Raw genomic sequence first — 230686 nt, forward strand, 5'->3', positions numbered from 1 at the left:
ACTGGACCGCGTTGGCTTACGCGAACGCGCCAGCCACTACCCATCAGAGCTCTCTGGCGGTCAGCAGCAACGCGTGGCCATTGCCAGAGCCCTGGCGGTGAAACCGAAAATGATGCTGTTCGATGAGCCGACCTCAGCGCTGGACCCCGAATTACGGCATGAGGTACTGAAAGTTATGCGCTCGCTGGCCGAAGAAGGCATGACCATGGTGATTGTGACCCATGAAATCGGCTTCGCCCGCGATGTGGCATCGCGGCTAATCTTTATTGATGGCGGCACCATTGCCGAAGATGGTCCACCTGATATGCTGCTGAATAGCAGTCGCAATCCACGCCTGAAAGAATTTTTGCAACACGTATCCTGAACAGAAGTGAATGATAACACTATGAAAAAAATAGACATTCGTGGTTCCGCTTTTGCAGTAGGTCAGGCGCTTGGCGCGTTCGGCCGCGAAGCCTGGCATGCAAAACTGACACAAACGGCGTTGTGGCAAACCGTTACCGCCATGAAAGACGCAGAACAGACCCGGAGCATGCGCTCGCTGGTCCAGTCTCAGTATCCCCTTATCTGGCAGGAACTGGAGGGATTAGCCGAGGGTCTGGAAGCACCGTTTGATGAGGTCTTTGCCTGGAATTGCCGCGGCGATCTGGTGCGCTCGACCTCTGACGGCTGTACCACGGTAGCGGGAAGCACCGCTGAGGGAGAGCTGATTATCGCGCATAATGAAGACGGTTTCCCGCAGCTTCGGCATGACTGCGCCATCGTCAGCATTACTCCGGATGACGGCCTGGCGTTTACCAGTTTTGCCTACCCAGGGTCGATTTGCGGACATACCTTCGCCGTAAACGAAAAGGGCGTGGTGAATACGGTGAATAACATACGCGCTTTGCACCGTCCACGCGGCATACCGCGTCAGGTATTAGCCCGCGCCGCGCTGAATTCCGCCACGCTGGATGAAGCCATTTCCATACTGACTACCGAGCCACGCGCCGGTGCATTTCACCATACGGTGGGACAAATGGGAGACAGCCGGCTGTTTAGCGTGGAGTCTACGGGAACAGGCTGTTCCGTTATGCCGCTGCGGGAGGTTTTCGCCCATGCTAATCACCTTATCCACCCTCAGCTTGATGCGGTTGAGCAGGTAATCACTGACAGCTCCCGGTCACGCCAGCAGCGGCTAAACGCCTGGCTAAAGACGCAATCTCACCTCGATGGTGCGGCAGCACTGGGTATTCTTTCAGACCAGCATGATCCCGCGCTCCCGATTTATCGTCTCTCGCCACAGGACCCGGATGAAGAGAATACGCTGGCCACGGCCGTCTTTACCCTGAGCACGTCGGAAATAAAATGGCAGATATTCACTCACGATCGGCAAAAACCCGCTTTTGAGTCTTACTGAGTCGCTTCCGCACCTAATGCGGCCTGCACCGCTGGACGGGCACTGATTTTTTCCCTGTACGCCAGCAACGCAGGCCAGGGGCTCAGCTCAATGGCGAAGAACCTGGCCCACCCAAGCACGGTGAAAAGATAGGCATCAGCCACGCTGAATGACGCTCCCATCAGATAAGCGCTAGTGGAGAGCGTCTCCTGAAGAAAATCGAACCGCCTGAACAGCTTCTCGCGAAAAATAGTTTTGACCTCTTCGGGCAGCACGCGGTTGAAAAGAGGTGCCGATCCGGCGTGTATTTCGCTGGTGATAAAGTTTAGCCATTCCTGAAGCCGCACTCGCTCCCAGCTGTCTGCTCGCGGTGCCAGCCCACTTTCTGGCTTGAGGTCTGCCAGGTACTGCAAAATGGCTGGCCCTTCGGTCAGTATTTTCCCGTCATCCAGTTCAAGCGCAGCGACATAACCTTTAGGGTTGATGGTCAGGAAGTCGCGCCCGTCAGCGGTAAGCTTGCTCCTGTTGTCCACTTTAACCAGTTCAAACTCAATCGCCAGTTCGCGAAGCACGATATGGGGTGAGAGTGAACAGGTGTCCGGGGCGTAATAGAGTTTCATAATCTCTCCGTTAAAGCGGCTAAGTGAAAAAGATTCGGTTTGCCCACACTGTGCTTAAAGCCGCTCTCACTGTAAAATTAATGATTCATAAATTAACTATTAGCTGAACTACTGATACCCATGATGAATCTTTTGCACTGGCGCCTGGTGGTTGCCGTGGCGGACGCAAGTAATATTTCGCGTGCTGCTGAAAAGGTCGGCATGACGCAGTCGGGCGCCAGCCAGGCGATCGCTCAGTTAGAGGCCTCATTAGGATTTGCGGTATTTACGCGAGAGCGGCGCCACATCGGCGTGACTGCCCTGGGTGAGCGGGTTGTCAAAGAGGCAAGAAGCATGCTGGCGCGACTGGACGCCATCCGCGCGCTGGCGGATGAGAGCCGTGGGCTGAGTGGCGGGCGCATTCGTCTTGCCAGTTTCCCTTCTGTGACATCCACGCTTTTGCCCGGACTGCTGCGGGATTTTAAGCGCCTGCATCCTGAAATCGAGGTGGTCGTACTCGAAGGGACGGATCAGGAAGTCGAAGAGTGGCTGGCGGCAGATACGGTTGATGTGGGCGTGGTCATGAACCCTGTTCCCGGACACGCGGATGTAATCCTGGGGCAAGATGCGTGGGTCGCGGTGTTGCCAGCCAGTCACCGTCAGGCTCGCTATGCGCATTCGCGGGGCATCACCCTTGAGGAACTGGCAGACCAGCCCTTCGTACTCGCAACGGGCGGTTGTGCCGTCAACGGAAAAAGCCTGATGGAACAGGCAGGCTTGCAGCTTTCTGACGTGCGCGTGACCGTCCGCGACTGGATCAGCGCCTGCCTGCTGGTACGCGAAGGCATGGGCGTCGCACTTATACCTGAATCCGCCCTGCCGGGTGAATTACGCGGCTTGTGCGTCGTGCCCGTAGCACCTTCACTGTGCCGGGAATTTGGGCTGGTTTGTTCGCAGGCGGGCAAATCCTCCCGCGCGACGCAAACGTTATTAGAAGGGTTGCTCAAAATGAAAAGGTCTGCGTAAGGAGTAACCCCGGTGCAAACTGTGCCCGGCGGCGCTGCGCTTGCGCGGGCCTACGTGTCGCGGGTTGGTTGACGGTTTTGTTGGCCGGGTAAGGCGTAGCCGCCACCCGGCAATGCCCTTTTGGAAGCCGCCTCGCAAATCTGCAAACAACCTTATGTAATTCAGGGCTATCCCTTTTCATCCTTTCTTTGCGGTCCTAAAGTGCCTGCGTTGCGGCACATCCGTAACCGGGCGTAGGAACCCGTTAGCATAACATGACGTTTTTTTAGACAAAGAGGATGCTAAATGGCGACTACTCCTGGATTTTCTTACGCGCTCTCTGAGGAAAGCGCAGTTCATCACCTCATCAACACTTCAATTTCCGATTCTGCGGATCTCTTCGAACTGGCAGATGCCTGTACTGCGTATGTCAGCGTGCTGGTGGAAACTGATGACGCGGTGACGTTTGCTACGCTCAGTAAGCGATTGCTGGCTGCGCTTAAGCGACTACGGGAGTGCTGTGATGCTGAACTCCCGCCGTATCTGGTTGAACAGTTGGTTGCGGGGGAAAAGATTACCTCCTGCGTACCGGACTGCTGGCAGGAGACAACGCTGCAGGTGGACTATGCCGTGGCGTTGACGCTGGCGGTGATGGGCGGGACATTGCCTGTGAGCGTGGCGAAAGAACTCACCGGGCTGCTGCATGATATGGTCTGGCTGCTGGCGGAGTTTGTGAAGGAGCCGTATATCACGGCGCACTGAGGCGGATGACGGGAGGCCGGAATACTGTGGGGTAGAAGCAGGGTTCCGGCCTTACGCTAACGTTGAATGTCTGCTAAGAGCGAGAAGCGGACATAACAACTAACGGTGACAATTGTCGGCTACGATGATCACCCTACGATCTGAACGGCGTACTGATAGCCTGTAGCAGGCTAGGAGAATGTAGTAAAATCCAAAATATGCATTGCTATAAGCGAGGCCATATAAAAATGATCCGCCGACAGAGTATTCTACAAGAAGTAGTGTAATCATCTTTCTTTATTGACAAAAAATCTATTGGATCTATTTAACCATCACAATGGGGTATGATTATGAAGTTTCGATGGTTGTTGGTATTGCATTAGATAGGATTTGTTAATATATTATTCAAGCCAACCCATTATATTAACTTCCAGAAAAAAATGAAAAATATTAATTTAGGAAATTTTAAACCAATAGAGATATTAACTCTTGTTATTTCATTTGTTGCCATGTGGCTATCTTGGAATGCTCAGGACTACGTTGAAGCTACGTATTCAAATAATCAGAAGATAATCATCTACAGTGAAAAAGATAAAGATTTAGAAGGTGTCAGTAAAATTTTCGCGCTAGGGGAAAATAAGAAAATACTTTCAGTTGAAATTATTTACCCAGATAATTTTTGGAACAAGGGGGATTATATTGATTCGCGGGGAGTGTATGAGAATGATCCTCAGGTCATAAAGAAATTAACTAAAATCCTCCCTAGAAACCTTACGAATGGTGAGTATTCTGCCTCCATTCCAGTTAGGCTTGTAACGCGTTATGCGGTGGATGGCGATTCTTACTTAGATATTTCAAACTATGTAATGGCTTTTTACTTTTATCTAAAAAATAATAATAATGAAAATCAATTATATGATTTGACTATGCATGAAACTCAGTTTGTTTTCTCTTCAAGAAGACCTAAAAGCCTAATTTATTTTATCAGTAGTTATTTTTGTGGTGAGGATGAGACCCAGGATATTAATAAGATGTTTAATGAAAAAGTCTTCTGGAATACCGTCAATTTTGCAGGAAAGATATAAACAACGGCATGTGAATGATTCCCTAGTGTACCCTGCATGAACATAATAATTTTTTACATCCTATCCCGGTCAGTGGTATAAAGGGCCGGGAAAGAATTGTTCTGAACAAGCCCGTTTGCGCCGATGAAATGATACATAGCCAATGGGATACTTATTATTGCCAAATAATTTTTTGATCAAATAATCTACTGAAGTCACAACCCACTGCTATATGACCATTATTCATGTTTGATACCCCCAAATGCAGCTTACACCCGCCATGCGGGTAAAGTTGGAACATAAAAAAACTTTACCCGTGTGGCGGAAGATCGTTAAACTTTTTCATTGCCATAAACAATGGGTACTCGTGTTAGATCATATCTTACTTTTGTTAGATGATACTATCGCCAATCCTACGCCATTCTTTATTATCAATTAGTGAAGACTTTCCGACCTTGATGTCTTCACAGCCATTAATATTTTTAATGGTTTCTTTAATAATATTAAAAAATGCATCTGGAGCCCATGGGTTAACAGATATTTTCCTTATAGCTGTTAAAGGTATATCCAAGTGTTTAAATGCAATATCAGTCGAAGATGGATAAATAATCCTATATTCAGACTCATCAGAAAATGCATATCTTTTTAAAAATGGCATATCATCTACAGTAGTAGTCCCTCCCCTCATTTTTGAAAGTTGCATGTAGTTGACAGGTCCATGCATGATATTTTTATTCTTTTTTAGATGGCTTTCTAGCTTATCTCTATCAAATACAATACAGACACCATTATCCGTATGAGTGAAAACACGCCAGTGATGATAGGTTTCATTTTTTTCTGACAAACACAAAGCTAAAGTCCGTTTCAATTTTTTCTTTTGTGTATATACGCTCAGGTAATGTGAATCATTTTTATCGTCCCAGGTCGCTGGATCAAGCAATGTAAGCTGTTTATTGGTCAATATGCATAGTAACGATGGGATACTTGTATATCTACGTAACATTCCGTTATTCAATATTATTTCCTCACGGTAATAATATTGCACTTATTAGAACAAATAGCACTCATAAGACCACCCTATAATTTTCACTCTTTTTGTCAAAAAATTCAATTGCTTAGATATGATTATTAAAAAATCACGAAAAAACAACCCTTTATTGAATAACGTAACACTGTGCCATCAACATCCGCCTCTGGCACAAAGCTGCCTAAAAGGGTCCAGTCTATCTAAGGTCAGGACGGACGTTCTGGGTGAAAATGTTGAGTGCCGCTTTGTAGCTGATTCGCCCTCAGAGACATTTAACCATTTTTAGCAAAAATCGACATATTTTTTATCCAATAAGACAATAATGCACTATTCGCAACAATCTGCTGGGTTTTGTTAAATTTTGGCAATAATCCCCCTTTTCTTCTCCGCAGATCTGAAAAAAGCCAAAATTGAATATTAGGATGAAGAATCTTGCATGAAGGGCATCGGGATACATTTTCCTGAGAAAAAATGGTCATTACCGCTTATTATTCATGGAATTTCTTATGAATAATGTAGGATATCTATGTTTGGAAAAATCCTCACAAGTGTCTCATGGCTGGTCAGGGCTGAGTTGCGCCGTAGCCTGAAGTCGAACCGGGATTACAAAAAACTCAGCTGGAACCCGATAGAAAGAGTTCTGGTTTCCTGCTCCACCTATTACATCCGAGCTATGCTTTTCCTTTGGCTCACTGCAGTCGGTGCTGTTGGCGTGGTGGAATACTTTCGCCCTGTATTGCATCCGTTCGCTCTTCAGCATTTTAAGGGGATTACCCTACTTTCAGGATGGATGTCTAATTTACTGGGTAGCCAGTTGACTATTATCGGTATTGTTTTTCCACTGGTCGTGGGTCTTATAAGTGTTCTGTTTCAAAAGAAATCTGCAAGGATCCATATCCAGTCTGCGTATCAACTTCACTCCGGATATATGTTTTCTGGTCTGAGTGGACTATCACTTGCCGCATTTATTGTGTTAGCCGGTATGACATTATCATTTGGAGACAGATATCTTAATACAGCTTTCGCCATTACAGCTTTTGTGTGGATGCTTTTCAATATTTTTCTGTCTATTTGGTTCTTTGTCTCCAGTCTCAATGTTCTGGATGAGAATAAACGTGATCGTCTTATGAATAAGTATTTTTTGTCACAGATAGTGGATGACTATATTCAAAATGCATTTATTATGGCGTGGCTGCGTTATCCGGGAGCAAACATCGGTGAGAGTTATCTCGGCAGTATTAAAATACTTCCTTACTCAATATCTGAAGATGAGGAAATGAAGCATTTTAAATTTGATGTCAGTAAAAACGATGTTGTTATAGATATCTATATAAGACCACTTTTATTCCTGCTGAGAAGACTAAAAGCGGCAGATGGACAAGATGCAGAAATTATCATTTTGCCTTCTTTTGGTGTTCGTTCTGGTGAACTGACTTTATTGTCATCGAAAGGTCTCATGCCTGTTTCAGGATTATGGCGGTGGTTATGCCGGCGTTGCATTGTGACCGGGCATTCCGAGAACAAAAGGGATCTGGATGATATTACTTTTGATTTCTTTGGTGAGGCATACGATGCCCTTAATGATAAAAACATTAGTGTCTTCAGGACAGGTGTTGAACGATTAACGGATACCTATACCTCTATTAAGCGAAGTTATAATTACGGGGGTGACAGAAATTATGTGGATGAAGTAAAAGAATCGGGGTTTAGCCATGCATTCAGTGATTCATTCCACTATGAATTGAGGAAATTTGTTCGTGAAACCGTAAAATCCATAGAATATTCAGGCGAGTATTTCCGTGAATCTATGGCTATTCCATTACATGTTTACAGAAAAACACAGAGTACTCGTTTTACCGATTTCAGACAATTTTTACTTTCGCTTTTCAGGGTATGGCATGTGTTAAACGAGTGGAAAGCGGGACTGGGGGGCACCCTCACGGCCAGCCAAGAGCAGACTCACCAGACGCTTATCCGCGATTTTATCGGCCTGTGGGAAGGCTGGAGTATGGGCACGATCATTGGCAAACCCGGTAGTGAAGATTCTACTGACCGTCTGATGTATCATCTGCATAACACCACCAGGCTGCTTATCCCGTCAGTGGTTGCCGATAATGCTTCTTCCGTGCGATATGCTCATGACGTTCTCTGTCTCTGGCTTAACCAGAGCCGGTTTTCACGGCACTGGGAGGAAGAGTACCGCTGGCACAGTTTCTTCCTGACTCCGGATTACCTGTCTCTGGAGGAAACAGATTCGCAGTGGGATATGTTACTCAGGGGGAGCCTATATAAAAAAGATGCGGCTTTATCCATTATATTTGCAAATGCCTTATCTGATTTACGCCTGTTAATGGCGGGCTATCTTATTGTGCATTTCGAACCACAAGAAAATATAGACTTAGCCGACCTTGTTAATCATCTCATTATGTCTGAATTATATGAAGAAAGAGACACTCATGATACACTGACACCTGCATTCAGACGTTCTGTCGATATCATTGATATGATATTGAGAATTGAACACTGTAATCTTCATACAAATACAAACTGGTATAGTGGTTTATCAGAAACCATTGAGGTTATGAACTCTTATAATGAAAGGCCTTACATTTCCTCGCGTACGTATACAGGAGTACATGAGGATGTTGGGAGCCTATACGGAGCGTTTTCCTTGCTGGCTATAAAGCTCGCCAAACCTACTGAACAGGTTACACAGCGTGTTAATGAAGCTCTGGCGGGAGGGTTGTTTTCCTATTCCAGTAAAGTCCGAATAATTTCTATTCTTGAACGACTGAAGCGGGATCCTTCAATCCTTTATGAAGGCTATATCATTTCAGAAACGGATTATGCAACGAATGTAGTTTTCTTTAATGATGTTCTGGATAAATATATTGAAGTCTTCAATCGTAGCAAATTGGCAGATATCGTTGCTGCCGAAGTAGATCTTGAACGTCTCAGAAATACCGACAATCGTCTGACAAATGAACTTCCTGGGGCATTGTCTGAAGATACTCTACTCAATCACTTCACATTTTCTCAAAATTCAGAATGTGATCGCAACTGGCTGGTGAGAAACATTCCTGTTGGTGTTTCCAAAGATTATGTTGCCAGAGAACTTAATCGGAATGTATACGGTGATTTCCCATCGGCATCAGAAGTGAAGAAAAATATTCTCCACAGACTGCATTATTTACTGTGGCAATCACAGGCTAAATTAACGATGGAGGTCAAAAACCTCGAAACGCTGTTAATGGAAGTTGCGCAACGGTCCGCTGATCAGAATAATTACATTCTAGTGATCTATGGTTCCCGCTTTAGCGAAGAACTGAGGGAACTGGTCTATCAGCCGGAAAGGCATGACGCGTTTAGCATACATGTTGATGTGACAGCCAGAGGTATCCGCTCTCTGCCCTTTAGGATCAATAACTGTCTTGTTTACCTTGTCATCAATTCCGAACAGGAATTTTCTCTTATGGTCAGTGCTGAATCATTTGGTGAACTCAGGCTGTTCAGATACCCGGATGGTACCCTTTTTAACACTTTCTACCGCAGTAGCGACGATCCACTTGAAGGTGTGATGAAAACGCTCTGGGAAATGGAAATGGAAATCACTGGTCCACTAGTGGCGCGGTTTGAACATAGCTGAGCTAAATTACGGCGACCCTTTATGGGGTCGCTGTTAAATTGCTTTATAGTTAATAATGAATTTGAATTTTGTAATTAATATCAATAATCCCCTAATCGCAACAATTCGTCAATTTTTATGACTCTCTAGCAATAATGTCTTTCTCTTTCTCCGCAGATCCGAAAAAATCTAAAGTCGGATCTGGGTGGATTAATCGTATGCAAGGGCGAAGGAGATACGGAAGAAAGGGGGCAAAGCAAAAAGCAGGTGGGAAAGAAAGGTCCGCTTTGAGCGAAGCGGACATCGCGGAGACAATGTGCTGCCGGGTGCGAATGTCCCACGGCTCGTCATATCGCTCGCCGTATCACTTGTTATTTGTATTTGAAACGAGAAGTTGATGCAATTCCTTCAGGGATAGGTCCAATAACTCATTCTCCCTGATGAGATTGTTATCAGCATCTGTACCCTCTGCGCAGGATTCATTTAAATAGTTCAGAGTTTCCTGATCATCATCCAAGCATTCATAGCTGCCTGAATAAAATTCATCGCAACTTGCTTTGTTATTTTTGTCAATGTAACCAATGCATTGAATCACGCCTTTAACAACTTCAGCAGCAGAATAAACAAAGTAACTGCAGTCATTTATATAGCGTTCAACATCAGAAATCATATAAAAATAGTGCATCGAAGCTTTTTCAATTTCAAACTCACTTTCAATCGTAGCAACTTCACATTCAAGGTCTTTCAGACCATCTAACATTATGGAAAGTTTACATTGTTTTTCTTGCGCAGTTTCATTCTTAAATGACTCTCTACCCTTTGCCCTGATATTTATTCTTTCTTCAATTGCATAAATATAAGCAGGATATGTCCGCGACCACACTTGGTTTACTTTCAGGATTAACCGGTCTCTTTTCAGTCTTTCTTTTTTAGCTATAAATTCTGCATATAGTGCGGCATCCTCTTCGCACCATACATCAACTTTTCGTTTATAACCCAACTTTAATTCTTTCCCTACGCATATAGGAAACAAAGGATCAAAGGCCTTTAAGTATTCAAACTCACTTAGATAGAACCCTATATTATAACGATTAAATAATTGTCTAAACTCTTTCCCACTTAAGGTTTTCATTATCTCGCCAACTCCATTTTCATTAAAGCAAAATCAACAAGATAAAACCATAAACACTCTTACACAACCGGTTGATGTTGTTCAAATGGAAGATAATATAAGACAAGCATAACCTCGTTCACTTCCATACTGCTCCTTCCGTTGTTTTGCGTCACAGGACACCTACCGGACAGCTGCATCGCAGACCAGACGGAACTGCTGCCGTCGATTAATCAGATGCTAGCGCATGACCACGATCAACAACCTGTTTGACAGCTTCAATTTTAAACTCTTCGGGATAACGCTTACCGTGTAGTATCCCTGCAAAGTGAACCATCATTTTTAGAGGGCCTCTGGCACTCCAACTTCCGTTCTTGGCACAACACAGACATTCATACTCACATCTATCACCTTCCCTCCCTATCCCCCTACAGCCACGCTCGCCGACAGCCCCGCCACCAGATCAACCCCCTCCGGCAACCTGTCGATATGAATGCGCACCGGCACGCGCTGTGCCAGCCGGACCCAGCTAAAGGTGGGCTCGACGTCGGGCAGCCCCAGCCCGCCCGTCTCATCGTTGCTGTCCCCGATCCCATGTCCGATGCTCTCCACGTGACCCGTGATGACCGGCTCGTACCCCATCAGCACCACCTGCGCGGCATCCCCGACGCGGATATGGCGCAGCTTGGTCTCTTCAAAGTACCCCACCACCCAGAAGCTGTGGGCATCGACGATGGCGACCTTCGTCTCCCCCGCTGTCGCATAATCGCCAGGGCGAAGCCGCAGGTGCGTGACGTACCCCGAAACTGGCGCACGGACGGTGGCGTGCGCCAGATTAAGCTCTGCCAGATCCAGCGCGGCCAGCGCGCCGTGATAATTGGCCGCCGCGACGTTCGCCGCGCTGCCGGTTTGCTGCAAATCCTCGCTCGAAATAGCGTTTTTAATCAGCGTGCGGCGATGGGCCGCGTCCTGGCGCATCAGCATTTCATGGCGTTTCGACTCGACGTCAGCCTGCGCGCTGACCACCGCCAGCTTCAGCCAGCGCGGATCGATGGTGTAGAGCACATCGCCCCGGTTCACCCACTGGTTGTCCCGCACGGCCACGCTGATGACCGGCCCGGAGACGTCCGGCGCTATCTGCACCACGTCCGCCCGCACGCGGCCGTCGCGGGTCCACGGCGTATGTGCATAGTGTTTCCACATCAGAAACGCCAGAAGCGTGGCCGCCGCGACGACGCTTAACGTCAGCGCATAGCGAGCCAGTAAAGAAAGCAGTGATTTCATGACAATAACCCCAACGCAGTCAGGCCCTGCATCAGCAGGAAAAAGGTGACAATCCAGGTGGAAACATCCATCAGCGGGCGAAACGGCAAGCGCCGGTAGAGCCTGCTGAGAGAGAAAAGCACGACGAGGCCCAGCGTGCAGACCAGCGCCGCGAGGGCGACCGTCAGCAGCCCCGGAATAAAAACGCCGCCGATATTGAGATCGTTAACCATGGTCCGGCCCCCGTAATGCACAGTGCAGATCCACCAGCCTGAAGACAAACTGGCGCGTATGTTCATCTGCCGCAGGCAGATGGCGTTCGATAAGGGTGGCGATGCGCTCGCGTAAGGCGTGGCGGTCCGCGACATTTATCCGATGAAAAAGCGCGGCAACCTCCCTGTCGGGCGGTGTGTCGCTGCGGCGCAAATGCATGACCGACAGCCCCAGGCGCAGCGCGTGCAGCAGCCGACCGAGCGCCTGCTCTGGCGCGCACTCGCTGCGCTGTAAACGCGGCAGCAACAGGGCGGTTCGGTCCATCATCAGGTTGATCCAGTGCGTTTCATCAACCCGCAGCGTGCCCTTCACGCTGCGGCGAATGTCGCGCTGGCACAGGTTCAGCAGTCGCGTGATGGCACCATCCGCCTGCACGGTTTGCAGCAGGCTCATGCTGATGACGGCATAGCCGGTGGCGGCAAAGAGCGCGATGGCGGTGTTGGCCGCAACGGCAAAATCTCCGCTGTAGTGCGCCCCCAGCTCGCACAGAATGGGCAGCGTCAGGGTAATACCCATCGCCATAAACGTGGTGGGCGGACGCGCCTGAAGCGACCCGGCCAGCAGATACGCCGGGGCAAGCACCGCCACCAGCACCGGGAAATCGCTCACCAGCGGCAGCAGCGCAAAGCTGTAGAACAGGCTAATGACCACGCCCCAGAACGAGCCAACGATGTATTTCACGATGTGGGGCGCCGGAGTGTCGAAGCTGCCGAACAGCGTGCAGCAGACCCCCAGGATAGACACCGCCGTACCGCCATCCGGCCACGCTGAGAAGATCCAGACCAGACAGCCGCTCAGGATGATAGCGAAAGCCCCCAGCGCCGTGCGGGCTGCGGTCAGAGGATCCCGGTGAAAAACGTAGCCTTTCGCCGCGCGGGTTTGCCTCTCCCCAACGACGGGTTTGGCATGGCGGATGGCCCCGGAAAGACGTTCGCACTGCTGCAGAAGAGCGATGGCCTCCGAGAGGTAGCGAATAAAACTGACCTGCAACGCGTCGTCAAAGGTCTGCGCCTGCGCGGCATACCGTTCGACGAGAAGCGCACAGCGGAGCCGCAGCGCCTCTGCCGTGCTGCTGGCGCCTTCAACGGCAAGCCAGGCCTGAACGTCGCCCAGCAATACCTGCACGTCGGCGGGCAGGGTTCCGATCGCTGGCAGGCGATCGTGAAGTTCACAGTTGACGATAACCAGCCGAGCCAGCCGATCGTGGATCGCCTTTCTGGCCTGCCGCACCGGAGCTGAAAGGGCAAAATCATACGGAATATGGTGGCTTATGCCCTGCAGGAACTGCAGCGCCAGGGCCAGATGCAGAGGGGCGGAAGCCGCATCGGGTTTACCTGATAAGGTATCAGCCACCCGCCGGCGCGCGGCCTGTAGCGTCTGGGATAATTTCCCGTTGAACAGCCCCGAGACGCGCGCGGGCAGCACGTAGCGGTGAATCAGCGCCGCGCAGAAAATCCCGATAGCGATCTCCTGCACGCGGACAATGGCGACGTTAAAAATGCCGCCGGGATCGGACACCGCGGGAAAACCAATCAGGCTCGCGGTATAGCCGGCCAGCACAAAGGCGTACGCCCGGGGCGTGCGCTCCAGCAGGGAGAGCCACAGGCAGAACGTGATCCAACCCGTCAGCACCACGCTACACAGGACTGGCGTATTCGCGAAGGTGGGCACAATCAGCACGGTTGCGCTGGCCCCCGCCACGGTACCGGCCAGCCGGTAGAGGCTTCGGCTCAGCGATGCCCCAACTGACGTCTGTGACACGATGTAAACCGTAATAATTGCCCACGAGGGACGTTCGAGGCCTATCGAGAGCGCAATGTAATAAGCCAGCATCGCCGCGGCAAAGCTCTTCGCGGCGTAGATCAGCGCGCCCGCGTCGTTTCGCAACGCGTCAGGCAGGCGCACGGGATGAGAGAAGATGTTTTTCATGCCGGGATTATTACCGGCTTACAGACGCCCTTAAATACTCTATTCTGTCAAAAAATACCTAAATGTTGCCAGAATCGTGAAACCTCAACTCGCTCATACGCTGTATGACCCTGACGCCACCGCCTCCCCTGCCGTGGCGCGTCATCTGGACTTCGTGGATTACGCCGCAGAAGTGCCGGTACATACCCACCGCAAGGGCCAGCTGATTATTACCCGATACGGTGCGGTCAGCTGTTACGCGGAGAATGACATCTGGATCGTGCCGCCGGACTGCGCCGTCTGGATCCCCGGCGGGATCCCGCACAGCGCCAAAGCGACCTGGAACGCGCATCTCAACTATCTGTTTATTGAGCCCGGCGCGGCGGCGCTGCCGGAGAGATGCTGCACCCTGGCGATCTCGCCGTTGATTAAGGAGCTGGTCGATCGTCTTACGCGCGAAGGCGTGGATTATCCTCCCGACAGCCACGTCGCCAGGCTGACCAGAGTCACGCTTGACGAGCTCGCCAGCATGCCACAGCAGAAGCTGAGCCTGCCGGTCTCAACCGACCCGAAAATTCGCGCCATGGCCGACGCGCTGGTCAGCCGCCCGGAGGACAGAAGCACTCTGAAGGAGTGGGCAATACGGCTTGCCCTCAGCGAGCGCTCGTTTGCCCGCCTGATGCAGCGCGAGACCGGGCTGAGCTTCGGGCGATGGCGCCAGCAGCTGCATTTGATTATTGCCCTGCGGGAGCTGGCCAGCGGCGTGCCCGTCCAGAACGTGGCGACAACGCTTGGGTACGAATCCGTGAATGCGTTTATCACCATGTTCCGTAAAGCGATGGGCAGCACGCCCGCCCACTACTTTGCCGAACGGAAAAACAGCGGCCGTTAGGGCGGGGTACGATCTGAGCCAGGATTCCTCCGCGCTTATTGCGGCCATTTAAACACCAGGAAAATATTTTCTGCTTTGCTGTTTTAATCGTTTCCAGGCCTGTTGCTACGGGCTGGCGGGTATTCTGACGAGCTAACAAGAGCTATTCATCACCTCATAAATCGTCAAATTAATGTACCCCTGAGAACAGATCAACTATTTATTAAATTTGCAATCATTATTCACTTAATCAAATTTTAAGTTAAACCACGATATTAATCATTAACACTTTATCCAGATCCAAACCGTAAGATCCCATTATTTCTTAATTTTCATCAACGAAAACGAAGATCGTTTTATATCCATACCATATAAAAATTGACGGACCATTTTGTAAGCACTAGCGTTACCCTGGTTACATAACAAATTAAACTAAAAGGTTTTTTCAGGTTTTCCTTAAATGGAGTTTTAAACAAATGGCTATTCCCGCTTATTTATGGCTCAAAGATGACGGCGGTGCCGACATCAAAGGCTCTGTCGATATACATGGTCGTGATGGAAGTATCGAGATAATCGCACTGAACCACGGCATAATGCAGCCCACGGACAAACATACCGGTAAGGCGACAAGTCTTCGCGTCCATTCCCCCTACTCTTTTGAATAAGGAGAACGTTATGGGATGGAAGTATGAGCAGTCGACCGGCAAGATGTATAAAGACGGTAAATTAATTGAGATCGGATATTCCGGTGCTCTTACGAATAAAAACAACCCGGACCGTCAGCATGTGAAAGGACTGGGGCCACTACCTCGCGGGACGTATAAAATCGCAGGTCATTCGAATTCTAAAGGACCGATAACCATCATTCTTGAGCAAACCTCAGGCGAAAGTTTTGGTCGCTCAGAATTCCGCATTCATGGTGACCACAAGTATGGCCCCGCGGGGTTTGCATCCGAGGGGTGCATCATTCTCTCACCTTCAACGAGACGTAAGATTCTTCGCGACGGCGGCGTGCTTGAGGTAGTGCGATGAAATACCCGATCGTACTGCTGATATGTGCTTTTACAGCCCCGGCAATAGCTGACGTTAGTGACTGGTCTTCAGCAGTGAAGGGAATTGCCTCAGGTGATGCACACCGGATTGAGCAAGCCCCAAAGCTTGCTGCCGTTGCTGACGAGAACCAGGCAAAGCAGTTAGAAGATGCCTTAGCCGCAGCGCTCACCACAAACACCAACGCCACGCTGAAAGCGCTCCGCATCCTTGATGCCGGAAAATGGCCGCACATGGTAGGCAGCGATATCGTCTGCACGCCGCCTTTAGAGAAATCACCCGCCGAAATCGACGCGTTTTATCAGCGTACCCGCCAGGCGCTGTTGGAGACGTTTGAAGGTGCTCAGTGCCTCTGGATCCTGGAGGCAACCATGGAAGAGTTGAAAGCAGAGAAAGCCCGTCAGGCTAAGTAGAGACGCTACCCGGCGCACAACGGCCGGGTCTTTCCTTCACTCCAGACCCTGGCTCACCCCGGCCCATCGCTCCCCGCCGCCAGCAGCGGCACCACCACGTCGCTGATGGGCACCGCAATCCCGTGCTTGCGGCCGTAGCGCTGGATCACGCCGTTGCGGATATCCCACTCCATCGGGCGATCGGCCTGACGGTCGGCAAGGATCGACGTGCCCAGATCCTCAGGCGCACGCTGGAAGTTCGCCAGAATCTCCTGCGCCACCGCATCATCCAGCTTTGCCCCCTCGGCGCGGGCGACGGCAAGCCCCTCGCGCAGATAGGCCAGCGCAAGCTCGCTGATATCCTCGCGCCTGAACATCCCTGCGCGGCGGTTGGCCAGCACCATCAGCCCGGCGACCGCGTTTTGTAGCAGCTTGCGCCAGGCGACGGTAGCGAAATCTGCCGAGAGTTCAACCGCGCAGCGCGTATCGCGAAGCGCCTCCACCACCCGCTGCGCCTGCGGCACGTCCGGCAGCGTCAGACGCGGCTTCGCCCGCAGCCAGACGGAGGCATCCGGCTCGCGCTGCGCCGGGAACCAGACTACCGACGGCAGCACCGCTGCGCCGTTAACCCACGGCTCAAGCTGGGCTTTTTGCTCCACGCCGTTTTGCAGCGCGCAGACCACGGTGTTTTCATCACACAGAGCCCGCAGCCATCCTGCGCTGTCGGCATTTTGCGTCGTTTTTACCGCCACGAAAACGAGATCGACGGGGCGCGTAATGTCGGCCGGATCGGTTAATACCGGGCCGGGCACCACGGTTTCACCCTCGTCGTGGCGCAGACGTAATTCCGGATGTGCGGTGCGTCCGCACAGCAGCGGCGTGCGGCCCGCGTCATGCAACACAGCGGCAATGGTGGTGCCAATCGCACCGGGACCAATCAGCGCAATGGTTGGATGGTCAGACATAAGTCACTCCCCTTTTGCTAAGCCTGCTATCAGTTATACCACCCTGAGACGTACGCGCCACACCCGTTGTCTATACTCAACATTCACAGACAACGGAGTGCGCCATGCCTTTACCTGATTTTAAATCCTCTGAACCGTTCACCCTCGGCATCGAACTCGAACTGCAGGTGGTTAACCCGCCGGGCTACGATCTGAGCCAGGACTCCTCCGCGCTTATCGCCGCCGTCAAAGACGACATCAAAGGCGGCGAAGTCAAACACGACATCACCGAAAGCATGCTCGAAATCGCCACCGGCGTGTGCCAGAACATCGACCAGGCGGCGGCGCAGTTCTCGGTGATGCAGCAGAGCATTCTGCGCGCCGCGGCGGAGCAGCATATTCAGATTTGCGGCGGCGGGACGCACCCCTTCCAGAAGTGGCAGCGTCAGGAGGTGTGCGACGACGAGCGCTATAACGTCACGCTGGAGCGCTTTGGCTATCTGATTTTGCAGGCAACGGTGTTCGGCCAGCACGTGCACGTCGGCTGTCGAACCGGGGACGACGCGATTTACCTGCTGCACGGCCTGTCGCGCTTCGTGCCGCACTTTATCGCCCTGGCGGCAGCCTCGCCGTATATGCAGGGCACGGACACGAAATTCGCCTCGTCGCGACTGAACATTTTTTCGGGGTTCCCGGATAACGGCCAGATGCCGTGGGTTAACAGCTGGCAGGAGTTCGAAGGGCTGTTCCGCCGCCTGAGTTCCACCAGCATGATCGACAGCATTAAGGATCTGCACTGGGACATCCGCCCCAGCCCGCACTTCGGCACTGTGGAGGTGCGGGTGATGGATACGCCGCTGACGCTCGGCCACGCGATTAACATCGCCGGGCTTATTCAGGCGACGTCGCACTGGCTGTTAACCGCACGACCTTATAAGCATCAGGAGAAGGATTTTCTGCTCTACCGCTTTAACCGTTTTCAGGCCTGTCGCTACGGGCTGGAGGGGATCCTGACGGACGTGCACACCGGCGAGCACAAAACCGTAGCGGAAGACATTGCGTGGCTGCTGGAGCAGGTTGCACCGTCGGCCGAGAAGCTCGGCGCGACCAGCGCAATCAATGAAATCGCCCTGCTGTTAAAGCAGGGCAAGAGCGAGGCACAGCGCATGCGGGACTTTATCGCCGACGGCGGCTCGCTTATTTCTCTGGTGCAGAAACACTGCGAGCTGTGGGCGACGAGTCCGTAAGGCCGTGACCCCACTCGCGCAGGCGCTGGAACAGCACGAACAGCGCGGGGATGAACATAATCCCCACCACGGTCGCCACCAGCATGCCGCTGAACACCGTGGTGCCGATGATGCGGCGGCTCTGGGCACCCGCTCCGGTCGCCAGCATCATGGGCAGGACGCCGATAATGAACGACACGGCGGTCATCATCACCGCGCGGAAGCGGCGCGAGGCCCCTTCCCTTGCGGCATCGACAATCGCCATCCCGTCCATGCGCCGCGCGCGGGCAAACTCCACGATAAGAATGGCGTTTTTAGCCGCTAGCGCGATCAGCAATACCAGGCCAATCTGCACGTACACGTCATTGGCGTAGCCCGCCAACCACAGCCAGACCAGCGCCCCGCCGAGGGCGAACAGCACCGAGAGCATCACGCTCGCCGGAAGCGTCCAGCTCTCGTACTGGGCGACGAGGAACAGCCACGCCATCACCACCGCCGCCAGCACGATCCATATCGCCTGATTGCCGGTCTGCTGCTCCTGATATGACATGCCGCTCCAGGCGTAGTTGTACCCCGCAGGCAAATTCTCCGCCAGAATCTCGCCCATCGCCGCCATCGCGGTGCTGCTGCTCACCCCAGCCGCCGCCGAGCCGCTCACCGACACGGACGGGAACTGGTTGTACTGCTGCAGGAACGGCGCGCCGACGCTCGGCGTGATGGTGACGAGATTGCTCAGGCGCACCCGCTCGCCGCTGTTGCTACGCACGAACAGCTCGCTGATTTGCTCTGCGCGCTCGCGCCACTGCATCTCGTTTTGCATCACCACGTGGTAGACGCGGTTGTTGACGCTGAAATCCCCAGCGCGGGTGCCGCCAAAGGCGGTCTGCAGGCTGCTGAAGATTCGTGATACCGGCACGTCGAGGCGCGCGGCGCGCTCGCGGTCAACGGTTAGCGTCAGCTGCGGCACATTGCTGCTCCAGGTGGTGAACACGCGGCTCAGCTGCGGATGCTGGTTAGCTTTCGCCAGCACCTCACGCGTCACGCGCTCCAGCTCCGCCGGGCTCTGCCCCGCATGCGCCTGAATGCGCAGGTCGAAGCCGGAGGCGTTGCCCAGCCCCGGCAGCGTCGGTGGCGCGAAGGTCATGATGGTCGCTTCCGGTAGGGCCAGCAACTGGCGCTGCAGGCTCCCCATCACCTCGTCCAGCGGCGGACGCTCGCTCCAGTCTTTGAGCATGATGGAGATAAACCCGCCGTTGGAGGCGCTGGTGCCGTTGAGGATGTTAAACCCGGACACCTGAATCACGTCCTCCACCGCCGGATTTTTGGCGATGAGTTCGCGCGCCGTGGTCATCACCGCTTCGGTACGCTCCAGCGAGGCCGCTTCCGGCAGCTGGACGCTGGCGAAGAAGTAGCCCTGATCCTCCTGCGGCAGGAAGCCTTTTGGCATCGACATAAAGCTGAAGACCACTACCGCCGCCGCGCCTGCGGTGGCCAGCAGTGCCAGCCACGGGCGCAGGTTTAAGACGTGCACGATGCGGGTATAGAAACCGCGCGTGGAGTCCAGCCCGCGATTAAAGGCGCGATAAACCGCAGCAGGCTTCTCCGGGCGCGGGCGCAGCAGCAGCGCGCACAGGGCGGGCGTCAGGGTCAGCGCCACCAGGCTTGAGAGCGTGACGGCGGTGGAGAGTGTCACCGCGAACTGGCGGTACAGCTCGCCGACAATCCCCGGCAGGAGCGCAACCGGCACAAACACCGCCAGCAGCACCAGCGTCGTCGCGATGACCGGCCCGGCAATCTGGCGCAGGGCCAGCGCGGTCGCCGCCGTGCGGCTCTGCCCTTCCGCCATCAGCGTTTCGACGCTCTCCACCACCACGATGGCGTCATCCACCACCATGGTCAGCGCCAGAATGATGGCGAACAGGCTGAGGGTGTTGGCGGAGTAGCCGAGCGCGTAGAGCAGCGCGAAGGTGCCCACCAGCGACACCGGAATGGCGAGCGCGACAATCAGCGTCGCGCTCCAGCTTTGCAGGAACAGGGAAACGACGATAACCACCGCCAGCATGGTGAGCGCCAGCGAGACGCCGATCTCTTTAATGGTGGCGGCCACAAAGGAAGTGGTGTCGAACTTCACCTCGTAGACCAGGTCGTCCGGGAAGCGCGTCGAGAGGCGCTCCAGCTCCGCGCGCACCGCGTCGGCCACGCGCAGGGCGTTGGCGGACGGCGTCGGGTAGATGCCGAGGTAGGCGGAGTCGTGCCCGTTCAGCTGCGCGCCCGAGCTGTAGCTGCGCGAGCCAAGCTCAATGATGGCGACATCCTTCAGGCGCACCAGCTGGCCCATCTCGCCCGCGCGGATGATGATGTCGGCAAAGTCTTCGGCCTGATTTAAGCGCCCCAGCCCGTTGATGGTCAGGGTCTGCTGCTGGCCGTTAAATACCGGCGGCGTGCCAACCTGGCCTGCCGCCCCCTGCACGTTCTGCTCGCGCAGCGCCTGCGCCACGTCGTCGGTGGTGACGTTCAGGGCGTTCATGCGGTCCGGACGCAGCCAGATGCGCATGCTGTAGTCGCGCGCGCCAAACATCTGCACCTGCCCGACGCCCGGCAGGCGAGCCAGCGCCTCGCGCACCTGGGTGCTGGCGTAGTTGCTGACGAACAGCGGCGTATGGGTGTTATTCGGTGAGTAAAGGCTTACCCCCATCATCAGGTTGGTGGCGCGCTTGCGCACCTGCACGCCGTTTTGCTGCGCCTCGGTCGGCAGCTGCGCCACGGCCTGCGCCACGCGGTTCTGCACGTCGATGGCGGCGAGGTCCGGATCGGTGCCCGCCGCAAAGGTAATGTTCAGACTGTAGGTGCCTTCGTCCGAACTGGTGGACTCCATGTAGAGCATGTGGTCGACGCCGTTCAGTTGGGTCTCCAGCGGCGTGGCAATGGCCTCCGCCACGTCGGCCGAGCTGGCGCCCGGCCAGCTGGCAGAAACGTTCACGACCGGCGGCGCGATCTGCGGGTACTGCTCCACCGGAATAATCCTCAGCGCGATGGCCCCCAGCAGGGTGATGACCAGCGCAATCACCATCGCGAAGCGCGGGCGTTTGATGAAAAACGTCAGCATGATGGCTCCTTAGTTGAGTATCTGGACGGTAGCGCCGGGCTGCACGCGCTGCGCGCCGTCAGTAATCGCTCGCTCACCGGACTTCACGCCGGAGGCAATCTGAAACTGCTGGCCGATCTGTCCGGCTATCTTCAGCGGGCGCATTTCAGCCTTGCCGTCGGCGTTAACCACCCAGGCGAAGAACCCGTCGCCGTTCTGCTGCACCGCGGCAGCGGGCAGGGTCAGCACGGGCTGTTCGCTTGCCGGGCGCAAATACACGTTTACATTGCCACCGGGCAGGAGCTGATGGCGCGGGTTGGCGAACTCGGCGCGCAGCATCACGCTGGCGGTGCGCGGGTCGATGCGGTTGTCCACGGAGGTGAGCTCGCCGCTGACGCGCTGGCCGTTGCTGTCAATTAACGCCTGCCAGGCCTGCTTCATGGCGCTGATGTCGGCATGCTGTCCGGCTTTGGTAGCAAATGCCCCCTCCTCCAGCGCAAAGGCGATGCGGATCGGGTCAAGCTGCACCACCTCCACCAGCACGCCGCTGGCAGGGTTAACCAGGCTGCCGACGTGGAACTGGCTGTGCCCCACGCGGCCGTCAATCGGCGAGGCGATGCGGGTGTAGTTCAGGGTGACGCTGCGGGTGTCGAGCCGGGCTTTGGCCTGCTCCAGCGCGGCGCTGGCGACGTCCCGCTGCATGCGGGCGTTATCCACGTCGTGACGGCTGATGGCGTTGCTGCTGCCCAGGCTTTCAAATCGGGAAAGCTGCTGCTGCGCCTGACGCAGCGTGGCTTCGGCGCTTCTCACCTCGGCCTGCGCCAGGCGCAGGGCGGCGCGCGGCTCGGCGTCGTCCAGCTCGAACAGCACGTCGCCTTTTTTCACGTACTGCCCGTCGCGGAAGTGGATTTTGGTAATCACGCCTTCCGTGCGGGCGCGCAGCTCAACGGTGTGGATAGCTTCGATGCGGCCCGGGATCTGGCGCTCGGCGGCGTGGGCGGTCTTTTCCACGGCGGCGACGCGCACGGGAATGGCGGAGGCGAAGACGGGTTGCAGGGTGCAGGCGAGGAGTGCGAACAGGAGTGGGCGTTTCATGGGGTTTACCTCAGCGTTGTTTCTCCCCTCACCCCGGCCCTCTCCCACAGGGAGAGGGAGGTCAGAGTTCCCTCTCCCTGTGGGAGAGGGTTAGGGTGAGGGCAAAAGGTTATGCAGCCTTACGGAACCTGCGGGTCAGTCGCTTCTCGATTTCGACGACGAAGAACATCACGCCCGCCACCGCCAGAGTCACGAACCAGTAGCGCAGCGGCAGCGCTTCGGTGCCGAACAGCATCTGCATAAACGGCAGGTAGATAATCGCCGCCTGGAGCAGGAACAGTACGCCCGTCACCAGCCAGATCCCTTTGTTCGCCAGCAGGCCGCGGTTCAGGGAGAACCCTTCGGTGTTGCGGCAGTTAATCATGTACACCCACTGGGCGCAGACCAACATCTGCAGCAGCACGGTGCGGATGAACTCCGCGCTGTGGCCGCGCGGAGCCAGCCAGGCTTCCAGCGCAAAGGCGGCGATGGCAATCATGGTGCCGACGAAGGCCACGCGCCACACGGCGTAGGCGTCCATCACGTGCTGCCCGGTCTGACGCGGCGGACGACGCATAATATTGCGCTCGGCGGCCTCAAAGGCCAGACCGAAGGAGAGCGTGGCGGAGGTGGCCATGTTCATCCACAAAATCAGCACCGGCGTCAGCGGAATGATGTTCCCCGCCAGCAGCGCGATCACAATCAGCAGCCCCTGCGCGAGGTTGGTCGGCATGATGAACAGAATGGTCTTCTTCAGGTTGTCGTAAACGCGACGCCCCTCTTTTACCGCGCTGGCGATGGTGGCGAAGTTATCGTCCGTCAGGACCATGTCCGCCGCCTCTTTGGTCACTTCCGTGCCTTTGATGCCCATCGCGATGCCCACGTCCGCCTGACGCAGCGCCGGGGCATCGTTCACGCCGTCACCGGTCATGCCGACGATTTCGCCTTTATCCTGCAGCGCTTTCACCAGGCGCAGCTTATGCTCCGGACTGGTGCGGGCGAAGATGTCATACTTCACCGCCGCTTCCGCCAGCGCGGCATCGTCCATTTTCTCCAGCTCGTAGCCAGTGACCGCCTGCTCGCTGTTGGCGATCCCCAGCATCTGACCGATGCTCATCGCCGTCTGTGGGTGATCCCCGGTGATCATCTTCACGCGGATCCCCGCCTGCTGGCAGGCGTTAATCGCATCAATGGCTTCCGGACGCGGCGGATCCATCATCCCGGCGATGCCGAGGAAGATCAGACCGTGGCTCAGATCGTCGTGCGTCAGTTCCTGCTCGCCGTTCGCCGGCTTGAACGCCGCGGCGACCATGCGCAGCCCCTGACGGGCATAGCGCTCCATCTCGCTTTCCCAGTACGCGCGGTTGAAGGCTTCCGCACCGTTGCGGGTCTGCTGCTCGGCGCACAGGGCGAAAATGACGTCCGGCGCGCCGGTGATCAAAATCTGCTCCTCACCGCCAATCTGGTAGTGGGTGCTCATGTACTTGTACTGCGAGTCGAACGGGATCTTATTAACCAGCGTAGTCACGACCGGCTCAAGGCTGGCCTTCACCGCCAGCACCTTCAGCGCCCCCTCTGTCGGGCCACCGGTGATGCCCCACAGGCCGCGCTCGTCCTGAATCAGCTGGCTGTCGTTGCAGAGGTCGATGGTGCGCAGGTACTGCTCCAGCACGGTGCCCGGCTGGATGTGGACCGGCTCGTCGCTGCCTTCCAGGTAGATGTTGCCCACCGGCTCGTAGCTGTTGCCGTCCACGCGGTAGCAGGCGTCGGCGGTGATAATGGCTTTGACCGTCATCTCGTTCATGGTCAGGGTGCCGGTTTTATCCGAGCAGACCACGGTCATTGCGCCGAGCGTTTCAACCGTCGGCAGCTTGCGGATAATCGCCCGCTTGCGGGCCATCGCCTGCACGCCCAGCGAGAGGATGATGGAGATTATCGCCGGCAGACCTTCCGGCACGGAGGCCACCGCCAGGCTGATCAGGGAGAGCAGCAGCTCGCCCATCGGGATTTCGCGGAACACCAGGCTGAAGACAAACAGCGCGGCCATCATTGCGAGGATAATGGCGAAGATCGCTTTACCCAGCTTGTCCATCTGCACCAGCAGCGGCGTGCGGTGCTTTTCGATACCCGCCATCATCTGGTTGATGTGGCCGAGCTCCGTCTCCTTACCGGTCGCGGTGACCACGCCGATGCCGCCGCCCGCGCTGACGGTCGTCCCGGAGAAGACCATATTGGTGCGGTCGCCCAGCGGCAGTTCACCGCTCAGCGGATTAATGTGCTTATCCACCACGGTAGATTCACCGGTCAGAATCGCCTCTTCCACGCGTAAATTATGCGCTTCGATTAAACGCATATCTGCCGGAATACGATCCCCCGCGCGTAATACAATAATGTCGCCCGGGACTATTTCAGTCGTTGGGATAGTTTCATGGTTGCCGTTGCGAATAACGCGCGCCTCGCTGGAGAGCATATTACGAATGCTCTTCAGGGATTTTTCCGCGTTGCTTTCCTGAATATGGCCAATCAAGGCGTTGATAACCGCCACGCCCAAAATAACCAGCGTATCGACCCAGTGACCCATTACCGCCGTTAATACCGCAGCGGCCAGCAGAACGTAAATCAGCACATCGTTAAAGTGCGCGAGAAAACGCAGCCAGCCCGGCTTGCCCTTTTTCTCCGGAAGCGCGTTCGGGCCCTGTTTTTGCAGACGCGCCTGCGCCTCTGCGCGGTCCAGACCGCTCGCCTGGCTTTGCGCGTAGGCAAGCACCTGCTCTGTGGTCTGCTGGTATGCCAGCCCGCCGGAAGGCGGCATGTTTGAGGAGAATTTTTTTTCAGTCATCGTATTTTTCCTTCAATATCCGGTGAACAGAAGCCTGAATTCCTTTCTGGCTTAAATAAATTGATTTTAAAGTCTTGCGGGTAAAATTGATCTACCGCAATATATTTACCACTGGGTTATTCAAAATTGATTAAATTTATTTCGACGAGCTGATTTTTACAAAATATTTCTAAACCATTCCTAAACGAGGGGGTACCATGTTTGGTATTTATCGCGGACGGCGCCTGACGTTATACATTGTCGCAGCCATTGTTATTGCGACGTTAATTGGATACAGCACTTATACGTTTGTAAAATTATTTTCGTGATGCAGACATTTATTTACATAGCGCGAAATTAATTTAATCATCATGGTTAAATTAATTTCCTTTCGCGCATTATTTGTTGGTGTCGAGAATTATTTAATTAAAAAAGGCCTGGCGGGTTGATATTGCTTTACGTTAAAGGATGCCGGACAATGACATTTTTAACTGACGATTAACATTACGATGAAACACCCGTTGGAATCGCTGCTGACTGCAGGGGGCATTTTATTGCTGGCCCTCATCTCTTGCTTACTGCTGCCCGCACCGTCGCTGAGTCTGGTGCTGGCGCAGAAGCTGGTTCAGACCTTTCATATGGTCGATCTGAACCAGCTCTACACCATACTGTTCTGCGTGTGGTTTTTACTGCTCGGGGCCATTGAATTCTTCATCCTGCGTTTCGTCTGGCGCCGCTGGTTTTCACTGGCGTCGTAGGCCAATAAAAAAGCCGGGTGGCAGCAATGCCTTTCCCGGCCTACGTTTCGTCAATTTCAATGCGCCCGACTATGGTTCTCTTTGCGATATGCCCCAGGCGGTTGATGGAAGGTGCGGGTAAAGATGCGCGTAAACGTCTGCTGCGATTCAAAACCGTAGCGCAGGCAGATTTCGTACACGCGCTCGTCAGATTCACGCAGATCCCGCGCCGCCAGCAGCAGCTTGCGTTCGCGGATGTAGCGCCCCAGGCTTTCGCCTTTGTACTGCATAAACAGCCGCTGTAAATGCCACTTGGAGTAACCCGCGTGGCGGGCGATCTCTTCGATGCGTAGCGGCTGGTGTAGGTTGTCATCGATCCATTCGACTATGGTATCAATGACCTGAGCGGAAATCGTCATGCTGCTCTCCCCCTCTGTTTCTTGGTTCAACATTATTCCCACCACTCACGAAACTGTTGCATGCTATCGCTCACCCGAACCGGCTCACCCAGTTCCGGCGTCAGCAGCCGATAATTTTTATCCTTACTGGCCCGCGCCAGCTGGATCAGCGGATCGTTCCAGGTGTGTTTCGCCAGCACGAAGCGCCCGTTATGCCCCGGCACCACCGCTTTCGCATTGAGGTCCGCCGAAGCCTGCGCCGTTTCATCCGGCAACATGTGGATGTACTTCCAGTCCTGGTCGTACTGGCCGTTTTCCATGATGGCCAGATCCACCTCACCAAACTGCTCGCCAATGGCCTTAAAGTGCGGGCCGTAACCGGAGTCGCCGCTGTAGTAGACCTTCTGCTCTGGCGTGACGAACATAAAACTGCCCCACAGGGTCTGGTCACGCTTGATGCCGCGCCCGGAGAAGTGGCGCGCGGGCAGCACGTGAACCGTCAGCGCATCGCTGATGTGCACCGACTGGTTCCAGTCGCGCTCGTCGATAATCTCAGGCTTCATTCCCCAGTAGCGCAGGTGGGATCCCACGCCGAGCGGCGTCACGACACGCTTCACCTTCGGCAATAGCGACCGGATGGTGGCGTAGTCCAGATGGTCGTAGTGATCGTGCGAGATAATCAGCAGGTCGATTTCCGGCATGCTCTCCGCACGCCACGGGTACTCTCCCGCAAACGCTTTATTAAGGAACGAGAACGGCGCGGCATAGTTGCCGAGGACCGGGTCGATCAGGATGCGTTTTCCCGCCAGCTGCATATACCACGAGGAGTGGCCGAGCCACACCAGCGTATCCTGCTCCAGAGGCAAGCTCGCCAGATCGGTTTTCACCAGCGGCAACGGCTGCGCCGGACGGGCGTTTTCGGTTTTACGGGTCAGGAACTGCCACCACGCCACCAGCATGTTTTGCTGCCCGGTAAAGCCAGGCGTCGGAAGCGCGTTGTGGAACTTCCCGTCGCGATAGTGCGGAGAAGCCTCCACTTCCGTAAGCTGCGCACCCTGCGGCGGCTGGCCAAATCCGGCATTCAGAACAAACGGTAAACTCGCAGCTGAAGCAATAATCATGACGAACACCACGCAGATGAAGAGAGGCTTTTTCATATCCTGACCCGAAAACGCGCGCCATCCGATGGTTTACGCGGGGGAAACTTGATTATGAGTGAGTAAGCACTCATTATAGATATGATGATAAAGTCGTCAAGACGTTTTCGATCTTTGACATTCCGCGTTGCAGCGTGTCAAAGCACGTGTTTCAATCAGGGTTTTTAGCATTGAGAGGGGGAAAATTTAGTGGCACGTCCGAAGAGTGAAGATAAAAAACAGGCCTTACTGGAAGCCGCAACGGTGGCATTTGCACCGTCAGGTATTGCCGCCTCAACGGCGTTAATTGCCCGTAACGCGGGCGTCGCTGAAGGCACGCTGTTTCGCTACTTTGCTACTAAAGACGACCTGCTGAATGCCCTTTACCTGCACCTCAAGCAGGATCTCTGCCAGACCATGCTGGCGAACCTCGATCGCACCCTCACCCTTCCTAAAGAGCATACCCGCAATATCTGGAACAGCTACGTGGAATGGGGTATTCGTAACCCCGTTTCTCATGCGGCAATCCGCCAGATTGGCGTCAGTGAAAAGCTGAGCACCGAAACGGAACAGGCGGTGAAGGAGATGTTCCCGGAACTTCACGAGCTGTGCCGCCGCTCGGTGCGCCCGGTGTTTATGTCCGATGAATTTAAAACGTTTGGCGATGCGCTTTTCTTATCGCTGGCGGAAACCACCATGGAGTTTGCCACCCGCGATCCGTCCCGTGCCGTCGATTTTAAAGCGCTGGGTTTTGAAGCTATGTGGCGCGGGCTGGCTCAGGAGGATAGCGATGGACAGTAACTCTCTGCAAGCACACGCGAAACGCGTCGCGCTGGAGATGCCTTTCACCGAACACTGCTGGCCGTTTGGCCCCGAGTACGACGTGTTTAAGGTGGGCGGGAAAATTTTTATGCTGATGGCCACCGCACACGGCAGGCCCCACGTTAGCCTGAAATCCGACCCGGAAAAATCCCTGTTAAATCAGCAGATTTATCGCGGCGTTGAGCCGGGCTACCACCTCAATAAAAAACACTGGATCTCGCTTTACGGCACCGACGACATCACGCCTGAACTGGTCGCCGACCTGATCGCGGACTCGTGGAATCTCGTTGTCGATAAGCTGCCGAAAAAAGACCAGAAGTGGATACGCCCAGCCTGACTGTTCGTCTGTGCCGAACAGTATAACCGCTCGAATCGCACTTATCTTTTGCGGCTTCGCGCGGTAATCTGCTCTCCTTTCGCGCCCGCGCACGGGCGAATTTCATTACCAGGAGTAGTTATGGATATCATTTCTGTCGCCCTGAAACGCCACTCTACCAAGGCGTTCGACCCAACCAAAAAACTGACCGCTGAAGAAGCGGAAAAAATCAAAACCCTGCTGCAGTACAGCCCATCCAGCACCAACTCCCAGCCGTGGCACTTCATTGTGGCCAGCACCGAGGAAGGTAAAGCCCGCGTGGCGAAATCCGCCGCGGGCACCTATGTGTTCAACGAACGCAAAATGCTGGATGCTTCTCACGTGGTGGTATTTTGCGCGAAAACCGCGATGGACGACGCCTGGCTGGAGCGCGTTGTCGATCAGGAAGAGGCGGATGGTCGTTTCAACACGCCGGAAGCGAAAGCGGCCAATAACAAAGGACGCCACTATTTTGCCGATATGCACCGCGTGGATCTGAAAGATGACGACCAGTGGATGGCGAAACAGGTTTACCTGAACGTCGGTAACTTCCTGCTGGGCGTGGGTGCGCTGGGTCTGGACGCCGTGCCAATCGAAGGCTTCGACGCCGCTATTCTCGACGAAGAGTTTGGCCTGAAAGAGAAAGGCTTCACCAGCCTGGTGGTGGTGCCGGTTGGGCATCACAGCGTGGAAGATTTCAACGCCACGCTGCCGAAGTCTCGCCTGCCGCTGAGCACGATTGTGACCGAGTGCTGATCATTACAGGCACGCCCGCTTCAGGCGTGCCCGTTTTCAATAAAGCGTAATTTGCGGATGCTTTACCCCGCACACCAGCGCATAACGCGTTAATGTGTCCAGACTCGCCCGAGTGATATTGGCCTCCATTCGGGAGACCGTCGGTGCACTGACGCCCATCAACTCCGCCACCTGCGCGCGCGTCAGGCCAGCCTGGTTACGCCACTGCGCCAGCATCTCACGCAGGCGCTCCTTACGTTCTTCCGCGTCAAAGGCGGCCTGAACCTCCGAATCGCTTAATAGTTCAGCTCTGAGTGCGTCCCAGTCAATAATCTTCTTGCTCATCCAACATCTCCTGTTGTCGTTTCAATGCCAGACGGAGTTCAGCTGAGGGTGTTTTTTGCGTCTTCTTCACAAATACGCGCAAAAGAAAAATCGTCTTTTCCCGCTGGTAAACATAGAGACCTCGGGTATGGATCAGCCCAACGGTCCTTATTTCAAACAGGCCATGCGGCAATGGTTTGCTGTCAGGTTCCCGAAGAACCGTCGGGTTTATGCGCAATTTATCAAGCTGGCGAATCAGCTTCGCCTGCACCCCAGCAGGCAGTAAGAGAATCTCTTCCCTGACCGCCTCATGGACAATAAGTCTGAACACGGTTTTCATCCCTGATGATATTAGCATATAAGGCAATTTGCATTAAAGGCTAATTTTGCCTTTCGTGACTTACCTTACCTGCTTTTATCCGGTCGTACCGGATCCTCGTTGATTCCCTGAAAGCGCCTCGCAAAAAACTTATTTCCCCTGCTCCGCCAGCCATTCCATTGCCCGTTCCCCCGCCTCATCCACCGGTAAATAGACCAGCAGCCGCGATCCGTTTCGCGGCGCGGAGTACCAGTACATCTGCTGCAGCGTAAAATCACCCAGTTCTGGATGGGTAAAGAGCTTGAGCTGGTTCTCCACGCCGCGCACGTCGTTGCGCTGGTGCCACAGGGTTTTGAACTCCTCCGACACCGCGAAGAAGCGCGCCAGCTTGGCTTCCCACAGCGGGTCGCCCCGGTGCTCGGCCATCGCCGCGCGGAAATAGGAAACGAAAATCGGCAGCACGTCGTCGCGTCTGCCGAGACGCGCGCGCCACGCCGGATGGGTGAGGAACAGGTAAATACAGTTGCGGTCTTCCGGCGGGATGTCATTGAAATCAACACCCATCAGGTGCCCGAAGCTGTCGTTCCACGCCACGATGTCGAAGTTGGGCTTCTGAATGCTGGCGGGTTTTGGCATCAGGGTATCGAGCAGGCGGCGAGTGCCTTCGCTGATGCCCTCGCAGCAGACCGCCTGCGGCGCTTCACCCGGCGGCAATCCGGCTAACACAAACAGATGCCGGGTTTCGGTTGGGGTGCACTGCAGGGCTTTCGCCACGGCGGCCATCACCGTGCTGGACGGTTTGACGTCCCTGCCCTGCTCAAGCCAGGTGTACCAGGTCACGCCCACATCCGCGAGCATCGCCACCTCTTCCCGGCGCAGGCCCGGCGTGCGGCGCCGACCGCTGCGCGGCAGGCCGAGACGCTGCGGATCGAGGCTTTCCCGCCGGGCGCGTAAAAATGCCCCCAGCTGTTTTCGGGTGTCATCCTGATGTGAGGCGACGGGTTCAGACATCAAGGCCATAAATCCCCCTGCATGGTAGTGCCAGTACCAGTATAAGCAAGAACTGGTACCCGTTTATCAGATGGTTGATGCTACGACCATCTGATGAATGACGCAATGGAGTTACCATGAATACGTCAGTTGTTTCACCGGGCCGCGCAGGCCTGATACTGCTGTTGACCGGCCAGATGCTGCCCATGATTGATACCTCAATCACCAATGTGGCGCTGGACGCTATCACCCATTCACTGCAGGCTACCGCCACCGAGCTGGAGCTGATTGTCGCCCTCTACGGCGTGGCCTTTGCCGTCTGCCTCGCGCTCGGCAGCAAGCTGGGGGATAACCTTGGCCGCCGTCGCCTGTTTATGTGGGGCGTGGCAGTTTTTGGCCTGGCCTCGCTGCTGTGCGGGATGGCGGGAAACATTGAACAGCTGCTGACCGCGCGCATCGTTCAGGGCGCGGGGGCAGCGCTGATTATGCCGCAGATTCTCGCGACGCTGCACGTCACGCTAAAAGGCAGCGCCCACGCGAAAGCCATAAGCCTGTTTGGCGGCATCGGCGGGATTGCGTTTATCGTGGGCCAGATGGGCGGCGGCTGGCTGGTGTCTGCGGATATCGCCGGGCTGGGCTGGCGTAACGCCTTCTTTATCAACGTGCCGATTTGTCTGCTGGTGCTGGCGTTAAGCCGCCGCTACGTGCCGGAAACCCGCCGTGAGACGCCGTCGCGCATCGACTGGCCGGGCACCGTGCTGCTGGCCATCATTCTTTGCTGTCTGCTGTTCCCGATGGCGCTCGGCCCACAGCAGCACTGGCCGTGGTCGCTGAAGGTTATGCTTCTTGTCATTATTCCGCTGGCCTGGCTGATGGCGCAGAATGCGCGCAAAAAGGAGCGTGGGAATGCCCATCCACTGATCCCGCCGCGTCTGCTTCAGCTTCGCAGCGTTCGCTTTGGCATCGTGATTGCGCTGCTCTTTTTCAGCGTCTGGTCCGGGTTTATGTTCTGCATGGCGCTGACCATGCAGACCGGGCTGGGGATGGCGCCGTGGCAGTCCGGGAACAGTTTTATCGCCCTTGGCGTGACCTATTTTATCTCCGCATGGTTCGCGCCGAGGCTGATTGCCCGCTACAGCACCAGCACGATTCTGCTGACGGGTCTGGCAATACAGATAATCGGCCTGCTGGCGCTGATCGTCACGTTCCGCTACTGGGGATTGCAAAATACTGCGCTGACGCTGGCGCCTGCCACCGGGCTGGTAGGCTACGGCCAGGCGCTGATTGTAAACAGCTTTTACCGCATCGGGATGCGCGATATTCAGCCCGATGACGCGGGGGCCGCGAGCGCCATTCTCAGCACGCTGCAGCAGGCCGCGCTGGGGCTGGGCCCGGCCATTTTCGGCGCGATTTTGCTACACGGGCTGCAGAATTATCACGGAAATTACGCGCAGGCGATTAACCTTTTCCTGGCGGTAGAAACCGGCCTGATGGTTATCCTGGCGCTGGCGACAATTCGTATGCGTCGCAGGCTGTGCCTGCCGGTGGTGAAGGTCTGCCAGGCCACCAAATAAGCCCGCGAATTTGCATAATAGATCCGCAGCCGCCATTATGGGGCTGCAACAATACAGGAGATGTTATGCAGGAATTAATTGCTCAGGTTGAAGAGTTAGGCATTGAAATTAATCACACCACCTCTTTAGTGATTATCTTTGGTATTATTTTTCTTACCGCCATCATCGTTCATTTTATTCTTCACAAAGTGGTGCTGCGCGCATTTGAGAAACGCGCGCAGGCCAGCAGCCATTTATGGTTGCAGATCATTACCCAGAATAAATTATTTCACCGTCTGGCCTTTACCCTTCAGGGGATAATCGTCAACGTTCAGGCGGTGCTGTGGCTGCAAAAAGGCAGCGAAGCGGCGGAAATGCTCACCACCTGCGCGAAGCTGTGGGTGATGGTGTATGCCCTGCTCTCCTTCTTCTCGCTGCTGGACGTGATTTTTAACCTGTCGCAGAAAATGGCCACCGCGTCGCAGCTGCCGCTAAAAGGGATTTTCCAGGGCATCAAGCTGGTGAGCGCCATCCTGGTGGGGATATTGATTATTTCCCTGCTGATCGGCCAGTCCCCGGCGATTCTGATAAGCGGTCTGGGCGCCATGGCCGCCGTTCTGATGCTGGTGTTTAAAGACCCGATACTCGGACTGGTGGCAGGTATTCAGCTCTCCGCCAACGACATGCTCAAGCTCGGCGACTGGCTGGAGATGCCGAAGTACGGCGCCAACGGCACGGTGACGGATATCGGCCTGACCACCGTTAAGGTGCGCAACTTTGATAACACCATCACCACCATCCCGACGTGGGCGCTGGTCTCTGACGCCTTTATTAACTGGAGCGGCATGTCTGCCTCCGGCGGGCGACGCATTAAGCGCAGCCTGAATATTGATACCACCAGCATTCATTTCCTCGACGAGCAGGAGCAGCAGAAGCTGATTCAGGCGAAGCTGCTGAAGCCCTATCTGGCCGCGCGTCATGAGGAAATTAGCCTGTGGAATCAGCAGAACGGTGAAGGGGAATCAGTATTAAATCTGCGCAAGATGACCAATATCGGCACCTTCCGCGCCTACCTGAATGAATATCTGCGCAACCACCCGCGCATCCGCAAAGATATGACGCTGATGGTGCGCCAGCTCGCACCGGACGCCAACGGCCTGCCGATTGAAATATATGCCTTCACCAACACAGTGGTCTGGGCGGAATATGAGGAAATTCAGGCCGACATCTTCGATCATATTTTTGCGGTGGTGGATGAATTTGGTCTGCGCATTCACCAGTCGCCAACCGGGAACGATATTCGCTCCCTGGCTGGCGTCATCGCGCAATAATCAGGTGCTGGCGCGGGAAATAAAGCGCCAGTCCATCATCACTCTCTCAGTGGGCGCATCCGGGTTGTCGATCTTATTTAAGAGCAGATCGACCGCCTTGCGCCCGATATCCCGCGACGGCTGTTCGATGGTGGTGAGCGAAATCATCTCCGCGAGCTCGGTGCCGTCAAAGCCCACGACCGCGATATCCTCCGGCACCAGCAGCCCGGCCTGCTGAATAGCACGCAGCGCGCCCGCCGCCAGCGTGTCGGAAACGGCAAATACCGCATCCGGCGGGTTTTCTTTTAGCAGATTTTGCATCGCGGCCATGCCCGCGCCGGAGCTGAGATCGCTGGCATACTCCACCGCCTGATAGTCCAGATCCCGCAGGTGGATCACGCTTTTGTAGCCCCGCTCGCGCAGGCGGGCATATTTGTAGCTGAGATCGTGGTTGATCATCGCGATACGCTTGCGGCCGCCGTCGGCCAGCTGGCTGACGGCATGCTGTGAAGCGTCCACATCATTGATGCCGACGCAGGAGACCGCGCCCGCATCGGCGTATTCGGCGCACTGCACCCACGGTGCAGAACCAATCAGCGCGGCCAGTTCAGGCAGCTTCGAGAAGGCGTCCATGGTGATAATGCCGTCGACGATTTTGCCGGAGAGCAGGCTTAATCCCGAGCGGGAGCGCTCGATGTCCGAGCCGGAGTTGCACAGCAGAATGCGGTAGCCGTTTTTCTCCGCCTCGGCTTCGATGCCCTTCACCACTTCGGCGCAGAACGGGTTGGCAATGTTGGACACCATCACCAGGATCATATAGCTGCGGGCGGTGCGCAGCTGACGGGCGAGCAGGTTTGGCTGGTAGTTGCTCTCCTGAATCGCCCGCAGAACGCGCTCGCGGTTTTTCGCCTTCACGGTGTCGCTGTTATTCAGCACGCGGGAGACCGTCGCCACGGAGACCCCGGCCAGCTGAGCGATTTTCTGAATTGACATAGCGACGACACATCCTGCGGTTAGCGTTTTGTGCAGGCTACCATAAATTTATTGCCCGGCGAACCGGGCAACGCGTTATTGTTCCACGCGCACCCAGCGCTGCTGCTGATGACTTTTCACAATAGCATCAATGATATACATCACATTTGCGCCATCGTGAAACGTCGCAAACTGCGGCGTATCCGGCATCGCGCCCGCCTGCACGGCGCGGTAGAACTGCGCCATCATATTTTTGAAGGCGTCCGGCCAGCCTTCGATATGTCCGCCGGGGAAGTGGGCGCTGTCGGCCACATCAGGGTTCATCAGCCCCGGATCGTCGGTGAGCGTCTGGTTGGCCTGTGCGCGATGGCCGATCCACAGCTGCTGCGGCACCTCCTGATCCCACGCCAGCGACCGCTCGCTGCCGTTGACCTCAAACGTCAGGCGGTTTTTACGCCCTGCGCTCACCTGCGAGACGCTAAAGCTGCCCTTGCTGCCGTCGTCGAAGCGGAACAGCACCGAGCCGAAGTCTTCGGTGGTGACCGGTTTGTCTTCATACTCCGCCCGCTCGTCGTGGGAGAAAGTTTGATTCCCGCCTTTGCTGGCCCTTCGCGTCGGCCAGACGATGGAGAGATCCGCCATCACCTCGGTAATGCGCCGCCCGGTGACGAACTGCACCGTGTCGCACCAGTGGGAGCCGATGTCCGCCACCGCGCGTGATGCGCCGCCCAGCGAGGCATCTACCCGCCAGTTATAGTCGGTTTCCAGCAGCATCCAGTCCTGCAGATAGCTGCCGTGCGAGGCAAACAGCCGCCCGACGCTGCCCGCACGCATCATGCTCGCCGCCTGGCGCACCATCGCAAACTGGCGATAGACAAAGCTCACGCCGTGCACCGCGCCCGCCCGCTCCGCCAGCTCCACCAGCTCGCGCGCCTCGTCCGGGGTCATGCACAGCGGTTTTTCAGAAAAGACGTGCTTGCCCGCGCGCAGGATCTTACGGTTAATCTCCGCGTGCAGGTGGTTAGGCGTGCAGTTGTGCACCACGTGCAGATCGGGGTGTGCGAGCAGTTCCTCAACGCTGCCGTAGGCGTGCGGCACGTTAAGCTGACGCGCTTTTTCCTGCGCTTTGGCAAGCGTGCCGTCGCAGAGGGCCACAACCTGCACGTATCCGAGACGCCGCAGCGCCTCGATATGCGCCGGGCCGATAAACCCGCTGCCGATAATTCCGACGTTAATCATGCTTGCCTCCAGCGGCGAAATCATCAAACGCGCGTCCGGAGACCGGAATGATGTGGCGGCGGATAAACTCGCTGCCTTCGCGCGCGCCGGTATCCCCGTCCTTCAGACAGCACTCCCACTCCAGCACCGCCCAGCCGTCATAGTCGTACTGGGTCAGCTTGCTGAAAATGCCCTTAAAGTCGATCTGCCCGTCGCCGAGCGACCGGAAGCGTCCGGCGCGGTTGATCCACGGCTGGTAGCCGCCGTACACGCCGCTGCGCCCGTTCGGGCGGAACTCCGCATCCTTCACGTGGAACGCCCTGATGCGCGCGTGGTAGATGTCGATGAAGGTCAGGTAGTCCATCTGCTGCAACAGCATGTGGCTCGGATCAAAGAGAATGTTGCAGCGTGGGTGGTTATCCACCAGCGCCAGAAAACGCTCGAAGGTCACGCCGTCGTGCAGATCTTCCCCCGGATGCAACTCAAAGCAGACGTCCACCCCCTGCTCGTCGAAGGTATCCAGAATCGGCCGCCAGCGGTTTGCCAGCTCCCCGAACGCTTCCTGAAAACGCTGTTCGTTATGCGGCGGCCACGGGTAGAAAAACGGCCAGGTCAGCGAGCCGGAGAAGGTGGCGTGCGCTTTCAGGCCTAATCTGGCCGAGGCGACCGCCGCCTGTTTCAGCTTCTCCGTGGCCCACGCCCGGCGCGCCGCATCGTTACCGCGCACGGACGTGGGCGCGAAGTGATCAAACGCGTCGCTGTAAATCGGGTTTACCGCGACAAGCTGCCCTTCCAGATGGGTCGACAGTTCGCTGATAACCAGCCCGTGCGCGGCCAGCTTAGCGGTGATGTCATCGCAGTAGGCCTGGCTCTCAGCCGCTTTCTCGACGTCAAAAATATGCGGATGGTTGCAGGGGATCTGCACCGCTTTATAACCTTTACCTGCCGCCCATTCAGCCAGCCCGTCGAGCGAATTAAACGGCGCTTCTGCGCCAATAAACTGAGACAGAAAAATGCCGGGTCCTTTTATCGTCCTCATACCACCTCCTGAACGTTACGCCTTGTCATCGTCATACTTAAACGTGAGAAGGAAAATCAGCGCGATCGCCGCGGCAGCCACCGCCGGGATCCACCAGAATGTCACCCACGCCTGCGGCACGGTCTGCCCGGCCACCAGGCGGTTATAGAGCGCGCCGGAAATCTGCGAGCCGAGCAGCATGCCGATGCCGTAGGTGAACATGACGATCATGCTCTGGGCCTGGCCTTTCACCTTCTCGCCCGCCACGCGGTCGGTGTAGATAAAGCCGACGACAAAGAAGAAATCGTAGCAGACGCCGTGGAGCAGGATGCCGAGATACAGCAGGATGCGCCCCTCCTCGCTGACGCCCAGCGCAAACATGGCGTAACGCACGAACCACGCCAGCATGCCGATCAGCAGCATCACCTTCACACCCAGGCGGCGGAACAACAGCGGAATGACCAGCATGAAGACGATCTCGGACATCTGCCCGAACGACATGGCGGTGCTAACGTCGGCAATTCCGGCATCCGCGAGATACGAGGCGGTGTAGGCGTAGTAGGTGCCCAGCGGAACGGAGATCAGCATCGCGCAGACGGAGAAGACGAAGAAGTGGCGGGTTTTGAGCAGCGCAAAGGCATCCGCGCAGAAGAGATCGCGCACCTTGACCGGCAGGCCTTTCGCCGGGGCTGGCGTGTGCGGCAGCGTCAGGCTGTAAAGCGCCAGCAGCACGGAGCTGGCCGCCGCCACCTGGAAGATGGTGACGCTTGCCGCCACGCCGGTAACGCCGATGAAAATACCCGCCACGATCCAGCCGATGGTGCCGAACACGCGCACCACCGGGAAGGTTTTATCCACGTTCGCCAGGCTGTGAAACGCGATGTTGTTGGTCAGCGCCAGCGTCGGCATGTAGCAGAGCGTGTAGCCAAACAGCAGGCCAATCAGCAGCGCGCCGTTTTCGGCAATCAGCGCGCCCGGAACAAACCACAGGATCGCCGCCCCGGCGAGATGCATCACCGCCATTACCTTTTGCGAGGCAAAGAAGCGATCCACCAGCATGCCAAGCACGAACGGCGAGAGAATAGAGGCGATTGGCCCGGCGGAGAACGCATCGCCAATCAGCAAAGACATGTTGTGCTGAGTCATCACCAGGCCGAGCGTGACCGACCAGCTACCCCAGATAAAAAACTGCAAAAACATCATCAGCGACAGCCGCGGAACCAGCAGCCGGTGCTGTGCTATCGCCTTCCCACTACTTTCAGTTGTTGACACCATGATGAGCCTCACCCTCAAAAGTAATCGATTACAAAACAGTTCAAGTAAAAAGTAATCGATTACAAAACAAAGATCCTGTGGATCGAAACAGATTTGGGAGGGGGGTCACGATAAAGCTCGTTGTATGACAAAACGAGACGTTCTGATTGTAGCTATAGCCAATAGGCTATAAAATAATACAGCGAGGAAGCTACAGGAGAAACGATGTGGAATGTCGAGACAACGGAAAGATTTGATGAATGGTTCTTTGAACAAACAACAGCATTAAAAGAAGATGTGCTGGCAACAATGCATATTCTTGCTGAATTTGGCCCGACGCTTGGGCGGCCATACGTAGACACCGTGAAGGGTTCAGCCTATGCGAACATGAAAGAGTTACGGATTCAACATGCGGGAAATCCCATCAGAGCTTTTTTTGCTTTTGATCCCGACCGTAAGGCAATTGTGCTCTGTGCTGGAGACAAAACCGGTTGCAATCAAAAACGGTTTTATGACGAAATGATTACGCTGGCTGACGTTGAGTACAGCAGACATCTGGCGGATAAGGAGGCCATATGGCAACGCTAAAAGAACTCATGGCACAACAGAGCGCGGAAAGTCAGGAGCGGATTGCGGCTAAAGTTGAAGTGATGCGCAGAATTGTTGCCCTGAACCAACTGCGGGAAGAGCTCAATGTTTCGCAAACAGAGCTGGCCGAGGCAATGGGGGTAAAACAACCCACTGTGGCAAAAATCGAACAGCCGGGAAACGATCCCCGGCTTTCAACGCTCAAACGTTATGTCAGCGCGCTAGGCGGTGAAATGAGCATCGATGTGACGTTACCGAATGGGAAACGGATCGCGTTTCAGATTTGATACTGCAGGTGGCTGCTTCGCCTGACCGGGCGTGAAGGCAGGTGCGGTCTGGTGCCCTCACCCCGGCCCTCTCCCACAGGGAGAGGGAGAAAACCGCGCTACTTTTTGCGCGAGAGCTTAAATGCGATAAACAGGAACACCACCCACACCGGCAGCAGCATTGCCGAAAGACGCATCTCATCCATGGTGCACATCAGCGCCAGGATCAGCCCCAGGAAGGCGATACAGATGTAGTTCCCTGCCGGGTAGAGCAACGCCTTAAACTGCGTCTCGCGTCCCTTGCGGCGCATCGCGGCGCGAAAGCGCAGGTGCGCCAGGCAGATCATGATCCAGTTCAGCAGCAGCGTCGCGACCACCAGCGCCATCAGCAGGCCAAAGGCCTGTTTCGGCAGCAGGTAGTTGATCAGCACGACCAGAGAGGTAATCGCGCCGGAAAGGAATAGCGAATTCACCGGCACGCCGCGACGGCTAACGCGGGTGAGAAACTTCGGCGCGTTGCCCTGCACGGAGAGGCCAAACAGCATGCGGCTGTTGGAGTAAACCCCGCTGTTATAGACCGACAGCGATGCCACCAGAATGACGAAGTTCAGCGCTGAAGCCACCACATTGCTGTTGAGATCGTGGAAAATCATCACGAACGGGCTGCTGTCGGACTTCACTTCCAACCACGGGTAGAGCGCCAGCAGCACCACCAGCGAGCCGATGTAGAACAGCAGAATACGGTACACCACCTGGTTGACCGCTTTCGGAATGCTTTTGTGCGGGTCGCGCGCTTCGGCAGCGGTGATGCCAATCAGCTCCAGCCCGCCGAAGGAGAACATAATCACCGCCAGGGAGAGAATCAGCCCTTTCCAGCCGGTCGCGAGGAAGCCCCCGTGCTGCCACAGGTTGTCGATAGTGGCCCGCTCGCCGCCGTGGCCGGAGAACAGCAGCCACAGGCCGAAACCGATCATGCCGATAATCGCCAGCACCTTGATCAGCGCAAACCAGAACTCGGTTTCGCCATACAGGCGCACGTTCACGAGGTTAACGGCGTTAATGATGATGAAGAAGGCCGCCGCCCAGATCCACGTTGGCACGTCCGGGAGCCAGTACTGCATGTAGATGCCTGCGGCGGTCAGTTCCGCCATCCCCACCAGCACGAACATCACCCAGTAGTTCCAGCCGGAGAGGAAGCCGGCGAACGGGCCCCAGTATTTATAGGCAAAGTGTGCGAAGGAGCCTGACACCGGCTCTTCAACGACCATCTCGCCGAGCTGGCGCATGATCAGGAAGGCGATAATCCCGGCGATAGCGTAACCCAGCAGAACCGCCGGGCCGGCCATCTGAATGGCGGGGCCGATGCCGAGAAACAGCCCGGTACCGATCGCGCCGCCAAGAGCAATTAACTGAATATGTCGATTTTGCAAACCACGTTGCAGCGTCGGATTCTGATCCGACGAGGCTTCAGCGCTACCATGGCCTGAAGCGGATGACGCGTCTTTCACGCCCTACCCCTGTCTCTTTTTTAGAAGGGGCACGTTTTAACACTTCATGCTGGTGGTAGCAAGTTTAACGCCGGGCCAGCGCGTGCGCCCGGCGGATAAACGTCATGACCCGATGATCCCGCCGTCCGCTTTGGTAATCACCACCGTTGACGAACGCGGGCGTCCGTTCAGGCTGGCGTCCGGCCAGTTAGAGACGGCGCGCGGATTGGCCGGGTCGGTAATATCATCCCCGCCCTCCCCCGGATGCTGAATGTTGATAAACAGCGTCCGGTTGTCCGGCGTAAACGCAATGCCGGTAATTTCACACCCGCGCGGCCCGGTCAGGAAACGGCGATACTCGTTGGTGCCCGGAATGGTGGCCACCATCTGGTTATTGCCCATCCCCTCGTAGGCTTTCTTATTAATGGTGCTGGAGGAGACGTCGGTCTGGATCCACAGGACGCCCTGATGATCGAAAGAGAGTCCATCAGGGCTGCCGAATGCCGCGCCCTGCATGGAGCCTTTGGCCTTCGGATCATCGCTGTCGGTCCGCCCACCCATCACCAGAATATCCCACTTAAAGCGCGTGGCGGCAGGATCGGTCCCCTCTTCGTGCCAGTGCATGATATGCCCAAACACGTTGTTGGCGCGCGGGTTGGCGGCATCCACCGGCGCCTTGCCCTCTTTCCCGCGATCGCTGTTGTTGGTGAGCGTACAGTAGACGCTGCCGCTGGCGTGCGGATCGACGGCTATCCACTCGGGACGATCCATTTTGGTTGCCCCCACCGCGTCGGCCGCCAGGCGGGTTTTAATCAGCAGATCGCCCTGGCTTTCAAACCCTTTGCTTTTATCCAGACCGTTTTGCCCGAAGATCAGCGGCAGCCAGTCGCCGCTCCCGTCCTCGTTGAACCTGGCGACGTACAGCGTGCCGGACGTCAGCAGCTGCATATTGGCTTCACGGTTCGCGGGATCGTATTTTTTATCCGAGACAAACTTATAGATGTACTCGAACTTCTGATCGTCACCCATATAGACCACCACGCGGCTGTCGGCGGCGAGCGTGACGGCCGCCCCTTCATGCTTGAAGCGGCCCAGCGCGGTGTGCTTGCGCGGGGTGGAGGTTGGGTTGTAGGGATCGATCTCCACGACCCAGCCGAAACGGTTCGGTTCGTTAGGGGTTTTATCGACGCTGAATCGCTCATCCACCTCGTTCCAGCGGTAGGATTCGTCGCTGTCGCTGATGCCGTAGCGTTTTTCCAGCGGGTTACGATCGGCTTTTTTAACAAAAATATCCGACCAGTTCTCCTCGCAGGTGAGATAGGTGCCCCACGGCGTATGGCCGTTGGCGCAGTTTTGCATGGTGCCCAGCACGCGTTCACCCTGCGGGTCGGCGGCGGTTTTCATTAAGTCCTGATGCCGGGCCGGGCCGGTAAGCTGCATCGGCGTATTGACGGTGATGCGGCGGGCATATGAAGAGGGGCGTACCACCTGCCAGTCGCTGCCCGTTTTTTTCACTTCCACTACCGAGACGCCCATCGCGTTCTGCCCCTTGCGGGCTTTGTCGAGGCTCCAGTTCGCCGTACCGTCGGTAAACAGCATCCCGTTGTCGATGTATTCATGGTTCATTGCCAGCAGGCCATGATCCGGGTTTTGCTCCCCCTGCGGCAGACTAAACCACGCCATGCCGTCGTGGTGCATGCCCGCCTGTACGGCCTGTTCGTCCGTGGTGTTGCTGGCGTCCGGCTTAAAGGCCGGCATGTTGTTCTTGATCCCCGTCGGGTCACCCCAGCGATAGAACGGGCGGGCAATATAGCCTTCCGGCACCCTGACCGTATCTTCCGTGGAGACGTCGATACTGGTAAAGCCCAGGGAAACCGCTTTTGCCAGCGCGGAAGGCTTCGATACCGCGGCAACGGCATTTTCGGGTTTGATCAAAAAGGGGAATGAAACGGCAGCGCCCGCGACGGCACCCATCTGGAGGAAACGGCGGCGGGAGAGGAACACCTCTGCCACCTCGGAGAATACCGGGTTAGCGCTGCGATTAGCGATATCGTCGCGATGTTCTTTTTTAAAAACGGATTTGAGGGGTCTGCCCATAGCGGCTTCCTGTCATTGGCCAAGAGGTAAGGATGTGGCGACCAGTGTAAGAAGCTTTTATTACAATTTTATAACACTGTGACGGAAGGATGGGGGCATCCGTGCCCCGGATAACGAGGTGGAACGCTTAGAACTCGTAGCCAACCGAGACCTTAAAGGTCCGCGGTTCGCCCTGAGTGATGTAGGTACCGGAGTCGTCCACGCTGGCCCAGTAGTTTTCGTTGGTCACGTTATCGATACCCGCGCGCACGGTCATCTGGTTTGCGTTGTGGTTCACCGCGAAGCGATAGCGCATGCCCAGATCCAGCGTGGTGTAGCTGTCGAGCTTTTTGCTGTTCGCGAGGTCGGCATACTGCGTGCCGGAGTGGTTCACCCGCGCGGTCGCCGTCAGGCCGTCAACCGGCTTGATGTCGTACTCCGCGCCCAGCACGGCGTAGAAGTTCGGAATACCGATCGCATCGTTGCCCTGGTTCACGCCGTTTTTGGTTTTGGTCAGCTCCGCCTGCAGCCAGGTGGCGCTGGCGTTCAGGCGCATCCCGAGCATCGGCTCGCCGAAGACGTTCAGCTCCACGCCACGGTTACGCTGCTCCGCATCCAGGCCGTAGTGATTGTTAGCATCGAGGATCGCCGACGGCATTTTGATCTCAAACAGCGCCAGCGAGCCGCCCACGCGGCCGAAGTCCGCCTTCACGCCCACTTCATTCTGCTTAGAGTGAACGATGCCGGTGCTCTGACCGTAGTTGGTGGCGGTGTTAGGTGCGGTTTTGCCCGGCTGCAGCGCTTCGGTGTGGTTGGCGTAGAGGGAAATTTCCTCCCACGGTTTGTAGACCACGCCGTAGGTTGGCATCCAGCGGCTGCCGTCGAAACCGTCCGCGTCGTTCTCTGCGCCGGTGATTTTGTTATACCCGCGAACGACCACTTTCTGATGGCGCGCGCCTGCGGTGAACAGCAGCTTGTCGTCAAGCACGCCCAGGGTATCGCTCAGCAGCCAGCCCTGGGTGCGGGTGCGCCCGCTGGTCAGCGGATCGCTGTATTTGCCGCCGGAGCCGTTGAAGTTAGTGCTGTCCGGCATATCGACGCCGGTGTTGTGATAGATGTTGGTGGTCGGGTTATCCTTCGCCGCCGACATTTTCCACGCGATTTTTTCGTTTTTAGTCATCGCGGAATACCCGACGTTCACCTTGTGCGAGACGAAGCCGGTAGTGAAGTTACCGCGAATACCCGCCATGCCGCTGACGGAATCGCTGATGCGGTTGGTATCCAGACGGCTGACCGTCGCCTTGCCACTCTTGTCCACCAGCTTCGGCGCGCTGTAGATCCCTTCTTCATGCGCGTGCTGCGCGCCCAGGCCGGTATAGGCCGTCCAGTTATCGGTAATGTCGTACTCGCTGCGCCACATCCCGAACTCGTTTTCGATATCGCTGTAGGCCCACTTCTGCGAGAAGTTCCGATCGTTTTTCGGCGGTTCAGGCACGAAATCCACCGCCGAGATGTTGACGCTGGTCGGGCTGCCGTGGAAGGTTTTTTTCTGATAGCCCAGGTCCAGCGAGGAGCGGAAGCGGTCGCCTTTGTAGTCCAGGCCGGTGGAGAGCAGCGTGGTGCGGCGGCGATCGTTCGGTACGCCGGTTTCCCCTTCACGATGGACGAGGTTCACACGTGCGCCGAACTGGTCGTTATCGCCAAAGCGACGGCCTGCATCCAGCGTGGTGCCAATCTGGGAGTCCGAGGTGTAGTCCGCGCCCACTTTCGCCTGGGGGGTGTCGCCCGCGTGTTTTGGCTCAAGGTTGATCATCCCGCCCACGCCGGAGCTTGCCGCGCCGTTCATGAGGGAGTTTGCCCCTTTGAAGATCTCGATGCGGTCGACCATCTGGGCATCCACCACCTGACGCGGCAGCACGCCGGACAGACCGCCAAAGGTCATGTCGTCGCCGTCAAACTTCAGGCCGCGAATGCGGAAGGTTTCAGCGCTGTTGCCGTACCCCTGAACGAACTGCACGCCCGCGTCGTTGGCGACCACGTCAGCAATGGTTTTCGCCTGCTGATCTTCCACCAGCTTCGAGGTGTAGCTGATGATGTTGAACGGCACGTCCATGGCGTTCTGCTGTCCGAGCATCCCCATGCGTCCGCCGTTCGCCACCTGCCCGTCAAGGAAGGCCGGCACCAGCTGGTCGCCGCCGGGTTTGAAGTCGCCGGCAGGTGCAGACTGCACAACAATGGTGTCTTCTTTTTTATCCTCCGCCGCGCAGGCGGAATGTGTAACCGCGCCAATGGCGAGTGCCAGCAGCGTTTTGTGCATTTTGGTGTTGTTCATCGTTAACTCGTTTGAAAGTGCGCGCAAAAATGACCCGTTGGCGGGCCTTAGAATGTATTAGTTGCAATGCAAATGAGAACTATACGCATTATCTATACTTTGGCAAGCGCAAATATGCGCAAGATCCAGCTCAAAAAAGTGCGTGATAAAGGGGCCCCCTCATCCTTTAGCACAGTAAAACGCGGGAGTATTTCCGAAGATGAAGAGGTAGGAAGCAGCGTTTACCGGAACGAGCTGTATACTAATGCCATGGTCGCGTTGACGGAAAAAATCGGGAATAGAGTGACGAAAAGGTTCGTCTTTTTTCGGGCGCTCGTTTGTATCACTGGAAATCATAATAATTCGCCCTTCTTCGCGCCAGTAACGGAAGGCAATTTTATTGCTGATGGCAACCGTTTCGTGACCCGCCTGACTGTATTCTCCGGTGGAATCGTAACTGCCAGCACCATTATTAAATGTAAACGTCATGAGGGCATCTAGCCGCGAACTTTCATCAACAATAATGAGATGACTCTCACAGGTAAAATGATTCCGCTGATAATGCGTATACCAGGCATAAAAAAGTGGCGCGATAATCATCAACAGGATGAACAACCAGCGCACACTCCGGCTAGTCATTTTCATGGTATTGCTCCCTGTACAAAATGGAATCACATTGTGCACCAGCAACCTCAGGCAATTTATCGCACACAATCACCGACGTTCCATTTTGATAACGGTTGAGCGTGATATAGGCCACCCCACCGGCGTTGCACTGAATGGGATAACGTTTGGTCAGGCCAATATATATCCGCTGACTTTTTATTTTGTCATACCAGGAGGAATAAACGTCGCACCCTGCAATATTGCCTATCGGTTGATAGGTTTCAAATCCGGCGCGTTTTTCATGCAACTGTTGATAGAGAACCATACACGAAAGGATAAATAACACCGTAGCGACGCCATACGCTATTTTCCCTGAGAGAAAGCGGAAAGGGTTATCTGCTACACGCGGTGTCGGCACGGAAGCTTCAGTTTGCAGGTCGGCTGGCGAAGCCGCGTCCGTCGCGATAAAGGTGTCGAGTGTACCTGTCTGAATTTGAGCAACCGACTTAAACCCCGCTTTGGGTACGGTTTGCACAACATTATCTGCCAGACCCGCCATCTTAAGGGCCTTACGGATAGAGGCGATAGTCTGGTAGAGGGCGTTGGTCGAGACAACTGCACCCTGTTTTTCCCATACCGCTGAGAAAAGATAACGTTGCGTAAGCACCTCACCGTTGTGTTCAACCAGCTGTAGCAGGCACTCGCTAACCGGAGCATGCAGGAGCACAGCGCGCTCAGGGTAGCCCGAAAGTGAGCACAGTCGACGCAGCTCAGGCTCAAAAAGCACGGTGCCGTTTATCAGAAAGACGGGCTTCATGACGCACCGGCCGTTAACGCGCAGGGATTTTGTACATTCATCATTATTATACTTTCACATCCGTATCCGTTTTCTGATTCAGGAATTAGTTATTTATTATCAACGAATTATTGGTTTTCACTCCCCATTCCCTCTCACCTCAAGGATCAACTTAATCAGTATAAATCATTTATCTTCACTCCTCTTTGCTGCAGAGGAATCGTAACCTATGCGGTATCGAAAGGGCGCTATCAGGCTTCTCATTACCTGGTAGTGTCCACAGAAAGAAATGCTGAATCTTTTTCAAAATTTGCATTTTTATGTTGAGCGGTCGATTGCACATCGATTCTCAGAACAAACAAAAGAAAAATGAAAAGCATCTGGCGTTTTATTCCAAAAATACAACTTATATCGACAAAAACTCCATGCCAGGGTGAGGTACAACCGGTTTCTCATAGCGCACAGGGATGTGTATTGGAAAGCATTTATTGCAGCCATATAATCCACCCTATAAACGGTATGGATTATCTCAGCGCTTATATGTAGTGATGCAAGTTCGTCTTCATTTAATATGGGTATTAGATATGGGTTATCGTCTATATGGGTTTATGATCGGTGATGACATTCATTTTGATATTTCTAACCGCAGACTCTACCGCCTTACTGGCATCCAGAGTGATAAAAGTATTGCATTTGCCTCTATTTATTTTAATGAAACGATGCTCAGGCTTTTCCTTTATTTGTTGATGAATGGCAGAGCCCAGCCCATCCCTAAAGAAGAGCTCTTTGAAGAAATTTGGGAGGCGCATAATCTGAGCCCCTCCACACAACGACTGTGGCAGGTTCTGCGCAATCTCAACAACAAACTGAGTATGCTAGGGTTACCAGAAAATTTTATTCGCAATATTAAAGGGTGTGGTTACATCATTAATTATTCGGATGTTATCCCCGTTTATTACAGAATGAGCGAACTCCCGGCTCATTCTGTTAAAAAAGAGGAGAAGACAGATAGCCTGAGTGAGTGATGTCAACTCAGGTTCTTGCCCTGAGCACTCACGTGTGAGGGGCTTTTTTTTATCATCTCTCTGCCTCAGCATTTTTTTCGTTAATGATTTATTAGCACTGTTGTTTGGTTTATACCAACACTGGAATTTTATATATGAGCATAATCAACCATTTTGCCAACTTGAAAGTTCGTAAGAAGTTATTCTTTGGTTTTTCTCTCGTGCTGCTCGTGACGATTATTATTCTGATTTCAGGTTTGCTGGGTCTCAGCAACATTCAGGATAAAGTCGAAAAGAACGGCCATACCACCGACCTGTTTAACGCCCTGACGCAGGTTCGCTTAGGGCGGACGAATTTTCAGTACACGCTCGACCAGAAGTACCTTGATCAGACCAACGCCGCCTCCCAGCGCATGCAGAGCATTGTCGCCAGTATGGAAAAACTGTCCTGGTCCCCGGAAGGAAAAAAAGCGCTGGACGATACGGCAAATGCGGTGAACAGCTACGTCGCCACCCTGCTGCCTTTCACAAAATCCCTTTCTGAGAAGAAAATCAGCGAACAGAAACTGAGCACTCAGGGACTGTGCGATAACTCCGGCCTGGCTTCCACGCTCAGCCGAAATGGCTCGCTGGACGCTTCGCACGCCTTTGTGGCCGCTCAGATTGCGTTTGTCATGAGCGACATTGATTCTCAGGTTACCCTCTATAAACAGCATCCTACGGATGCGTTAATGAAAGGGATCCGCGCGCGTCTGGACATCGCAAAATCGGACACCGAACAACTGCTTTCGGTTGCTACCGAGGAACAAAAGGTCTGGCTGCAGTCAGGCCTGGAAGACATGCAAAACGTCGCGGCAGAGTTAATAAATTACCAAAACGTCTGGAATCAACAGTCGACACTCTCCGATACCTTAACCGGTAAAGCGATAACGCTGACGCAGGCCATCCAGACATTATTTAGCCTGCAGCAGAAAAAAGTGTCTGATACGGTTGATAGCGTTCAGATACAGATGGGCATCGTTGCTGCCATCGGTCTTGCGCTTGGTGTCCTCTTAGCGATGGGCATCACCCTGTCCATCACCCGTCCGCTTAATGAGACCCTGCGTGTTGCAGAGCAAATCGCCCAGGGCGACCTCACCAGCACACTGACCAGCACACGTCGTGATGAGCCGGGTCTGCTGATGCAGGCCGTTGCGACCATGAATGCAAACCTGAAAAACATCATTAATGACGTACGCAATGGGGTGGATAGCGTCGCCCGTTCGTCTTCAGAAATTGCCGCAGGCAATATGGACCTCTCTTCGCGCACCGAACAGCAGTCAGCCGCCGTCGTCGAAACCGCCGCCAGCATGGAAGAGTTGACTTCTACCGTCGCGCTCAACGCCGAGAATGCTAATCATGCGCGCCAGCTGGCTGATGAAGCCGCGCAAAATGCGACGGAAGGGAGTCAGATCTCACTGAAGGTGATCGATACGATGAAAAACGTGCGCAGCAGTTCGCACCGCATTTCAGAGATCACCACCGTGATTAACAGTATCGCCTTCCAGACCAATATTCTGGCGCTAAATGCCGCCGTTGAGGCCGCCAGAGCGGGCGACCAGGGTAAAGGCTTTGCCGTGGTTGCCGCAGAAGTGAGAACCCTTGCTCAGCGCAGCGCGCAGTCAGCAAAAGAGATTGAAAACCTGATTAACGAATCGGTCGTGCAGGTGGATACCGGCTTTAGTCTGGTTGAAAGCGCAGGGGATGCGATGACGAAAATAGAGACATCCGTGGCGCAGGTGCGTGACATTATGAACGAAATTGCCGCCGCCACTGATGAGCAAAGCCGCGGAATTTCGCAGATTGCCCAGGCGATGGCAGAAATGGACACCACCACTCAGCAAAATGCCGCCCTGGTGGAAGAGTCTTCCGCTGCGGCAAGTTCGCTGGAGGATCAGGCCGTGCAGCTTGAAAAAGTGGTGTCGATTTTCCGTGTGTCAAACGGGCACAAACCCCGCCAACGAGAAAGCCAGCTAACCGCCAGCGTGACCCCTATTAAACGATCTTCTTCCCATGACCAGGATGACTGGGTCAAATTCTGATAACCACCGCGCGGCTGTCCGGAGAGGGCGCCGCGCGCTTAAGGCTCACGATGATAACCACAACAAAATTAACCTCAGGATGGTTCACCCGCTTCAATGCACTGTTGGCCCGCCTGCTTACCCTCTCCCCGGAAAGCACCCTGAGCGCGGCCATCGAGAAGCGCGAGATTGTGCCGGTTTACCAGCCCTTCTTTAACAGCCAGACGGGCACTATCGCGGGTATCGAGGTACTCGCTCGCTGGAATCATCCTCTGTACGGTCCCGTGTCTCCAGATACATTTATCCCGCTGGCAGAGAAACACCGGCTTATCGCCCCGCTAACGCATCATCTGATTCAGCAGGTCATTGCCGATCTTCAGCATCGAATTCACCTTTTCCCTGACCGGCTTTATATCAACCTTAATCTGAGCGCCCGTAACTGCCTCGATCCGCGCTTCGAGACGGATACGCTTGAGCTTTTGCAAAAACTCGCGTCGAGCCAGGTCCAGCTGGTTATCGAAATTACGGAACGCGATCCGCTGCATTTCACTCCTCAGTTAAGCGAATGGTTTGCAACGCTCCGACAAGCCAATATCTCCCTGGCGTTGGATGACTTTGGGACCGGCTGTTCCAACATCTCTTACATTCACGCGCTAGACCCCGAATTCATCAAGATAGACAAACTGTTTGTCAGCCAGATTAGTGAAAATGGCGATACCAGACTGGTGGACAGTCTTATCGAATTGGCGAAAAAAATGCACCTGAGGATTATTGCCGAGGGCGTAGAAACAAAGGCTCAGGCCGACTATCTGCGCTTAAAGGACAGCGATTTTTTGCAGGGTTACTATTTCGGTAAGCCTATGAAGATCGATGAACTCGTCGGAAAAGTTAATGCTTGCTGAAGGACAGCCACTCTGCGTTGGGAGCGGCTGCAATGACATTATTTCTAGTTCTCGGTGTCGTGAATATTATTGTGAATCACGAGGGAATAGGATCCTCATCCTGTCATTACTCTCATTATCGCTTAGATAATTTTAACAGGCAGCGTCTCCAGCGTACGGAGAATCAGGCTTCGATTCGACCATTTCGCGTCTCCCACAAGAGAGATCGTCCCGCGTTCGCTTAAGGCCATCGCCAGCGTTTCAGCCTGACACTGCGCCAGCAGTTGCCCAATACACTGGTGTACACCGGCGCCAAATCCCAGCTGTCGCTGCGCGTTCTTGCGGCCGGGAATAAAGCGCCACGCCTCTTCAAAGACGCTTTCATCCCGATTCGCAGAGCCGAGGCATAATAAGATGTTATCCCCGGCTTTAAGTTCGCGCCCCAGAAACTGCACGGGAGCTGCAACCCTTCGTCTGCCCATCTGCAGCGGAGACTCAAAGCGCATGGTTTCACTGACGATCTCTTTCATCCGGAGAGTGTTATTTCTGACGCGTTCCTGTAGTTCAGGATGCTGTGCCAGCATATACACCAGGTTTCCGGTTAACGCTTCGCTGGTTTCACTGCCGCCGATAAGCATCGTGACGCAGTCGGTGCTAAACCGTGCGGCAAGCGCATCCCGATCGCCGCCATATCCTTTCAGAAGGCTGCGATAAAAAAGCGAGTCGTAACCCTGCCCGTGCGCCTGTGCAAGTTGTCGAAAACTGTCATCCAGACGGGAAAGCGCCACGACCAGCCGCTCAAGTCCCTCTCGATCGATGGCGCTGGGATCTAATAAGAGCCGGATGGCATTTTTCTCTTGTTCTACCACCTCCTGCTGCGCTTTCGGCAGGTTGAGCCAGGCGGTAAACAGTTTTCCCCAGAGCGGCGCAGCAAGCTGGCTTATGCCGTCAAATGTGCCGGTGGTTGTTAAATCTGCCACCACTGAATGCGACTCCTCAGAAACAAGCCGGGTTAGTGCCGCCCAGGATTCGCCGGTAAACAGAGCCTGCAGCGCCTGACGGTGCGCGCGATGCACATTTCCATCTTCAAACAGCACAATGCCGTAGAGAAGATCCCGTAAAGGAGGCGAGAGATTGAAGCACTGTTTTTCCATTTCGGTATGAACATCTTCAGGTATGCCCGAAGAGACGAACGCTCGCTCTTTTAGCGCCTGATAAACATCCTGATAGCGGGTAAGCACCCACGTTTTACCGATTCGCGCCACCGGCTGGTGGTGTCGCATATGCTGATAGACGTTATGAAGATTTTCCTGAAAGACAGGTGAGGCGGGATTAAACCGAAGTGCTTTGTCGACATATGCCACAGGTGGACCCTCATCGCAGGATTAATCACCTTTCAGTAAAGCAGGGATATGTTTCAGTTCAAATATTTCAGTAAAGGATAAGGATAATGGCACGCCCTGTAGGATTCGAACCTACGACCTACGGCTTAGAAGGCCGTTGCTCTATCCAACTGAGCTAAGGGCGCACTGAGAAGAGTGTACTTCGCGGTGGTGAAACGCGAAGAATTATACGGTCAATGGCAGGTGAGTCAATGCCTTTTCCGTTTTCCGGGGCAATTACCCCTAGCCGATTGTAAATACGGCTATTTTCTCAACATTTCTCCCTGTTTCACCGTAAAATTCAGCACTGCGAAAAGGCTTAGTTGCATTTAAGTAACGCCTGCTGTTTTCCGGAACGTCAGCTCGTCACACTAGAGCGAGGTATCCCGGCCGCCTGGAGGCTGACAGACAACAGGATAATGGAGTGACAGCGCACAACCCGTTCGATACGCCCCCCCGGTTACACGACATTTCTCAGGACATCGTCGGCATCAAACTGGAGCCTGTCGTCGCCCTCACCTCTCAACGACGGGTTGGCGTGGAGGTACTAAGCGTCCTGTCAGACACATGCTACAGCGAGGATTTTTTCCGCCATCAGCCAGCAGGCTGGTCAATGACGCTGCTTGAAGCGCAGCTTGCCGCACTAAAAAATACGCCGCACGGTCATAACCTTTTTATTAATTTGCCGATAACCGTTCTGACAGAGCCAGCGTCTTTTCAGCGGCTCATCAAACTGAAAAACACGCCGCTGAATATTGAGATTGTTGATCCCCCTGTTTTTCTGACGTTCTCTGCCGCACAGATGCAGAGCGCCATTCAGAACATGCGGACACTCCGGCAGCAGGGGCACAGTATATGGCTGGATGATATTGACGAAATTATCATTCAGCCGTTTTTATTTTGTCGGTTACCGTTGAGCGGCATCAAAATTGATAAGGACGCATTCTGGCGTTTACGCGCCACGCCTGCGCTGAGGCAACTGGTTTCACGTTGCTTTCAGCTGGCCGGGAGCGTGCTTATCGAAGGTATTGAGACTGAACGCGATCGCACCTGGGCACTGCAGGCAGGCGCAGATTTCGGCCAGGGGTATTACTGGCCGTCCTGGACATGGCCGGAGGATTAAAACGCCATTTCCAGGAGGGAGACCATGCGAATGACAGTGCGCCGTTACCGGCGGCGGCGTACAGGAAGTGATGCACTGGGATTTACGCGCTCACCATTTGCTCCCCCCTTTTTCGACCGGCTCGAATTTTTGAGCCAGTCCATCAGCCAGCCCCGAAAAACCGATGCTCCGTTTATTATCCTTGTTACGGAAGATCATTTTCTGCGCACCGGTTTTCTCAATGGGCAGTTTCCCCTGAGCAGCTGTTGTGACTACACCTCGCTGGATGATGCGCTGGGCGCCCAGTTCCAATGGCCTTCAGCCCGTCTGGTGGTGGATATCGAAAGCCGTTCCACCGGGCTTATCGATCAGCTGGATCGGTTAAGAAGGCATAGCCTGTATCCCCCCTTCCTGACGCCGTGGCTTCTGGTCCGGGCAGATAATTATGATACCCGCCTGTTCTGCAAGGCGGCAGGCCCTTTTCACGTGCTGGAACGTCAGATGAACGCGGCAGGACTTCAGCACAGCCTGATGGATTCTCGCCCCCCGCAGGGTTCCGACAAAGACTGGTTTTCCCGCAACGAATGGCCCATTCTGCAGGAGCTTGCCCGCGGTAAGACGTTACGTCAGATTGCCCTTTTGCAGAATCGTCCCTATAGCCGCATTATCTACCGTCTCAGCTGCATCCTGCTGAAGCTGGGGTTGAGCCATCGCCAGGAATTGTTACACCTTCTTAATAACCTCTCAGACTGTACGTTTTAACTTGCGCACTAACCTCTTATTTCCTAAAGCGCTTTAGGAATTTACTTACCCTCAATGTTAATTAATGGTTAAATTTTAACAATATATTCGATTTTATAACTATTCCTAATTTATGGTCCGAAACCATGTGAAATGTCACAGATTGAATCAATGGCAGCACTTTCCTCCATCCGTTAAGTGAAAGCAGAAGGCGTTAATAAGATGATAATGATGTAAAAACAAGCAGCTTCGCTTCACTCTCCTGGAGCGGAAAGCAAAGTGAATAGCATGTTCTCCTGTGCGATGATGGTGCGACGGTGATACGCCTTAAGTACTTTCAGATGAAGGTTTGACACTCTGCGGGATACTTTTTCGCCTCAATTTCCCTGGCTCGCCCTCCGAATTGAGGCTCTCTTTTGTTAACAATATCGCAACATAAAGAGACATCTGTTATTTTTTGTTATTACATAAAGATGAAAAGATGTGGTAAATAGGATAACAGGATATTTCCGCTAAATTTAAAAAAATAGCCATTCAGATCCAGAAGATAATACAAACCAATAAGCGGAGGTTAATTTACAGGGTTTTCGGAAAAAACTTACCCTGTATAATAAGAAGCGTACCAAATCTGAATAAGAAAAACCTTTTTGCCAACACCAGCCAAATGAGATGACCGCGCTGAGGCACCGTTCTTTTCATTACGTAAACAAGGATGCTTTCGCTCTTTCCAGGGAAATACTACGGTATAGGGATCTGCACTTTATATCCTTCCGGCATTTCGAGAGTTTTACAAAACTCTGCATAACGCTTTTAACAATCTGAGGCATTAAAAATGAAACCGGCATCCGTTATCATTATGGACGAACATCCTATCGTCAGAATGTCGATAGAGGTCCTGCTACAGAAAAATAAAAATATCACAGTCAAGCTTAAGTCTGGCGATAGCCATGAAGTTCTTGACTGCATTCGCAATCATCCTATCGATTTGGTGATCCTTGACATCGAACTCACGGGCACAGACGCATTCGCTTTACTGAAGAGAATCAGAAACTTAAAAAAAGACATCAAGGTTCTGTTCCTCTCCTCTAAATCAGAGTTATTTTACGCGGGTCGTGCGATTCGCGCCGGGGCCAACGGCTTCGTCAGTAAACGAAAAGATTTGGGTGAGATCTACAACGCCGTAGAGATGATTCTGATGGGCTATTCTTTTTTCCCGTCTGAAACGCTGAATTTTATAAACCATATGGGTTCAGGAAAAGGGATGGCTGTAGATATGCCATTATCGAATCGTGAGGTCACGGTATTGCGTTATCTGGCGAATGGATTATCCAATAAGGAGATTGCTGAGCAGCTATTGTTGAGCAATAAAACCATTAGTGCGCACAAATCCAATATTTATTCCAAGCTTGGCGTGCAAAGCATCGTGGAATTAATCGATTACGCCAAAGCGCACGAGCTACTATAACCTGAATTCACTCCCTGCAGTTTATCTGAGCTGCAGGGAGTGCGGTCAGTGCTAATTATAATTAATCATGAAGGTGGCATCCGCATCAGCCCGTCCGGGCTGAGGGTTATCGGCAGTGGCAATATAATTGGCATAAAATGACAGCGTCGCATTCCCCTGCGCATCAACCGTGACCGGCTGGCTGGCCTGCTGAAGCGCCAGGCGCGTCTTATCCGCATCCCTGATCTCAACGGCGACGTGGCTCGCTGTACTGGCATCATTCAGCGCCAGCAATCCGCTGTTGCTCCCGTCAGCTTTACCGGAGAACGTTATGGACGCCGCCCCGGGCGGGCAGCCGGTCAGCTTCAGCGTGAAGGGCATTGGCTGCGTGCGGCTCCCCGTGGTGTTGAGCTGCTTCGTGGGCCAGGTGCCCAGCGTGACCGTTTTGTCGCTATCGTTACCCTCTGCCACGCAGGTGAAATCGACAATATTGCCGTAGAGCCGAATATTAATTTCGCCCAATGCGGTTTCCGCCTGAGCCTGGGTGCAAAGCGCAAAGAGCGCCACGGTGATAAAACGGATCCCGTTTCGCATGTCTGCTCCTTAGTCGTAATCCACGCGCAAATATCCGCGCGAGGTAAAGCGCCCTTCCGCTGGCTTGTTGCCCGTCACGCTCACCGGCCAGACCCTGATCCCCACCTGCGCCTGGGCGCTGTCGTCCAGGCGGAACGGAATTTTGCTCGTCAGGTTGTTAGGCGTGAGCGGCGCACCGCTCTCGTTGGCAATGATGAACCCCACATCCGGGTTATCCGACACCAGCACGTTATCGGAGACCTTTTCAGCTTCGACGCGCATCGTCAGCATGGCGTTTGCCTCCACGTTGGTGCATTTAATCGCGATGGTTTTGCTTTGCGATGAGACGCCCTCCGGCTTGTTACCCACGCCAGCCTTGCTGAACAGGGAGGCGCCAATGTCGCCGAAATCAAACTCAACCACATTGCCGGCGTTGATGGCGCAGCTCTGCGGCACCTGAATGATTCCGCTGTAGCTGATGGTGTAGACCGGCGTGGTCAACGGATCGGAGGAGGTGGTGGTGACGTAAACCCGGAACATGGTGGCACGCGGGATCACCACCATATTGATAAAGCGTCGGGTCACCTTAAGACGGAAAATAAGACTGGAATCCTGCACGCCAAACGGTTTGTTTTTTGAAACGTTCGGATGGCTCCCCATTTGGATATAATTTTTGGGTGGATAAAACGCGCCAGCATAGCTGTCCGTGATTTTCATCGCCCCGTCCAGATAGTCGTTAAGCTTCAGATACTGATAGCCATCGCTGGTCCCGGTGACCGGATAATCCGTGACGTAGCTGCGCTTGGTCGTATTCCCGACGGTGCCCTTCGGGCAGACGGCATTGACCCCCACCCACTGCGATTTCTCGCTGAGGGTCACAACCTGCCCAACCTGGTTATTCGAGCTGTTGAATTTATCCGTCAGGTCGTAATGCACCTCCGTCGGCACGCCCTTTTCATTGACGCACACGGTGGCTAACGCGTTTGTCGCGGGCAGGAGTGCCAGAAGCGACAAGGCTAAGATATGGATTTTAATCACAGCGGATCCCCTTAAGTGTGATCGCCTGTTGCAGGCTCTTTTCAGGCAAGCTGTAAGGCGCACGGCACTGGGATTGCGCCCCGTTCCCCCACTGGATCAGCAATTCGCCTTCCAGCGGCAGCCCACTCAGGTATATTTGCCCGTCATCACCCACCATGCTGGTCATGCCGCTCTGGACTTCACGCACCACGGCGCCGAACGGCACGGGCTGGTTGCCACGCGTTACCGTCAGCAAAGCGCGCACGCCAATGCGGGTATCAAAGCTGGCGCGGACCAGCGCGCCTTTGGTTGGCACCACGCTGCTCACGTTGTTTTCAATATCGGTGCTGTTGCTCATGGTATTGGTGTCCAGCGCCACGCGGTTGTAGCGGTAGACGGTGGCATACGGCATGACCGCGTAGCCTCGCCAGTCGGTCTTCACGCCGGTCTGGTTTTCCACGCTGACGCCTGATGCCCCCGGCGCCTTAATCAGCACGTTGGTATCGCCCAGCGGCTGGCTGAAGGTCACGCCGTCGGCATGGCCAACCACCCCGCCGGAGAGCTGCCAGTTGAGATCGTGCTGATCGCGGGAATAGTTGTAGCCCACGCCCAGCGTGCCGTAGGTCGCCTGCCAGTTGGCGCTGGCGCTTCCGCTTGAGCCATTGGTGCTGGCGTGTCCCTGGGTCACGCTGTAGTTCAGGTTGCGATCCTCCAGCAGCGTGCCGCTGACGCCGGTTTGCCAGCTCGTGTCGCCATCGCTGTTTCGGCTGGCGGATGCGGTGGCATAGGCGCGATCGATCGCGCTGTCCCGGCGATAGCCCTGACGGGTAAAGAGGCTAAACGGCACGGAGACGTTAAACGACGCGATCCGGTCGGTACCGTCGATCCCGACGGATTTGTTCCACGACCATGACAGGGAGTAGTTGATTCCCTTCACGCCCCCCGCGTAGCCCAGCTGATACCAGAGGTTCGTTTCGTCCGTTCCCCAGTATGTTTGCTCGCTCCCGGAGATATAGACCGAACCGTAGTCCCCCAGCGACTGGGAAATGTTGAGCTGGAAGCGGCCTTTTTTATTCCACGTCAGGTTGTGATAGCTCTGCACGTCCGGCACATCGTTATCGTCCTGGCTATCGGCATACTGGTAGCCCTCCATTGAGCGCCAGGCCACATCGTCCAGGGTGTAAAACCCTTTTGTGGAGTAGCGATAACCCAGCAGCTGGAAGTTGGTGCCAAATCCGTTCAGCGATTTTGCATAAAGAAAACGCAGGGACTGCCCTTCATGTTTGCTGTCGTCCGCGAGCTGGCTGCGGGCGTGGGTGATATCGACGGAGACGGCCCCCCAGTCACCGAGGTTTTTCCCGGCACCGACGGCCAATGCGGTATAGCGTGACGCCAGCTGGGTGCCGCCATAGAGCGTAATGCCGTTGGCCAGGCCGGTAATCAGGGTGCCCTGGGCGAAGAATGGTGTATCCTGGTCGCTGTTACCGCTGCGGTAATCCCCCACCACGAGGTCATATTTCCAGCGACCTTCACGCTGCAGGAGTGGCACGGTGGAGTACGGCACGGTGTAGCGCTGCTGGCTGCCGTCTTTCTCTTCCACCGTAACGTCCAGGTCACCGCTGGAGGAGGTCGGGTTAAGATCGGTGATGGCGAACGCGCCGGGCTGGACGTAGCTCTGATAGATAACGTAGCCGTTCTGGCGAACCACCACTTTGGCAGGCGTACGGGCAATACCGCGCACGGTCGGCGCGTAGCCCTGCAGGCTGTCGGGATACATGCTGTCGGACGAGAAAAGCCGCCCGCCGCGAAAACCGACGCTGTCGAAAACGTCATTCCCGGTGTTACTGTCGCCCAGCACCAGCTCACTTTTCAGCGGGATAACGGTGCGCTGCGCCCAGGTGCCAATATTCTGCCACTCGCTGCGCCGCTTGCCGTTATTTTGCGTGTAGCGCCATGCGCCGTTGTTACGTAACCGCCAGGCACCATAGTTAAGCCCGCTCTGCAGGTTCAGGTAATAGCTGTCGTCTTCGCTTCCCCGGTTGCCCGTGAAGCTGTAGTTCACCAGCGCGGCGGGAATGCCTTCATCCCACTGTTCAGGCGGAATATAGCCGCGCGCGCTGTTCTGCATCGCCACCTGCGGGAGGCTGACATTAAGGCGCTGCGAGGCAAAGTTAAATACCGTTTCGCTGCCGGGAATGGCCGTGGTCAACGGAACGCACGTTTCACCCTGCACGTTAGCCAGTTCGGGAAATGCGGCAACGTTGACGCCAAAGCGATCGAGCATCGCGCGCGTAATGCACGGCGACAAACCGCCCGCCATCGGCGGCATGTTCTCGGCCTGCTCAAAACGCACGTCCTGGGTGCCGATAAACTCATCGTTACGCCAGATATCCACGCGATAAATGCCGGGCGCCTGCTGGTGCCCCTGTTCAAAACGCGACAAATCCGCCACGCTGGCGGTGTCGTCGGACAAGAAGGCCGGGTTGAAGTAGCTTTCGCTCCAGCCGGCCTGCGGCCAGAGCGCGGCCATCAGCGCCAGTGCAACCGGGCAGTAACGTCCCTGGTGATTTTTCATCGCCCTGACTCTGCTCACAGGTTGACGCTGCGCGCTGGTGTAATGGCGCCGTAGTCATTCACGCTCTGCCAGGAGAGCGTACCGCCGGCCCCGGCGGGCAGCACCTGCTGAGCCGAGTTTTTCGGCGCCACCATCAGGTTTTCCAGCGTCTGGCCGCCCAGCTTCAGGTTGACCAGGGTGATGTAGTACGGAGAGGCGTTGCTGACTTTAAGATGATTCCCCACGCGCTCAAAACGCAGCTGGGACAGCGCCTCATCCGGCTGCATCGCCAGGTTAGTCGGGCGCACAAACAGCTTGATGCGTGAGAGGATCGCCAGCTGCAACACGTTATTGTTTTCTGTTTTCGCTTTATTCACTGACGGGATCGCCTTCACGTTCATGTAAAAGAGCGATTCGCGATCGGCAGGCAGCGCCGGACCGGCGTAAATAATACGCAGCGTGTTTTCGCTGTCCGGCTCGCTAACGAACAGCGGCGGCGTGACGGCAAAGGTTTTTTCCTTTTGACCGCTGGCATTTTCGATCCACGCGTTAATTAAATAGCGTTCTTGTTTATTGCTGTTGGTGATCGCCAGCGACGTTTGCTTCGCATCCGCCGGATAAATAACGCGCGTGGCCCCCAGCGCAATACCGCCGGAAGCATTCGCGCAAGCAGAAACCATCATTAAAATAAACGATAAAAGCAGTCCTGGTTTAATTAGCATATTCATCAAAACCGTACCTTTAATAATGTGTTCGCAGGTGTTATGGATAAATCAACGTAAACCAGACATCCGACTGTATATTGCCTGGCACGAGGTGTTCGGAAATAGCGCGATAGCGGGCGCTAAAATGAAATGCGAGTTCGCTGGTATTGACCGGCAGCCAGCTAATGGCCGTCGCATTCGGGATAATCTGACGCTGCTGCTCATCAAAAAGCGCCAGCCCCACGCCGCTGCTTACAGGCGTTTCACCTGGCCGCGATGTCGCCAGAAAAACCTGCGGATCTTCCGCGGGCGTCACGCCCTGAAACTGGATCCCCACGGTGCGCGAGACATCCACGCTGCAGTCCAGCAGCCGCACGGTGAAAGGCACATTAACCGTTGAAAAGCTGCCCACACCGGAAAATGAATTGGTTCGGTACTGCCCCATGTCGATGCGCATATTCTGGCTGTCGGGCGCCACGGCGCAGCCGCCGTTTACCAGCTCCCCCCGGAGATGCACCTTGCCGCCTTCGATCACCACGGTATGTGCCGATGCCGGGCAAGCCATCGCGAGGGTTAACAGCAATAGTGTTCCAGTCCTTGTCATCCTTCGTTCCTGGCAGTAGCGTATGACGGGCCTCGTCCCTGAGGCCTGAACATCCCTGTGCGAGGGTATTATTCGTATTTCATTACGAAGGTGGCGTCAGCGTTCGCCTGGCCTGGCTCGGTGGTCGCAGCCGTTGATTTGTAGCGCGCGGTAAATTGCAGGGTGTTAGTCCCTTTAATCAGGTCTTTCGCGGCAGAGAAGGTCGCACCGTCCGGGGTCAGCACGCTGGATTTGCTGTCGAGGATTTCAATACCCACGCCTTTCGCGGTGTTGTCGTTGTTACCGGACGTCACGGCCAGCAGAGTTTTGTCGGTCGCGTCGATCTGGCCGGTGAAGGCAACGGCAGCGGTTTTAGCAACCAGCGGATCGCAGTCATTCAGTTCGATGTTGAACGGAATATTAGAGGTGGTGTCGCCCACTTTGGTGAATTTCGCGGTACGATACTGACCGAGATTAACCGTCTGCTCGGAAGAATCGGTATTTACTGAACAAGCAGCATTAACCAGTTCACCTTTAAAATGCACGGTACCGCCATTTACGGTAACCGGCGTAACCGGGTCGGCTGCATTAGCGGCACCCGCGACCAGGGCCAGTGTTGCAATAACAGAAGAAGCAATGTTGCTGAGTTTCATGTCTATTCCTTTAAAATGTAAATAACCCTTCCCGCGAAAATCGGGAATAAGAAATACGTTCAATTGATTAATTGAAAGCTTATTTCGGAGAAGACAAAGTAGCTCAGGACGTGATTTTTAAATATGTCAAAACACTGCCATTTCGCCAGGTCACATCCTAATACCGCCTAAGAAATTGACCATCCCTTAAGAAGGGTTTTTGCGCCTCGCGGATGAAAACTCGTAAAGGGTGACTGACAGCGGCGCTCGCTTCTGACAAAATACACGCCATCCCCCCTTTCAAACGTTACAGACGGAATCTTCTCTCTGATGGCAGCAAAGATTATTGACGGTAAAACGATTGCGCAGCAGGTGCGCTCTGAGGTCGCGGAAAAAGTGAAGGCGCGTAAAGCGGCAGGATTTCGCGCCCCCGGGCTGGCCGTTGTGCTGGTTGGCAGCAACCCGGCATCGCAGATTTATGTCGGCAGCAAACGCAAAGCGTGTGAAGAGGTGGGGTTCGTCTCCCGCTCTTACGATTTGCCGGAAACCACCAGCGAAGCGGAACTACTGGAACTTATTGACACTCTGAATGCCGATAAAGAGATCGACGGCATTCTGGTTCAGCTGCCACTGCCGGCAGGTATCGATAACGTGAAGGTGCTGGAGCGTATCGCGCCGGATAAAGACGTTGACGGTTTCCATCCGTATAACGTGGGTCGCCTGTGCCAGCGCGCGCCGCGTCTGCGCCCGTGCACCCCGCGCGGCATCGTGACGCTGCTGGAGCGTTATAACATCGACACCTACGGCCTGAACGCCGTCGTCATCGGTGCGTCCAACATCGTGGGCCGCCCGATGAGCATGGAGCTGCTGCTGGCGGGCTGCACCACCACCGTGACCCACCGCTTTACCAAAAACCTGCGTCACCACGTCGAGAATGCCGACCTGCTGATCGTCGCAGTGGGCAAGCCGGGCTTTATTCCAGGCGAGTGGATTAAAGAGGGCGCGATTGTCGTGGATGTAGGGATTAACCGTCTGGAAAACGGCAAGGTGGTCGGCGACGTGGTCTACGAAGATGCGGCGGCTCGCGCCTCTTACATCACGCCAGTACCGGGCGGCGTTGGCCCGATGACCGTCGCAACGCTGATTCAGAATACTTTGCAGGCATGCGAAGAGTACCACGATGTAGAGGAAGCATAAGATGGCCACATTTTCATTAGGCAAACACCCGCACGTTGAGCTGTGCGATCTGCTCAAGCTCGAAGGCTGGAGCGAAAGCGGCGCTCAGGCGAAAATCGTTATCGCCGACGGGCGGGTTTTAGTCGACGGCGTGGTGGAAACCCGCAAGCGCTGCAAGATTGTCGCGGGACAGACCGTGAGCTTTGAAGGTCAGAGCGTGACCGTGACGGCCTGAGTTTCCCCCCTCACCCTAACCCTCTCCCCAAAGGGGAGAGGGGATCAAAAACCCCCTACCTCCATCACGGTTAATTATCGATCAACTTCAAAGAATCACTATTTCATCTGTTGAAAGGTGAGAATTCAGTTGCGCAGTTTTCACTCTTTCCCCACGATAAGTAGAACGTTCTACTAAAACGTTCTACTTACAATAACAGCGCCAAAAAAAGCGCTACTCGGGGGAAATCAGCATGAGTCTGATATCAGGGTTTGTTAAATCGCTGTCTAAGTTATCAATGATTGGTCGCGCCTTAATGCTGCCAATTTCACTGCTTCCCGCTGCGGGCCTGCTGCTGGCCTTCGGCGATAAGTTCCACCTGCCGCTAATGATGAACGCCGGCGGGGTTATCTTTGATAACCTGCCGATGCTGTTTGCCATAGGCTCCGCCGTGGGTCTGGCGTCCGAGTCCGGCATCGCGGCGCTCTCCGCGGCAGTCTCGGTGTTTGTCACCAACATCACCATCAGCACCGTGCTGAGCATTACGCCGGAAATGGCCTCACAGGGCGGGAAATACGCCATGGTGGTCGGTATCCCGACGCTGCAGATGGGCGTCTTTGGCGGTCTTATCTGCGGGATCCTCGCAGCCTGGTGCTATAACCGCTTCCACACCATGCAGTTGCCGGAGTTCCTCGGCTTCTTCTCCGGGAAGCGCTTTGTGGCAATCGCCACGGCGTTCCTCTCTTTCCTGATGGGGCTGCTGCTGCCGTACGTCTGGCAGCATATTCAGGCCGGTATCGACGCGCTCTCCGTGATCGTGAACGGCGACAACCAGGCGGCATCGACCTTTATCTTCGGCCTGGTGGAGCGCGCACTGATCCCGCTCGGCCTGCACCACATCTGGTACCCGTCCTTCTGGTATTCGTTCGGGGATTACACCACCCAGGCGGGCCAGGTGATCCACGGTGACCAGACCATCTGGTTCAAGATGCTCGAAGAGGGGGTGAAATCCTTCAGCAGCGACACCTACCAGAACGCCGGTAAGTTCATGCAGGGCGAGTTCCCGCTGATGCTGTTCGCGCTGCCTGCGGCGTGCCTGGCGATGTACCACGAAGCGCACACCAAAAATAAGAAAATCGCGGCCGGTATTCTGTTCTCTGCGGCGCTCACCTGCTTCCTGACGGGGATCACCGAGCCGGTAGAGTTCACCTTTATCTTCGTGGCGCCAATTCTGTACGTCTTTAACGCCATCATGGCGGGCCTGGCGTACATGACCATGTACCTGCTGCACGCGCATATCGCCAAATCGTTCTCGGCGGGCTTTATCGACTACCTGTCGTTCGGGATCCTGCCGTCGTTTAACGGCTATCAGACCAACTTCCTGAGCGCCATTATCATCGGCATCCCGATGGCGCTGATTTACTACTTTACGTTCCGCTTCGTGATCCGCCGCTTCGACGTGAAAACGCCGGGCCGTACGGAAGTGACCGCCAGCGCGAATGACAAGTCCGATTCCGAACTTGCCACTGAAATCATCGGCCTGCTGGGCGGCGCGCAGAACATTGACTCCGTCGGCTCCTGCATCACCCGCCTGCGTCTGGAAGTGGCGAAGAGCGATGCGGTGGACAGGGACGGACTGAACGGTCTCGGCGCGCGCGGCGTGGTCTTCGTCGGCGATAACGGGATTCAGGTGATTTTCGGTGCGAGAGCACAGTTTATCGCCCAGACCATGTCCACCATGATCGGCAAATAATAAGATGCCTGAACGACACGTCTCCTGTACGCTGGGAGCCGTGTCTTATCCGACTGATAATCGGTAAATTTCAGGGAGCGGTTTTGAAGAAAGTCAGCATCATTGATGTCGCAAAGCACGCGGGCGTGTCGGTCTCTACCGTCTCGCTGGTGCTACGCCAGAAAGGGAAAATCTCAGAGGCGACGATCGAGAAGGTCAATGCCGCCATCACGACGCTGGGCTATGTTCATAACGTTGCCGCTGCCAACCTTCGCGCCAACACCTCCAATCTGATCGGCCTGATCCTGCGTGACTTCAGCGACAGCTTTTCCATCAAGGTGATGGCGAGCATCGTTCAGGAGCTGGAGAAGCAGGGTTATATGGTTTTTCTCGGCCAGCCGCTGAACGACCGTGAACATCTCGAACGCACCCTGCTGTCGTTTAAGCAGCAGGGTGTCGCGGGCGTTATTTATCTGGCGTCTGACACCTGTAACGCCGCTTTACCGGAGCAAATCCGCCAGTGCCCACTGCCGCTGGTGGTGGTCTCGCAGTCCCTGCTCGATGAAAAATGCAATCTGGTAATGCGCGACAACCGCCAGGCGGCGAACCTGGCCGCGCGCTATCTTATCGAGCGCGGACACCGCACGATCGCCTACATTGGCGGGCGCGAGGGTTGTCTTATCCGCGAGCAGCGCCTGCTCGGCTTTCGCAGCGCGATGACGCAAAACGGGCTGGTCTGGCGCGATGAATATTCACCGGCCTGCAGCGACGACACCCAGGCCGCCGCGATGGCGACGCGCCAGTTGCTGGAAAAAAACAACGCCATCACCGCCCTGCTTTGCCACTCCCCGGATGCGATGATCGGCTCCATTTCCGGCATTCATCAGGTGGGCCGCACCGTGGGGAAAGACGTCTTCTTAACCCAGCAGGTCGCGCTGATCGGTTTTGAAGATATGCTGCACGTTAACCTCACCTCCCCTTCCTTCACCTACGTCTCCTCGGCCAGCGATGAAACCGGGCGACAGGCGGCGGGGCTGATTATCCGCAAGCTTAAGGAGCCGGATCTGCAAACCCAGCGCATTACGCTTTCCGGGCAGCTTATCGCACGCGAGTCGGCGTAAAATCAGAATTTAGCACCGGTTTGCCGCAGCGAATTCGCTGCTATTCTGCCATGATTTGCCATGGATAAATGTAATGCCTACCGTTATTACTCACGCTGCTGTCCCTCTTTGCCTGGGCTTAGGTCTGGGAACCAAGGTCATCCCTCCCCGCCTGCTGTTTGCCGGTATCGTTCTCGCCATGCTGCCGGACGCCGACGTGCTGGCGTTTAAATTCGGCGTTGCCTACGGAAATGTTTTCGGCCATCGCGGCTTTACCCACTCCCTGCTGTTCGCCTTTGCGGTGCCGATACTTTGCGTGCTGATTGGCCGACGATGGTTCCGGGCCAGCCTGACGCGGTGCTGGCTATTTTTAACGGTGTCATTGCTGTCGCACAGCCTGCTGGATTCGATTACCACGGGCGGGAAAGGCGTCGGCTGGTTATGGCCGTGGTCGGATGAACGCTTCTTTGCGCCGTGGCAGGTGATTAAGGTCGCGCCGTTTGCGCTGTCGCGCTATACCACGCCGTACGGGCATCAGGTGATCGTTTCAGAATTGCTGTGGGTGTGGCTGCCGGGGGTAGTGCTGATGGGGTTACTGTGGTGGAAAAAGCGTGCGCGCTGATGCCCTCCACCCACAGTGAGAGGGAGACAACCGAACGATCCCCTCTCCCTTAGGGAGAGGGTTAGGGTGAGGGTGGAAATTACTTACGACGCCAGGTCGTTCCCTGCGGGCCGTCTTCCAGAATGATGCCCATCTCGGTCAGACGGTTACGCGCCGCATCCGCCGCCGCCCAGTCTTTCGCCTGACGCGCTTCCAGACGCGCTTTGATAAGCCGCTCAATTTCCGCCACTTCGCCGTCGTCCGCCTGCGCGCCGCTCTGCAGGAACACGTCCGGCTCCTGCTCCAGCAGGCCGAGCACGGAAGAGAGCTTGCGCAGATGGGACGCCAGCGCATTCGCCGCGGCCATGTCCTCTGACTTCAGGCGGTTCACTTCACGCGCCATGTCGAACAGCACGGAGTAGGCTTCCGGGGTGTTGAAGTCGTCGTTCATCACCTCAACAAAGCGCGCTTCGAATGCTTCGCCACCAGCCGCAGGCACTGATTTGTCGGTGCCGCGCAGGGCGGTGTACAAACGCTCCAGCGCCGAGCGCGCCTGCTTCAGGTTCTCTTCGCTGTAGTTCAGCTGGCTGCGATAGTGGCCGGACATCAGGAAGTAGCGCACGGTTTCCGCGTCGTAATACTTCAGCACGTCGCGCACGGTAAAGAAGTTGCCCAGCGATTTCGACATCTTCTCGCGGTCAACCATCACCATCCCGGAGTGCATCCAGTAGTTCACGTACTCGCCGCCGTGGGCGCAGGTGGACTGCGCGATTTCGTTTTCGTGGTGCGGGAACATCAGGTCCGAACCGCCGCCGTGAATGTCGAAGTGCTTGCCCAGCTGTTTGCAGTTCATCGCGGAACATTCAATGTGCCAGCCCGGGCGGCCTTCGCCCCACGGCGATGGCCAGCTTGGTTCGCCCGCTTTGGACATTTTCCACAGCACGAAGTCCATCGGGTTACGCTTCACGTCCACCACGTCCACGCGCGCGCCCGCCTGGAGCTGATCCAGATCCTGACGGGAAAGCGAACCGTAGGTTGGGTCCGTCGGCACCGAGAACATCACGTCACCGTTGTCAGCAACGTACGCGTGACCGCGCTCAATCAGCTTCTCGGTGATATCGATAATTTCGTGAATATGGTGGGTCGCACGCGGCTCGCTGTCCGGACGCAGAATATTTAAGGCGTCGAAGTCTTTGTGCATCTCAACGATCATGCGATCCACCAGCGCAACAAAGCTTTCGCCGTTTTCATTAGCGCGCTTGATGATTTTATCGTCGATGTCGGTAATGTTACGCACGTACTTCAGGTTATAGCCCAGGAAGCGCAGGTAGCGAGAGACGACGTCGAACGCGACAAAGGTACGGCCATGGCCGATATGACAGAGATCGTAAACCGTAATACCACACACGTACATGCCGACTTCCCCGGCATGGATAGGTTTAAATTCCTCTTTCTGGCGCGTCATTGTATTAAAGATTTTTAACATCGAAGATTCCATGTAAACACGTGTGTGGGTTGTTTGTTCCCTATAATACCCATAATTCGGAATAGGATCAGCACACAATGCAAGGTGATCGCGTCCTGTGGTTATGCTATAACAAGCCCCTATATATGACCCGAAGGCGGGTCGACGTACCACAATAACGGAACAGGATGCAAAAATGGTTACTTTCCACACTAATCATGGCGATATCGTAATCAAAACCTTTGATGACAAAGCGCCTGAAACAGTTAAAAACTTCCTGGACTACTGCCGCGAAGGTTTCTACAACAACACTATTTTCCACCGCGTGATCAACGGCTTTATGATCCAGGGCGGCGGTTTCGAGCCTGGCATGCGCCAGAAAGAGACCAAAGAAGCGATCAAAAACGAAGCGAACAACGGCCTGAAAAACACCCGCGGTACGCTGGCAATGGCCCGTACTCAGGCACCACACTCTGCCACCGCGCAGTTCTTCATCAACGTGGCGGATAACGACTTCCTGAACTTCTCTGGCGAAAGCCTGCAGGGTTGGGGCTACTGCGTCTTCGCAGAAGTGGTTGAAGGGATGGACGTGGTTGACAAGATCAAAGCCGTCTCTACCGGCCGCAGCGGTATGCACCAGGACGTTCCTAAAGAAGACGTTGTGATTACAAGCGTGACCGTCAGCGAGTAATTCGTGGCGACACTCTTTATTGCGGATCTGCATCTGCAAACAGAAGAACCGGCGATAACCGCCGGTTTTCTGCGTTTTTTACGCGGTGAAGCGAAAAGCGCCGATGCGCTGTACATCCTGGGCGACCTGTTTGAAGCCTGGATTGGCGACGACGACCCAAACCCGCTGCACCGTGAAATGGCTGCCGCCATTAAAACGCTGGTGGATTCCGGCGTCCCCTGCTACTTCATTCACGGCAACCGTGATTTCCTGCTCGGCAAGCGCTACGCCCGTGAAAGCGGTATGACGCTGCTGCCGGAAGAGCAGGTGCTCGACCTCTATGGCCGCAGGGTGCTGATCATGCACGGCGATACGCTCTGCACCGACGATACCGGCTACCTGGCGTTTCGCGCCAAAGTCCACACCCCGTGGATCCAGAAGCTGTTCCTTGCCCTGCCGCTGTTTATCCGCAACCGCATCGCCGCCAGAATGCGCGCGGGCAGTAAAGCCGCCAACAGCAGCAAATCCCTGACCATCATGGACGTTAATCCACTGGCGGTGGTGAACGTGATGGAAAAGCATGGCGTTCAGTGGTTGATCCACGGTCATACCCATCGTCCTGACGTGCATTCTCTTATCGCCAACGGTGAACCGGCCCATCGCGTGGTACTGGGCGCGTGGCACAGCGAAGGCTCTATGGTCAAAGTCACGCCAGAGGGCGTGGAGCTTATCGCGTTTCCGTTTTAACCCCCTCACAAGTTGTTCTATTTTTTTGAACAATATCGGCAAATTGTTTCGATTTTAATCAGCCCGTGGTCGGCCTATTATTTATCACATCAGGGCAACACGCCCTATCCCAGACAAAATACTTAAGGAATACGACCATGAAACCCATCAAAACTTTCGTTGCAGTTGCTGCTCTCACCCTGGTTTCTTTCGGTTCTTTCGCTCAGAGCGTGAGTGCAACCGGCTCAACCCTTGACCGCGCAGAAGCGAAAATTGCTGCCCAGGCTGCTGAACAAGGTGCGTCATACAAAATCACCAGCGCGCAGTTCAACAACCGCGTGTACATGACCGCAGAACTGACGAAATAATGATTGTCGCTCGACGAAAACAGACCGCCTGAACGCGGTCTGTTTTGTTATGAATTGATGGCAACAACGGCTCAAGATTTAACCGCGCAACCGTTTTCCTTGCCCGTATAACATGCTATTCTCTGTGCCCTCGAAAGCAGTGTGTTTCGCACCACAGGAGTTTTAAGACGCATGTCTTCCCGCAATAATCCGGCGCGTGTCGCCATCGTGATGGGGTCCAAAAGCGACTGGGCTACCATGCAGTTCGCCGCCGAAATCTTTGAAATCCTGAATGTACCGCACCACGTTGAAGTGGTCTCCGCGCACCGTACGCCGGACAAACTGTTCAGCTTCGCCGAAAGCGCCGAAGAGAACGGTTATGAGGTGATCGTTGCCGGTGCGGGCGGCGCAGCACATCTGCCAGGCATGATTGCCGCCAAAACCCTGGTGCCGGTTCTGGGCGTCCCTGTTCAAAGCGCCGCGTTAAGCGGTGTCGATAGCCTTTATTCCATCGTCCAGATGCCGCGCGGTATACCTGTCGGCACGCTGGCGATTGGCAAAGCGGGCGCGGCGAATGCCGCTCTGCTGGCCGCGCAAATTCTTGCAACGCACGACAAAGATTTACGCCAGCGTCTGGCGGCGTGGCGTAAAGCCCAGACCGACGAGGTGCTGGATAACCCGGACCCGCGGGGTGCAGCATGAAGCAGGTTTGCGTCCTCGGTAACGGCCAGCTGGGCCGTATGCTGCGTCAGGCCGGTGAGCCGCTGGGTATTGCCGTCTGGCCCGTCGGGCTGGACGATGAACCTGAGGCCGTCCCGTTCCACCAGAGCGTGATCACGGCAGAAATCGAACGCTGGCCGGAAACCGCGCTGACCCGCGAGCTGGCGCGCCATAACGCCTTTGTGAACCGCGACGTGTTCCCGATTATTGCCGACCGTCTGACGCAAAAGCAGCTGTTCGACAAGCTCGGTCTGCCGACCGCACCGTGGCAGCTGTTGTCCGACAAAAGCGAGTGGAATGACGTGTTCGCGATGCTGGGCGAACTGGCGATTGTAAAGCGTCGCGTGGGCGGCTACGACGGCCGCGGCCAGTGGCGCCTGCGCGCGCATGAAACCGCCGAGTTGCCGGACGACTGCTACGGCGAGTGCATCGTTGAGCAGGGCATCAACTTTAGCGGCGAAGTGTCGCTGGTTGGCGCGCGCGGGCACGACGGCCGCACGGTGTTTTACCCGCTGACGCATAACCTGCATCAGGACGGCATTCTGCGCACCAGCGTCGCCTTCCCGCAGGCCAATGCCGACCAGCAGGCGCAGGCGGAAGAGATGCTTTCCGCCATCATGCACGAGCTGGGCTACGTGGGCGTCATGGCGATGGAGTGTTTCGTCACACCATCGGGTCTGCTGATCAACGAGCTGGCTCCGCGCGTGCACAACAGCGGCCACTGGACGCAAAACGGCGCCTCCATCAGCCAGTTCGAACTGCATCTGCGCGCCATCACCGACCTGCCGCTGCCGAAGCCCGTCGTTAACAGCCCGTCGGTGATGATCAACCTGATCGGGACCGATCTGAACTACGACTGGCTAAAGCTGCCGCTGGTGCACCTGCACTGGTATGACAAAGAGGTCCGCGAGGGTCGTAAGGTCGGTCACCTGAACCTGAACGATACCGATACGGACCGCCTGAGCGCCACCCTGGAAGCGATCGTTCCTCTCCTGCCGCCGGAATATGCAAGCGGCATTGTCTGGGCACAGTCAAAGCTTAAGTAAGACATCCACGCCGGGGAGTTGACCTTCCCCTTCCCCGGCGTACAATCCCCGCCCATTGCTGCTGAGTTTTCTTCTGGAATAACCATGAACGATGGAACGGACTATCGCGCGATCCTCGCGTCTGATACCCCTTTAATCGACGTTCGCGCGCCGATCGAATTTGCCCAGGGCGCGATGCCTGCGGCAGTCAACCTGCCCTTGATGAACGACGACGAGCGCGCCGCCGTTGGCACGTGCTACAAACGCCAGGGCCCCGAAGCCGCGCTCGCGCTCGGCCATCGCCTGGTGAACGGTGAAACGCGCGACGCGCGTATCCGCGCCTGGCGGGAAGCCAGTCTTGCCCATCCTGAGGGCTTTCTCTGCTGCGCGCGCGGCGGCCAGCGCTCGCATATCTCGCAGGCCTGGCTTAAAGAGGCGGGCGTCGACTACCCGCTGATCCGCGGCGGCTATAAGGCCCTGCGTCAGACGGCGATTCAGGTGACGATCGAGCAGTCGCAAAAGCCGATGGTGCTAATCGGCGGCTGTACCGGAAACGGTAAAACGCTGCTGGTGAAGCAGCACCCGCAGGGCATCGATCTGGAAGGGCTGGCACACCATCGCGGTTCGTCGTTTGGCCGCACGCTCACGCCGCAGCTTTCCCAGGCCAGCTTTGAAAACCACCTTGCGGTTGAACTATTGAAAAAAGACGCTGCGCGTTGGGTGCTGGAAGATGAAGGCCGGATGATTGGCTCCAACCACCTGCCGGAGTGCCTGCGCGACCGCATGGTTGAAGCCCCTATCGTTGTCGTCGAAGACCCGTTTGAAATTCGTCTTGAACGCCTGCGCGAAGAGTATTTCGACCATATGTGGGCGGATTTTTCTGCCGCATACGGCGAGGAAGCGGGCTGGAAAGAGTACAGCGAGTACCTGCACCACGGCCTGTTCGCCATCCGCCGCCGCCTGGGGCTGCAGCGGTATGCAGAATTCACCGCGCTGTTAGATTCCGCGCTGTTGGAACAGCAACGCTCTGGCAGCACGGAGGCGCACTTCAGCTGGCTTGCACCGCTGCTGAAGGACTATTACGACCCGATGTACGGCTATCAGCTGGAGAAAAAAGCGGAGAAGATTGTGTATCGCGGGACGTTCGCAGACATTGCTGAGTGGCTTGATCGCTGAAAAAGAAAGCCGGGTGGCGAGGTAAAAGCAAAACGGCAACCAGGGTTGCCGTTTTTAATGTTTGTTCCCTCTCCCCGTGGGAGAGGGTCAGGGTGAGGGCATCAGGCCGCACCCTACAAGACCACTTAGAAGTCGTAACGCAGACGCACCAGATTCATGTCGCCCAGGTTGTCGGTGCTGGAGGTGAACACGTGTTCGTAATCCACGCGGAAACCGTAATCCAGCTGGAAGCTGATACCCACGCCGTTGTCGATACGCTGGTAGTTGCGGCCGTTCACGTACTCAATACGGTCACCCATGAAGTAAGGCTGGATGGATTTCACCGCGTACTGACCGATTGGGAATTTATACCCTGCGAAGTATTCAATACCCCACGCGTCGCCCGCAAAGTAGTCGTTAACAGACACTTTTTTGGTGGTCAGGAAGTTCTGGTACCAGCCGCCGCCCGCGGAGAAGGTCCAGTTGTCCGGCGTCCAGCTCAGTGCGGTACCGACGATATTCTGATCGTAGGTTTTGCTGTCGCCGTTGTCCGGGTTACGCATGTCGGCGCGGGTGTAGTTCCACGCTGCGCCCCAGGTCAGATCGGTGGTCAGGTGGTAATCGATACCCAGCGAGCCGCCGCCTTTGCGCTTGTAGCGCAGGCCGTTGCCCGGCAGGTATTCGCTGTCTTCAAACAGGTAGGATGCGTAAATGTCCGCATCGCCCACGGTTTTCTTATATTTCAGCATCTGGCGTGAACGGTAAGAGCCGTCGTAGTCGCCGTTGATCCCGTTACCCGGTGCCTGACCGATCATGTCGTAGTCCCAGATATCGGTTTTCACGCCAACCACATCATAGTAAACGCTGTTCTGTTGACCGAAGGTCAGCGTACCCCAGGTATCGCTCTTCAGGCCGGTGTAGAGCATACGGCGAGTGGTGTCGTGGGCGCCGTCTGCATAGTGATGATCCCAGTTAAACTGGGCAGGAATGTTCACTCCCAGCTCGTAGTAGCTGATCCAGCTGATGTCATCAAACAGGTAGTAATCAGCCGCGAAACGGAAACGGGTGCCGCCGTCAAAGCCGTTACGCTTGTAGCTGTTTTTACCGTCGTCGCCGGTCATGTTCTGGAACTGAGGACGGATACTGCCGCCAACGGTGAAGTTCAGACGGCTTAGCGGGTTACCCGCCTGAGGATCCTGCTTAAGAACGGTGATTTCCGCCTGAGAGGCGAACGTCGTTAATGCCACTGCCGCGCCAATCGTTACCGCCAGCGCTGATTTTTTTATAGTCATTATTTTTCCTTAATAGACACGCTGCTAAATATTTAGCTGGTGAATATTAACTGGAAATAATCGGGCTGTGGGGACGGGTTTTTAATGTTTTGTGCTACTAAATGAGTGGGTATTATCACTTTGTGCTATTTAAACATTACGCGCCGGCATTAAAACCCGGCGCGTAACTATCACCGTGCTAAATCAACTCACAAACTGACGGAACAGCGCTTTACCCTTTAACAGTCGCGTGCCGAGCCAGCCTCCGCAAAGAGAAAGCAGCACCGCACCGCATAGAGGCAGGATCAACCAGAGGCGCCAGTCAGGCTCCCAAGGGAAGTCGAAGACCTTTGTCTGCAGCACCGCCAGCGCCGTCTCAGCGCCAATCGCCGCGACCAGACCCGCCACCAGCCCCAGCAGCGCAAACTCGCTCCAGAGGGTCATGCGCAGCAGGCGCTTACCCGCCCCGAGCGTGCGGTAAACTATCAGCTCCTGATGACGCTGGCGCATGCCCACCTGCACCTGAGCCAGCAGCAGCAGCACGCCGCAGATCGTCACCAGCACGACCATGACCTCAAGCGCGCGGCTGACCTGCTCCAGCACCTGCCCCACCTGTTTCAGGATCGCGCCAATATCCAGCAGGCTGACCGTCGGGAATTCCCGGTTAAGCTGCGTCAGCATGCCGTTGCCGTTTTCCCAGCGGAAGCTGGTCAGCCAGCTCTGCGGCTGTCCGTCCAGCGCGCCCGGCGGGAAGATAAAGAAGAAGTTTGGCCGCAGGCTTTCCCAGTCCACTTTACGCAGGCTGGTAACTTTCGCGGTAAAATCCTGGGTATCACCGGTGAAGGTCACGCTGTCCCCGAGCTTCACCTTCAGGCGCGTCGCCAGCCCCTCTTCCATAGACACCTCCCCCGCTTTCGGCGGCCAGCTACCGGCCGTAATCGGGTTATGGTCTGGACGTTTCTCCTGCCACGTCAGGTTCAGTTCGCGGTTCAGCGACTCGTCCTTGTTCCCCTCGGTTGACTGGCCGTTGATCTGCGTCAGACGCGCGCGAACGATGGGGTAGAACGACTCGGGGATAATGTGATGCTCCGACAGGAAGCCCTTCAGCGGCGCGACCTGTTCCGGTGCGATGTTGATCAGGAAATAGTTCGGGCTTTCCGGGGGAAGCTGCTGCTGCCAGCGATCCAGCAGATCCCCGCGCAACACTAAAAGCAGCGCCAGCAGCATAAACGACAGAGAAAAAGCCGACAGCTGGCTTAGCGTTGACCAGGGCTGATGCAGCAGGCGGTTGACCGCAAGCCGCACGGGCAGGGATTTTACCGTCAGCCTTTTCAGAACGTTGAGCAGTATCCAGCCCAGCACGCCGCACAGCAGCGCCAGCACAACCGCCCCGGCCAGCACCGCCCACAGCAGCGTGCTACCGCCCATCAGCCAGGCCAGCAGCCCGACAGCGACGGCAATAATCACCGGAAGATAGAACTTCAGCGGCCAGACGTTCGCCACCACATCATTGCGCAGCACGCGCAGAGGCTGCGTCGCGAGCAGCAGCCTGTACGGACGCAGCCCCACCAGCACCGAAATCACCGTCATCGCGCCAATCGCCCACAGCCACGGCCAGAGGCTGGCTGGGGGCAATGCGGTCGGGAGTACCGGTTTCAGCATCACCATCAGCAGCTTTTCAAACAGCAGCCCCATTATCCCGCCACTGAATGCCGACAGCACCAGCAGCATCAGCCACTGGCCAACGATCAGCTTGCGCAGCTGCTTGCGCCCCGCGCCGAGGGTTTTAAGGATCGCCACCAGGTCGTAGCGGCTGCGGCAGTAATGCCCCATCGCCACGGCAACCGCCGCCACCGCCAGCAGCAGGGTCAACAATGCCGACAGCAGCAGGAACTGCTGAGAACGCTCCAGGGATTTACCGAGCGCCCCCTCGTCCTGCTCCAGCCCGTACCAGCGGTGCTCCGGCTTGAGCTGCGGCAGAAGCCATTTTTCATACGCCTCAAGTTGGGCAGGCGTGCCGCCAAACTTGTAGCGCCAGGTCACGCGGCTTCCCGGCTGGACGGCATGGGTTGCCGGAACATCCGCGGTGTTCATCAACAGGCGCGGCGCAAGCTGGAACGGGTTAAAGCCGGAGTCGGGCTCCTGCACCACTTCCCCGGCGATTTTCAGCGTCGCGTCGCCCACGTCGATACTGTCGCCGGGTTTCAGGTTCAGAAGCGCCATCAAGCGCGATGCCAGCAGCACCGTACCGGGCATCGGCTTTAACCCCGGCGGGCTGGTTTGTAATTCACCGTACATCGGGTAGACGTCGTCCACGGCTTTCACGCTGGCGAGCTGCGGGGTGTCTCCCGCGAAGGTCATGGTCTGGAAGGTGATTTGCTCCCCCACCTTCAGCCCTTCTTTGCGCGCTTCCTCAATCCAGCCAGGCGGGACGGGACGCGAACTTTGCAGCGCCCGGTCCCCGGCCATAAATTCGCGGCTCTGCTGGCTAAGCCCTTTTTCCATGCGGTCGCTGACGCTGCCGAGCGCCAGCACGCAGGCCACCGCCAGGCTTAACGCCAGCCAGACAATCAGCAGCGAGGGCGAGCGCCACTCGCGCCAGAACCAGCGGGCAATCATGCTTCCTCCTGAAGGATACCGTTCACCAGCCGCAGGCGACGGTCGCAGCGGGCGGCCAGCTGCGGATCGTGCGTCACCAGAATAAGCGTGGTGCCATGTTCACGGTTCAGCGAAAACAGCAGGTCAGCAATTTTGTCGCCGGTTTTACGGTCAAGGTTGCCGGTGGGCTCATCGGCAAACAGCACCTCGGGGCGTCCATTAAAGGCGCGCGCCAGCGCCACGCGCTGCTGCTCGCCCCCGGAAAGCTGGGCGGGAAGATGGTCGAGGCGCTTGCCCAGACCGAGCTGTTCCAGCAGCGCCTTCGCATGCGTGCGGCTTTCGCGACTCTTTTCGCCGCGCAGCAGCGCCGGGAGCTCGACGTTTTCCAGCGCGTTCAGCGTCGGGATCAGCATAAAGGACTGAAAGACAAAGCCGATATGACGCGCGCGCAGCGCGGCTCGCGCCTCTTCATCAAGCTGGTGCAGCGGCTGCCCGACAAGGTGGACTTCGCCGCTGCTGCCGTCATCCAGACCGGCCAGAATCGCCAGCAGCGTGGACTTGCCGGAACCGGATTCGCCAATCAGCGCGATGGTTTCGGCGCGTTTGACAACGAGTTCAACTCCGGTAAGGATTGAAAGCTCCTGCTCCCCCTGACCGACGGACTTCTTAAGACGATGAACTTCAACACTGTTTTCCGCTGGCATTTGCCCTTCCTGTTTTTGATGCTGATGACCTTCCGCGCGGCGGCAGCGGACACGTTACTGATTCTTGGCGACAGCCTGAGCGCGGGCTACCGCATGGCGGCCAGCGCGGCCTGGCCGGCTCTGCTTAATGATAAATGGCAAAGCAAGACGACCGTTGTCAACGGCAGCATCAGCGGCGATACCTCTCAGCAAGGGCTGTCGCGCCTGCCTGCGCTGCTCAAGCAGCATCAGCCGCGCTGGGTGCTGGTTGAACTGGGCGGTAATGACGGCCTGCGCGGCTTCCAGCCTCAGCAAACCGAGCAAACGCTGCGCACCATTTTGCAGGACATCAAGGCGGCAAACGCCCAGCCGCTGCTGATGCAAATTCGCCTGCCCGCCAACTACGGTCGTCGGTATAATGAGGCCTTTAGCGCGATCTACCCTAAGCTTGCCAAAGAGTTTGATATTCCGCTCCTGCCATTTTTCATGGAAGAGGTCTATCTCAAACCCCAGTGGATGCAGGACGACGGTATCCACCCCAATCGCGATGCGCAGCCGTTTATTGCCGACTGGATGGCAACGCGGCTGGCTCCTTTAGTTAAACATGACTCGTAATTCAGCGGAGTTCCTGACAGGTAAAGTTATGCAAAAATCGGTCTTAATTACAGGATGTTCCAGCGGAATCGGTCTTGAAAGCGCGCTCGAATTAAAGCGCCAGGGATTTCGGGTGCTGGCAGCCTGCCGCAAGCCTGACGATGTCGAGCGCATGAACGCAATGGGCTTCACCGGCGTACAGCTGGATATGGACTCGCCGGAGAGCGTTGAACGCGCCGCCGACGAGGTGATAGCCCTGACCGACAATCGTCTGTACGGGCTCTTTAACAATGCCGGCTACGGCGTATATGGCCCGCTGGATACGCTCTCGCGTGAAACGCTGGAGAAACAGTTTTCAACCAATTTCTTTGGCGTGCATCAGCTCACCATGCGTCTGCTCCCGGCCATGCTGCCGCACGGCGAAGGGCGCATCGTAATGACATCGTCAGTGATGGGGCTGATTTCTACCCCGGGGCGCGGCGCCTACGCCGCCAGTAAATATGCGCTGGAAGCCTGGTCCGATGCCCTGCGCATGGAGTTACGCCACAGCGGCATCAAGGTCAGCCTGATTGAGCCCGGCCCGATCCGCACCCGCTTTACCGAGAACGTTAACCAGACGCAGGCGGATAAGCCGGTCGAAAACCCCGGCATTGCCGCACGCTTTACCCTCGGGCCAGAGGCGGTGGTTGCCAAAGTGCGCCATGCTTTTGAGAGTGAACATCCGAAGATGCGCTACCCGGTGACGCTGGTCACCCATGCCGTAGGCTGGTTAAAGCGCCTGCTGCCGGGCAGGATAATGGACAAAATTTTACAGGGTTGAGTTGAAGCGACGACGCTTATCCCCCATGTAAAGAACAAACCGACAAAAGAGAAAGCCGCATGTCCGTACAGAATATCGTCAATATTACTGAAGCAAACCTGCAACAGGTCCTCGAACAGTCAATGACCAAACCGGTGCTGTTCTACTTCTGGTCTGAGCGCAGCCAGCACTGTCTACAGCTGACGCCGGTGCTGGAAAGCCTTGCCGCCCAGTACAACGGGCAGTTTATTCTCGCTAAGCTGGACTGTGACGCCGAGCCGATGGTCGCGTCGCAGTTTGGTCTGCGCGCCATTCCAACCGTCTACCTGTTCCAGAACGGTCAGCCTGTTGATGGCTTCCAGGGACCGCAGCCGGAAGAGGCTATCCGCGCCCTGCTGGATAAGGTGCTGCCGCGCGAAGAAGAGCTTAAAGCGCAGGAAGGCATGGCGCTGATGCAGGAAGGCAAATACGACGAAGCACTGCCTTTGCTGAAAGAGGCGTGGCAGTTGTCGAACCAGAACAGCCAGATTGGCCTGCTGCTGGCGGAAACGCAGATTGCCCTGCACCGTTCAGAAGACGCAGAAGCCGTGCTCAAGACGGTTCCAATGCAGGATCAGGACACCCGCTATCAGGGACTGGTAGCGCAGATTGAGCTGCTGAAGCAGGCAGCGGACACCCCGGAAATTCAGCAGCTGCAGCTGCAGGTCGCCGACAACCCGGCGGATGCCGCGCTGGCAAGCCAGCTGGCGCTGCAGCTGCATCAGGTAGGACGTAACGAAGAGGCGCTGGAGCTGCTGTTCAGCCACCTGCAGAAAGATCTGGCTGCCGCAGACGGCCAGGCGCGCAAGATGTTCCAGGAGATCCTGGCCGCGCTGGGCACCAGAGACGCGCTGGCGTCGAAGTATCGTCGTCAGCTGTATGCGCTGCTGTACTGATAAAAAAGCCCGGTGGCGGCTCCGCCTTACCGGGCCTACAAAAGACGGTTTACGCCGACTTTTTCAACTGCGTCACCACCAGTTGGTGACGCGCGTTGTAGAACTTCCGATACGTCAGGTAGCAGGCAATGATGGTTGACAGGCTCGCCGTGGAAAGCAGCATAAACGTCACCATGATCTGATACTTAATCGCTTTTACCGGATCGATACCGGCAAAGATTAGCCCCGACATCATGCCCGGCAGGCTCACCAGCCCCACCGTTTTGGCTGAATCCACGGTAGGGATCAGCGATGAGCGAATGCTCTCACGGATCAGCCGCGCCGAGGCCACCTTTGGCGTCGCCCCCAGGCTTAGCTTCTCCTGCAGCTGCTGCTGTTCGCTGCTGAAACGCTGGCCGAGGTTGTTGTAGCAAAGCCCAACGGCCACCATCGCGTTCCCGGCAATCATCCCGGAGATAGGGATAACCTGCATCGGCGTAAACTCAATCGAGCCGGAGAGCACCAGCACCGCCAGGGTGAGCGCCGTCCCGGTGGTAATCGCGATAAACGACGAGATAAACGCCTTATCAATATATTTACTGCGTTTCTGCGCGTTCCACGCCGCGTTAAAGCAGATAAAGAGCACCATCAGCAGCGTCAGCACCGCGTGGTTGACGTTGAAAATATACTTAAGCACATAGCCGACGATGATGAGCTGAATCACCGCGCGGCAGATGCTCCAGACAATATCTTTTTCCAGCCCCAGCTTTTCCCGGTAGCTGACCACAATTGCAATCAGCACCAGCACCATCGAAAACGCCAGAGATTCATTGGTAATGTTATGCTCACCCACGGTTGGCCTCCTGCATTTTCCCGCCGTGCGGCTGGAGCGTAATCACGTCATCCGCATGGGTAATTTCGTTTGAGTCATGCGTCACCCACAGCACGGCAATATTCTGCTCGCGGGCGTAACGATGAATAATCTCGTTGACGTTGCGTTTGTTGGCGTCATCGAGCGCGCTGGTGATTTCATCCAGCAGCAATACTTTCGGTAAGAACTGCAGATTACGGATCAGCGAGACGCGCTGCTTCTCTCCGCCCGAGAGCTCACTGACGGATTTGGTCAGCGTCTCCTTCGCCAGGCCAAAACGGGCCAGATCGTTGATGAATTTTTCCGGCTCCGGCGTTTTATTGCGGATTTGCCACGGAAAAATCAGGTTGTCAAAAACCGTGTCGCCAAAAAGCGTTGGCGTTTGTACGCAATAAGAGACCTGCTGGCGATAGCTTTCCGGAGAGAGGGACGCAATATCCTGCCCTTCAAACAGAATGGTCCCCTCCGTTGGGCTCAGAAGTGAGGCCACAATCTTCAGTAATGTACTTTTACCGCAGCCTGACGGCCCCGTTATTAGCTTGAACTCACCGGGAGAAAGGTTAAAGCCGACGTGCTGAAGGATCGTGTTATTCGCGACACGAAAGCCAACGTCCTTTATCTGCAAAACTGCATTTTCGTTGTTCATATTTTTTCCAGTAACCACCGAGCGTTATTAGCATAATCCGTGCCGCACGTTCGTCACAACGCGTTTTAGCGCCCCCTTTCGCCACCAAGACTTCCTATTGTGTTTAACGTGCATTCATTAGACATGCTTTACACTTTCGCTTTACAGTTTACGCCGTGACCTTAGCGACACTTCCGCATCCCTGGTTTAGAACATTCGTTAAAGTGGTGTTAAGCTCTGCCCGCAACACAATAAGGAAGTACCAGAATGTCTAATATTCACACTTTTTATGAGTTTTCTGAACTTGAACCTGGCGTGAAAACCATCGATCAGCTTCTTGCCGCTATTGCTTCAGAATCCGTTACGGCTTATGTGTTCGGGGGAGAGCTTGTCCGGTTTGTTAAGGGCCTGCTGAAGATGAAGCCGGTCATTCAGCTGAAGAATTGCCGCTTTGCGTTTGACAACGGCACTCGCTTCGTTGAAATCGACGGCAAAGGAAATGTCAAAGAGTTCGAGCCGGGCAAGGTTCCGGCCTGGTTCCAGTCTCCCGGTGAGTTTGCCCGCGGCCAGTGGCTGGTCAACCATGATTTTGCTGACCTGATGACGCCGGAATTTATCCGCGCGTTTATCGAACGCTTCCCGGACGTAAGCAAACGACGCGAACACGCGAACCTGCTGTTCGATCTGCAGCTTAATAAGCTGGCGCCCGCGCAGCCCGCAGCGAAAAAGACAGGCAACGTTCAGGGCAAAACGACCAAACCCAAAGTCACCGATCTGCAGTCTTTCGAACTCTTCAGCCAGTTTTATGCGCGCATGAAAACGGCAGTGTGTGCAGACCAGTTCCCGACGCTGCAAATTCTGACGGGACACGACGCCGTCAACGACGCGCCCAGCTCTCTGAAAGGCGCGGTACGCACCTGGTTCAAAGGGATCACCGGTCAACTTCCGCCGAACAACAAGCGCGTTGGCGCAGGCAATGCGGAACTGTTCTGCGCACCGATCCGTGAGCAGCTGCAGCAGGTAGAAGAGATTGGGCTGGAAACCTTCTATCACGGCCTGTCGAAAGCCATCGCTGATGCGGGTGACGATGCGCTGATCGCTGACTTTACCTACAGCTACCACTGACACACCGCCCCGCCCGCCAGACGGGGCGAATTTTAGCCCATTAGCCGATATACTTACGAATAGCAAACACGCTCTTTTTCTCACCAAAGCATGCAAAACAGGAGGTTTTTATGCTCATCGTTGTTCCCGTCCTAATATTCGTTGCGCTGGTTATTGTGGGCGCAGGCGTCAAAATTGTCCCGCAGGGTTATCAGTGGACCGTAGAGCGTTTCGGCCGCTATACCAACACGCTGCAGCCCGGCTTAAGCCTGATTATCCCGTTCATGGACAGAATTGGTCGCAAGATCAACATGATGGAACAGGTGCTGGATATCCCCTCTCAGGAAGTGATCTCCAAAGATAACGCCAACGTCACCATTGATGCCGTCTGCTTTATTCAGGTGATTGATGCCCCGAAAGCGGCCTATGAGGTGAGCAACCTGGAGCTGGCGATCGTCAACCTGACCATGACCAACATCCGTACCGTGCTCGGCTCGATGGAGCTGGACGAGATGCTCTCCCAGCGCGACAGCATCAATACCCGCCTGCTGCACATTGTCGACGAGGCCACGAACCCGTGGGGGATCAAAGTTACCCGTATTGAGATCCGCGACGTGCGCCCGCCGGCTGAGCTTATCGCCTCCATGAACGCCCAGATGAAGGCCGAGCGCACCAAGCGCGCCTATATTCTGGAAGCCGAAGGGGTCCGTCAGGCGGAGATCCTCAAAGCGGAAGGGGAAAAACAGTCGCAGATCCTGAAAGCCGAAGGCGACCGTCAGTCCGCGTTCTTGCAGGCAGAAGCGCGTGAACGTTCCGCAGAAGCGGAAGCCCGTGCGACGCAGATGGTCTCCGAGGCGATTGCCGCCGGGGACATTCAGGCCGTGAACTACTTCGTCGCGCAAAAATATACCGATGCGCTGAAAGAGATCGGCTCCGCGAACAACAGCAAAGTGGTGATGATGCCGCTGGACGCCAGCAGCCTGATGGGCTCTATCGCGGGGATCGCCGAACTGATCAAAGACAGCGGAAACGAGCGTAAAAAATGATTGAGCTCATCGTTGCACATCCTCATGCCTTCTGGCTAAGCCTCGGTGGCTTATTGCTGGCGGCGGAAATGCTGGGCGGCAACGGCTACCTGCTCTGGAGCGGTGTTGCCGCTGTCATTACTGGCCTGCTGGTCTGGATCCTTCCTCTGGACTGGGCGTGGCAGGGCGCGCTGTTTGCCGTGCTGACGCTGGTCGCCGCCTGGCTGTGGTGGCGCTGGCTTAACCGCCAGGTAAAAGAGCAGAAACCGCTGGACGCGCATCTTAACCAGCGCGGACAGCAGATTATCGGCAAGCGCTTTACGCTCGACGCCGCGCTGGTGAACGGGCGCGGGCATATGCGCGTGGGCGACAGCTCGTGGCCGGTGGTGGCCGACAACGACCTCAGCGCCGGAACACAGGTTGAGGTCATTGCGGTGGAAGGCATTACGCTGCGGGTGAAAGCCTGCTAAGCGTGGGTTTTGCGATGGCAGCAGCCGGCAAGATTATCGATAATCGGGCAGTCGGCGCTGTCATCCCCCGGACAGGATTCCGCCAGCTGCAACAGCTGTTCGCGCATCGCCTGCAGCTCGATGATGTGGCGTTCAATCTCTGCCACTTTTTCCAGCGTGCGTTTTTTTACGTCGGCGCTGTGGCGCTTCGGATCGTTAAACAGGTTAACCAGCTCGCCGCACTCTTCCAGGTTAAACCCCACCTGTCTTGCCTGGCGCAGCAGCGTCAGTTCATCGAGATGCAGCTGCGTATAGCTGCGGTAGCCGTTTTCACTGCGCAGCGGTGGCGTCACCAGCCCCTTCTCTTCATAAAAGCGGATTGCCTTGCTGGTTAAGCCCGTTTTTTTTGCCACGTCACTGATATTCACTTTTCCCCCTTGACCTTCCCCTTGATGGAAGGTTTAACCTTCATAACAGTTAGCGAAAAGCGTTACTCCGGTCAACAACTGACCAATATATTATACGGGAGTTTTGTTATGTCTCACACTATCGACCTTACGCTGGACGGCCTCTCCTGCGGCCACTGCGTCAAACGCGTGAAAGAAAGCCTGGAACAGCGTCCTGATGTGGAAAGCGCTGAAGTGACTATCGATCATGCCGCCGTAACCGGCAGCGCCAGCGCCGACGCGCTGATTGATACCATTAAACAGGCCGGTTACGGGGCGGAGTTAAGCCACCCAAAGGCTAAACCGCTGGCAGAGTCATCATCCCCGTCGGAAGCACTGACAGCGGCCACTCCTGAGCTTCCGGCAGCTGATGATATTGATGACAGCCAACAGCTGCTGATCAACGGCATGAGCTGCGCCAGCTGCGTCTCTCGGGTACAAAACGCCTTGCAGGCCGTACCGGGCGTCGCGCAGGCACGGGTCAACCTTGCGGAGCGTACTGCGCTGGTGATGGGCAGTGCCTCCGCCGCAGATTTAGTACAGGCCGTTGAGAAAGCGGGCTACGGGGCGGAGGCCATCGAAGACGATGCCGAGCGCCGCGAGCGCCAGCAGGAAACGGCTATCGCCACCATGAAGCGCTTCCGCTGGCAGGCGATCGTTGCCCTGCTGGTCGGTATTCCGGTGATGGTCTGGGGCATGATGGGTGACAACATGATGGTCACCGCTGAAAACCGCACGCTGTGGCTGGCGATAGGCCTGATTACTCTGGCGGTCATGGTCTTTGCAGGCGGGCATTTCTATGCCAGCGCCTGGAAGAGCCTGAAAAACCGCACTGCGACGATGGATACGCTGGTCGCGCTCGGTACCGGCGCGGCGTGGCTCTATTCAATGAGCGTGAACGTCTGGCCCCAGTGGTTCCCGATGGAAGCGCGGCATCTCTATTATGAAGCGAGCGCGATGATTATCGGCCTGATTAACCTGGGCCATATGCTGGAAGCCCGCGCCCGTCAGCGCTCCTCGAAAGCGCTGGAACGCTTGCTCGATTTAACCCCGCCGACGGCCCGCGTGGTTACGGACGACGGGGAAAAAAGCGTCCCGCTGGCCGAGGTTCAGCCCGGCATGACGCTGCGCCTGACGACGGGCGATCGCGTTCCCGTTGACGGTAAGATAACCCAGGGCGAAGCCTGGCTGGATGAAGCGATGCTGACCGGCGAGCCTATCCCTCAGCAGAAATCAGACGGCGACGCCGTTCATGCTGGCACGGTGGTGCAGGACGGCAGCGTGCTGTTTACCGCCAGCGCCGTCGGCAGCCACACAACACTGTCGCGTATTATCCGCATGGTGCGCCAGGCGCAGAGCAGCAAGCCGGAAATTGGCCAGCTTGCTGACAGAATCTCGGCCATTTTTGTGCCGGTGGTGGTCGGCATTGCCCTGCTGAGCGCGGCTATCTGGTATTTCTTCGGCCCGGCACCGCAGATTGTTTACACCCTGGTGATCGCCACCACGGTGCTGATCATCGCCTGTCCGTGCGCCCTTGGCCTGGCGACACCGATGTCGATTATCTCCGGCGTCGGACGCGCCGCCGAGTTTGGCGTGCTGGTCCGTGATGCGGATGCCCTGCAGCGGGCGAGCACGCTGGATACCATTGTCTTTGATAAAACCGGCACGCTAACCGAGGGCAAACCGCAGGTTGTGGCCGTGAGCACCGCTGGCATTGCAGAAGAGGACGCGCTGCGCCTTGCCGCCGCGCTGGAGCAGGGTTCCAGCCACCCGCTGGCCCGCGCCATTCTCGATAAGGCGAATGCTTCTGCCCTGCCGCAGGTCAGCAATTTCCGCACCCTGCGCGGGCTAGGCGTCAGCGGTGAAGCCGACGGCCACGCGCTGCTGCTGGGTAACCAGGCGCTGCTCAATGAAAACGGTGTTGATACGTCCGCGCTGGAAGATGAGCTGAAAGCGCAGGCCTCTCAGGGCGCCACCCCGGTTCTGCTGGCGGTGGATGGCAACGCTGCCGCGCTGCTGGCCGTGCGCGATCCGCTTCGCCAGGACAGCGTGGATGCCTTACAGCGACTGCACCGCGCGGGCTACCGTCTGGTGATGCTGACCGGGGACAACCCGACCACCGCCAACGCCATCGCGAAAGAAGCCGGTATAGATGAGGTGATTGCGGGCGTGCTGCCGGATGGCAAAGCGGACGCCATCAAGAACCTGCAAAGTCAGGGTCGCCAGGTGGCGATGGTGGGCGACGGCATCAACGATGCCCCGGCGCTGGCCCAGGCGGACGTGGGGATTGCCATGGGCGGCGGGAGCGATGTCGCCATTGAAACCGCCGCCATTACGCTGATGCGCCACAGCCTGATGGGCGTTGCCGATGCGCTGGCCATTTCGAAAGCCACGCTGCGCAACATGAAGCAGAACCTGCTGGGGGCATTTATTTATAACTCGCTCGGTATCCCGGTTGCCGCAGGCATTTTGTGGCCGCTGACCGGCACCCTGCTGAACCCGGTTGTTGCGGGTGCTGCGATGGCGCTCTCGTCCATCACCGTGGTGAGCAACGCCAACCGTCTGCTGCGGTTTAAACCGAAAGATTGAACCTTGTTCTCGTACGCGCTAGCATGACCCTTTCCGGTCATGGAGCGCGTATGAGTCTGTTTAATCGTATAAAAGCATCGTTTCGCGCCCTCTTCCCCCGCCGCTATGACTGGCCCGGTATGGATATTACGCTTCCGGGTGGGCAACACCTTCACCTGGTCGGCAGCATCCATATGGGCACGCAGGGGATGTCACCCCTGCCACCCGGTCTGATAAAACGCCTGAAGCGCGCCGACGCGCTGGTCGTCGAGGCGGACATTTCCGGCCACGAGTCGCCGTTTGCCGGGCTTGAAAGCGATCTCCCACTGGCGGAACGTCTGAATGAGGCCCAGCTTGCGGAACTGACGCGCGTCGCGGATGAAACTGGCGTGTCGCTCCCCATGATTGATACCCTGCCGCTGTGGCAAATTGCCATGGTACTGCAGGCCACGCAGGCGCAGCGTCTGGGCCTGCGCGGTGATTACGGCATTGATTACCAGCTGCTGAACGTGGCGCGGGCGCGCCGTGTGCCCATCATCGAGCTGGAAGGGACGGACAGCCAGATTGCGCTCCTGCGCCAGCTTCCTGATGACGGTCTGATGCTGCTGGATGATACCCTCACCCACTGGCACACCAACGCGCGCCTGCTGCAGACCATGATTGGCTGGTGGCTGGATGCACCGCCCGCGGACGGTAAACTGGCGTTACCGTCGACGTTCAGCGAATCGCTGTATGATGTGCTGATGAATGCGCGCAACAAAGCCTGGCGAGAGACGCTGCATGCTTTACCTGCGGGGGAATACGTGGTGGCGGTCGGGGCGCTGCATTTATACGGCGAAGGGAATTTGCCGTCGCTGTTGAAATAAAAAAATGGCCAATATCTCTATTGGCCCGTCAAAGAGGAATTTCATCGTTTTTATTATACCGAAGTGACCTTCGGCTGAGCCGATTGTCGCTCAAAGTGACCATCACTTCCAACACTATTGCGCAAGATGGTGCTATTTTTTAGACAAACGTCAGGCGTATGCTGGCCGCATGAATTGTCTGTCGTAAGAAGGATAGCTATGACTCCCGCCGTTAAATTACTCGAAAAACACAACATTTCTTTCCGGATCCACACCTACGATCACGATCCGAACGAAACCAACTTTGGTGATGAAGTGGTGCGAAAGCTGGGGCTGAACGCTGACCAGGTCTATAAAACGCTGCTGGTCGCGGTGAATGGTGATATGAAGCACCTCGCCGTGGCGGTTACCCCGGTGGCGGGACAGCTGGATCTGAAGAAAGTCGCCAAAGCGCTGGGGGCGAAGAAGGTGGATATGGCCGACCCGATAGTTGCGCAACGCACCACGGGCTATCTGGTGGGTGGGATCAGCCCGCTCGGACAGAAAAAACGCCTGCCGACGCTGATTGATGCGCCTTCCCAGGAGTTTGAAACCATCTTTATATCCGGCGGCAAACGCGGGCTGGATATCGAGCTGGCGGCGGGCGATCTGGCGAAAATGCTGGACGCGAAGTTTGCGGATATTGCGCGCCGGGAGTAAAAGAAAAGCCGGGTGGCGGCTACGCCTTACCCGGCCTACATTTTGACCCGTAGGCCCGGTAAGCGCAGCGCCACCGGGCAAAAAAACAACCCGCTCTACTGCCAGCTCACCTCGCCCTTCGGCTCATACGCGTTCACGTCAATCGGCGAATTCTGCTCGATGTACTGCTTCAGCACTTCCGCATCGATAAAGCCGGTATTTACGTAGCCCGGTTTATTATCGATGTGCGGATAGCCATCGCCGCCGGTGGCGTTAAAGCTTAACGTCGCCAGACGGTAGGTTTTCGCCGGATCGACCGGCTCACCTTTGATTTTCAGATCGTTGAGCTTGCCGTCCTTCGCCACAAAGCTGACGTTGGCAAACTGCGGGTAGGCACCCGAGTCCGGCTTCATCTGCGCCACGGCGGTCAGGTAGTCAACGACCTCTTTCCCGCTCATATCCGCATACACCACCACGTTGCCGAACGGCTGCACTTTCAGGACGTCTTTGTAGGTGATGTTTCCACCTTCGATGGAGTCACGAATGCCGCCGCCGCTCATTACGCCAAAGTCCGCATTCGTGCGCGCCATTTGCGCCGCCAGCACCAGATGGCCCATGTTAGTCTGCACGAAGCGGACTTTGCTGCGGTCCCCTTCCAGACGACCGTTCAGCGTGCCGATTTTCACGTCCAGCTGCGCCTTGCCTTTATTCTGGAACGGCGTCAGCAGGGAGAGCATCTGCTGGTTTTCAGCAATCTCTGGCGTGTAAAGTACCCGCTCGCTTTTCCCGTCCGGGTAGGTTACTTTTTTCTTCAGATTGACCGGAATGAGCTGATAGCGCACCAGCTTCATCTCGCCGTTACGGAACTCAAAATCCGCCCGACCCACGTATTTACCCCACTCGTGCGCCTGTACTATCCAGATACCGTTCTGACGGTCTGGCGCGCATGGCGTGCCCGGCACGTAGTCCACCTGCTTTTTGTTTTCGGAAGCCATACACACCGGATCCTGTGAGTGACCACCCACAATCATCGCCAGCGAGCCTGCCGGCAGGCTGCGCGCCATCTCCACGTCGCCGGGCGCATTGGAGCCGTGCTCGCCGTTATCGTAGTGTCCCATGTGGGTAGTGGCGATAATCACGTCCGGCTTTTCGTTCTGCTGCAGCTCCTGAATCACCAGCTTCGCTTCGTCTGCCGGTTTGCGGAATTCGATATCGGTGAAGAACTCAGGGTTGCCGATTTTTGCCGTATCGTCGGTGGTTAAGCCAATGACCGCGATTTTGAGATCCTGACGCTTAAACAGCGCCCACGGCTTAAACAGACGTTCGCCGGTGCTTTTCTGATAAATATTGGCGGAGAGGAACGGGAATTTGGACCATTTCTCCTGCTGACGCAGCACACTCAGCGGGTTATCAAACTCGTGGTTACCCACGGCCATCGCGTCGTAACCGATTAAATTCATGCCGCGGAAATCGGGTTCAGCGTCCTGTAAATCGGATTCCGGCACGCCGGTGTTGATATCGCCCCCCGACAGCAGCAGCACGCTGCCGCCCTGGGCCGCCACCTCTTTGCGAATGCCGTCCACCAGCGTTTTTTGCGCCGACAGGCCGTATTCGCCGTATTCGCTGCGCCAGAAATGGCCGTGATGATCGTTAGTATGCAGGATAGTGATTTTATAGGTTTTATCTTTTTCATACGCCTGCGCGGGCAGGCTTGTCAGCCCCCATGCGGCGATGAGCGCCAGCGCGACGCCTCGCTTCATTAACTTCATCTTCTCTCTCCCTGACCAATAGACAAAGGCAAAAATTACAGTGACTAACAAGAATAGACAAATAAGTTTTCAGAATTGCGACTTTCTTCAAATGTCACACGCGGGTATGTTAGTCGGATAATAATTACACCCTGCATCTCTAATAACTAAAGACGTGGTACTTCTCTCTATGGCAATCAGTGAATCAACCCAGCCCGTTCCGGGCGCGCCGGCGTCGCCGCCAGCATCGCGCACCTCTTTTAAAGTCTTAGGCGCAATCAGCCTCTCGCACCTGCTCAACGACATGATCCAGTCGTTGATTCTGGCAATCTACCCGCTGCTGCAGTCCGAGTTTTCGTTAACCTTCGTACAGATCGGGATGATCACCCTGACCTTCCAGCTCGCCTCTTCGCTGCTACAGCCGGTGGTGGGCTACTGGACGGATAAATACCCGATGCCGTGGTCGCTGCCGATAGGCATGTGCTTTACCTTAAGCGGGCTGGTGCTGCTGGCCATGGCGGGGAGTTTTGAAACGGTGTTGATTGCCGCGGCGCTGGTGGGCACCGGCTCGTCCGTCTTCCATCCGGAATCCTCCCGCGTGGCGCGTATGGCTTCCGGTGGTCGTCACGGGCTGGCGCAGTCACTCTTCCAGGTTGGGGGCAACTTCGGTAGCTCCCTCGGCCCGCTGCTGGCGGCGGTGATTATCGCCCCGTACGGCAAAGGCAACGTGGCCTGGTTTGTGCTGGCCGCGCTGCTGGCTATTATCGTGCTGGCGCAGATCAGCCGCTGGTATGCCGCTCAGCATCGCGTGAATAAAGGGAAACCTAAAGCGAAGGTTATCAATCCCCTGCCGCGCAATAAGGTTATCCTGGCCGTCTCTGTGCTGCTGGTGCTAATTTTCTCGAAATATTTCTATATGGCGAGCATCAGCAGCTATTACACCTTTTATCTGATGCAAAAATTCGGATTATCGGTTCAGAATGCGCAGTTCCACCTGTTTGCCTTCCTGTTCGCCGTTGCGGCAGGTACGGTCATTGGCGGGCCGGTGGGGGATAAGATTGGCCGTAAATATGTCATTTGGGGCTCTATCCTCGGCGTGGCACCGTTTACCCTTATTTTGCCGTACGCGAGCCTTGAATGGACGGGGATTTTAACCGTGATTATTGGTTTTATCCTCGCTTCCGCCTTTTCCGCCATTCTGGTCTATGCCCAGGAGCTGCTGCCTGGCCGGATCGGTATGGTTTCCGGACTCTTTTTCGGTTTCGCCTTCGGCATGGGAGGGCTTGGCGCAGCGGTGTTAGGGATGGTTGCGGATCACACCAGCATTTTCCTGGTTTATAAAATCTGCGCTTTCCTGCCGCTTCTTGGGATGTTAACCATATTCCTGCCTGATAACCGTCATAAATCCTGAATTACGGGTAGCTAAAGTTTTACTTTGGCTACCTTCCCCCCTTACGCCATAAGGGTTTCCTCTTTATCCCCTCACTGAATTTATCAATATGCGCTTTTTTACGTGCATATTGCCGTTTTATTCAAACTTCAACAATTATTCATAAACATAAGGGTAAAAATTGTCATAAACTATTACCTGGCTTTTTGGTATTCACGCCAAAAATGGAACACCCACCACGAAAGGAGACGGAATGCACCACGCCACACCGCTTATTACCACCATTGTTGGTGGACTTGTGCTCGCTTTTATCCTTGGCATGATTGCCAATAAGCTGCGTATTTCTCCTCTTGTCGGCTATTTGTTAGCGGGTGTACTGGCGGGACCTTTCACGCCAGGCTTCGTGGCGGATACCAAACTGGCGCCTGAGCTGGCAGAACTGGGCGTGATCCTGCTGATGTTTGGCGTCGGTCTGCACTTCTCCCTGAAGGATTTGATGGCGGTAAAGTCGATTGCCATACCAGGAGCGATCGCCCAGATAGGGGTGGCGACGCTGCTGGGGATGGCGCTTTCCGCAGTGCTTGGCTGGTCGCTGATGACCGGCATCGTATTTGGGCTGTGCCTCTCAACCGCCAGTACCGTGGTGCTGCTGCGCGCGCTTGAAGAGAGGCAACTGATAGACAGCCAGCGCGGGCAGATCGCGATCGGCTGGCTGATTGTGGAAGATCTGGTGATGGTGCTGACGCTGGTCCTGCTGCCCGCCGTCGCCGGAATGATGGAAAAAGAGAACATCGGCTTCGCCTCGCTGGCGCTGGACATGAGCATCACCATCGGCAAGGTGGTGGCGTTTATCGCCATCATGATGCTGGTGGGCCGGCGTCTGGTGCCGTGGATCATGTCCCGCAGCGCGGCGACCGGCTCCCGCGAGCTGTTTACCCTCTCCGTGCTGGCGCTGGCGCTGGGTATTGCCTTTGGCGCTGTCGAGCTGTTTGATGTCTCCTTTGCCCTGGGCGCGTTCTTCGCCGGGATGGTGCTGAACGAGTCCGAGCTGAGCCACCGCGCGGCGCACGATACCCTGCCGCTGCGCGACGCCTTCGCCGTGTTGTTCTTTGTCTCCGTCGGCATGCTGTTTGATCCGATGGTTCTGATTCACCAGCCGCTGGCCGTGCTGGGCACGCTGGCGATCATCATCTTTGGTAAGTCGCTCGCCGCCTTCTTCCTGGTGCGGATGTTCGGCCACTCCCCGCGGACGGCTTTGACCATCGCCGCCAGCCTGGCGCAGATTGGTGAGTTCGCCTTTATCCTCGCCGGTCTGGGTATGGCCCTCAACCTGCTGCCGCAGGCCGGGCAAAATCTGGTGCTGGCGGGAGCGATTCTGTCGATTATGCTGAACCCGGTACTGTTTGCCCTGCTGGAAAAATACCTCGATAAAACCGAAACGCTGGAAGAACAAACGCTTGAAGAGGCCATCGAGGAAGAGAAGCAGATCCCGGTAGATATCTGTAACCATGCCCTGCTGGTGGGCTTTGGCCGCGTCGGCAGCCTGCTCGGTGAGAAGCTGATGGCGCAAGGGATCCCGCTGGTGGTGATAGAAACGTCGCGCACCCGCGTCGACGAACTGCGCGAGCGCGGTATTCGCGCGGTGCTGGGCAATGCGGCGAACGAAGAGATCATGGAGCTGGCGCATCTGGACTGTGCCCGCTGGCTATTGCTGACGATTCCGAACGGCTATGAAGCGGGCGAGATTGTGGCCTCCGCGCGCGAAAAGTGCCCAACAATTGAGATTATCGCCCGTGCACACTATGACGACGAGGTGGAGTACATTACCGAGCGCGGTGCAAATCAGGTGGTGATGGGCGAGCGCGAAATTGCGAATACGATGCTGACGCTGCTGGCGAAACCGCCGGCTGAAGAGGCTGTTACGGGGTAATTTGGTGCGGCCTGATGCCCTCACCCTAACCCTCTCCCACAGGGAGAGGGAACAAACACTAAAAACGGCAACCACAGGTTGCCGTTTTGCTTTTACCTGTCCCAATAAGCCTCTTCAAGGCTGTCTTCCCGTTCCGGCAGCCCACGCGTTAAGCGCGGTGAATGCTGGTTCAGCACCTGATAGCTCACGCGGTTGGCATATTTACACACCTGCGCCAGCGACGAATAGGTCAGCCAGCTGAACTTGTGCTTGCTGGAGTTCGGCACGTTGGTTTTGTGGTAGGCGTTAGCGGTAATGTCGTGCAGCAGCGCGGCCAGCGCGCCGTCACCCGCGCCGTTGGTGTTCATGATCTTCTCCGGCCCGCCCATGTAAGGCGCGATGTGGGAGTAGATACGCAGTGGGTTCACGCAATCTTTATGGCGCATGCCGCGGCTGAACTCGTACTGGTTGAACTCGGCAATCGCGCCCGGCAGCAGCGGGTGTTGGGTTTTGCGTTTGCTCTCTTCCTCAGTGAAGCCCGCCATATACAGCCCGACAGGGCCGGCGGTGCAGAGCACCAGGTCCACCCAGTCCAGCGCTTTATCAGACGCCAGTAGCGGATCGCTTTCACCAGTCAGCGCTTCGGCCTCTTCTTCGTTCATCGCCAGAATCGAGACGTGCTCTTTCAGGAACGCCTGCCACCACTCCGGGTTATCGGCAATCACGAATTTCGTGCCCAGGGTTAACACCACCGGCACATCGTACTTTTTGGCGTACTCAATCGCCTTCATGGTCGCTTCCGGCATCGGCTCGCCCGGCTTACAGCGCACCAGGTAGGAGGTCAGAACCAGCGCAGAGGCGCCCGCGATCACCTCTTCGGGAATGCTTTCCGCGCGCAGTTTGTTCATATGACCCGGGCTGATGGCAAAGGTACGTTCGCCGGACTCACCGATCAGCGTAAAGCAACGGCCAATCGGCCCGTCAACGCCCTGGAGATAGTTCAGATCGGTACGGCTGGAGGTGTTGCACAGGTAACGGTAGGCGTAGCCTCCGATTTCGATATTGCTGCACATCACGCCGAGCAGCACCGAGCGGTCGTCTGCCAGCACGGAGTAGTTGTGCATGGTGTTGCCGATGGTGCCGCCGGCAAACTGATGGGTAATCAGGTTTTCGCGCACCAGTTCCTGGTACAGCGCTTCGGCAACGTCGTCCTCAATGACCAGCGAGTGACCGGCGCTCAGACCGTAACGGGCGACAAACGCATCATCGACTTTCGCTTCAATGTCCACCAGCGTCTGATCGATACCGACGACCCACGCCGCGCTGGTTTCATTTTCTGGCTGGATTTGCTGCAGGAGCGGATCGCGGGCATCAACGGGGAAGTAATGTTTAGATTTGCGTTTACCGGGAAATTTCATGGTCTGAACTGTACGAAGAATATGGGCCGGGAATGGTAGCACAAACCCGGCCCGGAGTGCGATCAGCGGCTGTTCGTCACCAGCGAGACCATCATGTCGATATGTTCAGGCGAGTCGTTAAGCGCCGGAATGTACTCATACTTTTCGCCGCCGGCCTCAAGGAAAAACTCCCGGTTTTGCACCGCGATCTCCTCCAGCGTTTCCAGACAGTCTGCCGAAAAGCCCGGCGACATCACCTGAATGTGCTTCACGCCCTTCTCGCCGAGCATTTTAAGGGTTTCATCGGTGTACGGCGTCAGCCACGGCTCGCGGCCAAAGCGCGACTGGAAGGTCATCATCACCTTCTCCGGCGGCAGGCCGAGGGCGGAGACCAGCTCGCGCGTGGTATCGCGGCAGCGCTGCGGGTAATCATCCCCTTCATTGGCGAAACGCTGCGGGATCCCGTGGTAGGAAAGCAGCAGCAGATCCGGCTCGCCGTGTTTTTCAAACGACGCACGGACGCTGTTGGCAAGTGCTTTAATATAAAGCTCGTTATCAGCGTAATCGCGAATAAAGGTCACGCCAGGAATGCGGCGGCGGGTTGCCAGAATGCGGGCCAGCTCGTCCCAGACGGCGGCCACCGTCGAGCAGGAGTACTGCGGGTAAAGCGCCAGCACGACGATATGGTCCACCCCCTGCGCCAGCAGCGAGTCCACCGCGCTTTTCAGGGACGGTTTGCCGTAGCTCATGCCGAGCGCAACGGGCATCTCCGGCAGGCGGGCGGCCAGTGCTTTTTCCTGACGACGGCTGTACACCATCAGCGGCGAGCCCTCTTCCATCCAGACGGACTGATAGAGTTTAGCAACGCGCGGAGAGCGAATCGGCAGAATGACGCCACGCAGCAGCGGCCACCACAGCAGTCTCGGAAAATCCACGACGCGCGTGTCGCTTAAAAATTGTCGCAGATAGCGTTTTACCGCGTCTGGAGTGGGTGCTTCTGGAGTGCCCAGATTGGCAAGCAGGATGCCGGTTTTCGCCTGACTCATTCACGCCTCTTAACCATTTGATAGGTTGTCAATTGTAGCGGAAATGCGTTTAAACGAAACCCATTGCTGTAATAGGTGAGATGAGAATATTTCTCACCCGGGAGCCCGGGTGAGAGGCGCGCAATTAGCCGAGGATTTTTTCCAGCTCTGCACGAACGTCAGCCACGGCTTTGGTGCCGTCAACTTTCGCGTATTTGGTGTTACCCGCCTGCGCTTCTTTGGTGTAGTAGCCGATCAGCGGCGCGGTCATCTGATGGTATTCCACCAGACGTTTACGCACGGTCTCTTCCTGATCGTCTTTGCGGGTGGTCAGCTCTTCGCCGGTCACGTCGTCTTTGCCTTCAACCTTAGGCGGGTTGAATTTGATGTGGTAAACGCGGCCAGAAGCAGCGTGTACGCGACGGCCAACGATACGGTCAACGATCAGCTCGTCCGGTACGTCGAACTCCAGAACGTAGTCCACGTTGATGCCCGCTTCTTTCATGGCGTCAGCCTGAGGAATGGTGCGTGGGAAGCCGTCCAGCAGGAAACCGTTACGGCAGTCTTCCTGAGCAATGCGCTCTTTGACCAGAGCAATAACCAGCTCGTCGGTTACCAGCTTGCCCGCGTCCATAATGTCTTTCGCTTGTTTACCCAGCTCGGAGCCAGATTTAACAGCGGCGCGCAGCATGTCACCGGTGGAGATTTGCGGAATACCGTATTTCTCCATGATGAACTGAGCCTGAGTTCCTTTACCCGCGCCCGGAGCGCCAAGCAGAATAATACGCATTGCGAAAATCCCCTCAAAAGTCGTTTCAATTTTTCAAAAGCGCTAAACAATACCACCAGAATGGGCATCGCTCAAGGAAGGCGGGAAGGCTGAAACGGTTAATGGGGGGAGATTATTTGGGTTAGTGCAGTTGATTCCCCTCACCCTAACCCTCTCCCCAAAGGGGAGAGGGCAGGGTGAGGGGGAGGTGTTTAATTACGCCAGCAGCAGCGCATTCACACGTTTAATGAACAGGTTAGGATCCTCCAGCGTGCCGCGCTCGGCCAGCAGGGACTGATCCAGCAGCAGTTCAACCCACTCGGCAAAGCGGGCGTCGTCCTGGGTATCCGCGGCGCGTTTCACCAGCGGATGATCCGGATTAAGCTCAAAGATATATTTCACTTCCGGCACCGCCTGGCCCGCCGCGGCGAACAGCTTCGCCATCTGGGTGCTCATTTCGTCGGCATCGGTGGTGACAATCGCCGGGGTGTCGGTCAGACGATGCGTGAAGCGCACCTCTTTCACGCGATCGCCCAGCAGGGTTTTCACGCGTTCAACGAACGGCTCCAGCGCCTTCTCGGCTTCTTTCGCGCTTTCGTCCACTTCATCCGCCAGCTTGTCGATGGATTCGTCCGCTTTAGCGACAGACTGGAACGCCTTCCCGTCGAACTCGGTCAGGTAGTTCATCATCCACTCGTCGATGCGGTCAGAAAGCAGCAGCACTTCGATGCCTTTCTTACGCAGCAGCTCCAGGTGCGGGCTGCTCTTCGCCGCCGCGTAGCTGTCGGCGGTGATGTAGTAAATCTTCTCCTGCCCTTCTTTCATACGGGAGATGTACTCTTCCAGCGACACGGTCTGCGCGGAGGAGTCGGTGTGCGTAGAGGCAAAGCGCAGCAGTTTGGCGATGGTTTCAACGTTCGCCATGTCTTCAGCCGGGCCTTCTTTCAGCACCAGGCCGAACTGTTTCCAGAAGGTCTGGTATTTTTCGGCATCGTCTTTCGCCAGTTTTTCCAGCATCTGCAGTGCACGTTTGGTCAGGGCGTTGCGCAGGTTACGGGTGACGGTGCTGTCCTGCAGAATTTCACGCGAAACGTTCAGCGGCAGATCGTTGGAATCTATCAGACCGCGTACAAAGCGCAGGTAGTTCGGCATGAACTGCTCGGCGTCGTCCATAATGAACACGCGCTGCACGTACAGCTTCAAGCCGTGCTTGTGATCGCGGTTCCACATGTCCCACGGCGCCTGCGCCGGGATGTACAGCAGGCTGGTGTACTCCTGCTTACCTTCCACACGGTTGTGGCTCCAGGTCAGCGGGTCGGTAAAGTCGTGGGCGATGTGCTTGTAGAACTCGTTGTATTCGTCGTCTTTAATTTCCGACTTGTTGCGCGTCCACAGCGCCTGAGCCTTGTTGATCTTCTCCCAGGAGACCACGGTTTCACCGTCTTTCTCTTCCTGTTTTTCAATCTCCACCGGCAGGGCGATGTGATCGGAATACTTGCTAATGATGGAGCGCACGCGCCAGTCGTTCAGGAAATCGTCTTCGCCTTCGCGCAGGTGCAGGGTGATTTCAGTCCCGCGATCCGCTTTGGTGATGTCATCAACGGTGTACTCGCCTTCCCCTTTGGATTCCCACAGCACGCCGTTCTCGGCGCTGTCGCCCGCCGCACGGGTGCGCACGGTAACTTTGTCGGCCACAATGAACGCCGAGTAGAAACCGACGCCGAACTGGCCGATCAGCTGGCTGTCTTTCGCCTGGTCAGAGCCCATGGACTCGAGGAACGCTTTGGTGCCGGATTTGGCGATGGTTCCGAGGTGGTCGATCACCTCGTCGCGGTTCATCCCGATGCCGTTATCGGCGATGGTCAGGGTGCGGTTCTCTTTGTTGAAAGAGACGCGCACGCGCAGCTCGCCGTCGCCTTCGTACAGATCCGGGTTGGACAGCGCGCGGAAGCGCAGCTTGTCCGCCGCATCGGAGGCGTTGGAAATCAGCTCACGCAGGAAAATTTCTTTGTTGGAATACAGGGAATGGATCATCAGGTGCAGAAGCTGTTTTACTTCTGACTGGAAACCACGGGTTTCTTGTCCTTTCATCTAAGTCGACCTCAACAATGCCATTTAATGGGGTTTTAAAACGTTGAGGGAGAGATGGGGATAAGGGGAGAAATTTTCAAGCGGAGGCCGCGCGCGCAGCCTCCGTTTGGTCAGAAAATAATCTTGTGGCGTCCGGCCAGCGAGTGCGACAGCGTGGTGCCATCGACCATCTCCAGCTCGCCGCCCACCGGCACGCCGTGGGCGATGCGGCTGGCATCAACGCCGTACTGCGCGCACAGCTCGGCGATGTAGTTGGCGGTTGCCTCCCCTTCCACCGTTGGGTTGGTGGCGAGGATCACCTCTTTGATCGTTTCGGACTCAAGACGCTGTTCAAGGCGGTCAAGACCGATATCATCCGGGCCAATGCCGTCGAGCGGGGAGAGATGCCCCATCAGCACGAAGTAGCGGCCGGAAAACTGCCCGGTTTGTTCGATGGCGTAGATGTCCGCCGGACTCTCCACCACGCAAATCTGACCGTTTTCCTGACGACGCGGGTTCGTACAGATGTTACACACGTCCTGCTCGGTAAAGGTGCGGCAATCCGCACAGTGACCAATTTCTGACATGGCGCGGGTCAAAGCCTGCGCCAGGCGCATCCCGCCGCTGCGGTCGCGCTGCAATAGCGTAAACGCCATGCGCTGCGCCGACTTCGGGCCAACGCCCGGCAGGCAGCGCAGCGCTTCCATTAACTGCGTGAGCAGCGGACTGGTTTGCATCAGAATGGCATCTTGAAGCCAGGCGGCAGCTGCATACCGCTGGAAACAGAGGCCATTTTCTCTTTCTGAGTTTCGTCGATACGGCGAGCGGCATCGTTAAACGCGGCTGCAACCAGATCTTCCAGCATCTCTTTGTCGTCTTCGAGCAGGCTCGGGTCGATTTCCACGCGACGGCAGTTGTGCGCACCGTTGATGGTCACCTTGACCAGACCGGCACCGGATTCACCCGTGACTTCCAGCTGAGCGATCTCTTCCTGCATCTTCTGCATTTTTTCCTGCATCTGCTGAGCCTGCTTCATCAGGCCACCCAGACCGCCTTTTCCACCAAACATAGGCTTCTCTCTTCTTTCACGTTTAAGGATTACAACCGTAAGTCAGACTCACGATCAAATGGGGCGAATACTCTCTTCATCCAGATCGGCGTCGAAGAACCGGCGCAGGGTCTGAATGTTGTTATCCGCAATTATCGCCTCGCGCGCCTGCGCGAGCTTCTCTTCATAAATGGCCTGGCGCCATTCGAGCGGCGTTTTCACTGCCGGATTATCATCTTCAATGATAGTCAATTCAACCGGTGAGCCCTGTAAAGCAGCAAGCGCCTCGGCCAGCGCCTTTTGCGCGCCAGGGGAATTGAGGTGCCGCTGGCCCGGACGCAGGTGCAGACGCACCTGATTGCCGTCCTGCTCTTTCCAGGCGTTCAGCGCGACCTGCTCCACCAGCTTCGGCAGCTGGAGTTTGCTGACCTCGGCGGCCCAGGCGTCCCGCGCGATAGACTCTTCGGCAAGCTTCGCGGAAAGCTCCGGCGTTTTCTCATGCTCCAGCGCCTTTTTCAGCGCTTTTGGCGTGGCGACCTCTTCCTTCACCGTTTCAGTAATGGTGGTTGCCTTCCAGCGGTAAGCCTCTTCTTTCACCGGGGCTTTCTGCTCGAGCGCGGACGGTGCCGGACGCGACTGTACGCGCTCCGTTACCGAGGCCAGTCGTTCAAGCGCGGCGTTGTTGACCGGCCGCGCTCTTCCTGGCGCTGCCGGTTCACTCTTTTTTGGTTTGGTTACTCCCTGCGCACGCTGTAGCTGGCTGCGTGCGGCAAGCACCGAACTGGTGGCATCCGACAGCGGCACGTTTTGCTGCGGCGGCGGTGTCGGCTGCGGTGGCACCTGCTGCGGCGACATCACCGCCGTAGGGGCGACCGGGGCGAAAGACTGCCGCGGCACTTCAGGCTCCGGCAACGGCATACGCGGGTGGAACGCCAGCGCGCGCAGCAGCGTCATTTCAACGCCCATACGTGGATCAGGCGCGAACGGCAGCTCTTTGCGGCCAATCAGCAGAGTCTGGTAATACAGCTGTACGTCGGCAGGCGGCACGGTGCGGGCAAGTTCACGCATCCGCTGTTCAATGGCGGCCATGTCCGCACCGATGGCGGACGGAGAGAGCTGCAGCATCGCTACGCGGTGCAGCAGGCTAAGCATCTCGACCAGCAGCGCTTCCCATTCAATGCCCCGCCCCGCGGCGGCGTTGACCAGCGACATCACACGCTCACCGTTGGCGGCGATCATCGCTTCGATAAGCGACAGAGCCTGATCGTCATCCAGCGTGCCGAGCATGGTGCTGACCGCCTCGGTGGAGAGCTTACCGTCACCGCTGGCAATGGCCTGGTCGGTCAGGCTCAGCGCATCACGGAGGCTGCCGTCCGCCGCGCGGGCCAGCAGCTGCAGGGCGCGCGGTTCGTGGACAATATTCTCTTCATCGAGAATGTGCTCAAGCTGCGCGCGGATCTGCTCAACGTCCAGCGCCTTCAGATGGAACTGCAGGCAGCGCGACAGGATGGTGACCGGCAGCTTTTGCGGATCGGTGGTCGCCAGCAGGAACTTCACGTGCGCGGGCGGCTCTTCCAGCGTTTTCAGCAGGGCGTTAAAACTGTGGCGCGACAGCATGTGCACTTCATCGATCAGGTAGACCTTGAAGCGGCCACGCGCCGGGGCGTACTGCACGTTGTCGAGCAGATCGCGGGTATCTTCCACTTTGGTGCGCGAGGCGGCGTCAATCTCGATCAGATCGACAAAACGCCCCTGCTCGATCTCCCGGCAGTTATCGCACACGCCGCAAGGGGTGGCGGTGATCCCGGTTTCGCAGTTGAGACCTTTCGCCAGCAAACGGGCAATAGAGGTCTTACCGACGCCGCGGGTGCCGGAAAAAAGATAGGCGTGATGGATGCGACCTAGCGACAAGCCGTTCGCCAGGGCCGTCAGCACATGTTCCTGACCGACAACGTCAGCAAAGGTTTGTGGTCGCCATTTACGGGCTAACACCTGATAACTCATGGGCAGGCTCTGCAACGCTGGAAGGTGAATTTATGGAGGGGAATGCTACCACAACCTCACCCATTGAGCGAGGTTGTGAAAACCGGGATTAGTGACCCGGGAAAGGCACCAGGCTGTAGCTGGTAATGCCCTGTTTTTCCAGGCGCTGTTCACCGCCGAGATCGAACAGATTGATGATGAATGCCGCGTCGGTCACTTCTCCACCCAGACGGCGGATCAACTTCACGGTGGCTTCAATGGTGCCGCCGGTTGCCAGCAGATCGTCCACCACCAGCACTTTGTCGCCTGGCTTGATGGCATCAACGTGGATTTCCAGCTGATCGGTGCCGTACTCCAGCTCGTAGCTCTCCGCGATGGTTTCACGCGGCAGCTTGCGCGGCTTACGCACCGGCACAAAACCCACGCCCATCGCCAGCGCAACCGGTGCGCCAAACAGGAAGCCACGGGCTTCGGTACCTACTACTTTGGTGATCCCGGCGTTTTTATAACGCTCGACCAGCAGTTCAATGCTGAGCGCGTACGCTTTCGGGTCTTCCAGCAAGCTGGTGACATCACGGAAAAGAATGCCAGGCTTTGGATAGTCCTGGATGCTTTTGATGCTGTTTTTCAGATATTCAAGCTGCTGTGCAGTTGCGGTCATCGGTTTGTGCCTAAATGAAACAGTGTTACTCACGGCGCGCAACGAGTCGGCAAAGGTAACAATTGTTTAACCTTTAACCAGGCGCGCCTGTGCTCGAAAACGGTCGAATTTACTGGCTGTACGCAATAATTGCAACAGCCATTATGAGGCTTCAGTGCTTTTGTTGCTTTGCATCAACCACGGGGATCCGCCACATGAAGATCAGCAGGCAGGTCAGAATGAACAGCAGCAGGATCCGCACCCACATCATTTTCACCAGCCAGAGTGAGATTGCGAAGGTAATGAGGATCACCGCGATCGCGCGAGGCTTGGCGCCGGGCGGCATGGCCCGGTGTTTTTGCCAGTGGCGCAGGTAACCGCCAAACCACGAGCGGTAGAGCAACCAGTGGTGAAAACGCGGCGACGACCGGGCGAAGCACCAGGCCGCCAGCAGGATGAACGGCGTGGTAGGCAGCAAGGGCAAAACCACGCCCAGCGTGCCCAGCACTACCGCGAGCCAGCCAATGATGATTAAAATAGTACGCTGCATAATGCGAATCGTTATCAAACTGAACGGCTACTTTACCACTGGAGAGCGCCTTGAAAACAGCCTTGCTTCTTGAGACGCTGCAAAATCAGCTAACAACACTGCGGACTCAGGCCACGCCGCTGATGGGCCACGCCACGGTGAAGCCGCGCTTTGACCGTCAGCTGTTCCGCACCCGCAGTACCTTAATTCAGGATTATCTTGCGGAGGCGCAGACCAACCTTGACGAGCTTCGTCACGCGGTTGAGAGTGAACAGCTGGAGCAGGCTCAGTGGCTCGCAGAGCATCTCACTGAGCAGATCACTGCTATGCATCGTGAAATCGCCGCCTGGCCGCTGCGCGCCTGGGACAGCGCCTCGCCTGGGCTCGGAAAATGGCAGCGCAAGCGGCTGGAGAACCAGGAGTTCGAGCGTCGCCTGTTTGAGATGAAGCGCGAGCGCGAAATGCGCCTGAACAACAGCGAAACGCTGGAAGAGCAACAGCTATTGATGCGCGAGATTAGCGCACTGGAAGGACGCATCGTTCGCTGCCGTCAGGCGCTGGATGAAATTGAGCGCGTGATTGAACGCCTGACCCGTTAACAGGAGCCACATCTATGTCACTGGAAAATGCACCCGATGAGGTCAAGCTGGCCGTCGATTTAATTATGCTGCTGGAGAATCATGAGATCCCGGCGGAGACGGTGCTGAAGGCACTGGAGATTGTGCGGCGGGATTTTGAAGGAAAGGTGAAGGCCGGTTGCTCTCACCCTAACCCTCTCCCTTGAGGGAGAGGGTAACGTTAGGTGCGGTTTGAAAGATCTGCATTGATTCGCTTTTTACCCTCTCCCCTCCGGGGAGAGGGCTGGGTGAGGGTCATCTCCCTTAATCTCGCGCTTCACTTCCGTGTGCTCATCGCCTTTCTCATTATGCAGGTGAACCTCAAGCTGGTTGAAGGCGATGTTAATGTTGTTTTCACGGCACAGGCGGTCGATCGCGCGGTTCAATTCGTCCACGGTGTAGCTGCGATCGCGCAGTTCACGCACGTATAAACGCAGCTCGTGATCCAGCGTGCTTGGCCCGAAGGTGGTGAAGAACACGTCTGGCGCTGGATCGTGCATGACCTTTGGATGCGATTTAGCGGCTTTTAGCAATACCTCTTTCACTTTATCCAGATCGGAACCGTAGGCCACGCCGAGGCGAATCACCACGCGCGTGGTGGTATCCGAGAGCGACCAGTTGATCAGCCGCTCGGTCACGAACGCTTTGTTCGGGATAATCACCTCTTTACGATCAAAGTCGGTGATGGTGGTGGCACGAATACGGATCTTGCTGACCGTACCGGAGAAGGTACCGATGGTAACGGTATCGCCAATTCGTACAGGACGTTCGAACAGGATGATCAGGCCAGAGACGAAGTTACCGAAGATCTCCTGCAGGCCGAAACCAAGACCGACCGAGAGAGCGGCCGCCAGCCATTGCAGTTTATCCCACGAGACGCCCAGCGAGCCGAATACCGTCATCGCGCCGACAATAATGATGACGTAATTCAGGATGGTGGTGATGGCGTATGACGCCCCCTGGCGCAGGTTCAGCCGTGACAGAACCAGCACTTCCAGCAGACCCGGCAGGTTGCGAATTAGCGCCCAGGCCACCACCGAAGACACCAGCGCAAACAGCAGGCTGCCCATGGTGACGCTTTTCATCACCGCCGCGCCGGCTTCGGTACCGTTGTATTGCCAGAGGGTAATACTGTCGAGATAGGCGAAGACCGTAATTAAATCAGACCAGATCGCCCAGAACATCACGGCAAACAGGGCGATCATCACCAGCATGGTGATACGCAGCGTCTGCTGGTTAACCTGCTCCAGCGCGATGGTCGGCTCTTCCTGCGGCTCCGCGCCTTCGGCCCCCTCTTTCACCTGATGCTGACGACGCGCTATCGCACGGCGGTAAGCAATGCGGCGGGCCGCAACGCTTAAGCCGCGCAGCACGGTCTGATAGAGCAGGTTCCAGACGATCACCAGATAGACCGTCTCGATCCAGCGCCCGGACAGACGCAGCGTGGTGTAGAAGTAGCCCGTTGCCGTAAGCACCATCAGTGCCAGCGGAATGATCGCCAGCACCGTCACGGTGGCCAGACGAAGATTGTGGGACTCTTTATCGCGCCAGCTGTCGCGGCACATCGGCCACATCAGGATGGCAATCAGCAGCAGGTTCAGCAGAATGACCAGCTGACCCAGCACATCATCCATCAGATGCAGCGGGGAAAGCTCAGAAATAACCGACCAGAAGTGCAGCGGCAGGAGCGCCAGGCTGACGCGCACAATTTGACGGCGCCAGTGGCTGGTTAGCTGAGCAGGCATGTTGAAGTGACGCACCGCCACGCCGTCTTTTTCCAGCACCTTCCAGCACACGCCAAATACCAGCCAGAACAGCGCCAGTTTTTTACTGAACGCCCAGAGCAGATCGCTGACGTTAAGTTGCATCGTGAGCAGAATCAGCCCCACGGCCAGAATGATCAGGCACACCGGCAGCGCGCGAATGAGATCGATCAGAATCGCTTTTGGCGTATGGAGCTGGCTGTCGTTGCGCAGTTGCCCCACTTCCGACGCCAGCTTCGCCTGGTACTGTTTCAGCCATTTCAAACGCCAGCGAATAAGACCGGCGATCAGCAGCAGCGGTAAACCGGCCAGGAAAGCAATCATTACCGCAGGCCAGGCTTTTTCCCAGTTCACGGTGATTTTCATGCTCTTAATCTGCGTTTTCAGCGTTTCCGGGAAGGACTTAATCCAGTCCCAGTCCATCGGCTTGTTGCTGTTCACCCAGAAAATCTGCTGCGTCAAAATCTCCTGCAGGCTTTTTGACACGCTGACCAGCTGCTGCTGGTTGATCTGCAGGTTAATCGCCATCATCAGCTGGTTGCCCAGCTGTTTGTTGAGCTGGTCCAGCAGTTCACGGCGCATATCCACCACCTGGAGCAGCGCGTCATGCACCTCAGGGTTCACGTCGCTGGAATGGCCCTCTTCAATTTTGGCGACGAAGGTATCGCTCTGGAAAAGGGCATCGCGCTGCTGGTTGACGTCAAACTGTTCCAGACGTAAATCCGCAATGCGGTTGGTCATGTCCTCCAGCTCGTCGGCGGACGGCAGCGTCTGCTGCTGCTGGTAGAGAATACGCGACAGCAGGAGACTGCCCTTCAGGACCGCAATCTGCTCTTTAATATTGCGTTCCGCCTGCAGCGCGCGATCCAGCCAGTTTTTCACCTTGATATTTTGCTGAACCAGCGAGTTGCCGTTTTCCGTCGCCAGTATCAGGCGCTGGCTGAGCTGATGGTTAGCCTCAAGCTCCTGTTTCACCAGCGGGTTGGCCTGAATGCGGGCAGTTTCGTCCGGCGATACGGCCTCCTGGGCGGTTTTTTCCGTCAGGGTCAGGCGTTTGCTGTTTACCGCTTCCTGCAACAGCTGAAGCTGGTGTTCAAGGCGATTAATATTCGCCGTCACGTAATCACGCTGTTTCTGAAGCGTGTCCTGCAGCACCGTGTTCCCTTCCAGGCTTTTACGCTGCTGTTCGATTTGCGCATTGAGCAACGACTGCTGAACCAGCAGCAGAGTTTGCTGCGTCGGGCGCAGCGTGCCTTCGCCCACCGTCGTGCCGTTCAGTCGGTTGCGGATCTGCTGCAGCTGCTGAGACGCGGTGTACATCGCATTTTGCACGCGCTCGGGCTGGGTTTGCAGGGAGACAAGCTGGCTGTTGTAGGTCGCGAGGTCGGACTGTGCGGTTTGCAGGTCGTCGAGCAGCTGGGCGACGCGCGATTCCAGCTGACGTAAAGAGAGCGTGGAGAGCGTCTTGCGCGTTTCATCGTCGTTATCGACGTCACTCAGCGCGCTCAGCGCTTCCGTGGCCTTACGCATGTTCTCCGGAGCCTGCGCCACCTTCTGACGAAGTTGGGTGGTTTCTGCTTTAACGCGCTCAATCTTATCAAGATTTTCCAGCGTTTCCGTTAGATCCTGCTGGGTGAGTTTCTCCTGAGGAGAGAGATCTTTTTGTTTATTCAGAGTGTCGAGCTGCGACTGAATTTCACTGCGCGAGGGAATATCAGTGCTGTTATCTGCGCGAGCCCAGGTCAGCGGCGCAGTGGAGAAGAAAAACAGCATAGCAAAGAGCAATGCAAATACAGGATGTTGCGAGCGATTGATGGGCAGCATAGTTGTGAATGATGTCAGCAGATGACCGAAAATAGTCCGGCGTGAAGAATATCACGCTCGCCGGAAGCAGAATAGCGCGAACATTACCCTCTAAGATAAATCCTGGAATGACTCAGGCAGATAACGAAGGCGCGTCGCCGCGCAGCGTGGGGCAGAGCTGTAGCATTTCCAGTAAAATCGCCACGTAGCTGCGGGCTTCCTCTTTGAGGTCAAAGGACTGCGGCGCAAACAGCCAGTTTTCCATGAGCCCTGAAATGTAGCTGCGCATCAGGACAGCCGCCCGGCGGGTCAGCAGACTGGCTGGTAACAGTTTTGCCTGCATACACAGATTCAGGTTCTGTTCAATCCGGTCATAGCTCTCCAGGCTGAGGCTGCGCTGCGCCTGTTGCACCACCGCCATTTCGCCCACGAACTCGCATTTATGAAAAATAATTTCCATCATTAATCTGCGACGCTCTTCAACTACCGTTGCTTCAAGGATATATACTAATATTTCTCTCAATACTGAGAGTGGATCGTCAGGGAATTTTGCCCGATACTCACTCTCGAGATCGCTAATGCTGGACTCTGAAAGCTCCCAGATTTCACTGAACAGATCTGACTTGTCTTTAAAATGCCAGTAAATCGCTCCCCGCGTCACACCAGCGGCCTGAGCATTTGCGCCAGCGAGGTTGAAGAAACACCCTGCTGAGAGAACAAACGTATCGCCACATCCAGAATGTGTTGTCGGGTTTCCAGCGCTTGTTGTTTAGTTTTTCGTGCCATAGGTGAGTGAATTTACAGGAGTTAGATTTACATACATTTGTGAATGTATGTACCATAGCATGACGATAATATAAACGCAGCAATGGGTTTTAGACTCAGGACCCTTGATCAATTTGAAATCGGACACTCGAGGTTTACATATGAACAAAAACAGAGGGTTAACGCCTCTGGCGGTCGTTCTGATGCTCTCAGGCAGCTTAGCGCTTACAGGATGTGACGACAAACCGGCTCAACAAGGAGCTCAGCAGGCGCCAGAAGTCGGCGTTGTGACACTCAAATCTGAACCTCTGCAGATCACCACCGAATTACCAGGCCGTACTAGCGCTTACCGCATTGCGGAAGTTCGTCCTCAGGTTAGCGGCATTATCCTGAAGCGTAACTTTACCGAAGGCGGCGATGTGCAGGCCGGTGAGTCTCTGTATCAGATTGATCCCGCGACCTATCAGGCTTCTTATGAAAGCGCGAAAGGTGACCTGGCTAAAGCACAAGCCGCGGCAAAAATTGCCCAGCTGACGCTGAACCGCTACCAGAAACTGCTCGGCACGAAGTACATCAGCCAACAGGATTACGATACCGCCCTGGCTGATGCCCAGCAGGCTAACGCAGCCGTGGTAGCAGCCAAAGCGGCAGTCGAAACCGCCCGCATCAACCTGGCCTATACCAAAGTGACCTCCCCTATCAGCGGACGTATTGGTAAATCTTCTGTGACGGAAGGGGCACTGGTACAGAACGGTCAGACTACTGCGCTGGCTACCGTGCAGCAGCTCGATCCGATCTACGTTGACGTGACGCAGTCCAGCAATGATTTCCTGCGCCTGAAACAGGAGCTGGCTAACGGCACCCTTAAACAGGAAAACGGCAAAGCCAAAGTGGAGCTGGTTACCAACGACGGTATCAAGTTCCCGCAGGAAGGTACTCTGGAATTCTCCGACGTGACGGTCGACCAGACCACCGGTTCCATCACCTTACGTGCGATTTTCCCGAACCCTGACAAAAATCTGCTGCCAGGTATGTTCGTTCGCGCGCGTCTGGAAGAAGGAACGAATCCAACCGCACTTCTGGTTCCACAGCAGGGTGTGACCCGTACGCCACGCGGCGATGCGAGCGCACTGGTTGTCGGGGCAGATAACAAAGTCGAAACGCGCAATATCACCGCTACCCAGGCGATTGGCGATAAATGGCTGGTGACGGAAGGTCTGAAAGATGGCGATCGCGTGATTGTTACTGGTTTGCAAAAAGTACGTCCTGGCGCGCAGGTAAAAGCACAGGAAGTGACATCTGACGATAAACAACAAGCTTCGGCCGCTGGCCAGTCAGAACAAACCAAGTCTTAACTTAAACAGGAGCCGTTAAGACATGCCTAATTTCTTTATCGATCGCCCCATATTTGCGTGGGTGATCGCCATTATCATCATGCTGGCCGGGGGACTTGCGATCCTGAAGCTGCCTGTTGCGCAATATCCAACGATTGCGCCACCGGCGGTGACGATCTCCGCAACCTACCCGGGGGCTGATGCGAAAACGGTGCAGGATACCGTAACTCAGGTTATCGAACAGAACATGAACGGTATCGATAACCTGATGTACATGTCCTCAAACAGTGACTCCACCGGTACGGTTCAGATTACCCTGACCTTTGAATCCGGTACAGATGCGGACATTGCGCAGGTTCAGGTGCAGAACAAACTGCAGCTGGCGATGCCTCTTCTGCCGCAGGAAGTGCAACAGCAGGGTGTGAGCGTCGAGAAATCGTCCAGCAGCTTCCTGATGGTTGTCGGCGTTATCAACACCAACGGCACCATGACGCAGGAGGATATTTCCGACTACGTGGGCGCCAACATGAAGGACGCCATCAGCCGTACGTCCGGTGTGGGTGACGTTCAGCTGTTCGGTTCCCAGTACGCGATGCGTATCTGGATGGATCCGAACAAACTGAACAACTTCCAGCTGACGCCGGTTGACGTGATTAACGCGATTAAAGCGCAGAACGCCCAGGTGGCAGCCGGTCAGTTAGGCGGTACGCCGCCGGTGAAAGGTCAGCAGCTTAACGCGTCCATTATCGCGCAAACCCGTCTGACCTCCGCCGATGAGTTCAGCAAAATTCTGCTGAAGGTGAACCAGGACGGTTCGCAGGTTCGTCTGCGCGACGTGGCCAAGGTTGAGCTGGGTGGTGAGAACTACGACATCATCGCGAAGTTTAACGGTAAACCGGCCTCTGGCCTGGGTATCAAACTGGCGACGGGCGCGAACGCCCTGGACACCGCGACGGCGATCCGTGCGGAACTGAAGAAGATGGAACCGTTCTTCCCGTCAGGTCTGAAAATCGTTTATCCGTATGACACTACGCCTTTCGTTAAAATTTCGATTCACGAAGTGGTTAAAACGCTGGTAGAAGCGATCATCCTGGTGTTCCTGGTGATGTATCTGTTCCTGCAAAACTTCCGCGCGACGCTGATCCCAACCATCGCCGTGCCGGTCGTTCTGCTGGGGACCTTTGCCATCCTTGCAGCCTTTGGGTTCTCGATAAACACCCTGACGATGTTCGGGATGGTGCTCGCCATCGGCCTGCTGGTGGATGACGCCATCGTGGTAGTAGAGAACGTCGAGCGCGTGATGGCGGAAGAAGGTTTGCCGCCGAAGGAAGCCACCCGTAAATCCATGGGCCAGATCCAGGGCGCGCTGGTGGGTATCGCGATGGTGCTGTCCGCGGTATTTATTCCGATGGCCTTCTTCGGGGGCTCTACGGGTGCGATTTACCGCCAGTTCTCCATTACCATCGTTTCCGCGATGGCGCTGTCGGTACTGGTGGCGTTGATCCTGACGCCAGCGCTGTGTGCCACCATGCTGAAGCCAGTTCAGAAAGGCGGTCACGGCGAGCATAAAGGGTTCTTCGGCTGGTTTAACCGCATGTTTGATAAGAGCACGCACCACTACACCGACAGCGTGGGCAATATCCTGCGCAGCACCGGTCGTTATCTGTTGCTCTATATCATCATCGTTGTGGGGATGGCTTTCCTGTTCGTTCGTCTGCCAAGCTCGTTCCTGCCAGATGAAGACCAGGGCGTGTTCCTGACGATGGCGCAGCTTCCGGCAGGGGCGTCGCAAGAGCGTACCCAGAAAGTGCTGGATGAAGTGACGGACTACTACCTCACCAAAGAGAAAGCGAACGTTGAATCCGTGTTTGCGGTTAACGGCTTTGGCTTTGCGGGTCGTGGTCAGAACACCGGTATCGCCTTCGTTTCTCTGAAAGACTGGGCGGATCGTCCGGGCGATGAGAATAAAGTTGAAGCGATCACGGGCCGTGCCATGGGCACCTTCTCGCAGATTAAAGATGCGATGGTCTTCGCCTTTAACCTGCCAGCGATTGTTGAACTGGGTACGGCAACCGGTTTCGACTTCCAGCTGATCGACCAGGGCGGTCTGGGTCATGAGAAACTGACGCAGGCGCGTAACCAGCTATTCGGCGAAGTGGCTAAACACCCTGACCTGCTGGTTGGCGTACGTCCAAACGGCCTGGAAGATACGCCGCAGTACAAGATCGATATCGATCAGGAGAAAGCGCAGGCGCTGGGCGTGTCCATCAGCGACATCAATACCACGCTGGGTGCGGCTTGGGGCGGTAGCTACGTCAACGACTTCATCGACCGCGGTCGCGTGAAGAAAGTGTACGTGATGTCAGAGGCGCAGTACCGTATGCTGCCGAACGATATTAACAACTGGTACGTTCGCGGCAGCAATGGCCAGATGGTGCCGTTCTCAGCCTTCTCGACGTCGCGCTGGGAATACGGTTCACCGCGTCTGGAACGTTACAACGGTCTGCCGTCGATGGAAATCCTGGGTCAGGCCGCGCCGGGCCGAAGCACCGGTGAAGCCATGAACCTGATGGAAGAGCTGGCAAGCAAACTGCCTGCGGGTATTGGCTATGACTGGACCGGTATGTCCTATCAGGAACGTCTGTCCGGTAACCAGGCCCCTGCCCTGTACGCTATTTCACTGATTGTGGTCTTCCTGTGTCTGGCGGCACTGTACGAGAGCTGGTCAATTCCGTTCTCCGTTATGTTGGTGGTTCCACTCGGGGTTATCGGTGCGCTGCTTGCCGCAACGTTCCGCGGATTGACCAACGACGTGTACTTCCAGGTAGGCCTGCTGACAACCATTGGCTTGTCGGCGAAGAACGCGATACTTATCGTTGAATTCGCCAAAGATCTGATGGAGAAAGAAGGCAAAGGGCTTATCGAGGCGACGCTTGAAGCGGTGCGTATGCGTCTGCGTCCAATCCTGATGACCTCTCTGGCGTTCATCCTCGGCGTAATGCCGCTGGTTATCAGCTCCGGTGCGGGCTCCGGTGCGCAGAATGCGGTAGGTACAGGTGTAATGGGCGGTATGATCACCGCGACCGTGCTGGCTATCTTCTTCGTCCCGGTGTTCTTCGTGGTGGTTCGCCGCCGCTTCAGCCGTAAGAATGAAGATGTTGAGCATAGTCATTCGGTAGAACCTCACTGATACCGGTTTCATATAATAAAAAGGCCGCATTTGCGGCCTTTTTCATTTTCAGAAAAAATCATAAAATAAGCTTATTGAGGTCCTATTTATTTTCTGCCATCTTAATCAGGCATATCATAATTAACTGATAACTTAATCGGTGAATTCAGAATTTTTCTAAATCTATTTCCCCGCTTAAGTTGTTAGGAATATTCCTAATTAAAAGTTCAGACAAACAAAACGCCAGTTCTGAACTTTTCTTCTGACCGTACGCTAAGCCAATGAAACGTAAGGAAGCGAAAAAAACAATCGTTAATCAGGATAAAAACGTCCGGTTCCGGATGAACATTTGCGTAGACGCTCGCAGCCTGCGGTTTTATTTGTAATTTTTCGTAATAGCGCGGTGAAATCCAGGAAGGAGTGGCTTATAGTTAGGTTATCAGGAACACAGCACTCATGTAGCTAAGTCAGTTGTATCCATCCCGACAATGATGTTCGGTGAGTAAGAAATCACTCAGAAGGGGATGCGCTATGGACGAGTACTCGCCAAAAAGGCATGATATCGCGCAGTTGAAATTTCTCTGCGAATCCTTGTACCATGACTGCCTTGCCAATCTTGATGAAAGCAACCATGGCTGGGTAAACGACCCAACGTCTGCCATCAATTTACAGTTGAATGAGCTGATAGAGCATATTGCTACCTTCGCACTTAATTATAAAATTAAGTACAATGAAGATAATAAGCTCATTGAGCAAATTGATGAATACCTGGACGACACCTTTATGTTGTTCAGCAGCTACGGCATTAACGCCCAGGATTTGCAAAAATGGCGTAAATCGGGAAACCGGCTATTCCGCTGTTTCGTCAACGTGAGCAGAGCTAACCCGGTTAGTCTTTCCTATTAAAATTATTACAATTACTAAGGTGAATTTATGTCTGATAAACCACTCACAAAGATCGATTATTTGATGCGCTTACGACGTTGCCAGTCAATTGACACCCTTGAACGCGTCATTGAAAAGAATAAATACGAGCTTTCTGATAATGAACTGGCGGTATTTTATTCAGCCGCTGACCATCGCCTTGCAGAGCTGACGATGAATAAGCTGTATGACAAAATCCCCACTTCTGTGTGGAAATTTGTTCGTTAATCTTTGAAGTGTGTCTGTAGAGGTTCTACGCCACGTTATAAGCTGTATTCACCTGTCCCGTTATGCTTCCTGCGCGAAAGCCAGGTCTCCGTGTTAAACGCGCTCATCTGCAACAATGTTGTGACTCTGGTCACATCGGCTTTCCGGGAACGTTCCCCTGACTGCCAGTTGCGATTACCCTTCAGGAATAACATCCAGAGAGGTTCCGATGAGCATAGAAAAACAGAAGATGATTTCAGGTGAACATTACCGCCCCGGTGATGAGACGCTACGAGCCGACCGGCTGCGGGCGCGCCATCTGATTCACCGCTATAACCACACCGCGCCTGACGAAAAAACAGAACGCCAGAACATTCTGGCGGAACTGCTGGGACAAAGCGAAGGGGCGTATATTGAGCCGAGCTTCCGCTGTGACTATGGATATAACATTTATCTCGGCAAAGACTTTTACGCTAACTTCGATTGCGTGATGCTTGATGTCTGCCCTGTTCGTATTGGCGATAACTGCATGCTCGCGCCAGGCGTACATATTTATACGGCAACCCATCCGCTGGATGCAGAAGAACGTAACAGCGGCGTGGAGTTCGGTAAGCCCGTCACTATTGGCAATAATGTCTGGATTGGTGGACGTGCGGTCATTAACCCTGGCGTCACCATCGGCGATAATGTGGTGGTGGCTTCCGGTGCCGTCGTGACGAAAGACGTCCCGGCTAACGTCGTCGTGGGCGGCAATCCGGCGAAAATCATCAAAACGCTGTAACGCTCCGGGGGAGCCAACTGTTATGATCTTTTACCACCAGACTGTTACTTTTTTCAGCCTGATGGCTCCCCTAAAATTGGCAGACACCCTGTATTGTCAACTCTCATAAAGGCCAAAAATGACCGAGATACAGCGCCTGCTTACCGCCACCATCGACGATCTTAACCACCGCGAAAAGCGCGACAATCGCCCGCGCTTTAGCATTAGCTTTATCCGCAAACATCCCGGGCTGTTTGTTGCCATGTATGCCGCCTGGCTGGCGACGCTGATTGTAATGCTGAAGTCCGAAACGCTGGTGGACTCCGTCTGGCTGCTGGTGGTGCTGTTTGTCGTCTTTAACGCCTTTTTCTTTTTCGACGTGAATCCCCGCTACCGTTACGAAGATATTGACGTGCTCGATTTCCGGGTCTGCTACAACGGCGAATGGTACAACACGCGTTTCGTGCCCAGGGAGCTAATCGAAAACATCATGCACTCTCCGGCTGTCGACACCGTGCAAAAAGAGAAGCTGCAGAAAATGGTCGCCACCAAAGGCCAGCTCTCGTTTTATGATGTCTTTACCCTTTCCCGACCTGCTGCTGCGTAATTAACGCCTGCAGGCGTCGGATCCCCGGTGCAAACTGCGAAGCAGAGGTGTTGCCGTAACCTAAAACCAGGCCGGTTTGCCCCTGCTTCCTCTCCAGGTAGTACCCGCTCAGTGCCGCGGGTGCCAGCTGAAACGGCCTCGCCTTCTCTACCAGCCTCTGGTCATCAATACCGTCTATCGACAGCGTCAGGTGCATCCCGCCTTCGCCGGCCAGAATACGGTGCGGAGTATGAAGCTCTGCGCCGAGCACCTCCCGCAGCTGGCGGTAACGCTTACGATAAAGGCGACGCATCGCGGCCAGATGACGGGCATAGTGCCCCTCCTCAATAAACAGCGCCAGGGTGCGCTGTTCTGCGCGATGCCCGCCGCGCAGCAGCGAGCCGATGGCCGGACGCGCCGCTTTCGCCAGCGCTGGCGGCAACACCATAAACCCCATTCTGAGAGACGGAAACAGCGTTTTGCTGAAGGTTCCCAGATACACAACGGGCGCGTTGTTGACCATTCCCAGCATCGCCGGTACCGGCTCACCGACATAACGGAACTCGCTGTCGTAGTCGTCCTCAATGATCCACGCCTTGTGCTGGCGGGCCAGCTCCAGCAGCGCAAGCCGCCGCCGCGCGCTGAGCACGCTCCCGTAAGGAAACTGGTGCGATGGCGAGGTAAAAATCAGCGTGGGTGAAGGCGCATGCAGCCCTTCCCAGCGCATCCCCTCGTCATCCACCGGTATACCGGTCATCGCCAGGCCCGTTTTAACAAAGGCGCTTTTAGCCCCGCTATAGCCAGGGTTTTCCACCCAGGCGACATCCCCCGGCTCGCTTAACAACATCGTGCACAAATTAACGCCCTCGAGCGCCCCTTCGGTTATCACAATCTGGCTGGCGTCACAGTCAATGCCGCGAGAGAGGGCAAGGTGGCGGGCAATGGCTGCCCGCAGCGACGGCTCCCCGGCCGGGTCGCCATAGCCCAGCAGAGCGCTCCCCTCCTCCCGCAGGACGCGATCGTACAGTCGTCGCCACAGCGGCAAGGGGAAATAGTTGATGGCGGGCGTTCCCGGCGTAAACGCCATTACCGGGGTGTCGCGCGGTACAGGCTCAGGCAGCTGAGCGACACGTTTTGCAAGCCGGACGTCAGGATCCGGCAGCCCCCGCCGGCTGGCACGATGGGCGAATTGCGCCACCCGCGTCCCCTGACGGTTACGCAGCAAATAGCCTTCAAGCGTGAGCTGGTCCAGCGCCGCATTGACGGTGTTCCGGGAAACGCAAAGCTGCTGCGCCAACGTTCGCGAGCCGGACAGGTGGCTCCCGGAGCGAAGTCTTCCGCCCAGTATGGCCTCCCGCAAAGCGAGATAGAGCGCGCGCTGGAGCGTCTCTTCCCCACGCGTTTTCAGCGCAGCGTGAAGCAAAGTATAAAGTTCATCGCCCGGTATGTTCATTTCATCTCCTTGTGGTACCACTAAAACATAGTCGAGTGGTTCTTTTTAAGGAACCAGTATTTTTTTAATCTTGAACTCTTCTCAACGTCACGGAAATAAAAATGAAGACATTCAATGAGTTTGGACAACCTGTGGGCGAAGCTCTTACCGACTGGCAGCCCCGCCCTCATCCGTCCCGGGTGGTACTGCAGGGGCGTTATTGTCGGCTTGAACCGCTGCGCGTGGAGCATGCCGAAGCGTTGTTCTCCGCCTATGCTCTGGCCGGAGACACCCGCAGCTGGACGTGGCTGCTGCGTGAACCCGATGCCACGGCCGCGGAGTTTGCCGAATGGGTGGCAAGCGTGTGTGAGTTATCGGACCCGATGCACTTTACGGTTATTGATAATCACACTCAGGCCCCGGTCGGGACGCTGGCCCTGATGCGGATCGATCCCAAAAACGGCGTTGTGGAAGTAGGACACGTTCACTTCTCCGTGCTATTAAGCCGTACGCCCATGTCAACAGAAGCGCAATATCTGCTAATGCGGTACGTGTTCGATACCCTTGGCTATCGGCGATATGAATGGAAGTGCAACAGCCTGAACGAGCCTTCGCGCAAAGCGGCACTGCGTCTGGGCTTTCAGTTTGAAGGGCGCTTTCGCCAGGCGCTGGTCATAAAAGGCCGTAACCGGGATACCGACTGGTTTTCGATTCTCGACAAAGAGTGGCCGGCGCTGGCGAGCGCCTTTGAAGGCTGGCTTGCCACCGACAATTTTACTGTCGATGGCAAACAGAAGAGATCCCTGGAAAGCTGGCGAGAAACGCGCGTTTAGCGTCTTTTTTTACGTCCCTGCACCGCCTTAAAGCGCGGATTGGATTTGCAAATCACGTATAAGCGTCCCTTGCGTTTGACTACCTGGCAATCCGGGTGACGCTGTTTTGCGCTGCGCAATGAGTTAAGCACCTGCATGGTTAGCCCCGCTTCGCATTAAGAAAACCGCCAAAACGCTTGCGGAAGCGCGCCGCGCTGCCGTCCGTGGAGAACGTTTTTTGCTTGCCGGTATAAAACGGATGCGATTTTGAAGAAACCTCGATGGTGATGTACGGATACGTTTCACCGTCGAGTTCAATTTCGCGGTCGGTTTTAATGGTTGAACCAACTTTAAAGTATTCATTGGCACTGGTGTCGTGGAATACCACGGTGCGATACGCTGGATGGATGTTTGGTTTCATCGTAAACCCTTTGTGTTTTGTTATAACATAACAAAATAATATCCAGGCCATGTTGAAAAAACAACCCCCACTCTCCCGACGATATTTTCTGATTTGCTTTAGATAACATGAAAACCCTGCCCCCACGTGCTATAACTATTTCATTTCGCGGTAAAATATCTCTCTGCAGGCAGGGAACTCAGTGTCCGAATTCGGACATATGAGAAAGGAAACGACAGCATGAAAACCCGACATCTGGTCAGTCTGGTGACTGGCGTACTTATCTTTTCCGTGCTGGTTCCCATTTGCCTCAGCATCTGGCTGGCCCATCGCCAGGCGGAAGAGAAATTTGTCGATGCGCTGGATAGCTATGCTTCTCGCGTGCTGATGCGCACCGACAGGGTCGTGGATCAAGCTAAAGAAGCGTTAAATCATCTGCAGGAATTTAAAGGGGTCCCCTGTAGTCCGCTGCACTTGAGGGAGATACGTCGGGTCGCGTTCTCATGGCGCTATATCCAGGAGGTGATCTACATCGACAATCTCCGCCCAATCTGCTCTTCGCTTGAACAGGCCAGCAAAGCGGTCCCTTACCCTCCTCCCATGCGGATAACCGAAGATGGTTACAGCGCGTGGCTCACCGCACAAAACGATCTTGGTTTTCACCGCTACATGGCCGTCCTGGGCAAAGGTCATTACCTTGTTCTGATCGATCCTGCCTCGCTTGTGGATGTGATCCCCTTCGGGGCGATTGCTATTGATGCCGCCCTGGTGGGAAGCGCAACGCATCTTATTTTCGCCAGCAGTAACACGCTTGATCCGCATATCCGCGATCAGGTTAACGATCGGGGTATCTCCAGCATTCAGTACAATGGTTCGATGTATGTGATGAAACCAGTCCCTGAGTTGGGGTTTACCGTCGTTGCATGGGCTACGCTCAAGCCCCTGGCTGAAACCTGGCACCGGCAACTGCTTTTCTGGCTGCCGTTTGGCATGCTGATAAGCGTGCTTGCGGCACTGTTTGTCCTGCGGATCCTGCGACGCATCCAGTCGCCACGCAATCGCCTGCTTGACGCCATTAACAGCCGCGATTTTGTAGTTCACTATCAGCCCATTGTGGCGCTGTGTAGCGGCAAAATTGTCGGCGCAGAGGCACTGGCGCGCTGGCCCCAGCCAGACGGAAGCAGTCTCTCGCCTGATATTTTTGTGCCGCTTGCTGAACAAACCGGCCTCATCTCGCAGCTGACGCAGTTAGTCGTGGAAAAAGTGTTTGAAGATATGGGCCACTGGCTGCAGCTCCACCCCGATCAGCATATCTCCATCAACCTCGCCCCGGCCGATTTGACCTCCAGTAACCTGCCGCCTTTACTGAGCCAGCTACTGAATAAGTGGCAGATTCACCCCAGACAAATCGCCCTTGAGTTAACCGAGCGTGGCTTTGCTGACCCCAAAATCAGCGCGCCGGCTATCGCCGCGTTTCGCCGTTCGGGCCACCCTGTCTACATTGATGATTTCGGCACGGGCTATTCCAGCCTCAGCTATCTGCAGGATCTTGATGTCGACACGCTAAAAATTGATAAATCGTTCGTGGATGCGCTGGAGTACAAAAACGTAACGCCGCACATTATCGAAATGGCAAAATCGCTGCAGCTGGCGATGGTGGCGGAAGGCGTGGAGACCGAAGGGCAGCTCACCTGGCTGCACCGCCACGGCGTGCAGTACGGGCAGGGATGGTTCTACAGTAAGGCGCTGCCAAAGACGGAATTTATTCTTTGGGCAGAAAACAACCTCGCCACGCGCTCTACTTAAGATAGGATTTGATCACCTGCAGCACAACGCCAAGATCGGCTTCACGCTGCGCCTCTTCAGGCTCTTTCACGACATGATCGGTAAGATGCCCTTCAATCACCTGCATCATCATGCCATTGACCGCTCCACGGATCGCCGCCAGCTGCTGTAGCACGTCGGCACATTCGTGATCGCTGTTGAGCATTTTTTCCAGCGCGGTGCTCTGCCCCTGAATTTTCTTCAGGCGAGTCAATAACATCTTCTTGTCGCGAACGGTATGTGACATCTCTGTCTCCCTCTGTTTTGGCTTTTTAAGCATATCACGCTCTACTCCCCCTGAGTATTTTTCTACTGGGGGGTAGTATTACTCTACTGGGGGGGAGTACTATTTGCGCACGCTTTCCACACTGGAAATTTCAATGAACGATTTTGCTTCACTCCTGCAGCAGGGTAATGCCTGGCTGTTTGTTCCCAGCGCTATCCTGCTCGGTGCGCTGCATGGCCTGGAGCCGGGCCACTCAAAAACAATGATGGCTGCCTTTATCGTGGCTATCCGCGGCACGCTGAAGCAGGCGGTGCTGCTCGGTCTGGCGGCAACGCTTTCCCATACGGCGGTGGTCTGGATCATTGCCATGGCGGGATTATGGTTTGGCCGCGGCTGGGACGCACATACGTCCGAACCCTGGTTCCAGCTGATCTCCGGGGTGTTGATCGTTGCGATCGCCCTGTGGATGGCGTGGCGAACCTGGAAAGAGAGCCAGCCGCACGATCATCATCACGATCATGACCACCATCATGATCATCACCATCATGATCATCACCATCACCACGCACACCCGCTGGTTGAAGAGGAGTGGCAGGACGCCCACCAGCGCGCGCACGCGCAGGATATTAATCGACGTTTTAACGGGCAAAACGTGACGACGGGACAGATCGCGATGTTTGGCCTGACCGGCGGGCTTATCCCCTGCCCGGCATCCATCACCGTTCTGCTAATCTGCCTGCAGTTGAAGCATTTTGCGCTCGGCGCGACGCTGGTATTCAGCTTCAGTATCGGTCTGGCGTTAACGCTGGTCGCTTCCGGCGCGATTGCCGCCTTAAGTCTTAAGCACGCGACAAAACGCTGGCCCGGATTTAGCGAACTTTCCCGCAAAGCGCCGTGGATCTCCGCGGCGCTAATTATCGTGGTAGGGATTTACATGAGCCTGCATGGCCTGAGCGGCATTCTGGCGTAAGCCTGCGGCCACGCCATGTGACCGCATCTGAATGGTCAGTTAAGGGTTCTGCTGCCAGCTAAAGGTATAACGAAGCTGGCGCGTCTGCAGGATGAATTCCGGCGAGACGCTGGGGCTCCAGGAGTCATCGCCGCCCACGCCCATATGGAACGCATCGAGGTTGAGCCAGCACCCTGGCTCTTCCCGCAGCAGATGATGATGGGTTGTCTCACGAAGCTGCTGCTGGCCGTAGCGGCTCACCGAGAAATGGAACCGGCCGTTCAGCTGGTGCGGTCCCAGCAGAAGCTTCCGGGTATCGCAGCGCAAACCGTTTTCCGTCGGGAAGATATACGGCGTGTGCATGGCCTCCAGGGGCAATACCCAGCGCCCCTGCTGCGCCGCCAGCTTTCTGTCCGGGTAGTTTTCATGCGGCCCCAGCCCCAGCCAGTCAACCTTTTTCGGCACTTCAGCGAGATGAACGCTCAGGCCAATGCGCGCAGGTTCAGGTATATCAGACGCCATATCGACCTGAATATCGCCATGCAGAACCCCCTGCTCGTCCACCCGCCAGATTTTACGGCTCAGGAACAGCGCCTTGCCGCGATGCTCCAGGACATGCTGAGTTCTCACCACCACTTCGCCTGCGTGCTGCTCTGCCTCACAGTGCAGAACGCGCGAGGTGAGATCGTACATGCCCGCCGCTTTCCAGCGTTCCACCCACGCGTTCGGATCGATGCGCGTCGCTTCGCTCACGCCAATGTCGTTGTCCAGCGGCGCGCGGCAGACGTTATCCGACACGGGGGAAAGCAGCGTTTCAACGCCATTTCGCCACCATTGAGTCAGGTATCCGGAGGCGCGATCGAACTGCCAGCGCTGTTGGCGATGGGCGATCTCCAGGATGCGAGCGCTTTGCGTTAACACCGGCGGCTCGCCCGCCGGAGCTGGCGGAGCAATAAAGAGTGGAGCCGGAAGCGGCCACTGCTCCCACGCGCAGCGATGGCCTGCCGGTGACCACGGCGTTGCCCGCGGCTGGCGAACCTCAACGTTCAGCCAGATTTCACCCGGCCCGTCCTTCAGCTCCGGCAGGTCGAACTCCAGACGCTGGATACCTTCCGGCGCCATCGCCAGCGTCACCTCGCCCGCAGCGAGCACGTCCCCGTCCCGGGCAACCGTCCACCTCAGCACTTCATTATCGCTGTGACGGAACAGATAGCTGCTTTGCACCTCGATCGCCAGCGGAGAGGTGCTGACCAGCGTAAAGGTAAAGAACTGCTGGGCGCGCTGGGCCTCGTACAGCGCCGGGTGCGGCGTGCGATCGGGGAATACCAGCCCATTGAGGCAGAACTGTCGATCGTTCGGCTGATCGCCAAAGTCTCCGCCGTACGCCCAGAACGCGTTGCCCTCTTCGTCTTGCTTCGTCAGGGCCTGATCGACCCAGTCCCAGACAAACCCGCCCTGCAGGCGAGGATGGCTGCGAAACGCCTGCCAGTATTTCGCGAACCCACCAAAGCTGTTTCCCATCGCGTGGGCGTATTCGCAGAGGATCAGCGGACGCGTCTCGTCCGGCATGCCGATCCATTTCTTGATTGACCATTTAGGCACCGCCGGGAAGGGCTGATCCCAATCGACCCGAGCGTACATCGGGCAGACAATGTCGGTCGCCGCTGTATTGGCCCCACCGCCTTCGTACTGCACAGGCCGCGTTGGATCGGTGGCTTTCAGCCAGCGGTACAGCGCATCGTGATTCGCGCCGTGGCCGGACTCGTTGCCCAGGGACCAGATGATAATTGAGGGGTGATTACGATCGCGCTGCACCATGCGGGTAACGCGCTCGCTCATGGCGGGCAGCCAGCGCGGATCGTCAGCCAGGCGGCTCATCGGCACCATGCCGTGCGTTTCGATATTGGCTTCGTCAACGACGTACAGCCCGTAGCGATCGCAAAGCCGGTACCACAGGGGATGGTTCGGATAGTGAGAGCAGCGCACGGCATTGAAGTTGTGCTGCTTCATGATTTCGATATCACGACGCATGGTCGCTTCGTCCATCACCTGACCGTTTTCCGGGTGATGCTCGTGCCGGTTAACCCCGCGGATCAGCAGCGGTTTACCGTTAAGCTTCAGCAGGCCGTTGCTGATGTCAACGCGGCGGAAGCCCACATCGCATGCCTCAACCTCCAGCACCTCACCCCGCGGGTTGAGGAGCGCTATCGTCAGACGATACAGTTCCGGCGTTTCAGCGCTCCAGAGCGCGGGGTGGTCGACGGGGATCGCCACCGTTAAGCGCTCGGCCCAGCTGCCGCGCTCGTCCACAATGTCAGACCCCGGACGCCGGGAAACGCTGGCGCATTTTTCCCCCCTGCGCCACAGGGTAAAGACCACCTCGCAGTCTGCAAAGCCAGTCCCTGCCAGCGCGACTTCAGCCTTCAGCACCGCACGGTCCAGCTCTGCATTCAGATCCGTCACCACGTGATAATCAGCAATCTGCATTTCGGGTTTATGCAGCAGCGTCACGTCGCGGAAAATGCCGCTCATGCGCCACATGTCCTGATCTTCCAGATAGCTGCCGTCGCACCAGCGTAACACCAGGACCGCCAGGCGGTTCTCACCTGGCCGCAGGACCGCTGAGAGATCGAATTCGGCAGGCAGCCTACTGTCCTGGGAATAGCCCATCCACCGCCCGTTGCACCACAGATGAAACGCCGAGTTCACGCCGTCAAAGATGATGCGGGTCTGCCCGCTCTGAAGCCACGCGTCATCCACGTTGAATGTGAGCGAGTAACAACCGGTTGGGTTTTCTTGCGGCACAAAAGGGGGATTAACGGGGATGGGATAGGTGACGTTGGTGTAGATTGGCGTATCAAACCCCTGCATCTGCCAGTTCGACGGCACGGGCATCGCAACGGCGTCTGCGCAATCTTCGGTTATCCATGCCTCCGGGATTTGCTCGGGTGCAGTAAAGTAGTTGAATCGCCACACCCCATTGAGGGAGCGCCTGCTGGCGGATGCAGCATCATCCCGGGCAGGCTGTTCAAAACGCCAGCTGTGTAACGGCGCATGTGCCTCCAGACGGTTCCACTGGGTGACGCCCGGGTTTTCCCAGTCCCGTCGGGCCAGAATGGCGCTGAGAGTCAGCGATAAAGTGTTGGGCATATCAACCTCTTTGCGAAGCGCTCACAATTTTGGTTAACATGCCCTGGCGCCCGGCGACAGTAAAGCGTTGAATCGCGGGGTAGCGAATCCGATCACAAAGTTTTATTTGCGGGCAAGCTGCTCGGCAAGGAGTGCCAGGCTTCTGAGCTGCTGCGCCAGATCCTCTCGTTCGGCCTGCTTCGGGGTGCGGCGCGCGCTGGAGTGGCGGGTCACCAGCGTCACCGGCAGTTGAACCTGCCAGCATTCCTCGTCCCCGGAGGGGTCCAGCAACCACTCCACGCTGCGCTCGCCCGCCTCGCGAAACGCCTGACGAATGGTCGTCAGCGGCGGGGAAAACCAGGCGCTGTCGGCCGTATCGTCAAACCCGACCACCGATATCTGACCGGGAACAGCGATCCCTTTTTCCGCGCAGGCTCGCATCACCCCAAGCGCCATCTGATCGTTCGCCACCAGAATGGCATCCGGTAATACCGCCCCCGAGAGCAGCACGTGTCCCTTCTCATAGCCGCTGGCCGCACTCCAGTCGCCGTAAGCCACCGCAACCGCGTCAAGACCCGCCTGTGCCAGCGTTGCTTTCCACCCCGCCAGACGCGCGCGCGCGGAAACCGAGCTTTCCGGCCCGCTCAGCAGGGCAATATGCCGATGCCCCAGCGAAAGCAGATGTTCAACGCCCAGGCGCGCCCCTTCCCCGGCGTTAAACACGAGGCTATTTACCTGTGCTGACGGCGACACGTCGAGGAACAGCACCGGGACAGGCGTCGCCAGCGCCATGAGCTCTTCGGCGAGCGGATCGTCAAGCGGCACATTTACCAGCAGCGCGTCTACCCGCTGCGCCAGCAGCGCCTGAAGCGCGGCCTGGCACTGATGCGGCTGTTCCACCATGGAAATCAGGACGCTCGCCCCCTGCTCTGCAGCCCGGGATTTTACCGCCGACACAATTTGCGAGGGCGCATGCAGCGCCAGATCGGTGGTGATGAGGCCCAGCGTACGGGTGCGTTTACCCGCCAGCTGCTGCGCCCGCAGGTTGGGGACGTAATGCAGCTCCGCCATCGCCTGCTGCACCTTTTCACGCGTGCGGGCAGAGACGTGCTCCGCGTCGTTAATCACGCGGGAAACGGTCTGATAAGAAACCCCCGCAAGGAGGGCTACATCATAGAGAGTGATTGCTTTCATGCGTTCCGGCATCGCTATTTTCGAAGCGTCTATTCTGGCACAGCAATGCCGTTAAAGCATGTGAGCGCTTCGCAAATCAAACAACCCGCTCCGGCTGCGGTATTTTCTCACCGCGCGGCTTCTGGCGGAACCAGGGCAAACAGAGCTGAATAAGCGGGCCAATGCTCAGAGCGTACACTACGGTCCCCACCCCAAACGAGCCCCCCAGCACGCACCCAATCAGCAGGACGGACACTTCGATGGAGGTACGCACGCTGCGAATGGACCACCCCAGCCGGGCATGAATGCCGGTCATCAGGCCGTCGCGCGGGCCAGGCCCAAAACCGGCCCCGATGTACATGCTGGTGGCAATCGCGTTCATCACGATGCCCGACACGAGGAAAGCGATGCGCACGGGTAACGAACTCAGTTCGGGGAGCAGGGCCATGCTGGCGTCCGCCGCCAGACCAATACAAATTACGTTACTGATCGTGCCAAGACCGGGCATCTGACGCAGTGGGATCCACAGCAGCAGCACCGCAGCACCGGTCAAAATGATCACCGTCCCGATGCTCATACCCAGCTGAATTCCCACACCAAGATGAAACACATCCCACGGATCGACCCCCAGATCGGCGCGAATAAACATCGCGGTTGAAAGCCCATACAGCCCTAAACCGACATAAAGTTGTAGCAGACGACGTACCATTTTTTTATCTTCTCCAGTGAACCCGACTTTCATCCTGACCCAAAATGGCACTAAGATTAATGTCCAGTTTTCAAATAGTGGACTGCATATGTCATCACGCCGCTTCGGAAGCCAGTCTTTGGTGCGCCTTTTAGGGCACTGGCAGCAAACCTCATCCCGCACTCCGCTCTGGCGCCAGCTGGCTGACGCGCTGCGCTTGTTAATCCTTGATGGCCGGCTGGCGCTGCATACGCGGCTGCCGGGCGAACGGGAACTGGCCGCGGCGCTGAACGTGAGCAGAACCACCGTCAGCAGCGCCCTCACCCACCTGCGTGAAGAGGGATACCTTGAAAGCCGCCACGGCAGCGGGTCGCGCGTCATACTCCCGAATTCGCGCGCCGTTCCCACCCTTTCAGCGGCGAGCGCCGCCCTGGATCTCTCCACTGCCGCCCTCAATGCCGGGCCGGAGATCCACCAGGCTTACACCCATGCGCTCACGGCCATTACCCAGCACCTCTCGCTGACGGGCTACGATCAGCTTGGGCTTCCTGCCCTGCGTGAGGCGATTGCTGCACGCTATACCGCGCGGGGTCTGCCTACCCGCGCAGACGAGGTGATGGTGGTCAACGGTGCTGTCAGCGGGTTTGCGCTGGTGCTGCGGATGATGACCGGGCCGGGGGACCGCGTCGTGGTCGATCATCCCACCTATCCGCTGGCGATTGCCGCCATTCAGGGGGCGCAGTGTCGGCCTGTCGGGGTGTCGCTGCCGGAAACCGGCTGGGATACGGATGGCTTTGCCGCAACGCTTGCCCAGACGGCGCCGCGCCTGGCCTATCTGATGCCAGATTTTCACAACCCAACCGGGCGATGTATGGATATCGCCACCCGTCAGGCTATCGCCGATATTGCTGCCCAAACCCGCACGGCGTTGGTCGTGGATGAAACGATGGTCGATCTCTGGTTTGATTCGCCTCCGCCACCACCGCTGGCATCGTTTAACCCGCAGGCCAACGTAATTACGTTAGGCTCTACCGGAAAAAGCTTCTGGGGCGGTCTGCGTCTTGGCTGGATCCGCGCCTCCTCGCACACCATCGCCACCCTTACCCAGACACGCAATACGCTGGATCTAGGCTCGCCGCTGCTGGAGCAGCTGGCGACGCTGTGGCTTATCGACAACAGCGAACGTTTTCTTCCCGCTCGCCGCAAGATGCTGGCGGAACGCCGCGATCGCTGCAGTGACCTGCTGCGAGAACATTTCCCGGAGTGGAAGTTCCATGAGGCGGAAGGCGGGCTCTCTTACTGGATTGAGCTTCCAGGCATGATGGGGACACAGCTTGCCGCACGGGCAGAAATCATCGGGATTAACCTGGGAACCGGGACGCGGTTTGGCTTATCGGGGGCGTTTGATCGCTTTTTACGTATGCCCTTTTCGCTGGAGCCAGCGGAGCTGGAAGCGGCGTTACTGCGGATTAAACCATTATGGATCGCGCTAAATTCAAATACGCCAGCAGTCAAACGCAGCCTGGTTTAATATTCAAATTTTGAACTGGATCATAAAATAAAAACTGCTGACTGTAATATATGCAGTCAGCAGTTTTCACTGGTCAGTGATTTAGTGTTGAGGAGGAATCGGGAAGCCTTTCAATGAAATAACGAAGTTATCACCGTCTTTCTTTATTTTTGCACCAGTATCACACCAGTCAGACGCAATACGAAAGAACTCATCGCTTCCAACATTCCAGCCAAGACGTACATGCTTCACGTAGCCTGAACGCAACAGATCGCAGGCCTCGTTGTAGTCACTGGCAGTTGACAGTTGTTGTTTCATTTTCTCTTCTTCAGAAGTTTACGTAGAGCCTTGATTTCTTTAGGAGTAAAAGGAGAAACACTCTCTTCTTCCGTATGCTGATTATCAATATCCTCTTCCGATACTCCCGCCTCTTCTACTGCTTCAAACGCCAGCAGCAGCAGTTTCTCTGTGGTCACGCTTAAATTCTCGTTATTTACTTCCGCATAGTGGCGGAGTCTTTCTTTTAGCGCTTCGTCAATTTTAACATTTAAAACTGCAGTAGCCATGTTTGTCACTTCCCTTCGGAATAAGTACTTTATTTAATACACGAAGTTATCACTGTTATCCAGTTCTATATTTTTTTGAGTTTTGACGAAAAATAGACGTCCAATTATAAAATGCCAGTCTATTATTACAGGTTTATGACAATAATATTTCAAAGCGATGAAATATATATTACATGGTATAGGCATTATATTTTTGTGGAATAAAGGCTAAAAAGAGACGGAAACAGGAAAGATCGGATGAGGCCAGAAATGGGTGGGGGCCCTGCCAGCTACATCCCGGCACCCACGTCGTCTGCCCTGGCTGCTTCCTTCCGGACCTGACCTGGTGAACAGAGTAGCGTTGCGGGAGAACCAACAGAGCCCCCATTGAGAGCGTTGATAACCAACGCGCTGGCGCATTATCCCTGCGCAAAGCCTCAATTGCAAGCGACCACAAACCGGATGCTGGTTTCTTGCGCAAACAGACGCAGCAAACACGACGATCTTCGTTTACCATGACGGTCCAGACAACCCTACAGGTGAAGGTATGGACGAACACGACTCCTTTCCACAGCGCGTATGGCAAATCGTGGCCTCGATTCCGGAAGGCTACGTCACCACTTACGGTGATGTCGCACGGCTGGCCGGTTCTCCCCGCGCGGCGCGACAGGTTGGAGGCGTTCTGAAGCGGCTGCCGGAAGGGAGTACGCTGCCCTGGCACAGGGTGGTGAACCGTCATGGCGCCATCTCGTTAACCGGGCCGGATCTCCAGCGTCAGCGTCAGGCATTACTTTCAGAGGGTGTGCAGGTGTCAGGAGCAGGACAGATTGATCTACAGAAGTACCGCTGGGTGTATTAAACCCTCCCCCGAAGGAGAGGGTAATAGCAATAATTACATCTGAGTCGGTGGGGTTGGCAGGGACGGCTGATTGGTCTGTGGAGCAACCGGGACTTCGGTTTGCTGCACCGGTACCAGATTCAGGTCAATTTTGGTTCCACCGTGATTAATCGCTTCCTGAACCGTATCGGTGATAAAGACAAGCTTGCCGTTGATGGTTACCGCTGCGCTCAGCAGGATACGGGCATTCGGCTGCACGTCTGACGGGTTATACGGCAACACGAAGCTAAACGGAGCCTGCTTACCTTCAGTACGGACCGCACGCTGGGCCAGAACTTTCGACGGTGCGTCGGCCAGGGAAGCATCAGACAGCGTTACCGTTAATACCGCATCCGGCGGCAGCGCGACTCTCTGTTTAATCCAGATTGTACCGGAAACGTTAGGCTGCTGAATGGATTGCTGTGAAAGGGTATTAATCCCGTTCGGATCTGCAGCTGGCACCGGCACCTGGGCGCTCTTACCGGCACAGGCGGACAACGCCACCGCAATAGCTACACCACTTAGCATGGGCACGAGTTTCATTGAAGTCTCCTTATCATCAATGCACCAGCGGGATCGATCCCATCCGATGTCGTTTCAATCACATAACGTTTTTAAGTGTGGCACAGATCACCGATTAATGCCTAAAAACGTACCGACATTCAGATTATTCTACCCATCGGACCACTTTCATTTCTGCGTTATACTCTGCCTATCTTTCGCTGCGGCGTTTACTGAGGACAACTATGAGTCAGGCACTGAACAATCTGCTGACATTACTGAATCTGGAAAAAATTGAGGAAGGACTCTTTCGCGGACAGAGCGAAGACCTGGGCTTACGTCAGGTGTTCGGCGGGCAAGTCGTCGGACAAGCATTGTACGCTGCAAAGGAGACTGTCCCGGCAGACCGTCTGGTGCACTCATTCCACAGCTATTTCTTACGCCCTGGCGACAGCGCTAAACCGATCGTGTATGACGTTGAAGTTCTGCGAGATGGCAACAGCTTCAGCGCTCGCCGCGTAGCGGCCGTTCAGAACGGTAAGCCGATCTTTTATATGACCGCCTCTTTCCAGGCACCGGAGCCGGGGTATGAGCATCAGAAAGTGATGCCGCCAGCACCGTCGCCTGACGAACTTAAGTCAGAGACCGATATCGCCCGCGCGCTGGCGCATCTGCTTCCGCCGCAGGTCAAAGAGAAGTTTCTCTGCGATAAGCCGCTGGAGATCCGCCCGGTTGAGTTCCATAACCCAATGAAAGGCCATACCGCCGAGCCGAAACGCCAGGTCTGGATCCGCGCCAACGGTACCGTGCCGGAAGATTTCCGCGTGCATCAGTATCTGCTGGGCTACGCGTCAGACTTCAACTTCCTGCCGGTTGCGCTACAGCCGCACGGCGTTGGCTTCCTTGAAAAAGGGATGCAGGTCGCGACCATCGATCACTCCATGTGGTTCCACCGTCCGTTCAATATGAACGAGTGGCTGCTTTACAGCGTGGAGAGTACCTCAGCGTCGAGCGCTCGCGGGTTTGTGCGTGGAGAGTTTTATACTCAGGACGGCGTGCTGGTCGCTTCTACGGTGCAGGAAGGGGTAATGCGTAATCGCGGTTGATGTTGTGCGGCCTGATGCCCTCACCCTGCCCCTCTCCCACAGGGAGAGGGAATACACACTAAAAACGGTAACCAAAGGTTACCGTTTTGCTGTTTATCAGGCGTTATACGCATTCTCGCCGTGGCTGTTGACGTCCAGACCTTCGCGCTCCTGCTCTTCCGGTACGCGCAGACCAACCGTCATATCCGCCAGCTTATAGCCGATGAAAGCGACAACGGCAGACCACACCACGGTGATAGCAATACTTTCCAGCTGCACCAGCACCTGATGAACCATCGTCACGCCTTCTGCGTAGCCCACGCCACCGAGCGATTTCGCGGCAAAGATACCGGTCATGATACAGCCGACGATGCCGCACACGCCGTGCACGCCAAATACATCGCATGGGTCGTCAACGCGCAGCACACGTTTTAGTGCGGTAACGCCCCACAGACCCGCAAGGCCCGCGACCAGACCCACCAGCAGCGCACCGCCTACGCCGACATAACCACACGCAGGGGTGATACCAACCAGACCGGCAATCGCACCTGAACAGGCACCCAGCAGGGAAGGTTTACCGCGTACCGCCCACTCGCCGAATACCCAGGAGAGGATCGCACCCGCCGTGGCCACAACGGTGTTCACGAAGGCCAGCGCGGCGATTTCGTTTGCTGCACTGGCGGAACCGGCGTTGAAGCCAAACCAGCCAAAGTAAAGGATAGCCGTACCGGTAAACACCATCGGCAGGTTGTGCGGTTTGAACGCTTCTTTACCGAAGCCCACGCGTTTGCCAATCAGGTAGGCACCCACCAGACCCGCTACCGCGGCGTTGATGTGTACAACGGTACCGCCCGCGAAGTCCAGCGCGCCGTGCGTTGCCAGCAGACCACCGCCCCAGACCATGTGCGCAATCGGCACATAGGAGAGGGTCAGCCAGACCACCACAAAGATCAGAACGGCAGAGAAACGGATGCGCTCCGCCAGCGCGCCAACGATCAGCCCGACGGTAATGCAGGCGAACGAGCCCTGGAACGCAACGTGAATATACTGATAGAAACTGCCCATCAGCGCGGTCAACTCAATATTTTTCAGCATCACCCAGTCGAAGTTACCAAAGAAGGCGTTGCCGGTGCCGAAGGCCAGCGAGTAGCCGTAAACCACCCACAGCACGCAGACCAGCGCGAACGTCACGGCAACCTGCGTCAGCATGGAGAGAACGTTTTTGCCGCGGATCAGGCCGCCGTAGAACAGCGCAATGCCCGGGATAGACATGAACAGTACCAGCGCAGTGCTGATCATCATAAAGGCGTTATCGGCCTTGTCAGCCACGGCAGGGGCAGCCAGCGCCAGGCCCGGCAGCAGTGCCAGCGAACCCAGACCCGTTTTAAGTGTTGCTATCTTCATTTTCTTGATCCCTATCACTGTGTGCCAGGCGTTATTTACAGTGCCGCTTCGTCAGATTCGCCGGTACGAATGCGAATGACGCGCTGCAGTTCGGCAACGAAAATTTTGCCGTCGCCAATTTTGCCGGTGTAGGCCGCTTTGCTAATCACATCAATCACTTCATCAAGCTGATCGTCAGCAATCGCGACATCAATTTTTACTTTTGGCAGAAAGTTAACGCTGTATTCCGCCCCGCGGTAAAGCTCGGCATGACCCTTCTGACGACCAAAGCCTTTCACTTCGGTGACAGTCAGTCCCTGAATACCCATTGAAGACAACGCTTCACGCACGTCTTCGAGTTTGAATGGTTTGATTACCACCGTAACCAGCTTCATAGATCCCCTCCAGTCAGAATTCGGTAATGGCCGCAGCTCACGCAGAAGGTATTGCAAGGGGTGTGCCAGAAATGAAAACGAGGGGGAAAAGCGGTGCGACGAGCGTTACGCCGTCTTCATTAACGAACCGGCGAAAAAAAACGCACCATGTCGGTGCACGGTGCGTTTCAGTATTGCACCAACAGGAATGACTGTTAGCGCGTTGCTTTGTTTTGGTGCATCAGGCGCTGAGCGACTCTTCCTCACGCACGCTGGCGGCCAGCTCTTCGCCCGCAAGCTGAAGCTGGTACATCTGCCAGTAGCGTCCTTTAGCTTCCAGCAGTTCACGGTGCGTGCCGCGTTCCACGGCTTGTCCCCGGTGCAGCACCAGAATGGTATCGGCATCGACAATGGTGGAAAGGCGGTGGGCAATCACCACCAGAGTCGTATGATCGCGCACGGCGGCCAGCGCCTGCTGGATGGCCTGCTCGGTGCCGGAGTCAATGCTGGCCGTCGCTTCATCCAGAATCAGCACCTGCGGGGTTTCGATCAGCACCCGCGCCAGCGCGAGAAGCTGCTTTTGCCCAACGGAGAGGTTGTTCCCCTGCTCGCCCAGCTTCGTATTGATCCCATCGCTAAACCCACGCGCCAGTTCTGCCAGCTGCACTTTTTCCAGCACGTCCCAGACCTGCTCCTGGGTATAGTCCCGCCCCAGGGTCACGTTAGCGTAGAAGGTATCGGCCAGAACGACCGGATCCTGCTGCACCATCGCGACGCCTTTACGCAACACGTTGTGGCTGAGAGACGCGAGCGGGCGTCCGTCGAGGCGAATTTCGCCTTGCGTGACCGGGTAGTAGCCCATCAACAGGCTGGCAAGCGTGCTCTTGCCGCTGCCCGTATGCCCTACCAGCGCCACGAAACCGCGCGACGGAACATCCAGCGTAATGTCCTGCAACACCAGCCGGTCTTCGCGATAGGCAAACGAGACGTTATCAAAGGCAATATCCCCGCTTTGCAGAGGTCGCTCATCATTGCCGTAGGCCTGGCGCGGTCTGTCCATCAGCTCAAACACGCGCTCACCGGCGACGACCGCCTGCTGCAGCATCGATTGCTGGGTAGTGAGCTCGATCAGCGGCTCGTTAAGACGTCCGAGATAGCTAATAAAGGCGTACAGCACGCCCACTTCAATCGTACCGTTTGAGCTCAGCCCAAAGAGCATCAGCAGCCCGCAAAGCACCAGCGCAGAGAAAAGGCTGAGCAGCGGACGGAGCAGGAAACCGTCCAGGCGCAGCGTCTGCATACGCGCCATGTAGTGCGAACGGCTGGCTTCCCCCATCCGCTCGCCAAAGCGGGCCTGCTGGCGGAACTGCTGGATGACGCTCATGCCGTTAATCACTTCGTTGAAACCATCGTTGATGTCGGCCAGATAGGCGCGAACCCGGCGCACAATCGGCGTGCTGTATCGCTGGTAGATCACCATCACGATCAGCACCGCCGGGAAGATGGTAATCGCCACCAGCGCCATGCGCCAGTCGAGGCTGAACATCGCCACCAGCATCGCGCCAATCAGCGCCGCGCTGCGTAACACCGTCGCGACCACGGTGACGTACAGATCGCGGATCACCTCGGTATCGTTGGTCACGCGCGAAATCACCTGCCCGACCGGCTGGATATCAAACTCGCTGAGCGGCTGGCGCAGCGCCGCGTCCATCACATCCGTGCGCAGCTGCTGAACGACGCCCACGGCTGCACGGTTGAACAGCAGCGACTGAGCATAGTGCAGCCCTGCCGCCGCCAGCTGCAGGCCAACGTAGGCCACGCCTAAGCCCGCTACCAGCCCCAGCGGCAGATAGCTTTTGGCGACCATGTTGTCGATAAAATAGCTGATGAGCAGCGGACCGCTCACCTCAGCAATCGCCGCAATCCAGAGTAAAAGCACGGCCACGGAGAGCGGTTTACGCCACGGCGAGCCGTAAGCCAGCAGACGTTTGAGCGTCGGCCACATCGTTCCGAGCTTACGCATTGGCGGCCTCCTCATCCTGTTCCGGCGCATCGTCCAGCGCCGCCTCAAGCTGTTGATAGCGATACATATCGCGATACCAGCCCGGCTGTTCGACAAGGGCTTCATGCTGCCCACGCTGGGCAATGTGCCCGTGCTGTAAGACCAGAATTTCGCTGGCCTCAGTGAGCGCTGACAAACGGTGGGCGCAGATAATCACCGTGCGGCCGTCGCCCCACTGGCGCAGGTTATGCAGAATCTGATGCTCGGTACGGCCGTCCACGGCGGAAAGCGCATCGTCCAGGATCAAGATTTCAGCATTCAGCAGCAGCGCGCGGGCAATCGAGATCCGCTGTTTCTGCCCGCCGGAGAGCATGACGCCACGTTCCCCGACTTCCGTTTCATAGCCCTGCGGCAGGCGCAAAATATCATCATGTACGCTGGCTAAGCGCGCCACGTGTTCGATCTCTTCCTGCGTCGCCGACGGATGACCAAGGGCAATGTTATTCGCCACGGTGTCCGAAAATAAAAACGGCGTCTGGCTGACGACCGCCAGGCGTCCACGCCACTCGTCCAGCAGCAGGTTCGTCAGGGGGATATCATGGAAACGAATATCGCCCTCGGTGACGTCAAAGTGGCGCTGCAGCAGAGAGAGAACGGTACTTTTACCGGACCCCGTTGGGCCGCAGATGCCCAGCATCTGGCCCGGCTGCAGCGTAAAGCTAACGTTTTCCAGCACCGGATGTTCCGTTTGCGGATAGACAAATTTACGAACGTCGACGTTCATAACGCCGCGCCCTTCCGGCACCTCTTCGCTGCCGTCATTGACCACCGGGGCTTCGGCCAGCATGGCGCGAATGCGGCTGTAGGCGGCGCTGCCGCGCTCAACAATGTTAAACATCCAGGCCAGCGCCAGCATCGGCCAGATCATCAGCCCCAGATACATCGCAAAGCTGGTTAATTGCCCCAGGGTCAGCGTGCCCTGCACCACCATCCAGCTCCCGCCGCCAATGGCAAGCAGGTTTGCCATGCCGATTGCGATATAAATCGTTGGATCAAACCGGGCGTCGATACGCGCGACGCGCATGTTTTTCGCCCCCGTGTCTGCCGCATCGGCGGCAAACAGCGCGGACTGCCTGTCCTCCAGGCCAAACGCTTTGATCATGCGGATGCTGGTCATACTCTCCTGGGTGCGATCGTTCAGAGATGAAAACGCCGCCTGCGCCAGCTTGAAACGCTCGTGCAGCTGTTCGCCGTAGCGATTGATCGCCAGCGCCATCAGCGGCATCGGCAGCAGGGCCAGCAGGGTCAACTGCCAGCTGATCTGCGTGGACATGACGATCAGCACCGCGCAGCCCATCACCAGCGAGTCCACCAGCGTCAGCACCCCTTCCCCGGCGGCAAAGACCACGCGATCGACGTCGTTAGTCGCGCGAGCGATAAGATCCCCGGTGCGGTGGCGGAGATAAAACTCAGGATGCTGTCGGCTCAGCTGGCGGTAAAAATCTTCGCGCAGCTCAACGGCCAGCTGATAGGACGCACCAAACAGCAGCACGCGCCAGACGTAGCGCAGGAGATAAACAATGACCGCCGTCAGCACCAGCGTGCCGACCCACATCAACACCCGTGCGGTGGTGTAATGCTGTTCAGTGACGCCATCCACGACGTAGCCCACCACCTTCGGCGGGATCAGCTGCAAAATGGCAATGATAATAAGCAGGGCGACTGCACCGAGGTAGCGTTGCCACTCCCGACGAAAGTACCAGCTTAATTGGGCAAATAATCGCACGCGGTTTGTTCCTGAAGGTATTTTACGAAGTTATTCAATGGGTAATGCTGTGGTGTACTTTATCTGTTCCATGGCGAAGCTTGAGGTGACGTCCGACAAGCCCGGGACGCTGTTCACCAGCCGCTTGTAGAAGTCATCATAGCGCTTCATGTCAGCCACCTGGACGCGCATCAGGTAATCGTACTCGCCGGCCATACGCCAGAAGCCGAGCACCTCGGGCATCTCAGATACCTGAGTGACGAAGCGGCAATACCACTCGCTGCTGTGGTGTTGAGTTTTTATCAGCACAAATGCCGTCAGCCCAAGCCCCAGTTTTTCAGGATCGAGTAACGCGACGCGGCCCAGCAGAATACCGTCATCTTCCAGCTTTTTTAGGCGCTTCCAGCACGGTGTGGTGGTCAGATTAACGGCATCTGCCAGCGCCTGCAAAGAGAGGGTACAGTCACTTTGCAGCAATGAAAGGAGCTTGCGGTCAATTTTATCTAGCATACCCACCTCACAGAGAAAATTTTTCTCCCTTCATTCTATTTTAAAGGCCAGATAGCAACAATTTTTTCTGTGCTTTTCGCTATGCTGGGCACAAAATGACAAACGGATAACTACGATGAATAGCACCTGGGTTAAACATGCCATCAGTGAAATCAATGCCGACTATCAGCGCTCGGCGGATACGCACCTGATTCGTCTTTCCCTGCCGGGATTTGACGGTATTCAGCTCTACCTGAAGGATGAAAGTACCCATCCTACCGGTAGCCTGAAGCATCGCCTGGCGCGCTCCCTGTTTTTATACGGTTTATGTAACGGCTGGATTAAAGAAGGCACCACCATCATTGAATCCTCATCTGGTTCAACGGCGGTGTCCGAAGCCTATTTTGCCCGCCTGCTGGGCCTGCCGTTTATCGCCGTGATGCCCTCCTGCACCGCAAAACGTAAAATCGAGCAGATCGAATTTTACGGCGGACGCTGCCACTTTGTGGAAAGCGCCTGCGAAATCTACGCCGCCTCTGAAATGCTGGCCCGCGAGCTAAACGGCCACTATATGGACCAGTTCACCTTCGCCGAGCGCGCAACGGACTGGCGCGGCAATAACAACATTGCCGACAGTATTTTCCGCCAGATGACCCACGAGCCGCATCCGGTTCCGTCGTACATTGTGATGAGCGCCGGTACCGGCGGCACGTCAGCCACTATCGGACGTTACATCCGCTGTCAGGGCTACAATACCCAACTGATGGTGGTTGACCCGCAGAACTCCGTCTTCCTCGACTACTGGCAAAGCCGCGATGCCGGCCTGCGCAGCCCGCTGGGCAGTAAAATTGAAGGGATTGGGCGCCCGCGCGTGGAACCGTCGTTCATCCCGGATGTGGTGGACGAAATGCTTCGCGTGCCGGACGCCGCCAGCATCGCCACCGCGCACTGGCTGGAGACGCAGCTCGGCCGCAAGGTTGGTGCATCAACGGGCACCAACATGTGGGGCGCACTGCAGCTTGCGGCACGCATGCGCGAGGAAGGCCGTACCGGCTCCATCGTCACGCTGCTGTGCGACAGCGGAGAGCGCTATCTTGAAACCTACTACAATGCGGAGTGGGTACAGGCCAACATCGGCGACATCACCCCGTGGAAAGCGCAGATTGCGCAGCTGCTGAAATAAAAAAAAGCCAGACCGAAGTCTGGCTTGCTGGAAGGGTCTCACTATTCGGGGGAATATGGGAGGTTATTGTTGTCCAGCCAATGCGTCAAAAAATGGGACACCGCTTCGTTACCGCAGTGTCCGATAACCGGCAGATGAGGAAGCTCTGCTATCAGCTGCGGCATCGCGTTCCCCATAATCAGACCGCGCCCCACGCTGCCCAGCATTTCGCGGTCATTCATGGCGTCGCCAAACGCCATACAATCCTGCAGCGTTAAGCCCAGGTGGTCGCTCAGTACCGCCAGGGCGGAACCTTTGTTACAGCCCACCGGCAGCACTTCCAGACAATCTACCGCCGAGAAGGTCAGGTGCGCCCGGTCGCCCAGCACCTCATTCAGTTGAATCCGTAAGCGACAAAGATCGTCGTGATCGCCACAGAAGCAGATCTTGGTCACCGCGTGGGCGGGGATCCGACGCAGATCGATAAGCTGGTATTTGAAGCCGCTATAAACATGCGCGTGCAATAATTCGGGGATTTCGCTTCCGGTAAACCAGCCTTGATCGTTAAAGACGTGGATACTGGCCCGCGTGTCCCAGGTACTGTGCAGCACGATGTCCGCCACTTCCGGGTTGAGATCCTGGCGGTGCAGCACCTCCCCTTCAACGGTGTGAATGCGCGTCCCGTTGCCGGTGATTAAAAACGCATCCAGAGAAAACGCGCCCAGCAAATGACGCATCTCCAGCACGTGGCGACCCGTAGCAAACGTCAGGGTGACATCACGCTCGCGCAGGCGCTTGAGGGTACTCAGCGTTTTCTCCCCCAGACGGTGATTCGGCATTAACAACGTACCGTCCATATCAAATGCAGCGAGCCGGGCCATGTTTACTCCTGAAATGTGATGCGATTAACTTGTGCATCAGTATCGTGTGAGATATACGGAAGTAATAGTGAATAGATGAAAATTATTGTTCCGGGTTTCTTATGCGCCAGCTTAACCGTCTTAATCAGTATCAACGCCTGTGGCAACCTTCCGCCGGCGCTCCGCAGCTCGTAACCGTAAGCGAGCTTGCAAGCCGCTGTTTTTGTAGCGAGAGGCATGTCCGCACCCTGCTGCGCCAGGCTCAGGAGGCGGGCTGGCTCAGCTGGCGCGCGCGGTCTGGTCGCGGCAAGCGCGGTGAGCTGACGTTCCATGCCAGCCCGGAGTCACTGCGCAATGCGATGATGGAAGAGGCACTGAAGAGCGGGCAGCAGCATAACGCTTTGGAGCTGGCGCAGCTTGCGCCGGACGCGCTGAGATCGTTGCTGCATCCGTTTTTAGGCGGGCAATGGCAAAACGACACGCCGACGCTGCGCATCCCCTACTATCGCTCGCTGGAGCCGCTTCAGCCGGGCTTCTTGCCTGGCCGGGCGGAGCAGCATCTGGCGGGACAAGTATTCTCAGGTTTGACGCGTTTTAACGGCAACAGCAGTGAACCTACGGGCGATCTGGCGCATCACTGGGAGGTCTCTGCTGACGGGCTGCGCTGGCATTTCTATATTCGCTCCACGCTGCACTGGCATAACGGCGATAAAATAGAAACGGCGCAACTCCAGCGAAGCCTGACCGCGCTGTTGACGCTTCCCGCCCTGCGCACCCTGTTTCGGAGCGTCTTACGTATCGAAACAACGCATCCACAGTGTCTGACGTTTGTGCTGCATCAACCGGACTATTGGCTGGCGCACAGGCTGGCAACCTACTGCAGTCGTCTGGCGCATCCCGACCATCCTGCGGTTGGCTGCGGTCCCTTCCGGCTAGCCGCCTTTGAGCCCGACCTGGTTCGTCTGGAAAGCCATGAGCAGTACCACCTGAGCCATCCGCTGCTTAAAGCCATCGAATACTGGATCACTCCCCAGCTGTTTGATTACAGGCTGGGTACCAGCTGTCGTCACCCGGTGCAAATTGCGATTGGCGAGGCCGATGAGCTGGAAACCCTGAGGCTGGTCAGCAGCAGTACCAGTCTGGGCTTCTGTTACCTCACGCTGAAACAGAGCGCGCGTCTGAGTGAGCTCCAGGCAAAGCGGCTTATCAATATCATCCATCTCTCCAGGCTTCTGCACACGCTTCCGCTCAATGAAGGGCTCATTACGCCCACTCAGGAACTGCTTCCCGGCTGGACAATTCCCGAATGGCCTGATTTAACGGACGTTGCCCTGCCCGAGTCGCTGACGCTGGTTTACCATCTTCCCGTTGAGCTTCACACCATGGCCAGCCAGTTAAAAACGTACCTGGCGCGACAGGGTTGTGAACTGACCGTCGTCTTCCACGACGCCAAGACGTGGGACGGATGCCAGCAGCTTGCCGATGCAGATATCATGATGGGGGACAGGCTGATTGGCGAAGCGCCAGCGTATACGCTTGAGCAGTGGCTGCGCTGCGATGCACTGTGGCCGCACGTGTTAAGCGCACCGGCCTACGCTCATTTGCAAGCCACGCTGGATGCGGTGCAGTCGCAGGCCGAAGCTCGGGACCGACACGCCGGTCTGCAAGCCATTTTCAACCGCCTGATGGAGAATGCGGTGCTGACGCCGCTTTTTAACTATCAATATCAAATCAGCGCCCCGCCAGGGGTCAACGGCATACGCCTCAACACCCGCGGCTGGTTTGATTTTACCGAAGCCTGGCTACCCGCCCCCAAATCGTGAAGAAGCTGGTCGCCGCCGTAGCCAGACGGTAACATAACGTTTTTACCGTAACAGTCGAGATGATTTATGAAACGTGCCGTCGTCGTGTTCAGCGGAGGACAAGACTCTACAACCTGCCTGGTTCAGGCCCTTCATCAGTATGATGAAGTTCACTGTGTGACTTTCGATTATGGCCAGCGTCACCGCGCTGAAATCGACGTTGCCCGTGAACTTGCCCTGAAACTGGGGGCACGCGCGCACAAGGTGCTGGACGTTACGCTGTTAAATGAACTGGCAGTCAGCAGCCTCACCCGGGACAGTATTCCCGTCCCGGACTACGAACCCGATGCCAGCGGCATTCCGAACACCTTCGTGCCGGGCCGTAATATTCTGTTCCTGACCCTGACGGCAATTTACGCCTATCAGGTAAAAGCCGAAGCGGTAATTACGGGCGTATGCGAGACCGACTTCTCAGGATATCCGGACTGCCGTGATGAGTTTGTAAAAGCGCTCAACCACGCCGTCAATCTGGGGATGGCAAAAGAGACGCGCTTTGAAACCCCGCTCATGTGGCTGGATAAAGCCGAAACCTGGGCGCTGGCCGACTACTGGGGCAAGCTGGATTTAGTTCGCAGCGAAACCCTCACCTGCTATAACGGTATCAAAGGCGACGGTTGCGGCCAGTGCGCCGCCTGTAATCTGCGCGCTAACGGACTGAACCACTACCTGGCTGAGAAAGTCGGCGTAATGGCGGCAATGAAGCAAAAAACCGGGCTGAAATAAGGCTACCTCACCGTGCTGTCGAACAGTTTTACCCCGGCAGCACGGGTCACCTTCATTAGCGTAGTCAGCGTTGGGTTGCCGTTGTCTGATAAGGTTCGATATAGCTGCTGGCGGGAAAGACCGGCTTTGGCAGAGATTTCACCTATGCCGCCACGGGCTTCGATGACGCGTCTGAGCGCAATCAAATAGGCTGGGATCCCCTGGTCTTCATAAATTTCCTCCAGTGCAATTTGCAGATACAACTGAGCATAGGAGGGATTTTCACGCAGCATCTTAACAACAGCTTCATCGTGACTGACGGAGCTAGAGAATTTTCGTTCGCTTTTGCTCATCGGATTTATCCTTTTGATGATCATTCCAGTAATCTATTGCCAGTTTCACATCAGTCTTTTGACTCTTTTTGTCACCGCCGATCAGCAACAATAGGATCTCCCGATGCTCTACTGCAAAATAGATTCGATAACCGGGACCACAATCCATTTTCAATTCCCAGATACCCTCTCTGAGATATCGGTAATCACCGAAATTCCCTTTCTCAGCACGGTCAATTCGCAGAAGGATCCGAAACACCAATTCTGGATCCTTTCGCTTCATCTTCGCTACCCACTCCTCAAACGGCACTTTCCCGTCACGGGTCCGGTAACGTTCAACAACGTAGTCCCTGTCCATTATTCTATCCCTGAAAAATCCTTTTGTCTTTTATAAAAGACAAACTTTCTAAGCGATCATCAGCTCCAGCTTTTCCCTCAGCTCCCCTTCCAGCGGCAGCGCTTTCTGAGTTTTCAGATCGATACAGACAAAGGTAATCAGCGCATCAGCCACTACCTGCCCTTCTGGATCGAGCGTCACCACCTGGCTTAACACGCCGCTCTTACCGTTTAGCTGTTGTACCTGGCTGGTCACGGTGAGCACATCGCCCAGCACGGCCGGGCGGCGGTAGTTGATGTTGATATTGACGACCACGAAAGCGATGTTGTGCGCGGTCAGCCACTGAAAGCTTTCGCTGTTCTCTAGTCCGTCCCAGCGCGCTTCTTCAAGAAATTCGAGATAGCGGGCGTTGTTAACGTGCTGGTAAACATCAAGATGGAAACCGCGTACTTTGATTTTTGTCTGCATAGCGCAATAGCCTTACGTTGTTATAGGATCAGAGGTCATAACTGGTATGACCTCTTTATCCTGGCAAACTTTTGCCGCAGTGCAAGAAATTGCGTTATTACAGTGTCAGGTGTGAGAGGTTGCGCTCAACCAGCGCGCTGCCCATGCCCGGGACCTGCTTGAGATCATCGACCGTTTTGAAAGGGCCATACTCTTCGCGGTAGCTGACGATGGCCTGCGCTTTTTTCAGGCCGACACCGTTCATTGCGCGGGCAAGATCCTCTGCCGAGGCCGAGTTAATGCTGACCCGCGTACCGTCATCATCCGTATTTTTAACGGCGTCAGCCGCTTTGGTTTGCCCCTGCACCGGCGCCGTCGCATCAGATTTGCTCTGCGTGGTCTGTGGTTTGGCGGCGGGCGTCGCCGCCAGCGCGCCCGCGCTCATCCCGGTGGTGGCAATAGCCAGCGTAATTAACAGTGCTTTGATTCCACATTTCATGCTGTTATCTCCTTGTTTGTTGACAGCCACGCAACGATAGCTCCCGGAGAAAACAGGCACAAACAGCAGATTGCAGAAATGGAAAAGGCCGCGAAAGCGGCCTTTAGTTTTTGCAGAACGTTACGAAAATCTGCGAGCAGACACGTAATTATTGCTGCTGAGTCATGACATCGCCCAGCTTAATTTTGGCTTCTTTACGCAGGTTGCTCATCATGGCTTCGAAAGCAATCTGAGCATTGTTCTGAGTAATGCCCTGAACCATCGCCTTCTTCTGCGCTTCTGGCAGGGTGCCGGCTTTCACTTCGTCCAGTGCCAGCAGAACAACGTTACCCTGCATATCGGTGGTGGTGCCGAAGCTTGGCTTGTCTTTTGACGGCAGCGTCAGGCCAAACGCAGCCTGGCTGATTGGGTCCTGACCGGTACGGCTCAGCGTTTTCGCCTCACCGAAGCTCAGGCCAGCCGCTTTCAGCGCGTCCTGTTTACCTGCTTTCAGGTCAGACAGAATCTTCTCAGCATCCAGTTTCGCCTGCTGTTCCGCTTTGTTGTGCTTAACCTGAGCGACGACCTGATCCTTCACTTCCGCCAGCGGTTTGACTGCTTCTGGCTTGTGCTCGCTGACGCGCAGAACAAACGCACGATCGCCGTCGACGGTAATGATGTCAGAGTTGCTGCCCGGCGTACCGTTCTCGCCCACCAGACCACCGTTAAAGATGGCATCAGAAACCGGCTTGAAGTTCAGCTCTTCCGGCAGGTTGTCGCGACCAAACCAGCCCGTCTCAACCGCCTTCACACCCGCTGCCTGCTCTGCACCTGCCAGAGATTCGTTGTCGTTGCTGGCAGCATCGCTCACTTTCTGCTGCAGCGCGTAGTAGGCATCCAGGGCTTTTTCCTGTTTCACTTTCGCAGCGATATCATCACGAACCTCAGCCAGCGGCTTGGTTTTCGCCGCGATGATGTCGTCCAGGCGCACGACCAGGAAACCAACGGATGATTTAATCACACCAGACAGCTGGCCTTTCTCTTTCAGGCCGGCATTTTTCAGTTCGTCCGGCGTGGTTGCATCTTCCAGCCAGCCCATATCACCGCCGTTTTTCGCAGAGATGATATCGGTAGATTTCGCTTTCGCAATGGTGGCGAAATCAGCGCCTTTGTTCAGTTCATCCAGTACCGCCTTAGCATCTGCTTCAGTTTTGGTCTGAATCACGCTGTAGCGGTTACGCTGCAGCTGAGTGAACTGATCCTGATGCTGGTCGTAGTAAGACTGGATCTCCGCGTCAGAGGCGCTTTCCTGCAGCGCAGCTGCATCCAGCTTGATGTAGCTGACGCGGAACTGCTCCGGAGAAACAAAGGCGTTTTTATTCTGCTCGTACCAGGCGTTAACCTCTGCGTCGCTCACCTGCTGTTTCGCCGCCAGGGCGTTCACATCAATGGTCGCTTCACGGACAACGCGCTGCTGTGCTACCAGCGCAGCCAGTTCTTCCGTTTCACCTTTGAGCATAAAATCGGTGCCCACAACGGCATTGATAAGCTGCTGAGTGGTCAGCTGGTTACGCAGCGCCTGCGCGTACTGATCCGCCGTCATGCCCATCTGGTTGACGATGCTGTTGTAACGGGCGTTGTCGAATTTACCGTTAGACTGGAATGCCTGAGTGGCGAAGATCGCTTTTTTCACCTGCTCGTCGCTGATGCCAAGGCCCAGCTTTTTGGCATACTGATCCAGCAGCGCTTCGTCGATAAGACGGTTCAGCGTCTGTTGGCGCAGGGTTTTCATGTACCCTTCATTCGCCGCCAGTTCAGAGAATTGGTCGCCCAGCTGTTGCTGCATACGGTTACGTTCACCGGCAAAAGCATTCTCGAACTGACCACGGCTGATTTCCTGGCCATTCACTTTTGCGGCATAGTTCGCGCCACCGCCAATAAGGTAACTGCTCACGCCGGTCAATATGAACGACACGATAATGATACCGAAAATAATCTTGAGCACGAGACTGTTAGCAGCCGTGCGTAAGCTGTCCATCATGGTGTAACAACACTCCGCTGTAGGTGACTGGTTACCTGACGCTGACGGAAAATCCTGCCCGTCGCGCGTAAAGGCGTATTGTGACAAGAAAACGGGGCGATTGTCAGCCCACAACTCGCATAAACTCGCACAAATCAGGTCTGGACAAACAAAAAAGGCACATCAAACGATGCGCCCTTGTACTATCCGGCTTCCCTGAAACGGGAAAGCAATCAGTTTACTGCGTCTTTCAGCGCTTTACCTGCACGGAAACCCGGCACTTTAGCAGCAGCAATGGTGATCTCTTTACCGGTCTGAGGGTTGCGGCCAGTACGGGCAGCACGCTCTTTAACAGCAAAAGTACCGAAGCCTACCAGTGCAACGTCGTCCCCAGCCTGCAGAGATTCAGTAACAGAAGCAATTAATGCATCTAACGCACGTCCAGCTGCAGCTTTAGAAATATCAGCACCAGCAGCAATTTTGTCAATCAGTTGAGATTTATTCACTGTTCTCTTCCTCTCTTTATAATTTATATCGCGCCTGAGTCCTTCACAACGCGACCGCGCAGCAGTTATATCAGGCCTGCCATGACCTTACAACACCCGTTGTTGATGGCTGACCTAATCAGCAATCTAAATTAGCTATACAAAAAAAGGCTGGCAAGTGCGAAATGACTTACCAGCCTTGTTTTTATTGACGCTCTTTGCGCGAGGTCACTATTTTGCGGTTACAACCTGCATTCCGGACGGTTCATTCTGCAATGCGAGAGTAAGAACTTCCTCAATTCGCTTAACAGGATGGATCTGCAGATCGGCAATCACGTTGTCCGGAATCTCTTCCAGATCGCGTTTATTCTCGTAAGGAATCAATACGGTTTTGATCCCACCGCGGTGTGCCGCCAGCAGTTTTTCTTTTAACCCACCGATTGGCAGGACCTGACCACGCAGGGTGATTTCACCGGTCATTGCCACATCGGCACGTACCGGGTTCCCTGTCAGACAGGAGACCAGCGCCGTACACATGGCAATACCCGCGCTTGGGCCATCTTTCGGCGTCGCCCCTTCCGGAACGTGCACATGGATGTCGCGTTTTTCGTAGAAATCCGGATTGATACCCAGTTTCTCCGCACGCGCACGCACCACTGTCAGCGCCGCCTGAATGGATTCCTGCATCACTTCACCCAGCGAGCCGGTGTAGGTCAGCTTGCCTTTGCCCGGCACACAGGCGGTTTCGATGGTCAGCAGATCGCCGCCCACTTCCGTCCATGCCAGACCGGTGACCTGACCAACGCGGTTTTCGTTGTCCGCGCGACCGTAGTCGAAGCGCTGAACGCCCAGGTAGGCATGCAGATTGTCGCCGTTAATCACAATGTGCTTCAGGCTCTTATCCAGCAGCAGCTGTTTCACCGCTTTACGACACAGTTTAGAGATTTCACGCTCAAGACTACGCACGCCCGCTTCACGGGTGTAGTAGCGAATGATGCCGATAATCGCGCTGTCCTCGACGGTCAGCTCGTTGGCTTTCAGCGCGTTACGCTCAATCTGTTTCGGCAGCAGGTGCTGCTTAGCGATGTTCAGCTTCTCATCTTCGGTATAACCGGAGAGACGGATCACTTCCATACGGTCCAGCAGTGGGGCCGGAATGTTCATGGAGTTGGAGGTCGCCACGAACATCACATCGCTCAGGTCGTAGTCCACTTCCAGGTAATGATCGCTGAACGCCACGTTCTGTTCTGGATCAAGTACTTCCAGCAGTGCAGACGCCGGATCGCCACGCATGTCCGAAGACATCTTGTCGATCTCATCGAGCAGGAACAGCGGGTTTTTAACGCCCACTTTCGCCATCTTCTGGATCAGTTTACCCGGCATAGAACCGATGTAGGTACGGCGGTGACCGCGGATTTCCGCTTCATCGCGCACGCCGCCCAGCGCCATACGGATATATTTACGTCCGGTCGCTTTGGCAATGGACTGACCCAGAGAGGTTTTACCCACCCCTGGCGGTCCTACCAGGCACAGAATTGGGCCTTTAATTTTGTTTACACGGCTTTGTACCGCGAGGTACTCAAGAATGCGGTCTTTGACGCGTTCCAGGCCGTAGTGGTCGGTATCCAGGATCTCCTGAGCCTGACGCAGGTCTTTTTTGACCTTGCTGCGGGCATTCCACGGAACCTGAACCATCCACTCGATGTAGCCGCGCACGACGGTCGCTTCAGCCGACATTGGAGACATCATTTTCAGCTTCTGCAGTTCTGCTTCGGCTTTCTCTTTCGCCTCTTTCGGCATCTTCGCCGCGTCGATCTTACGCTTCAGCGCTTCGTTTTCATCCGGCGCGTCGTCCATCTCGCCCAGCTCTTTCTGAATCGCCTTCATTTGCTCATTCAGATAGTACTCACGCTGAGACTTCTCCATCTGCTTTTTCACGCGGTTACGAATGCGCTTCTCAACCTGCAGCAGATCGATTTCAGACTCCATCATCGCCATCAGGTATTCCAGACGTTCGTTAACGTCGGACATTTCCAGCACGGACTGTTTGTCAGCCAGCTTCAGCGGCATGTGCGCAGCGATGGTATCCGCCAGACGCGCAGGATCGTCGATGCTGTTCAGCGACGTCAGCACTTCTGGTGGAATTTTCTTATTCAGCTTGATATAGCCTTCAAACTGGCTGATTGCGGTGCGCACGAGCACTTCCTGCTCGCGTTCATCAAGCTGAGGCGAATCAAGGTACTCTGCCTTAGCAGAGAAGTGTTCGCCATTGTCAGACAGGGTGGTAATACGCGCACGCTGCAGCCCTTCCACCAGCACCTTCACGGTGCCGTCAGGCAGCTTCAGCATCTGCAAAATAGAGGCCACGGTCCCGACGGTGAAAAGATCGTTTACACCCGGCTCATCCGTTGATGCTTCTTTCTGCGCCACCAGCATGATTTTTTTATCATGATCCATAGCGGCTTCGAGGCAACGGATAGATTTTTCCCGCCCTACAAATAAGGGTATGACCATGTGCGGATAAACCACCACATCGCGCAACGGCAATACGGGGATTTCAATGCGTTCAGAACGCTCAGGATTCATAGAGCTCTCTCTTAGTTTAGTGTCCGCCAGGTAAGCTGGTCATGTCACAGTGCTTCACATAACCATTAACATGTATCCAGTATATGGGGATGTTTCCCACACATTCAACGCTATGAACACGGAAAAAGTAAAGGGGAGATAAAATCCCCCCTTTTTGATTAACTGCTTGTATGATTTGGTGAATTATTCGCCAGATGCCTGCTGGGCTTCCGGTTTACCGTAAATCAGCAGCGGCTTGGATTGGCCACCGATAACGGACTCGTCGATAACCACTTTTTCAACATCTTCCATCGACGGCAGATCGTACATGGTGTCAAGCAGCGCCGCTTCAACGATAGAACGCAGGCCGCGCGCACCGGTTTTACGGATCATCGCTTTCTTGGCAATTGCGTCCAGCGCTTCGTCACGGAATTCCAGGTCAACGCCTTCCAGATTGAACAGCGCCTGATACTGCTTGGTCAGCGCATTTTTCGGCTCTTTCAGGATCTGAATCAGCGCCTCTTCACTCAGCTCATTCAGCGTTGCCACAACCGGCAGACGGCCAATGAACTCAGGGATCAGACCAAATTTGATCAGATCTTCAGGCTCAACCTGCGAAAGCAATTCGCCTTCGTTGGCTTTCTCGGACTTCGCCTTCACCGTTGCGCCAAAACCAATGCCGGAGCCGGTTTCAACACGATGGGAGATCACTTTATCCAGGCCTGCAAACGCACCGCCGCAGATGAACAGGATCTTGGAAGTATCAACCTGCAGGAACTCCTGCTGCGGATGTTTGCGTCCACCCTGCGGCGGAACGGCGGCAACCGTACCTTCGATCAGCTTCAGCAGCGCCTGCTGCACGCCTTCACCCGATACGTCACGGGTAATGGACGGGTTGTCTGATTTACGGGAGATCTTGTCGATCTCATCAATGTAAACAATCCCGCGCTGGGCTTTTTGTACGTCGTAATCGCACTTCTGCAGCAGCTTCTGAATGATGTTCTCAACGTCTTCACCCACATAACCAGCTTCGGTCAGTGTGGTGGCATCTGCCATGGTAAACGGAACATCAAGCAGGCGCGCCAGCGTTTCCGCCAGCAGCGTTTTACCGGAGCCGGTTGGCCCGATCAGCAGAATGTTGCTTTTGCCCAGTTCCACACCATTGCTGGTGTCGCCGTTACGCAGACGTTTGTAGTGGTTATATACCGCCACCGCCAGCACTTTCTTGGCCTGCTCCTGACCGATGACATAGTCGTCAAGGTGATGACGAATCTCATGCGGCGTAGGCAATGCGCTACGCTCACGGTGCGGCGCAACTTCTTTAATCTCTTCGCGAATGATGTCGTTACATAAATCGACGCATTCGTCGCAGATATACACGGACGGCCCGGCAATCAGTTTACGCACTTCATGCTGGCTTTTGCCGCAAAAAGAGCAGTACAGCAGTTTGCCCGAACCATCTTTGCGTTTATCTGTCATGAGTCCAAACCTCTTTTTAAGTTCTTTGTGCCGCACATGACGACGCAAATGCCATTCTAAGACGCAAGCTGCATTAAGCAGCGTGCCGCCCTACTTTAGTATAGCGGCACACTCGCGTCGCGGGCATCAATTACGATGGGTCAATACGGAGTCGACTAAGCCGTACTCAACTGCCTCTGGAGCAGAGAGGAAGCGATCGCGCTCGGTATCGCGCTCGATCTGCTCAAGAGATTGACCTGTATGCTGCGCCATAAGTTCATTCATGCGCGCTTTTACTTTCAGAATTTCGCGGGCGTGGATTTCGATATCCGTCGCCTGCCCCTGGTAACCACCCAGCGGCTGGTGAATCATCACGCGGGAGTTAGGCAGGCAGAAACGCTTACCTTTCGCCCCTGCGGTTAACAGGAAGGCCCCCATGGATGCAGCCTGACCCATACAGATAGTGCTGACATCTGGCTTGATGAACTGCATGGTGTCATAAATGGACATGCCCGCCGTAATCACACCGCCAGGCGAGTTGATGTACAGGTAAATGTCTTTTTCCGGGTTTTCCGCTTCCAGGAACAGCATCTGCGCCACGATCAGGTTAGCCATATGGTCTTCTACCTGGCCGGTCAGAAAGATAACGCGTTCCTTGAGCAGACGGGAATAGATATCGAAAGAACGCTCACCACGTGAGGTCTGTTCAATAACCATTGGCACCAGCGCCATATGGGGTGCAAAGTTATCTCGTTCGCCACTGTATGACATTTCCGTCTCCTGGTTCAAAATTGAAAACACCTGCTGTACTGATTGTAACCTTATGGACGGATTATCAGCCAGTCTCAATCATCGTGATTACACACTTATGGGGTTCGCCACGCCCTATTTCAAGCATAACAACCTTTTGTTGTAACGCTAACACTGAAAGGGCGTTTTAGCACCCTTCAAGAACCCAAGCTGCGATAAAAAAAACCCGTCGCCGGAGGGCAACGGGTTTTTTGTTCAAACTTTAAACCGTTAGGGCGAAATTACGCCTGCTGGTTCATCAGTTCGTTGAAAGAGGTCGCTTTTTCGGTCACTTTCGCTTTCGCCAGTACCGCTTCAACAGCCTGCTCTTCCAGGGCGACGTTGCGCATGTTGTCCATCAGCTCTTTGTTCTTGCCGTAGAACTCGATCACTTCTGATGGATCTTCGTATGCAGACGCCATCTCTTCGATCAGGCCTTTTACACGCTCTTCGTCAGCTTTCAGCTCGTGGGTACGAATCACTTCGCCCAGCAGCAGGCCAACAACCACGCGGCGTTTCGCTTGCTCTTCAAACAGCTCGCGCGGCAGTTCCATCGCTTGCTGCTGGTTGCCACCGAAACGCTGTGCAGCCTGACGGCGCAGGACGTCGATTTCGCTGTCGATCAGCGCAGCAGGAACGTCGATGTCGTTCGCTTTTACCAGACCTTCAATCGCCTGAGATTTCACACGGTTACGCACAGCGCCGTTCAGCTCGCGCTCCATGTTTTTACGCACTTCGGTACGCAGGCCAGCAACAGAACCATCTTCAACGCCGAAACGCTTGATGAACTCTTCAGTCAGTTCTGGCAGTTCGCGCTCTTCCACTTTTTTCAGGTTGATGACGAACTTCGCTGCTTTACCTTTCAGGTTTTCAGCGTGGTATTCTTCCGGGAAGGTCACGTCGATGGTGAACTCTTCGCCAGCCTTGTGGCCTTTGATACCGTCTTCGAAGCCTGGGATCATACGACCCTGGCCCATTGCCAGTACGAAGTCAGACGCTTTTCCGCCTTCGAACTCTTCGCCATCAACAGAACCGGTGAAGTCGATGGTTACGCGGTCTTCCGCGTCAACAGCGCCTTCTTTCTCTTTCCAGTTCGCCTGCTGCTTGCGCAGGGTGTCCAGCATGCCGTCAACGTCTTCATCAGTTACGGAAACAATCGGTTTTTCAACTTCGATAGATTCCAGACCTTTCAGCTCAACTTCCGGATACACTTCGAACTCTACGGAGTAGGTGAAGTCTTCGCCCAGTTTGTATTCGCCTGGCACGTAGTTTGGTGCGCCAGCCGGATTGATTTTTTCTTTGATGATCGCGTCGATAAAGTTGCGGCTCATCAGTTCACCCAGCACATCCTGACGCACGGAAGCGCCATAACGCTGAGCAACAACATTCATTGGTACTTTGCCCTTACGGAAGCCGTCAATACGTACTTTTTTTGCTACGTTGACCAGCTCGCTTTTCACAGCAGTTTCGATGCTGTCAGCAGCGATAGTAATCGTTACACGGCGGCCAAGGCCTTGAGTGGTTTCAACTGAAACTTGCATCTTGTTACCTCAAAAAAATCACAGTGCTCGGTCAACTCTGAATCTGTCTGTTATACCGGGATGCTCTCTTAGTGCAGATTCACATTCCCTGTCGCCAGAATCATCCCGAAGACATTCATTAAGACGCGGCATTATAGCGGCATCACTTAGGTGAGTCGAGAACGGTTGGGGCATGTTGCTGCGGCTTTTTTCACACTTTAAGGCTATTTTTAGCCTTAAAATCGCACCATCCGCTCAAAACTCAGACAAAACAAAACGGCCCGGAGGCCGTTTTGAGGAAATCTGTAAGCAACATACTGGAAAAGCTCCGGCCGTTGCAAATCCGATTTATCAGGCGATAGTGCCAGCACCTCGACAGGGCGGCGACGCGAAAACCGTATCCTGCAAGCCTTCCCATTCCTTAATGGTGTAGGTATGCAGTGCCAGCGCATGCACGGTTGTGGAGAGTTCTTCCGTCAAGGTGCTGTAGATCAGGCGATGTCGGTTCAGGAAACGTTCTCCCGTGAAGCGATCGCTAACCAGAACCACTTTAAAGTGGCTTTCAGAACCTGCCGGCACGTTATGACGATAGCTTTCGTCGACGACTTCGAGGAACACAGGGTTGAACGCTGCCCTTAATTTTTCTTCTATCTGTTCACGTATCATCATGAAATTACTCCTCCGACAACGCTGAGATGTCACCCATCCCTTTAAATATTAGCCGCTTTTACCGTTTCCATTACACCTTGACAACAAATATTTAGCTTTCGTCTAATTTTCTCATTCAAACGAATGAAGTTCACTGTGAGACTCATACCTTTCGTCATTCGCGGGAGGAGAAAAAGGGTGAGCTGGTCAGTTTTCAGACAAGACGATGAATTTACATGCGTTGACCACTTCCCCTGACCGTTGTCGATGTTATGATGGCGGCAATTTCTCTCTCTTTATGCTTACGATTCGTTGAGAACCTGAAAATGTTAAAAAAACTCTTCTTTCCGTTGGTAGCCCTTTTTATGCTGGCAGGCTGTGCGACTCCGCCTACCACTATTGATGTCTCACCAAAAATCACTCTGCCTCAGCAGGACCCAAGCCTGATGGGCGTCACCGTGAGCATTAACGGTGCCGATCAGCGTCAGGACCAGGCTCTGGCAAAAGTGACCCGCGATAACCAGCAGGTGACGCTGACCGCGTCCCGCGACCTGCGCTTCCTGCTGCAGGAAGTGCTTGAGAAGCAAATGACCGCTCGCGGCTACATGATTGGCCCAAGCGGCGCGGTTGATCTGCAGATCATCGTCAACAACCTTTATGCAGACGTGTCTCAGGGCAACGTGCGCTACAACATCGCGACCAAAGCGGATATCGCCATCATTGCCACCGCGAAAAACGGTAACAAGATGACGAAAAACTACCGCGCCAGCTACTCCGTTGAAGGCGCGTTCCAGGCATCCAACCAGAACATTGCTAACGCCGTTAACAGCGTGCTGACGGATACCATCGCCGATATGGCGCAGGACACCAGCATTCACGACTTTATCAAGCAGAACGCACGTTAATCCTGCTTACTGACCCGGTGCTTCACCGGGTCAGTTCATAAGACCATGTCCAGTCACTACTTACGCATTTTCCAGCAACCGAAATCAGCGATTCTGCTGATCCTCGGCTTTGCCTCCGGTTTACCCCTCGCGCTCACCTCCGGCACGCTTCAGGCGTGGATGACGGTCGAGAACATCGATCTCAAAACCATTGGTTTCTTCTCGCTGGTCGGTCAGGCTTATGTCTTTAAGTTCCTGTGGTCGCCGGTGATGGATCGCTATACGCCACCGTTCCTGGGACGTCGTCGCGGCTGGTTAGTGATGACGCAGGTCCTGCTGCTGCTGGCGATTGCGGCGATGGGCTTCCTTGAACCGACCACACAGCTTCGCTGGATGGCCGCGCTTGCGGTGGTGATAGCCTTCTGTTCCGCCTCCCAGGATATTGTGTTTGACGCCTGGAAGACGGACGTCTTACCCGCCGAGGAGCGCGGGGCCGGTGCGGCCATCAGCGTGCTGGGCTATCGCCTCGGGATGCTGGTCTCCGGCGGCCTGGCGCTGTGGCTGGCCGACCGTTACCTCGGCTGGCAGGGCATGTACTGGCTGATGGCCGCCCTGCTGATCCCCTGTATTATCGCGACGCTGTTCGCGCCCGAACCGAGTGACGTCATTCCGGTCCCCCGCTCACTGGAACAGGCCGTGGCGGAACCGCTGCGCGACTTCTTTGGCCGTAACAATGCCTGGCTGATCCTGCTGCTCATCGTCCTTTATAAGCTGGGTGATGCCTTTGCCATGAGCCTGACCACCACCTTCCTGATCCGCGGCGTCGGTTTTGACGCCGGGGAAGTGGGGGTAGTGAACAAAACGCTGGGGCTGTTTGCGACCATCGTCGGCGCACTTTATGGCGGTGTATTGATGCAGCGCCTGACGCTTTTCCGCGCGCTGCTGATCTTCGGCATTCTTCAGGGCGCCTCTAACGCCGGCTACTGGCTGCTGTCGATTACCGACAAACATACGATCAGCATGGCCGCAGCGGTGTTCTTCGAAAACCTCTGCGGCGGCATGGGGACGGCGGCGTTTGTTGCCCTGCTGATGACCCTGTGCAATAAGTCATTTTCCGCCACGCAGTTCGCTCTGCTCTCGGCGCTCTCGGCCGTTGGCCGCGTGTACGTAGGCCCAATTGCCGGCTGGTTTGTGGAAGCCCACGGCTGGCCAACGTTTTATCTCTTCTCGGTCGCGGCTGCCGTGCCGGGGATTTTATTATTGCTGGTGTGTCGCCAGACGCTGGAATATACCCAGCGGACTGAACACTTTATGCCGCGCACTGAATATCATCGCGCCTACCGTTTTGCGTTACGTCTGTTAATGACGGGCTGCGCCGCGCTGGCGCTCTGGCTTGTGGTACTTATTGTTAACGCCAGTACGTCTCTGGCGCTCCCCCTCGAAGCCCTTCTGCTGGACGCCGGAGCCCTGCTGGCCATCGCCGGGATCCTGACGGGCGGTCTGCTCGATTTTATGGCATTGCGTAAAACGCAGATGACCTGAAGAAAAAGCGAAAGGTTATTTCCCGTTGTAATCACTAACCGAAATTATAACGGCGAAATAGCCATCAGCCGCTAAAAAAATATTTGTTGTTTTGTGCGGGATAGGATTTGGAAATTATTGGAGCCGGTTCCAAATTGCTATTTTTCATTAAACGATTCAGCATTGGAAAGTTTGATTTTTCGTTTTTTAGATGTCTTTTTATTGATAATTAATTGTTAATTTTTTGTTTATTTTTAACAATGGTTATACCAATTGCCCCTTTTAGGGTATGCTTGGGGGTCCTTTCGTTATAAAGCCCATCTCATGCGGCTTCGGTCATAAAAACCGACATAATCTGCAACACTTGTGACACGTGCGGCAGAACCCGGTAACACCTTCCTGACACAGGCCTAATGATGTTTACAGTAATGTAACCTTCCCGTAAAATGCCCGCACACTTTAAACGCCACCAGACTCCCGTGGAATTGAGGTCGTTAAATGAGACTCAGGAAATACAATAAAAGTTTGGGATGGTTGTCATTATTCGCAGGTACTGTATTACTCAGTGGCTGCGATTCTGCACTACTAGACCCCAAAGGACAGATTGGACTGGAACAACGTTCACTGATATTGACGGCTTTTGGCCTGATGTTGATTGTGGTTATTCCTGCCATTTTGATGGCTGTTGGTTTCGCCTGGAAGTATCGTGCGAGCAATAAAGATGCGAAGTATAGCCCGAACTGGTCACACTCCAATAAAGTGGAAGCTGTGGTCTGGACGGTGCCTATTCTGATCATCCTGTTCCTTGCCGTACTGACCTGGAAAACCACTCACGCACTTGAGCCAAGCAAGCCGCTGGTTCACGATGAAAAACCTATTACCATTGAAGTGGTCTCCATGGACTGGAAATGGTTCTTCATCTATCCAGAGCAGGGCATTGCTACCGTGAATGAAATCGCCTTCCCGGCGAACACTCCGGTTCAGTTCAAAGTGACCTCCAACTCCGTAATGAACTCCTTCTTCATCCCGCGTCTGGGTAGCCAGATTTACGCGATGGCCGGTATGCAGACGAACCTGCATCTGATCGCGAATGAAGCAGGCACCTACGATGGTATCTCCGCCAGCTATAGCGGCCCGGGCTTCTCAGGTATGAAGTTCAAAGCTATTGCGACGCCGGACCGTGCCGCTTTCGACCAGTGGGTTGAAAAAGCGAAGCAGTCTCCAAACACCATGTCTGACATGGCGGCGTTCGAAAAAGTGGCTGCACCTAGCGAATACAACAAGGTGGAGTACTTCTCTAACGTGAAACCTGATTTGTTCAAAGACGTTATTGGCAAATTTATGGATCACGGCAAGAGCATGGACATGACCCAGCCAGAAGGCGAGCACAGCGCGCATGAAGGTATGGAAGGCATGGACATGAGCCACGCGGAAACCGCTCACTAAGGGGCCGAGGAAGAAAATGTTCGGAAAATTGACACTGGATGCAGTGCCCTACCATGAACCGATTATCATGGTTACGGTGGCTGCAATTATCATTGGTGGCGCGGCCTTAGTTGGCCTGATCACTTACTTCGGTAAGTGGAGCTACCTGTGGAATGAGTGGCTGACTTCGGTTGACCACAAAAAACTCGGTATCATGTACTGCATCGTCGGTATCGTCATGTTAATTCGTGGCTTTGCGGATGCGATCATGATGCGTAGCCAGCAGGCACTCGCATCTGCGGGCGAAGCCGGCTTCCTGCCGCCGCACCACTACGATCAGATCTTTACCGCTCACGGCGTTATCATGATCTTCTTCGTGGCGATGCCGCTGGTAATCGGTCTGATGAACGTCGTCGTTCCGCTGCAAATTGGTGCGCGCGACGTGGCGTTCCCGTTCCTGAACAACCTGAGCTTCTGGTTCACCGTTGTCGGCGTTATCCTGGTTAACCTGTCACTGGGTGTGGGCGAATTCGCGCAGACCGGCTGGCTGGCGTACCCGCCGCTGTCGGGAATTGAGTACAGTCCGGGTGTCGGTGTTGACTACTGGATTTGGGCGCTTCAGCTCTCCGGTGTCGGTACGACCCTGACCGGTATCAACTTCTTCGTGACCATCCTGAAGATGCGTGCTCCTGGTATGACGATGTTCAAGATGCCGGTATTTACCTGGGCATCTCTGTGCGCCAACGTACTGATTATCGCATCGTTCCCAATTCTGACCGTCACCATCGCGCTGCTGACCCTGGACCGCTATCTGGGCACCCATTTCTTCACAAATGATATGGGTGGCAACATGATGATGTACATCAACCTGATTTGGGCCTGGGGTCACCCGGAAGTGTACATCCTGGTTCTGCCTGTCTTCGGTGTGTTCTCCGAAATCGCGGCAACCTTCTCGCGTAAACGCCTGTTTGGTTACACCTCTCTGGTGTGGGCAACCGTGTGTATTACCGTTCTGTCGTTCATCGTTTGGCTGCACCACTTCTTCACCATGGGTGCGGGCGCGAACGTAAACGCCTTCTTCGGTATCACCACCATGATTATCGCCATCCCTACCGGGGTGAAGATCTTCAACTGGCTGTTCACCATGTACCAGGGCCGTATCGTGTTCCACTCAGCAATGCTGTGGACCATCGGCTTCATCGTTACCTTCTCCGTAGGTGGGATGACCGGCGTACTGCTGGCGGTACCGGGCGCTGACTTCGTTCTGCACAACAGTCTGTTCCTGATTGCGCACTTCCATAACGTTATCATCGGCGGCGTGGTCTTCGGCTGCTTCGCTGGCGTAACCTACTGGTGGCCAAAAGCGTTCGGCTTCACGCTGAACGAAAAATGGGGTAAACGCGCGTTCTGGTTCTGGATCATTGGCTTCTTCGTGGCGTTTATGCCGCTGTACGTGCTGGGCTTCATGGGTATGACCCGTCGTCTGAGCCAGCAGATCGATCCGCAGTTCCACCCAATGCTGATGGTTGCAGCGGGCGGTGCAGCGCTGATTGCATGCGGTATTCTGTGCCAGCTGATTCAGTACTACGTGTCCATCCGCGACCGTAACCTGAACCGCGACCTGACCGGTGACCCATGGGGTGGCCGTACGCTGGAGTGGGCAACCTCTTCTCCACCGCCGTTCTATAACTTTGCCGTAGTGCCGCACATTCACGAGCGTGATGCCTTCTGGGAAATGAAAGAAAAAGGTGAAGCGTACAAGCAACCTGAGCATTACGAAGAAATCCATATGCCGAAAAACAGCGCTGCGGGCATCGTGATTGCCGCTTTCGCAACGGTATTTGGTTTCGCAATGATCTGGCACATCTGGTGGATGGCGATTGTTGGCTTTGCCGGCATCGTAATCAGCTGGATTGTGAAGAGCTTTGACGAGGACGTGGACTACTACGTACCAGTCCGTGAAGTTGAAAAGCTGGAAAATCAGCATTTCGACGAGATTTCTAAAGCGGGGCTGAAAAATGGCAACTGATACTCTGGCGCACTCAACTGCCCACGCGCATGAACATGCGCACCACGATACAGGACCGACGAAAGTCTTCGGTTTCTGGATCTACCTGATGAGCGACTGCATTCTGTTCTGCTGTCTGTTCGCGACCTATGCCGTTCTGGTGAACGGCACAGCGGGCGGCCCGACCGGCAAGGACATCTTTGAACTGCCGTTCGTTCTGGTTGAAACCGCACTGCTGTTATTCAGCTCCATCACCTACGGCATGGCGGCTATCGCCATGTACAAAAACAACAAGAGCCAGGTTGTCTCCTGGCTGGCGTTGACCTGGCTGTTTGGTGCTGGCTTTATCGGGATGGAAATCTATGAATTCCATCACCTGATTATGGAAGGCTTCGGCCCGGATCGCAGTGGCTTCCTGTCCGCGTTCTTCGCGCTGGTGGGTACCCACGGTCTGCACGTGACCTCGGGTCTGATCTGGATGGCAGTACTGATGTTCCAGATCTCCCGCCGCGGCCTGACCAGTACTAACCGTACCCGTATCATGTGCCTGAGCCTGTTCTGGCACTTCCTGGACGTGGTATGGATCTGTGTGTTCTCTGTTGTCTATCTGATGGGGGCGATGTAATGAGTCATTCTAACGATCATGGCGCTTCCCACGGCAGCGTAAAAACCTACATGACAGGTTTCATCCTGTCGATCATCCTGACGGTGATCCCGTTCTGGATGGTGATGAGCGGTTCTGCGTCCAAGCCGGTTATCCTGGGAGCAATCCTGGTAACCGCGGTGATTCAGATTCTGGTGCATCTGGTTTGCTTCCTGCACATGAACACCAAGTCCGATGAAGGCTGGAATATGACCGCCTTTATCTTTACCGTGATTATCATCGCTATCCTGGTAGTCGGTTCCATCTGGATTATGTGGAACCTCAACTACAACATGATGGTTCACTAAGAGCGGCGAGTATGTTTAAGCAATACCTGCAAGTAACGAAACCAGGCATCATCTTTGGCAACCTGATCTCCGTGATCGGAGGGTTCCTGCTGGCCTCTAAAGGCAGCATTGATTACGCCCTCTTTATCTCTACGCTGGTCGGTGTGTCACTGGTTGTTGCGTCCGGTTGTGTATTTAACAACTACATCGACATGGATATCGACAAGAAGATGGAAAGGACCAAAAATCGGGTGCTGGTTAAAGGCCTGATCGCCCCTTCCGTCTCGCTGGTGTACGCCACCTTGCTGGGTATTGCTGGCTTTATGCTGCTGTGGTTTGGTGCTAACCCGCTGGCCTGCTGGCTGGGGGTGATGGGGTTCGTGGTGTATGTAGGCGTCTACAGCCTGTATATGAAACGTCACTCCGTCTACGGCACGCTGATTGGTTCTCTCTCCGGCGCTGCGCCGCCGGTGATTGGCTACTGCGCGGTCACGAACGAGTTCGACAGCGGTGCGCTGATCCTGCTGGCTATCTTTAGCCTGTGGCAGATGCCGCACTCCTATGCCATCGCGATTTTCCGCTTTAAGGATTATCAGGCAGCGAACATCCCGGTACTGCCGGTCGTGAAGGGCATTTCGGTTGCCAAGAACCACATCACGCTCTACATCATCGCTTTTGCCGTGGCAACGCTGATGCTCTCTCTGGGTGGCTACGCCGGGTATAAATATCTGGCGGTAGCGGCTGCGGTGAGCGTCTGGTGGCTCGGTATGGCCCTGCGCGGATACAAAGTGGAAGATGACAAAGTCTGGGCGCGCAAGCTGTTTGTGTTCTCTATCGTTGCTATCACTTCACTGTCCGTGATGATGTCCGTAGACTTTATGGTGCCGGATTCACATAACCTGCTGACTTACGTCTGGTAAGATTCGCAGGTGAATAAAAGGGTGCTTCGGCACCCTTTTTTATTCATCAAATCCATTAATAACGCATGTAATATTTGTTAAATAACCCTTTATTTACCCCGCCCCTTCCCCGCACTACACTATGGCCTGCTTTTGAACTGAGGTGGTAATGAACGATTATAAAATGACGCCAGGCGAGCTACGCGCGACCTGGGGCTTAGGGACTGTCTTCTCGCTACGGATGCTCGGCATGTTTATGGTCCTGCCTGTTCTGACCACGTACGGCATGGCGCTGCAGGGGGCCAGCGAGGCGCTGATTGGCCTGGCAATTGGTATTTACGGTCTTGCGCAGGCGATATTTCAAATCCCGTTTGGTCTGCTCTCCGATCGGGTGGGTCGAAAGCCGCTGATTGTCGGCGGTCTGCTTATTTTTGTTCTCGGTAGCGTCATTGCCGCCCTCTCCCACTCCATCTGGGGGATTATTCTTGGTCGCGCCCTCCAGGGCTCCGGCGCGATTGCCGCCGCCGTTATGGCACTGCTGTCAGACCTTACACGCGAACAGAACCGCACGAAGGCGATGGCGTTTATCGGCGTGAGCTTTGGCGTCACCTTCGCGATTGCGATGGTGCTCGGTCCGATTATCACCCATACGCTCGGCCTGCACGCTCTGTTCTGGATGATTGCCGTGCTGGCGACCATCGGCATTGCCTTAACTCTGTGGGTCGTGCCGGACAGTAAAAACCACGTTCTGAACCGTGAGTCAGGCATGGTCAAAGGCTGCTTCAGCAAAGTGCTCGTTGAGCCACGCCTGCTCAAGCTGAATTTCGGCATTATGTGCCTGCACATTCTGCTGATGTCGACCTTTGTCGCCCTGCCCGGCCAGCTTGCCGCAGCGGGTTTCCCGGCCGCAGAGCACTGGAAAATCTATCTGGTCACGATGCTGATATCTTTTGTCTCCGTCGTGCCATTCATCATCTATGCCGAAGTGAAGCGCAAAATGAAGCGCGTCTTCGTGGGCTGCGTTGCGCTGCTGCTGATCGCCGAGATCGTGCTCTGGGGATCCGGCCCGCACTTCTGGGAGCTGGTTGCTGGCGTACAGCTGTTCTTCCTGGCCTTTAACCTGATGGAAGCGCTGCTGCCGTCGCTTATCAGCAAGGAGTCTCCTGCAGGTTACAAAGGCACGGCGATGGGTATCTACTCCACCAGCCAGTTTCTCGGCGTGGCGATCGGCGGCTCGCTCGGCGGCTGGGTCGACGGCCTGTTTGATTCACAAACCGTGTTTCTCGCGGGCGCGCTGCTGGCGACAGTCTGGCTGCTGGTCGCCAGCACCATGAAAGAGCCGCGCTATGTGAGCAGCCTGCGGGTAGAAATCCCGGATGATGTAGAAATTAGCGATGCGCTGAAGCAGCGTCTGGAAGCAAAAGAAGGCGTGACAGAGGTGTTCATTGTCCCGGAAGAGCGGAGCGCTTACGTCAAAATAGACAGCAAGGTGACCAACCGCTTTGAGGTCGAGCAGGCGCTTAAAGCCTAAAAAAAGCCCGGTTAAACCGGGCTTTTCAGTCTTAATCGCGGAAGTTTTTAAACTGGAACGGCTGCCCCAGATCGCCGCCGCGCACCAGCGCCATCACGGACTGCAGATCGTCGCGGGATTTACCGGTCACGCGAATTTCTTCGCCCTGGATCTGCGCCTGCACCTTCAGCTTGCTGTCTTTGATGAGCTTAACGATCTTCTTCTGCACCGCGCTCTCGATGCCCTGCTTGAGTTTGGCTTCCACAAACCAGTTCTTACCGCTGTGGACAAACTCTTCCGGCACGTCCAGAGATGTCCCTTCAATGCCGCGTTTTAACAGCTTGGCACGCAGAATATCGAGCAGCTGATTCACCTGGAAATCAGACTCGCTCAGCACCTTAATGGTCTTATTTGCGTCGTTCAGCTCAAACGACGCCTCAACGCCACGAAAATCGAAACGTGACTCAACTTCGCGGGTTGCGTTCTCAACGCCGTTGCGAACTTCCTGGATATCAACTTCGGAAACAATATCGAAAGATGGCATCTTTTCTTCTCCCTTCACTTTTGTTGCGTTGCATAATACCCGCTACGAGGCATAACTCAACAGAAGCTTAGCTGTATAATTAAGCTGTAACACCTGGCGCAGTTGCAGGTGAGGAGGAACAATGAAAATTACGGTGCTCGGATGCGGAGCGCTTGGTCAGCTGTGGCTGACCGCGCTGCGCAAGCACGGACATGAGGTTCAGGGCTGGCTGCGCGTGCCCCTGCCCTATTGCAGTGTCAACCTGATTGGTGAAGACGGAAGCATTTTTAACGAATCCCTCACCGCGAACGATCCTGATTTCCTGGCGCAAAGCGACCTTCTGCTGGTGACGCTCAAGGCGTGGCAGGTTTCAGACGCGGTAAAGACGCTGGCCGCGCAGCTCCCCCCCACGTCTCCCATTCTGCTCCTGCACAATGGTATGGGAACCCTTGATGAGCTGAAAAGCGTCCCGCAGCCTCTGCTGATGGCGACCACCACCCACGCCGCGCGTCGCGACGGCAACATTATCGTGCATGTCGCCAGCGGCGTGACGCACATCGGCCCGGCCAGGACACAGGATGGCGACTACAGCTATCTCGCAGACGTGCTGCAGAAGGTTTTGCCGGACGTGGCATGGCATAACAACATTCGCCCTCAGCTGTGGCGTAAGCTTGCGGTAAACTGCGTGATCAACCCGCTGACGGCGCTGTGGAATTGCCCGAACGGTGAGCTGAAAAACCATCCGCAGGAGGTGGCATCCCTGTGTGCGGAAGTCGCGTCGGTAATTGAGCGAGAAGGCCTGCACACCTCAGCAGAGGATTTGCGCTGTTACGTCGAGCAGGTGATTGAGAGTACGGCTGAGAACATCTCCTCAATGCTGCAGGACGTTCGGGCATTACGCCACACGGAAATCGACTACATCACGGGATATCTGCTAAAGCGCGCCCGCGCGCACGGCATAGCCGTGCCGGAAAACGCCCGTCTGTATGACCTGGTTAAACGTAAGGAGAGTGAATATGAGCGCGTCAGCACTGATCTGCCTCGCCCCTGGTAGCGAAGAAATGGAAGCGGTCACCACCATTGATTTAATGGTACGTGGCGGCATTAAGGTCACCACCGCCAGCGTTGCCAGCGACGGCAGCCTGGCGATCACCTGTTCCCGAGGGGTGAAAATTCTGGCAGATGCACCGCTTGTTCAGGTTGCTGATGGCGATTACGACATCATCGTGCTGCCCGGTGGGCTCAAGGGCGCGGAATGTTTTCGCGACAGCCCGCTGCTGGTCGAGACCGTGCGTCAGTTTCATCTATCCGGCCGCATTGTCGCGGCAATCTGCGCTGCCGCAGGAACGGTGCTTATTCCGCACGACATTTTCCCCATCGGCAACATGACCGGCTTCCCGGGGCTGAAGGACACCATCCCGGAAGAGCATTGGGTGGATAAACGCGTCGTCTGGGACCCGCGCGTCAACCTGCTGACCAGCCAGGGGCCCGGCACCGCAATTGATTTTGGCTTAAAGATTATTGACCTGCTGGTCGGACGCGAGAAGGCCTACGAAGTGGCGTCATCGCTGGTGATGCCGGCGGGAATTTATAATTATTACGAATAAGTGTTCTCCCTCTCCCCGTGGGAGAGGGTCGGGGTGAGGGCAACAGGCCGCACTCCCCGACAAAACACTACGGGCGATACACCTTCACATTCGCAAAGCCCTGCTCGCGCAGATACAGCGCCTGCAGGCGGCTCATCACCCCACGCTCACACCACAGCAGATACGTTTTGCTCTGATCGAGGTCGCCAAATTTGGTGCTCAGCTTGTAGAACGGCAGCGAAACCACCTCCACCCCTTCCACCTGCAGCGGCTTGTCATCCTGCTCGTCAATGGAGCGGATATCCAGAATCGCATCGTTAGCGCCGAAACCGCTCACGGTTTCAACTTCAACTACTTCCTGCTCGGTCTGCTGGGCAATCTCGCGGATATCAATGTTGGACGCTTCTGCCACCACTTTTTCCAGAATGCTGAAGTCGAAATTCTCTTCTTCCGCTTCGATCTTCGCCTTCACCGCTTTCACCGTCGGGCTTTTTGAAATCACGCCGCAGTATTCCGGCATGGTACGGGCAAAATCTTCGGTGCCGATTTCGCGCGCCAGGTCGATGATGTGCTCTTTATCGTGGGAGATCAGCGGACGCAGGATCAGCGTATCAGAGACGTTGTCGATCAGACGCAGGTTGGTCAGCGTCTGGCTGGAGACCTGACCCAGCGCTTCGCCGGTGACCAGCGCCTGCACGCCGTAGCGTTCCGCCACTTTGGACGCCGCACGCACCATCATGCGCTTCAGCACCACGCCCATCTGGCCGTCGTCCACTTTCTCAAGGATTTCACCGACCACAGGTTCGAAGTTGATCGCCACAAAACGCACGCGGTGGGAGCTGCCGAAGCGGTTCCACAGGTAATGCGCCACCTGACGTACGCCGATTTCGTGCGCCGCGCCGCCCAGGTTGAAGAAGCAATAGTGCACGCGGCAGCCGCGACGCATCAGCATATAGCTGGAGACGCCGGAGTCGAAGCCGCCGGAGATCAGGGACAATACGTCTTCCTGGGTGCCAATCGGGAAGCCGCCGATACCTTCATAGCGCCCTTTCACCAGTAGCAGGCGATCGTTTTCGATCTCCAGGTTCACGGTCACGTCCGGGTTGGTCAGACGTACGCGCGCCGTTTCAACGTGCTGGTTCAAACCGCCGCCGACGTAACGTTCCACTTCAATGGAGCTGAATTCGTGCTTGCCGCGACGCTTCACGCGCACGCAGAAGGTTTTGCCTTCGATCTGATCGCGGTACTGGACCAGCGCTTTCTCGAAGATGTCGTGCATATCGCTGAACGGAACATCTTCCACTTCCAGGATATGGTGGATCCCCGGAATACGGGTCAGCGCATCGCGAATATCCTGACGTTTGTTTTCGTCTTTGGCGCGCACTTCAACGTGGTCCCAGTGGCGCACCACGGCGAGGGTTTCGTCGTAGTGCTTTAATACGTTACGAATGTTCCCGGTGAGAATCTTAATAAAGCGCAAACGCACAGATTGGCTTTTGATGGTGATTTCAGGGAACAATTTAATGATAAACTTCATGGCGGCAATGTTTCTTAGGCAAGCGTATTAAGGCTTGTAATGGAAAAGAGTACAGCAGCCCACACCCGTGGCTGCATCCAGGCGCGCAAGTATACCACCATCGCGCCGCTCCTGTGCACATTGCGCGTTATTTGATAATTGCCCTGAGTCCGTTACCATGTCGGGGCTGAGAATATAAGAGTCAATTCACTATGCCGAAGAAGAACGACGCACCGGCCAGTTTCGAAACTGCGCTGAGTGAACTGGAGCAAATCGTTACCCGTCTTGAGAGCGGCGATCTCCCGCTGGAAGAAGCGCTCAACGAATTCGAGCGCGGCGTGCAGCTGGCACGCCAGGGGCAGGTCAAACTGCAGCAGGCCGAGCAGCGCGTGCAGATCCTGCTCTCCGACAGCGAAGAGGCGAAAACCACGCCTTTCACACCGGACGCCGAGTAAATGGATTTTGCCAACGAGCTTCAGGCGCGCGTCGTGCGCGCCAACGACGCCCTGCGCCGATTTATTGCGCCACAGCCTTTTCAGAACACTCCACTGGTTGAAGCCATGCACTATGGCGCACTCTTGGGTGGAAAGCGCCTGCGCCCGTTTCTGGTGTACGCCACCGGCAATATGTTTGGTATCAGCGATAACACGCTGGACGCCCCGGCAGCTGCCGTTGAGTGCATCCACGCCTACTCGCTGATTCACGACGATCTTCCGGCGATGGATGACGACGATTTGCGTCGGGGTCAGCCAACCTGCCACATTAAGTTTGGCGAGGCGAATGCCATTCTGGCGGGTGATGCCCTGCAAACGCTGGCATTCTCCATTCTGAGCGACGCGCCGATGGCAGAAGTGAGCGACCGCGACCGCCTGGCGATGATCTCCGAACTGGCGATAGCCAGCGGTGTGGCCGGCATGTGCGGCGGTCAGGCGCTGGATCTTGAAGCGGAAGGACGTCAGGTTAATCTGGAACAGCTGGAGCGTATTCACCGCCATAAGACGGGCGCGCTTATTCGTTCCGCCGTTCGCCTGGGCGCGCTGAGCGCGGGTGAGCAAGGGCGCAAAGCCCTGCCGATTCTGGACAGATACGCAGAAAGTATCGGTCTGGCATTCCAGGTTCAGGATGACATTCTGGATGTGGTGGGCGATACTGCAACATTGGGTAAACGTCAGGGTGCCGACCAGCAGCTTGGCAAAAGTACCTACCCCGCCCTGCTGGGACTTGAGCAAGCCCAACGTAAAGCCCGGGATCTGATTGACGATGCCCGCCGGTCGCTGAATGAGCTGGCCGCGCAATCGCTGGATACCTCGGCACTGGAAGCGCTAGCGGACTATATAATCCAGCGTAATAAATAAACTATATATCTCGATGAGCCTTTGATGAGTTTTGATATTGCCAAATACCCGACACTGGCGTTAGTTGACTCCACCCAGGAGTTACGTCTGTTGCCGAAAGAGAGCCTGCCGAAGCTGTGCGACGAGCTGCGTCGCTACCTGCTCGACAGCGTAAGCCGCTCCAGCGGCCATTTCGCCTCCGGGCTTGGCACGGTAGAGCTGACCGTGGCGCTGCACTACGTCTATAACACGCCGTTCGATCAGCTTATCTGGGACGTGGGCCACCAGGCCTATCCGCACAAAATTCTGACCGGACGTCGCGATAAAATTGGCACTATTCGCCAGAAAGGCGGCCTGCACCCCTTCCCGTGGCGCGGAGAGAGCGAGTATGACGTACTGAGCGTCGGCCACTCCTCGACCTCCATTTCTGCGGGCATCGGTATTGCCGTTGCCGCCGAAAAAGAGAACAAGCAGCGCCGCACCGTCTGCGTGATTGGCGACGGTGCCATTACCGCCGGTATGGCCTTCGAGGCCATGAACCACGCGGGCGACATCAAGCCGGACATGCTGGTTATCCTTAACGATAACGAAATGTCGATCTCCGAAAACGTCGGCGCGCTGAACAACCATCTTGCGCAGCTGCTTTCAGGCAAGCTCTACTCCTCGCTGCGCGAAGGCGGCAAAAAAGTTTTCTCCGGCGTACCGCCGATTAAAGAGCTGCTCAAGCGTACCGAAGAACACATCAAAGGTATGGTCGTACCGGGCACCCTGTTTGAAGAGCTTGGCTTTAACTATATTGGCCCGGTTGACGGCCATGACGTGCTGGGTCTGGTGACCACGCTCAAGAACATGCGCGACCTGAAAGGCCCGCAGTTCCTGCACATCATGACCAAAAAAGGGCGTGGCTACGAGCCAGCGGAAAAAGATCCGATCACCTTCCACGCGGTGCCGAAATTCGATCCGTCCAGCGGCTGTCTGCCAAAAAGCAGCGGCGGCATGCCGAGCTATTCCAAAATTTTCGGCGACTGGCTGTGCGAAACCGCAGCGAAAGACAACAAGCTGATGGCGATCACTCCGGCCATGCGTGAAGGCTCCGGCATGGTGGAGTTCTCCAGAAAATACCCTGACCAGTATTTCGACGTTGCTATTGCCGAGCAGCATGCGGTGACGTTTGCAGCTGGCCTGGCGATTGGCGGCTACAAGCCGGTTGTCGCTATCTATTCCACCTTCCTGCAGCGCGCCTACGATCAGGTTATCCACGACGTGGCCATCCAGAAGCTGCCGGTGCTGTTTGCTATCGACCGCGCGGGCATCGTCGGTGCCGACGGCCAGACGCACCAGGGCGCGTTCGATCTCTCCTTCCTGCGCTGTATCCCGGATATGGTTGTCATGACGCCAAGCGACGAGAACGAATGTCGTCAGATGCTGTTTACCGGCTACCACTATCAGGATGGCCCAAGCGCGGTTCGCTACCCGCGCGGCAATGCAGTGGGCGTCGAGCTGCTGCCGCTGGAAAAACTGCCGATCGGTAAAGGTCTGGTGAAGCGTCGCGGTGAGAAAGTGGCGATCCTGAACTTCGGCACGCTGATGCCGGAGGCGGCGAAAGCGGCTGAAACGCTGAACGCTACCCTGGTGGACATGCGCTTTGTGAAGCCGCTGGATGAGTCCCTGATCCTGAATATGGCTGAGACGCACGACGTGCTGGTTACGCTGGAAGAAAACGCCATTATGGGCGGCGCGGGCAGCGGCGTGAATGAGGTGCTGATGGCAAACCGTAAGGCCGTGCCGGTGCTGAACCTCGGCCTGCCGGACTACTTCATTCCGCAAGGCACCCAGGACGAAGCGCGCGCGGCGATTGGCCTGGACGCTGCCGGTATCGAAGCCAAAATCCGCAGCTGGCTGGCATAACCCCTCCCCTTTTCCGCTCCTGCTATGCTTAAACCTCATGTTTAAAACAGCAGGAGCGGACCGTGCAATACACAACATTAGGAAAAACCGACCTTAGCGTTTCCCGGCTTTGCCTGGGCTGCATGACCTTTGGCGAGCCGGATCGGGGAAACCACGCCTGGACGCTGCCGGAAGAGAGCAGCCGCCCGATAATCAAACGCGCCATCGAGGGCGGCATTAACTTCTTTGACACCGCCAACAGCTACTCCGACGGCAGCAGCGAGGAGATTGTCGGCCGCGCCCTGCGCGATTTTGCCCGCCGGGATGACATCGTCGTTGCCACCAAAGTCTACTATCCAGTGGGCGACCTGGCTGAGGGCCTGTCTCGCGCGCAGATCCTGCGCTCCATTGACGACAGCCTCAGACGCCTGAACATGGATTACGTCGACCTGCTGCAGATCCACCGCTGGGATTACAACACGCCGATCGAGGAGACGCTTGAGGCGCTCAACGACGTGGTGAAAGCCGGTAAGGCACGCTATATCGGCGCGTCGTCTATGCACGCGTCGCAGTTTGCTCAGGCGCTGGATCTCCAGGCGAAGCATGGATGGGCGCGCTTTGTCACCATGCAGGATCACTACAACCTGATCTACCGGGAAGAAGAACGCGAGATGCTGCCGCTGTGCCATCAGGAAGGCGTGGCGGTGATCCCGTGGAGCCCGCTGGCGCGCGGTCGATTAACCCGCCCGTGGGGAGAAACCACGGCTCGTCTGGTATCGGATGAAGTGGGAAAAAATCTTTATTCCGGTACCGAAGCCAGCGATGCGTTGATTGCCGAACGGTTAGCCGGAATTGCCGATGATACCGGCGCCACCCGCGCGCAGGTGGCGCTGGCTTGGCTGTTGGGCAAGCGCGGGGTTGCGGCACCGATTATCGGCACATCGCGGGAAGAACAGCTGGATGAGCTGCTGAATGCGGTTGATATCACGCTTACGCCGGAGCAGGTTGCCGAGCTGGAAACGCCGTATCAGCAGCATCCGGTGGTGGGGTTTAAATAAGCCCTCACCCTCTAATCCGTAGGCCGGGTAAGGCGTAGCCGCCACCCGGCAATACAGAGGTACAAACTCACGCGAAGTGATCGTACCCTTTCCAGTCCAGCGTAACGGGCGCACCGTCTTTCACAAACTTCAGCCCTTCACTCTCCGGCATGATCTGACCGATACAGGTAAATTTCGCGCCGAGATGCGCTAACGCCACGTCCAGCGTTCCACGGTTCAGCTCAGGAACGGTGAAGCACAGCTCGTAATCCTCGCCGCCGGATAGCGCCCAGCGCAGCGCCTGCTCAGGCTCTACATGGCGAAGCAGTTGCTCAGACAGCGGGAAGAGATCCAGGTCAACGCGCGCGCCCACGCCGCTGGCCTTCAGGATATGCCCGAGGTCCGAGATCAGCCCGTCAGAGAGATCGATAGCCGAGCTGGCCCGCTCGCGCAGTGCCTGACCGTGCAGAATGCGCGGCGTTGGGCGCAGGTGGCGTTTCACCAGATATGCCGCATCGTCAGCGTCCTTCACGGTTAAGCGATCCTGAAGGATCGCCAGCCCTGCCGCGCTGTCTCCCGGCGTACCGGTCACATAGATCCAGTCGCCCGGTTTAGCGCCCGAGCGCTTCAGCGCGCGACCGAGCGGCACATAGCCGTGGATCGCCAGCGTCATCGACAGCGGCCCGGCAGTCGTATCGCCGCCAATCAGCTGCATATCGTAGTAGTTCAACTGCTCAAACAGCGCATCGCTAAAGGCTTCCAGCCAGGCTTCATCCACCTCTGGTAGCGTCAGAGCCAGCGTCAGCCACGCGGGATCGGCTCCCATCGCCGCCAGATCACTGACGTTCACCGCCAGGGCTTTATACGCCAGATCGGCAGGATCGATATCGGGCAGGAAATGACGTCCGCACACCAGGGTGTCGGTGCTGATTGCCAGCGTCTGCTTTTCAGGAATATTGAGAAGTGCACAGTCATCGCCAATGCCGGTTTCAACATCAAGACGAGAGGTTCTGACACGGTCGAAATAACGGGCAATCAGGGAGAATTCGCCGCATGCCATACGTTATGCCTCAGCAAATAAAAGAAAAAACCGGAGCCGCACTGCCCGTCAGGCAATGCAGGACTCCGGTTTGCGGATCACTTTTTGTGGGGACGGATCGCAGGTGCTGCTTTATCAAGTACGCCGTTAACAAACTTGTGGCTGTCTTCAGCGCCGAAGGTTTTCGCCAGTTCGATCGCTTCGTTGATGGCCACTTTGTACGGGACATCATCACGTTTAGACAGCTCAAACAGCGCGATACGCAACACTGCTTTTTCCACCTGGCCCAGCTCTTCGAGCAGACGGGACAGGTATGGCTTCATCAGGCCATCGAGATACGCGCTATTAGTCGCCACTCCCGACAGCAGTTCACGGAAGTACAGAACGTCAACGTCTTTCACGTCCTGTTCTGACAGGAACTGGTATTCAACATCAGCGATGTCGTTCTGGGACAACTGCCAGGAGTAAAGTGCCTGGACGGCACATTCACGGGCGCGGCGACGAGCAGCAGGTTTCACGGAATTCCCCTTACAAAAAAATCAGGCCTTGATGGCTTTCAATACATTGATCATTTCAAGCGCGGTCAGTGCAGCTTCTGCACCTTTGTTACCGGCTTTGGTGCCAGCACGTTCGATGGCTTGTTCAATACTTTCGGTGGTCAGCACGCCGAACGCGACAGGAATTTCAGCATCCTGCGCAACGTGTGCCAGACCGTTGCTTGCACCGCCCGCAACGTATTCGAAGTGCGCAGTGCCGCCACGAATAACAGTACCCAGCGCAATCACCGCGTCGTATTTACCGGTTTTCGCCAGCGCGCCCGCCGCCAGTGGCAGTTCGTAAGCGCCTGGAACCCAAACAACGGTAATGTTGTCATCTTTAACCTGGCCGATACGTTTCAGGGCGTCAATCGCACCTTCCAGCAGGCTGTCGTTGATGAAGTTGTTGAAACGCGCAATGGTGATGGCGACGCGAGCGTCCGGGGTAGCTACAGCAGCTTCAATAATGTTCATACTCTTCCTTTACGGGTTCATTTGGCCCCGCAGGGGGGCGGATTTTATCATAATACTTTGCGCACTGCTTCCCTATTTCGGGAGCAATTACGCTGTCGTTAAATGGAGGCAGACATCCGGACCCACCGGACGAATCTCGCTGAATGTGAGTTGCGGTGCGTCGGCCAGTTTTTCAATGCCGGGCAGCACAAACAAGCCGCGCGCGTCGTGACCTAACAGTTTAGGTGCAACGTAGACGAGCAGTTCATCCACCAGCCCCGCCTGAAGCAGCGCGCCGGCAAGCGTCGGGCCAGCTTCGACCCAGATGCTGTTCACCTGCTGCTTGCCGAGCAGCATCATCAGCACCACCAGATCCAGATGCCCGTTATGCTCCGGCACCATAACGCTGCGCACGCCTTCCGGCCAGTCGCGCGTATCTTCCCTCGTGCGCGCAATCCAGGTTTCACCCGGCTGCTGGACGATGCGGTGCTGCGGCGTTACGCGGTTCTGGCTATCAATAACAATACGCAGCGGCTGACGCAGGTTCTCCTGCGGATAAAGCGCCTGGGTATCGGCATTCAGTTCATCCCAGCGCACGGTCATGGCCGGATCGTCAGCCAGGACCGTTTCACTGCTGGTGAGGATAGCATGGCTTTGCGCGCGCAGACGTTGCACATCGCGCCTTGCCTGTGGCGAAGTTACCCACTGGCTTTCGCCGTTTGCCATCGCCGTACGGCCGTCCAGCGAGGCGCCCAGCTTGAGCTGAATATACGGGAACCCTGTGCGCATGCGCTTCAGGAAGCCTCTGTTGAGGGCTTCAGCGTCCTGCATCATCAGCCCATGGCTGACGTCAATCCCTTCCTGCTGCAGGCGATACAGGCCGCGTCCGGCCACCTGCGGATTCGGGTCCTGCATCGATGCAACCACGCGTGAAACGCCCGCAGCAATCAGCGCTTCACAGCACGGCGGCGTACGCCCGTGATGGCTGCAGGGCTCCAGCGTCACATAGGCGGTGGCGCCGCGCGCCTTCTCGCCGGCCATGCGCAGCGCATGAACCTCCGCATGCGGCTCGCCTGCACGATAGTGAAACCCCTCACCCACGATCTCGCCATCTTTCACGATAACGCACCCGACGTTCGGGTTGGGATGGGTGGTAAAACGACCGCGCTGCGCCAGCTTCATGGCTCGCGCCATGTACATCTCATCGTGCATGAGCTTAATCCTGTAAGCGGGCGATCTCTTCGCCAAACTCTTTGATGTCTTCGAAGCTGCGGTAGACCGAAGCGAAGCGGATATAGGCGACCTTATCGAGCTTTTTCAACTGCTCCATCACCAGGTTGCCGATCATTTTGCTCGGCACTTCACGCTCGCCAAGGCCTCGCAGGTAAGATTTAATGTGGTTTAGCGCCATTTCGACGTCATCCGCGCTGACGGGCCGTTTTTCGAGGGCCTTCAGCATTCCGCTGCGCAGTTTCTCTTCATTAAACGGCTCGCGCACGTCGTTACTTTTTACCACGCGCGGCATTACCAGCTCTGCAACCTCAAAGGTCGTGAAACGCTCGTTGCACACCAGACACTGCCGACGACGGCGCACTGAAGACCCTTCGCCCACAAGACGAGAGTCGATGACTTTGGTATCCACAGCGGAGCAGAATGGGCAATGCATACGGTATCCCTGTTATCTGGTTAACTGATTTTCATTTTACCCTGATCTGGCCTGACAACAAAGGAAGAGCTTTTTTGAGACAAAGGATCTATGTCTGGCGACGCGTTGCTGGCTACCATTATGGGGATCCGTTATTTCAAGGAAATAAACGCTATGACAAGACGTTACCTGAGAATTTTACTGGTGGGGAGCCTCTTCACCCTCAGTGCCTGTGCACAGCAAACCGAAGTCCGTCAGATGAAACAAAGCGTGAATACGCTCAACACGGCGATGGACAAACTGAACAAAGAAACGGTGAAGATCACCCAGCAAAACGCGCTGAACGCCAAATCCACCAGCGGGGTGTACCTGCTGCCGGGGGCAAACACGCCTGCTCTGCTCAACAGCCAGATTGGCACGCTGAAAATGTCGCTGGTGAACGTGGCGGCGAATGCGGATGGTACGCGCGCAACATTGCGTATTCATGGCGAATCTAACGATCCGCTGCCAGCCTTTAGCGGTACCGTCGAATGGGGACAGATCCAGGGCACCACGGAGAATTACCAGGAGGTGAATGTGAAGAATCAGCTGTTCACCGCTCCGGCCAGCGTGTTAGCGCCCAGCGATGTGGATATTCCGCTTCAGTTAAGCGGCCTTACGCCTGAGCAGTTAGGCTTTATCCGCATTCACGATATCCAACCCGCCGCGCAGTAATCCCCTCCTTTTGAGCGGAGTGAAATGTCACTCCGCTAACATTTACATTTCGTATGGATTGGCAACAGAAATGATTGCCGCTACAATCCCGGCCGTTTAAAGTACGCAAACGTGAACGCAATCGATTACGTGTGTGAGAGATATGTGAAACAACACATATTTTTGTGAGCAGGGATTCCTATAATAGGCACCGCAGAAACACGAAATATTTAGAAACGCAATTCGCGCATTTTTCACTCCCGGAAGGGAATTTCAATCAGTGGCATGATTATGAAAAAAACATTACTCGCAGCCGGTGCAGTTCTGGCACTTTCCTCCTCTTTCACTGTTAACGCAGCGGAAAACGAGAAACCACAATACCTCTCCGACTGGTGGCACCAGAGCGTTAACGTGGTAGGCAGCTACCACACCCGTTTCGGACCACAGATCCGCAACGATACCTACCTGGAGTACGAAGCATTCGCCAAGAAAGACTGGTTTGATTTCTATGGCTATATGGATGCACCGGTCTTCTTCGGTGGTAACTCTCAGGCTAAAGGTATCTGGAACCACGGTTCCCCACTGTTCATGGAGATCGAACCGCGCTTCTCCATCGACAAGCTGACCGGCACCAATCTGAGCTTCGGTCCGTTTAAAGAGTGGTACTTCGCGAACAACTATATCTACGACATGGGCCGCAACGAGTCTGGTCGTCAGAGCACCTGGTATATGGGTCTGGGTACCGACATCGACACGGGCCTGCCAATGAGCCTGTCCCTGAACGTATACGCGAAATATCAGTGGCAGAACTACGGTGCTGAAAACCAGAACGAGTGGGATGGCTACCGTTTCAAAGTGAAATACTTTGTTCCAATTACCCAACTCTGGGGCGGTAACCTGAGCTACATCGGCTTCACCAACTTCGACTGGGGTTCAGATCTGGGCGATAAGAGCGGTTACGCAGAGAACGGTATTAAGCAGCGTACCAATGACTCCATCGCCTCCAGTCACATCCTGGCGCTGAACTACGATCACTGGCACTACTCTGTTGTGGCACGTTACTGGCACAACGGCGGCCAGTGGAACGACGACGCTAAACTGGTATGGATGAACGAACACGTCCGTTCTACCGGCTGGGGTGGTTACCTGGTCGTAGGTTACAACTTCTAATCAGTGCGGGACCGTGCGGGCTGATGCCCTCACCCTGCCCCTCTCCCACAGGGAGAGGGAACAAATACTAAAAACGGCAATACACGTTGCCGTTTTGCTTTTACCTCGCCACCCGGCTTTTTACTGCCTCACCTTCCGCAAAAAATCCGCCAAAGACCTGTCCGCACTCTCGCTGAACCGCCTCTCCGTCTGCACAATATTGAGACACCGGTCGAGCCGAAAACAGCGGTAGTCATCGCGCCGTTCACACCACGCTGCCAGCAGCCAGCGCTCCCCCCAGAAGAACAAGCCCAGCGGCTGAACCTCACGTTTTGAGAGCTGCCCGGCTTCATCACGATAATGCAGCGCCAATACGCGCTGGGCGGAAATCGCCTGATGGATCATGTCAAAATCGCTGCGGGAGTGGCTTTGCATGCAAAAATCCGGGGCGTAGATCCGCGTCTGCTCCGCCTTTCGACGGCTCTCCTCGGGCAGGATAGCCAGCACCTTCTCCTGGGCCGACTCCAGCTCGCGCGACAGCGATTCGCCTCCCCAGGTTTTAAGCAGGCGAATCGCGACCATCAGCGCTTCGGATTCTTTATTTGTCAGCATCAGCGGCGGCAGATCAAAACCCGACATTAGCCGATATCCACTTCCCGCCTCGCCTTCCACCGGCACGCCGGAAAGCGACAGGTCGCGGATATCGCGGTAGACCGTGCGCTCGGACACGCCAAGCCGGTCCGCCAGATGCGCTGCCGTTGTCAGACGCCTGCCCCGCAGGATCTGCACAATCTGAAACAAACGGTCAGCGCGTCGGGTCATATCTCATTCCGCTCTCAGGCAGGTTGATGGAGGCCGACGCGGTTACCCTCGCTGTCGGTAAACAGTGCGATAGTGCCGATACCATGCGGCAGTTCCAGCGGGCCAAATACGCACTCGCCGCCCGCGGAGGCAATGCGATCGAGCGTCGCCGCCAGATTGTCAGTATGCAGGTAAATAATAGCGCCCTGCAAAGACGGTGTAACGCCGTCAAATTTTGCCAGCGCCCCACCGGTGGCGGGATCCTCATGCGGAAAAACCGCCAGCTCTGCGCAATCCATTTTCTCGCGACGCAGCGCGAGCTGCATGACCGGCTCATAAAATTTGATGGCGCGATCCATATCCGAGACCGGAATTTCAAACCAGTTAATTACGCTTTTCATACATCCTCCTGTCTGTTGTTTGGGTTCAGAAGGAGTCTACGACAGGGCTCCTGACAGCATACTGTCAGGAGTGTTTATCAGGAGCAGATAAAAAAAATCCCGGTCAACAGACCGGGATTCCGATAACGCACTAAACGTCGCCTTACGGCAGAATGGACGGCTGATCCGCCCCTTCTTTTTCGACTTTCTGCTGGAGCAGGTGCTCGCGCTTCATACCGAGTTTCAGGGCCAGGGCGGACGCGACGTAGATGGACGACGCCGTACCGATGGAGACACCGATCAGCATGGTCAGCGAGAAGCCTTCCAGCACCGGGCCACCGAAGAGGAACAGCATCAGGATTACCATCAGGGTGGTACCGGATGTGATCAAGGTACGGTGCAGCGTCTGGGTCAACGACACGTTAAAGATTTCGTACGGCGTGCCGCGACGGATCTTACGGAAGTTTTCACGGATACGGTCAGATACCACGATACTGTCGTTCAGTGAGTAACCGATAACGGACATCAGGGATGCCACGATAGTCAGGTCAATCTCAATGTGGAACAGAGACAGTATGCCCATGGTGATCACCACGTCGTGCGCCAGCGCGATAACCACACCGGCCGCCAGTCGCCACTCGAAGCGGAAACCGACGTACACCAGGATGGAGATCAGCGCCACCAGCAGCGCCATGGCGCCGGTCTGCGCCAGGTCTGCACCCACGCTCGGGCCGACGAACTCAATACGCTTGACCGCCGCGCTCTGGCTGGTGGTCTCGTTAATGACCTGTACGACCTTACTGCCCAGCTCCTGGCTGCCGTTGGCATCGTGCACCGGCGGCATACGCACCATGATGTCGCGGCTGCTGCCGAAGTTCTGCAGCAGCGGCTCTTCAAAGCCCGCTTTCTGCAAAGACAGACGCATCTGGTCCATATCGACCGGTTTTTCCAGGGAGATCTCGATGACCGTACCACCGGTGAAATCCAGACCCCAGTTAAAGCCTTTCACGCCCATAACGATGATGGACAGAATCAGCAGTAAACCTGAAATGCCGAAGGCCCAGTAGTCCCAGCGCATAAAGTCCCAGACTTTACGGCCATGGTTCAATTGTTCAACAGTATATTCCTGTGCCACAACGCACTCCTCAGATAGACAGCTTTTTGACGCGCTTGCCGCCGTACAGCAGGTTCACGATGGCACGGGTGCCGACAATAGCGGTAAACATTGACGTTGCGACACCGATACCGGTTGTAATCGCAAAGCCTTTGATCGCGCCAGTACCCACTGCATACAGGATAAGAACCTTAATCAGTGTTGTTACGTTCGCATCGAAAATGGAGCTGAACGCGCCTTTATAGCCTTCGTCAATCGCCTGCTGAACAGAGCGACCGTTGCTCAACTCTTCTTTGATACGTTCGTTAATCAGTACGTTGGCGTCGACCGCCACCGCAAGGGTCAGAACGATACCCGCAATCCCCGGCATGGTCAGCGTCGCCCCCGGCAGCAGGGACATAATGCCGATGATCAGCACCAGGTTCGCGATCAGCGCGGACGTCGCAATCAGACCAAACTTCTTATAGAAGAAGATCATGAAGAGGATAGAGACCGCCAGACCGGCCAGACACGCTTCCAGACCCTGCTGGATGTTTTGCATACCCAGCGTTGGACCAATGGTACGTTCTTCAACAATCTGAATTGGCGCAATCAGCGCACCGGCACGCAGCAGCAGAGAGAGCTGACGCGCTTCGTTCGGGTTGTTAATACCGGTAATACGGAAGCTGTTACCCAGACGAGACTGGATGTTGGCGATGTTAATCACCTCTTCCTCTTTCTCCAGCACCGCACGACCGTTTGCATCTTTCTTACCGCTGTCTTTGTACTCCACGAACAGGGTCGCCATCGGTTTACCGATGTTGTCCTTAGTGAAGTTAGACATAATGTTACCACCCGCGCTATCCAGCGAGATGTTAACCTGCGGCTGGTTGTACTCATCCTGGCTCGACGTGGAGTCAGTGATGTGGTCACCGGTCAGGATCACGCGCTTGTACAGCACAACCGGCTGACCTTCGCGGGTCTGTTTCACTTCGGAGTCGCCCGGAATACGGCCAGACGCCGCGGCGGACTGGTCGACATTGGAGTTCACCAGACGGAATTCCAGCGTCGCGGTCGCACCGAGAATCTCTTTCGCACGCGCGGTATCCTGGATACCCGGCAGTTCAACCACGATACGGTCAGCACCCTGACGCTGTACCAACGGCTCAGCCACACCCAGCTGGTTCACACGGTTACGCAGAATGTTGATGTTCTGCTGAACGGCATATTCACGCGCTTCTTTCAGACGCGCATCGGTCATCACCGCACGCAGCTGGTTGCTGCCCTGAGAGGTGATCACCAGGTCACGGTGACGTTGGGTCAGGTAATCTACAGCCTGATCGCGCGCCGCGCTGTCGCGGAACGTGATGCTCATGCCGTAGTTATCTTCTTTACGCACGGTAGTGTATGGGATGCCTTTGTCACGCAGATCGCTGCGCAGGCTGTCGATATTCTGTTCCTGCAGCTTGCCGAGCGCGGTATCCATATCCACTTCCATCAGGAAGTGAACGCCGCCACGCAGGTCAAGACCGAGTTTCATTGGCTCTGCGTTCAGCGCAGCCAGCCAGCGAGGGGTTGCAGGAGCAAGGTTAAGCGCCACGACATATTTGTCACCCAGCACGCCCATCAGCGCTTCGCGAGCGCGGAGCTGCGTGTCGGTGGTGTCGAAGCGAGCAAGAATTGCACCCTCTTCCAGAGCCACAGACTTAGCGGTAATTTTTTCTTCTTGTAACGTTTTCTGGACCTGGATCAGCGTTTGCTCACTGGCGGCGACACCGCGCGCGCCAGTGATTTGAACAGCCGGATCCTCACCATACAGGTTGGGAAGCGCGTACAGCAGGCCGACGATAATCACGACGACCAGCATGATGTACTTCCACAAAGGATAACGGTTTAACACGGCAGTTCCCTTTGGGAAAAGTTGGGATTACAGCGCCTTCATAGTGCCTTTCGGCAGAACGGCAGCTACGAAGTCACGTTTGATAACCACTTCAGTGGTGTCGTTCAGGGCGATAGCAATGTAGCCGCTTTCAGCCACTTTGGTTACGCGGCCGACCAGACCACCGTTGGTCAGCACTTCATCGCCTTTCGCGATGGAGTCCATCAGCTTTTTGTGCTCTTTGGTACGCTTCTGCTGTGGGCGCAGGATCATGAAGTAGAAGATCAGACCGAACACAACCAGCATCAGGATCAGAGACATCGGGCTGCCCTGCGCCGGAGCACCTGTTGCCGCTACCGCATCAGAAATAAAAAAGCTCATTCAAATTCCCTCATTATTAATATTAATCAACGTTCAACGGTGGAACATCCCGCCCCTGACGTTGGTAAAAATCGGTCACGAAGCTCTCTAATTTACCCTCTTCGATAGCCTTGCGTAAACCAGACATTAAGCGCTGATAGTAGCGAAGATTATGAATCGTATTGAGACGCGCGCCCAAAATCTCGTTACAACGATCGAGATGATGCAGATACGCGCGAGAATAATTGCGACAGGTATAGCAATCGCACTCGGAATCGAGCGGGCTGGTGTCACTCTTATGCTTCGCGTTACGGATTTTCACCACGCCATCGGTAACGAACAGATGACCGTTACGCGCGTTGCGGGTTGGCATCACGCAGTCGAACATATCAATGCCGCGACGTACGCCTTCCACCAGATCTTCGGGTTTACCCACACCCATCAGGTATCGTGGTTTATCCGCCGGGATTTGCGGGCAGACGTGCTCCAGAATGCGGTGCATGTCCTCCTTCGGCTCACCCACAGCCAAACCGCCGACAGCGTAGCCATCAAAACCTATCTCTACCAGACCTTTAACTGAGATATCGCGTAAATCTTCGTAAACGCTGCCCTGTATAATGCCAAACAGCGCATTTTTGTTCTGCAGGGAGTCAAAACGGTCGCGGCTGCGCTTCGCCCAGCGCAGAGACATCTCCATAGAGCGTTTCGCGTAGTCCCAGTCTGCCGGGTATGGCGTACATTCGTCGAAGATCATCACGATGTCAGAGCCGAGATCGTACTGAATCTCCATCGATTTTTCTGGATCGAGGAAAATCGGATCGCCGTTGATCGGGTTACGGAAGTGTACGCCCTGCTCGGTGATCTTGCGGATATCGCCAAGGCTGAAAACCTGGAATCCACCGGAGTCGGTGAGGATGGGGCCTTTCCACTGCATAAAATCGTGCAGATCGCCGTGGAGCTTCATAATCTCCTGACCCGGACGCAGCCACAGGTGGAAGGTATTGCCGAGGATAATCTGTGCGCCAGTGGCTTCAACTTCTTCCGGCGTCATCCCTTTTACGGTGCCGTATGTGCCCACAGGCATAAACGCGGGGGTTTCCACCACGCCGCGATCAAACACCAGGCGACCGCGACGCGCGCGGCCATCGGTGGTATCAAGTTCAAATTTCATTTTTTCTCCGACGTCAGAAAAACAGTCCAACGTTGTAATACGGTGCCGCGGACTTATTCCCCGACACGCTCATTCAAAGCCAGCGGATTGTACGTGATAAACATCGCGTCCCCGTAGCTAAAAAAGCGATATTTTTGTTCTACCGCAGACTTGTAGGCATTCATCGTATGCTGATAACCCGCAAACGCGGAGACCAGCATAATCAGCGTCGATTCAGGCAGATGGAAGTTGGTCACCAGCGCGTCAATCACTTTGTACTGATAGCCCGGGTAGATAAAAATCTGCGTATCGCCAAAGAACGGCTCGATAAGATCGCGCTTTGCAGCCTGCGCGGCGCTCTCCAGTGAACGCACGGACGTCGTACCGACGGCCACGACGCGGCTACCCCGCGCTTTCGCCGCCAGCACCGCGTCCACCACATCCTGCGGCACTTCGGCATACTCGGAGTGCATGATGTGGTCTTCAATGCTGTCCACGCGCACCGGCTGGAAGGTGCCCGCGCCAACGTGCAGCGTCACAAACGCCATCTCAATGCCTTTGGCACGCAGCTTTTCCAGCAGCGGCTCATCAAAGTGCAGACCCGCCGTGGGTGCAGCCACCGCGCCAGGCTTCTGGCTGTAAACGGTCTGGTATAGCTCGCGGTCAGCCTCTTCGTCCGGGCGCTCAATGTACGGCGGCAGCGGCATATGGCCGATGGCGTTCAGGATATCGAGCACCGTACGCTCGTCGTTGAATTCCACCTCAAACAGCGCATCGTGGCGCGCGGTCATGGTCGCTTTAATGCTCTCGTCATCGCCGAGCAGCAGCTCCGCGCCCGGCTTCGGTGCCTTAGAGGCGCGAATATGTGCCAGAATGCGTTTATCATCGAGCATACGTTCGACCAGCACTTCAATCTTGCCGCCGCTGGCCTTACGGCCAAACAGGCGCGCCGGGATCACGCGGGTATTGTTAAAGACCAGCAGATCGCCAGGGTTGAGCTTGTCGAGCAAATCGGTGAAAGTACCGTGCGTCAGCTCGCCCGTTGGCCCATCCAGTGACAGTAAGCGACAGCTGCTGCGCTCAGGCATGGGATAGTGAGCAATCAGGGATTCAGGTAGTTCAAAGGAGAAATCGGCGACGCGCATGACGTATACTCGTGACTTAAAAACAGGCGGCATAGTCTAGTGCTCACACCCTTTTGCTGCAACAACTAGCCGCCACTGGACAAATAAAACGCATGAATTTTCTCGCTCACCTGCATCTCGCTCATCTCGCTGACAGCTCCCTGTCCGGCAATTTGCTGGCCGATTTTGTGCGCGGCAACCCCGCTGAGGACTATTCCCCTGAGGTTGTCGACGGGATTTTTATGCACCGCCGCATCGACGTGCTGACGGATAAGCTGCCGGAAGTGACGGAAGCCAAAGCGTGGTTTCGCCCTGAAACGCGCCGCGTTGCGCCGATCACGCTCGACGTGATGTGGGACCACTTCCTGTCGCGCCACTGGGAACAGCTATCGCCGGAGATGCCGTTGCCGGCGTTTGTGCGCTACGCCCACCAGCAGGTGTCGATTATTCTGCCCGACTCGCCGCCGCGCTTTGTGAATCTGAATAACTACCTGTGGTCAGAACGCTGGCTGGAGCGCTATCGCGAGATGGATTTTATCCAGAATGTGCTGAATGGGATGGCAAGCCGCCGCCCGCGGCTGGATGCGCTGCGCGACTCCTGGTATGACCTGGATGAACATTACGATGCGCTGGAGAGCCAATTCTGGCAGTTCTATCCACGCATGATGGCGCAGGCGAAAAACAAACAGCTGTAACAGAATTCACATTGATAGGTAAAAGCTGGTGGAACGATTGTCACCACCTCTTTGTCTTATCCAGGAACACTCTCTATACTGGCTCGCGTTGCGTTCCAAATAACCTTAGTATCTACAGGAGAATCATATGGTTCTGGTAACTCGTCCGGCTCCGGATTTTACAGCTGCAGCAGTTCTGGGCAACGGTGAAATCGTTGAAAACTTCAACTTCAAACAGCACACCAACGGTAAAGCGACCGTTCTGTTCTTCTGGCCAATGGACTTCACTTTCGTTTGCCCGTCTGAGCTGATCGCGTTCGACAAACGTTATGAAGAATTCCAGAAGCGTGGCGTGGAAGTGGTTGGCGTCTCCTTCGACTCTGAATTTGTACACAACGCATGGCGTAACACCCCTGTCGAAAACGGCGGCATCGGTGCGGTGAAATACGCAATGGTTGCGGACATCAAACGCGAAATCCAGCAGGCTTACGGTATCGAACATCCGGACGCTGGCGTTGCGCTGCGCGGCTCCTTCCTGATCGACGCAAACGGCATCGTTCGTCACCAGGTTGTGAACGATCTGCCGCTGGGTCGTAACATCGACGAAATGCTGCGCATGGTTGACGCGCTGCAGTTCCACGAAGAGCACGGCGAAGTGTGCCCGGCTCAGTGGGAAAAAGGTAAAGAAGGTATGGCAGCTTCCCCAGACGGCGTAGCTAAATACCTGTCTGAGAACGTATCCAGCCTGTAATCGGCACGGTTTACGAAGAAGGCCCGCTTATGCGGGCCTTTTTTTATGCCTTACGCTGCGTCTCTCGCCAGATGCGCCAGGCCATGACCGCCAGCAGAATCACGCCCGCAATCAGCACGCCCCACACCAGCAGCGCGTTCATCCTGCTCTCCTGCTCGGACGCAGAGGTCGCGGTCAGACGCCCCTCGCCGCCTAACGCGACATCATCCAGAATGTCGGCCTGCGGCAGGTTCGCCATATCATAGGTCTTGCGCAGATCGGCAGGGATCAGCATGTCAGGCTCCACGCTGGCTGGTTTTGCCGCCCCGTTACCCCAGGCGAGCACGTACGGTGCTTTTCCCTGCGCGTTGAACACCAGGTCATAGCGATCGCGATGCCCGGTGACGCTCGGCAGGTACTCCGGCAGGCGCGCATTCAGCGTCGTGACTTTCACCGCCTGCACCAGGCCCCCGTTAAGCGAAACAGGTGGAGACGTTTTTCCCTCCAGACGGTAAAGAACCTCTTTTTTCAGGGGGTGCCATGCATCTTTATCCGAACTGCGCCACGCTATCTCCACGGGAAGGACGCCATCGCCGTTCAGTGAGATGCTGACAGCACTCAGCGGCTGCGGACGCGCCCAGCGCCACTGCGCTTCGCTTGTCGATAGCTGCTCCCCTTCCCCCTCAAGGTCGATCGCTTCCGGGGCCGCCTGGGCAGGTGCGCTGATTGCGTTTACGCCGGTCAAGGTTATTCCCTGGCTCTGCGCGTTCAGCACCACCAGGAGATAGCGGTTCGTATCGGGAGACAAAACAATATCGGTATCGATCCGGTCCAGCTTAAGACGATCCTGCCCGCTCACCACGTCCAGCAGCGGCATATCCTCACGCAGGGTATACCAGCGCTTAAGATCCTCGCTGTAATAGACCGACGCCGTTCCCTGCCACGGCGTCTGAGGGGTATTCCAGAGCAGCTGTAATTGGGACAGCCTTATTTCCCCCGTATCCTGCTCCGGCAGAGTCAGCAGATAATGCTGGCCGGTTGCGGCGGCATTTTGTCCTTCAAGCACAATCTCAACGCCGTTTGCGGAACGGAGCAGGATCTTATCGCTCTCCTCACCCCCTCGCGCAGGCGCAAGGGGCGACGCGTCCAGCGGAAAGAGGCGCAGCGCCGTGGATTGCACTGCCGCCTGCGGGCGCGTCGCGGTAACCAGGCTGAAGGGAACCGGCTCGCCCGACTGATTAAAGACGCGAACGTCATGCAGATCCGGCGACGTGCTCTGCGCATAGACGGCGAGCGGCAGCGTCACCCGATACCACTGGGAAGGAGCAGACGTATCCAGCGAGCGGCCAAAGGCATAGTCCCGGGGCGATTCCGTTTGTACCTCTTCGCAGAACCCCGGGACGGCAAGCGCCAGCAGCGCGGTACAAGCTACCGCTTTCATCCATTTCATTTTTCATCTCCTGTTTTGGGCGGCAGCGGCGAGAAATACCCCACGATCAGCACCAGTATTGCCACGCCGATAAACGCCACCGCGCGTGACAGACCGCCTCCGCCCGCGCTGTCCACCAGCATCAGTTTAACCATCACCACCCCCAGCAGCGCGGCACCGCCAAGCCACTCCTGACGGGAAGCCCGGCGGGTGGCGTGGACCATGATCACCAGCGCGCTCAGCATCCAGAACAGGGCAAACGAGGTCTGGATAAGCCGCGAATCCCACAGTGATGCCATATTCCAGGCCACGTCGCCGTACCAGGCCAGGGCGCGCATCAGCGCACCGTTAAGCCACCAGAAGCCAAACGCCATAATCGCGACGGCAGGCCACGGACGTGCCTGCGAGAGCAGCGCCGGGTAGTAGCGTTCCACCATCTGATAAAAGACCACCAGCCCCAGCAGCGCGAACGCCGCGCCTTCCTCAAGCGGATTCACCAGCGGCAGCCAGGTCTGACGGTAAACCACGCCGTCCTGGAAATTGGTCACCACCAGCAATACCAGCAGCGCCACGACCACGGGGATCGGTGCTATACACGCGTAGAGTGCGGGCCACTCCCGGAACGGCCACCCGCGACGACGTACCGCCGCAGAGAGCGCCATAATCACCCCGCCGCCTGCGGCCATTGCCAGCCCGCTGCCCCAGGCCGCCATGCCCCACGGCAGCGACCGGGCAAACCAGTAAAGCTCCGCCGCCAGCGCCAGTAAAATCATCCAGAACAGAGACAGATGCAGCCCCCCAGAGATGCGCAGCGCTAAACGGGAGCCGTCGCGCCGCAGCAGCATCAGCGCGGCAGGAAGCGCGATTACCCAGGCCAGATTTGACCAGCCGGCGGCAAATATCTGCTGGTGCGAGAGCTGATAGCCCACCATCACCAGCATCAGCGGCCACAGCAGCCATTTGCTGGCATCCAGTTCCCGCCACGCCAGACGAGCCGCAGCCTGCCGCCAGCCCCAGACCGACGCCGCCGTCAACGCCAGCACGCCTGCCAGAACAGGTAATTCCTGCTTCAACACCAGCCGCGACGCGCCAAATAGCGCCACGAGCCAGAACAGCAGCCCGCCTGCCAGCAGCGCCCAGCTAACCGGCAGAAAGATGTTCCGCCACAGCCAGGCAGCAGCCAGCCAGCAAAGGCTGAGGATGGTGAAGATCAGCAGCAGGCTCAGCGACGTAACGCCATTCATCTGCGCCCACAGCGCGCTGCCGAGCGCCAGCACCAGCAGCGCCGTCCCGCTATAGCTCATGCGTCGCTGGTGCTGCTGCACGCCCAGCCAGAGGATGCCCAGCCCCTCCAGCGCCCAGGCCATCGCCGTCCACCGCGCGGAGAGCGCCAGCGGAATCGCAAGCGTGGCAAATCCGCCGCCGATGGCCAGCGCCGCCATCACCAGCGGTCGTCCGATGGAGGGATAGCGCCGCAGCGCAAGGAACGCGAGGGTAAGATAAAACGCCCCGTATCCCAGCGCGCTCAGGGCCGGGCCATATTCCCAGTGTCGGGTCATGCCGTACTGCATCCCAAAACCCACCAGCGGCGGGGCAAACAGCAGCACGCCGTCAATAATCTGCTTCCCTTTCTCCTGCGCCCTCAGCGACAGCGCTACGCTCAGCACGCCGAAGATCAGCGTATTGGCAATCAGGAACAGCTGGCAGATCCAATAGTCTTCAGGCTGGTAATCACTCAGCCCCCACAGGCCGCCCACGCCAAAGGTAAAGAGCAGCCCGAGCAGGTTAAGCTCGCGCCAGTGCTGCCAGATGCTGATGGCGAGAATGCCGATGGAAAGCAGGAGATAGAAGGAGAACAGCGCCACAAAGCTACCGCCCCCGGTAGATAGCAGCAGCGGCGCAAGATATCCGCCGAGGCTCGCCAGCATGGCAAGGCTCAGCGCTTTCTGCAGCACGGCCAGCCCAACGCTCGCGGCGCAAATCACCACCAGTAGCGCAAAGGCCAGCGTCATCGGCAGCATCTGCCAGAGCCGGAAGGCGCCAAAGACCGTCAGGTAGAGAATGCCCGTCGCCCCGCCCTGTAAGATAAGCGCGTAGATCGGCTGCCTGTGCCGCAGCCGCCACCCAACCGCCAGCAGCACGATGGCAAACAGCGCCGTCGCCACCAGGCGCAGCTCAAGCGGGAACAGGGAGTGTTCAACGGTATAGCGCAGCAGGAATGAAAGACCCAGGAAGAGCAGCAGAATGCCAAGCTTCGCCAGGGGATTGCCCTGCATAAACCAGCGCGCCAGCGAGGTCACTATGCCGCCAAAGGCAGAAGGCTGTTTAGCCGCAGGCGCAGGGGCCGGAGCGGGTTCGGCCTCGATAGCGGGAATCTCGGGACGCCAGGGATCGACAGGCGCGGGAGCGTCCTCAGCCACCGGCGCGGTCACGACCGCCGGAGTAGCAGCTTGCACCTGTTCTGGCTCCGGCGCTATCTCTGCCGCGCCGCGCTGCTCAAGCGCCTCAATGCGCTGGCGTAGCCGGGCGATCTCCTGCTGTGCCGCCGTGCTTCGATTAAACCCGATAACCGCGAGCACGGGCGCAACCAGCAGCGCAAAAACCAGGAACAAACAGCCAAGGATGTAAAGCTCGTCCATGTTTCCACCTTCACCGTATACAATCCGTTAAGATTGACACAAATCGTTGCATTTGCGCCATCTTAAAAGGTGGAAACATTAGCGGATTAGCTGCCGAGCCAGACCGTCGCGGATACCGCAGGCAGCGCCAGCACGCCGTCCTGCATCGTCGCCTTGCCCTCTTTATTCTTCCACATCGCCACCTTTAGCAGCGGTGAATCATCCAGCACCACTTCACAGCCCTCGCCCCGGTTGATCGCCACCAGCACGCGCTGCTGGTTATAGACGCGGACAAACACCACCACGTTATCGTGGGCGTACACCACCTGACAGCCACCGTAACGCAGGGCAAGGCTCTGCTTGCGCAGTTTCGCCAGCCGCTGATACAGGCTGAACAGCACCTTGTCCTGTTTCTCTTCCTCCCACGGGAAAGTTTTGCGGCAGAACGGATCGTTGTTGCCGTCCAGCCCCACTTCATCTCCGTAGTAAATGCACGGCACACCCGGCCAGGTGAAGAGCCATGTGACCGCCAGGGGGAAACGTGCGATGTCCTTGCCGAGCAGGGATTTAAAGCGCGCGGTATCGTGGCTATCGAGCTGGTTAAACATCCGCAGCTGCTGCTGATGCGACAGGCCTGCGCGATAGTTATCCATCCACGCTGCGCAGGTTTCGGCATCGATATGGTTCGGATCGTAGGAGATATCGGTATTTGCCAGGAATCCCCACAGCGGGAAGGTAAAGCCGCGATAGTTCATCGCCGCATCTTCCGCATCGTTTTGCAGCCACTGGCGCGCGTCGCCAAAGTGTTCGCCAAACACAAACGCCTCCGGCTGGGCCGATTTTGCCGAACGCGCGATCCCGGCGACGTGCTGAATGTTATTCCGCGCCCCGCCCGCTTCACCCAGCATATGCACCACGTCCAGGCGCCAGCCGTCCATATTCCACGGCGCCTTCAGCCAGTGACGGACGATGCTGTCTTCACCGCCGTAAATTTCATCAATCAGAGAAGGCGACTGGAAATCCAGCTTCGGCAGGCTCGGGTATCCCAGCCAGTCCAGCGCGCGGCCCTCTTCGTTAAAGCTGTACCAGTCGCGCTGCGGCGAGTCCGGGTTATGACATGCCCCGCCCATCGACTGGTTATGGCGGTCAAACCAGGCGTGCGAATCGCCGCTGTGGTTGAACACGCCGTCCAGGATCAGGCGCATCCCCTCTTTTTGCGTATTCTTACGCAAGCGCAGCAGCGCCTCGTCGCCGCCAAACTGCTCATCAACGTGGCGATAATCTTCGGTATCGTATTTGTGCACGCTCGGGGCTTTAAACACCGGGTTGAGGTACAGCGCCGTCACGCCCAGTTTTTTCAGGTACGGCAGCTTTTCGCTGATGCCGTCGAGATCGCCGCCGTAGAACGTCGAGCCACCTGCCTGCGCCGTCACCGGTTCATCCCATTTTTTCAGAATGATGTCGTGACCGGCCGCATGATGGAAATAGACCTTGTCCTGGTCGGCGGTGCGTTTTTCGCTGCGCGCAAAGCGGTCCGGGAAAATCTGGTAAAAGATCTGTTCGTTAACCCACTGCGGGCCGTTATCAGGATAATCGACGGCAAACTGCTCCAGCCGCGCGGGCGGGAAACGGCTAAACCCCTGCGGGGTAAACCACAGCTGACGGTTGTTCCACAGCAGCTTGAAGCTGTATCGACGGCGCGGCTGCCCGCTGCGCAAATCGATATTCGCCCGCCACGCGGTGATCCCCGGCTGCGGTTGGCTGCGCAGCTTGTGCATTTTCAGCCCAGTCTCTTCGTTATCAATTTCGGCGCGAAGCGTCACGCGTTCAGGCTGGTTTTCCCCCGCCAGCCAGAGCGTAATCACAAGGTTGTCTTTGTTTTGCTTAACAAATGGGGCAACCGGAAGGTGCCAGGCGTTTAACATCACGAATCCCCTCTGATGAAATTGACGTCACCTTGCCACAGGGTGGTTAAGGATAGCTCACCATGACGTGATTTATTGGGGGAGGAGGACGGGGGAGGAGGCATCTGTGCGGCCTGATGCCCTCACCCTAACCCTCTCCCACCGGGAGAGGGAAAATGGATATTACTGCGCTTCCGCCAGCTGGCGGTCGCGGCGGCACTTAAACACCCAGCCGATCAGCAACAGAACGATCCACGCACAGCCCACGTACAGGGAAATGCGGGTATCCGGGTGGTAGCCAATCAGGCCAATGATAAACACCAGGAAGATCAGCCCGACCACGGTCGTCGCCACCCCGCCCGGCACCTTAAACTTCAGCGCTTTCGCCTCATCCGGCGACAGACGACGGCGGAAGGCAATCTGCGACAGCAGGATCATGATCCATACCCATACCGTCGCGAAGGTCGCCAGGGACGCAATCACCAGGAAAACGTTCTCCGGCATGATGTAGTTCAGGTAAACCGAGAACAGCAGCGCTACGGTCATCACCACCACCGTCACCCACGGCGTGCCGCGGCGTGACGTTTTGGCGAACACCTTCGGCGCGCTGCCCTGCTCCGCCATGCCGTGAAGCATGCGGCCCACGCCAAAGACGTCACTGTTTATCGCGGAGAGCGACGCGGTTAGCACCACAAAGTTAAGAATGCTGGCCGCAAAGGCAATCCCCATATGCTGGAAGGTCAGAACAAACGGGCTACCGTTGGTACCCACCTGATTCCACGGGTAGATGGACATAATCACGAACAGCGTACCCACATAGAACACCAGAATACGCATCGGCACCGAGTTGATGGCGCGCGGAATGGACTTCTCCGGATCTTTCGCTTCCCCGGCGGTGATACCGATAATCTCGATACCGCCGTAGGCGAACATCACCATTTGCAGCGACATGACCATCCCGAGCCAGCCGTTGCTGAAGAAGCCACCGTTGCTCCAGAGGTTGTGAATACCGGTCGGCTGCCCGCCGTTGCCAATTCCCCAGATAATGATCCCGAAACCGGCCACAATCATGATGATGATGGTGGCGACCTTGAAGAAGGAGAACCAGAACTCCAGCTCGCCGAACACCTTCACGCTCATCAGGTTGACGGCGCAAATGATCAGCACCACGCTCAGCACCCAAATCCAGTGCGGCACCGCCGGGAACCAGACGCCCATATAGATGCCGAATGCCGTCACGTCGGCAATCGCCACAATCAAAATTTCAAAGCAGTAGGTCCAGCCGGTGATAAACCCGGCCAGCGGGCCGAGGTTTTCCTGCGCGTAGCGGGAGAAGGAGCTGGCAGACGGGTTGTGAACCGACATTTCGCCGAGGGCGCGCATGATGATATACGCCGCCACGCCGCCGATAATGTACGCCAGCAGAACGCTGGGACCGGCCATTTTGATGGCATCTGCCGAGCCATAAAAAAGACCGGTGCCGATAGCAGAGCCCAGCGCCATAAAGCGGATGTGGCGCGTGCTCAATCCACGTTTAAGTTTGTTAGTGCTTTCCATTTAAATCTTGCCATTCAACACGAAAAAAACAAAAAACCACGGGGCCTTAAGCCCCGTGGTTAAACAGTTTGTTGCCGTTGATTAATGAGCGTTAGATGCGACCTGACGCCCTGCAGCACGATCCCAGATAACCGCCAGAACCAGTGCAACAACGGTAGGCATCAGCCAGGCCAGGCCCTGCTCGGACAGCGGCAGACGCTGTGTCCAGGCTGGCAGAATTTCAGCGAACGCTGATGCTTTAATCCCGTCAAGGATACCAAAAATCAGGCTGATAAACATGGCTGGCGCAATAATTCGTGAGGAGTTATGCCACCACGGACGGGTGAAGCTCAACACCACCAGCACGATGCACGGCGGATAAATCGCCGTCAGCACCGGAATCGAGACCTGAATCAGGTGGCTCAGACCGAGGTTGGACACCGCCATGGAGAAGATACCGAGGATAAACACCAGGGTACGGTATGAGAGCGGCAGATACTGAGCAAAGAACTCTGCGCAGGCGCAGGTCAGGCCAACCGCGGTTACCAGGCACGCCAGGAAGATCAGCGCCGCCAGCAGCATACTGCCCGCACCACCGAAGGTGTGCTGAACGTAAGCGTGGAGGATAGCCGCACCGTTGGCGTTTTGATCGACCAGCATCGCGCTATCAGAGCCCAGGCGGAACAGCGCCAGATACAGCAGCGTCAGGCCTACACCGGCCATCAGGCCAGCCCAGATGGTATAGCGGGTCAGCAGACGCGCTTCGGTCACACCGCGGGAACGCGCGGCGTTAACGATAACGATACCAAACACCATCGCGCCCAGCGTATCCATCGTCAGGTAGCCGTTCACAAAGCCGTTAGAGAACGCGGCGTTTTTATAGGCGTCCATCGCGTCGCTAATTGGACCGGCTGGCCAGATGATGGCCGCCACGGCCAGCACGATCAGCGCAACAATTTTCAGCGGCGCCAGGAAGTTACCGACCGTGTCCAGCAGCTTGCCCGGATAGAGGGAAACCAGGATCACGATGGCAAAGTAAATCAGGCTGTAGATAAACAGCGGCATCGCGCCGTCGCCGGTCAGAGGAGCAATCCCTACTTCGAAGGAAACGGTCGCGGTACGCGGGGTCGCAAACAGCGGGCCAACGGCCAGATAGCAGACGGTAGCCAGCAGTACGCCCGCCACTTTACCAATCGGGGTGCTGAGGCTATCCACGCCGCCGCCGACTTTCGCCAGCGCGACAACGGTCAGGACCGGCAGACCCACGGCAGTAATCAGGAAACCAAACGCGGCGGTCCAGACGTGTTCACCCGCCTGTAAGCCAACCATTGGAGGGAAAATGATGTTGCCTGCGCCAACGAACAGCGCAAATGTCATAAAGCCCAGCGCGATAATGTCACGCGATTTTAAGTGATGGGTCATAAAACCTTACTGCCTGTGGATGTGGTGTTGAAAACGTTGAGATTTTCGATTTCCCTGACGGGACGATACAGCCGAAAATTTGCTCAATTTCAGCGGGAAATGCTCCCGTCCTGGCGTGGAGAAGAATAGTTTTTCGATTTACCACGCAAATACAGTCGGTCTGACAGTATCTGGGGGGCAATTTAAACGCTTATAACGTTTAAAGGCAAGGTGGGATCGTAAAACCAGAACAATATGCCAGCATGAAAATACACTCCAGCACAATACGCTAATTATAAGAAAAACCCATGGCTAATCATGCGAACAAAAAACAGCCAGCCGTATAAAATTCACACGCGTTTCGCTTGACTGCAAAGCAAACGGGCCAGCAAACGCTGACCCGTGGAAAGGTAAAATGACACGCCTGCCGTCAGGCGCTCTTTTTGGCAATTAATCGTTCCGGGATAACGAAACTGAAGCGGGTTCCCTTACCCAGGGTACTCTGGATATCAAGACGGCTTTCATGGTGATTCACCGCGTGTTTCACAATCGCCAGCCCCAGTCCGCTCCCCCCCGTCTGTCGCGAACGCGCTTTATCCACCCGGTAGAAACGCTCGGTCAGGCGCGGAATATGCTCCGGGGCAATCCCCGGCCCGTTATCCTCCACGCTAAACTCGGCGCCTGTCGGCGTATGCTGCCAGCGCACCACAATATCCGTCCCTTCCGGCGTATGGTTTACCGCGTTGTACACCAGGTTGGAGATGGCGCTACGCAGTTCATCTTCGCTGCCCAGCACCTTCAGCGTATTGTCGACCTCAAAGGTCAGCTGATGTTTTTTATGGCTTAACGTCTGCGCTTCACGCTCAACGACGCGCAGCATCATTGGCACATCTATGGTGTCATTCAGCGCAAGCGACGGCGCCGCTTCAATCTTCGAGAGCGTCAGCAGCTGTTTCACCAGCCCTTCCATACGGTGCGTTTGCTCACGCATCGTGTGCAGCGCTTTTTCACGCGGCGCGCCTTCCAGGGTTTGCTCCTGCATCATCTCCAGGTAGCCCTGCAGCACTGTCAACGGAGTGCGTAGCTCGTGGCTCACATTGGCGAAGAAGTTACGACGCGCCCCTTCCAGCTGGTGCATCTGGGTAACGTCGCGCGCCACCATCAGCCACTGGCGATCGCTGTAGGGCATAACGCGGATTTCCAGATGGCGACCGTTATTCAGCTTCAGATTGTGGGGACGGGTAAAATCACGCTTTTTCAGATACAGCGTGAACTCGGGATAACGCAGAAGGTTGAGGATGTTCTGACCATTATCGTCCGGCCAGCGCAGGCCCAGCAGCTGTTGCGCCAGGCCGTTACACCAGAAGATTGTCCCTTCTTCGGTTGTCAGAATAACGGCATCCGGCAGCGACTCTGCACCGCTGCGAAAGCGTTTGATCAGGCTTCCCAGCTCGCGACGGCGCTTTTTATTACGCATCTGCATCTGGTGCAGACCGTACAGCAGCGGCTCCCAGCTGCCGCTTCCCGGCGGCGGCGTCATACTGCGGTCAACCCACAGCCACCATGAGAGACGCAGCAGGTTCCAGAAATGCCAGACTAACAGCCCGGTGACCGCCGCCAGCAGAAACCACGGCAGATGCCCAAGAAAGGCCCCCAGAAGAAGGGCCGGAATACAGCATAAGATCAGTTCAAAGACGAGCCTTTTCCATGACAGACGTTCCAGCACGCGTCACACTCCTGTCATTGTTCAGAAACGGGTCGAGAAACGATAACCCGTGCCGCGGACCGTCTGTACCATGCGATCGTGGCCGCTCAGTTCCAGCGCTTTTCGCAGGCGGCGGATATGTACGTCAACCGTCCGGTCTTCGACATACACGTTAGTTCCCCAGACGTTATTCAGCAACTGCTCGCGGCTGTAAACGCGTTCCGGATGGGTCATAAAGAAGTGCAGGAGTTTAAATTCGGTAGGCCCCATGTCGAGGGGGTTTTCGCCGGTCATCACGCGGTGTGAGGTGGGGTCAAGGCTGAGGCCCTGCATTTCGATCACCTCTTCCACCGCCATCGGCGAAATCCGGCGCATGACGGCCTTAATGCGCGCAACCAGCTCTTTCGGGGAGAAAGGCTTGGTAATGTAATCGTCCGCGCCGGTCTCCAGACCGCGCACGCGATCCTCTTCCTCTCCGCGCGCCGTGAGCATCACAACCGGAATATCGCGGGTCAGCGCTTCACGCTTCAGGTGTTTGATAAACTGCAGTCCGGAGCCGCCGGGCAACATCCAGTCAAGCAGAATCAGATCGGGCCAGGGTTCATTCAGCTGGTTCACCGCGCTGTCATAATCTTCCGCTTCAACCGGCTGGAAGCCATTTTGTTCGAGCACGAAGCACACCATTTCACGAATTGGAGCTTCATCTTCTACGACCAGAATACGTCTCGCCATACTTTGCCCTGTCTTATCTTATTTAAGTTACAAGTTTGTAATGCGGCGCCATTATGCGTCAGTTTTATGACAGATTTATGAAAAACAGTACCACTACAAATGGCAAACTGTTGTTTTATTACAGCGGTTATTTTCCTCTCCCTGACAGTTTATAATCGCCCGCATCGTTTTTCGCCACGGATCTCCTATGCGCATACTTCACACCTCGGACTGGCATCTGGGTCAAAATTTTTACAGCAAAAGCCGTGCGGCTGAACATGAAGCGTTCCTGAACTGGCTGCTGGAAACGGCACGGACGCACGAGGTGGACGCAATTATCGTGGCGGGTGACATCTTTGATACCGGCTCGCCCCCCAGCTATGCGCGTGAGCTGTACAACCGCTTCGTGGTCAACCTGCAGCAGACCGGCTGTCATCTGGTGATTGTTGCCGGCAACCATGATTCCGTCGCGACGCTCAATGAATCCCGCGACATCCTGGCGTTTCTCAATACCACCGTGGTCGCCAGCGCCGGGCACGCACCGCAGATCCTGAAAAAACGCGACGGCACCCCGGGGGCGGTACTGTGCCCCATTCCTTTTTTACGGCCGCGCGACATCGTGCAAAGCCAGGCGGGGCTGTCGGGTGCGGAAAAGCAGCAGCATCTCCTGCAGGCCATCACCGATTATTACCACCAGCAGCACGCCGATGCCTGCGCCCTGCGCGGTGAACAGGCCATTCCGGTCATTGCCACCGGGCACCTCACCACCGTCGGGGCCAGCAAAAGTGACGCGGTCCGCGAGATCTATATCGGCACGCTGGATGCGTTCCCGGCGCAAAACTTCCCGCCAGCCGACTACATCGCGCTCGGGCACATTCACCGTGCCCAGGTCATCGGCGGCTGCGAGCATATCCGCTACTGTGGCTCCCCTATTTCGCTCAGCTTCGATGAAACCGGGAAAGCCAAGTCCGTGCATCTGGTGAGCTTCAGCGAGGGCAAACTCAGCGCCGTCGAGACGCTGGAAGTGCCGGTCACCCAGCCGCTGGCGGTGCTGAAGGGCGATCTGGACGCCATTACCGCCCAGCTTGAGCAGTGGCGCGGCGCGGAGCTTAACCCGCCCGTCTGGCTGGATATCGAAATCACCACCGACGACTATCTCCACGATATGCAGCGGAAAATTCAGGCGCTGACCGAAGAGTTGCCGGTAGAGGTGTTGCTGGTGCGCCGCAGCCGCGAGCAGCGCGAGAAAATTCTGCTCGGCGCACAGCGTGAAACCCTCAGTGAACTGCGGGTAGAAGAGGTATTTGAACGCCGCCTGTCGCAGGAAGAGATCGATCATGCGAAGCGCGTCCGGCTCAACGAGCTGTTCAGCCATACCCTGCACGCCCTCAATGACGAGGAAGAAAACGCATGAAAATTCTGAGCCTGCGTCTGAAAAATCTCAACTCCCTCAAGGGCGAGTGGAAAATTGACTTCACCGCGGAGCCGTTTGCCAGCAACGGCCTGTTTGCCATCACCGGCGCAACCGGCGCGGGCAAAACAACCCTGCTCGACGCCATCTGCCTTGCGCTCTACCACGAAACGCCGCGCCTGAATAAAGTCTCTCAGGCGCAAAACGACCTGATGACGCGCGACACCGCCGAGTGCCTGGCGGAAGTGGAGTTTGAGGTGAAAGGCGTTGCCTATCGCGCCTTCTGGAGCCAGAACCGGGCGCGCAACCAGCCGGACGGGAACTTACAGGCACCGCGCGTGGAGCTGGCCCGCTGTGAGGACGGCAAGATTCTGGCCGATAAGGTTTCGGATAAACTGGAGCAAACCGCGGCGCTCACCGGGCTGGACTACGGCCGCTTTACCCGCTCGATGCTGCTCTCGCAGGGTCAGTTTGCCGCCTTCCTGAATGCTAAACCGGGGGATCGCGCAGAATTGCTGGAAGAGCTAACCGGCACCGAGATCTACGGTCAGATTTCCGCCATGGTGTTTGAAAAACACAAAGCTGCACGCGGCGTGCTGGAAAAGTACGAGGCGCAGGCGGCGGGCGTCGTGCTGCTCAGCGAAGCGCAACAGCAGCAGTTGCAGCAAAGTTTGCAGGCACTTACTGACGAAGAGAAAACCCTGCTGGCCCAACAGCAGCGACAGCAGAAAGATTTTCAGTGGCTTACGCGCCATGACGAGCTTGTGCAGGAGCAGCAGCGCGTCACCGCCCTGCAGCAGCAGGCGCAACAGGCGCTAACGAACGCGGCGCCGGAACTGGCAAAGCTCCAGCTTGCTCTGCCCGCCGCCCAGCTTCGTCCGCTCTGGGAGCACCAGCAGGAGCAAACCTCACGTCTGACGCAAACCCAGCAGCGAATTAACGAAGTAAATACTTGCTTACAGACCAAAACCGCACTGCGCGCGCGGATCCGCAATACCGCCCTGCGTACCCATGAGCGGCTACAGGCCGAACTGACGGCGCTGGCGCAGTGGCTGGCGGAGCACGAGCGTTATCGCCTGCTGGGACAGGAAATTGCCGGCTGGCGCGCCCAGTTCTCACAGCTAAACCGTGACAAAAGTCAGCTCGCCGCACTTGCTGCGCGGATGACTGAGCTACGTCAGAAGCTGGCGGAGATGCCGGAAAATACGCTGACGCTGACGGCGGATGAGGTCAGCGCGGCCATGGAGCAGCAGTCCCGGTCCCGCACGCTGCGTCAGCAGCTGACGTCGCTCCATGCCCGCTATCAGCCGCTGCAAAAGCGCCTGCGCCAGAGCGGTGAAAGCGCGCAAAAAGCCCAGGCGGAGCAGAGCAAGCTCAATGAAACGCTGGCGCTGCGCCGCCAGCAGTACAAAGAGAAACACCAGCACTATCTGGACCTGAAGGCCCTGTGCGAACGTGAAGCGACGATTAAAGATCTGGAAAGCTATCGCTCACAGCTTGAGGCAGGCAAACCCTGTCCGCTGTGCGGCTCCAGTGACCATCCTGCCGTTGAGCAATACCGGTCACTTGAGCTGACGGATAACCAGCGCCGCCGTGATGCGCTGGAAAAAGAGGTCGCCGCGCTTAAAGAGGAAGGCCTGCTGGTGCTGGGGCAGGTGAATGCCCTGGCTCAGCAAATCCAGCGTGAGACAGACGAAGCGCAGGCCTTGTCTCAGGAGGAGCAAGCACTCACTAAAGCGTGGGTGGAGGCCTGCGCGTCTTTGAGTATCGCATTGAATATTCAGGAGGATATCGCGCCATGGATGAACGAGCAGGAACAGTACGAGCGGCAGCTTTATCAGCTCAGCCAGCGCCTGACCCTGCAAAACCAGCTGAACGAGCAGGAAGCGCAGGAGCGCCAGTATCAGCAGCAGCTGACGGCCGCGCGCCTGGCGCTGGAACACACCCTGCTCGCACTATCGCTTAGCGTTCCTGAAGAGGGTAATGAAGCCGACTGGCTGCACGCCCGCGAAGCGGAATTCTCTCAATGGCAGGAGAAGCAAACGCAGCACGGCGTGCTTCAGGAACATATAAACGCGCTGAAGCCGCTGCTCGACACGCTTCCGGCAACAAACAGCGAAGAGGCTGAACCGGCCATTCCTGATGGCTGGCGCGACATCCACAATGAATGCGTGTCGCTGCAAAGCCAGCTCACCGCCCAGCAGCAGCAGGAAGCGCTGGAGCGCGAGCGCCTGCAGCAGTCGCAGACGCAGTTCACCGCGGCGATCGCAGCGAGCTGTTTTGCCGATCGGGAGGCGTTCCTTGCGGCCCTGCTGGACGACGACGCTATCAGTCACCTCCAGCAGCTGAAACAGTCGCTGGAAAACCAGATACAGCAGGCCGCAGCCCTTTCCGGCCAGGCTAATCAGCAGCTGCAGGCGCACCTTGCACTGCGCCCGGAAGAACTTGACGTGGATGCGTCAACTCTGCAAAGTCAGCTGCAGCAGCTGGCGCAACGGCTTCGCGAGAACACCACGCATCAGGGCGAGATCCGCCAGCAGCTTAAGCAGGACAGCGATAACCGCCAGCATCAGCAGGCGTTAATGCTGCAAATTGAAGAGGCCGCGCGCCAGGCAGATGACTGGGGATACCTGAACGCGCTGATCGGCTCCAGCACCGGCGACAAGTTCCGCAAGTTCGCGCAGGGGCTGACGCTGGATAACCTGGTCTGGCTCGCTAACCAGCAGCTCAACCGCCTGCACGGGCGTTATCTGCTGCAGCGCAAAGCCAGCGAGGCGCTGGAGCTGGAAGTGGTCGACACCTGGCAGGCCGATGCGGTGCGCGATACGCGTACGCTCTCCGGCGGCGAAAGCTTCCTGGTCAGCCTGGCGCTGGCGTTAGCGCTGTCCGATCTGGTGAGCCATAAAACGCGAATTGATTCCCTGTTCCTGGATGAGGGGTTCGGCACGCTCGACAGTGAAACGCTGGATACCGCGCTGGATGCGCTCGACGCGCTGAACGCCACCGGAAAAACCATCGGGGTGATCAGCCACGTTGAGGCGATGAAAGAGCGCATTCCGGTGCAGATTAAGGTGAAGAAAATCAACGGGCTGGGGTATAGCAGGCTGGATAGGGTGTTTGCGGTGGAATAAATGGGGGGATGGTGCGGTCTGGTGCCCGCACCCTGGCCCTCTCCCACAGGGAGAGGGTACTAACACAACCTGCGTTTATTCCGGCCATAACCACGCCGCGCCTCGCACGCCGCTGGAGTCGCCGTGGACGGCTTTACGGATCGGGGTTTCACACTCGCCGCCGAAGACCCACTGTTTCACCAGGTTCGGTACCGTGGCGTACAATCGATCAACGTTGCTCATGCCGCCGCCGAGCACAATCACGTCCGGGTCAAGAATATTCACCACGTGCGCCAGCGATTTCGCCAGACGCATTTCGTAGCGGCTGAGCGCCAGTTCGGCCACGGGATCCTGTTCTTCCACCAGACGCATAATCTCGTTCCCCTTGAGCGGCTGACCGCTCAGGCGATGGTAGTCGGTCGCAAAACCGGTGCCAGAGATAAACGTCTCGATACAGCCCTGCTTGCCGCAGTAACACGGCACCTCGGCGCGGTATTTAAGCTCATCTTCATCCATCCACGGCAGCGGGTTGTGTCCCCACTCGCCCGCCGTGCCGTTGCCGCCGATATGGGCACGTCCGCCAAAGGCCACACCCGCGCCGCAGCCGGTACCGATAATCACCGCAAACACGGTCTGCGCCCCGGCTGCCGCGCCGTCGATGGCCTCAGAGACCGCCAGGCAGTTAGCGTCGTTGGCCAGACGCACTTCCCGGTTCAGGCGCACGCTTAAATCTTTATCAAACGGCTGACCGTTGAGCCAGGTGGAGTTGGCGTTTTTTACCACCCCGGTATACGGCGAGATCGACCCCGGGATCCCCATCCCGACGCTGCCGGTTTGTCCTGTCGCCTGCTCGGCCATATCGACCAGCCGGGCAATCGTCTCGATCGTCTGGTGATAGTCATCGCGCGGCGTCGGCAGACGATGGCGAAACAGCTGTTCCCCCTGCTCGCTCAGTGCGATGACTTCTGTTTTGGTGCCGCCCAAATCAATCCCAATACGCACAAGACTCTCCTCATTATTTTGATTATCAACAGAGTAGAAGCACGCTTCCCGATTAGCAATGCAAGCGATGCGACAATTCGTTATCATGCCCGCTGATTTAACGACAAGGCCGTGGAAATTATCATGCTGTGGTTCAAAAATTTGATGGTTTACCGTCTCAGCCGCGACGTTTCGCTGCGCGCAGAAGAGATGGAAAAACAGTTAGCCGCTTATAGCTTTTCCCCTTGCGGTAGCCAGGATATGGCGAAAACCGGCTGGGTTCCGCCAATGGGCTCACAAAGCGATGCACTGACCCACGCCAGCAGCACGGGTCAAATCATCGTCTGCGCCCGCAAAGAAGAGAAAATTCTGCCCACGCCGGTGGTTAAGCAGGCGCTTGAAGCAAAAATTTTCAAGCTGGAAGCCGAACAGGGCCGCAAGCTGAAAAAAACCGAAAAAGATTCGCTGAAAGACGAAGTGCTGCACTCTCTGCTGCCGCGTGCCTTTAGCCGCTTCAGCCAGACGATGATGTGGATCGATACCGTTAACGGACTGATTATGGTGGACTGCGCCAGCGCCAAAAAAGCCGAAGATACGCTGGCCCTGCTGCGTAAAAGCATCGGCTCTTTACCGGTCGTTCCGCTGGCGCTGGAAACGCCGATTGAGCTGACCCTGACCGAATGGGTCCGCAGCGGTACCGCGGCGCAAGGTTTCCAGATCCTGGACGAGGCCGAGCTGAAAGCCCTGCTGGAAGATGGCGGCGTGATCCGCGCGAAGAAGCAGGATCTGGTGAGCGACGAGATCGCCGTACACATTGAGGCTGGTAAAGTGGTCACCAAACTGGCGCTCGATTGGCAGCAGCGCATTCAGTTCGTGATGTGTGACGACGGCTCCGTGAAGCGTCTGAAGTTCTGCGATGAACTGCGCGATCAGAACGAAGATATCGACCGGGAAGATTACGCCCAGCGCTTTGACGCGGACTTTATCCTGATGACCGGCGAGCTGGCCGCGTTAATTCAGAATCTGGTGGAAGGTCTTGGCGGCGAAGCGCAGAGATAACAGGCAAAACGTAGGCCGGGTAAGCGTGAGCGCCACCCGGCTTATTTTTTATTTCAGGTAGCGGCACAGATAAGAGGTCGGCTCAGCAACCTGCAAATGGAACTCGCTGTGGCCAGGTACGTTGAAAACTTGCCCGGCAGCGTAAACTTTCCATTCCGTTTCACCCGGCAGTAAGACGTTCAGCGCGCCGCTGACCACCGTCATCTCTTCCGCTTCAGCCGTGCCAAAGGTGTATTCCCCTTCAGCCATCACGCCCACACTGGCGCGGCCAGTGCTGCTGCTGGTAAAACCGATGGATTTCACTTTACCGGAAAAGTATTCGTTACTTTGAAGCATGAACTGGCCCTTATATTCAGAGATAAAAATTCACTATAGGGGCCATGCTCATCACCTGTCACGCAAAATCATTACGTCAGAAGCTCTGAGGCCAGGCGAGCCATCAGAACGTTGGATAACAGCACCGGCACGTCCAGCGCCTTTTGCAGTAAATCGCGGTGATGCTGGTGGAAACCAAGACAGTCCAGAATCAACACATCTGCCCCTCTCTCCAGCAGCGCCTTCCCGGCAGCAATGAGTTTAGCCTCGCTGTCCCAGAAGGGATTTGCCAGCGCATACAGGGGCGTTTTTTCGAGCACATGCCATTTTGCTTCCTGGTTGTCCATGAGCTCCTCAATGGGCACAATGACCCCAACCTGGTGCCCGTCAACAATGGAGGCCACCAGCGGAGGAATAATGCGCATTGGCTCAAGCAGAATCGCATTACGCGCAATGAGTCCCTTAATGGGGGCGGTACTCATCAGCAAAATAACGTCATACGCTTGATTATCGAGTACTTCTATTACAGCCTGCAGCGAACGCTCAATTTTCTGTCGAGAAACATGCGCCAGTTTACCGTCGCTTAATAACGTCGCCAGGGGATCCTCCCCCGCCTCTACAGCGTAGTCTTCCATGACCTCTTCCCGACTCATCTTACCCAGCAGGCTAAGATGCGTGATCTGTTGTTCAGATACATGCTCGGTTAAGAGCGGTAACACTTCGCTTACAGGGACCACACCAATGGTGAGGATCGCCAACGTTGCCTTCATCTTCTTCGCCTTCCATCACTACAAAAACGTGTACACAGGTACAGGCTCACTACGCTGCACAGTTCGTTTTTTCAACAAAACAGCACCAAGCGTAGCAGGCGATCTCTGTTCCGAAATGTAAAGATCGCCTGCCGGTAACGGAGCTACCTGTAATAACTAAATATTAACTCCTGCTTAACATTTGCGATGAGTAAAAAGTGTGATTCAGGCACGGTATTGGAGCGTTTAGGAAAACATTCATGACTTATCGGGATCTTCGTAGCGCCGTTTGGCATCCAGCGCTTCCTGTTCAGTCTCATGTTCACTGATCAGCGAGTCCGGTTTGGGGTGATCGGCACGCAGCTGGTACCAGGTGATAGTCTGGTCGCCATTGCCTTTTTCAACGGTAACAATACGTGCTTCGCGCGGATAGGGAGGTCTGGTTGGCATAGCTCATCCTTTTTTTATGTCTGAGCTATCAGTATAGACGGCGGTTAGCTGGCACACGCCAGACGCAGGGCGGTAATAATCTGAATTACCACATCTTCCGGGGCCGCAGAGGCATCCACAACATGGTGCGCCGCTTCACGGTACAGGGCATCGCGCTCGGCCAGCACTTCGCTCACCTCTTCGCTGAGCGGCCTTGACGTCAGCGCCGGGCGTTGTCCCTCTTCAGGAAATGCCTCAAGGCGCCCGACCAGCGCCGCCACCGGCGCGCAGAGATAGATCACAATGCCTTTTTCGCGCATAAAGTGACGATTACATTCGGCCAGAACAATGCCGCCTCCCGTCGCAATGACGGCTGACGGCGTGGTGACCGCTTTCAGCGCGGCCGTTTCGCGGGCGCGAAAGCTTTCCCATCCCTCTTGCTCCACGATGTCTGCAATGGTTTTGCCGGCCTCGGTCTGCAGCCAGTGGTCGGTATCAATAAACTGACGATGACACGCGCGCGCCAGTTCCAGGCCAACGGTGGTTTTCCCACAGCCGCGGGGGCCAACTAAAAAGATGGGTTGGGTCATAGCCAGGTGTTCCCCTTGATGCCGAATGGCTGAAGAGTGTAAAGAAATAATTGCAGAAGATGTGTCGATTACTTTACTGCAAAGCGGTACGGGATGACAACCCTGTGGAAGCCACACTGTACCACAAATTGACAATAATTATCATTACGCTGTACGGCGCTTCACTTCCAGCAGCCATTTATCCAGTTCGGCGGCAAACTGCTGGCGATCGCGCTGGGACAGGCTGTCCGGTCCACCGGTCTGCACGCCGCTGGCCCGCATCGTATCCATAAAATCGCGCATGGTGAGCTTTTCACGAATGGTTGAAGGCGAATAACGTTCACCGCGTGGGTTGAGCGCCGCCGCCCCTTTCGCCAGCACTTCAGCCGCCAGCGGTATGTCGGCGGTAATAACCAGATCTTCCGCGCTGCACAGACGAACTATTTCGTTATCCGCTACGTCGAACCCGGCCGGCACGCGTAAGGAGCGGATGAACCGCGAAGGCGGTACGCGAATATTCTGGTTCGCCACCAGCGTCAGCGGCATCTGAACGCGCTCGGCGGCGCGGAATAAAATCTCTTTAATCACATTCGGACACGCGTCCGCATCAACCCAAATCGCCATATTGTCTCCCCATAATGACTCTGCCGACTATTGTCGCCTGCATTTCGTTGTTAAGCTATCAATCAGAGAAAACAACGCATAATGACGGAGAATCGTGATGGATAAGAAAATCGGGTTTATCGGCTGCGGTAACATGGGCAAAGCCATCCTGGGCGGCCTGATCGCCAGCGGGCAGGTCCTGCCGGGTCAGATTTGGGTCTATACCCCGTCACCGGATAACGTCGCCGCGTTGCGCGATCAATACGGGATCAACGCCGCCGAAAGCGCGCAGGAGGTGGCCCAGGTTGCCGATATCGTCTTTGGTGCCGTTAAGCCGAACATCATGATCAAAGTGTTAAGCGACATCACCTCCAGCCTGAATAAAGAGACGCTGGTCGTGTCGATTGCCGCGGGCGTGACGCTCGAGCAGCTGGCCCGCGCGCTGGGCCACGACCGTAAAATCGTCCGCGCAATGCCGAATACCCCCTCACTGGTCAACGCCGGCATGACCTCCGTCACCCCTAACGCGCTGGTGACCTCAGAAGAGGTAGCGGACGTGCTGAACATTTTCCGCTGCTTCGGCGAGGCGGAAGTGATTGCGGAATCGATGATCCATCCGGTGGTCGGCGTGAGCGGTTCAGCCCCCGCGTACGTCTTCATGTTTTTAGAAGCGATGGCGGACGCCGCCGTGCTTGGCGGTATGCCGCGCGCGCAGGCGTATAAATTCGCCGCACAGGCAGTGATGGGCTCCGCCAAAATGGTGCTGGAGACCGGTAAACACCCGGGAGAACTGAAAGATATGGTCTGCTCCCCGGCCGGTACCACCATCGAAGCGGTGCGGGTGCTGGAAGAGCGCGGGTTCCGTTCGGCCGTCATCGAGGCGATGGCCAAATGCATGGAAAAGTCAGAGAAGCTGAGTAAATCCTGATGTCTGGTCGGGCGTCAGGCCGCCACTTCGGTGCGGCCGCGCCCGGCATTTTTCGCCTTATACAGCGCCACATCTGCCGCCTTCAGCCATTCCCGATAGTGCACAAACTGCGGTCCCCAGGGAGCCACGCCCACGCTGATGCGCAGAGGCTCTTTCGGCGCACACGGTAACGAGAGCGTTTCCAGCCGCGCGTGAACCCGCGACATGACGGCGATGGCGCTTTCAGCGGCCGTCTGGGACATAATCACCGCGAATTCATCCCCGCCAAACCGGCCTATCGCATCGCCTGACCGCACCGACATCTGGAGCTGGCGGGTAATGGCCACGATAGCCTTGTCGCCCACGTCGTGCCCCCAGGTATCGTTGATGTTTTTAAAGTGGTCGATATCAATCAGCAATATCGTGGCGGTGCAGTGGCTCCGGCGACAGAGCTCAAACTCATTGCGCAGCAGCATTTCCCAATGTCGACGGTTAAAGACCCCGGTCATGCCGTCACGGGTACTCATCATTTCCAGCCGCCGCTTATGTTCCGCCAGCCTGACGGCAGTGCGATGGCTAAGCCAGGCAAACAGCATGGGATAAAGCATAAGGACGGGAAGCGTTAAGCCCCACTCCAGCGCTCCCGGATTAAAGGGCACCACGCGGCCAACGAGAGGTAATGTGACCAGCACGGAAAGCGTGGTGAGTGCCATCCCTGAAATAAACAGACGACAGCCGCCTGAGCCCATCATATTTATACCCACCATCATCAACAGCGCTGCCGCAGGTAACGCATAAACTCCCATCACGCCAATCCATAGCCCGGCGATAATGGCATCTATCTTAAGGTTGAAGATCTCCTGCTGAAGAGGTGAAGCGGCGCGGCAGGATAACTGCCAGGCGAAGTGCGGCCAGACGAATGCCCACCCCACCAGTAACAACCACCAGCCGCCGGGTAAAAAATGGCTGACCAGCATTTCTGCCACGGGGAAAAACATCGCCGCCAGCCCGACAGCGCGCGCCAGCCGAACTCGCCTGGCGAGCTGGAAGCCGGCGCGGTGAGGGTCATCCTGAGAAAGAGTTAAACTCCACTCTTCCCGAATGCGCTTTTTGGTGTAATACGTTTCATCATTCATCATTTTTGGGAATATTCTGAAACATTTTCCCAAATTATAGAGAGGGGGTCTGCGGGGAAAGTATGAAATTTCGGGTGAGCAGCCCGCGCCGCTCACCCGTTAGAACTACACTTTTTTCTTCAGGCAGGCACTCATGAACTTGCTGCGATCGTCTCCCTTCAGGGACTGTTCGGTCGCTTTCGCATTACACTCGCGCATTTTTTGCTGCTGCGGCGTCAGGCTTTTTTCGCCGGGTTTCGCGGCGCCGTTTTTCAGGCAGTCGCTCATGTAGGTCTTACGCGCATCCCCCTTGAGACTCTGGGACGTCGCCTGTTGATTGCAGGTGGTCATACGTTGCTGCTGCGGCGTGAGCGTTTTCTCTTCCGCATTCGCCGAGGAGATCAGGAACAGGCCGGAGAACAGAGTAACCAGTAATGTTGTTTTCATTGCACCATCCTTTTGTGAACATTCCCTGTAAGTCTGGTTCGTGACAGAAAAAAAACCACCCGGCAGATGTGATTTCCGCCGGGAATTTATCATTTCATATCCAGCGCGCCGAAATGGACGGTCTCGGCATAAATAGCCGGGGTAATTAACAGGGGAAGTAACGCGATGAAACATGCGCTCTGTTTCAATTTATTTTATCCAGGTCCCAATACATAAAAAATAAAACAGAGCGACTACAGGCATCCGGCATGACAATTTTATGATATGTCAGCACCGTCCGTAACGGCTTAACTGCGCGGATGCCTCAACAGCTTCTTTACGTATTGCTGCAGCAACTCGGCATCCTCTGGCGGAACCTGCGTATCGGGCCGCGCCTTGTCCAGCGCCCCTTCGATGCTATCAATTAACGCCTGCTGGTCAGATGTTGCCATCTGCCGCAGCAGCGCCGTGACAACGATTTCCAGCGCTTCGACCTGGGCGACCAGTTCTTTCGACTCCTCTTCCTTTTGTGCAAGCTTGACCAGCAACTCAGCAATGAGATTCTTCATCGTGCTATTTCCTTATGGGATTTTCTCTGAAATTAACACCAGGAATGAAATATGCAAAGCGGAGAAAAGAATTATCTTATGCAAAAGTGACGTTGCCGCCAAATTAGCGGCCCGGCATTTTCAGCGAAACGTTTTTCTATAAAATAAACGCCGCATTTTGTTATATAAAAATGCGGCAACCATAAGAATATATAATACATCTGTCAGCGGTTATTTCGCCGATTTCGCCTCCGCTATTTGCCTGCGGCGACGCAGGGCAATAGCCAGCTGAATAATATTGATTAAAACGACTATCGCCGTCGCGGCAAATACCCAGCGAAAACCCGCCATTGCAGAAACGGATGCGCCAATAAGCGGACCGGCAACGTTGCCTAAATACATAAAAGACTGGTTATAACCAAAAATACGCCCCGTGACCTGGTCGCTGGAATATTTGACCAGCAACGTCTGTACGGCAGGTAACATAGCGCCATCCGCAAAGCCGAGTAAAAATCGCAGCACACCCAGCTGAAGCGGAGAGGTAACAAACGACATGGCGAAAAAGAGCACCACCGCAAAAATCAGCGTCGCCATCAGGATGCGCGCCGTGCCGATCCTGTCACCTAACTTCCCCAGGCGCGGGGCAGAGATCAGCGCGGAAACGCCCGGCACGGCGGCAATCATGCCGCTGAGAAAGGCGATATTGTTGCTGTCAGGCTCCATCGACTTAATAAACAGCGCCAGAATCGGGCCGACCGAACCGTTGCAGAGCTGGATCACCATGGTGGTGACAAACAGGCTAATCACGAGTCCCGGGTAAGGCAGCGAGGCGAAGACGGCCCTGCCGCTCAGGCGCTCAGATTTACTGATAACGGGGCGGCCACCCTCTTTGATAAGAAAGAGCGTAACCAGAAAGCTGATCACCAGCAGGATCGCGGTGATGATGAACACCGCGCGCAGCCCGACGTGGTCAGCCAGAAAGCCCCCCAGCAGCGGGCCGCCGATAACGCCGCTGATCTGGGCGGTAGAGAGCGTACTCAGCGCCCAGCCGCTGCGCTCGCGCGGCACCTGAGAGGCAACCAGCGCCATGGCGTTGGGAATATACCCGGACGTCAGCCCCATTACCGCCCGCAGGAAAAACAGCTGCCAGACGTTGGTGGCAAAGGCCTGGAGCAGAATAGCTATCGCCATCCCGAGCGAGGCGCGCAGCAGCATCAGCTTGCGCCCTTTCCTGTCGGCCAGGCTGCCCCACATTGGTGACACAATGGCGGAAACCAGAAACGTGACGCTGAACGTCAGGCCGGACCACATGGAGAGCGCTTCATGCGAGGTGACCCCCAGCTGCGAGACGTACAGCGGCAAGAACGGCAGGATCTGGCTGATGGCAAGCCCTGTAAAGAAGCAGCCGAACCAGACCGAGATGAGATTAACTTTCCAGGATTCCATACAGAAATAGTCTTCATTTTTAGGCGAATTCGCCGTCAGATTAGCAAGTTACGCGCCTTAACGTCGCACCAGAGATGCGGCCTTGCTGACTTTGGTGTTTTATCTTCCCAGTCATCATATTTGTGAAATAAGTCACAAATCATCCATTTTCTGGCGGAAGATTATGCTTCAGCGACAGAGGCCAAAACCGCGCATTCCCAGATGAAAATGGCTGGCGTGCGCCGCGTTATACTCCGGCCCAAGACCGTTACCGTAGTAGCCGCAGCTTGCCGCCAGCAGAGCCTTCAGCCAGGGCTGCGTTTTTGCCGATTTCCAGCCCTTCAGCACCGTAACACGCTCCCCGTTCGCCAGCCGAAAAGCGGCGATATCCAGCGCCTCTGCCGTGGCATGCTCGCTACGCCGCGCATCGGGCCGGTGGTAGATATTGCGGCAGGCAAAGCTGCCGAGGTGCTCAATGCGGGTCAGTTCACTGCCGGTGAAGCGTTTAGTCAGGGGCCGGGCCTGCTGGCTGACAAACAGGGCCGAGCTGAGCGCCAGCGGACAGCTGGCAAGAAAACTGCCGTTCAGGCTCACCGGGCCGAAGTCTCGCACGCGCACGACGTCGCTCAGCGGACATTCCCCGCCGCTGTCAGCCACCGCCTGGGTGCGAATAAGGTTTCTTTGATTAGCCTGCGCTAACAGGCTCGAGCAGGCTTCGGGCGTTAAGCGCCGAAGTTTATACTGGGTAATGCGGCCAGGCGGGTCGTCCAGGGTCAGCGGCGTGAAGGGGTTGTAGTAAGACGGCAACCAGCGATAGCCCGCCGTTGCGATTACCCCAAGGATGAAAACGATCAGCAGCGTTTTTCCTTTCACTCTCCCCCCTCACTGTTCCCCAAAACATTATGGCAGAAGGCCGCGAAACCCGCAGGGCATCGTGGTATGTTATTGGCTTTTCGTCAGACTGGAAGAGAGTGAGATGGCAAAGCAGCGCGTAGGTATTGTCTTTGGGGGAAAATCAGCAGAGCACGAGGTGTCATTGCAATCGGCTAAAAATATCGTTGATGCGATCGATAAAAGCCGTTTCGACGTGGTGCTGCTGGGCATTGATAAACAGGGCCAGTGGCACGTTAACGATGCCAGCCAGTATCTGCTGAATGCCCACGATCCGGCGCACATCGCCCTCAACCCTTCGGAGATCAGCGTCGCCACCGTACCCGGCGTCATGAAGGGACAGCTCATCGACGCAGGCAACGCGCAGGCTCTCGCCCAGATCGACGTGGTCTTCCCTATCGTGCACGGCACCCTGGGCGAAGATGGTTCCCTGCAGGGGATGTTGCGCATGGCCAACCTGCCGTTCGTTGGCTCGGACGTGCTGGGCTCCGCCGCCTGCATGGACAAAGACGTCACCAAACGCCTGCTGCGTGATGCCGGGCTGAATATCGCACCGTTCGTGACGCTCACCCGCGCCAACCGCGATAAGCACAGCTTCGCGCAGATCAGCGCTGAATTGGGTCTGCCGCTGTTTGTTAAGCCGGCCAATCAGGGCTCCTCCGTGGGCGTCAGCAAAGTCACCAGCGAAGCAGAGTTCACGCAGGCCGTTCGTATGGCGTTTGAGTTCGACCATAAAGTGGTGGTTGAGCAGGGGATCAAAGGCCGCGAAATTGAGTGCGCCGTGCTGGGCAACGATTTTCCACAGGCGAGCACCTGCGGTGAAGTGGTCTTAAACAGCGACTTCTACTCCTATGACACCAAATACATTGATGATAAAGGCGCACAGGTTGTCGTTCCGGCGAATATCGATCCGGTGATCAACGACGCGATCCGGGCGATCGCCATTCGCGCCTATCAGACGCTCGGCTGCAGCGGCATGGCGCGCGTAGATGTGTTCCTGACGCCGGAGAACGAAGTTGTTATCAATGAAATCAACACGCTGCCGGGTTTCACCAACATCAGCATGTATCCAAAACTGTGGCAGGCCAGCGGGCTAGGCTACTCTGAGCTGATCACCCGCCTGATCGAACTGGCGCTGGAGCGTCACGCCGCCGACAGCGCCCTGAAAAGTTCCGTTAACGGTTAATCGGCACCCTTAGCCGTCTCCTCCGCTGTCGTCTCTTCCGGACGACGGCGGATAATCAACCCTGCGAGCCAGAAACTGATTACCCAGGTCACCAGGCCCACGGCATAGGTTTGCCAGCCTTTTGCCTCAAATCCCAACAGCCCCACGACGCCGTTAAGAATAAAAATCAGGCCAATAGCAAAGGCGTAGTAGTGCCAGTCACGGCGAAGTTTGGACGTGAGCTTCATAACAACTCCGGCAGGGGAAAAAAGACATCCTCTCACAGTTTTACCGCCAGGTCTGTGGCAGATGCGGAAATTCTGAAACGCGGCGCAGTTTCATTTAAGTTAACAAATTGTGACATGCTGCAGAAATCAACAATCCAGGAGAATTCCTGAGCGAAAATTACCACGATTCTGATATTGACAAATGCGATGACCTGTCAAACTCACTCCGTAAGACGCGTATTAAAACAGAGTGATATCTCGGGAGGTCAACATGGCTGACTTTACATTGTCGAAACCGATTTTTGGCGGCAAACCAAAAACCTCCACGGCGGGTAATATCGCGTATGCCCTGTTTGTCCTGTTCTGTTTCTGGGCTGGCTCCCAGCTGCTCAATATGCTGGTGCACGCGCCAGGCGTTTATGAACACCTGATGCAGGTGCAGGATAACGGACGCCCGCGGGTTGAAATCGGGTTTGGCGTGAGCACGCTGTTTGGCCTCGTTCCCTTCCTCGCGGGGTGTATGATTTTAGGCGTTGTCGCGCTCGTCCTGCGCTTTCGTCGTCGCCATTAAAGCCCCATACAGCGAGCCCGTCGATCGTCCACGCGTTTCGCGAACCATGCTGTTGTCAGGTTACGCGTGATCTTAGGGCTTTCCAGCTGAATACCCGGCAGAATAGCCCTCGGTAACGTTTTCCCACTCTTCTTCTCTGCAAGGGCAAATACCTTCTTGTAGAGATCCGTTTTCTCAAACGCCAGGCTGTCGCCTTTCTCAAGCTGACGCCGAATGTCGCCATTACTCATATCAAGCGCTGTCGATAATTTCCGGATCGCCCGCTCGGTGCTTCCCGCCTCGCTGCTGCCGTAGGCGATAAGATCGCCGTCCAGCGCTAGCTTGACGCCGCTTGCGCGGCTGACCGCACTCTGAAACGCCGCGTTACGGCTGGCATACCAGCCCGCGTTAAAGTCTGCAAAGCGGTACAGCGGCTCGCTGTAGTTCGCCGGATAGTTCAGCAGATGATACGTGCCGAACCACAGCCCGCCGCGCAGGGAGAAGACCTCCTGACGCACCGTACCGTCAATTTCCCACGGGTAGCCGTCGGTATGCTTCTCAGCAAACGCAATGCTCACCTGCATCGGGCCGCCGGTGTGAACCGGATTCAGCGAGCCAAACAGTTTCTGTCCCATCGGCACCATGTTAATGAAATCATCAAAGATGGCGCTGAGCTGTTTTTCGGTTTTCACCGTGTCCAGCCGTTCGCTGTAGCTTTTGCCGTTTGGCGAGGTGATTTTCAGCGCGGTATGCACGAGGAACACCGGGATATGCATTGATTCCGCGCGGCGGTCAATCTCTTTCCAGGCGATTTTGTTGAGACCCGGCACCACCGGGTCTGACTGGTACATCGACTCCTGCTGCGCCACCGCCAGCACCGAGCAGATATTCTCCTCGGTAGGGGCAATCTTCTGGCTTTCGAAGGTTTTTGCCAGCGCATCGGCCCACGCATTGCGATCCTTCACGCTGGCGGGCATTTTTTGCCGCACAACACTTGCCACATCCACGGGCTTCTCACCCTTTTTAAGCGGAGTCGCCCCTTTTTCGGCACAGCCCGCCAGAACGAGGGCAGCCAGCAAGGACAACGGTAACGCACGCGGTAAGGCAAAAGACATAGCAACTTCCTGTATTAGCTAAATGTGTTGGTGACTTCCTGCAGGTCACGATCGCCCAGCTCATGTTCAAAGCTGCGCAGACGTTTATAGATAGACATCAACTCTACCAGCGTGGTCCAGGAGTTGATCAGATACTGGAATGAGTTTCTGACCTGATCGAACACGTTCGTAATCTGGGTCAGTAAGCCCAGCGTGATTGTTCCCGCAACAATAGATGGGAACAACAGGAATAGTCCAAAAACAGTATCGACCTGCAGATAGAAAATACGGGCAATATTGAAATACATGTAGTGGAAATAGAGCCTGAAGTAGTTGAAACGGACGTTGCGGAACAGCTCTTTTATCGTCGGGGGCGCAGCGCGCGTTGGGTCGTCCTCTCCGTAGACCAGTTCCTTACGATAGGCCGCTTCAACACGCTGGTTCTTAAACTCTAAGCCCGGCAGCTTAATCCCGACGACGGCAAGCAGGCCTGTGCCCATAAGCGACCAAATCAGCGCCGGGATGAGCAGGCCGTACGGTAAATGTCCGACAATCGGCAATGCTGAAATATGGGGAGAAAGCGCGACCAGAATCGGTAAGAACGCAAACAGTTTCAGGATGGCATTAAGCAGGCTGACGCCCATATCCTCAAGCGTTGACGCGAAACGCATGGTGTCTTCCTGAACGCGCTGAGCAGCACCCTCAATATGACGCAGACGCTCCCAGTGCGTCATGTAGAATTCGTTCATCGCCGTACGCCAGCGGAAGACGTAATGGCTGACGAAGAAATTATTCAGCACCGCCACGGTGACAGCGATCATCGCAATGCCCATAAAAATTTTTAACTGATTATAAAGCTCGCCGATTGGCACCCTGTTAGGGGCGCTCAGCGCTTTCTGGATGAGATCGTAGAACGGGGCATACCACGCGTTAATGGCTACGCTCACTTCGACCAGAAACCAGGTGACAAAAATAATCAGCGACGTTCCCAGAATGGACCACGTCTGCCAGCGATGAGGGGAATAATTAAACCAGAACAGCGCAAACAGCCCCACGCACAGCGCGTAATAGGCATAAAACAGCAGATAGCTGAACGACCAGAAGCGCGCCGCGCTAATTGGCACCTCGCCTGTCGCCCCCACGATGCGTGCCAGCCATGCACCGCCGCCCGCCAGCCAGAACACGACCGCGATCAGTGCCCAAATAAATGCCGACAGGAAAAAAGGCCCCGGCTTTGGGAAAAAAGACTTAAACATGATGCTTCCTTCTTGTTGTTATGGTTGTTGCTGTGCTCAACGCATTACCACACGAATACCTTGCCCGGGCCGGTCTCCCGGCTCGGGCAAAAAGGTCAGACCCGTGGGTTGATTATTAGTTCGCTTTCCAGTTTTCGAGAATTGTTTCGGTGCGTTTCACCGCGACAGGGTTCGCCGGCGCAATGAAGTTTCGCCAGACGTCGTTGTGATGGTTAATCAGGATGTGTGCTTCAGCTGCCGGGCGGTTGGCGGTGGTATGGGCATCTTCCGCCACGGTAATGTGGTAACCCCGGCTGACGCCATTTTTGACCGTGGCGTCAACGCAGTAGTCGGTGGCGCAGCCGCAAATGACAAACTCACGAATGCCCTGCTCGCGTAATAGCGTTTCTAGCGTGGTGTTGTAAAAAGCATCACACGCAGTCTTGGTCACGTACAGCGCGCCAGCGGGCTGATGGAGTTCAGGCAGCAACGCAAACCCTTCACTTCCCTCTTCCAGCCCCCCGGCCTCGGCATGCTGAATAAAAATCACCGTGTCGGCTGCCTGCGTAAGCTGGTTGATCAAAGAGACACAGTTCTTGCGCTGATGACGAGGGGTTTCAAACACCCCGTTCTGCATATCAACCACCATTACCACACGCTTTTCAGACATACCGTTCTCCGCAAGATTGAGTAACACTGGTACCTATCATAAGCCCGATGTCACAAAATGGGAGAGCGCTCGCAGGGAAATTCTTCATATTTACCCATGGTTACGTTTTTCTCGCTATGGTTATGCTAATCGGGGCATTGCACGGTGCCGATTAGTAGTATAAATACCCATTACTTTCCTCATTCACTTCATGGATGCTTTTCGTTGAAACGTTGTCTGCTCTCTTTTGCCGCGCTGTGTGCGGTGAGCTTCTCCACCGCCCAGGCAGCTCAGCCGCTGACGGCGCCCGTTTTGGCTTCAGATATTGCCGATCGCTACGCGAACCTTATCTATTACGGCAGCGGCGCGACCGGGATGGCAATGGTGGTCATCGACGGCAACCAGCGCGTTTTTCGCAGCTTTGGTGAAACACGTCCAGGTAATAACGTTCGCCCGCAGCTGGATTCCGTTGTGCGCGTCGCGTCCTTAACCAAGCTGATGACCAGTGAAATGCTTGTGAAACTACTCGACCAGGGCGTGGTGAAGCTCGACGATCCGCTCAGCAAATACGCCCCGCCGGGTGCCCGTGTTCCGACGTATCAGGGCACGCCAATCCGCCTTGTGAACCTGGCAACCCACACCAGCGCTCTGCCGCGCGAGCAGCCGGGCGGCGCAGCGCACCGCGACGTTTTTGTCTGGCCAACGCGCCAACAGCGCTGGAACTACCTGAGTACCGCCACGCTGAAATCCGCCCCGGGATCGCAGGCCTCTTACTCGAACCTGGCGTTCGATCTGCTGGCGGATGCGCTCTCAGCGGCGGCGGGCAAACCTTATCCGCAGCTGTTTGAAGAGCAGATCACGCGTCCGCTGGGCATGAAAGACACCACCTTTACTCCTTCACCGGACCAGTGCAAACGCCTGATGGTGGCAGAGAAAGGCGCAAGCCCGTGTAACAACACGCTGGCGGCCGTGGGCAGCGGCGGGGTCTATTCCACCCCTGGCGACATGATGCGCTGGATGCAGCAGTTCCTTTCTTCGGATTTCTACTCCCGCAGCAGCCAGGCCGATCGTATGCAGACCCTCATTTATCAGCGTACTCAGCTGCACCGCGTCATCGGGATGGACGTGCCGGGTAAAGCCGATGCGCTCGGCCTGGGCTGGGTCTATATGGCGCCGAAAAATGGCCGTCCGGGCATTATTCAGAAAACCGGCGGCGGCGGCGGATTCATCACCTACATGGCGATGATTCCGCAGTCCAACGTGGGCGCGTTTGTGGTGGTCACCCGTTCTCCTAACACGCGCTTCGTTAATATGAGTGACGGCATTAATAACCTGGTGGCTGAGCTGAGCGCCAATAAAGCCCAGGTGCTTACCGCGTCTAACTGATCTTAATAATCTCAGGGCAAGCGGTTGATGTTAAACCGTTTGCCCCGAACGCTCCCCCTTCCGCAGTCTTGCATTATCTACCGCTAAACCGCCCACTTTAATAAACACCTCACGGTGCTTTCGGTTACACTAACCTTCTTTGTTCCACAAACATCAGGCATACCATGACCGATTTAATTGCACGCCCCCGCCGCCTGCGCAAGTCACCTGCACTGCGCGCTATGTTTGAAGAGACAACACTGACCTTAAACGATCTGGTGTTGCCGATTTTTGTTGAAGAAGAGATTGATGACTACAAAGCCATCGAAGCCATGCCGGGCGTGATGCGCATTCCTGAAAAATATCTGGCGCGCGAGATCGAACGCATCGCCAACGCGGGGATCCGCTCGGTGATGACCTTCGGCATCTCCCACCATACTGACGCGACCGGCAGCGATGCGTGGAAAGAAGACGGGCTCGTGGCCCGCATGTCCCGCATCTGCAAAGAGACCGTGCCGGAAATGGTGGTCATGTCCGACACCTGTTTCTGCGAATACACTTCCCATGGTCACTGCGGCGTGCTGTGCGATCATGGCGTGGATAACGATGCCACCCTGCTGAACCTCGGCAAGCAGGCTGTGGTCGCTGCCGCTGCGGGTGCGGACTTCATCGCGCCGTCTGCGGCGATGGACGGCCAGGTTCAGGCGATCCGTCAGGCGCTGGATGCGGCAGGCTTTACCGACACCGCCATCATGTCCTACTCCACCAAATTTGCCTCCTCGTTCTACGGCCCGTTCCGTGAAGCAGCTGGTACGGCGCTGAAGGGCGATCGTAAGACCTATCAGATGAACCCGCTGAACCGCCGCGAAGCAATTCGTGAATCCCTGCTCGATGAAGCTCAGGGCGCAGACTGCCTGATGGTGAAACCAGCTGGCGCGTATCTCGACATCCTGCGCGACATCCGCGAGCGCACCGAACTGCCGCTGGGGGCATACCAGGTGAGCGGCGAGTACGCGATGATCAAATTCGCCGCGCTGGCAGGGGCTATCGACGAAGAGAAAGTGATCCTCGAAAGCCTGGGGGCGATCAAACGCGCGGGCGCGGATCTGATCTTCAGCTACTTCGCGCTGGATCTGGCTGAGAAAAAAATCCTCCGCTAATCTTCACCAAACTGCAATACAACCGACATCTGCTCCTTCTACTGTCTTCGCAAGACGGCAGGAGGAGTAATCATGTTTAGCCTCGATAGCGTTCTCGACGATCTTTGGCCTCAGGCGAGGCCTGCACCCTGGCAAAAAAGTCTGTTAAAAAGGCTGTTTTACGAAGACGAATTCCAGCAGTTTGCCGCCGCTCACCGCCACTTGAAAGGGCTGGATATGGTGGAGCAAGTTCTGGAACACCTTGATATTCTCTGCACCGTTTCCGCCCGCGATCTCGAACAAATCCCCGAACATGGCCCGCTGGTCATTATTGCCAACCACCCGACGGGCACCCTGGACGGGCTGGCGCTGATGTACGCCGTCTCCCGCGTGCGACGCGACGTTAAAGTCGTGACCAACCGGATGCTGACCCACCTTGAGCCCCTCAGTTCTCTGTTTATTCCGGTCGACAATATGGGCGGCAGGACAGCGAAGTCGTCCCTGGTTCAGATGGAGCAGCATCTGCAAAACGCGGGCGTGCTGATCTTCTTCCCGGCGGGAGAAGTTTCACGGCCCACGCGCAAAGGCATTCGCGATAAAAAATGGCACTCCGGCTTTATAAAACTCGCCAGCAAGCTGCGCGCCCCGCTGCTGCCGGTGCATATTCAGGCGCACAACAGCCTGCTCTTTTATGCCAGCACGCTGGTGTCACCGACATTGTCGATGCTGCTGCTGATGCAGCAGATGTTCCGCCGCCGCCACAGCCAGCTGCCGATTAAAATCGGCCAGCAGATTGCGTGGAACAGCTGGTTTAGCGCTACCCTTTCGTCTCGTGAGATGGCCGAGCAGTGCCGTCAGCACGTGATGCGTCTTGGCAAGGGATTGCCTGGCGTTTTTAAAACCCAGTGTGCGATTGCCCGTCCGGAAGACCGGGCCACGCTGAGACGTGAACTGGCGCAGGCCGAGTGTCTGGGTAAAACCAGCGACGGCAAAACCATCTACCTGTGGCAGCGCAACGGGCAGGAAGAGGCTCCTCTTCTGCGCGAGCTGGGCCGCCTGCGCGAGATTGCGTTTCGTGCGGTGGAGGAAGGGAGCGGTAAACGCCGGGACACCGACAGCTACGATGATGATTATCTGCACCTGATCCTGTGGGATGAAGAGGATCTGGAGATTGTCGGCGCGTATCGCTTTATGCCAACGGCCATGCAGGTCGAAAAGCGCGGCGTCGACGGGCTGTACAGCTACAGCCTGTTTCACTACGACGACAAAATGCAGGACGTGCTGGAGCACGGTATTGAGCTGGGGCGCAGCTTTATTCAGCCGCGCTACTGGGGGCGTCGCGGTCTGGACTATCTGTGGTCCGGCATCGGGGCTTACCTGGCGCGTTACCCTCACTACCGCTACCTGTTTGGGCCCGTCTCCATCTCCGGTGGCTTACCGCCTGCGGCGCGGGATCTGCTGGTCGCCTTTTACCGCCTGTGGTTCCCGGCAACGCATCCGCTGGCCGCGTCACGCCAGCCTTACCCGGCGTCGCTGCCGGACGTTCTCGCGCAGTTTGGCGGGGTGGATTACGTGGATGACCTGACAAAGCTGAAATCCCTGCTCGGTAATCTGGGCTGCGGCATTCCGCCGCTCTACAAGCAGTATTCCGAACTCTGTGAACCCGGCGGCGTGCAGTTTATTGATTTTGGCAGCGACCCGGCGTTTAACAACTGCGTAGACGGTCTGGTGCTGGTGGATTTGTGTTATCTGAAGTCGAACCGCTACCAGCGGTATATTGAGGCGCACCTTTAAATGTGCAGTTTTTTGTAGGCCGGGTAAGCGCAGCGCCACCCGGCAAGAACGGTGCACAATTGCCGGGTGGCGGCTACGCCTTACCCGGCCTACGTGTACTGCAGGATCAAGGGCGATAAAACGGCTTATCCCCTAAAATCGTCGCCCGCTGCATAATCCTTCGCTGCGGCAGATAGTCCGCATTGGCATAGTGCTGCGTCACGCGGTTATCCCAGATCGCCAGGTCGTTCTCCTGCCAGCGCCAGCGCACCTGAAACTCCGGTTTAGTGATATGTGCGAACAGGAAACCTAACAGCGCCTCGCTCTCTTTTTCCGTCACGTCCACAATGCGCGTCGTAAATCCTTCGTTCACGAACAGCGCCTGCTTGCCCGTGACCGGATGGGTGCGCACCACCGGGTGCAGCAGCGGCGGATGCTTCGCCACCGCCTCCAGCCAGCGCTGGTGCTCCTCTTCGGTTTTACGGTACTTGTATTCCGGGAACGATTTTTTGAAGTCGTGCTCCGCCCGCAGCCCGCTCAGGAGCACCCGGAGCGGTGCGGAAAGCGCCTCATACGCCGCAATCCCGCTGGCCCACAGCGTATCACCGCCCGTCTCCGGCAGCAGCTTCGCCGCCAGAATCGCCCCGGCGGGAGGCGTCTCGATAAAGGTCACATCGGTGTGCCAGTTGTCGTTATCCGGCGGGTTATCGTTGTGGGTGTCCAGAACGATAATCTCCTCTACCCCTTCCGCATGCGGATAGACCGGGTGGATATGCAGATCGCCAAAGCGCAGGGCCAGCGCGCGCTGCTGCTGCGGGGTGATTGCCTGCTCGCGCAGGAACACCACCTGATGGCGCAGCACCGCGTGGTACAGCTGCTCGAACTGGTTATCGCTCAGCGGACGGGTCACATCCAGGCCCGACACCTGCGCGCCAATGTACGGCCCCAGCGGGGTAATGGTCAGACGTTCACTCATTGTATTTCTCCATGCCAGGGCGTCAGGCGGCGCTGTAACGCGCGCAGCCCCAGTTCTAATCCGAAGGCGATCGCAGCAATTACCGCAATCCCTGCCAGCACCACGTCAGTCGCCAGGAACTCCCCCGCCGACTGCACCATAAACCCTAATCCTCGCGTGGCGGCGATCAGCTCTGCCGCCACCAGCGTGGACCAGCCCACGCCAAGCCCGATGCGTATCCCGGTTAAAATCTCCGGCAGCGCGCCCGGTAAAATCACGAAAAGCAGCACCTGCGTGCGGCTGGCCCCCAGCGACTGCGCCGCGCGGATCCGCACCTGCTGGGCGCTCTTCACGCCCGCCAGCGCCGACATGGCAACCGGGGCGAAAATCGCCAGATAAATCAGCAGGATTTTTGACGTTTCACCGATGCCGAACCAGATCACCATCAGCGGCAGATAGGCCAGCGGCGGCACCGGACGGTAAAGCTCAATCAGCGGGTCGAGGATGCCGCGCACCGTCGGGCTTAGGCCCATCGCGATCCCGACCGGAATACCGATAATCACCGCCGCCAGCAGCGCCACCAGAATACGCGCCAGACTTGCACCTAAGTGCTGCCAGAGCGTGGCATCCATAAAGCCCTGCGGCCCGGCGATGGTAATGAGTTTGTCCAGCACCTGTCCCGGCGGCGGCAGAAACAGCGGGCTGACCCACTGCAGGGCCGCAACCGCCCACCACAATGCCCACAGTACAAGCAGCGTACCGACGCTCAAGGTGATTTGGCGCGAGAAAGGCCAGCGCAGCGCCAGACGTGTGCGGCGCGTTTTTTCACTGAAAACGATGCTCATGAGAACACCTCCCGCTGCTCAAACACGCGGCTTAAGACATATTCGCGCTGCTCAATAAACCGCGGGTCGGATTTGATGCTGCGCACGGGTTCGCCCGCGACGTAGCGGCGGGCGAAATCCAGCGGCAAGCGCTCCAGCACGCGCCCCGGCCCCGGCGAGAGCAGCACCAGCTCCGTCGCCATAAACACCGCCTCTTCGATATCGTGGGTAATTAACAGCACCTGCTTGCCCGTCTCATGCCACAGGCGCAGCAGCAGGGTTTGCATCTGCTCGCGGGTGAAGGCATCCAGCGCCCCGAACGGCTCGTCCAGCAGCAACAGCTGCGGATTGGCCGCCAGCGCGCGGGCAATGCCGACGCGCTGGCGCTGACCGCCGGAAAGCTGCCAGATAAAGCGTTTTTCCGCCCCTTCCAGCCCGACCTTTTTCAGCATCAACCGCGCCGTTTCCAGCCGCTGTTCGCGGTTAATGCCCGCAAGCTGTAGCCCAAACGCTACGTTTTCCTGCACGTTACGCCAGGGAAGTAACCCTTCGTTCTGAAAGACCACCCCGCGCTCGGCGCCCGGGCCTTCCACCTTTTTGCCTTCCAGCTGAATGGTGCCGTGCTGATACGGTACAAACCCGGCGATCAGATTCAGCAGCGTGGTTTTTCCGCACCCGGACGGCCCGAGCACTACCAGCAGTTCACCGCTGCCCAGCGTCAGGTTGATGTCCTCCAGCGCGGGTTTCCCACCGTAATCGGCGTACAGGTTAGTAATATTCAGCATGGCGGACTCCTTATTTCACAAAGCGGTCGGTCACGTACTGGCTGTAATCTGCCGCTACCGCGGGCACTTTGCCCTGCTCTTTCAGGAAGGTGGCGGTATCAACAATCGCTTTGCTCACCGGCCCGTTCAGCTGCTGCACCTGCTGCGCGGGGGTCAGATAGGTATTGCCCTTCACCAGCCCCGGCACGTCCGATTCCGGCACGCCGCTCAGGCGGGAGAGTTTTTCCAGGTTGGCGGGCTGCTTCAGCCATTCATCCGGGTTACTGATGTACGGCTGCTGGGCGTCAATCGCGCTTTTGGCGAAGGCTTTCACCACCTCAGGATGCTTCTCGGCAAAGTCTTTGCGCACTACCCACACGTCGAGCGTCGGCGCCCCCCACTGGCCCACTTTTTCGGAGTCGGTCAGCACGGTGCCGTCTTTTTCCAGTTCGTTCACTGCCGGTGCCCACACGTAGGCCCCGTCAATATCGCCGCGCTGCCAGGCGGCGATAATCGCCGGCGGCTGCAGGTTGATGATTTGTACCTGACCCGGCTTGATGCCCCAGTGTTTCAGCGCCGCCAGCAGGCTGTAGTGAGTGGTGGAGATAAACGGCACGGCGATGCGTTTGCCGATCAGATCTTCCGGTTTGGTGATGTTCTTCTTCACCACCAGGGCTTCAGAGTTACCGAGCTGCGAGGCGAGCAGGAAAACCTCAATCGGCACCTGCTGGCTGGCCGCGACCGCCAGCGGGCTGGAACCGATATTGCCGATCTGCACGTCGCCGGAGGCTAACGCACGTACGACGGACGCGCCGCTGTCGAACTTGCGCCAGTCGACTTTCGCGCCGCTCTCTTTGGCAAAGGTGTTGTCTGCCTGCGCAACCTTCGCTGGCTCCGCAGAGGTTTGATACGCGACGGTGACGTCCACCGCCTGCGCCTGAAATGCCCACAGCGCCAGCGCGCCGAGAAGTGTGATTCGCGATGAATTTGCCATAGTGCCTGCTCCCCTTGTTGTTATGAGGGCAGTATTTCCGGCGCAGGAATTTTGATAAAGGAATAAAAAAGAATCGTTAATGACGATTCGTTTTTAGAAAAAAAGCGGGAAAGAATAGTTGGTTTTGTGCGGTTGGTTTTTTCCCTCTCCCCGTGGGAGAGGGTCTGGGTGAGGTCATCAGCGCTGTGCGTTCAGTTCCGCAATATCCTTCGGCGTGGTGCGACAGCATCCGCCGATTAACTTCGCTCCCGCCGCCAGCCACTGCGGCAGATACCCCACCAGCGTCTCGCACGCTTCGCCGTGGTGATGCCAGGTTTTGGTTACCGCGTCATAATGCTCGCCCGAGTTCGGGTAAACCACCAGCGGCAGCGCCGTCAGGCTTTGCAGATGTTTTAACACCGCGGTGGTATTTTCCAGGGCGATGCAGTTAATGCCCAGCGCGACAATCTGCGGATAGTTTGCCAGCACGTTGACTACGTCACGCAGCGGCGTACCGTCGCTCAGGTGCTCGCTGTCGCGCAGGGTAAATGAGAACCACGCCCGGGCGCGGGGATACTCGGTCAGCAGTGCCGCCAGCGCCTTAATCTCCTCAAAGGACGGTAGGGTTTCGCAGGCCAGCAGGTCAGCGCCCGCATCCAGCAGCGCTTCCACGCGCGGGCGGTGGAATTCTGTGAATTCTTCGGCACTAAGCACGTAGTCGCCGCGATACTCTGAGCCATCCGCCAGATACGCGCCGTAAGGCCCAACGGATCCCGCCACCAGCAGCGTGCCCGCATGCGGATTTTCAGCCAGATACGCTTCGCGCGCCTTGCGCGCCAGCTCCACGCTTTTGCCAATCAGCGCGCGGGACTGCGCCTCGTCCAGACCGCGTGCCGCAAAGCCCGCAGGCGTGGCCTGGTAGCTGGCGGTGATCGCCACCTGCGCGCCCGCGCGGTAGTAATCACGATGCACTTCGCGAATAAGATCCGGGTTTTCCACCAGCACTTTGGCAGACCAGAGGCTGTCTGCAAGGTTACAGCCGCGCGCTTCCAGCTCCGTTGCCATTGCGCCATCCAGCACCACAAACGGCTGTTTTTCAAGGATGGCGGTAAGCGGATTATTCTGCGACATGTTCAGGCTCCTGCGATGTCATATTTCGGGTCAGATAGTAGGCACCATAACACAGGGCGACGAACGGAAGCCCGCAATAAAGGGCAATCCGCTGGCTGGGGTCAAACCACAGGCCGACACAGGCCACCACACAGAGGATAAAACCGAGCACCGGCACCAGCGGATACCACGGCGCGCGGTACTGCAGCGCAGAGAGCGGCTGGCCGGACTGCAGATGACGACGGCGGAAAACGAAGTGCGACGCGCAGATGCTGATCCATACCGCCACCACCGCAAAGCCAGAAATGGCCGAGAGTGCGACAAACACCGTGTCCGGGGCCACCACGCTTGAGAACAGCGCCAGCACGCCGCCGAGCATGGAAACCGAGAGCGCCGTCAGCGGCACGCCGTTTTTGTTCACGCGGGCAAAGCAGCGCGGGAGCGTTTTCTCATTCGAGAGCGACCAGAGCATGCGGCCAGACGCGTACAGCCCGGAGTTCGCCGCCGAGAGGATCGCCGTCAGGATCACGAAGTTAAAGATATCAGCCGCATAAGGAATACCGACCTTCTCAAACACCAGCACGAACGGGCTCTTTTCCACGCCCGCCTGCTGCATCGGGATCAGCGCCGCCAGCACAAACACGGTGCCGATAAAGAAGATGATCAGCCGCGCGATGGTGGTGCGAATCGCAACCGGAATGACCTTGTGCGGATTTTCCGTTTCACCCGCCGCGATGCCGATAAGCTCGGTCCCGGAGAAGGCAAAGTTCACCGCCACCATGGTCATCAGGATCGGCAGGCCGCCGTGCGGGAACCAGCCCTCGGCAGTGAGGTTGCTTAAGCCCGGCGCGGGTGACCCGTCCTGCATCGGGATGAAACCAAAGACCGCCGCCCCGCCGAGGATGATAAAGGCGACGATGGTGATGACCTTCACCAGCGAGAACCAGAATTCCCCTTCGGCAAAGAAGCGTGTGGAGATGACGTTAAGGCCAAAAATCACCACGCAGAAGACCACGCACCACGCCCAGACGGGCACCTGCGGGAACCAGTACTGCATGCAGAACCCGGCGGCGGTAAAGCTCGACCCAAGCGCCACCGTCCAGGTCAGCCAGTAGAGCCACGCCACGGTGTAGCCCGTCGCCGGGCCAAGATAGCGGGCGGCATAGACGTGGAACGCGCCGGTTTCCGGCATCGCCACGGAAAGCTCGCCCAGACACTGCATCACCAGCCAGACCACCAGCGCGCCGATCAGGTACGCCAGCAGCGTGCCCGCTGCACCGGTGGTGGAGATGATGTATCCCGTATTAAAAAACAACCCTGTCCCAATCACGCCGCCCAGGGAGAGCATAATCAGGTGGCGTGTTTTCATGGTGCGCTTAAGCTGCCCATTTTCTTGTTGTGTTTGCATATTACCTTCTATACGTATGGACATCTAAACATCCAAAGAAGGTGTTATACCGCGATTATTAACAAAAAGCTAGATGACCAGACGCAAGCGGGCGCGCCGCGCGCTGAGTCTGGGGTGGGTTGTGAGGATCACATAGAGAATCGGACGCCAGGCCATAAGCACCTCCGCAAGCAGATACTTACAGCATGGTGCGGGAGCGTGCGATCTTCGGTCAGTCGAAAGTGCTATCCGTGAAGCGCAAATTCATACCGCGATAGTGCCCTACAGGCCGCCACCTGGCGCAAAGGTTGGTAATTCTCACAATCAGTTCTATAGTCGACACAGTTTATTAGTAACCAGGACTGACTGATGCGCTTTAACGGACTGACCAAAGGTTTCTTTATTTTCATTCTCGCCCTTGTGACCTGGGCTTTCTTCGACGTGCTGTCGCCCTACTTCTCCGCGATACTGTGGGCCGCTATTCTGACCGTCATCTTCAACCCGGTAAAAAACAGGCTGCGCGCCGCGCTGGGGGATCGCAACGGGCTGGCCTCGCTGCTGACGATTGGCATTATCTGCCTGATCGTCTTCATCCCGCTGATGGTGATCCTCTCCTCGCTCGCCATTGAGCTGAACGTGGTTTACACGAAGCTCCAGGAGAACAACACGCAATTCCCGGAAGTGGTGGCGAGCATCTTTAACCACCTGCCGGACTGGGCAAGCGGCTTCCTGGCGGACCACAACCTGACCAACGCGGCACAGATCCAGAAAAAACTCTCCGACGTCGCGCTGCAGGGCGGGCAGTATCTGGCGGGCAGCGCGTTCCTGATCGGCAAAGGCACGTTTGGCTTTGCCATTAGCTTCGGTATCATGCTTTATCTGCTGTTCTTCCTCCTGAAGGATGGACCGTATCTGGTGCGCCAGATCCTCGACTCCCTGCCGCTGTCCGATTTTGTTAAACAGCACCTGTTCGCCAAGTTTGTCGGCGTCTCCCGGGCGACGGTGAAAGGAACGGCGGTAGTGGCCGTCGTTCAGGGCACGCTCGGCGGGATCGCGTTTGCCATCGCGGGCATCGACGGCAGCGTGCTCTGGGGCGCGCTGATGGCGTTCCTCTCGCTGGTCCCCGCCGTCGGCTCGGCGATTGTCTGGGTGCCAGCCGCCATCTACCTGTTCGCCACGCACCAGCTGTGGCAGGGGCTGTTTATTGTAGGCTTCTTCGTGATAATCGTCGGGCTGGTGGACAATATCCTGCGCCCGCTGCTGGTGGGGAAAGACACCAAAATGCCGGACTACCTGATTTTGATCACTACCCTCGGCGGTATGGAGCTGTACGGCATTAACGGCTTTGTGATTGGGCCGCTTATTGCCGCGCTGTTTATCGCCTGCTGGAACCTCTTCTCCGGACGCGATCACGAAGGTAACGCCGAAGAGCTGGACGCGGATTTCATCGAAGAGGGAAAAAACTCTCCTGATTTGTAAGAACAGGCGTTCTGAAAGGCGGCGCTGTGCCGCCTTTTTTTTCGCTCTGAATCAGAGGTTTTCTATAATCTGAAAGAATGTTCTTCCATTTTTGCCGTAGAGGAAACCAACAGGTGCGAATCGCCACGATCACAAACTGGGCTTATGGAGTCACGGTGTGCCTGACCATTGCTTCCGGCATCGTCATGGTGATGGCTTCCCATGCCGACAACATAGAACGTGAGGCCGTAAAACAACGGCAAGTGTTTGATGAGATTACGGAAGAGATCGAAACAGACGCCTGGGTGCTCTCTGATCTAGCGCGACTTTACGCCATTAAAAAAGAGCCTGATGTGCTGGAGAAATATCAGGCGAAAGAAGCTGAAATGAAGAATATTGAACACACGCTGCAGCAGCTCAAAAACATGGGAGCATCGGGTGAGGAGCTGGCGCTGCTGTATGACGGACTGAAGATTGTTGACGAACTGCAGGATGAGCAGCAGGCAGCCATTGACGGCATCACCCGGGGCGAAGATCGGCAAGCCGTTGCGTTACTCTTCGGTAAAAGTTACGAACTGGAATTAGAGCGGGCGCAGAGTAACATCGACCGCTTTCGCCTGCTGCTGGACAAGCGCATTATCGCCGACGTGCAGGCTGCCACCAGAACGTCAAAAGCGCTTCGTACCGCTTCAGAGGTGATGGTCGGACTGACCGCCGTGCTCTTCCTGTTTGTGATGGGCTTTATCCTCAAGCGTCGCGTGCTGCGTCCGGTGGTACGCCTGAGCGACGTCGTTCATCGTCTGGCATCACAGGATTACGCCGTCGAACCCCCGAACTTCACCCAGGTTGATGAGATAGGCGATATGGCTCAGGCCATCCGCATCTTCCGCGAAAACGGCCTTGCGCGACAGCGGCTGGAAAAAGAGCGCGACGCCGACTGGGCCATCCGCGAGCTGCTGGCGCGCATGACGCAGCGGCTGCAGGGGTGTGAAAACTTTAACGATGTCATTAACGTGGCGGAGATGTTTGCTCCCAACATCGCGCCGGGTATAGCGGGACGGCTCTACGTTTTCGATCGCGATCCGTGGCAAATGCGCTGCGCCACCCAATGGCTTTCACCGACCGGTGATGAGACCACGTTCCACCCCGATGCGTGCTGGGCCGTGCGTCGCGGTCAGAGCCACCCGCCGGTTAACGGTGAGCCGGATGTCGCCTGCTATCATCTCCCGGCGTCACAGGAGGAAAGCGCGCTGTGCGTGCCGCTTATCGCCCAGGGCGAGGCTATTGGCCTGCTCTCGTTCCAGAACATCACCCCGGAAAATGCCCCTTCCCGCGCGTATCTGGAACTGATGGCCGAGGCGCTCGGGCTGGCGCTGGCAAACCAGCGCCTGCGCGACGCGTTGCTGGAAAAAGCCTTATTTGACCCGCTTACCGGCCTGCGTAATCGCCATCATCTGGAAGACACCCTGCATACTCAAATGACGCAGGCCATGCGCAACGACGAGCCGTTAAGCTGCATGATGATCGACATCGATCACTTCAAAAGCATCAATGACCGCTTTGGTCACGAGGCCGGCGATGGGGTGATCAAAAACGTGGCGTCGATTATTCAGCGGGCCGCGCACGACAGCGGGCTGGCGTTCCGCTACGGGGGCGAGGAGTTTCTGGTTCTGCTTCCCAATGCCGGTGAAGCAGAGGCGCATGCCTGCGCGCAGAAGATTTACACCGCCGTGCATGAACTGTCGCTTCGCTACGGGCTGACCGAGATTGGGCCGGTGGATGTGTCGATTGGCATCGCCAGCTATCCAGAGCATGCTCAGAGCGACAACCTGCTGCGCGCCGCGGACGTGGCCCTGTACCGGGCGAAAGAGCTGGGACGCTCGCGAATTGTGAGTTTTGGGATGCTGGAAGCGGGCTAGGCCACCCGCCGGGTGGCAGACGCAAGAATGTCGGGTATCAGAAAATGATAAACTTTTCGTGATATTCTTTTTTGATCGGGTTTACCTCATATACTCTTCTCAGAGCGGACAAACGCACGTTATAAAAATACTGACTTTTCAGTCCGTTATTATTTAGCGCGTAGGTGGCCGCCTCATCATAAAAATATCCTCTGGCATATTAACCACGGCGTTAATGTTACCGCGATTATAAAAAAATAATCGCCTCATCTTTACCCCTGTATTAATGCATGCAGCGCAGAAGATTGTGAGCGTGGCAGGCATTATTCTTCACAATGGAAAAACGTCTATGTCTAAAGTGGATTTACGATCCAAAAAAACCTGGGGAGCGCTGGCCTTAATTGCCGCGATCGCGGGGGCGATGGCTTCCGCATTTGCGTGGACGGCGGGCTGGCTTGGTTCACGCACCATCAGCCAGGCATTAGTCCCGGAAACGCCAACGCCGTTTCCTCCTGGATTTCGCCGTGCGCACGGCAAAGGGATGTGCTTTACCGGAAACTTCGTTCCTGAAGGAGCTGCGAGGTCACTGTCTACTGCGCGTCTCTTTTCACAAACGGAAACGCGCGTTGTCGGCCGGTTCTCTATTGGCACTGGCAACCCCTACGCGGCGGATAACTCAACGAAAACCCTGAGCATGGCACTGATGTTCAGCACAGACGACAAACAGCAGTGGCGTATGGCGATGAACAACGAGCCCTACTTTGCCACCCGGGATCCAGAAGGCTTTCTGGCTCTTCGCAAAGCAACCGCGCCAGATGCAGCAACCGGCAAACCGGATCCGCAGCGGCTCGCTGCATTCTTAAAAGCCTATCCGGAAGCAGAGAAATACCTTAAATGGGCGGCACACAAACCCGCTCCCGGCAGTTTTGCTGGCGCAACGTTCTACAGTATTAACGCCTTCTATCTTGTTGACGCCCACGGTAATCGCCAGGCGGTGCGCTGGATGATGCGCCCGCACGATCCTTTTATATCGTTGAGCGAGGCGCAGCGTCAGACAGCCGATCGCAACGCCATGTTCGAGGGCGTCAGCCAGAGACTTGCTCAGAAACCTCTCTACTGGGATTTCGTTCTTCAGCTCGCGCAGCCGGGTGACCCGGTGGATGACCCTTCCCAGCCGTGGCCGAACGATCGCAAGCAAATTGTGGCCGGAACGCTGGAGGTGACGCAGGTGGAAGCCCAGGCAGAGGGTCCCTGCCGCGACGTTAACTTCGACCCATCGACGGTTCCAGCGGGTGTGGAAGTGTCTGCCGATCCTGTCCTGAACGCGCGTTCTGCCGCGTATTCACACTCTTTCAGCCGCCGCGAGCGGGAAATTGGCTACGGCAAGGCAACCGAGGCCGTTCAAATGCAGGAGGTTAAATGAACCCGAACCGTGAAGGACAAGAAAAAACGCCCCAGCATTTCAACGCGCTGGCTCGAGGGCTGCACTGGCTCATGGCGGCGATGATTCTGGCAATGCTGTTCATTGGTACGGCAATGATGACGACGCTCCATCATCGGATAGCGCTAATCGACCTGCATCGCCCTCTGGGGATTGCCATACTACTGCTGGCGCTGCTCCGTCTGATGAACCGCCTGCGTAGCCAGCCCCCCCAGCTCCCTGCAGATTTGCCCTTCTGGCAGGTATTTGCGGCAAAGGCGTCGCACTGGCTGCTGTATGCGCTCATGCTGGCAATGCCATTTTTGGGCTGGGCGCAGCTGTCGGCAGCAGGCTTGCCCGTCGTTATGTTTGAGGGTTTTAACCTCCCACCGATTGTGCCAACAAGCCCAACGCTTTTCGCATGGTGCCACGATGCCCATAGCCTTCTGGCGAAACTCCTTTTTGCCGTGGTGCTCTTACATATTTCAGCCGCATTAGTTCATGCCTGGATCTACCGGGACAGCGTTTTTGCCAGCATGGCGAAAAGCGGCAAATCGGCGAGTCAGCCGTCTCAAGAGCGCTAACATTCCCATCGCCCAACCGCGTCCGTTTGTTTAATTTCCCTGTTCGCTACCCGGATGGAAATCGGGTGGCGCATCATTTAGCAACCTGAGCGAGGCATATTGTTTTCGCTCTGGGTACACCTTGAAATACCACAAAAATATTATCGACACTCCCGATATTATCCCGAACATTCCGGGGCTCCCCTGCCAGAATAAACGCGACTGATATATTAAAGAAATGGATAATATCCACAGACGAAGGTCTAAGATTTTTCCTGGAAAAATGGAGGCTGCTCTACGACATTTTACTCTTTCGCCGTCGGTACAAAGTCAGGTCATAATTTCAGGCGTGACAAATAAAGATTACTGTTCGCGCACCCAACAAACTTTTAAAAAAAGACTGTCGCCTGTCGCCCCGTCGTCAGACATGCAGGGGCACGATTTAGCAGGGTGCATAGCGCATGAGCGGGTAGCATCCCGGCGCCTGCCCAAGCGGATAACGACACCGCTTTCAAGCGTTAAGTACGTTTAAAGGGTTTGTATCACAGATGAATCTGCGGAGAGAAAAACGTGAGTCAATAAAAACGATCGTTTTTTAAACGCCAGAGAGTTTATTCAAGTAAAGCCAGCGTATCTAAAAAAAATGACGCGTTTAAGGCCCCTTACTCCCACCATTGCAAAAACACGCTAACCATATGATTAGTAAGAAATTTAAAAGATAACCACTGCAAAGATAAGGGTGGCTCAACAAAATATATAAACTAGTAGGATTACTAAATTATAATTCATATACTTCTGTTCAAAAGTGGAGGCCATAATGCGATTAACCCTAATGCTGGTATGCTGTCTGGTTCAGAGTTTAGCCTGGGCGGGTGAGTTGCCGAAACCCGCGGGAAAACCCATTTTGACGATTTACGGTAATATAGAAAATACGAACGAAGCTGGAAAAGCAGTGTTTGATCTCGCCAGCCTTGAAAAACTGGGTATGGTGAGCTTCGAGACGACCTCTCCCTGGTATACGGGCCGCACGAAGTTTGAGGGTGTTCCAATGAGCAAGCTCATGGATTATGTTGGGGCAAAAGGGACTAACGTAAATGTGATTGCGCTCAATGATTACGCTACCGCTATACCTCTTAGTGATTTTAAAAAATATAATGCCATTCTTGCCTTAAAGATTAATGGCGAATATATGCGCATCCGCGATAAAGGACCCTCATTCATTGTATACCCTTATGACAGTCTTCCTGAGTTGAATAATCAGATTTATTACTCGCGTTCAGCATGGCAGGTTAGCAAAATGAAGATTGAGTAGCAGTTCAGGAGAACATAATGAACAGGATACTGGTTGGTATCATTTTTTCTCTTTTTATCACGACGGGATATATTGCCTTTCTTGTTTACGATCGTCAGCAAGAGCTGCAAAAATTAACTCATTACACCGAGTCCTGGTCCGTGGCTCAACTGGTATCCGAGTATTACCGATTTGAATCATGGCTTGGTCTATACGCAACCGATACCGATGACGTTACGATAGACCAGGCCCGCATGCGTCTCGAAATTATGCTCAGCCAGGGCGAATTGCTGAAAGGAGGAGATTTAGGCCGCTATATTGGGAGCGATAAAACGCATCAAGAGCTTGCTGCACGCCTGGAAGAAATACTGGCCTATCTGGACAGTAATCTGGAAAAAATGAGCCATGCAGAGTTAAAAAAGTACCTGGCAAATATGCACCTGCTCGACGCGCCGCTAAGTCAACTGTCTTCAAGTGCGTTAACAAAAGATATTAACACGATTAATGAATCCAACCATAAAATACAGATTCTTTATTATATTTACTCAGCACTTTCGTTACTGCTGGTGATATTAAGCTTTATTCTGGGATTCTTAATGATCTACCAGAATAAAAATATTCTTAAAGCCCATATGCAGGTTAAAACCCTCGCTGACGAACTTCAGCTGTCAAAAGAAACGCTGCAAATCCAGAATTCGAAGCTGGAATACGATGTGTATCATGACTCCCTCACCGGCATGAAAAACCGTCTTTTCTTCTGGGACGACCTCAATAAAATTAACCTTCAGGCAGATAAAAACCATACCCCTGTTACGGTGATGTTATTTGATTTAGACCGATTTAAAGAGGTCAACGATACCTATGGCCATGATGCGGGCGATTTACTGCTGAATCAGGTATCCCGACGGCTTACCTCAATGAGCAACGCGACAGATACGTTTTACCGCCTGGGCGGTGACGAATTTGCACTTCTCTCGAGCGGCCTGACCGAAAGCGCTGCGGTTTCGCGCGCTAAAGAGATCAGCGATCGTATCAGTCAGCCCTATACGATTAATAACCAGCTGATAAAAATTGCCACCTGTGTGGGTATCGTTTTATCTGATAATGAACGGCGCTCGGATTATCTCTATAAATTCGCCGATCTTGCCCTCTACGAAGCCAAAAAAGAGG

At 56.1% G+C, this 230686-nt stretch carries 213 protein-coding genes, 1 tRNA gene, 1 other RNA gene, 3 pseudogenes and 1 other annotated feature (2 of these 219 only partly in view); of the genes and pseudogenes, 97 read left to right on the plus strand and 121 right to left on the minus strand.

Annotated elements, in window-relative coordinates; translation table 11 throughout:
• A protein-coding gene (gene glnQ, locus AB8818_RS08485; protein WP_126797013.1) for a glutamine ABC transporter ATP-binding protein GlnQ crosses the window boundary here: on the plus strand, positions 1-364 show its 3' portion. The gene continues 359 nt to the left of window position 1, outside the view; only the last 364 of its 723 coding nucleotides appear in the window; its start codon lies beyond the left edge, outside the window; it ends in the stop codon at positions 362-364.
• Positions 365-385: 21 nt separating this feature from the next.
• Complete coding sequence (locus tag AB8818_RS08490) at positions 386-1399, plus strand: C45 family peptidase (protein WP_116341331.1); 1014 nt, start codon at positions 386-388, stop codon at positions 1397-1399.
• Here the strand turns inward: AB8818_RS08490 and gstA are convergent.
• The gene (gstA, locus tag AB8818_RS08495) at positions 1393-1998 is read right to left on the minus strand and encodes a glutathione transferase GstA (protein ID WP_116341333.1); all 606 of its coding nucleotides are present in this window, start codon (positions 1996-1998) and stop codon (positions 1393-1395) included. The genes AB8818_RS08490 and gstA overlap by 7 nt on opposite strands.
• A 120-nt stretch (positions 1999-2118) precedes the next feature.
• Here gstA and AB8818_RS08500 point away from each other — a divergent pair, with 120 nt between their 5' ends.
• From AB8818_RS08500 to AB8818_RS08510, 3 genes are all read left to right on the plus strand, one after another.
• Complete coding sequence (locus tag AB8818_RS08500) at positions 2119-3003, plus strand: LysR family transcriptional regulator (RefSeq protein ID WP_192984046.1); 885 nt, start codon at positions 2119-2121, stop codon at positions 3001-3003.
• A 285-nt stretch (positions 3004-3288) separates the two neighbouring features.
• Positions 3289-3744, plus strand: a complete 456-nt coding sequence (locus AB8818_RS08505; RefSeq protein ID WP_192984047.1) for a hypothetical protein — start codon at positions 3289-3291, stop codon at positions 3742-3744.
• Between the two features lie 419 nt (positions 3745-4163).
• Positions 4164-4808 (plus strand): hypothetical protein, encoded by a 645-nt coding sequence (locus AB8818_RS08510; RefSeq protein ID WP_316387317.1) that lies wholly within the window; start codon positions 4164-4166, stop codon positions 4806-4808.
• 370 nt (positions 4809-5178) lie between these two features.
• On the opposite strand, the gene AB8818_RS08515 is transcribed toward AB8818_RS08510, so the two are convergent.
• Positions 5179-5802 carry a DUF2971 domain-containing protein gene (locus AB8818_RS08515; RefSeq protein ID WP_192983291.1) on the minus strand — a complete coding sequence of 208 codons (624 nt, stop codon included), beginning with the start codon at positions 5800-5802 and terminating at the stop codon, positions 5179-5181.
• A gap of 538 nt (positions 5803-6340) precedes the next feature.
• Between AB8818_RS08515 and AB8818_RS08520 the strand changes: the two genes are divergently transcribed.
• Positions 6341-9460, plus strand: a complete 3120-nt coding sequence (locus tag AB8818_RS08520; protein WP_192983293.1) for a hypothetical protein — start codon at positions 6341-6343, stop codon at positions 9458-9460.
• Between the two features lie 343 nt (positions 9461-9803).
• Here the strand turns inward: AB8818_RS08520 and AB8818_RS08525 are convergent, their stop codons facing one another.
• The 4 genes from AB8818_RS08525 to AB8818_RS08540 all read right to left on the minus strand — a co-directional run bounded on the left by AB8818_RS08525 (position 9804) and on the right by AB8818_RS08540 (position 14015).
• A complete protein-coding gene (locus tag AB8818_RS08525; RefSeq protein ID WP_192983295.1) occupies positions 9804-10571 on the minus strand; it encodes a hypothetical protein in 768 nt (255 codons plus the stop codon).
• Between the two features lie 399 nt (positions 10572-10970).
• A complete protein-coding gene (locus tag AB8818_RS08530) occupies positions 10971-11834 on the minus strand; it encodes an HlyD family secretion protein (protein WP_192983298.1) in 864 nt (287 codons plus the stop codon).
• Positions 11831-12046 carry a DUF1656 domain-containing protein gene (locus AB8818_RS08535; protein WP_192983300.1) on the minus strand — a complete coding sequence of 72 codons (216 nt, stop codon included), beginning with the start codon at positions 12044-12046 and terminating at the stop codon, positions 11831-11833. Before AB8818_RS08535 ends, AB8818_RS08530 begins: the two co-directional genes overlap by 4 nt.
• Positions 12039-14015 (minus strand): FUSC family protein, encoded by a 1977-nt coding sequence (locus tag AB8818_RS08540; RefSeq protein WP_192983303.1) that lies wholly within the window; start codon positions 14013-14015, stop codon positions 12039-12041. Before AB8818_RS08540 ends, AB8818_RS08535 begins: the two co-directional genes overlap by 8 nt.
• A 76-nt stretch (positions 14016-14091) precedes the next feature.
• Between AB8818_RS08540 and AB8818_RS08545 the strand changes: the two genes are divergently transcribed.
• The 4 genes and pseudogenes from AB8818_RS08545 to AB8818_RS08560 all read left to right on the plus strand — a co-directional run bounded on the left by AB8818_RS08545 (position 14092) and on the right by AB8818_RS08560 (position 16328).
• A complete protein-coding gene (locus AB8818_RS08545) occupies positions 14092-14886 on the plus strand; it encodes a helix-turn-helix transcriptional regulator (protein WP_192983305.1) in 795 nt (264 codons plus the stop codon).
• Positions 14887-15341: 455 nt separating this feature from the next.
• Positions 15342-15524, plus strand: a pseudogene (locus tag AB8818_RS08550) (type VI secretion system tube protein Hcp); the annotation flags it as partial.
• A gap of 16 nt (positions 15525-15540) precedes the next feature.
• Entirely contained in the window at positions 15541-15897 is a 357-nt protein-coding gene (locus AB8818_RS08555; RefSeq protein WP_192983308.1) for a tlde1 domain-containing protein, read from the plus strand.
• Positions 15894-16328 (plus strand): hypothetical protein, encoded by a 435-nt coding sequence (locus tag AB8818_RS08560; RefSeq protein WP_192983310.1) that lies wholly within the window; start codon positions 15894-15896, stop codon positions 16326-16328. Before AB8818_RS08555 ends, AB8818_RS08560 begins: the two co-directional genes overlap by 4 nt.
• 53 nt (positions 16329-16381) lie before the next feature.
• Here the strand turns inward: AB8818_RS08560 and AB8818_RS08565 are convergent, their stop codons facing one another.
• Positions 16382-17272 (minus strand): oxidoreductase, encoded by an 891-nt coding sequence (locus tag AB8818_RS08565; RefSeq protein ID WP_163330517.1) that lies wholly within the window; start codon positions 17270-17272, stop codon positions 16382-16384.
• Between the two features lie 104 nt (positions 17273-17376).
• Between AB8818_RS08565 and AB8818_RS08570 the strand changes: the two genes are divergently transcribed.
• Positions 17377-18498 carry a YbdK family carboxylate-amine ligase gene (locus AB8818_RS08570; RefSeq protein ID WP_116341349.1) on the plus strand — a complete coding sequence of 374 codons (1122 nt, stop codon included), beginning with the start codon at positions 17377-17379 and terminating at the stop codon, positions 18496-18498.
• Here the strand turns inward: AB8818_RS08570 and AB8818_RS08575 are convergent.
• The 3 genes from AB8818_RS08575 to AB8818_RS08585 all read right to left on the minus strand — a co-directional run bounded on the left by AB8818_RS08575 (position 18449) and on the right by AB8818_RS08585 (position 25475).
• Complete coding sequence (locus AB8818_RS08575) at positions 18449-21583, minus strand: efflux RND transporter permease subunit (RefSeq protein ID WP_192983313.1); 3135 nt, start codon at positions 21581-21583, stop codon at positions 18449-18451. The two genes, AB8818_RS08570 and AB8818_RS08575, sit on opposite strands and share 50 nt — an antisense overlap.
• A 9-nt stretch (positions 21584-21592) precedes the next feature.
• Positions 21593-22657 carry an efflux RND transporter periplasmic adaptor subunit gene (locus AB8818_RS08580; RefSeq protein ID WP_192983316.1) on the minus strand — a complete coding sequence of 355 codons (1065 nt, stop codon included), beginning with the start codon at positions 22655-22657 and terminating at the stop codon, positions 21593-21595.
• A 109-nt stretch (positions 22658-22766) separates the two neighbouring features.
• Positions 22767-25475 carry a cation-transporting P-type ATPase gene (locus tag AB8818_RS08585; protein ID WP_192983319.1) on the minus strand — a complete coding sequence of 903 codons (2709 nt, stop codon included), beginning with the start codon at positions 25473-25475 and terminating at the stop codon, positions 22767-22769.
• A 488-nt stretch (positions 25476-25963) separates the two neighbouring features.
• Here AB8818_RS08585 and AB8818_RS08590 point away from each other — a divergent pair, with 488 nt between their 5' ends.
• Entirely contained in the window at positions 25964-26212 is a 249-nt protein-coding gene (locus AB8818_RS08590) for a DUF1158 domain-containing protein (RefSeq protein ID WP_163330522.1), read from the plus strand.
• A gap of 56 nt (positions 26213-26268) precedes the next feature.
• Here the strand turns inward: AB8818_RS08590 and AB8818_RS08595 are convergent, their stop codons facing one another.
• The gene (locus AB8818_RS08595) at positions 26269-26610 is read right to left on the minus strand and encodes a RamA family antibiotic efflux transcriptional regulator (RefSeq protein WP_028012253.1); all 342 of its coding nucleotides are present in this window, start codon (positions 26608-26610) and stop codon (positions 26269-26271) included.
• Between the two features lie 32 nt (positions 26611-26642).
• Positions 26643-27746, minus strand: a complete 1104-nt coding sequence (locus tag AB8818_RS08600; RefSeq protein WP_192983322.1) for a RomA family MBL fold metallo-hydrolase — start codon at positions 27744-27746, stop codon at positions 26643-26645.
• A 189-nt stretch (positions 27747-27935) separates the two neighbouring features.
• On the opposite strand from AB8818_RS08600, the gene AB8818_RS08605 reads away from it, so the two are divergent.
• The 3 genes from AB8818_RS08605 (at position 27936) to nfsB (ending at position 29658) form a co-directional block, all read left to right on the plus strand.
• Positions 27936-28526 carry a TetR/AcrR family transcriptional regulator gene (locus AB8818_RS08605; protein ID WP_371199864.1) on the plus strand — a complete coding sequence of 197 codons (591 nt, stop codon included), beginning with the start codon at positions 27936-27938 and terminating at the stop codon, positions 28524-28526.
• On the plus strand, positions 28516-28884 hold the full coding sequence (locus tag AB8818_RS08610) for an MmcQ/YjbR family DNA-binding protein (RefSeq protein WP_163330525.1): 369 nt from the start codon (positions 28516-28518) through the stop codon (positions 28882-28884). Before AB8818_RS08605 ends, AB8818_RS08610 begins: the two co-directional genes overlap by 11 nt.
• 120 nt (positions 28885-29004) lie before the next feature.
• Positions 29005-29658 (plus strand): oxygen-insensitive NAD(P)H nitroreductase, encoded by a 654-nt coding sequence (nfsB, locus tag AB8818_RS08615; RefSeq protein WP_116341365.1) that lies wholly within the window; start codon positions 29005-29007, stop codon positions 29656-29658.
• A gap of 36 nt (positions 29659-29694) precedes the next feature.
• Here the strand turns inward: nfsB and AB8818_RS08620 are convergent, their stop codons facing one another.
• From AB8818_RS08620 to AB8818_RS08630, 3 genes are all read right to left on the minus strand, one after another.
• Positions 29695-29982: a helix-turn-helix transcriptional regulator gene (locus AB8818_RS08620; RefSeq protein ID WP_192983327.1), complete on the minus strand. Its 288-nt coding sequence runs from the start codon at positions 29980-29982 to the stop codon at positions 29695-29697.
• Positions 29963-30292, minus strand: coding sequence for a type II toxin-antitoxin system RelE/ParE family toxin (locus AB8818_RS08625; RefSeq protein WP_192983329.1), 330 nt, complete (start codon positions 30290-30292; stop codon positions 29963-29965). The genes AB8818_RS08620 and AB8818_RS08625 overlap by 20 nt, the downstream gene beginning before the upstream one ends.
• 138 nt (positions 30293-30430) lie before the next feature.
• Positions 30431-31300, minus strand: a complete 870-nt coding sequence (locus tag AB8818_RS08630) for a helix-turn-helix transcriptional regulator (RefSeq protein WP_192983332.1) — start codon at positions 31298-31300, stop codon at positions 30431-30433.
• A 107-nt stretch (positions 31301-31407) separates the two neighbouring features.
• Here AB8818_RS08630 and AB8818_RS08635 point away from each other — a divergent pair, with 107 nt between their 5' ends.
• A complete protein-coding gene (locus tag AB8818_RS08635) occupies positions 31408-32844 on the plus strand; it encodes an MFS transporter (protein WP_192983335.1) in 1437 nt (478 codons plus the stop codon).
• Between the two features lie 65 nt (positions 32845-32909).
• Positions 32910-34154 (plus strand): mechanosensitive ion channel family protein, encoded by a 1245-nt coding sequence (locus tag AB8818_RS08640; RefSeq protein WP_163330530.1) that lies wholly within the window; start codon positions 32910-32912, stop codon positions 34152-34154.
• On the opposite strand, the gene AB8818_RS08645 is transcribed toward AB8818_RS08640, so the two are convergent.
• The 4 genes from AB8818_RS08645 to AB8818_RS08660 form a co-directional block, all read right to left on the minus strand.
• Positions 34155-35126, minus strand: coding sequence for a LacI family DNA-binding transcriptional regulator (locus AB8818_RS08645; RefSeq protein ID WP_192983339.1), 972 nt, complete (start codon positions 35124-35126; stop codon positions 34155-34157).
• A 75-nt stretch (positions 35127-35201) separates the two neighbouring features.
• Positions 35202-36344 carry a Gfo/Idh/MocA family protein gene (locus AB8818_RS08650; RefSeq protein ID WP_192983342.1) on the minus strand — a complete coding sequence of 381 codons (1143 nt, stop codon included), beginning with the start codon at positions 36342-36344 and terminating at the stop codon, positions 35202-35204.
• Positions 36337-37362, minus strand: a complete 1026-nt coding sequence (locus tag AB8818_RS08655) for a sugar phosphate isomerase/epimerase (protein ID WP_192983345.1) — start codon at positions 37360-37362, stop codon at positions 36337-36339. The genes AB8818_RS08650 and AB8818_RS08655 overlap by 8 nt, the downstream gene beginning before the upstream one ends.
• Before the next feature lie 15 nt (positions 37363-37377).
• Positions 37378-38616 (minus strand): MFS transporter, encoded by a 1239-nt coding sequence (locus AB8818_RS08660; protein ID WP_116341381.1) that lies wholly within the window; start codon positions 38614-38616, stop codon positions 37378-37380.
• A gap of 204 nt (positions 38617-38820) precedes the next feature.
• Between AB8818_RS08660 and AB8818_RS08665 the strand changes: the two genes are divergently transcribed.
• Both AB8818_RS08665 and AB8818_RS08670 read left to right on the plus strand, forming a co-directional pair.
• Positions 38821-39183 (plus strand): type II toxin-antitoxin system RelE/ParE family toxin, encoded by a 363-nt coding sequence (locus AB8818_RS08665; RefSeq protein WP_163330534.1) that lies wholly within the window; start codon positions 38821-38823, stop codon positions 39181-39183.
• The gene (locus tag AB8818_RS08670) at positions 39171-39470 is read left to right on the plus strand and encodes a helix-turn-helix domain-containing protein (protein WP_116341386.1); all 300 of its coding nucleotides are present in this window, start codon (positions 39171-39173) and stop codon (positions 39468-39470) included. Before AB8818_RS08665 ends, AB8818_RS08670 begins: the two co-directional genes overlap by 13 nt.
• Before the next feature lie 98 nt (positions 39471-39568).
• Here AB8818_RS08670 and pheP read toward each other — a convergent pair whose 3' ends face one another.
• From pheP to AB8818_RS08695, 5 genes are all read right to left on the minus strand, one after another.
• On the minus strand, positions 39569-40957 hold the full coding sequence (gene pheP / locus AB8818_RS08675; protein WP_192983348.1) for a phenylalanine transporter: 1389 nt from the start codon (positions 40955-40957) through the stop codon (positions 39569-39571).
• A gap of 102 nt (positions 40958-41059) precedes the next feature.
• On the minus strand, positions 41060-43033 hold the full coding sequence (locus AB8818_RS08680) for a PhoX family phosphatase (protein WP_192983351.1): 1974 nt from the start codon (positions 43031-43033) through the stop codon (positions 41060-41062).
• A 127-nt stretch (positions 43034-43160) separates the two neighbouring features.
• Positions 43161-45344: a TonB-dependent siderophore receptor gene (locus AB8818_RS08685; RefSeq protein ID WP_192983353.1), complete on the minus strand. Its 2184-nt coding sequence runs from the start codon at positions 45342-45344 to the stop codon at positions 43161-43163.
• A gap of 159 nt (positions 45345-45503) precedes the next feature.
• Positions 45504-45968 (minus strand): hypothetical protein, encoded by a 465-nt coding sequence (locus AB8818_RS08690; RefSeq protein ID WP_192983355.1) that lies wholly within the window; start codon positions 45966-45968, stop codon positions 45504-45506.
• A complete protein-coding gene (locus AB8818_RS08695) occupies positions 45955-46746 on the minus strand; it encodes a winged helix-turn-helix domain-containing protein (RefSeq protein ID WP_192983357.1) in 792 nt (263 codons plus the stop codon). The genes AB8818_RS08690 and AB8818_RS08695 overlap by 14 nt, the downstream gene beginning before the upstream one ends.
• A 563-nt stretch (positions 46747-47309) precedes the next feature.
• Here AB8818_RS08695 and AB8818_RS08700 point away from each other — a divergent pair.
• The 3 genes from AB8818_RS08700 (at position 47310) to AB8818_RS08710 (ending at position 50691) form a co-directional block, all read left to right on the plus strand.
• The gene (locus tag AB8818_RS08700) at positions 47310-47750 is read left to right on the plus strand and encodes a transcriptional regulator (RefSeq protein ID WP_192983359.1); all 441 of its coding nucleotides are present in this window, start codon (positions 47310-47312) and stop codon (positions 47748-47750) included.
• 134 nt (positions 47751-47884) lie between these two features.
• A complete protein-coding gene (locus AB8818_RS08705) occupies positions 47885-49810 on the plus strand; it encodes a methyl-accepting chemotaxis protein (RefSeq protein WP_192983361.1) in 1926 nt (641 codons plus the stop codon).
• A gap of 50 nt (positions 49811-49860) precedes the next feature.
• Positions 49861-50691, plus strand: a complete 831-nt coding sequence (locus AB8818_RS08710) for an EAL domain-containing protein (RefSeq protein WP_192983362.1) — start codon at positions 49861-49863, stop codon at positions 50689-50691.
• A gap of 122 nt (positions 50692-50813) precedes the next feature.
• Here the strand turns inward: AB8818_RS08710 and AB8818_RS08715 are convergent, their stop codons facing one another.
• Both AB8818_RS08715 and AB8818_RS08720 read right to left on the minus strand, forming a co-directional pair.
• On the minus strand, positions 50814-52034 hold the full coding sequence (locus AB8818_RS08715; RefSeq protein WP_166710347.1) for a cytochrome P450: 1221 nt from the start codon (positions 52032-52034) through the stop codon (positions 50814-50816).
• Between the two features lie 87 nt (positions 52035-52121).
• Positions 52122-52198, minus strand: a tRNA-Arg gene (locus AB8818_RS08720).
• 278 nt (positions 52199-52476) lie between these two features.
• Here AB8818_RS08720 and AB8818_RS08725 point away from each other — a divergent pair.
• The 3 genes from AB8818_RS08725 to fimZ all read left to right on the plus strand — a co-directional run bounded on the left by AB8818_RS08725 (position 52477) and on the right by fimZ (position 55360).
• Positions 52477-53175 carry an EAL domain-containing protein gene (locus tag AB8818_RS08725; protein ID WP_166710324.1) on the plus strand — a complete coding sequence of 233 codons (699 nt, stop codon included), beginning with the start codon at positions 52477-52479 and terminating at the stop codon, positions 53173-53175.
• A gap of 24 nt (positions 53176-53199) precedes the next feature.
• On the plus strand, positions 53200-53916 hold the full coding sequence (locus AB8818_RS08730) for a response regulator transcription factor (RefSeq protein WP_116341485.1): 717 nt from the start codon (positions 53200-53202) through the stop codon (positions 53914-53916).
• An 811-nt stretch (positions 53917-54727) separates the two neighbouring features.
• Positions 54728-55360 (plus strand): fimbria biosynthesis transcriptional regulator FimZ, encoded by a 633-nt coding sequence (gene fimZ, locus AB8818_RS08735; RefSeq protein ID WP_192983363.1) that lies wholly within the window; start codon positions 54728-54730, stop codon positions 55358-55360.
• A gap of 51 nt (positions 55361-55411) precedes the next feature.
• Here fimZ and sfmF read toward each other — a convergent pair whose 3' ends face one another.
• The 6 genes from sfmF to fimA form a co-directional block, all read right to left on the minus strand.
• Positions 55412-55933, minus strand: a complete 522-nt coding sequence (gene sfmF / locus AB8818_RS08740) for a fimbria assembly protein (RefSeq protein WP_028012231.1) — start codon at positions 55931-55933, stop codon at positions 55412-55414.
• A gap of 9 nt (positions 55934-55942) precedes the next feature.
• Positions 55943-56950, minus strand: a complete 1008-nt coding sequence (gene fimH, locus AB8818_RS08745; RefSeq protein WP_116341489.1) for a type 1 fimbria D-mannose specific adhesin FimH — start codon at positions 56948-56950, stop codon at positions 55943-55945.
• Entirely contained in the window at positions 56943-59504 is a 2562-nt protein-coding gene (locus tag AB8818_RS08750) for a fimbrial biogenesis usher protein (protein ID WP_192983365.1), read from the minus strand. Before AB8818_RS08750 ends, fimH begins: the two co-directional genes overlap by 8 nt.
• Positions 59505-59518: 14 nt before the next feature.
• The gene (fimC, locus tag AB8818_RS08755; protein WP_116341493.1) at positions 59519-60211 is read right to left on the minus strand and encodes a type 1 fimbria chaperone FimC; all 693 of its coding nucleotides are present in this window, start codon (positions 60209-60211) and stop codon (positions 59519-59521) included.
• A 34-nt stretch (positions 60212-60245) separates the two neighbouring features.
• Positions 60246-60791 (minus strand): type 1 fimbrial protein subunit FimI, encoded by a 546-nt coding sequence (gene fimI, locus AB8818_RS08760; RefSeq protein ID WP_116341495.1) that lies wholly within the window; start codon positions 60789-60791, stop codon positions 60246-60248.
• A gap of 68 nt (positions 60792-60859) precedes the next feature.
• A complete protein-coding gene (fimA, locus tag AB8818_RS08765; RefSeq protein ID WP_028012226.1) occupies positions 60860-61423 on the minus strand; it encodes a type 1 fimbrial major subunit FimA in 564 nt (187 codons plus the stop codon).
• Positions 61424-61732: 309 nt separating this feature from the next.
• Between fimA and folD the strand changes: the two genes are divergently transcribed.
• From folD to AB8818_RS08790, 5 genes are all read left to right on the plus strand, one after another.
• On the plus strand, positions 61733-62599 hold the full coding sequence (gene folD / locus AB8818_RS08770) for a bifunctional methylenetetrahydrofolate dehydrogenase/methenyltetrahydrofolate cyclohydrolase FolD (protein ID WP_116341497.1): 867 nt from the start codon (positions 61733-61735) through the stop codon (positions 62597-62599).
• Position 62600: 1 nt separating this feature from the next.
• Positions 62601-62813 carry a ribosome-associated protein YbcJ gene (ybcJ, locus tag AB8818_RS08775; protein WP_045356450.1) on the plus strand — a complete coding sequence of 71 codons (213 nt, stop codon included), beginning with the start codon at positions 62601-62603 and terminating at the stop codon, positions 62811-62813.
• Between the two features lie 232 nt (positions 62814-63045).
• Complete coding sequence (locus AB8818_RS08780; protein ID WP_028012223.1) at positions 63046-64545, plus strand: PTS transporter subunit EIIC; 1500 nt, start codon at positions 63046-63048, stop codon at positions 64543-64545.
• Between the two features lie 83 nt (positions 64546-64628).
• Complete coding sequence (malI, locus tag AB8818_RS08785) at positions 64629-65645, plus strand: Mal regulon transcriptional regulator MalI (protein WP_116341504.1); 1017 nt, start codon at positions 64629-64631, stop codon at positions 65643-65645.
• A gap of 73 nt (positions 65646-65718) precedes the next feature.
• Positions 65719-66246, plus strand: a complete 528-nt coding sequence (locus tag AB8818_RS08790; RefSeq protein WP_192983367.1) for a metal-dependent hydrolase — start codon at positions 65719-65721, stop codon at positions 66244-66246.
• Positions 66247-66325: 79 nt separating this feature from the next.
• Here AB8818_RS08790 and cysS read toward each other — a convergent pair whose 3' ends face one another.
• Positions 66326-67711, minus strand: coding sequence for a cysteine--tRNA ligase (cysS, locus tag AB8818_RS08795; RefSeq protein WP_116341508.1), 1386 nt, complete (start codon positions 67709-67711; stop codon positions 66326-66328).
• 175 nt (positions 67712-67886) lie between these two features.
• Between cysS and ppiB the strand changes: the two genes are divergently transcribed.
• From ppiB to mnmH, 6 genes are all read left to right on the plus strand, one after another.
• Positions 67887-68381: a peptidylprolyl isomerase B gene (ppiB, locus tag AB8818_RS08800; protein WP_000256009.1), complete on the plus strand. Its 495-nt coding sequence runs from the start codon at positions 67887-67889 to the stop codon at positions 68379-68381.
• Positions 68382-68384: 3 nt separating this feature from the next.
• On the plus strand, positions 68385-69107 hold the full coding sequence (gene lpxH, locus AB8818_RS08805; protein ID WP_116341510.1) for a UDP-2,3-diacylglucosamine diphosphatase: 723 nt from the start codon (positions 68385-68387) through the stop codon (positions 69105-69107).
• Positions 69108-69244: 137 nt separating this feature from the next.
• A complete protein-coding gene (locus AB8818_RS08810; RefSeq protein ID WP_192983368.1) occupies positions 69245-69454 on the plus strand; it encodes a YdgH/BhsA/McbA-like domain containing protein in 210 nt (69 codons plus the stop codon).
• A 171-nt stretch (positions 69455-69625) separates the two neighbouring features.
• Positions 69626-70135 (plus strand): 5-(carboxyamino)imidazole ribonucleotide mutase, encoded by a 510-nt coding sequence (gene purE / locus AB8818_RS08815; RefSeq protein WP_116341514.1) that lies wholly within the window; start codon positions 69626-69628, stop codon positions 70133-70135.
• Positions 70132-71199, plus strand: coding sequence for a 5-(carboxyamino)imidazole ribonucleotide synthase (purK, locus tag AB8818_RS08820; protein WP_116341516.1), 1068 nt, complete (start codon positions 70132-70134; stop codon positions 71197-71199). The genes purE and purK overlap by 4 nt, the downstream gene beginning before the upstream one ends.
• An 84-nt stretch (positions 71200-71283) precedes the next feature.
• A complete protein-coding gene (gene mnmH, locus AB8818_RS08825) occupies positions 71284-72354 on the plus strand; it encodes a tRNA 2-selenouridine(34) synthase MnmH (RefSeq protein WP_116341518.1) in 1071 nt (356 codons plus the stop codon).
• A gap of 125 nt (positions 72355-72479) precedes the next feature.
• On the opposite strand, the gene AB8818_RS08830 is transcribed toward mnmH, so the two are convergent.
• The 3 genes from AB8818_RS08830 to ybbA all read right to left on the minus strand — a co-directional run bounded on the left by AB8818_RS08830 (position 72480) and on the right by ybbA (position 76906).
• Complete coding sequence (locus tag AB8818_RS08830; RefSeq protein ID WP_116341520.1) at positions 72480-73625, minus strand: porin; 1146 nt, start codon at positions 73623-73625, stop codon at positions 72480-72482.
• A gap of 183 nt (positions 73626-73808) precedes the next feature.
• A complete protein-coding gene (ybbP, locus tag AB8818_RS08835) occupies positions 73809-76223 on the minus strand; it encodes a putative ABC transporter permease subunit YbbP (protein ID WP_163331044.1) in 2415 nt (804 codons plus the stop codon).
• On the minus strand, positions 76220-76906 hold the full coding sequence (gene ybbA / locus AB8818_RS08840; protein ID WP_041912055.1) for a putative ABC transporter ATP-binding protein YbbA: 687 nt from the start codon (positions 76904-76906) through the stop codon (positions 76220-76222). The genes ybbP and ybbA overlap by 4 nt, the downstream gene beginning before the upstream one ends.
• Here ybbA and tesA point away from each other — a divergent pair.
• Genes tesA through AB8818_RS08855 form a run of 3 tightly spaced genes read left to right on the plus strand, consistent with a single transcriptional unit; the run spans position 76877 to position 79213 of the window.
• Positions 76877-77500, plus strand: a complete 624-nt coding sequence (gene tesA / locus AB8818_RS08845) for a multifunctional acyl-CoA thioesterase I/protease I/lysophospholipase L1 (protein ID WP_061098994.1) — start codon at positions 76877-76879, stop codon at positions 77498-77500. The two genes, ybbA and tesA, sit on opposite strands and share 30 nt — an antisense overlap.
• On the plus strand, positions 77490-78299 hold the full coding sequence (locus AB8818_RS08850; protein ID WP_192983370.1) for an SDR family oxidoreductase: 810 nt from the start codon (positions 77490-77492) through the stop codon (positions 78297-78299). The genes tesA and AB8818_RS08850 overlap by 11 nt, the downstream gene beginning before the upstream one ends.
• Positions 78300-78358: 59 nt before the next feature.
• Positions 78359-79213 carry a co-chaperone YbbN gene (locus tag AB8818_RS08855; protein WP_192983372.1) on the plus strand — a complete coding sequence of 285 codons (855 nt, stop codon included), beginning with the start codon at positions 78359-78361 and terminating at the stop codon, positions 79211-79213.
• 49 nt (positions 79214-79262) lie between these two features.
• Here the strand turns inward: AB8818_RS08855 and fetB are convergent, their stop codons facing one another.
• Both fetB and fetA read right to left on the minus strand, forming a co-directional pair.
• Positions 79263-80045 (minus strand): iron export ABC transporter permease subunit FetB, encoded by a 783-nt coding sequence (gene fetB, locus AB8818_RS08860; RefSeq protein ID WP_116341528.1) that lies wholly within the window; start codon positions 80043-80045, stop codon positions 79263-79265.
• On the minus strand, positions 80038-80709 hold the full coding sequence (gene fetA / locus AB8818_RS08865; RefSeq protein ID WP_116341530.1) for an iron ABC transporter ATP-binding protein FetA: 672 nt from the start codon (positions 80707-80709) through the stop codon (positions 80038-80040). The genes fetB and fetA overlap by 8 nt, the downstream gene beginning before the upstream one ends.
• Before the next feature lie 246 nt (positions 80710-80955).
• Between fetA and AB8818_RS08870 the strand changes: the two genes are divergently transcribed.
• The 3 genes from AB8818_RS08870 (at position 80956) to AB8818_RS08880 (ending at position 83287) form a co-directional block, all read left to right on the plus strand.
• Entirely contained in the window at positions 80956-81813 is an 858-nt protein-coding gene (locus tag AB8818_RS08870) for a hypothetical protein (protein WP_192983374.1), read from the plus strand.
• 110 nt (positions 81814-81923) lie between these two features.
• A complete protein-coding gene (locus AB8818_RS08875) occupies positions 81924-82838 on the plus strand; it encodes an SPFH domain-containing protein (protein ID WP_061099000.1) in 915 nt (304 codons plus the stop codon).
• Complete coding sequence (locus AB8818_RS08880) at positions 82835-83287, plus strand: NfeD family protein (protein ID WP_116341534.1); 453 nt, start codon at positions 82835-82837, stop codon at positions 83285-83287. The genes AB8818_RS08875 and AB8818_RS08880 overlap by 4 nt, the downstream gene beginning before the upstream one ends.
• Here AB8818_RS08880 and cueR read toward each other — a convergent pair.
• Positions 83284-83694, minus strand: coding sequence for a Cu(I)-responsive transcriptional regulator (gene cueR / locus AB8818_RS08885; protein WP_080328025.1), 411 nt, complete (start codon positions 83692-83694; stop codon positions 83284-83286). The genes AB8818_RS08880 and cueR overlap by 4 nt on opposite strands.
• A gap of 108 nt (positions 83695-83802) precedes the next feature.
• On the opposite strand from cueR, the gene copA reads away from it, so the two are divergent.
• From copA to ybaK, 3 genes are all read left to right on the plus strand, one after another.
• Positions 83803-86301, plus strand: a complete 2499-nt coding sequence (gene copA / locus AB8818_RS08890; protein WP_192983377.1) for a copper-exporting P-type ATPase CopA — start codon at positions 83803-83805, stop codon at positions 86299-86301.
• Between the two features lie 50 nt (positions 86302-86351).
• Positions 86352-87146 (plus strand): TraB/GumN family protein, encoded by a 795-nt coding sequence (locus tag AB8818_RS08895; protein WP_192983380.1) that lies wholly within the window; start codon positions 86352-86354, stop codon positions 87144-87146.
• A gap of 198 nt (positions 87147-87344) precedes the next feature.
• Positions 87345-87824 (plus strand): Cys-tRNA(Pro)/Cys-tRNA(Cys) deacylase YbaK, encoded by a 480-nt coding sequence (ybaK, locus tag AB8818_RS08900; RefSeq protein WP_163331038.1) that lies wholly within the window; start codon positions 87345-87347, stop codon positions 87822-87824.
• 95 nt (positions 87825-87919) lie between these two features.
• On the opposite strand, the gene ushA is transcribed toward ybaK, so the two are convergent.
• On the minus strand, positions 87920-89572 hold the full coding sequence (ushA, locus tag AB8818_RS08905; protein WP_116341542.1) for a bifunctional UDP-sugar hydrolase/5'-nucleotidase UshA: 1653 nt from the start codon (positions 89570-89572) through the stop codon (positions 87920-87922).
• 169 nt (positions 89573-89741) lie between these two features.
• Here ushA and AB8818_RS08910 point away from each other — a divergent pair, with 169 nt between their 5' ends.
• Both AB8818_RS08910 and ybaL read left to right on the plus strand, forming a co-directional pair.
• Positions 89742-90962 (plus strand): MFS transporter, encoded by a 1221-nt coding sequence (locus tag AB8818_RS08910; protein ID WP_163330446.1) that lies wholly within the window; start codon positions 89742-89744, stop codon positions 90960-90962.
• A gap of 232 nt (positions 90963-91194) precedes the next feature.
• Positions 91195-92871: a YbaL family putative K(+) efflux transporter gene (ybaL, locus tag AB8818_RS08915; RefSeq protein ID WP_192983382.1), complete on the plus strand. Its 1677-nt coding sequence runs from the start codon at positions 91195-91197 to the stop codon at positions 92869-92871.
• A gap of 92 nt (positions 92872-92963) precedes the next feature.
• Here the strand turns inward: ybaL and AB8818_RS08920 are convergent, their stop codons facing one another.
• The 9 genes from AB8818_RS08920 to AB8818_RS08960 form a co-directional block, all read right to left on the minus strand.
• Positions 92964-94268, minus strand: a complete 1305-nt coding sequence (locus tag AB8818_RS08920; protein WP_116341548.1) for an inosine/guanosine kinase — start codon at positions 94266-94268, stop codon at positions 92964-92966.
• A 62-nt stretch (positions 94269-94330) separates the two neighbouring features.
• Positions 94331-95293, minus strand: coding sequence for a ferrochelatase (gene hemH, locus AB8818_RS08925; RefSeq protein WP_192983385.1), 963 nt, complete (start codon positions 95291-95293; stop codon positions 94331-94333).
• A 124-nt stretch (positions 95294-95417) separates the two neighbouring features.
• Positions 95418-96062, minus strand: coding sequence for an adenylate kinase (gene adk, locus AB8818_RS08930; protein ID WP_006809841.1), 645 nt, complete (start codon positions 96060-96062; stop codon positions 95418-95420).
• 195 nt (positions 96063-96257) lie between these two features.
• Positions 96258-98132: a molecular chaperone HtpG gene (gene htpG / locus AB8818_RS08935; protein ID WP_116341552.1), complete on the minus strand. Its 1875-nt coding sequence runs from the start codon at positions 98130-98132 to the stop codon at positions 96258-96260.
• Positions 98133-98242: 110 nt separating this feature from the next.
• Positions 98243-98848 carry a recombination mediator RecR gene (recR, locus tag AB8818_RS08940; protein ID WP_006809843.1) on the minus strand — a complete coding sequence of 202 codons (606 nt, stop codon included), beginning with the start codon at positions 98846-98848 and terminating at the stop codon, positions 98243-98245.
• On the minus strand, positions 98848-99180 hold the full coding sequence (locus AB8818_RS08945) for a YbaB/EbfC family nucleoid-associated protein (protein WP_003858972.1): 333 nt from the start codon (positions 99178-99180) through the stop codon (positions 98848-98850). The genes recR and AB8818_RS08945 overlap by 1 nt, the downstream gene beginning before the upstream one ends.
• Before the next feature lie 54 nt (positions 99181-99234).
• Positions 99235-101163: a DNA polymerase III subunit gamma/tau gene (dnaX, locus tag AB8818_RS08950; RefSeq protein WP_192983388.1), complete on the minus strand. Its 1929-nt coding sequence runs from the start codon at positions 101161-101163 to the stop codon at positions 99235-99237.
• Positions 99841-99905: a sequence feature (DnaX frameshifting element), on the minus strand. It overlaps the preceding gene by 65 nt.
• A gap of 88 nt (positions 101164-101251) precedes the next feature.
• The gene (apt, locus tag AB8818_RS08955; RefSeq protein WP_000127359.1) at positions 101252-101803 is read right to left on the minus strand and encodes an adenine phosphoribosyltransferase; all 552 of its coding nucleotides are present in this window, start codon (positions 101801-101803) and stop codon (positions 101252-101254) included.
• A gap of 151 nt (positions 101804-101954) precedes the next feature.
• Positions 101955-102332 carry a DUF454 family protein gene (locus AB8818_RS08960; protein ID WP_192983391.1) on the minus strand — a complete coding sequence of 126 codons (378 nt, stop codon included), beginning with the start codon at positions 102330-102332 and terminating at the stop codon, positions 101955-101957.
• A gap of 50 nt (positions 102333-102382) precedes the next feature.
• Between AB8818_RS08960 and priC the strand changes: the two genes are divergently transcribed.
• Together priC and rsmS are read left to right on the plus strand one after the other, a co-directional pair.
• Positions 102383-102910: a primosomal replication protein N'' gene (gene priC, locus AB8818_RS08965; RefSeq protein ID WP_192983394.1), complete on the plus strand. Its 528-nt coding sequence runs from the start codon at positions 102383-102385 to the stop codon at positions 102908-102910.
• Between the two features lie 14 nt (positions 102911-102924).
• Entirely contained in the window at positions 102925-103095 is a 171-nt protein-coding gene (gene rsmS / locus AB8818_RS08970) for a pleiotropic regulatory protein RsmS (protein ID WP_192983397.1), read from the plus strand.
• A 51-nt stretch (positions 103096-103146) separates the two neighbouring features.
• On the opposite strand, the gene mscK is transcribed toward rsmS, so the two are convergent.
• Entirely contained in the window at positions 103147-106515 is a 3369-nt protein-coding gene (mscK, locus tag AB8818_RS08975; protein WP_192983400.1) for a mechanosensitive channel MscK, read from the minus strand.
• A 112-nt stretch (positions 106516-106627) separates the two neighbouring features.
• Positions 106628-107280 (minus strand): annotated as a pseudogene (gene acrR, locus AB8818_RS08980) (multidrug efflux transporter transcriptional repressor AcrR).
• A gap of 140 nt (positions 107281-107420) precedes the next feature.
• On the opposite strand from acrR, the gene acrA reads away from it, so the two are divergent.
• The 6 genes from acrA to AB8818_RS09010 all read left to right on the plus strand — a co-directional run bounded on the left by acrA (position 107421) and on the right by AB8818_RS09010 (position 114260).
• On the plus strand, positions 107421-108614 hold the full coding sequence (gene acrA / locus AB8818_RS08985; RefSeq protein WP_061099016.1) for a multidrug efflux RND transporter periplasmic adaptor subunit AcrA: 1194 nt from the start codon (positions 107421-107423) through the stop codon (positions 108612-108614).
• 22 nt (positions 108615-108636) lie between these two features.
• Entirely contained in the window at positions 108637-111783 is a 3147-nt protein-coding gene (gene acrB / locus AB8818_RS08990; protein ID WP_061099017.1) for a multidrug efflux RND transporter permease subunit AcrB, read from the plus strand.
• Positions 111784-112293: 510 nt separating this feature from the next.
• The gene (tomB, locus tag AB8818_RS08995) at positions 112294-112668 is read left to right on the plus strand and encodes an Hha toxicity modulator TomB (protein ID WP_192983403.1); all 375 of its coding nucleotides are present in this window, start codon (positions 112294-112296) and stop codon (positions 112666-112668) included.
• A 27-nt stretch (positions 112669-112695) separates the two neighbouring features.
• Entirely contained in the window at positions 112696-112914 is a 219-nt protein-coding gene (locus tag AB8818_RS09000; RefSeq protein WP_008499287.1) for an HHA domain-containing protein, read from the plus strand.
• 208 nt (positions 112915-113122) lie between these two features.
• Complete coding sequence (gene maa, locus AB8818_RS09005; RefSeq protein ID WP_163330441.1) at positions 113123-113674, plus strand: maltose O-acetyltransferase; 552 nt, start codon at positions 113123-113125, stop codon at positions 113672-113674.
• A gap of 118 nt (positions 113675-113792) precedes the next feature.
• Positions 113793-114260, plus strand: a complete 468-nt coding sequence (locus AB8818_RS09010; protein WP_116341568.1) for a YlaC family protein — start codon at positions 113793-113795, stop codon at positions 114258-114260.
• Here the strand turns inward: AB8818_RS09010 and AB8818_RS09015 are convergent.
• Entirely contained in the window at positions 114232-115692 is a 1461-nt protein-coding gene (locus tag AB8818_RS09015) for a PLP-dependent aminotransferase family protein (protein WP_316387334.1), read from the minus strand. The two genes, AB8818_RS09010 and AB8818_RS09015, sit on opposite strands and share 29 nt — an antisense overlap.
• Positions 115693-115793: 101 nt before the next feature.
• Here AB8818_RS09015 and AB8818_RS09020 point away from each other — a divergent pair, with 101 nt between their 5' ends.
• Positions 115794-116504 carry a GNAT family N-acetyltransferase gene (locus AB8818_RS09020; protein WP_192983409.1) on the plus strand — a complete coding sequence of 237 codons (711 nt, stop codon included), beginning with the start codon at positions 115794-115796 and terminating at the stop codon, positions 116502-116504.
• Here the strand turns inward: AB8818_RS09020 and ykgO are convergent.
• Positions 116501-116641: a type B 50S ribosomal protein L36 gene (gene ykgO / locus AB8818_RS09025; RefSeq protein ID WP_163330438.1), complete on the minus strand. Its 141-nt coding sequence runs from the start codon at positions 116639-116641 to the stop codon at positions 116501-116503. The genes AB8818_RS09020 and ykgO overlap by 4 nt on opposite strands.
• A gap of 2 nt (positions 116642-116643) precedes the next feature.
• Positions 116644-116904: a type B 50S ribosomal protein L31 gene (locus tag AB8818_RS09030; RefSeq protein ID WP_006176933.1), complete on the minus strand. Its 261-nt coding sequence runs from the start codon at positions 116902-116904 to the stop codon at positions 116644-116646.
• A 219-nt stretch (positions 116905-117123) separates the two neighbouring features.
• Between AB8818_RS09030 and AB8818_RS09035 the strand changes: the two genes are divergently transcribed.
• Complete coding sequence (locus AB8818_RS09035) at positions 117124-118689, plus strand: EAL domain-containing protein (protein WP_192983412.1); 1566 nt, start codon at positions 117124-117126, stop codon at positions 118687-118689.
• On the opposite strand, the gene AB8818_RS09040 is transcribed toward AB8818_RS09035, so the two are convergent.
• The gene (locus AB8818_RS09040; protein WP_116341576.1) at positions 118682-118954 is read right to left on the minus strand and encodes a metal-sensing transcriptional repressor; all 273 of its coding nucleotides are present in this window, start codon (positions 118952-118954) and stop codon (positions 118682-118684) included. The genes AB8818_RS09035 and AB8818_RS09040 overlap by 8 nt on opposite strands.
• Before the next feature lie 133 nt (positions 118955-119087).
• On the opposite strand from AB8818_RS09040, the gene AB8818_RS09045 reads away from it, so the two are divergent.
• Positions 119088-119903: a nickel/cobalt efflux protein RcnA gene (locus AB8818_RS09045; RefSeq protein ID WP_163330436.1), complete on the plus strand. Its 816-nt coding sequence runs from the start codon at positions 119088-119090 to the stop codon at positions 119901-119903.
• Between the two features lie 39 nt (positions 119904-119942).
• Here AB8818_RS09045 and AB8818_RS09050 read toward each other — a convergent pair whose 3' ends face one another.
• From AB8818_RS09050 to AB8818_RS09060, 3 genes are all read right to left on the minus strand, one after another.
• Entirely contained in the window at positions 119943-123032 is a 3090-nt protein-coding gene (locus AB8818_RS09050) for a beta-galactosidase (protein ID WP_192983414.1), read from the minus strand.
• A gap of 102 nt (positions 123033-123134) precedes the next feature.
• Entirely contained in the window at positions 123135-124205 is a 1071-nt protein-coding gene (locus tag AB8818_RS09055) for a LacI family DNA-binding transcriptional regulator (RefSeq protein ID WP_192983417.1), read from the minus strand.
• A gap of 76 nt (positions 124206-124281) precedes the next feature.
• Positions 124282-124893 (minus strand): YitT family protein, encoded by a 612-nt coding sequence (locus AB8818_RS09060; RefSeq protein WP_192983420.1) that lies wholly within the window; start codon positions 124891-124893, stop codon positions 124282-124284.
• 88 nt (positions 124894-124981) lie between these two features.
• Between AB8818_RS09060 and AB8818_RS09065 the strand changes: the two genes are divergently transcribed.
• Complete coding sequence (locus AB8818_RS09065) at positions 124982-126403, plus strand: PLP-dependent aminotransferase family protein (RefSeq protein ID WP_371199865.1); 1422 nt, start codon at positions 124982-124984, stop codon at positions 126401-126403.
• An 81-nt stretch (positions 126404-126484) separates the two neighbouring features.
• Here AB8818_RS09065 and AB8818_RS09070 read toward each other — a convergent pair whose 3' ends face one another.
• From AB8818_RS09070 to ffs, 3 genes are all read right to left on the minus strand, one after another.
• Entirely contained in the window at positions 126485-126700 is a 216-nt protein-coding gene (locus AB8818_RS09070) for a hypothetical protein (RefSeq protein WP_023310588.1), read from the minus strand.
• Positions 126697-126948: a hypothetical protein gene (locus tag AB8818_RS09075; protein WP_006176926.1), complete on the minus strand. Its 252-nt coding sequence runs from the start codon at positions 126946-126948 to the stop codon at positions 126697-126699. Before AB8818_RS09075 ends, AB8818_RS09070 begins: the two co-directional genes overlap by 4 nt.
• Positions 126949-127208: 260 nt before the next feature.
• Positions 127209-127305, minus strand: an RNA gene (gene ffs / locus AB8818_RS09080) — signal recognition particle sRNA small type.
• 84 nt (positions 127306-127389) lie between these two features.
• Here ffs and AB8818_RS09085 point away from each other — a divergent pair.
• A pseudogene (locus AB8818_RS09085) lies at positions 127390-127786 on the plus strand (MGMT family protein).
• Positions 127787-127819: 33 nt separating this feature from the next.
• On the opposite strand, the gene AB8818_RS09090 reads toward AB8818_RS09085, so the two are convergent.
• Entirely contained in the window at positions 127820-128347 is a 528-nt protein-coding gene (locus AB8818_RS09090) for a YbaY family lipoprotein (RefSeq protein WP_028012173.1), read from the minus strand.
• 203 nt (positions 128348-128550) lie between these two features.
• Here AB8818_RS09090 and tesB point away from each other — a divergent pair, with 203 nt between their 5' ends.
• Positions 128551-129411 carry an acyl-CoA thioesterase II gene (gene tesB, locus AB8818_RS09095; RefSeq protein ID WP_116341587.1) on the plus strand — a complete coding sequence of 287 codons (861 nt, stop codon included), beginning with the start codon at positions 128551-128553 and terminating at the stop codon, positions 129409-129411.
• A 96-nt stretch (positions 129412-129507) separates the two neighbouring features.
• Here the strand turns inward: tesB and amtB are convergent, their stop codons facing one another.
• The 5 genes from amtB to AB8818_RS09120 all read right to left on the minus strand — a co-directional run bounded on the left by amtB (position 129508) and on the right by AB8818_RS09120 (position 135424).
• Positions 129508-130794, minus strand: coding sequence for an ammonium transporter AmtB (amtB, locus tag AB8818_RS09100; RefSeq protein WP_014882787.1), 1287 nt, complete (start codon positions 130792-130794; stop codon positions 129508-129510).
• Positions 130795-130829: 35 nt separating this feature from the next.
• Positions 130830-131168, minus strand: a complete 339-nt coding sequence (gene glnK, locus AB8818_RS09105; RefSeq protein ID WP_008503304.1) for a P-II family nitrogen regulator — start codon at positions 131166-131168, stop codon at positions 130830-130832.
• A 220-nt stretch (positions 131169-131388) separates the two neighbouring features.
• Complete coding sequence (locus AB8818_RS09110; protein ID WP_192983426.1) at positions 131389-133170, minus strand: SmdB family multidrug efflux ABC transporter permease/ATP-binding protein; 1782 nt, start codon at positions 133168-133170, stop codon at positions 131389-131391.
• On the minus strand, positions 133163-134935 hold the full coding sequence (locus tag AB8818_RS09115; protein ID WP_192983429.1) for a SmdA family multidrug ABC transporter permease/ATP-binding protein: 1773 nt from the start codon (positions 134933-134935) through the stop codon (positions 133163-133165). The genes AB8818_RS09110 and AB8818_RS09115 overlap by 8 nt, the downstream gene beginning before the upstream one ends.
• A gap of 30 nt (positions 134936-134965) precedes the next feature.
• Positions 134966-135424 carry an Lrp/AsnC family transcriptional regulator gene (locus AB8818_RS09120; RefSeq protein ID WP_008503307.1) on the minus strand — a complete coding sequence of 153 codons (459 nt, stop codon included), beginning with the start codon at positions 135422-135424 and terminating at the stop codon, positions 134966-134968.
• 115 nt (positions 135425-135539) lie between these two features.
• Between AB8818_RS09120 and AB8818_RS09125 the strand changes: the two genes are divergently transcribed.
• On the plus strand, positions 135540-136586 hold the full coding sequence (locus AB8818_RS09125) for a PLP-dependent cysteine synthase family protein (RefSeq protein ID WP_192983432.1): 1047 nt from the start codon (positions 135540-135542) through the stop codon (positions 136584-136586).
• Positions 136587-136627: 41 nt separating this feature from the next.
• On the opposite strand, the gene cof is transcribed toward AB8818_RS09125, so the two are convergent.
• Positions 136628-137446, minus strand: a complete 819-nt coding sequence (gene cof, locus AB8818_RS09130) for an HMP-PP phosphatase (RefSeq protein ID WP_192983435.1) — start codon at positions 137444-137446, stop codon at positions 136628-136630.
• Positions 137447-137547: 101 nt separating this feature from the next.
• On the opposite strand from cof, the gene AB8818_RS09135 reads away from it, so the two are divergent.
• Together AB8818_RS09135 and queC are read left to right on the plus strand one after the other, a co-directional pair.
• Positions 137548-139248 (plus strand): SgrR family transcriptional regulator, encoded by a 1701-nt coding sequence (locus tag AB8818_RS09135; RefSeq protein ID WP_163330429.1) that lies wholly within the window; start codon positions 137548-137550, stop codon positions 139246-139248.
• 66 nt (positions 139249-139314) lie between these two features.
• The gene (queC, locus tag AB8818_RS09140) at positions 139315-140010 is read left to right on the plus strand and encodes a 7-cyano-7-deazaguanine synthase QueC (protein ID WP_163330428.1); all 696 of its coding nucleotides are present in this window, start codon (positions 139315-139317) and stop codon (positions 140008-140010) included.
• A 2-nt stretch (positions 140011-140012) separates the two neighbouring features.
• Here the strand turns inward: queC and AB8818_RS09145 are convergent, their stop codons facing one another.
• The 11 genes from AB8818_RS09145 to bolA all read right to left on the minus strand — a co-directional run bounded on the left by AB8818_RS09145 (position 140013) and on the right by bolA (position 151089).
• On the minus strand, positions 140013-140342 hold the full coding sequence (locus tag AB8818_RS09145) for a DNA-binding protein (protein WP_116341601.1): 330 nt from the start codon (positions 140340-140342) through the stop codon (positions 140013-140015).
• On the minus strand, positions 140314-140679 hold the full coding sequence (locus AB8818_RS09150) for a type II toxin-antitoxin system RelE/ParE family toxin (RefSeq protein ID WP_116341603.1): 366 nt from the start codon (positions 140677-140679) through the stop codon (positions 140314-140316). The genes AB8818_RS09145 and AB8818_RS09150 overlap by 29 nt, the downstream gene beginning before the upstream one ends.
• Before the next feature lie 48 nt (positions 140680-140727).
• Positions 140728-141126, minus strand: a complete 399-nt coding sequence (locus tag AB8818_RS09155; protein WP_025756175.1) for a YbgC/FadM family acyl-CoA thioesterase — start codon at positions 141124-141126, stop codon at positions 140728-140730.
• Positions 141127-141223: 97 nt separating this feature from the next.
• Positions 141224-141604, minus strand: coding sequence for a helix-hairpin-helix domain-containing protein (locus AB8818_RS09160; protein WP_192983437.1), 381 nt, complete (start codon positions 141602-141604; stop codon positions 141224-141226).
• Between the two features lie 148 nt (positions 141605-141752).
• Complete coding sequence (gene ppiD, locus AB8818_RS09165) at positions 141753-143624, minus strand: peptidylprolyl isomerase (RefSeq protein ID WP_192983440.1); 1872 nt, start codon at positions 143622-143624, stop codon at positions 141753-141755.
• Positions 143625-143836: 212 nt separating this feature from the next.
• Entirely contained in the window at positions 143837-144109 is a 273-nt protein-coding gene (gene hupB, locus AB8818_RS09170) for a nucleoid-associated protein HU-beta (RefSeq protein WP_002444653.1), read from the minus strand.
• Between the two features lie 210 nt (positions 144110-144319).
• A complete protein-coding gene (lon, locus tag AB8818_RS09175; protein WP_061099040.1) occupies positions 144320-146674 on the minus strand; it encodes an endopeptidase La in 2355 nt (784 codons plus the stop codon).
• A gap of 183 nt (positions 146675-146857) precedes the next feature.
• Positions 146858-148132 (minus strand): ATP-dependent protease ATP-binding subunit ClpX, encoded by a 1275-nt coding sequence (gene clpX / locus AB8818_RS09180; protein WP_061099041.1) that lies wholly within the window; start codon positions 148130-148132, stop codon positions 146858-146860.
• A gap of 126 nt (positions 148133-148258) precedes the next feature.
• Positions 148259-148882 carry an ATP-dependent Clp endopeptidase proteolytic subunit ClpP gene (clpP, locus tag AB8818_RS09185; protein ID WP_014069126.1) on the minus strand — a complete coding sequence of 208 codons (624 nt, stop codon included), beginning with the start codon at positions 148880-148882 and terminating at the stop codon, positions 148259-148261.
• Between the two features lie 260 nt (positions 148883-149142).
• Positions 149143-150441, minus strand: a complete 1299-nt coding sequence (gene tig, locus AB8818_RS09190; protein ID WP_014882773.1) for a trigger factor — start codon at positions 150439-150441, stop codon at positions 149143-149145.
• Positions 150442-150771: 330 nt separating this feature from the next.
• Positions 150772-151089, minus strand: coding sequence for a transcriptional regulator BolA (gene bolA, locus AB8818_RS09195; protein ID WP_003859051.1), 318 nt, complete (start codon positions 151087-151089; stop codon positions 150772-150774).
• 305 nt (positions 151090-151394) lie between these two features.
• Here bolA and AB8818_RS09200 point away from each other — a divergent pair, with 305 nt between their 5' ends.
• The 8 genes from AB8818_RS09200 to AB8818_RS09235 all read left to right on the plus strand — a co-directional run bounded on the left by AB8818_RS09200 (position 151395) and on the right by AB8818_RS09235 (position 160266).
• The gene (locus tag AB8818_RS09200; RefSeq protein ID WP_023310568.1) at positions 151395-151973 is read left to right on the plus strand and encodes a lipoprotein; all 579 of its coding nucleotides are present in this window, start codon (positions 151395-151397) and stop codon (positions 151971-151973) included.
• A gap of 45 nt (positions 151974-152018) precedes the next feature.
• Complete coding sequence (gene ampG / locus AB8818_RS09205; protein ID WP_116341613.1) at positions 152019-153494, plus strand: muropeptide MFS transporter AmpG; 1476 nt, start codon at positions 152019-152021, stop codon at positions 153492-153494.
• A gap of 477 nt (positions 153495-153971) precedes the next feature.
• Positions 153972-154919, plus strand: coding sequence for a cytochrome o ubiquinol oxidase subunit II (gene cyoA, locus AB8818_RS09210; protein ID WP_008503322.1), 948 nt, complete (start codon positions 153972-153974; stop codon positions 154917-154919).
• Positions 154920-154935: 16 nt separating this feature from the next.
• A complete protein-coding gene (gene cyoB / locus AB8818_RS09215) occupies positions 154936-156927 on the plus strand; it encodes a cytochrome o ubiquinol oxidase subunit I (protein WP_116341615.1) in 1992 nt (663 codons plus the stop codon).
• Positions 156917-157531: a cytochrome o ubiquinol oxidase subunit III gene (locus AB8818_RS09220; RefSeq protein WP_003859057.1), complete on the plus strand. Its 615-nt coding sequence runs from the start codon at positions 156917-156919 to the stop codon at positions 157529-157531. Before cyoB ends, AB8818_RS09220 begins: the two co-directional genes overlap by 11 nt.
• Complete coding sequence (locus tag AB8818_RS09225) at positions 157531-157857, plus strand: cytochrome o ubiquinol oxidase subunit IV (protein WP_006176899.1); 327 nt, start codon at positions 157531-157533, stop codon at positions 157855-157857. Before AB8818_RS09220 ends, AB8818_RS09225 begins: the two co-directional genes overlap by 1 nt.
• A gap of 11 nt (positions 157858-157868) precedes the next feature.
• Positions 157869-158756, plus strand: coding sequence for a heme o synthase (gene cyoE, locus AB8818_RS09230; RefSeq protein WP_061099044.1), 888 nt, complete (start codon positions 157869-157871; stop codon positions 158754-158756).
• A gap of 148 nt (positions 158757-158904) precedes the next feature.
• Entirely contained in the window at positions 158905-160266 is a 1362-nt protein-coding gene (locus AB8818_RS09235) for an MFS transporter (protein ID WP_116341617.1), read from the plus strand.
• Positions 160267-160297: 31 nt separating this feature from the next.
• Here AB8818_RS09235 and AB8818_RS09240 read toward each other — a convergent pair whose 3' ends face one another.
• Positions 160298-160789: a YajQ family cyclic di-GMP-binding protein gene (locus tag AB8818_RS09240; protein ID WP_023334701.1), complete on the minus strand. Its 492-nt coding sequence runs from the start codon at positions 160787-160789 to the stop codon at positions 160298-160300.
• Between the two features lie 121 nt (positions 160790-160910).
• On the opposite strand from AB8818_RS09240, the gene panE reads away from it, so the two are divergent.
• On the plus strand, positions 160911-161822 hold the full coding sequence (gene panE, locus AB8818_RS09245) for a 2-dehydropantoate 2-reductase (protein ID WP_192983442.1): 912 nt from the start codon (positions 160911-160913) through the stop codon (positions 161820-161822).
• The gene (yajL, locus tag AB8818_RS09250; RefSeq protein WP_116341621.1) at positions 161785-162375 is read left to right on the plus strand and encodes a protein deglycase YajL; all 591 of its coding nucleotides are present in this window, start codon (positions 161785-161787) and stop codon (positions 162373-162375) included. The genes panE and yajL overlap by 38 nt, the downstream gene beginning before the upstream one ends.
• Positions 162376-162442: 67 nt before the next feature.
• Here yajL and thiI read toward each other — a convergent pair whose 3' ends face one another.
• Positions 162443-163891 (minus strand): tRNA uracil 4-sulfurtransferase ThiI, encoded by a 1449-nt coding sequence (gene thiI / locus AB8818_RS09255; RefSeq protein WP_116341623.1) that lies wholly within the window; start codon positions 163889-163891, stop codon positions 162443-162445.
• A 191-nt stretch (positions 163892-164082) separates the two neighbouring features.
• Between thiI and xseB the strand changes: the two genes are divergently transcribed.
• The 4 genes from xseB (at position 164083) to AB8818_RS09275 (ending at position 168149) form a co-directional block, all read left to right on the plus strand.
• Positions 164083-164325: an exodeoxyribonuclease VII small subunit gene (xseB, locus tag AB8818_RS09260; RefSeq protein WP_045909783.1), complete on the plus strand. Its 243-nt coding sequence runs from the start codon at positions 164083-164085 to the stop codon at positions 164323-164325.
• Complete coding sequence (gene ispA, locus AB8818_RS09265; RefSeq protein WP_163330422.1) at positions 164326-165225, plus strand: (2E,6E)-farnesyl diphosphate synthase; 900 nt, start codon at positions 164326-164328, stop codon at positions 165223-165225.
• 24 nt (positions 165226-165249) lie between these two features.
• The gene (dxs, locus tag AB8818_RS09270; protein WP_116341627.1) at positions 165250-167112 is read left to right on the plus strand and encodes a 1-deoxy-D-xylulose-5-phosphate synthase; all 1863 of its coding nucleotides are present in this window, start codon (positions 165250-165252) and stop codon (positions 167110-167112) included.
• Between the two features lie 62 nt (positions 167113-167174).
• Positions 167175-168149, plus strand: a complete 975-nt coding sequence (locus AB8818_RS09275) for an aldo/keto reductase (protein ID WP_192983445.1) — start codon at positions 167175-167177, stop codon at positions 168147-168149.
• Positions 168150-168216: 67 nt separating this feature from the next.
• Here the strand turns inward: AB8818_RS09275 and thiL are convergent, their stop codons facing one another.
• From thiL to nrdR, 5 genes are all read right to left on the minus strand, one after another.
• Positions 168217-169188, minus strand: coding sequence for a thiamine-phosphate kinase (gene thiL / locus AB8818_RS09280; protein WP_116341632.1), 972 nt, complete (start codon positions 169186-169188; stop codon positions 168217-168219).
• Between the two features lie 77 nt (positions 169189-169265).
• Positions 169266-169685, minus strand: a complete 420-nt coding sequence (gene nusB, locus AB8818_RS09285) for a transcription antitermination factor NusB (RefSeq protein ID WP_006809908.1) — start codon at positions 169683-169685, stop codon at positions 169266-169268.
• Between the two features lie 21 nt (positions 169686-169706).
• Positions 169707-170177 (minus strand): 6,7-dimethyl-8-ribityllumazine synthase, encoded by a 471-nt coding sequence (ribE, locus tag AB8818_RS09290; RefSeq protein ID WP_006176874.1) that lies wholly within the window; start codon positions 170175-170177, stop codon positions 169707-169709.
• Positions 170178-170264: 87 nt separating this feature from the next.
• Positions 170265-171368 (minus strand): bifunctional diaminohydroxyphosphoribosylaminopyrimidine deaminase/5-amino-6-(5-phosphoribosylamino)uracil reductase RibD, encoded by a 1104-nt coding sequence (gene ribD, locus AB8818_RS09295; RefSeq protein WP_192983448.1) that lies wholly within the window; start codon positions 171366-171368, stop codon positions 170265-170267.
• Positions 171369-171372: 4 nt separating this feature from the next.
• Entirely contained in the window at positions 171373-171822 is a 450-nt protein-coding gene (gene nrdR / locus AB8818_RS09300) for a transcriptional regulator NrdR (RefSeq protein ID WP_008503337.1), read from the minus strand.
• A 153-nt stretch (positions 171823-171975) separates the two neighbouring features.
• Here nrdR and AB8818_RS09305 point away from each other — a divergent pair, with 153 nt between their 5' ends.
• Complete coding sequence (locus tag AB8818_RS09305) at positions 171976-172515, plus strand: DUF3251 domain-containing protein (RefSeq protein WP_192983451.1); 540 nt, start codon at positions 171976-171978, stop codon at positions 172513-172515.
• A gap of 270 nt (positions 172516-172785) precedes the next feature.
• Positions 172786-173664: a nucleoside-specific channel-forming protein Tsx gene (locus AB8818_RS09310; protein ID WP_116341805.1), complete on the plus strand. Its 879-nt coding sequence runs from the start codon at positions 172786-172788 to the stop codon at positions 173662-173664.
• Positions 173665-173784: 120 nt separating this feature from the next.
• Here AB8818_RS09310 and AB8818_RS09315 read toward each other — a convergent pair whose 3' ends face one another.
• The 7 genes from AB8818_RS09315 to queA all read right to left on the minus strand — a co-directional run bounded on the left by AB8818_RS09315 (position 173785) and on the right by queA (position 180451).
• The gene (locus tag AB8818_RS09315) at positions 173785-174465 is read right to left on the minus strand and encodes a YafY family protein (RefSeq protein WP_192983454.1); all 681 of its coding nucleotides are present in this window, start codon (positions 174463-174465) and stop codon (positions 173785-173787) included.
• 14 nt (positions 174466-174479) lie between these two features.
• Entirely contained in the window at positions 174480-174845 is a 366-nt protein-coding gene (locus tag AB8818_RS09320) for a VOC family protein (RefSeq protein ID WP_008503341.1), read from the minus strand.
• Between the two features lie 142 nt (positions 174846-174987).
• The gene (gene secF / locus AB8818_RS09325; RefSeq protein ID WP_028012143.1) at positions 174988-175959 is read right to left on the minus strand and encodes a protein translocase subunit SecF; all 972 of its coding nucleotides are present in this window, start codon (positions 175957-175959) and stop codon (positions 174988-174990) included.
• Positions 175960-175969: 10 nt separating this feature from the next.
• A complete protein-coding gene (gene secD, locus AB8818_RS09330) occupies positions 175970-177817 on the minus strand; it encodes a protein translocase subunit SecD (RefSeq protein WP_192983456.1) in 1848 nt (615 codons plus the stop codon).
• Positions 177818-177844: 27 nt separating this feature from the next.
• A complete protein-coding gene (yajC, locus tag AB8818_RS09335) occupies positions 177845-178177 on the minus strand; it encodes a preprotein translocase subunit YajC (protein WP_000007630.1) in 333 nt (110 codons plus the stop codon).
• 22 nt (positions 178178-178199) lie between these two features.
• Positions 178200-179327: a tRNA guanosine(34) transglycosylase Tgt gene (gene tgt / locus AB8818_RS09340; protein WP_045259930.1), complete on the minus strand. Its 1128-nt coding sequence runs from the start codon at positions 179325-179327 to the stop codon at positions 178200-178202.
• A 53-nt stretch (positions 179328-179380) separates the two neighbouring features.
• On the minus strand, positions 179381-180451 hold the full coding sequence (gene queA / locus AB8818_RS09345) for a tRNA preQ1(34) S-adenosylmethionine ribosyltransferase-isomerase QueA (protein ID WP_163330415.1): 1071 nt from the start codon (positions 180449-180451) through the stop codon (positions 179381-179383).
• A 92-nt stretch (positions 180452-180543) separates the two neighbouring features.
• On the opposite strand from queA, the gene acpH reads away from it, so the two are divergent.
• On the plus strand, positions 180544-181125 hold the full coding sequence (gene acpH / locus AB8818_RS09350) for an ACP phosphodiesterase (RefSeq protein WP_116341640.1): 582 nt from the start codon (positions 180544-180546) through the stop codon (positions 181123-181125).
• A 127-nt stretch (positions 181126-181252) separates the two neighbouring features.
• Positions 181253-181855, plus strand: coding sequence for a peroxiredoxin C (locus tag AB8818_RS09355; protein ID WP_003859113.1), 603 nt, complete (start codon positions 181253-181255; stop codon positions 181853-181855).
• Between the two features lie 43 nt (positions 181856-181898).
• On the opposite strand, the gene AB8818_RS09360 is transcribed toward AB8818_RS09355, so the two are convergent.
• The 7 genes from AB8818_RS09360 to phoB form a co-directional block, all read right to left on the minus strand.
• Positions 181899-183284, minus strand: a complete 1386-nt coding sequence (locus AB8818_RS09360; RefSeq protein WP_192983459.1) for a DUF3999 domain-containing protein — start codon at positions 183282-183284, stop codon at positions 181899-181901.
• Positions 183281-185902 (minus strand): DUF2339 domain-containing protein, encoded by a 2622-nt coding sequence (locus tag AB8818_RS09365; RefSeq protein WP_192983462.1) that lies wholly within the window; start codon positions 185900-185902, stop codon positions 183281-183283. The genes AB8818_RS09360 and AB8818_RS09365 overlap by 4 nt, the downstream gene beginning before the upstream one ends.
• An 86-nt stretch (positions 185903-185988) precedes the next feature.
• A complete protein-coding gene (gene malZ, locus AB8818_RS09370) occupies positions 185989-187806 on the minus strand; it encodes a maltodextrin glucosidase (RefSeq protein WP_192983464.1) in 1818 nt (605 codons plus the stop codon).
• 162 nt (positions 187807-187968) lie between these two features.
• The gene (gene proY / locus AB8818_RS09375) at positions 187969-189342 is read right to left on the minus strand and encodes a proline-specific permease ProY (protein WP_116341648.1); all 1374 of its coding nucleotides are present in this window, start codon (positions 189340-189342) and stop codon (positions 187969-187971) included.
• A gap of 81 nt (positions 189343-189423) precedes the next feature.
• Positions 189424-190743, minus strand: coding sequence for a branched-chain amino acid transporter carrier protein BrnQ (brnQ, locus tag AB8818_RS09380; protein WP_116341649.1), 1320 nt, complete (start codon positions 190741-190743; stop codon positions 189424-189426).
• A 409-nt stretch (positions 190744-191152) separates the two neighbouring features.
• Positions 191153-192448: a phosphate regulon sensor histidine kinase PhoR gene (phoR, locus tag AB8818_RS09385; protein WP_116341651.1), complete on the minus strand. Its 1296-nt coding sequence runs from the start codon at positions 192446-192448 to the stop codon at positions 191153-191155.
• Between the two features lie 21 nt (positions 192449-192469).
• Positions 192470-193159: a phosphate response regulator transcription factor PhoB gene (gene phoB / locus AB8818_RS09390; protein WP_008503265.1), complete on the minus strand. Its 690-nt coding sequence runs from the start codon at positions 193157-193159 to the stop codon at positions 192470-192472.
• Between the two features lie 187 nt (positions 193160-193346).
• Between phoB and sbcD the strand changes: the two genes are divergently transcribed.
• Together sbcD and sbcC are read left to right on the plus strand one after the other, a co-directional pair.
• A complete protein-coding gene (gene sbcD / locus AB8818_RS09395; protein ID WP_192983471.1) occupies positions 193347-194552 on the plus strand; it encodes an exonuclease subunit SbcD in 1206 nt (401 codons plus the stop codon).
• The gene (gene sbcC, locus AB8818_RS09400) at positions 194549-197680 is read left to right on the plus strand and encodes an exonuclease subunit SbcC (RefSeq protein WP_192983473.1); all 3132 of its coding nucleotides are present in this window, start codon (positions 194549-194551) and stop codon (positions 197678-197680) included. The genes sbcD and sbcC overlap by 4 nt, the downstream gene beginning before the upstream one ends.
• 75 nt (positions 197681-197755) lie before the next feature.
• Here the strand turns inward: sbcC and mak are convergent, their stop codons facing one another.
• Positions 197756-198661: a fructokinase gene (gene mak, locus AB8818_RS09405; protein ID WP_116341657.1), complete on the minus strand. Its 906-nt coding sequence runs from the start codon at positions 198659-198661 to the stop codon at positions 197756-197758.
• A gap of 123 nt (positions 198662-198784) precedes the next feature.
• Between mak and rdgC the strand changes: the two genes are divergently transcribed.
• Positions 198785-199699: a recombination-associated protein RdgC gene (gene rdgC, locus AB8818_RS09410; protein WP_014882739.1), complete on the plus strand. Its 915-nt coding sequence runs from the start codon at positions 198785-198787 to the stop codon at positions 199697-199699.
• 48 nt (positions 199700-199747) lie between these two features.
• On the opposite strand, the gene ppnP is transcribed toward rdgC, so the two are convergent.
• The 5 genes from ppnP to AB8818_RS09435 form a co-directional block, all read right to left on the minus strand.
• A complete protein-coding gene (ppnP, locus tag AB8818_RS09415) occupies positions 199748-200035 on the minus strand; it encodes a pyrimidine/purine nucleoside phosphorylase (protein ID WP_008503270.1) in 288 nt (95 codons plus the stop codon).
• Between the two features lie 71 nt (positions 200036-200106).
• Positions 200107-200784 (minus strand): AroM family protein, encoded by a 678-nt coding sequence (locus AB8818_RS09420; RefSeq protein WP_116341659.1) that lies wholly within the window; start codon positions 200782-200784, stop codon positions 200107-200109.
• Between the two features lie 237 nt (positions 200785-201021).
• Positions 201022-201213, minus strand: coding sequence for a protein YaiA (yaiA, locus tag AB8818_RS09425; protein ID WP_192983476.1), 192 nt, complete (start codon positions 201211-201213; stop codon positions 201022-201024).
• 44 nt (positions 201214-201257) lie between these two features.
• Positions 201258-201782 carry a shikimate kinase AroL gene (gene aroL, locus AB8818_RS09430; RefSeq protein WP_163330408.1) on the minus strand — a complete coding sequence of 175 codons (525 nt, stop codon included), beginning with the start codon at positions 201780-201782 and terminating at the stop codon, positions 201258-201260.
• Between the two features lie 144 nt (positions 201783-201926).
• On the minus strand, positions 201927-202385 hold the full coding sequence (locus AB8818_RS09435) for a YaiI/YqxD family protein (protein WP_192983479.1): 459 nt from the start codon (positions 202383-202385) through the stop codon (positions 201927-201929).
• Positions 202386-202482: 97 nt separating this feature from the next.
• On the opposite strand from AB8818_RS09435, the gene proC reads away from it, so the two are divergent.
• Positions 202483-203292 carry a pyrroline-5-carboxylate reductase gene (gene proC, locus AB8818_RS09440; RefSeq protein ID WP_192983482.1) on the plus strand — a complete coding sequence of 270 codons (810 nt, stop codon included), beginning with the start codon at positions 202483-202485 and terminating at the stop codon, positions 203290-203292.
• Positions 203293-203306: 14 nt separating this feature from the next.
• On the opposite strand, the gene adrA is transcribed toward proC, so the two are convergent.
• The 5 genes from adrA to AB8818_RS09465 form a co-directional block, all read right to left on the minus strand.
• Positions 203307-204410 carry a diguanylate cyclase AdrA gene (adrA, locus tag AB8818_RS09445; RefSeq protein ID WP_116341663.1) on the minus strand — a complete coding sequence of 368 codons (1104 nt, stop codon included), beginning with the start codon at positions 204408-204410 and terminating at the stop codon, positions 203307-203309.
• Positions 204411-204512: 102 nt separating this feature from the next.
• Positions 204513-204833: a phosphate starvation-inducible protein PsiF gene (gene psiF / locus AB8818_RS09450; RefSeq protein ID WP_192983485.1), complete on the minus strand. Its 321-nt coding sequence runs from the start codon at positions 204831-204833 to the stop codon at positions 204513-204515.
• A gap of 287 nt (positions 204834-205120) precedes the next feature.
• Positions 205121-205381 (minus strand): anti-adapter protein IraP, encoded by a 261-nt coding sequence (gene iraP / locus AB8818_RS09455; RefSeq protein WP_061099070.1) that lies wholly within the window; start codon positions 205379-205381, stop codon positions 205121-205123.
• A 210-nt stretch (positions 205382-205591) separates the two neighbouring features.
• Positions 205592-206806 (minus strand): multidrug efflux MFS transporter, encoded by a 1215-nt coding sequence (locus AB8818_RS09460; RefSeq protein ID WP_192983487.1) that lies wholly within the window; start codon positions 206804-206806, stop codon positions 205592-205594.
• 168 nt (positions 206807-206974) lie between these two features.
• Positions 206975-207658 (minus strand): extensin family protein, encoded by a 684-nt coding sequence (locus AB8818_RS09465; RefSeq protein ID WP_192983490.1) that lies wholly within the window; start codon positions 207656-207658, stop codon positions 206975-206977.
• 103 nt (positions 207659-207761) lie between these two features.
• Here AB8818_RS09465 and ddlA point away from each other — a divergent pair, with 103 nt between their 5' ends.
• Positions 207762-208862 carry a D-alanine--D-alanine ligase gene (gene ddlA / locus AB8818_RS09470; RefSeq protein WP_116341671.1) on the plus strand — a complete coding sequence of 367 codons (1101 nt, stop codon included), beginning with the start codon at positions 207762-207764 and terminating at the stop codon, positions 208860-208862.
• On the opposite strand, the gene AB8818_RS09475 is transcribed toward ddlA, so the two are convergent.
• A complete protein-coding gene (locus AB8818_RS09475) occupies positions 208859-209089 on the minus strand; it encodes a DUF2754 domain-containing protein (RefSeq protein WP_028012119.1) in 231 nt (76 codons plus the stop codon). The two genes, ddlA and AB8818_RS09475, sit on opposite strands and share 4 nt — an antisense overlap.
• Positions 209090-209339: 250 nt before the next feature.
• On the opposite strand from AB8818_RS09475, the gene AB8818_RS09480 reads away from it, so the two are divergent.
• Entirely contained in the window at positions 209340-209639 is a 300-nt protein-coding gene (locus AB8818_RS09480; protein WP_014882725.1) for a DUF2755 family protein, read from the plus strand.
• Here the strand turns inward: AB8818_RS09480 and AB8818_RS09485 are convergent.
• From AB8818_RS09485 to AB8818_RS09495, 3 genes are all read right to left on the minus strand, one after another.
• Positions 209636-210733, minus strand: a complete 1098-nt coding sequence (locus AB8818_RS09485; RefSeq protein WP_163330403.1) for a DUF1615 domain-containing protein — start codon at positions 210731-210733, stop codon at positions 209636-209638. The two genes, AB8818_RS09480 and AB8818_RS09485, sit on opposite strands and share 4 nt — an antisense overlap.
• 14 nt (positions 210734-210747) lie before the next feature.
• Positions 210748-211968 carry a peptide antibiotic transporter SbmA gene (gene sbmA, locus AB8818_RS09490; RefSeq protein WP_163330402.1) on the minus strand — a complete coding sequence of 407 codons (1221 nt, stop codon included), beginning with the start codon at positions 211966-211968 and terminating at the stop codon, positions 210748-210750.
• Between the two features lie 115 nt (positions 211969-212083).
• The gene (locus AB8818_RS09495; protein WP_116341677.1) at positions 212084-212617 is read right to left on the minus strand and encodes an isochorismatase family protein; all 534 of its coding nucleotides are present in this window, start codon (positions 212615-212617) and stop codon (positions 212084-212086) included.
• A gap of 204 nt (positions 212618-212821) precedes the next feature.
• Here AB8818_RS09495 and ampH point away from each other — a divergent pair, with 204 nt between their 5' ends.
• From ampH to AB8818_RS09510, 3 genes are all read left to right on the plus strand, one after another.
• On the plus strand, positions 212822-213982 hold the full coding sequence (gene ampH / locus AB8818_RS09500) for a D-alanyl-D-alanine-carboxypeptidase/endopeptidase AmpH (RefSeq protein ID WP_061099077.1): 1161 nt from the start codon (positions 212822-212824) through the stop codon (positions 213980-213982).
• Positions 213983-214146: 164 nt separating this feature from the next.
• Complete coding sequence (gene hemB / locus AB8818_RS09505; RefSeq protein ID WP_021241687.1) at positions 214147-215121, plus strand: porphobilinogen synthase; 975 nt, start codon at positions 214147-214149, stop codon at positions 215119-215121.
• A gap of 72 nt (positions 215122-215193) precedes the next feature.
• Positions 215194-216894 (plus strand): lysophospholipid acyltransferase family protein, encoded by a 1701-nt coding sequence (locus AB8818_RS09510; protein WP_163330401.1) that lies wholly within the window; start codon positions 215194-215196, stop codon positions 216892-216894.
• Between the two features lie 106 nt (positions 216895-217000).
• Here AB8818_RS09510 and tauD read toward each other — a convergent pair whose 3' ends face one another.
• The 6 genes from tauD to mmuP all read right to left on the minus strand — a co-directional run bounded on the left by tauD (position 217001) and on the right by mmuP (position 222907).
• Positions 217001-217849, minus strand: coding sequence for a taurine dioxygenase (gene tauD / locus AB8818_RS09515; protein WP_166710249.1), 849 nt, complete (start codon positions 217847-217849; stop codon positions 217001-217003).
• Complete coding sequence (gene tauC, locus AB8818_RS09520; protein ID WP_192983493.1) at positions 217846-218673, minus strand: taurine ABC transporter permease TauC; 828 nt, start codon at positions 218671-218673, stop codon at positions 217846-217848. The genes tauD and tauC overlap by 4 nt, the downstream gene beginning before the upstream one ends.
• Complete coding sequence (gene tauB, locus AB8818_RS09525) at positions 218670-219437, minus strand: taurine ABC transporter ATP-binding subunit (protein WP_192983496.1); 768 nt, start codon at positions 219435-219437, stop codon at positions 218670-218672. The genes tauC and tauB overlap by 4 nt, the downstream gene beginning before the upstream one ends.
• A gap of 10 nt (positions 219438-219447) precedes the next feature.
• Positions 219448-220410 carry a taurine ABC transporter substrate-binding protein gene (gene tauA, locus AB8818_RS09530; RefSeq protein ID WP_192983499.1) on the minus strand — a complete coding sequence of 321 codons (963 nt, stop codon included), beginning with the start codon at positions 220408-220410 and terminating at the stop codon, positions 219448-219450.
• 177 nt (positions 220411-220587) lie between these two features.
• Positions 220588-221520 (minus strand): homocysteine S-methyltransferase, encoded by a 933-nt coding sequence (mmuM, locus tag AB8818_RS09535; RefSeq protein ID WP_192983501.1) that lies wholly within the window; start codon positions 221518-221520, stop codon positions 220588-220590.
• Entirely contained in the window at positions 221507-222907 is a 1401-nt protein-coding gene (mmuP, locus tag AB8818_RS09540) for an S-methylmethionine permease (protein ID WP_116341691.1), read from the minus strand. Before mmuP ends, mmuM begins: the two co-directional genes overlap by 14 nt.
• Before the next feature lie 348 nt (positions 222908-223255).
• Between mmuP and AB8818_RS09545 the strand changes: the two genes are divergently transcribed.
• From AB8818_RS09545 to AB8818_RS09570, 6 genes are all read left to right on the plus strand, one after another.
• Positions 223256-224365, plus strand: a complete 1110-nt coding sequence (locus AB8818_RS09545) for an AI-2E family transporter (protein WP_116341693.1) — start codon at positions 223256-223258, stop codon at positions 224363-224365.
• A gap of 113 nt (positions 224366-224478) precedes the next feature.
• Positions 224479-226263: a diguanylate cyclase gene (locus tag AB8818_RS09550; protein WP_192983504.1), complete on the plus strand. Its 1785-nt coding sequence runs from the start codon at positions 224479-224481 to the stop codon at positions 226261-226263.
• A gap of 328 nt (positions 226264-226591) precedes the next feature.
• On the plus strand, positions 226592-227665 hold the full coding sequence (locus AB8818_RS09555; RefSeq protein WP_192983507.1) for a catalase family peroxidase: 1074 nt from the start codon (positions 226592-226594) through the stop codon (positions 227663-227665).
• On the plus strand, positions 227662-228246 hold the full coding sequence (locus AB8818_RS09560) for a cytochrome b (protein WP_116341699.1): 585 nt from the start codon (positions 227662-227664) through the stop codon (positions 228244-228246). The genes AB8818_RS09555 and AB8818_RS09560 overlap by 4 nt, the downstream gene beginning before the upstream one ends.
• A 796-nt stretch (positions 228247-229042) precedes the next feature.
• Entirely contained in the window at positions 229043-229537 is a 495-nt protein-coding gene (locus tag AB8818_RS09565) for a molybdopterin-dependent oxidoreductase (RefSeq protein ID WP_116341701.1), read from the plus strand.
• Between the two features lie 17 nt (positions 229538-229554).
• Positions 229555-230686, plus strand: partial view of a bifunctional diguanylate cyclase/phosphodiesterase gene (locus tag AB8818_RS09570; RefSeq protein ID WP_163330392.1) — the 5' portion only. The gene runs 806 nt beyond the window's last position; the window shows 1132 of its 1938 coding nt (coding positions 1-1132); it begins with the start codon at positions 229555-229557; the stop codon falls past the right edge of the window.

Origin of the sequence: Enterobacter sp. KB-280D8 (genome assembly GCF_041399405.1) — a bacterium.
GTDB lineage: Bacteria > Pseudomonadota > Gammaproteobacteria > Enterobacterales > Enterobacteriaceae > Enterobacter > Enterobacter cloacae_N.

Excerpts from the sequence above, each read along its gene's own strand:
- AB8818_RS08875 (WP_061099000.1), top strand. The coding sequence starts at position 81,924 with ATGCTCATCGTTGTTCCCGTCCTAATATTCGTTGCGCTGGTTATTGTG.
- AB8818_RS09135 (WP_163330429.1), top strand. The coding sequence starts at position 137,548 with ATGCGCCAGCTTAACCGTCTTAATCAGTATCAACGCCTGTGGCAACCT.
- ykgO (WP_163330438.1), bottom strand. The coding sequence starts at position 116,641 with ATGCAGGTGCTTAACTCATTGCGCAGCGCAAAACAGCGTCACCCGGAT.
- AB8818_RS08600 (WP_192983322.1), bottom strand. The coding sequence starts at position 27,746 with ATGAAAAAGCCTCTCTTCATCTGCGTGGTGTTCGTCATGATTATTGCT.
- AB8818_RS09020 (WP_192983409.1), top strand. The coding sequence starts at position 115,794 with ATGAAGACATTCAATGAGTTTGGACAACCTGTGGGCGAAGCTCTTACC.
- AB8818_RS09040 (WP_116341576.1), bottom strand. The coding sequence starts at position 118,954 with ATGTCACATACCGTTCGCGACAAGAAGATGTTATTGACTCGCCTGAAG.
- fetA (WP_116341530.1), bottom strand. The coding sequence starts at position 80,709 with ATGAACAACGAAAATGCAGTTTTGCAGATAAAGGACGTTGGCTTTCGT.
- AB8818_RS08535 (WP_192983300.1), bottom strand. The coding sequence starts at position 12,046 with ATGGTTAACGATCTCAATATCGGCGGCGTTTTTATTCCGGGGCTGCTG.
- AB8818_RS09420 (WP_116341659.1), bottom strand. The coding sequence starts at position 200,784 with ATGAAGGCAACGTTGGCGATCCTCACCATTGGTGTGGTCCCTGTAAGC.
- AB8818_RS09220 (WP_003859057.1), top strand. The coding sequence starts at position 156,917 with ATGGCAACTGATACTCTGGCGCACTCAACTGCCCACGCGCATGAACAT.
- purK (WP_116341516.1), top strand. The coding sequence starts at position 70,132 with ATGAAGCAGGTTTGCGTCCTCGGTAACGGCCAGCTGGGCCGTATGCTG.
- ybaL (WP_192983382.1), top strand. The coding sequence starts at position 91,195 with ATGCACCACGCCACACCGCTTATTACCACCATTGTTGGTGGACTTGTG.
- glnK (WP_008503304.1), bottom strand. The coding sequence starts at position 131,168 with ATGAAGCTGGTTACGGTGGTAATCAAACCATTCAAACTCGAAGACGTG.
- AB8818_RS09090 (WP_028012173.1), bottom strand. The coding sequence starts at position 128,347 with ATGAAACTCGTGCCCATGCTAAGTGGTGTAGCTATTGCGGTGGCGTTG.
- cyoB (WP_116341615.1), top strand. The coding sequence starts at position 154,936 with ATGTTCGGAAAATTGACACTGGATGCAGTGCCCTACCATGAACCGATT.
- AB8818_RS08555 (WP_192983308.1), top strand. The coding sequence starts at position 15,541 with ATGGGATGGAAGTATGAGCAGTCGACCGGCAAGATGTATAAAGACGGT.
- AB8818_RS08780 (WP_028012223.1), top strand. The coding sequence starts at position 63,046 with ATGAGTCTGATATCAGGGTTTGTTAAATCGCTGTCTAAGTTATCAATG.
- rdgC (WP_014882739.1), top strand. The coding sequence starts at position 198,785 with ATGCTGTGGTTCAAAAATTTGATGGTTTACCGTCTCAGCCGCGACGTT.
- AB8818_RS08640 (WP_163330530.1), top strand. The coding sequence starts at position 32,910 with ATGCAGGAATTAATTGCTCAGGTTGAAGAGTTAGGCATTGAAATTAAT.
- ybaK (WP_163331038.1), top strand. The coding sequence starts at position 87,345 with ATGACTCCCGCCGTTAAATTACTCGAAAAACACAACATTTCTTTCCGG.
- queC (WP_163330428.1), top strand. The coding sequence starts at position 139,315 with ATGAAACGTGCCGTCGTCGTGTTCAGCGGAGGACAAGACTCTACAACC.
- sbmA (WP_163330402.1), bottom strand. The coding sequence starts at position 211,968 with ATGTTTAAGTCTTTTTTCCCAAAGCCGGGGCCTTTTTTCCTGTCGGCA.
- cof (WP_192983435.1), bottom strand. The coding sequence starts at position 137,446 with ATGGCCCGGCTCGCTGCATTTGATATGGACGGTACGTTGTTAATGCCG.
- AB8818_RS09145 (WP_116341601.1), bottom strand. The coding sequence starts at position 140,342 with ATGAGCAAAAGCGAACGAAAATTCTCTAGCTCCGTCAGTCACGATGAA.
- tauA (WP_192983499.1), bottom strand. The coding sequence starts at position 220,410 with ATGGCAAATTCATCGCGAATCACACTTCTCGGCGCGCTGGCGCTGTGG.
- AB8818_RS09360 (WP_192983459.1), bottom strand. The coding sequence starts at position 183,284 with ATGAAATGGATGAAAGCGGTAGCTTGTACCGCGCTGCTGGCGCTTGCC.
- copA (WP_192983377.1), top strand. The coding sequence starts at position 83,803 with ATGTCTCACACTATCGACCTTACGCTGGACGGCCTCTCCTGCGGCCAC.
- yajL (WP_116341621.1), top strand. The coding sequence starts at position 161,785 with ATGAGCGCGTCAGCACTGATCTGCCTCGCCCCTGGTAGCGAAGAAATG.
- AB8818_RS09125 (WP_192983432.1), top strand. The coding sequence starts at position 135,540 with ATGAATAGCACCTGGGTTAAACATGCCATCAGTGAAATCAATGCCGAC.
- fimC (WP_116341493.1), bottom strand. The coding sequence starts at position 60,211 with ATGAATATGCTAATTAAACCAGGACTGCTTTTATCGTTTATTTTAATG.
- AB8818_RS09010 (WP_116341568.1), top strand. The coding sequence starts at position 113,793 with ATGACCGAGATACAGCGCCTGCTTACCGCCACCATCGACGATCTTAAC.
- folD (WP_116341497.1), top strand. The coding sequence starts at position 61,733 with ATGGCAGCAAAGATTATTGACGGTAAAACGATTGCGCAGCAGGTGCGC.
- AB8818_RS08520 (WP_192983293.1), top strand. The coding sequence starts at position 6,341 with ATGTTTGGAAAAATCCTCACAAGTGTCTCATGGCTGGTCAGGGCTGAG.
- AB8818_RS09355 (WP_003859113.1), top strand. The coding sequence starts at position 181,253 with ATGGTTCTGGTAACTCGTCCGGCTCCGGATTTTACAGCTGCAGCAGTT.
- ybbP (WP_163331044.1), bottom strand. The coding sequence starts at position 76,223 with ATGATTGCCCGCTGGTTCTGGCGCGAGTGGCGCTCGCCCTCGCTGCTG.
- AB8818_RS08870 (WP_192983374.1), top strand. The coding sequence starts at position 80,956 with ATGTCTAATATTCACACTTTTTATGAGTTTTCTGAACTTGAACCTGGC.
- AB8818_RS09200 (WP_023310568.1), top strand. The coding sequence starts at position 151,395 with ATGTTAAAAAAACTCTTCTTTCCGTTGGTAGCCCTTTTTATGCTGGCA.
- dnaX (WP_192983388.1), bottom strand. The coding sequence starts at position 101,163 with ATGAGTTATCAGGTGTTAGCCCGTAAATGGCGACCACAAACCTTTGCT.
- AB8818_RS08580 (WP_192983316.1), bottom strand. The coding sequence starts at position 22,657 with ATGAAACGCCCACTCCTGTTCGCACTCCTCGCCTGCACCCTGCAACCC.
- AB8818_RS08670 (WP_116341386.1), top strand. The coding sequence starts at position 39,171 with ATGGCAACGCTAAAAGAACTCATGGCACAACAGAGCGCGGAAAGTCAG.
- lon (WP_061099040.1), bottom strand. The coding sequence starts at position 146,674 with ATGAATCCTGAGCGTTCTGAACGCATTGAAATCCCCGTATTGCCGTTG.
- AB8818_RS09030 (WP_006176933.1), bottom strand. The coding sequence starts at position 116,904 with ATGAAACCAAACATCCATCCAGCGTATCGCACCGTGGTATTCCACGAC.
- psiF (WP_192983485.1), bottom strand. The coding sequence starts at position 204,833 with ATGAAAACAACATTACTGGTTACTCTGTTCTCCGGCCTGTTCCTGATC.
- acrB (WP_061099017.1), top strand. The coding sequence starts at position 108,637 with ATGCCTAATTTCTTTATCGATCGCCCCATATTTGCGTGGGTGATCGCC.
- tesB (WP_116341587.1), top strand. The coding sequence starts at position 128,551 with ATGAGTCAGGCACTGAACAATCTGCTGACATTACTGAATCTGGAAAAA.
- AB8818_RS09475 (WP_028012119.1), bottom strand. The coding sequence starts at position 209,089 with ATGAAGCTCACGTCCAAACTTCGCCGTGACTGGCACTACTACGCCTTT.
- ybcJ (WP_045356450.1), top strand. The coding sequence starts at position 62,601 with ATGGCCACATTTTCATTAGGCAAACACCCGCACGTTGAGCTGTGCGAT.
- AB8818_RS08645 (WP_192983339.1), bottom strand. The coding sequence starts at position 35,126 with ATGTCAATTCAGAAAATCGCTCAGCTGGCCGGGGTCTCCGTGGCGACG.
- AB8818_RS09510 (WP_163330401.1), top strand. The coding sequence starts at position 215,194 with ATGTTTAGCCTCGATAGCGTTCTCGACGATCTTTGGCCTCAGGCGAGG.
- thiL (WP_116341632.1), bottom strand. The coding sequence starts at position 169,188 with ATGGCATGCGGCGAATTCTCCCTGATTGCCCGTTATTTCGACCGTGTC.
- tomB (WP_192983403.1), top strand. The coding sequence starts at position 112,294 with ATGGACGAGTACTCGCCAAAAAGGCATGATATCGCGCAGTTGAAATTT.
- AB8818_RS08695 (WP_192983357.1), bottom strand. The coding sequence starts at position 46,746 with ATGAAGCCCGTCTTTCTGATAAACGGCACCGTGCTTTTTGAGCCTGAG.
- AB8818_RS09235 (WP_116341617.1), top strand. The coding sequence starts at position 158,905 with ATGAACGATTATAAAATGACGCCAGGCGAGCTACGCGCGACCTGGGGC.
- AB8818_RS08855 (WP_192983372.1), top strand. The coding sequence starts at position 78,359 with ATGTCCGTACAGAATATCGTCAATATTACTGAAGCAAACCTGCAACAG.
- ispA (WP_163330422.1), top strand. The coding sequence starts at position 164,326 with ATGGATTTTGCCAACGAGCTTCAGGCGCGCGTCGTGCGCGCCAACGAC.
- amtB (WP_014882787.1), bottom strand. The coding sequence starts at position 130,794 with ATGAAGATAGCAACACTTAAAACGGGTCTGGGTTCGCTGGCACTGCTG.
- AB8818_RS09075 (WP_006176926.1), bottom strand. The coding sequence starts at position 126,948 with ATGGCTACTGCAGTTTTAAATGTTAAAATTGACGAAGCGCTAAAAGAA.
- AB8818_RS09495 (WP_116341677.1), bottom strand. The coding sequence starts at position 212,617 with ATGTCTGAAAAGCGTGTGGTAATGGTGGTTGATATGCAGAACGGGGTG.
- AB8818_RS09485 (WP_163330403.1), bottom strand. The coding sequence starts at position 210,733 with ATGTCTTTTGCCTTACCGCGTGCGTTACCGTTGTCCTTGCTGGCTGCC.
- clpP (WP_014069126.1), bottom strand. The coding sequence starts at position 148,882 with ATGTCATACAGTGGCGAACGAGATAACTTTGCACCCCATATGGCGCTG.
- ppiD (WP_192983440.1), bottom strand. The coding sequence starts at position 143,624 with ATGATGGACAGCTTACGCACGGCTGCTAACAGTCTCGTGCTCAAGATT.
- AB8818_RS08560 (WP_192983310.1), top strand. The coding sequence starts at position 15,894 with ATGAAATACCCGATCGTACTGCTGATATGTGCTTTTACAGCCCCGGCA.
- AB8818_RS08880 (WP_116341534.1), top strand. The coding sequence starts at position 82,835 with ATGATTGAGCTCATCGTTGCACATCCTCATGCCTTCTGGCTAAGCCTC.
- AB8818_RS08590 (WP_163330522.1), top strand. The coding sequence starts at position 25,964 with ATGAAACACCCGTTGGAATCGCTGCTGACTGCAGGGGGCATTTTATTG.
- ushA (WP_116341542.1), bottom strand. The coding sequence starts at position 89,572 with ATGAAGTTAATGAAGCGAGGCGTCGCGCTGGCGCTCATCGCCGCATGG.
- malZ (WP_192983464.1), bottom strand. The coding sequence starts at position 187,806 with ATGTTAAACGCCTGGCACCTTCCGGTTGCCCCATTTGTTAAGCAAAAC.
- AB8818_RS09320 (WP_008503341.1), bottom strand. The coding sequence starts at position 174,845 with ATGAAAAGCGTAATTAACTGGTTTGAAATTCCGGTCTCGGATATGGAT.
- AB8818_RS08620 (WP_192983327.1), bottom strand. The coding sequence starts at position 29,982 with ATGAGCAAGAAGATTATTGACTGGGACGCACTCAGAGCTGAACTATTA.
- ppnP (WP_008503270.1), bottom strand. The coding sequence starts at position 200,035 with ATGCTTCAAAGTAACGAATACTTTTCCGGTAAAGTGAAATCCATCGGT.
- sfmF (WP_028012231.1), bottom strand. The coding sequence starts at position 55,933 with ATGCGAAACGGGATCCGTTTTATCACCGTGGCGCTCTTTGCGCTTTGC.
- AB8818_RS08730 (WP_116341485.1), top strand. The coding sequence starts at position 53,200 with ATGCGAATGACAGTGCGCCGTTACCGGCGGCGGCGTACAGGAAGTGAT.
- gstA (WP_116341333.1), bottom strand. The coding sequence starts at position 1,998 with ATGAAACTCTATTACGCCCCGGACACCTGTTCACTCTCACCCCATATC.
- cyoA (WP_008503322.1), top strand. The coding sequence starts at position 153,972 with ATGAGACTCAGGAAATACAATAAAAGTTTGGGATGGTTGTCATTATTC.
- AB8818_RS09035 (WP_192983412.1), top strand. The coding sequence starts at position 117,124 with ATGAAAACCCGACATCTGGTCAGTCTGGTGACTGGCGTACTTATCTTT.
- AB8818_RS08895 (WP_192983380.1), top strand. The coding sequence starts at position 86,352 with ATGAGTCTGTTTAATCGTATAAAAGCATCGTTTCGCGCCCTCTTCCCC.
- acrA (WP_061099016.1), top strand. The coding sequence starts at position 107,421 with ATGAACAAAAACAGAGGGTTAACGCCTCTGGCGGTCGTTCTGATGCTC.
- mmuP (WP_116341691.1), bottom strand. The coding sequence starts at position 222,907 with ATGCAAACACAACAAGAAAATGGGCAGCTTAAGCGCACCATGAAAACA.
- AB8818_RS08810 (WP_192983368.1), top strand. The coding sequence starts at position 69,245 with ATGAAACCCATCAAAACTTTCGTTGCAGTTGCTGCTCTCACCCTGGTT.
- AB8818_RS08525 (WP_192983295.1), bottom strand. The coding sequence starts at position 10,571 with ATGAAAACCTTAAGTGGGAAAGAGTTTAGACAATTATTTAATCGTTAT.
- AB8818_RS08540 (WP_192983303.1), bottom strand. The coding sequence starts at position 14,015 with ATGAAAAACATCTTCTCTCATCCCGTGCGCCTGCCTGACGCGTTGCGA.
- AB8818_RS09150 (WP_116341603.1), bottom strand. The coding sequence starts at position 140,679 with ATGGACAGGGACTACGTTGTTGAACGTTACCGGACCCGTGACGGGAAA.
- AB8818_RS09545 (WP_116341693.1), top strand. The coding sequence starts at position 223,256 with ATGCGCTTTAACGGACTGACCAAAGGTTTCTTTATTTTCATTCTCGCC.
- recR (WP_006809843.1), bottom strand. The coding sequence starts at position 98,848 with ATGCAAACCAGTCCGCTGCTCACGCAGTTAATGGAAGCGCTGCGCTGC.
- AB8818_RS08850 (WP_192983370.1), top strand. The coding sequence starts at position 77,490 with ATGACTCGTAATTCAGCGGAGTTCCTGACAGGTAAAGTTATGCAAAAA.
- AB8818_RS08705 (WP_192983361.1), top strand. The coding sequence starts at position 47,885 with ATGAGCATAATCAACCATTTTGCCAACTTGAAAGTTCGTAAGAAGTTA.
- AB8818_RS08790 (WP_192983367.1), top strand. The coding sequence starts at position 65,719 with ATGCCTACCGTTATTACTCACGCTGCTGTCCCTCTTTGCCTGGGCTTA.
- purE (WP_116341514.1), top strand. The coding sequence starts at position 69,626 with ATGTCTTCCCGCAATAATCCGGCGCGTGTCGCCATCGTGATGGGGTCC.
- AB8818_RS08505 (WP_192984047.1), top strand. The coding sequence starts at position 3,289 with ATGGCGACTACTCCTGGATTTTCTTACGCGCTCTCTGAGGAAAGCGCA.
- AB8818_RS08635 (WP_192983335.1), top strand. The coding sequence starts at position 31,408 with ATGAATACGTCAGTTGTTTCACCGGGCCGCGCAGGCCTGATACTGCTG.
- AB8818_RS09480 (WP_014882725.1), top strand. The coding sequence starts at position 209,340 with ATGGCTGACTTTACATTGTCGAAACCGATTTTTGGCGGCAAACCAAAA.
- AB8818_RS08510 (WP_316387317.1), top strand. The coding sequence starts at position 4,164 with ATGAAAAATATTAATTTAGGAAATTTTAAACCAATAGAGATATTAACT.
- tesA (WP_061098994.1), top strand. The coding sequence starts at position 76,877 with ATGAACTTCAACACTGTTTTCCGCTGGCATTTGCCCTTCCTGTTTTTG.
- AB8818_RS08665 (WP_163330534.1), top strand. The coding sequence starts at position 38,821 with ATGTGGAATGTCGAGACAACGGAAAGATTTGATGAATGGTTCTTTGAA.
- proY (WP_116341648.1), bottom strand. The coding sequence starts at position 189,342 with ATGGAAAGCACTAACAAACTTAAACGTGGATTGAGCACGCGCCACATC.
- AB8818_RS08710 (WP_192983362.1), top strand. The coding sequence starts at position 49,861 with ATGATAACCACAACAAAATTAACCTCAGGATGGTTCACCCGCTTCAAT.
- hemB (WP_021241687.1), top strand. The coding sequence starts at position 214,147 with ATGACCGATTTAATTGCACGCCCCCGCCGCCTGCGCAAGTCACCTGCA.
- AB8818_RS09560 (WP_116341699.1), top strand. The coding sequence starts at position 227,662 with ATGAACCCGAACCGTGAAGGACAAGAAAAAACGCCCCAGCATTTCAAC.
- AB8818_RS09160 (WP_192983437.1), bottom strand. The coding sequence starts at position 141,604 with ATGAAATGTGGAATCAAAGCACTGTTAATTACGCTGGCTATTGCCACC.
- AB8818_RS09110 (WP_192983426.1), bottom strand. The coding sequence starts at position 133,170 with ATGCGTAAGCTCGGAACGATGTGGCCGACGCTCAAACGTCTGCTGGCT.
- sbcD (WP_192983471.1), top strand. The coding sequence starts at position 193,347 with ATGCGCATACTTCACACCTCGGACTGGCATCTGGGTCAAAATTTTTAC.
- tig (WP_014882773.1), bottom strand. The coding sequence starts at position 150,441 with ATGCAAGTTTCAGTTGAAACCACTCAAGGCCTTGGCCGCCGTGTAACG.
- AB8818_RS08960 (WP_192983391.1), bottom strand. The coding sequence starts at position 102,332 with ATGCAGCGTACTATTTTAATCATCATTGGCTGGCTCGCGGTAGTGCTG.
- phoB (WP_008503265.1), bottom strand. The coding sequence starts at position 193,159 with ATGGCGAGACGTATTCTGGTCGTAGAAGATGAAGCTCCAATTCGTGAA.
- AB8818_RS09045 (WP_163330436.1), top strand. The coding sequence starts at position 119,088 with ATGAACGATTTTGCTTCACTCCTGCAGCAGGGTAATGCCTGGCTGTTT.
- AB8818_RS09050 (WP_192983414.1), bottom strand. The coding sequence starts at position 123,032 with ATGCCCAACACTTTATCGCTGACTCTCAGCGCCATTCTGGCCCGACGG.
- tauD (WP_166710249.1), bottom strand. The coding sequence starts at position 217,849 with ATGAGTGAACGTCTGACCATTACCCCGCTGGGGCCGTACATTGGCGCG.
- AB8818_RS09315 (WP_192983454.1), bottom strand. The coding sequence starts at position 174,465 with ATGACCCGACGCGCTGACCGTTTGTTTCAGATTGTGCAGATCCTGCGG.
- AB8818_RS08750 (WP_192983365.1), bottom strand. The coding sequence starts at position 59,504 with ATGAAAAATCACCAGGGACGTTACTGCCCGGTTGCACTGGCGCTGATG.
- adrA (WP_116341663.1), bottom strand. The coding sequence starts at position 204,410 with ATGATGAATGATGAAACGTATTACACCAAAAAGCGCATTCGGGAAGAG.
- AB8818_RS08595 (WP_028012253.1), bottom strand. The coding sequence starts at position 26,610 with ATGACGATTTCCGCTCAGGTCATTGATACCATAGTCGAATGGATCGAT.
- brnQ (WP_116341649.1), bottom strand. The coding sequence starts at position 190,743 with ATGACCCATCACTTAAAATCGCGTGACATTATCGCGCTGGGCTTTATG.
- AB8818_RS08490 (WP_116341331.1), top strand. The coding sequence starts at position 386 with ATGAAAAAAATAGACATTCGTGGTTCCGCTTTTGCAGTAGGTCAGGCG.
- AB8818_RS08945 (WP_003858972.1), bottom strand. The coding sequence starts at position 99,180 with ATGTTTGGTGGAAAAGGCGGTCTGGGTGGCCTGATGAAGCAGGCTCAG.
- nfsB (WP_116341365.1), top strand. The coding sequence starts at position 29,005 with ATGGATATCATTTCTGTCGCCCTGAAACGCCACTCTACCAAGGCGTTC.
- cysS (WP_116341508.1), bottom strand. The coding sequence starts at position 67,711 with ATGTTAAAAATCTTTAATACAATGACGCGCCAGAAAGAGGAATTTAAA.
- iraP (WP_061099070.1), bottom strand. The coding sequence starts at position 205,381 with ATGAAGAATCTCATTGCTGAGTTGCTGGTCAAGCTTGCACAAAAGGAA.
- tauB (WP_192983496.1), bottom strand. The coding sequence starts at position 219,437 with ATGCTGAATATTACTAACCTGTACGCCGATTACGGTGGGAAACCCGCG.
- AB8818_RS08650 (WP_192983342.1), bottom strand. The coding sequence starts at position 36,344 with ATGATTAACGTCGGAATTATCGGCAGCGGGTTTATCGGCCCGGCGCAT.
- apt (WP_000127359.1), bottom strand. The coding sequence starts at position 101,803 with ATGACCGCAACTGCACAGCAGCTTGAATATCTGAAAAACAGCATCAAA.
- thiI (WP_116341623.1), bottom strand. The coding sequence starts at position 163,891 with ATGAAGTTTATCATTAAATTGTTCCCTGAAATCACCATCAAAAGCCAA.
- AB8818_RS08830 (WP_116341520.1), bottom strand. The coding sequence starts at position 73,625 with ATGACTATAAAAAAATCAGCGCTGGCGGTAACGATTGGCGCGGCAGTG.
- ppiB (WP_000256009.1), top strand. The coding sequence starts at position 67,887 with ATGGTTACTTTCCACACTAATCATGGCGATATCGTAATCAAAACCTTT.
- AB8818_RS09015 (WP_316387334.1), bottom strand. The coding sequence starts at position 115,692 with ATGAACATACCGGGCGATGAACTTTATACTTTGCTTCACGCTGCGCTG.
- AB8818_RS09305 (WP_192983451.1), top strand. The coding sequence starts at position 171,976 with ATGACAAGACGTTACCTGAGAATTTTACTGGTGGGGAGCCTCTTCACC.
- tgt (WP_045259930.1), bottom strand. The coding sequence starts at position 179,327 with ATGAAATTTGAACTTGATACCACCGATGGCCGCGCGCGTCGCGGTCGC.
- AB8818_RS09065 (WP_371199865.1), top strand. The coding sequence starts at position 124,982 with ATGTCATCACGCCGCTTCGGAAGCCAGTCTTTGGTGCGCCTTTTAGGG.
- AB8818_RS09365 (WP_192983462.1), bottom strand. The coding sequence starts at position 185,902 with ATGGACGAGCTTTACATCCTTGGCTGTTTGTTCCTGGTTTTTGCGCTG.
- rsmS (WP_192983397.1), top strand. The coding sequence starts at position 102,925 with ATGTCACTGGAAAATGCACCCGATGAGGTCAAGCTGGCCGTCGATTTA.
- panE (WP_192983442.1), top strand. The coding sequence starts at position 160,911 with ATGAAAATTACGGTGCTCGGATGCGGAGCGCTTGGTCAGCTGTGGCTG.
- AB8818_RS09240 (WP_023334701.1), bottom strand. The coding sequence starts at position 160,789 with ATGCCATCTTTCGATATTGTTTCCGAAGTTGATATCCAGGAAGTTCGC.
- AB8818_RS09120 (WP_008503307.1), bottom strand. The coding sequence starts at position 135,424 with ATGCTAGATAAAATTGACCGCAAGCTCCTTTCATTGCTGCAAAGTGAC.
- ybbA (WP_041912055.1), bottom strand. The coding sequence starts at position 76,906 with ATGCCAGCGGAAAACAGTGTTGAAGTTCATCGTCTTAAGAAGTCCGTC.
- ribE (WP_006176874.1), bottom strand. The coding sequence starts at position 170,177 with ATGAACATTATTGAAGCTGCTGTAGCTACCCCGGACGCTCGCGTCGCC.
- mmuM (WP_192983501.1), bottom strand. The coding sequence starts at position 221,520 with ATGTCGCAGAATAATCCGCTTACCGCCATCCTTGAAAAACAGCCGTTT.
- AB8818_RS08565 (WP_163330517.1), bottom strand. The coding sequence starts at position 17,272 with ATGTCTGACCATCCAACCATTGCGCTGATTGGTCCCGGTGCGATTGGC.
- fimA (WP_028012226.1), bottom strand. The coding sequence starts at position 61,423 with ATGAAACTCAGCAACATTGCTTCTTCTGTTATTGCAACACTGGCCCTG.
- adk (WP_006809841.1), bottom strand. The coding sequence starts at position 96,062 with ATGCGTATTATTCTGCTTGGCGCTCCGGGCGCGGGTAAAGGAACTCAG.
- AB8818_RS08630 (WP_192983332.1), bottom strand. The coding sequence starts at position 31,300 with ATGGCCTTGATGTCTGAACCCGTCGCCTCACATCAGGATGACACCCGA.
- AB8818_RS08680 (WP_192983351.1), bottom strand. The coding sequence starts at position 43,033 with ATGGGCAGACCCCTCAAATCCGTTTTTAAAAAAGAACATCGCGACGAT.
- maa (WP_163330441.1), top strand. The coding sequence starts at position 113,123 with ATGAGCATAGAAAAACAGAAGATGATTTCAGGTGAACATTACCGCCCC.
- fimI (WP_116341495.1), bottom strand. The coding sequence starts at position 60,791 with ATGACAAGGACTGGAACACTATTGCTGTTAACCCTCGCGATGGCTTGC.
- mnmH (WP_116341518.1), top strand. The coding sequence starts at position 71,284 with ATGAACGATGGAACGGACTATCGCGCGATCCTCGCGTCTGATACCCCT.
- AB8818_RS09310 (WP_116341805.1), top strand. The coding sequence starts at position 172,786 with ATGAAAAAAACATTACTCGCAGCCGGTGCAGTTCTGGCACTTTCCTCC.
- AB8818_RS08700 (WP_192983359.1), top strand. The coding sequence starts at position 47,310 with ATGGGTTATCGTCTATATGGGTTTATGATCGGTGATGACATTCATTTT.
- queA (WP_163330415.1), bottom strand. The coding sequence starts at position 180,451 with ATGCGCGTCGCCGATTTCTCCTTTGAACTACCTGAATCCCTGATTGCT.
- AB8818_RS08690 (WP_192983355.1), bottom strand. The coding sequence starts at position 45,968 with ATGAAAATGACTAGCCGGAGTGTGCGCTGGTTGTTCATCCTGTTGATG.
- AB8818_RS08660 (WP_116341381.1), bottom strand. The coding sequence starts at position 38,616 with ATGGTGTCAACAACTGAAAGTAGTGGGAAGGCGATAGCACAGCACCGG.
- AB8818_RS09225 (WP_006176899.1), top strand. The coding sequence starts at position 157,531 with ATGAGTCATTCTAACGATCATGGCGCTTCCCACGGCAGCGTAAAAACC.
- AB8818_RS09565 (WP_116341701.1), top strand. The coding sequence starts at position 229,043 with ATGCGATTAACCCTAATGCTGGTATGCTGTCTGGTTCAGAGTTTAGCC.
- dxs (WP_116341627.1), top strand. The coding sequence starts at position 165,250 with ATGAGTTTTGATATTGCCAAATACCCGACACTGGCGTTAGTTGACTCC.
- AB8818_RS08500 (WP_192984046.1), top strand. The coding sequence starts at position 2,119 with ATGATGAATCTTTTGCACTGGCGCCTGGTGGTTGCCGTGGCGGACGCA.
- AB8818_RS09155 (WP_025756175.1), bottom strand. The coding sequence starts at position 141,126 with ATGCAGACAAAAATCAAAGTACGCGGTTTCCATCTTGATGTTTACCAG.
- AB8818_RS08685 (WP_192983353.1), bottom strand. The coding sequence starts at position 45,344 with ATGAACAACACCAAAATGCACAAAACGCTGCTGGCACTCGCCATTGGC.
- AB8818_RS08655 (WP_192983345.1), bottom strand. The coding sequence starts at position 37,362 with ATGAGGACGATAAAAGGACCCGGCATTTTTCTGTCTCAGTTTATTGGC.
- xseB (WP_045909783.1), top strand. The coding sequence starts at position 164,083 with ATGCCGAAGAAGAACGACGCACCGGCCAGTTTCGAAACTGCGCTGAGT.
- yajC (WP_000007630.1), bottom strand. The coding sequence starts at position 178,177 with ATGAGCTTTTTTATTTCTGATGCGGTAGCGGCAACAGGTGCTCCGGCG.
- nrdR (WP_008503337.1), bottom strand. The coding sequence starts at position 171,822 with ATGCATTGCCCATTCTGCTCCGCTGTGGATACCAAAGTCATCGACTCT.
- fimZ (WP_192983363.1), top strand. The coding sequence starts at position 54,728 with ATGAAACCGGCATCCGTTATCATTATGGACGAACATCCTATCGTCAGA.
- ampG (WP_116341613.1), top strand. The coding sequence starts at position 152,019 with ATGTCCAGTCACTACTTACGCATTTTCCAGCAACCGAAATCAGCGATT.
- AB8818_RS08585 (WP_192983319.1), bottom strand. The coding sequence starts at position 25,475 with ATGACTGAAAAAAAATTCTCCTCAAACATGCCGCCTTCCGGCGGGCTG.
- yaiA (WP_192983476.1), bottom strand. The coding sequence starts at position 201,213 with ATGCCAACCAGACCTCCCTATCCGCGCGAAGCACGTATTGTTACCGTT.
- AB8818_RS09460 (WP_192983487.1), bottom strand. The coding sequence starts at position 206,806 with ATGGAATCCTGGAAAGTTAATCTCATCTCGGTCTGGTTCGGCTGCTTC.
- clpX (WP_061099041.1), bottom strand. The coding sequence starts at position 148,132 with ATGACAGATAAACGCAAAGATGGTTCGGGCAAACTGCTGTACTGCTCT.
- AB8818_RS09070 (WP_023310588.1), bottom strand. The coding sequence starts at position 126,700 with ATGAAACAACAACTGTCAACTGCCAGTGACTACAACGAGGCCTGCGAT.
- mscK (WP_192983400.1), bottom strand. The coding sequence starts at position 106,515 with ATGCTGCCCATCAATCGCTCGCAACATCCTGTATTTGCATTGCTCTTT.
- AB8818_RS08575 (WP_192983313.1), bottom strand. The coding sequence starts at position 21,583 with ATGCTGACGTTTTTCATCAAACGCCCGCGCTTCGCGATGGTGATTGCG.
- AB8818_RS08610 (WP_163330525.1), top strand. The coding sequence starts at position 28,516 with ATGGACAGTAACTCTCTGCAAGCACACGCGAAACGCGTCGCGCTGGAG.
- proC (WP_192983482.1), top strand. The coding sequence starts at position 202,483 with ATGGATAAGAAAATCGGGTTTATCGGCTGCGGTAACATGGGCAAAGCC.
- AB8818_RS08920 (WP_116341548.1), bottom strand. The coding sequence starts at position 94,268 with ATGAAATTTCCCGGTAAACGCAAATCTAAACATTACTTCCCCGTTGAT.
- AB8818_RS09435 (WP_192983479.1), bottom strand. The coding sequence starts at position 202,385 with ATGGCGATTTGGGTTGATGCGGACGCGTGTCCGAATGTGATTAAAGAG.
- AB8818_RS09055 (WP_192983417.1), bottom strand. The coding sequence starts at position 124,205 with ATGAAAGCAATCACTCTCTATGATGTAGCCCTCCTTGCGGGGGTTTCT.
- AB8818_RS08910 (WP_163330446.1), top strand. The coding sequence starts at position 89,742 with ATGGCAATCAGTGAATCAACCCAGCCCGTTCCGGGCGCGCCGGCGTCG.
- ribD (WP_192983448.1), bottom strand. The coding sequence starts at position 171,368 with ATGCACGATGAGATGTACATGGCGCGAGCCATGAAGCTGGCGCAGCGC.
- acpH (WP_116341640.1), top strand. The coding sequence starts at position 180,544 with ATGAATTTTCTCGCTCACCTGCATCTCGCTCATCTCGCTGACAGCTCC.
- cyoE (WP_061099044.1), top strand. The coding sequence starts at position 157,869 with ATGTTTAAGCAATACCTGCAAGTAACGAAACCAGGCATCATCTTTGGC.
- AB8818_RS09000 (WP_008499287.1), top strand. The coding sequence starts at position 112,696 with ATGTCTGATAAACCACTCACAAAGATCGATTATTTGATGCGCTTACGA.
- aroL (WP_163330408.1), bottom strand. The coding sequence starts at position 201,782 with ATGACCCAACCCATCTTTTTAGTTGGCCCCCGCGGCTGTGGGAAAACC.
- AB8818_RS08570 (WP_116341349.1), top strand. The coding sequence starts at position 17,377 with ATGCCTTTACCTGATTTTAAATCCTCTGAACCGTTCACCCTCGGCATC.
- AB8818_RS09555 (WP_192983507.1), top strand. The coding sequence starts at position 226,592 with ATGTCTAAAGTGGATTTACGATCCAAAAAAACCTGGGGAGCGCTGGCC.
- AB8818_RS08530 (WP_192983298.1), bottom strand. The coding sequence starts at position 11,834 with ATGAAATCACTGCTTTCTTTACTGGCTCGCTATGCGCTGACGTTAAGC.
- AB8818_RS09060 (WP_192983420.1), bottom strand. The coding sequence starts at position 124,893 with ATGGTACGTCGTCTGCTACAACTTTATGTCGGTTTAGGGCTGTATGGG.
- htpG (WP_116341552.1), bottom strand. The coding sequence starts at position 98,132 with ATGAAAGGACAAGAAACCCGTGGTTTCCAGTCAGAAGTAAAACAGCTT.
- ddlA (WP_116341671.1), top strand. The coding sequence starts at position 207,762 with ATGGCAAAGCAGCGCGTAGGTATTGTCTTTGGGGGAAAATCAGCAGAG.
- bolA (WP_003859051.1), bottom strand. The coding sequence starts at position 151,089 with ATGATGATACGTGAACAGATAGAAGAAAAATTAAGGGCAGCGTTCAAC.
- sbcC (WP_192983473.1), top strand. The coding sequence starts at position 194,549 with ATGAAAATTCTGAGCCTGCGTCTGAAAAATCTCAACTCCCTCAAGGGC.
- tauC (WP_192983493.1), bottom strand. The coding sequence starts at position 218,673 with ATGAGCATCGTTTTCAGTGAAAAAACGCGCCGCACACGTCTGGCGCTG.
- hemH (WP_192983385.1), bottom strand. The coding sequence starts at position 95,293 with ATGAGTCAGGCGAAAACCGGCATCCTGCTTGCCAATCTGGGCACTCCA.